We start from the raw sequence: 225,866 nt of genomic DNA, 5'->3' as shown, positions 1-225,866 counted from the left end.
GGTGGTCCAGGTGTGGGCGGACAAGCCGCCCCCTGCTTCCCAGATGACGGTGGGCGCGGTGTGTGTGCCCATGACGGGCGAGGAGGTGTGCGGGGATTCCTGGGCGGTGGACCACAAGGCCGACCGCTGCATCTTCCTCGTCGCGGATGGGCTGGGCCATGGGCCCGAGGCGGCCCGGGCCTCGCGCGCGGCGGTGGTATCCTTCCTGGAGCAGGGCTCCAACGGACTGGTGGAGCTGCTGCGCGGCGCGCACCAGGAGCTGCGCAGCACCCGGGGCGCGGCCGTGTCCTTCGCCTCGGTGGAGGGCGCTCAGCTTCACTACGCGGGGGTGGGCAACATCTCCGGCGCCGTGGTGTCGCCGGCCGGCGCCGTCCAGCGGCTGGTGTCCATGAATGGCACCCTGGGGCACCAGGCGCCCCGCATGCAGCAGTTCAGCTACCCGTGGAGCGCGGGGGACACCCTGGTGATGTGCTCGGACGGACTGGCCACCCAGTGGCGGTTGGACCCCTACCCGGGGCTGCTCGCCCGCCATCCCAGTCTGGTGGCCGGGGTGCTGTACCGGGACTTCGTCCGGGGCCGCGACGACGCGACGGTGCTGGTGGCACGCGAGGTGCCCCGCGGAGAACCACGTTGAGCTCCTCTCTCTTCCAGTCCGAGCTGCGCACCGGACAGGATGTGGTGAACACCCGGCAGCGGGGGCGGCACATCGCCCAGTCCCTGGGCTTCGATGGCCAGGACCAGGTGCGCATCGCCACCGCCATCTCCGAGGTGGCGCGGCTCGCGGCCTCCCACGCCAACGGCCACATCGAGTTCCTGCTGGAGGAGGTGCCCGTGCCCTCCCTGCTGGTGCGCGTGCGGGCCTCGGCGTCCAACGAGGGGCTCGTCGTGGGCAGCACGCCGGAGACGCTCCGGCCGGGGCCCGCGCTCGCTCCGGCGCAGCGGCTGATGGACCGGGTGGCCCTGCGCAAGGACGGGGACGGCTGGCTCCTCCTGGAGCTGGTCCAACGCCTGCCCCAGCTCACCCCCATGCCCCAGGCCCTGGAGTCGCTGAAGGACGAGCTGGAGCGGCAGCGGCGCTCCAGTGCCGCCGACGAGCTGCAGAAGCAGAACGCGGACCTGCTGCGCATCCTCGACGAGCTGCAGGCGCGCAAGGCCGAGGTGGATCGCCTCAACCGCGAGCTGGAGGAGACCAACCGCGGCGTGGTGGCCCTCTACGCCGAGGCTCGAGGAGAAGGCCGAGGCGCTGCGCCGTGCCTCGGACATGAAGACGCGCTTCATCTCCAACGTCAGCCACGAGCTGCGCACGCCCATCAGCTCCGTGCTCAACCTCTCGCGCCTGATGCTGGACCGCATCGACGGGCCGCTCAACGCCGAGCAGGAGAAACAGCTCCTCTTCATCCGCAAGTCCGGCGAGGCCCTCCAGGATCTCATCGACGATCTGCTCGACCTGGCCAAGATTGAATCCGGCCGCTCCGAGGTGCTGTGCACGAACTTCACCGTGGCGGACCTGTTCGGCGCGCTGCGCGGGATGCTCCGGCCGCTGCGCGTGAACGAGGGCGTCTCGCTCGTCTTCGATGAGCCGCAGGGGCTGCCGGAGCTGCACACCGACGAGCGCAAGCTGTCGCAGATTCTTCGCAACCTCGTCTCCAACGCGCTCAAGTTCACCCGCCAGGGCGAGGTGCGGGTGTCGGCGGCGCCGGGCCCCCGGGACACGGTGGTGTTCTCGGTGCGTGACTCCGGCGTGGGCATCGCCCCCGAGGACCAGGAGCGCATCTTCGAGGAATTCGTCCAGGTGGAAGGCCCCCACCAGCAAGGCATCAAGGGCACGGGCCTGGGGCTGCCGCTGTCGCGGCGGCTGGCGGAGCTGCTCGGCGGCTCGCTCACCGTGGACAGCCTGCAGGGCCAGGGCAGTACCTTCCATGCGGCCGTGTCCCGGGACTACACCCAGCGGCCCGGGGCGATGGGGGAACAGGGCGGGGCCTCCCAGTCGTTGGAGCAGGATACGCCTCATGCCCGAACCGTTCTCATCATCGACGACGACGAGGTCGCCCGGTACCTCCTTCAGCGGCTGCTCGCCGACGCCACGCTCCAGTTCCGCGAGGCCGCGACGGGTCCCGAGGGGGTGCGTCTGGCGGCTGAGGTCCGGCCCTCGGCCATCCTCTTGGACCTGTCACTGCCCGGGATGGACGGTTTCGAGGTGCTGGAGGCGCTGAGGCGCGAGTCCGCCACCCGGCACATCCCCGTCATCATCCATACCAGCCGCTCGCTGACCGAGCAGGAGCGCGGGCGCCTCCTCTCGGATGCGGTGGGCATCCTCTCCAAGAGCGGGCTCACCCGGGATATGGCGCTCGAGCTCCTCCAGCGGGCACTCTCCAGCCCCGGCCACGGGTCTGGAGGGGGCTCCGCCCAGCGCTGATCCCAGCCCCCACCCACGAGTCTTTGAGGAGACCGACGTGTCTCATAGGGAAACCATCCTCCTCAACATCAACGATAACGAAGCCAACCGCTATGTCGTCACGCGCATGCTGCGGGCGGCGGGCTTCCAGGTACGCGAGGGGGGCACCGGGGCCGAGGCGCTGCGGCTGGCCGCCGAGGTGCTGCCGGACCTCATCATCCTCGACGTGAAGCTGCCGGACCTCAATGGCATCGAGGTGTGCCGGCGGCTGAAGGCGGAGCCGCGCACGGCGGGCATCGCCGTGCTGCACCTGTCGGCCAACTACATCCGCCCGGAGAACAAGGTGGAGGGGCTGGAGAGCGGCGCGGACGGCTACCTGGCGCAGCCGGTGGACGCCTCGGAGCTGCTGGCCACGGTGCGCTCGCTGCTGCGCATGCGCCAGGCGGAGGAGGAGGCGCGCGCGGCGGCGGTGCAGTGGAAGAGCACCTTCGACGCGCTGGGGGACGGGGTGTGTCTGCTGGATGGGGACGGGCGGGTGATGCGCGCCAACCAGGCCCTGCTGGCGTTGCTCGGGCTCTCCGGGGAGCAGGTGCTGAGGCGGCCCTTCGAGGCGCTGATGCGGGCGGCGGCGGGGACGGAGGCCGAGCTGCCGCCGAGCTGCGGCGCGGTGCTGTCCTGCCGGGAGGAGACCGAGGTGAGCCTGGGAGGCCGCTGGTACCGCGTGGCGGCCAACCCGGTGGAGGGCGCGGCGGGCACGGTGGTGGGGGCGGTGCGCATCCTCACGGACATCACCTCCCGGCGCGAGCTGGAGGACGCGCTGCGGCAGCGGGCGGCGGACCTGGCGGAGGCGGACCGGCGCAAGGACGAGTTCCTGGCCATGCTGGCGCACGAGCTGCGCAACCCCCTGGCCGCCATCGTCAACGCCCTGCACCTGGAGGCGGCCACGCAGCCGGACGGCGCGGAGTCCAAGTCCATGCGGGTGATGATGCGGCAGAGCCAGCACCTGGCGCGCATGGTGGATGACCTGCTGGACGTCTCGCGCTTCAACCGCGGCCACATCGAGCTGCGGCGGGGGCCGGTGGACCTGCGGCAGGTGGTGCAGCACAGCGTGGAGGCGCGCCGGCGGGCCCTCGAGGAGAAGGGGCTGCGCCTGGAGGTGGCGCTGCCCGCCACGGAGAGCCTGTGGCTGGATGGAGACGCCACGCGGCTGGAGCAGGTGGTGTCCAACCTGCTGGACAACGCGCGCAAGTACACCGAGTCCGGAGGCCGCGTCTTCGTCGGGGTGACGGTGGAGGGGCGCGGGCAGGAGCGCCAGGCGGTGCTGCGCGTGCGGGACTCGGGCATTGGCATGAGCCCGGAGCTGCAGGCGCGGGTGTTCGATCTCTTCGTCCAGGCGCAGCAGCAACTGGCGCGCTCCTCGGGCGGACTGGGCATCGGGCTGACGCTGGTGCGGCGCCTGGTGGAGCTGCACGGGGGCGAGGTGAGGGCGCACAGCGAGGGCGAGGGCCAGGGCAGCGAGCTGGTGGTGCGCCTGCCCCTGGACGCCGCGCAGGCCATGCCCGCGCCCGCACCGGAGAAGCGGCTGGTGAGCCACGAGGAGCCCTCGGTGCGCCGGGTGCTGCTGGTGGAGGACAACGAGGACACGCGCGAGGTGCTGCGCGAGCTGCTGGAGATGTGGGGGCACCAGGTGGAGGTGGCGGAGGATGGCTTCAAGGGGGTGCAACTCTTCCCCGTGTTGCGGCCGCACGTGGCCCTGGTGGACCTGGGGCTGCCGGGGATGGATGGCTTCCAGGTGGCGCGCACGATTCGCGAGTCCGAGGGCGGCCGGGACGTCTTCCTGGTGGCGCTGACGGGCTACAGCGGCGAGCACCGGACGCAGGCGGTGGAGGCGGGTTTCAACCTCCATCTGGTGAAGCCGGTCAAGCCGGACGACCTGGAGCGGCTGCTGGAGCAGATCCCGGGAAGTCCGGTGGGGACGCAACTTCCGTGACACTCGTGCGACAATTCCATCGCCGTCACTGATTTTCAGTGGCTCCGCCCCTTGGAGTCGACCGTGAGCACCATCTCCTCGTCCCGCGCCAGCGTCGCCCGTCCGCTCGCCGCTGCCTCGTCCGCCCCGACCCTGCCCACGGGCACCCTCTCCAAGGGCGCCTCGGGACCGGCGGTGAAGCAGCTCCAGTCGGCCCTGGTGAAGCTGGGCCACATGACGCAGGCGCAGATGAACACCGGTCCGGGCATCTTCGGCCCCCAGACGGAGGCCTCGCTCAAGAAGTACCAGGCCGCCAACAAGCTGAAGGCGGACGGCGTGTTCGGCCCGAAGACGCGCGCCGAGATGCTCAAGGATCTCACTCCCGCGAAGCCCGCGCCCGCGCCGGGCAAGCCCTCCGTGACCGCGCCCCCCGCGGGCCTGGAGCGCGGCAGCACCGGCGCCCAGGTGAAGCAGCTCCAGTCGGCCCTGGTGAAGCTGGGCCACATGACGCAGGCCCAGATGAACACCGGCCCCGGCATCTACGGCCCGGCGACCGAGGCGGCGGTGAAGAAGTTCCAGTCCCAGTGGAAGCTGGGCGTGGACGGTGAGTACGGCCCGAAGACGAAGGCCGCCATGGACAAGGCGCTCGCCGGCCAGAAGCCGCCCACGTCCACCCCGACGACTCCGACGAATCCCCCCTCCACGGGCGGTGTGAAGAAGCCGGACATGAAGTGGGTGCCCTCGGCCAACTTCAGCTCGCGTGGCGGGGCGGACATCGACGCCATCGTCCTGCACCACACCGCCTCCAACAACGAGGCGGGAGACCTGGCGACGCTCACGAAGAAGGGCACGGACGTGAGCGCGCACTACCTCATCGGCCAGGACGGCACCATCTACCACCTGGTGGATGACAAGATGGCGGCGTGGCACGCGGGCGTGTCGAAGCTGCACGGGGCCACCAGCCCCAGCGTGAACGCGCGCTCGCTCGGCATCGAGATCACCAACGACGGCAGCGGCAAGACGCCCTTCACCGAGGCCCAGTACAAGGCGCTGGAGAAGCTCGTGCCGTACCTGGCGAAGACGTACGACATCCCGATGAAGAACATCCTGGGCCACAAGGACGTGGCCCCGGGCCGCAAGATTGACCCGGCGAGCAACTTCAACTGGGAGCGCATCCGCCGCGCCACCGACGCCGTCATCTGAGCCTGATATCCCCTCTCCCCCCGGGAGAGGGTCAGGGTGAGGGTGCCCGAACCCGTTCTTCAACCCGTGGCCCGCTCCGTGGGCAAGGGGTTCAACCCGGGTGCACCCGACACCCTCACCCCGTCCCTCTCCCGAAGGGAGAGGGGAAATGGCCGCGTGTCACCGCGTGAACCGGCCCGTGCGAACCCCCTGCACGGTGCCTCGGCGCCGGTTAGGTTGTCCGCCCTGTGCTGTCGGCACGAGGAGAGCGGATGACGACGATCAACGCGGCGGCGAGCGGTACCTTCCGGATTGGCGGCGACCTCGAGGTGAACCGCCTCGGGTTCGGTGCGATGCGCATCACCGGCAACGGCATCTGGGGTGACCCGGAGGACCCGAAGGAGGCGCGCCGGACCGTGGCGCGCGTTCCCGAGGCTCGGCATCAACTTCATCGACACCGCGGACAGCTACGGCCCCTTCGTGAGCGAGGACATCCTCGCGGAGGTGCTCTCCCCGTACAAACGCGGCCTGGTGATCGCCACGAAGGGCGGGCTGACCCGGCACGGGCCGAACATCTGGCCCGCTCTGGGCCGGCCCGAGTACCTCAAGCAGTGCGTGTTGATGAGCCTCCGGCGCCTGAAGCTGGAGCGCATCGACCTCTGGCAGCTTCACCGCATCGACCCGAAGGTGCCGCGGGACGAGCAGTTCGGCGCCATCGCGGAGATGCAGCGCGAGGGACTCATCCGCCACGTCGGGCTGAGCGAGGTCTCGGTCGAGGAGGTCCAGGCCGCGGGCAAGTTCTTCAAGGTCGCCACGGTGCAGAACCTCTACAACCTCGTGAACCGCCAGAGCGAGGCGGTGCTCGACCACTGCGAGAAGAACGGCATCGGCTTCATTCCCTGGTACCCGCTCGCCGGTGGCCCGCTGGCGAAGGAGGGCGGGGCGCTCGACACGCTGGCGAAGAAGCTCGGGGCCACGCCGTCGCAGATCGCGCTCGCGTGGGTGCTCCAGCGCTCGCCCGTGATGCTGCCGATTCCGGGGACCGGCAAGGTGAAGCACCTGGAGGAGAACACCGCGGCCGTCTCCGTGAAGCTCGGGGACGAGGACTTCCGCGCGCTCGACACGCAGGGGCAGGAGGCGTGGCGCGCGCAGCAGGCCTCGCGGCGCTGAGCGCGTCTCGTGCGGCGCGGGTGCCCCCCCACTGCTCCGGGGGCACCCGGTGACGTGCCGCGTGCTTCGGCTCAGCGCGTGTAGCGCTGCGCGGTGGTGACCGCGCCGCCGGAGGTGACGCCGCCCGTCACCAGCACCTGGCCCGAGTGCAGGAACGTGGTGGCATGGCCGTTGAGCGGCGCCGTCAGCGAGCCCGCGGACAGCCACGCGTTCGTCGACGGGTCATACAGCGAGGCCTGCCCGGCGGAGTGCGTGACGAGCACCTCGCCCGAGTAGAGCAGCGTCGCGCTGAGGGCCGAAGCGCCGGAGGGCAGGGAGGGGCCCGCGGTCCACGGGGTGGCGTTGTACGGGTCATAGAAGTCCACCGCGTCGTGGCCGCCGCCGAGCACCATCACCGTGCCCGAGTAGAGCCGGACGGCGACGTGGCCGGAGCGCGCCCGGGGCATGAGGGCCACGGGCGACCAGGTGTTGGTGGCGGGGTCGTACTCCTGCGCGTTGCGGAGCGCGCCGGACGCGTAGGTCTTGCCGCCCGTCACCAGCACCTTGCCCGAGTAGAGCAGGGTGGCGGCGTGGCTGTCGCTGGCCGTGGGGGCGGAGGCCGCCGGGCTCCACGTGTTCGTGTCCGGGTCATACAGCTCCGCGGTGCTCGTCTCCCCCTCGGTGGAGTAGCCACCCACCACCAGCACCTTGCCCGAGCCGAGCAGGGTCGCCGTGTGATTGCCGCGCGGCGTGCTCAGGGTGTTGCTCGTGGCCGTCCACGTGCCGGTGGCCTGGTCATACACCTCGGCGGTGCGGCGCCAGTAGAGCGGCGCCGAGCCGATCCACCCGCCCGCGACCAGCACCTTGCCCGAGGGGAGCGCCGTGGCGGTGTGCTTCGTGCGCTCGTAGATGGGCGCACCGGTGGGCGCGGACACGTTGCTGTAGGGGTTGAACACCTCGGCCGTGGTACTGCTCACCACCAGCACGTCGCCGGTGCCGTTGAGCAGGGTGGCGGTGTGGGCCGAGCGCGCGGTGGCCAGGCCGCCGGTGACGCTCCAGGCGCCCACGCTCGTGCAGCTCGGGGGCCGTCGAGGCCGTGAGGGTGGGGGCCGTGGTGCTGGTGAAGAAGTTCGGGAACGTCGCGACGTAGTAGGAGCCGCTCCCGGTCTCTCCGGGGAGGACGCCGCCCTTCTCGCCCCGCACCTTCAGGGTGGTGCCATCCGTCATGATGGACAGCTCCCCGTTGACGTAGGTGGGGCGGTAGTCGACATGCGCCGCGAGCGTCACCGAGCGCACCACCGACAGGGAGTCCGGCGCCACGTGCCGGAGCCTCCAGCCAGGTGCCGGAAGAGCCGCTCGGCGAGTACTTGTTGGTGTAGCTGACGGCGACTCCGAGCCCATTGGCGGCCAGCGAGAGCTGAGGGGGCGAGTACGAGCCCGGGAGGTCCACACTCGCGGCGCCCCACGGGCACGTGGAGGAGGCCTGCCGGGTGACGACGGGCACGTACACGGGCGGGAACGGAGGCATCACCTCCTTGTACGAGACGGTGAAGGTGCACCCGTGCGAGACCGCGCTGGTCAACGCGGCGGCGCTCGTGACGAGCGGGGACGGCTCCTGGGGAGCAGGCGCTCCACAGGCCTGCATCAAGAGGGCGGCGGTGAGGGAGGCTGCGAGTTTCACGGTGCGCATGTGTCGGGCTCCTTGTGCACCGGCCATATTCCGGATCTCCCCCCGCTCCGTCTATCCGTATTTTCCCTGTATTCCTCTTCTCTCTTTCCAAGACGCCAGAATGGGGAGGCGCGCGCTCACCTGCCCCATGGGCCCTCGTCCTGGGTTATGTGGAGGGCATGGCGATTGAAACAGAGACGGGGGTGACGCTCCCCTTCGACCGCTTCTGGGATTGGATCCTGGATCACACCAACTGCATCCTCAGCGTCGGCACGGAGGAGTCCTGGCTGTACGACGCCGAGGCGCTCCACTGGGTGCTCTTCGCGGAGGAGAACGGCTCGCCGGTGGTGCAGCTCATCCTGGGCAAGCGGCTGGTGGGGGAGATGGTGCTGGACACCACGGACCTGCACCAGGTGCAGGTGGTGGCGGATCCGGACAACGTGGAGCGCGGCTACTTCCTCTTCAAGGTGGTGGGGGGCCTGAAGTCGGCCCCCCGGGTGCGCTACACCTTCCAGCTCGCGCACGGGCTGGAGAACATGCCCACCCCGCACGTGGCGGGGTTGAAGCACTGAGGCGGGCTTACGGCTTCTTCGTGGGCTTGTTGATGTCCGCGAAGAAGTCGTTGCCCTTGTCGTCCACGACGATGAAGGCCGGGAAGTCCACCACGTCGATCTTCCAGACGGCCTCCATGCCCAGCTCGGGGTACTCGAGCACTTCCACCTTCTTGATGCAGTCCTTGGCGAGCCGCGCCGCGGGGCCGCCGATGGAGCCGAGGTAGAAGCCGCCGTGCTTCTTGCAGGCCGCGGTGACGGCCGGCGAGCGGTTGCCCTTGGCCAGCATCACGAAGCTGCCGCCCTGCTCCTGGAACTGATCCACGTAGGCGTCCATGCGGCCGGCCGTCGTCGGACCGAAGGAGCCGGAGGCGTAGCCCTCGGGCGTCTTGGCCGGGCCGGCGTAGTAGACCATGTAGTCCTTGAGGTACTGCGGCATGCCCTCGCCGCGGTCCAGCCGCTCCTTGATGGTCGCGTGGGCGATGTCGCGCGCCACCACCATGGGGCCCGAGAGCGACAGGCGCGTCTTGATGGGGTAGCGCGACAGCTCGGCGCGGATGTCGGCCATGGGGCGGTTCAGGTCGATCTTCACCACCTCGCCCGACAGGTCCGCATCCTTCGTCTCGGGCAGGTACTTCGCCGGGTCGGCCTCGAGCTGCTCCAGGAAGACGCCGTCCTTCGTAATCTTGCCGAGCGCCTGGCGGTCGGCGGAGCAGGAGACGGCGATGGCCACCGGGCAGGAAGCGCCGTGGCGGGGCAGGCGGATGACGCGCACGTCATGGCAGAAGTACTTGCCGCCGAACTGGGCGCCGATGCCGGTGCGCTGGGTGAGCTTGAGGACCTCCTGCTCCAGGGCCACGTCGCGGAAGCCGCGGCCGAGCGCGTTGCCCTCGGTGGGCAGCGAGTCCAGGTAGCGGGCCGAGGCGTACTTGGCCGTCTTGAGCGCGAACTCGGCCGAGGTGCCGCCCACCACGATGGCCAGGTGGTACGGCGGGCAGGCCGCGGTGCCCAGCGAGCGAATCTTGGACTCGATGAACGTCAGGAGGCTCTGCGGATTGAGGACCGCCTTGGTCTCCTGGAAGAGGTAGCTCTTGTTGGCCGAGCCGCCGCCCTTGGCCATGAAGAGGAACTTGTAGGCGTCGCCGTCGGTGGCGTAGAGCTCGATCTGCGCCGGGAGGTTGTTGTGGGTGTTGACCTCCTTGTACATGTCGAGCGGCGCCATCTGCGAGTAGCGCAGGTTGGAGGTGCGGTAGGTGTCGAAGACGCCGCGCGAGATGGCGGCCTCGTCACCGCCGCCGGTGATGACGTACTGGCCCTTCTTGCCCATGACGATGGCGGTGCCGGTGTCCTGGCAGGAGGGGAGCACGCCGCCGGCGGCGATGTTGGCGTTCTTGAGCAGCTCGAGCGCCACGAAGCGGTCGTTGGACGAGGCCTCGGGGTCCTGGAGGATGTTCGCGAGCTGGTGGAGGTGACCGGGCCGCAGGAGGTGGGAGATGTCCCGCATGGCCTCGCGGGTGAGGAGCGTGAGCGCCTCGGGGGCGACCTGGAGGAAGGTCTTCCCACCGGCCTCGAAGGTGGAGACGTAGTCCTTCGTGAGCAGCCGGTAGGGCGTCTCGTCCTTGCCGAGCGGCAGCATGTCCTGGAACTGGAAATCGTTCATCGTGGCCTTCTCCAACGGTGGGCTCTCCCCCGATTGTCGGCGCAGAGGGGCCCGTTCGGGGAGCCTTCCGGGAACACATCGAAAACCTTCCCTCATGCGAGCGACGAGCGATTGTAGGGGAGCCGCCCGGGGACCCGGCGCGGCGAGCGGGCGTCCAGCCGAGCGACGGTGGCTCCCTTGCCTGTTCCAGCGATTCCCTTCACGCTGGTGGGGATGGTGTCCCCGAGCAACATCACCTTCGATGACTCCTTGTGGCCGCTGCTCGTCCTGCGTTTCTCCGGCATACCGACGAATCAGCAGTTCGAGGAGTACATGGCCAGGCGGGGGAGCTATCTGGCGCGCAATCAGAAGCACACGCTCATCTACGACACGACGAGCTTCAACGTGCTCACCGGCGAGCAGCGCCAGCGGCAGATCCACTGGCTCAAGGAGCACAAGGAGGAGCTGCGGACGCTCTCCCTGGGCAGCGCCCTCATCATCACCTCGCCCGTCGTGCGGCTGTTGCTGAGCGGCGTCCTGCACTTCTCCCAGGCGAACGCGCCGTACCATGCCGCCCGCTCGCTGCCCGATGCCGCGGGCTGGTGTGCGGGGCGCCTCGCGGAGGCCGGTCTCGTGGTGGAGGCCCAGCGCGTCCGGACGCACTTCGGATTGGCTCCGCGCCAGGGCACGGGCTGAGCCGGTCCGGACGCGAGCGCGAGCAACTGGTCCGATTGTTGGACCAGTTGGTGCCGCGCAAGTCCGGAAGGTCTCCTCTCCGCTCAATGCAGGGTGCGCGGCCCACCCAGGCGGCGGAGGAACTCCTGCTCGTCCACGGTCTCGATGCCGAGGGCCTGGGCCTTGTCGTACTTGGTCGCGCCCGGATTCGCGCCGACGACCACGAAGGCGGTGCTCTTCGACACACCGGAGGTGACGCGTGCGCCGGCGGCCTCGGCCGCGTGCGTGGCCTCCTCGCGGCTCATCGTCTCCAGCTCGCCGGTGATGACCACGGATTTGCCGGACAGGGGACCCGGACCCGCGCCGGGCCGCTCGGTGGCGGGGGCCTCGTCCTGGAGCTGGACGCCTCCGCGGCGCAGCTTCTCGAGGAGCCGCACGTTCTCCGGTTGCTGGAGCCAGGTGTGGAGACTCTGGGCGATTCTCGGGCCGACGCCCTGCACGGATTGGAGCTCGTCGAGTGAGCGCTGACGCAGCGCGTCCATGGACGGGAAGCGCTGGGTGAGGAGCCGGGCGGCGAACGGGCCCACGTGCCGGATGTTGAGGCCCACGAGCAGCCGCCAGAGGGGCCGGTGCCGTGCGGACTCGATGGCCTCCAGCAGGTTGCGCACGGACTTCTCGCCCGTGTTGGGAAGCTGTCCGAGCTGCTCGGCGGTGAGGAAGAAGATGTCCGCCGGATCCTTCACCAGCCCCAGCTCCAGCAACTGCATGCCGGTGACGTACCCGAGGTGCTCGATGTCCATGGCGCCGCGCGAGGCGAAATGGAAGAGCCACTCGACGGCTTGAGACGGGCAGCCCACGCGGTTGGGACAGCGCCAGTCGGCCTCGCCCTCCTCGCGGACGAGCTTCGTGCCGCAGGCGGGGCACTTCTTCGGGAAGCGCCAGGGACGCGCGTCCGGCGGGCGCTTGGAGAGCACGGGGCCGACGACCTCGGGGATGACCTCGCCCGCGCGCCGGACGATGACGGTGTCTCCCTCGCGCACGTCCCGGCGGCGGACCTCCTCCTCGTTGTGGAGCGTGGCGTACGTCACCGTGGCCCCGCTCACCCGCACCGGCTCCAGCACGGCGAAGGGCGTCACCTTGCCCGTCCGGCCCGTGTTCACCGAGATGCTCTTCACCAGCGTGGTGCGCTCCTCCGGCGGGAACTTGAAGGCGATGGCCCAGCGCGGTGCCCGGCTCGTCTCTCCCAGCTCGCGCTGCTGCTCCAGCGCGTCCACCTTCACCACCGCGCCGTCGATTTCATAGTCCACGTCGTGGCGGTGCTCCTGCCAGTGCTCGCAGAATTCCTGCGCCTCCTTCAACGTGCGCACCCGCTTCAGCTCCGGGTTCACCGGCAGCCCCAGGCGCTTCAGGAAGTCGAGGGACTCGGAGTGCCGGGAGAACGTGACGCCCTCGGCGAAGCCCAGCGCGTAGCACCACAGCCGCAGCGGCCGGGAGGCCGTCACCGCCGGGTCCTTCTGCCGGATGCTTCCCGCGGCGCCGTTGCGCGGGTTGGCGAAGGGCCGCTCGCCCCGGGCGGTCAGCTCCGCGTTGAGCTTCTCGAAGGCCTTCACGGGCAGGTAGATTTCCCCGCGCACCTCCATCACGCGCGGGAGCTTTCCGCCGCGCAGGCGCATGGGCACCGAGCGCATGGTGCGGACGTTGGCGGTGATGTCCTCGCCCACGAGCCCATCGCCCCGGGTCGCCGCCCGCACCAGGGCGCCGTCCTCGTAGGTGAGCGACACGGCCAGCCCGTCGATCTTCAGCTCGCAGACGCAGTCCGTCCGGGCGCCCAGGCGCCGCTCGACGCGCGCGGCCCAGGCGGCGAGCTCCTCGGCGGAGAAGGCGTTGTCGAGCGAGCGCATCGGCACCCGGTGCTGCACCGGGGCGAACAGCTCCGTGGGCCTGCCCCCCACGCGCTGGGTGGGGCTCTCCGGGAGGATGAGCTCGGGAAACTCGGTTTCCCACTGGCGCAGCTCGCGCATCAGGGCGTCGTACTCGGCGTCGGTGACCTCGGGGCTGTCGAGCACGTAGTACCGGTAGTCGTGCGCGTTGATGAGATCGCGCAGCTCCTCGACCCGGCGCTGGGCCACCTCGCGCCGCCGCTCGTCCCCGCGCAGGGGGCGTGTTCCCGTGGGAAGCTCAGGTTGCATGTCCCTACCCGACCTATCCCCAAGCTAGGCCCTGCCCGCTTTCTGGGCACCTGCCGCCCGGCTCCCTGCCTGCTGGGCGGGGGGCGCGGGGCAATCGGAAAGGGGTGCACCCGGGGGAGCCCTGGTAGCATCCGCCGCCATGATCCGACCCCTGACGAAGTTCCTCCCGGCCCTGGCCGTCTCGGCAGGACTGGCCGCGCCCGCCGCGCTCGCCTGCACCAGCATGCTGGTCTCCAAGGGCGCCTCGTCCGATGGCTCCACCCTCATCACCTACGCCGCGGACTCGCACGAGCTGTATGGCGAGCTGTACTACACCCCCGCGCGCCGCAACGGGCCGGGCGCCCAGCGCGACATCATCGAGTGGGACACGGGCAAGTTCCTCGGCCGCATCAAGGAAGCCCCCGTCACCTACACGGTGGTGGGCAACCTGAACGAGCACCAGCTCGCCATCAGTGAGTCCACCTTCACCGGGCGCAAGGAGCTGGAGGGCCCGGCCGGTATCATCGACTACGGCTCGCTCATCTACATCGCCCTGGAGCGTGCGAAGACGGCCCGCGAGGCCATCAAGGTCATGACGGACCTGGTCGCCGAGTATGGCTACGCCTCCACGGGCGAGTCCTTCTCCATCGCGGACCCGAAGGAGGTCTGGTTCCTGGAGATGATCGGCAAGGGCGCGGGCCAGAAGGGCGCGGTGTGGGTGGCCCGCAGGCTGCCCGAGGGCTACCTGTCGGCGCACGCCAACCAGGCCCGCATCCGCCAGTTCCCGCTCAACGACCCGCAGAACGTCCTCTACTCGCCGGACGTCATCTCCTTCGCGCGCGAGAAGGGCTGGTTCACCGGGGCGGACAAGGACTTCAGCTTCGCGGACACGTACCACCCGCTGGACTTCGAGAGCGTGCGCTTCGCCGAGGCGCGCGTGTGGAGCATCTTCCGCCGCGCGGCGCCGTCGGCCGGACTGGGCGCGGACTACGTGGATGGCTCGGCGCCTGGCAAGCGCCTGCCGCTGTGGGTGAAGCCGGACAAGAAGCTGGCGGTGCAGGACGTCATGGGGCTGATGCGTGACCACTTCCAGGGCACGCCGCTGGACATGACGAAGGACGTGGGCGCCGGGCCGTACGCCGCGCCCTACCGCTGGCGCCCGATGACGTGGGAGGTGGACGGCAAGAAGTACCTCCACGAGCGTGCCATCTCCACGCAGCAGACGGGCTTCTCCTTCGTGGCGCAGATGCGCTCGTGGATGCCGGGCCCCATCGGCGGCGTGCTCTGGTTCGGCGTGGATGACACCGCCACCACCGTGTACACGCCCATGTACGCGGGCATCCGCACCACCCCGAAGAGCTTCGCCACGGGCGTGGCCAGCCGCGGCGAGTTCTCCTGGGACTCGTCCTTCTGGGTGTTCAACTGGGTGTCCAACCAGGCCTACGCGCGCTGGAGCGACATGATCGTCGACGTCCAGAAGACGCAGGGAGAGCTGGAGGGCCAGTTCCTCGCCGACCAGGCCGACATCGAGAAGGCCGCGCTGGAGCTGTACAAGAGCTCGCCCGAGCAGGCGCGCACCTACCTCACCGAGTACTCGACGCAGCAGGGCGACAAGGTCCACACCCGCTGGCGCAAGCTGGGCGAGCAGTTGCTGGTGAAGTACATCGACGGCAACGTGCGCGACGAGCAGGGCAAGGTGAACCACCCGAAGTACCCGGAGTCGTGGTACCGGCACATCGTGCGTGACACCGGCTCGCGCCTGGCGATTCCCGCCGAGGCGAAGCCGCAGGCGCAGCCCGAGGTGAAGCCGGGGCAGAAGGCCGAGCCGAAGCCCACGGTCGCTCCGGCGCCGTGACGCGGTGCGGTGCCCGGGCGTGAGGCTCCCGCGCCCGGGGAGCAGGGGGCCAGGGAGGCGTTATCTCCTTGGCCTGGCGCTGGTACCCATCGAGACTGGCCCGGGGGATGCGCATGTTTCTCTCGACACTTCCCGGGCCCGCCATGTCTCGAATCGACAGCGGAGCGGCCACGCACATAGGCCGCCGGCCGAACAACGAGGACTCCTACTGCCAGAAGCCGGAGCTGGGCTTCTTCGCGGTCGCGGATGGCCTGGGCGGTCACGAGGGCGGCGAGGTGGCCAGTCAGCTCGTGCTGAGCACGGTGGCTGACTTCCTGGGCTCCCAGGAGAATCAGCCGCAGCCCACCATGCCTGGCGGCGGGGCCGAGAGCCTCATCGTCCGGGCCGTGCGCCTGGCCCACCACGAGGTGCACGTGCGTCAGAGCGGCCGGTTGTCGATGATGGCCTCGACGATCACCGCGGTGATGCTGAAGGACGGGGAGGCCGTGGTGTGCAACCTCGGGGACAGCCGCACGTTCCTGGTGCGCGGCGGGGAGCTGCGGCGGCTCACGAGGGACCACACCGTGCTCGCGGAGATGGAGGAGGCGGGGCTGGATACGAGCAACCCCTTCGCGATGATGCACCGCAACTCGCTGACAGGGGCCGTGGGGATGGAGGCGAGCGTCGAGCCCGAGTGCTGCCGCGTGGCCGTGCAGCCGGGGGATGTGCTGGTGCTCGCCAGCGATGGCCTGTACGAGCCCGTGCCACCCGCGCTGATGGTCTCCCTGCTGGCGATGGGAGGCTCGGCCCAGGAGATGGCCGAGCGGCTCGTCACCAAGGCCTACGACCGGGGAGGCACCGACAACATCACCGGCGTGGTGGTCCGGGTGCTGGAGAAGGGCTGAGTCCCGGACGAAGCGTCAGGGCGCGGAGGCCGCCAGGGCGGGCAGGTCCACGGAAGGCGAGAGGCTGATGATGACCGACTTGGACGTCGGCGTGCGGCTCTTCTCCGCGAAGCTGTCGAGCGGCACCAGCACGTTGGCCTCGGGGAAGTAGGTGGCCGCGCACCGCCGGGGGATGTCGTACGGCACCACCACGAACTTCCGGGCCACGCGCCGCACGCCCTCGAAGTGGCTGGTGAGGTCCACCACCTGTCCGGCCTCCACGCCGAGCGCCTTCATGTCCTCGGCGTTCAGCATCACCACGCGCCGCCCGTTGAGGATGCCCCGGTAGCGGTCGTCCAGCCCATACACCGTGGTGTTGTACTGGTCGTGCGTGCGGAGGGTCATCATCAGGAGCTGCCCCGGCTCGAGCTTCAGCCGTGACATCTCGTGCACCGTGAAGTGCCCCTTGCCGCTCTGTGTGGTGAAGCGGCCCTCACGCGGGCCGTTGGGCAGGGAGAAGCCGCCCGGCTCACGCACCCGCCGGTTGAAGTCCTCGAACCCCGGAATCACCCGCGAGATGAGGTCGCGGACACGGTCGTAGTCCTCCACCAGCCACTCCCACCGCACCGTGCCGCGCGACCCGAGCACCGCGCGCGCCAGCCTCGCCACGAGCGCGGGCTCGCTGAGCAGGTGCTCCGAGGCCGGTGTCAGCGTCCCTCGCGAGGCGTGCACCACGCCCATCGAGTTCTCCACCGTGACGAACTGCGGCCCGCCCACCTGCACGTCGCTCTCGGTGCGGCCCAGGCACGGCAGGATGAGCGCGCGCTTGCCGGTGACGAGGTGCGCCCGGTTCAGCTTGGTGGACACGTGCACCGTCAGCCGCGTGCGGCGCAGGGCCTCGGCGGTGCGCTCGGTGTCGGGCGTGGCCGACAGGAAATTGCCTCCCAGGGCGAAGAAGACCTTCACCCGGCCCTCGTGCATCGCCTGGATGGTGGCCACCGTGTCGAGCCCGTGGTGGCGCGGCGGTTCGAAGCCGAGGCTCGCGGGACAGCGCGTCCAGGAACGCCGGCCGGGGCCGCTCCCAGATGCCCATGGTCCGGTCGCCCTGCACGTTGCTGTGGCCGCGCACCGGGCACACCCCGGCTCCTGGCTTGCCGATGCTCCCGCGCAACAGCGTCAGGTTGACGATCTCCTGGATGTTGCCCACCGCGTTGCGGTGCTGCGTCAGGCCCATGGCCCAGCACCAGATGATGCGATCGGTGCCCGCCAGCCACTCCGCGGCGGTCTCGAGCTGCTCGCGAGACACGCCGCTCTGCTCCACCACGTCCTCCCAGGACACGGTGCCCAGGTGCGCGGCGTAGGCCTCGTAACCGAGCGTCCTGCCCTCCACGAAGTCCCGTGCCACCACGGTGCCCGGCTGCTTCGCCTCGCGCTCCAGCAGTGCCTTGCCCAGTCCCTGCAGCAGCGCCACGTCGCCGTTGATGCGCACCTGGAGGAACAGCTCCGCCAATGGCGTGCCCGAGCCGAGGATGCCGCGCACGGCCTGCGGGTGCTTGAAGCGTTGCAGGCCCGGCTCCGGCAGGGGATTGATGCTCATGATGCGGCAGCCCTGGCGCCTGGCCGCCTCGAGCGCCGTGAGCATGCGCGGGTGGTTGGTGCCCGGGTTCTGCCCGATGACGACGATGACCTGGGCCTTCTCGAAGTCCTCCAGCGTCACCGTGCCCTTGCCGATGCCGATGGTCTCGAGCAGCGCGGTGCCGCTCGACTCGTGGCACATGTTGGAGCAGTCCGGCAGGTTGTTGGTGCCGAACTGCCGCACGAGGAGCTGGTAGAGGAAGGCGGCCTCGTTGCTCGTGCGCCCCGAGGTGTAGAAGCACGCCTCGTCCGGCGAGCCGAGCGCGTTGAGCTTCCCCGGCGATGAGGGTGAAGGCCTCATCCCAGGAGATGGGCGCGTAGTGCGAGGCCCCCTCGCGCAGCACCATGGGGTGCGTGAGCCGGCCCTGTTTGCCCAGCCAGTGGTCCGTCTGCGCGGCCAGGTCCACCAGGCTCCACTGGCGGAAGAAGTCCGGCGTCACGCGCGCCGTGGTGGCCTCCTCCGCGACGGCTTTCGCGCCGTTCTCGCAGAACTCGAAGGGCGTGCGGTGCTTCGGGTCCGGCCACGCGCAGCCCGGGCAGTCGAAGCCGTGCGTCTGGTTCACCTTCAGCAGCGTCTGGGTGCCACGCACGGGCCCCATCTCGCCAAAGGCGTGCTTCATCGCGGACAGCACCGCTGGGACGCCTCCGGCGGACACCGCGGGGGCGCCGACGCGCAGGGGCTCGGGCGTGGTGGGGGGCTGGGCGCTCGGGAGCGTCTCCGGCCGGGCGGAAGTGTCCGTCTGGGACTCCGCCGCCTGCTCCTGCCGCATCGCTTCCGACATGGTCTCCTCCGGCTGGCCCGGGCGCGCGGGGGGCCGCGGCCGATGGGGCGCTGGAGTCTACCTCTCCCGGCTCCTTGGTGGGGCAACGGGCGCTCATGCATGCTCGCCAGGTGATGAGGAGAGCGCTCTCAATGGGCTATTTCGAGCTATCCAGCAACATGCGCATTCCTGGGCGTTGGGTGCTGAAGAGCCCCATGGACGAGCAGGGTCAGGAGGTGGAGCCCTGGCAGTTCAGCGAGGGTCGTGTCCTCGCGTTTCAGTCGGAGCTTCGACTTCCCGTGTCCTTGCCGGGGCGTGCACTTGACTTCAGCCTGACGGGTCTGGGCGTCGTGGTCGTGCATGGCCGTGTCGTCCAGCTTTTCACGCGCATGGGCATTGAAGGAGTCCTGTTCCTGCCAGCCCGGGTGGAGGGACACAGCGGGCCCTATTTCATCCTCAATGCTTTGCGTGTCATCCGCTGTATCGATGACGTCCGCTGCGAGGAGGTCCGGTATTGGAAGCCCGAAGATGGGCAGCCGGAGAAGGTGGGTGAGTACAGGGTTGTCGCGGGCATGCGCATCGATCCCACCAAGGTGGGAGACGCCCACATCTTCCGCCCATGGGGATGGCGGGTGGCCCTCATCGTCTCCGAGGACCTCAAGCAGGCCCTGGAGGCCGAGGGCATCACCGGCACGCGGTTCGTCGAGGTGTGACGTTCGCGGTGGTGCCGGGGACGCGAGCCGGGTTAATCTCCCAGGTTACATGGCGCGGCCAACTCCAAAAGGAGGTTCGCGTACGGTCTCGGAGGGTGGATGGAGCTCGTGCCCCTGCATGGATGGAACCTCTCACCGAAACAGGCGGTGGCGCTGCAGCGTGAGCTGCGCGAGCGCCTGATTCCGCGTCCGCCTCCGGGCCTGAAGGTGGAGCGGGTGGCGGGCGCGGACATCTCGATGAGCCGCGGCGAGGACACCGCGTACGGCGGCCTCGTGGTGTTGGACGCGGGGACGCTGGAGCCCGTGGCGAAGGTGAGTGCCGCGGTGAAGCTGCTCTTCCCCTATGTCCCCGGGCTGTTGTCCTTCCGGGAGCTGCCGGTGCTCTCGGAGGCGTGGGCCCGGCTGCTCGTGCGGCCGGACGTGCTCATCTTCGACGGGCAGGGGACGGCGCACCCCCGGCGCTTCGGGCTGGCGTGCCATGGCGGGCTGCTCTTCGGCGTGCCCTCCATCGGCTGTGCCAAGTCGCTGCTGGTGGGCGGGCACGGGCCGCTGGGCGCCGAGCGCGGCTCCATGGCGGAAATCACCCACGCGGGTGAAGTGGTGGGCATGGCCGTGCGCACGCGCGACAACGTGTTGCCCGTGTACGTCTCGCCGGGGCACATGATGGACCTGCCCACGGCGGTGGACCTGGTGCTGCGCGTGACGTCCCGCTACCGCGAGCCGGAGACGACGCGGCACGCGCACCGTCTGGTGAACGAGGTGCGCCGCTCGGCCAGGGCGCCGTAGCGGGAGCACGCCTCAGTGCAGCAGGGCCTCGGGCCGCGTTTCGGCCACCATGCGCACCTGCTCGTTGAGGATGGTGTTGAACCTGTCGGGCTCCTCGAACGGCGGAGAGTGGCCCGAGTGCTCGAACCAGAGCAGCGTCTTGCGCGGGGCCTCCAGCGTGGAGAGGTAACGCACGGCGAGCTCCGAGGGCGTCACGAAGTCCTCGCGCCCGAGCAGGAACCAGACGGGCACCTCCAGCCGGGGCACCTGGGTCTCCAGGTCCAACCCGGCGAGCTGCGGGTACACCCGGGGGAACGTCTCCCGCATGCCGGCGATGAAGTGCAGCTTGTCGCGCAGCGAGTACTCGGGGGCCAGGAGCACCGAGGAGATCAGCTCGGGCAGCAGCCCCCTGCGGCCGGCGTGGCGGCTCGCGAGCGAATACAGCGTGAGGTACCGCCGGGTCATGTCCTTGCCGGTGTAGGGCGGAGGGCCGATGCGCGCCAGCCGCGCGAGGGCCTTGTGGTCCCCATACCGCAGCGCCAGCTCGTAGGCGCGCAGGTGGCTGACGGTGTCGTTCTCCAGGAAGTTCACCTGCTGGCCGGTGCCGATATACGCATGGATGCGCTCGGGGCGGCGCTGTGCCAGCAGGATGCCGAGGATGCTGCCCCACGAGTGGCCCACGACGAACACCTTCTGCTGGGAGAAGCGGGTCGTCAGCAACTCGAGCAGCTCGCTGGCGTCGGAGACGAACTGCTCCACGGTGAGGCCGTCCGCGTCCTTCCGGGCGGCGTAGGACTTGGCGGCACCGCGCTGGTCCCACTGCACGACGAGGAACTGCTCCTCCAGGGCGGCGTTGAAGTGGCGCACCCAGGCCATCTCGGAGCCGCCGGGGCCCCCCGACAGGAAGAGCAGCAGCGGGTTGTGGAGGCTCCGCCCACGGATGAGCAGCCACTGGTCCACGCCTCCGAGCCGCACCGGCTCCAGCGAGGCGATTCCTCCGGACACGGGCCGTCCCCGCGCATCCCGGATGCGGGGCGTGGAACCCTGGCTGCTCCACAGCCTGGCACCCAGGGCCACGAGCGGAAGCCCCACTCCCGCTCCAGCGAGGATGCGTCGGGTCGAACGTTCCATGTCACTCCTCCTCGCTTCCAAAGCTAGTCACGGAGCCGCCTGCCCACCTCGCTGGCGGCTTGGACCTGGGGCTGAAGGGGGAGCACCCAGGCGTGGCTTCAGGAGGAGGCGCTGAGGGCGAGCAGGATGGCGAGACTCACCAGGCTCTCTCCGGCGATGAGGCCCGAGGCCAGGGGCACCGTGGCGGCGTCGGCGAGCGCGGGCCTCGCGCGGCCCAGGAGCGCTGCGGCCACCGCGCCCAGGAAGACGGACAGGGAGGTGGAGGCCGGCAGCACGAAGGCGATGCCCAGGGCGATGGGGGAGGGGACGAAGCGCCGGGCGGGCTCGGGGGCGAAGCGCTCCAGGAGGACGAGCGCCACGCCCAGCAGCGCGCCCACGAGGGCCCCCCAGCGCGACGCCTCGGGCAGGCCCGACAGGCCCGAGGAGAGCACGCGGGCCACGCCGGCCACGATGAAGCCGGGGGGCGCGGGGAAGCGCTCCTCGGAGATGGCCGAGACGTCCGGTACCAGCAGGTAGAAGACGGGGACGATGAGGGCCGAGCCGACGACGCAGCCCCAGAGCTGGGCGAGGAAGGTCTGCCGGGGAGCGGCGCCGAGCAGGGTGCCCGCCTTCACATCGGTGAGCAGGTCCGCGCTGGAGGCGGCGATGTTGCCGGAGAGGCTCGCCGCCATGGAGTTGGCCAGCACGTTGCCCGGCATGAGCACGCCGAAGGCGAGCTGCGCGACGTGTCCCAGCGGCCCCGAGGGCGTCATGTCCGTCTCCCCCGTCGCCCGGCACGCCACCGCCGCCAGCGCGAAGGAGAGCAGCACCCCCAGCAGTCCGAGCGGGAAGGGAATGCCGAAGGCCACCGCGCCCACCGTGACGAGCCCCAGGGAGAGCAGCGCCACCCCGGCGAGGAACCACGTGCGGGGGACGTCCGTGGCCTCGGGTGGCTCGCCCGGGGTCCGGCGTGTGTCGAGCAGTGCGCCGAACGTGCGCCGCAGCAGCCCGCGCTGGAGCGCCAGGTGGGTGAAGGAGGCGCTCGTCACCAGCGCGGCGCCCGGCCACATGCTCCACTGGATGATGCCGAAGTAGCCCGTCTCCGCGATGAGCCCGTGCCCGTGCAACCAAGGGGCGAGGACTCCGAAACACACGAGCGCGCCGAGCAGCAGCGAGGCCCCGGTGCGCGGGCCCACGAGGGCGCCGGTGCCCAGCGGCAGGAGCACGAGCTCCACGGAGAAGGTGAGCTCCGTCAGCGGCACGCCGAGCAGGGCGCCCGGCAGGGCGAGGGCGTAGGGGAAGAGCTGGAGCCCATCCCGCGCGAAGGCGAGGAGGCCCGCGCCGAGCGCGCCCACCCCGAGGGCCCGTGCGCCGCTGCGGCCCGCGGAGTCCCCGGCGTGCAGCGAGCGCGCCACGGAGGCGGCGGCCATGCCCGAGGGGAAGGGCAGGGGCTCGTGGCGGATGAAGGCGCGCTGCATGGGCAGGGCGAGGAAGACGCCGAGCGCGGAGCTGAGGAGCGTCCACAGCAGGAGGGCCCAGAGGGGGGGGTGGTGGCCGGCGAGCAGCAGCCAGGCCACGCTGGCGGTGACGAGGGTGCCGCCGGTGGAGTAGCCCGCGGAGGAGGCGGCGGACTGCATGGCGCTCGTCTCCCGGAGGCTGAGGGGAGGGCCGAAGCGCGAGGGGCTCAGCCGCAGGAGGGCCCGTTGCAGGCCGAGCCCGACGACACAGGCGATGAGGGCGGCGGGGAAGGCCAGGCCCGTCTTCAACCCCACGTAGAGGTTGGACAGGCACATGAGCGCGCCGATGAGGCTGCCGAGCGCGAGCGCGCGCGGGGTGAGGGCCGAGGGGGGCTCTCCGGCCCGTGGCGTCTCCGCTTGGATGGAGGCGGGTGCCGCCTCGGCCTTGTCTCTCGCTGCGCCCACCGGCATGTCCCCAGGATACCGCTCGCGTCGGGCGTCCCGAAATCCACTAGGCTGATGGGCCGCTGCCCACCTCCCTATGAATCGCTCCCGCCCCCTCCCGCTGCTCTCGTTGGCGCTCCTGCTGGGCCCGGGGTGCACGACGGTGGTGCCCCTGCAGACGGCCTCCACGGTGCCCCGAGGTACCTGGAGGGTAGGCGGGCAGGCGGCGGTGTCGCCGTGGTGTGGCCTGTCGCGGGACGTGGCCAACCAGTGCGCCTTCCTGCCCGAGGGCACGCCGCTGCCGGAGCTGCGGCTGCAGGGGCGCACGGGGGTGGCGGAGGGGACGGACGTGGGCGTGTCGCTCTTCGCGTCCGCGGAGGTGCCCGCGGGCCTGGGGCCGGTGGTGCGCGGGGGCGTGTACGTGGACGGCAAGCGCGAGCTGCTCTCACGCGAGCTGGGCGGGGAGCGCAGACAGGTGCTGTCGGTGGCGCCGGGCGTGGGCCTGGCGCTCACGCCGGTGGTGCCGAGGGGCGGACCCTCGCCGGACCTGGACGTGGCGCTCCCGGTGCTCTTCGGGCACCAGACGGAGGGCTGGGAGTGGGTGGCGGGAGCGCAGGTCCTCGAGCGCTTCCAGTGGCGGATGGCGGAGGCGGACCCGGAGCAGCGCTGGCGGGCGCGCACGGAGGTGGGGCTCTCGGCGGGCGTCTTCAGCCGCGGCCCGGCGAGGACGGCGTACCAGCTCTCCTATGTGGCGCCGGTGGAGCGGCTGTCGGGCGGACGCCTCACGTTCGGCTTCGGGCTGGTGTTCGACGTGACGCCCTAAACGCCGGGCCGCAGCTTCTCCAACTCGGCGAGCACGGCCTTCAACTCGGGGGTTTCCAGCGCCTTGTGCACCGAGGCGAAGAACTGCGAGAGGTCGCCCGCGCCCTGGTGCTCGTAGATGGTGGCCTGCAGGCCCATCTCCAGCCGGTCCACCTGGCGCACCAGCCGGGCCTCGAAGGAGGTGCCGTGCTCGTACTCCTCCCACAGCGCGAGGTACTCGGCGCCACGCGGCAGCTTGGCGAGGATGCGCTCCACGGCTTGTTGCTCGCGCTGGAGCTTCTCCTCACGGCTCACCTTGTCGTGGGGCGTGATGTCCCCGGCGTAGGCCTCGCCCAGGTCGTGCAGGAGCGCGATGCGCACCACCTTGGAGGCGTCCGCCTCGGGGAAGTAGCTGTCGGCGAGGAACAGGCTCAGCAGCGCCACGCCGAATGAGTGCTCGGCGACACTCTCACAGCGCTCCCGTGCGAGGCCCACGCGCAACCACCCCTGCCGGTAGAGCTGCTTGAGGTGGTTGAGCTCGAAATACGCCTCGATGAGGGCGAGGGTGCTCCGGCCCTGGAGGAAGGCAATGGGGGCGGCGGCCTTGGTCTGCATGGGGCACCATTGTACCGCGTCGACCTTTTGGGGCGGGCCGGGCGTTGATGGGAACATGCCGCCCGCCGACGCTCTCCCCCCGCGGCCCGCGCTGGAGAGTCGCGTGGGGCGGTGCTACGGGATGACGACCGGCACGTGCATGCCCTTGCCGTCGTAGGCCGTGGCACCGCAGCGCGCGCGGGACCAGTCGCCGTTCACCGCCGAGCAGATGCGGAAGGTGCTGATGTTGGAGCTGGCCACGTTGATGCCCGGGGTGTCGCAGCGTCCGCTGTACGTCCACGCGAGGGCGCGGTTGACGGAGGTGACGCCGATGCAGGGCCCGATCCATGCGCCCGTGTCGCGCCGCTGCACGTCGATGGAGTACTGGGCGCCTGTCTCCTCCTCGCTCCAGCTCAGGTCCACGAAGGGCGTGGTGCCGCCGGGAATCTCCAGGAAGACGTCATCCGAGACGCCGTCGTAGGCCTTCTCGACGAAGGGTCCCCAGGTACTGCTGTTCGAATAGAAGATGCGCAAGGCGGCGATGTCGCCCTTGTTCACGAGGCGGTTGCCCGCGCTGGTGCACACCCCGTTGAAGGTGACCTTGTTCGCGGCGCCGATCGTGCCGGCGTTGATGCACGGGCCCACCACCGTCCCATCGCGCAGCACGAGGTCCAGCGAGTAGTTGTACCCGGTCAGCCGCGTCCAGCGGGCCGTCACCTGGTTGAGCGAGTGCAGCGTGCCATCGGGCTTGAAGGCGATGCGCTGCTTGTAGGTGCTGCGCCCGGTGAAGGTGCCCGCGGGCTGGAAGGCGCCCTGGTGGAAGATGTTGAAGAACTCGCCGCGGCGGTCCACCACCACGTTGTGGCCATGCGTCTGGACGAGCGCCCCGGCGGCGTCGCGCATGGGCTGGGAGTGCCGCCACACGTTGCGCGCCCGGGTGAGCGAGTAGAGTGTGGGGCTCATGATGTACTTCGTGGCGTACTGGCTGTTGTACCAACCGGTGCTGAAGAACAGGTAGTAGATGCCGTTGCGCTTGAGGATCTCGGGAGCTTCGTTGATGCCCTCCTCGTCGGCCGGGAGCGTGTGGAGCGCCGGGCCCGCGTGGTTGTAGACGGTGGTGGCGGGGGTCGCGACGTTGAACGAGGAGATGTTGTTGCCCCGGTCGAACCAGACGTAATACAGCCAGTGGCCCGTGGTGTCGGTGAACGTGGCCGAGTCGATGCGGATGTTGCGGTTGCAGCCCTGCGCCGTGCACCCCGAGGTGATGGTGGTGCGCGGGTAGGTGGTGTTCGGGTTGATGGGCCGGGGCGCGCCGAAGGCGAGGTTCAGGTCGGGCGCCGAGGCCACGAAGGTCGTCACGTCCTGGCCGCTCGCCGGGCAGGCCATGCCGTTGGGCACCCGCTGGGCCGAGAAGTACAGGTTGTAGGTGCCGTTGTACTTGCCGAGATCCGGCGCCCAGATCATGCAGTAGTCGTAAGCCGGGTCGGCCACCGAGGGGTCGTAACCGCGCTTGAAGCGGAAGCTCGACAGGTCGTTGCTCTCGTAGATGGGCACGGTGCGCGCGTCGCCGGTGCCCGTGAGGAAGAACAGGTCATCGTGCTCCTTGTAGACGTCGGGATCGGCGAGCCCCGGGACGAGCAGCGAGCGCGCGTAGAAGTTGGAGCCGCGCGTGGCGCACGAGGCGCCGGTGAAGCCCTCGTCGCAGACGCAGAGCGCGCTGCCGGCGTTGTCCTTACAGACGCCGTGCCCGCTGCAGGTGACGCCATCACAGACGCCGAGCGCCTGCGAGACGGCCGATGACTCGCCGCCGGGCCCGGGCTCGAGGCCGGCGTCCTCCGGGCCCGCACATGCGGCGGCCATCGTGAGGGTGATGAGTGAAACGAGTGTCGAGGGGATGCGTGGAAGCATGGTTCTCCTTGGGGGGGGAGTCCAACGGAGGTGGAGGCCGCCTCGTACACCGCCTTCTTCAATTATTTCCAGCTTTTCATGGAAAGCTTGTCTCTTGCTTCCGCGGGCGCTGGGCCTCGACACGGTTGGCGGGCTCCGCGGACTCGAATTCGTCCCGGCGCTCCGCCCATTCGAGGATCGCATCGAGTGCCGGGCAGAGCGCCTGCCCCCAGTCGGTCAGCCGGTAGTCGACCCTCGGTGGTACCTCGTGATGATCGGTCCGCTTCACGATGCCATCCTCTTCCAGCCGGCGAAGTTGCTGCGTGAGCATCTTCTGCGTGATGCCGGGAATCGAGCGCTGGAGGTCTGAGAAGCGCCGCACCTGGCTACCGAAGAGGTGAAACAGAATCAGGAGCTTCCAACGTCCTTCCAGCAGCTTGAACGCGGCCTCCACATCGATGGCGGCGGTGGCGGGTGTGTATTGCTTTCGAGCGGTCATGGGCAGTTACTTTTTGGTGCGTACTTGCGGTCTGGTAACCATATCGACATCGTGGGTTCAGCGCAGGAGCCCGCAAGGAGGGCCGCATGAACCGCGAGCTGACAGACAATCCGATGACTTCCCGGGAAGAGCGACGGATGAGCGTCGCACGTGAGCTGGAGGGGCGCCGCGCCCTCGTCACCGGCGGCACCAAGGGCGTGGGCAAGGCGGTGGTCTCCCTCCTTCTGGAGGCCGGCGCGCGCGTCCTGACCACGGCGCGCGCTCGTCCCGAGCACCACGGGAACGAGGAATTCGTCGAGGCCGACATCACGACGGCCGAGGGGTGCCAGACCCTCGTGGAGGCGGTGCGCACGCGGCTCGGTGGCATCGACTTCATCGTTCATGTCGTGGGAGGGTCGTCCGCGCAGGCGGGTGGCTTCGCCGCGCTGGATGATGAGGAGTGGGCCCGGGAGCTGAACCTGAACCTGTTTCCGGCGGTGCGCATCGATCGCGCGCTGTTGCCCTCGATGATCGCGCAACGCTCGGGGGTGATCGTGCACGTCACGTCCATCCAGAGCCGGCTCCCGCTGCCAGAGGCGACGATGGCCTATGCCGCCGCCAAGGCCGCGCTGTCCAATTACAGCAAGGCGTTGTCGAAGGAAGTCAGCCCGAAGGGCGTGCGCGTCGTCCGCGTGTCGCCCGGGTGGATAGAGACCGAGGCCGCCACCGCCCTGGTCGAGCGGGTCTCCCGCGAGGCGGGCGTGGACCAGGAGGGTGGCCGGAAGCTCATCATGGAATCGCTGGGGGGCATCCCGCTCGGCCGGCCGTGCTCGCCACGAGAGGTCGCGGAGCTGATTGGCTTCCTCGTGTCACCCCGGGCCAGCGCGATCACCGGAACCGAGTACGTCATCGACGGGGGAACGATACCCGTGGCGTGAGGTGGGGACCGGCCGGCCCGCGGTCGATGCCTACGTGGAGCGGCTGCTGGCCCGTCCCCATGTCATGAAGACGGGCGGGTGAGCCGCTCCGTGACGAAGCGCACGGCTTCCACCACGACCTCTGGCTCCGTGAGCTGCGGGAAGTGTCCGCTTCGGCTGGCGATGATCTGCTTTCCCTGGGGCGACAGTGCAGCCAGGCCCCGCTGGTGTTCCGCTCGTGCGGCGAGGGCTTGCGCCGGGGTGGCCCAGGTCATGGCGGGCTTACCGCCCGTGACGACGGCAAGTGGGACGTCTGGGAACGGGCCCGCACGCTGGATGAGACCGACGGTGTGTGAAACGTGTTCCGTCTCTCCGAGCTCATCCTTCCCGAAGAGCGAATCGAGCGTGCGCTGGGCAAAGCGCTGAAAGCCGTTTTGATGCCGGGCCATGACGCTGACGTCTTCGGGCGCGGTGGCATCGAGCAGCACCACGCCTGAAACCTCATCCGGGAAGGTCCGGGCGAAGAGATTGACGGCGAGGCCGCCCAGCGAATGCCCCACCAGGAGGTAGGGCGGAGACAGGTGGGCTCGACGCAGGAGCGCACGGAGCGACTCGACGATGACCTCTCCGGTCTGCGGTACGGCCGGCTTGCCGCTGCCGCCGGTACCTGGGCGGTTGTACGCGAAGACGGTCCCCAGGGCGGACAGCGGCTCCAGCACCCTGAACCATCCCTCGATGGGACCGCCGGCACCATTGATGAGCACGATGAGGGGGGCGCCCTGCCCCGCGATGACGTACTCGAAGGTCTGCCCGTCGATGCGGGCTTGCTGTTTCGGAGCCATGGGTTTCATTGGGTCCTCAGCTTCTCCAGCCCGTCGAGGAGCAGCTCCAGCCCGAACTCGAACTGGTGCACGCCCTGGTGGGCGCCGTCGGCCACCAACTGGGTGAGCCCCGCATGTAGGGATACTGCTCGGCGGGAAGCATGGGGAGGAAGCCCCGCGCCGCACTCGCATAGTCCGAGCGCTCGAGGGGGAAGTTCAGCTCCTGGAGCGTGAAGCCGTAGATGTGGCTGTCGATCGCGTTCCAGGCGCGATCGGCGAGCTGATACGAGAAGCCGGCTTCGCGCAGGCAGCCGAGGGTGGCGTTCACGTAGCGCAACATCGCCGGCCCGATGTTGAGGCGGGAGGCGATCAGCAGCGAAGCCCAGGGATGGCGCAGCAACACCTCGTGGGCGGAGTGGGCGCGCTTGCGGATCGCCTTCTTCCAATCGCCACCGGGCTCCGGCAGCTCGATCTTGGCCACCACCAGGTCGGCCATGCCGTCGAGCACGTCGTCTTTGTTGGCGACGTGGTTGTAGAGCGACATCGCCTCCACCCCGAGCTGCTGAGCGAGCTTGCGCATCGAGACCGACTCGATGCCCTCCTTGTCGGCGAGCTGGATGGCTGCCTGCAGGACCCGCTCACGGGTCAAGGGAGCGCGAGGTTTGGCGGTTCGTCTTGACACACTTACACCGTAAGCTTACCTTTGGATCGAGTCAACTTACAGCGTAAGTCCGGAGAGCCCGATGAAGACCATGAACGCGATCGTCCAACCCGCCTACGGCTCGGCCGAGGTGCTCCGGTTCGAGGAGGTGGAGCGGCCGGCGTTGGGAGACGGCGAGGTGCTGGTCCGGGTGCATGCCGCCTCGGTGTGCAAGGGAGACGTGCACCTGCTCACCGGCACGCCGTACCTGCTTCGCCTGATGTTCGGCCTGCGCCGGCCCAAGCGCCGCATCGCGGGACAGGACGTGGCCGGGACGGTGGAGGCGGTGGGCGCCCACGTCACCGCGCTCAAGCCCGGAGACGAGGTCTACGGCCAGGTACCGGGAGGCGCCTTCGCTGAATACGTGTGCGCGCCCGTGGACCTGTTCGCGCCCAAGCCCGCCAACGTGACGTTCGAGCAGGCGGCGTCGGTGCCCATTTCGGGGCTGACCGCGTTGCAGGGCCTGCGCGACGCCGGGCAGCTCAAGCCGGGGCAGAAGGTGCTGATCAACGGCGCCTCGGGAGGCGTGGGGACCTTCGCGGTGCAGATCGCCAAGGCGTTGGGCGCGGAGGTGACCGCGGTCTGCAGCACGCGCCACGTCGACAAGGTCCGCTCGCTCGGAGCCGACCGGGTAGTCGATTACACCCGCGAGGACTTCGCGCGGGGCTCGGAGCGCTATGACGTGATGCTCGACCTGGTGGGCAACCGCGCCCTCGCCGATTGCCGGGCGGTGCTCGCGCCAAAGGGCGTGTTCGTCTCCTCCGCCGGCTCACCGGGCGGAAACTGGATCGGCCCCATCGTCTGGATGCTCAAGGTGATGGTGGCGGGAATGGCCGGCAGCCAGAAGATGACCTCGTTGATGGCCATGCCGCGGCGGGACGATCTGCTCTTCCTCCGGTCGCTGATCGAAGCCGGAAAGGTGACTCCGGTCATCGAGCACCGGTTCGCGCTGAGCGAGACCGCCGCGGCAATGCGTCACGTGGCCGAGGGGCACGCGCAAGGGAAGACGGTGGTATTCGTCTGAACGCTTACCCTCCGAAGGTCTTCGCGAAGAACTTCTCGACCCGCGACTTCTCGGGCTGCACCACGCCCGCGGACGAGGCCGCGCCGGACGCGCTGGCGAGGCTGGGGCGCAGGCCCGCCGCGATGCCGGGCTTGATGTGGTGGCGCAGATCGAGCGCGGCGTCGGTCTTGATGTGGGTGCCCACGCCCACCGCGGCGTTGACGTCCGCGGAGTGCTTGAGGAAGCCGTTCTCCAGGCCGAGCTTCCCGCCCGCCTGGGCGGCCGCGCCCGCCACCACGCCCGCCGTGGCCGAGCCGTGCAGCCGGCCCACGTGTCCGCCCACCGTGCCATACGCTCCCGCCGTGGCGGCCGCGCCCACCTGGGCCGAGAGCAGCGCCGTGGCGGTCTTCGGATCCACGGAAGCCACGCCCTCGGCGAAGGCGGTGGCCGAGGCCTTGCCCTCACCCTTGAGGTACGCGCCCACGTGCCGGTTGAAGTCGTGGCTCGCGCTCGCCGCGACGCCCACGCCCGTCTCCGCCTTGGCCGTCAGCGCGGCCGTGTACGCGTGGCCCTTCGTATCCGCCGAGATGCCCGCCTGGGCGCTCGCCTTGAGGGCGTTGGCCTCGGCGGTGAGCTGGCCGCTGGTCACGCCCAGCCGGCCCGCGTGAACCTTCTGCAGCTCGTAGGCGGCGTGGGGCCCGTTGAGCTCGGCCTGGGCCGAGTAGTGGTGCACGCCACCACCGCTATGGCTCGTGGTGGAGGCCTGCATCGAGCCCAGGCCGCCGCTCACCTTGCCCCCGAAGACATCCTTCTGGAAGGGGTTGCCCGGCCTGTCGATGAGCATGTTCTGCTTCGCGCCCGGGGGCGGCGTGAGCTTGTTGTCGCCGCCGCTCACCATCAGGTTCGAGGCCTCGCCCGTGCTCTTCTCCCAGGGGCTGTACGTGGGGGCGCCCTCGGGCATGCCCGGGTGCTTCACGGGCTTGGACTCCGTGGTGGCCGGGGCCGGAGACGTGGGCTGGGACACCTTGGCCGTGGGGACGGTAGCGGAGCGGTGGGGCAGGGAGGGGGCGATGCGAGGCATGGGAGGCTCCTCGGGAGGTGCGGTGGGGTGGATTCGGACCAGCGATGTCCTGTCCATTTGCACCCGACATGCCATGCCCATGACGCCCGCCGTGGACAGCGGGCCTGCGTGGTTTCAGGAGGTTACGGAGTGGGGGGAGTGAGGCAGAAGCCAGTGGGGGTGGTGAGTGTTGTCACCAGTCTCGAGACGGCTGTCACCACCCCCATTCGAAGCCCTTGTCATCGTTTCAGTTCGTCACCGGGGGGTTGACCCCCGACACCGCGGCGCCGAAGAAGCCCACGGCGATCTCCTCGTACATCGTCTCCACCGCGCTCTGGAGGGCCAGCGGGATTCCATCCCGGTTCAGCGCCTCCTTGCGGCCGATGGCCGTGCCGGTGAGGCGCTTGACGATGTTGCCCTGCGCATCCAGGAGGCGTGCCTTGTAGCGGATCTGCCCGATGGCCTTGGAGTTCTCGCCACCCGCGCTGCCAAGGAGGAGGTCGGGGCCGGCCTCGAGCAACTGCAGCGTCAGCTCGGTGGTCCCGTTCCCCAGGGCGTAGCTGTTCGTGAAGGCGTTGGTGAAACCCCGCTCGAGACTGTGCCGCCACTCGTTCACCTCCAACCGCCCGGGACCGATGTCCACGGCCAGCGAGTCCCGCACCGAATCCTCCAGCTTGAGCGAGAGGCTCTGGGACGTGGGGGCCATATCCAGGTTGGGAGAGGGATTGAGCTGGGCCACCGTCACCGTACAACCCGTGCACAGCAACACCAGCGGGAGCAGGAGTCTTGCGATCGAGGTCATGCGCGAATGCTTAACATGGTTGTCCACTCGTCTAGGAGGGGTGGGGGCCCTGTTGAGGGGGAGGGGCCTGTGAACTACCGTCGCGGAGATGGAAGCGGACCGCGGGGAAAGCGTGCGTATCTCGAAGCAGGAGCTGCAACGCTGGATGGAGCGGCGCGACGCGCCCGCGTGGGCACGTGTCGCGAGCCTGGTGCCGCTGCTCCTGGGGTCGGCGGTGGCGACCGCCTGGCTGGCGGACAGGGGTCATCCGGGGTGGATGGGCACCGTCCTTCTGTGCGGCGTGGCCCTGGTCACCTTCTTCCCCGCGCTGCACGAGGCGGGGCACCGCACCGCGTTTCGCTCTGGCCCTTTGAACGAGGGGCTCGTGTGGCTGAGCGCGTTCCTGATGCTGCAGGCCCCCAGCTTCTTCCGTGAGTTCCACTGGGAACACCACAGGTCCACGCAGTCGCTGGAACACGACCCGGAGGCTCGCCGCCGCGCCAGGGCTCCTCGAGGGCTGGCCGCGCAACCTCGGATTCTACCTGGCACGTGCGTTGGGGCAGGGGCTGATGGTTGGCAAGGCGCTGTTCACCTTGTCCTCCGCGGTGCTGTTCACGCCGGCTCAGTGGGAGAAGCTGTTTCCGTTCATCCGGGTGAATCAGAGACGGCGCGTCCAGTGGGAGAGCCGGCTGATCGTCGCGCTCTGGGGCGCGCTGCTCCTCGGTGGGATTGGCTTCGTGCCCGGGTTCAGCCAGGTGCTGCTCGCGTGGCCCCTCGCTCATCTGCTGATGGGGTTGTTCGTGCTGCCGGAACACACGGGCCTTCCCCGGGAGGGCGGTCAGCTCCGGCGCACGCGCACCACCCGGTCGAACGCGCTCGTTCACTTCCTGATGTGGAACATGAACCATCACGCCGAGCACCACGCCTATCCCGCGGTGGCGTTCCATGCGCTGCCGGAGCTGCACCGGGCGCTGGGTCCAGAGGTGGAGCACGTCTCGCCGGGGTACCTGTCGTTCCACCTGCTCGCGCTGCGCCACGCGCTGTTCGGGCCGCCCGCCAGTCAAATACCTCGTACGGCGGGGAGCGGCTCCGTGGAGTAGACTGTGCCCATGCGCTTCCAGCCGCCCTGGGGCGGGGCCTTCCGCCTCCACACCTTCCATCACCACACCCCCGAGGCCCTGCCCGAGGGCACCGTCAACGCCATCCGCTCCGCCATCCTGGGCTCGCCCCTGCTCGGTGAGAGCAACCTGACGGATCAATTCTCGGGCACGTATGGCTTCTCCATCACGTTCCGGCGCGAGGGCCTGTCCGAGGTCACGGGGCGCTTTCCCGCCTTCGCGCCCTACCTCGAGAAGGCGCTCCTGCCGGACTGCAACGCCTTCCTGCTCAACCCGCTCCTCGTCCAGAACGGGCGCGGAGTGGAGGCGCACCTCGACCGGAGCATGGAGTACTACGGGGAGGGCATCGGCAGCCCGTTCGCCGTGAGCGTGCTCTACGTCCACGTGCCGGAGCAGCTCGCGGGAGGCGAGTTGCGGCTGTATCACCGCGGCAGGCGGGTGGCGGCGGTGAGGCCCACGTCGCGCTCGCTGGTGATGTTCCGGGGCGATCTCATGCACGAGGTCGTCGCGATTCAAACCGGGGCTCCGGTGCTCACGGAGGCGCGCATCAGCCTGGTGATCGAGCAGTACCGTGTGCCCGAGTCCAAGCTGGCGGGGGTGCCCCATTTCGAGTTGAGGACCCGCGACGGGGTGGTGGGCACATGAGTGAGTTGACGATGGATGTCTGGGTGGCCCGGCCCCCGAGCGCGGTCTTCGAGGCCATCAAGGAGCCCTACCACTTGCGGCGCTGGTACGGAGCCCCCGCGGGCGCCGTGCGTCTCGGGGAGGACGGCGGAGAGCCCGTGGGCGAGCCGTTCCGGGTGAACCTGCTCGACGAGCGCGGCAGGCCCTTCGCCCAGAGGGGCCGCATCCTCGAGGTGCTCGAGAACGAGGGAGTCGTGCTGGAGCTGGCCTGGGAGGGCGGTGGGAACCTCGGTCACGAGACGACGCGCGCCTCGCTCATGCTCCGCGCCCAGGACGCGGGCACGCGCATCGAACTGCGTCAGGGCCCGTTCTCGAGCCCCGAGGCGCGAGAGGCCCACCGGGCGTATTGGGAGACCTGCCTGGGGCGGCTGGTGCGCGTGGCGTCCGGAGAGGCCGTGCCCTGTTTCGAGGAGTGCTGGGAGGAGTCGAGCGGTTTCGTCGAGCCGCTCGGCATGGCGGCGTACACGGTGCTCGCCGGCGTGAGGGAGGCCGGCGCCTCACCGGAGACGCTCGCCCAGCTCGAGGAGACGCTCTACACGCACCTCGCCCGCTTGCCCGAGGAGACCGCGCGGGTGCTCGGGGCCGTGCTGCGCGAGCGGCTGAAAGCCGGACTCCCGCACCGCTAGGAGGTCCAACGCGAGGCGATGAGGCCGTAGCCGAAGGCAACGAATCCGAAGAGCAGCGCGCCGGCGCTGCCTCCCTGACGCGTCCCCTGCAATGCCATCGACAGAACGGCGAGCACCGGTACGAGAGCGCTCGCGGCGAGGAAGCGCCAGACGTGTGGCCTCGCACCGCGATGCGACAGCCGCACGCCGAGATAGGCCCCCACGGCCGCCGCGGTGAGCTTCGCGAGCCACCACTGCTCATTCGAGAGGGAGGGGAACAACGAGTCGTTGCGCCACCACCCGGAGGCGAGCTGTTCGAAGAAGCCGAACAGCAGACCGGCCGTTGCACCGATGAGCGCGGCGAGCAGGCCCCGTCCCTTGGGGCGCGAGGAGGGTGGGTCCGCCGCTGCTCTCCTGCTGGCAAACCGCAGTCCGAGGCCGAAGAGGAGGTGGACGAACACGAGCACCAGAGGTGGGGTGTTGGTCAGCCAGGGCGTGATCGTCCGTGCCAGCCGCTGTGAAGACACCGCCCGCTCCACTCTGGCACGCACCGACTCGCTCTCCGCGGAGCGCAGCTTCCGCCACTGTCCATTGACCAGCACGTCGACGGAGGTCACCCGTCCGTCCCATCCCCGGCAAGGCACGGCAACCCTCCCGTCGGCAAGCTCCTCGGGCGCCGCCGGAACACACGCGAAGGCGTCAGGAAGAACGGGGAAGGTGAGCGTTTGCCCGGTGGCTTCGAGGCGCACGAGCACGTGGGCCGGCTTCGAAGGAGCGCTCCCTTCGTTCTCGCTCTTGAGGATCGCCCAGAGGCCGCCCTCCCGTGCGGGCGAGATGACCAGCGGGCGGAGCCCCGGAAATGGAACGTATGGCCCTGCGTCGGCTGCCGAGAGGCCGAGGCGCACCAGCTCGTCTCTTTCGATCCGATACAGGGCCTCATCGGCTTCGACCCAGCCTTCATAACTCCCCGGCGCCGCGAGCTCGTGGCTCGACCACCCCTCCTCGCCCAGGACGCGAAGCACGGTGCGCTTCTGCTCCGAAACCATGACCGCGGGGGCGCTCAGCGTCCTGACCGGTGCGCCGAAGCCGGGAAAGACGTCCCGTGCCTCCACCCCGGTGGGCGACAGCCGCACGACTTCGCAATACCGGTGCACCCGCGAGCGGTCGGCGAAGTTGCGCACCACGACCGCACCGCCGGAAGGGCCGGGCACGATTCGCCGCTGCCCCACGAGCTTCCAAGCGGCAGCCATCGCATCCCGTCGCCTCGGGAGCGGCGCCCAGCTCGATGCGCGTCGCGGTGCCGCCGTCCCAGTGCACCGCCACCTGGGCATCGTAGGTCAAGAACCAGAGCGCATCCGTCTCCGCGGAGGGCGCATACTCGATACCGCCTTCCGGCCCGCCCAGGTCGACCGTACCGACAGGCACCAGGGCGCCATCGCGTTCGATGCGGTACATCGTCGCGGGCCTCCCATACCCGAGCGCGAGCGCCTCGTCCGCCGCTTTCCTCCCCGCATGGATGTACCGAAGACCTATCGCTTTATCGCGGATCAATGGGGAGGCGCCGTCGTCGTCACGGGCCTGGCATCCGCTCAACGCGGCACAAAGGAGAAGAAGGGCGATTCGCACGGGACGCAGGGTATAGGACGAGGGGGGGGCCTGTTGCACCTGCACAGCCAGTGGTGAAGGCTCTGGACCTCGAGTCGCCCGGAGGCGAGGCGCTCGGCCCGACCCCGGAGACTGAATGCGGAACTGGATTGTGTGGATGTGCGTATCCCTGTGCGTCGCGTGTGGCACGCCGGCGACTCCCACCGGGCCTGATGCGGGGAGCCCGCCCGATGCCGGCACCCAGATGGACGCGGGCATGGACCCCGACGCGGGGGACACCACCGACGGAGGAGACACCACCGATGCCGGCCTTCCCTGCAGCGCTCCGACAGCGCATGGGCCGAGGTATCCGGGGACGGTGAGGAGCGCCGCGGTCGAGGGGCCCTGGGAGGAGGAGACGCGCATCCTCGCTGCGGACGGAAGCCCGGCGCGCGTGGAGCTCAACAGCGACGGAACGAGTGCGCTCCGGCTCAGCGGGTTCGGCTTCGCGATTCCGGCTGGCAGCACCGTCACCAGCGCGACGGTGCGGATCACCGGCCGCACGCCCAACGCCGCCACCAGCCTCCGGGCGATGGTGCGCTTCGGGAGGTCGACGGGCCCGGTGACGAGCTTCATGCCCACCGACGTCGCCTTCACCTCCACCCAGGCGGTGCACGAGCTCTCCGGCCTGGGGCACAGCGGGGCAGGCTCGCTCACGCGCAACCTCGCCATGCTGTCCGACTTCGCGATGGATGTGGGCTTGCAGGGCCCCGTGGCCACGGTGCTCGAGGCCGACCACGTCACGCTGGAGATCTTCTACAAGGAAGGCGCCACGGCGAAGACGACCGGCCCCGTCTCCCCCACGGTGGTCATGCAGGTCGGCCTCGCGCGCGACTGGCGCAACACCGACAGTGCCCTCACGGTGGATGGAGATCCGGCCTACGTCCAGGGGATGTTCGATCACGAGACCACCTCGCGGCTCGAGTCCTCCGGCTACGGCTTCGAGCTCCCCGACGACGCGGTCGTGGCGGGCATCCGCGTCGACGTGACGCGCAGCTCGTACAGCAACGGCGATGTCCGAGATCTCGACCTGCGCCTGCTGAAGGACGGCGCCCCCATCGGGGAGTCGCGGGCCCTGGTCGAGGAAGGGACCAGCTGGGCCGCGGACTACATGACCGTCTCCTACGGTTCGGAGGAAGACCTCTGGGGGCGCGCCTGGACCATCGCGGACCTCGAGGCCCCGGGCTTTGGCACCGGGCTCCGCGCGCAGTACGCCATGAGCGCTGGCAGCGACTGGGCGAGGGTGGACGCGATCGGCATTACCGTCTTCACCTGTCCGTAGGCGGGCGGGCGGACGTCCTGGAGAGGCCGCCGGAGCGAGCCGCGCTCCGGCGCCCTGAGCCGGGCAGGGCCGCACCGAACCCGGAGCTTCAGTTCGCGAGCAGGAACTGGCTGATCCGGTTCGACACCCAGCCGCGGAACTCATCCGTGGTGGGCGGGCAGTGGTTGCAGTCGCGGATGAGCTCCTTGTCGGTGAGTGAACGGAAGAGCTCGGCCGCGGAGGGCTGCCTCCTCCTTGTCGACCGCGCGCCGGTTCGGGCGGTCAGCCCTGATGAGCGCCGCAACCCAGCAGAGCAATGAGCTTCTCTTCCAGGCCAACGTGCCGGAGCAACAGGGGCTGCTTCACCTCACCGGGCCTCTTCGATGGTGGGCTCCATGAGCACCTCGGAGGTGATGCTCATGCCGATGAAGCAGTACTTGTGGGCCTTCTCGAACATCTCGCGCACCTTGGCGGGGTCCGTGCCGGGGGCCACGCGGATGGTCGGCGCCAGGCGCACCCTGGTGATTCGCGACACCTTGTCCACGGTGTCGAGCGTGACGGTGACGTGGTCCTCGTAGCCACGCACGTCCAGGCGCACCTTCTTCGCCAGCGACAGGAAGGTGAGCATGTGGCAGGTGGCCAGCGAAGCGCCGAACAGGTCCTCGGGGTTCCATCGCGAGGCATCCCCTCCATACGAGGGCGCCGAGCTCACCGCGATGTCCTGCTTGCCCGTCGTGCGGGCCACGGCATCACGGGGGTACTCGGCGGCCGTGGAACCTTCCCAATGAAGCGTCAGCGGAAACTCGTGCAAGACCCACCTCCATGACCGAGGTCATTCCCTGGGGGACGCCGCCCGGACTGTGCCCGCACCGGCGCCAGAACACCAGGGCGGGAGCATCGAACAGTGAGCTGCACATCCCCGTGTCCAGAGGACTGTGCTGTCCGTGCATCCGCGGACGAAGAGGCACCTGGCTTCACCCCCGCATGAGTTCGCGCCGCACGACTACAGAGCGCTGGCCCATGAGTCCCGGGCTCCAGGCTGGCCGCGTCGCCATGTTCTTCATGCCCCGGAACAGCCGCTCCAGGCCGGGGGCAATGGCTACAGCGCAGGGGCAAGTGGCTGCACCGGCCCACAGCCCTCAGGTACGCAATGGCAGGCAGACTGCCGAGGCCTCGGATGGCTCCCTTGCAACGAGGGTCGCGCGTTCGGTGTCGGCTTGTCCAACTGCCCATCCGTGAACACTCCTCTACTACCCAGGAGACAGCACCATGCGCGGCCAACTCGTCCTCCCGTGGCACGATCCCCCAGCACCAGAAGAGTCACGAGGTTTCCGCGGCGGGCTTGGAGCCGCCTGACGAGGACTCGCGGAGCGTTGATGCGCGGCCATCTGACGAGGGGACGTCAGCGGCTGGAGCAGTGCCGCACGTGATGGTGGCTGCGGGAGTTGCCGGAGCGAGAGGCCATCTCTCGCTCTCCGTCGAGGCTCACGACAGGAGGTAGGAGCATGAGAAAACGCAATCACTCGGCTGTTTTCATCGGTCTTGTGATGTCTTTCGTCAGCGGATGGGTGGGGCTGTCCGGGTGTACGTCCCAGCAGGATGAGCCGGTGTCCGGCTCCCCGGGAAGTCCGGCGGCTCAGGCCCCCTCCGGCGAGAGTAGTTCGCTGAAGGAGCTGGATGGGGAGCGGATCTACGCAGGACTGTTCCTCGGAATAGGCCCCGCGAGCGGATTGCTGCCGGAGCTCTACGGCCCGGGATCGCCGTATCTCGCGGTGTTCAACAATCCCCGGAAGCTCATTCCCACCCTCACGGATACAGCGAACAGGCTCGAGCAGAGGGGCGATGACGAAGGCGCACGCATCCTCAGGCGGACCATCGCCCAGGTCGAGAAGGGCGAGCGGCAGGAAGGCCAGGAGGTGGGCGTCGATGAGCTCCGAGCACCCCCCGCGGTGGCGGACCTGCTCATTTCCCAGGTCAAGCAGCAGCACCCTGGTTTCTTTGACGAGTTCGAGGAGAGCGTTCGGAGTGGAGAGCCGTCCAGGGTGAGGAGGGCTCTCCAGCGTGCCGCCGAGGTCTCGTACGAGGCGAACAAGACCGTCCTCGCCGGACAGAGCAGTACGTTGAGCGCGGAGCAGGGCCTCGTCGTGGATCTGATCTGGATGCTCGTCCTGCCCTTCCCACCCGTGCTCTGGGTTCAATCCCCGGAGGCTGCCGCCGCGGGTGCGGAGACTTCAGTGAGAGGGCTGATGAAGGAAGACGCCCTGGGCTTCGACGAGCTGGTCGCGAGGGTCACCCAGGCATTCCGGTGAAAGGGGGACGAGGCGCCATGACTCGCCAGAACAGGGGACTCGGGGTGGATGATTCTCGCGGCACTCGGCGGTATGGGCACAGCGCGTTGGGGCTGTCGGTTGTGCTCACGTTCACGGTCACCCTCATCCTCGGCGTTTATACGGTGTACGCGGCGCTCCCCTACAACACCATCCAGCTCCCTCATTCCCAGGGTAGCCCCATCCGGACGGTCCTGCCTCAGGGGTGGAAGTTCTTCACCCGGAATCCGACGGAGCCCCAGCTCGGACTCAGGCTCCAGACATCCTCCGGGAACTGGGTGGACGGAAGCCTGGGGCAGAATGCCTCTCCGCGCCAGTTGTTTGGGATTCGGCGTGACAGCCGTGCGCAACCTTCCGAAGCCGAGGCGTTGCTGCGCGATGTCCCGGCGAGCAGGTGGACGGACTGTGAGGGCCCACCCGAGCGTTGCCTGGAGGCGAGCGCTCCCGTCGCGGCCGTGAGCAACCCGGTGCGCGATGCGACCCTTTGTGGCGAAGTGGGGTTCATCCTGCAGAAGCCGGTTCCATGGGCCTGGGCCAGGATGCTCGGCGATGTGGTGATGCCGTCCAGGGTGGTTCGTCTGGAGGTCCAATGCTCGGCGCACTAGGGAAGGCCATGGGCCAGCGGCTCCCGAGATCGCTCCCGTGGACGAACGTGTACGGGCTTGCCCGCACGCTGCTCGCGCTCGGTTCCGCGCTCACCCTGGCCTTCAATCCGACCATGGATTTGTTCCTCCCGCAGCCCACGCTGGGCGCGCCCGAGGGGGTGCAGTGCACCGTACCCTTCTCGCGGTTCGGTCTGTATTGCCTTGGCGGTACGGGGCTGCTCGAGCTCAAACGCTGCGTTGCCCTGGTCATCCTCCTCATCGCGGCGTCAGGTTACCGGCCTCGCTACCTGGGAATCCTGCACTGGTGGGTGACCTTCAGCTTTCAGGCGAACGCCACGCTCATCGAGGGGGGCGATCAGCTCTCGGCCATTCTCACCTTCCTCCTCATCCCGGTGACGCTGACCGATGGCCGGAAGTGGCATTGGTCCTCTCCTGCCGACGTGAAGGCGCGAGCGGGGGAGCCCGGGCCTTCGCGCCGGTTCATCGCCTGGTGGTGTTTCGCGCTCATCCGTCTCCAGGTGGCGGGCGTCTACTTCCATGCCGCCCTGGGCAAGTGCGAGGTGCCTCAATGGGTGGATGGGACGGCCCTGTATTACTGGCTGCTCCATCCGTTGTTCGGAGCCCCTGAGTGGCTCGTGCCATTCGTCCGGAGCATCGTCCTCAACCGGGTACTCGTGGCGCTATTGGGCTGGGGAGTGATTGCCCTGGAGTTCGCGCTCGCGGCGGGTCTGCTCGCGAAGACGAAGTACCGGAAGCTCCTGCTCGCTGGAGGGGTGCTGTTGCACCTGGGCATCATTCTCGTGCATGGCCTGGTGAGCTTCGGGCTGGTCATGTTCGCCGCGCTGCTGCTCTACCTGTGGCCCGTGAGCGAGCCGCTGCGCATTCCGGGTGTACTGCGCCGCTCGCGGTCACCGCGCACCGCTCCAGGGGTCACGAGCGGGGCCGGAGTGCTCTACACGGCCAAGGAGCGGCCAGGCTGCTAGTGGGCAGACGTGCCTCCCAACCCTGGAGGGCGGCACTTACCCTCGACATGAGACACGGTGTCTCTTCGCCGTTTCACTCAAAAGGGATGCAACATGAATTCCATTCGGCCACGTGGTTTCCTTTCCCGTCTTCTTCCATCCACCTCCATGGGGCTGGCGGCTCTCATGACGTTCGGTGGTTGCGGTTCAGCGCCAGAAGAGATGGAGGGCGGGCAGGACGAGGTCGTCGAAGCAGCGCCTTCGCTCCAATCCCTCCCGGCTGAAGACATCTACGCTGGGATCTTCTTCGGCGTGGGTCCCGCACGCGCCCTGCTGCCAGAGGTCTACGGAGACGAGGCACGCCCTCGCGGACTGCTGGACGACAAGGACGAGATGAGGCGCAAGCTGCGTGATACGGCCAGCAAGCTGGAGGAGCGGGGTGACACCGAAGGGCTGGCACTGGTGAAGCGCGCCATGGCCCAGCTCGAGTCGGCCGACCCGTCGAGCGCGGACCTGACGGTCCCGAAGAATGTCGTCGCGCTCTATGTGCAGCAGATCCGTAAGCAGTCTCCCGATTTCTTCCAGCGCTTCGATGCTCGCATCCGGAGCGGGGATCCCGTCTCCGTCGACGCGGCGCTCCAAGACGCCGCCCAGCAGACGTATGCGGCGAGCAAGGTCCTGGTGCTGGATTCGGGAGGCACATCGGCCCAGGCGGAGCAGGCCATCACGATGGCGGCGGCGGTCGTGGCCGCCGCGGCGGTGGCGCTTGTCGCCGTCATCTGGTCTGGTGTTGTCCTCGTCGAAGGACTGTGGGTCGTGGCCACCCCCGCCAATTTGCAGGCCCAGGGCACGGCGACGCAGGGCTCTCTCCTGCACGACGAGCTCGTGGCCCGAGTGGCGAAGACCTTCTGAGCAGCGTTTCCAGGGGCGGTGGCGATGGCTTGTGCCGCCGTCCCAGGCGCCCGGGTCCGGCTGACGCCCGATGCCAAACCCGGTGCCGCCCTCAGCGGCGCCGCACCGCGGGGGCGAGCGCCGGGTTCTCCGTGTTGGAAAACCCGGTGTGATATGGCCTCGCCATGGCGACTGGCCTTCGAGACACGTGGCTCCTTCTCGCGCCTCTCCCGGCGCTCGCTCTCGGCCTGCTCGTCGCAACAGGTCACGGAGTTCCTTGGGCCGCGTTCCTGCCCAGCTTCCTCGCAGTGGCGCTCGGCGTCCTTTCCGTTGTGCTGTTCGCGCGAGGTGGGCCGGGGATTCGAGAAGGCGCGGCGAGAGCGCTTCCGGTCCTCGTCTTTCTTGGCATTGCCGCGACGCTTCTCTCGCCGGGCGTCGAGGGCGTTCGCCGTTGGCTCGCACTCGGGCCGATACGGCTGAACATGTCCGCGGCTCTCGTGCCATGGCTCGCACTCGGCGTCGCCGCTTCGAATCCGGGTGTGCGTTCGCTCCCCCTCGTCCTCGTGGGCGCCACGCAGCTCGTCCATCTCGCGCAACCGGATGCGGCGCAAGCCACCGCACTGGCCGTTGGCGCACTGCCAGTGCTCACAGGCGGGGCTCTCGTGAACAGGCGCATCGGCGTACCCGTCGCCGCTGTTCTCTTGGCCATGGCCGCGGCCACGTGGTTCAGGCCCGACCCCCTGCAGCCGCTCGATCACGTCGAGCGCATCCTCGTCCTCACGGCGTCGAGAGGTGCACCTTGGCTCCTGGGAGCGGCCCTCGCGGGGGGGGTGCTGCTCGCGCCCTTTGCCCTGGCCATGCGGAGGCGGCACTCCGTTGAGTCGCAGGTGGGGGCAGGCCTTGCCCTCTATCTGTGCACCAGCGTGATGGCGACCTTCTTCGGAAACTTCCCGGTCCCTGTTTTCGGTGCGGGGGCAGGACCGATCCTCGGCTGGTACGCGATGATGAGCGTACTCGCCGCATCCCGAGGCTCGAGGGCGGCAACCCGGTGGCCCTCCGGTCCGCGCCGGCTGACACGTCATTGACGCGTCATTGACGTGTCACCGTGCGTTCCGACACGAGTTCCCACTCCGGTTTCCGGCCCTCTTCCCTCTGATGAGCCGGTGGCATGGGGGTTGCCATGCGTCCCCGGCGAGAGGAACCAAGGTGTCCGAATGGCCGCGACGCGCGGAAAACAACCTTTTCAATTGCCAAACTTCTACGTCCCCTGGCCGGCGCGCCTGAACCCTCATCTCGAAGGGGCCCGGGCGCATACCAAGGCGTGGGCGCGGGAGATGGGAATCCTCCACCCTCCCAAGGAGGACAAGACTCCCGACATCTGGAGCGAGGCGAAACTCGATGCCATGGATTACGCGCTGCTGTGCGCGTACACCCATCCCGAGGCCCCCGGTCCGGAGCTCGACCTCATCACCGATTGGTACGTCTGGGTCTTCTACTTCGACGACCACTTCCTGGAGATCTACAAGCGCTCCAAGGACATCGTGGGCGCGAAGCAGTACCTGGACCGGCTGCCGGCGTTCATGCCGGTCGACCTCTCCCCTCCGCCCAAGCCCACCAATCCGGTGGAGCGGGGCCTGGCGGACCTGTGGGCGCGCACGGTGCCCTCGAAGTCCGTGGACTGGCGGCGCCGGTTCTTCACCAACACCAAGGCCCTGCTCGACGAGTCGATGTGGGAACTGGTCAATATCCGCGAGGCCCGCGTCGCCAACCCCATCGAGTACATCGAGATGCGCCGCAAGGTCGGCGGGGCGCCCTGGTCGGCGGACCTGGTGGAGCACGCCGTCTTCGCCGAGGTCCCCGCCCGCATCGCCCACTCGCGTCCGATGCAGGTCCTCAAGGACACGTTCTCCGATGCCGTACACCTGCGCAACGATCTGTTCTCCTACGAGCGGGAGATCCTCGAGGAGGGCGAGCTTTCCAACTGCGTCCTGGTGCTCGAGCGCTTCCTGAACGTCGAGACGCAGCGCGCCGCCGACCTCACCAATGACGTCCTGACGTCCCGGCTGCACCAGTTCGAGAACACCGTCCTGACCGAGTTGCCCCCGCTCTTCCAGGAGCACGGCCTCACCCCGGCCGAGCAGGCCAATGTCCTCACCTACGTCCGGGGACTCCAGGACTGGCAGTCGGGCGGCCACGAGTGGCACATGCGCTCGAGCCGTTACATGAACAAGGGCGCCGCGGCCTCGGACGGCCTGCCCCTGGGCCCCACGGGTCTGGGCACCTCGGGGTTCCGCCTGTCCCCCGCGGCCCTGGGGCTGGGACGGTTCAAGAGCTACACCCACGCCCCCTACACGCACGTGGGCCCGGTCTCGCTGCCCAAGTTCTACATGCCGTACGCCACACGGCGGAACGCCCACCTGGAGGCCGCGCGGCGCAGCTCCAAGGAGTGGGCGCGCCGGATGGGGATGCTGGACTCCCTGCCGGGCCTTCCGGGCACCTACATCTGGGATGACCACACGTTCGACGTCGCCGACGTGGCCCTGTGCGGCGCGTTGATCCACCCGGCGGCGACCGGTCCCGAGCTCGACGTGACGGCCGGCTGGCTCGTCTGGGGAACCTACGCCGACGATTACTTCCCGGCGCTCTACGGCTACAGCCGCGACATGGCCGGGGCGAAGGTCTTCAACGCCCGGCTGTCGTTGTTCATGCCGGACGACCCCGCCGCCCTCACCACGGTCCCCACCAACCCCGTGGAGCGCGGCCTGGCCGACCTGTGGGCCCGCACGGCCGGTCCCATGGAGCCCGAGCCGCGCAATCACTTCCGCAAGGCCATCCAGGACATGACCGCGAGCTGGTTGTGGGAGCTCGCCAACCAGATGCAGAACCGCGTCCCGGATCCGGTCGACTACGTGGAGATGCGCCGCAAGACGTTCGGCTCGGACCTGACCATGAGCCTGTCCCGGCTGGCCCAGGGCCACGGGCTTCCGGCGGAAATCTTCCGCACCACGCCGATGCGCGCGCTCGAGAACTCGGCCGCGGACTACGCCTGCTTCACCAACGACGTCTTCTCCTACCAGAAGGAGGTCGAGTTCGAGGGCGAGCTCCACAACGCCGTGCTGGTCGTCCAGCGCTTCCTGGACCTCGACAAGCCGGGGGGCGTGGAGGTCGTGAACAACCTGATGACGGCGCGGATGCAGCAGTTCGAGCACATCGTCGCGCACGAGCTGCCGACGCTCTGCGACAGCATGGGCCTGGACGCGAAGGCACGCGAGAAGCTGCGCGGCTACGTGGAGCAGCTCCAGCAGTGGATGGCCGGCGTGCTCATCTGGCACCAGACGGTGGACCGCTACAAGGAAGCCGAGCTGCGCCGGAGCCGGACGCCCGGGCGGTACCTGCAACACCTCCGGGGCCCCACGGGCCGAGGGACTTCGGCGGCGCGCCTCGCGTCGCTCGTGAGTGGAAACCGGCCCGCATCGGCGGGCCGTGCAACGGATTCTGTTTTCGTGAAGGAAGGAAAGAGCTAGGTCATGCCGAGTTTCGAGAAGCTGGTCGAGGAAGCCAACAAGCAGCAGATGAGCCTTGGGACGGCCGCGGCGCGCCAGCTCGCGACGACGACCAAGTCGGCTCCGCAGATGCAGGGCATTTCGTCCCGGTGGCTGCTCAAGCTGCTGCCGTGGGTGCAGGTCAACGGTGGCGTGTTCCGCCTCAACCGGCGCCTGACGTATGCCATCGGCGATGGCCGGGTGACCTTCTACAACACGGGCGCCCGGGTGCAGGTCGTTCCGCAGGAGCTGACCGAGCTGCCGATGCTGCGCGGCTACGACGACGTGGCCGTGCTCACCACCCTGGCCGATCGCTTCGTGCAGAAGGAGTACAAGGCCGGTGAGGTCATCACCCAGGCGGGCCAGGAGGCCGACTCCATCTGGCTCATTGCCCACGGCAAGGTGAACAAGATTGGCAAGGGCAAGTACGGCGATGAGACCGTGCTCGAGGTGCTCGCCGATGGCGACCACTACAGCTACCAGGCGCTGCTGGAGTCGCAGGACTACTGGCAGTTCACGGTCAAGGCCGTCACCCCCGTCACGGCGTTGATGCTCAAGCAGTCGGACTTCGAGACGGTGGTCGAGCAGGCCCCGTCGCTGCGCAAGCACCTCGAGCAATTCAGGTCCCTCTCGAAGAAGAAGCAGGACACGTCGGGTCAGGCCGACATCGAGCTGTCCGCGGGCCACCATGGCGAGCCCGTGCTGCCGGGTACCTACGTGGACTACGAGACCTCGCCGCGCGAGTACGAGCTGAGCGTGGCCCAGACGGTGCTGCAGATTCACACCCGCGTGGCCGACCTCTTCAACGACCCGATGAACCAGACCGAGGAGCAGCTCCGGCTGACCGTCGAGGCGCTCAAGGAGCTCAAGGAGCACGAGCTGGTCAACAACCGCGACTTCGGCCTGCTGCACAACGCCGACCTCAAGCAGCGCATGCACACGCGCAGCGGTCCGCCGACCCCCGATGACATGGACGAGCTGCTGGCCACCGTGTGGAAGGATCCCTCCTTCTTCCTGGCCCACCCGCGCGCCATCGCCGCGTTCGGCCAGGAGTGCAGCCGCCGCGGCGTCTACCCGGGCAGCGTCGACGTGGGCGGCCACCAGGTCACCGCCTGGCGCGGCATCCCCATCTTCCCCTGCAACAAGATTCCCATCAGCGACACCCGCACCAGCTCCATCCTCCTGATGCGCACGGGCGCGGAGAACCAGGGCGTCATCGGCCTGCACCAGGCGGGCATCCCCGACGAGATCGAGCCCAGCCTGAACGTGCGCTACATGGGCATCAACGAGAAGGCCGTCATCTCCTACCTCGTCAGCACCTACTTCTCCACGGCGGTGCTCGTTCCCGACGCACTCGGCATCCTCGAGAGCGTCGAGATCGGCCGCACCTAGTAGCGAGGAGCATCTCCATGGCGAACACGATGAAGACGGGCAGCGGTGGTGAGAGCGAGAAGCAGTTGAGCCTGAGCACGCTCGCTGCCCGTCAGTTGGCGACCACGACGAAGTCGCGGCCGCAGATGCTGGGAATCACCCCGCGGTGGCTGCTGCGCATGCTGCCGTGGGTCGAGGTGCCCGGTGGCACGTTCCGCGTCAACCGCCGCCTCACCTATACCGCCGGTGACGGCCGCCTGAGCTTCAGCAACATCGGGGCCCGGGTGGAGGTCATCCCGGAGGAGCTGACCGAGCTGCCGCTGCTGCGCGGCTTCAACGACCGCGACGTGTTGAGCGTGCTGGCGGGCCGGTTCGTCCAGCGGGAGTTCAAGACGGGCGAGCTCATCGTCGAGGCGGGTCAGCCCGCCGGGCACGTGGTGCTGCTCGCCCACGGCAAGGCCCACAAGCTGGGCAAGGGCCCGTACGGGGATGACGTCATCCTCGAGGTGCTCGCCGACGGGGACCACTTCGGGGACCAGGCGGTGGTGGAGGCCGGCGACACGTGGAAGTTCACGGTCAAGGCCGTCACTCCCTGCACGGTGATGATGATGCCGGAGGAGGTGCTCGAGAACGTCATCCAGCGCAACCCGGTGCTGGCCGCCCACGTCGAGCGCTTCAAGGAGCGCCTGCGCCTGCCCCAGGACAAGGCGGGGCAGGCCGCCATCCAGGTCACCGCCGGCCACCAGGGCGAGCCCGTGCTGCCGGGCACCTTCGTCAACTACGATCTCAAGCCCCGCGAGTACGAGCTGAGCCTGGCCCAGACCCTGCTCCAGGTGCACACCCGCGTGGCCGACGTGTTCAACGGCCCGATGAACCAGGTCGAGGAGCAGCTGCGGTTGACCATCGAGGCCCTGCGCGAGCGGCAGGAGTACGAGATGCTCAACAACCGCGACTTCGGCCTGCTGCACAACGCGGACTTCAAGCAGCGGCTGCACGCCCGCAGCGGGCCGCCCACGCCCGATGACCTGGACGAGCTGCTCTGCCGGCGCAAGAAGTCCCGCTTCTTCCTGGCCCACCCGCGCACCATCGCCGCGTTCAGCCAGGAGTGCACCCGCCGCGGGCTCTACCCGCCCGTCGTCGAGGTGCACGGCCGCAAGGTCCTGAGCTGGCGCAACGTCCCCCTCCTGCCCAGCGACAAGATTCCCATCTCCGCGGACAACACGACGTCCCTCCTCGTGATGCGGACCGGCAAGGACGACCAGGGTGTTGTCGGCCTGCACCAGACCGGCATCCCGGACGAGGTGGAGCCGGGCCTCTCGGTGCGCAAGATGGGCGTGAGCGAGCGCGCCATCGCCTCCCACCTCGTCAGCACCTACTACTCCGCGGCCGTGCTCATTCCCGACGCGCTCGGAGTGCTCGAGAACATCCAGCTCGGGCGCTGACACGGCTCACACCAGGGGGCCCTGCTCGGGCCGGAGGGTCAAACCTCAGGCCTTGTGCCCATGAGCGCAGGCGCACGTCGGCCGGGCATGTCCTGGGTAGTGGGGGAGGGCAGCGGCGGGGGACGTCGCCGCATCCTCGCCCCTTACTGCCCGAGCGACGAGGGCGGTGGCTGGGCTCTGAACGAGGGCAAGTAGCACTTGCCCTGGTGCTCGTGGAGGTCCTCCGGGCACGGGGCCTTGAGTTCGTGAGGCGCCCAGCAGCCTCCGACGAGCTCGACCTCGGTGTAGCGAGTGCAGGGGGGGCGCTTCTGCCCTTTGTAGGGCTCTTTCGGCAGAGGCCGGGCGAGCACGGCTTCCCCTCTGGGTGGTGTGGTGTCCACGAGCCAGGCGCGGAAGTCCGGCGTCTCGACTGCCGTGGGCTCCTCGTGGCTCAGGGGCGCGGGTAGGGCGCTCGGGGGTTGGGACACGGAGGCCAGACGTACCAGCGCGAGGAGCAGGGCGCCTACCGTGACGGCGCTCGCCACGCCCCATCCCAGACGCCACCGGAGGCGGGGCTCGTGGGGGTAGGACACGGCGCGCACCATGCGCCGCACTTCCTCGAGCACACCTTCCAACGTGAGCAGCAACGACTCCGCCGACTGCCTGTCCTGGGCCCTGGCCCAGCCGGTGTGCTCCACTTCCATGGTGGAGTAGCCGCGTGAGGCCCAGGAGCCGAGGAACACCCGCCAATCCTTCCGCGGCGCCGTGCCCTCCTCGGCGGCGTGTTTGCGCACCAGGGCCGTGGCCCCGCTCGTCTCGTTCGTGGCCAGATAGAGTTCCTCCTGGCTGTCGCCGGACTGCTGCACCTGCTCCTGAAGCAGGTACGGCCCCACCCGTTCCGCTCCCTCCTCACTCGCTTCGGACTTCTTCTCCTCGTCCATGCGTGCTCCTCCCGAGCCTCCCCGCATGCGGGTGGCCAGGTGCTCTTGTTGGCATGGACCGACCCCTATTTCCAGGAGGTACCCGGTGAGTCAGGTGGGGGCCTGCTCACGGGTACGCCGGGGAAGATGTCGAAGGACTCATTTCGACCCAGGCAGCGCTGAGCAGCGCCGGGTTGGCAGCGGTCTCGTGCTTCCTCACAACCGGCGCCAGGCGTGGACGAGTTGGGGTAGCACCGACAAGACGAGCACGTTGAGTCCGATGGACCAGGCCACCAGGCCCTTCCACCAACGCGCTTCCACATGCCGGGTGCCCAAGGCCATCAGCACCCACAGCACTGGCAGGAAATCCAGACTGAAGCGCTGCGCGTTCAGCTGCACCCAACCATTGTTGTAGTAGTGCAGCATGTGGATGAGCGAGAGGCTCACCATCCCCCACGCCGCCCACCGCAAGGGACGTGCCGGCCTCGCCATCAGCGCCACCAGGAGGAAGGGACTGGCCAGGGTGAGCGACGTACCCATGCCATCGACTCCCATGGGCGCCAGCTGACGGGGCCCACCGAATTCGAAGTGTGGCCCCTCCAGGAACATGTGGAAGAAATTGAAGGGCACGTACGCGGGGTGGAACAGTCCATAGCGCGCCACGCGCTCGGCCAGGAAATCGCTCAAGGGCATGCCCGCGTAGCCGGTGTCGAGGGGGTCACCGAAGCGCAAGGCATTGAGCAGCAGGTACACCCCGCCACAGACGCCAGCCAATACGAGCACCAGCACGCCCTCTCGCACCTGCCGGCGACGGCCGGCTTCCGCGTGACGCCACCACACCACCAGCGCGATGAAGGGGATGAGGTAGATGCAAAGCTGGCGAGACAGAAAGGCCAGCCCCGCCCATAATCCCGCCCTCGCGCCCCGCGCCGGTCCCAGCGCCTCCTCCAGGGCCAGCAGCGAGCAGGTGACCGACACCACGTGCGCGAGGAACCACACGGCCTCGCTTTGCACCACGCAGTACCAGAACGCCGTCCCCGCCAGCAGCGCCGCCACCAGCCAGGGGCGATCGGCCTCGGCGATGTCCAACCTCCGAAGCACCCGCCAGGCGAGCCATGCCGCCAGTCCGGCCAGGCCCAACGCCACGGCGCGATAGGGCGCGCGCTCGTGCCCGGTGAGCGCCACCACCGGTAACAGCACCAGGGATGGGAACGGGGGAAAGGCGACGTAGTACCGGCCCCCATACAGGCTCAGGTCCTCCGCCGGACCCGGCACATCCAGCCGTCCTTCCAACCAGGATTGTGCCTGCAGGCCGTAGAGGTTGGGCCCGGCGTAGTAGTTCAGACGCAGGCTCAGTCCGAGTGCGAGCAGGGCCAGGAGGATGAGGAGGACTTTGCGCGAGGGATGCGAGAGAACCATGGTCGGGCGACGCGGGTACTTACCACAGCCCCCGCCACCCGACTCTCGTACGTATCAGGCGGGTCCACCGCTCGAAGCAGCACGTCACCAGGGTGCGAGCGCTGATGGGATGGCAACGCTCACAGCGCACCCGCGCGAAGCCGTGCAGCTCCTCCCCAGCCACACCTCGCCAGGGCACACGCTACCGCCAGGCTCCCACGAGACTCCGCCGAGCCCGCTCCGGGAGTGCCAGGCGGCGGGTTCGATTCCCGCCGCCTCCACGCTGCCGCGCCCCTGTCCTACCCGAGCATTTCGTTCAGGAGGCGGGCGACGGCCTTCGGGTCCGCCTGGCCGTTGGTGGCGCGCATGACCTGGCCGGTGAAGAAGCCGGTGAGGCCCTTCTTGCCGCCCCGGTACTCCGCGACCTTCGCGGGGTTGGCGTCCAGGACGCCCTGGATGGCGGTGCGCAACTGCCCCTCGTCGCTGACGACGCGCAGGCCCTTGCGCTCCACGATGCTCGCGGGCGCCTCGCCGGACGTCTGCGCCTCCGCCAGCACGTCCTTGGCGATGCGGGCGCTGATGCTGCCCTCGGCCACCAGCGTGACCAGCGCCGCCAGGGCCTCCACGCCCACGCGGTTGGTGCCCTCGCGGATGGACGTGGCCAGATCGTTCACCACCCAGGGCGCGAGCTCCGCGAGCCGCTTGCCGCCCGCGGCCTCCAGGTACGCGGCGAGCTGCGGCTCCCGGGCGAGCATGGACGCGTCGTTCTCGGTGACGCCCTGCTGGCGCAGGCGCGCGGCCGTGGCCTCCTGCTCGGTGCTGAGCGACGGACGGACGGGGGCCTCCGCGGCGGGGGCCTTCTTCTCGGTCCGCGGCTTGCTCTCCGCCTTCGGCTCCGCGCTCTCCGCCTTCTTCCCCCAGGTGTCCTTGAGGGTGATGATGCGGTTGAACACGAGCGCGTCGTCGCGGCTGTCCACGGGGTCACGCCAGAAGTACCCGGCGCGCTCGAACTGGTAGCGGGCGCCGGCCGGGTCCTTCGCCACGCTCGGCTCCACCACTCCGCGCGTCACCACCAGGCTGTTCGGGTTCACGAAGCTCATGAAGTCCGTGTTGAGCGGCTTCGTGTCGTCCTCGTGGCCGGGCTGCTCCGGGTCGAACTGCTGCGCCTCGCTGTCGGGCTCGGCCACCGTGAAGAGCCGGTCGACCAGGCGGAACTCGGCGCTCACGCCGCGCGTGGCGCTCACCCAGTGGATGACGCCGCCGGCCTTGGCGTCCTCGCCGAGCAGCGTGACGCGCAGCTCCGACGGCCCGCCGTCCGTGCCCATGATGACCTCGTCGCAGCGGATGATGCCCGCGCCACGCAGGCGCACCGTCCCGCCCGGCGTGAGCCGCTTGAAGCCCTTGGGCGGATCCGCGCTGAAGTCCTCGCGCTCGATGACGATCTCCCGCGTGAGCGGCACCTCGCGCACCGCCTTCTCGGAGGCCACGCGCTCGCCGGTGGGCAGCGGCACCTTCCCGTCGGCACTGCTCACCTCCTGCGGCCAGTACGGGAGGCTCAGCATGCGCTCCGCGTCCAGGTTCTGGATGACGGCCTTCAGCGGGCGCGTCACCGCCATCACGCGGGGCGCGCGCAGGTTCAGGTCGTCGCGGACGGCGTTCTCGAAGAGGGCCAGGTCCACGGTGCGGTTGGTGCGGCTCACGCCAATCTGCGAGGCGAAGGCCCGCACGGACTCGGGCGTCACACCGCGCCGGCGCATCGCGCTGATGGTCGGCATGCGCGGGTCGTCCCAGCCCTTCACCACGCCCTCGCGCACGAGCCGGCGCAGCTTGCGCTTGCTGACGACGGTGTACTCCATGCTGCGCCGCCCGAACTCGTACTGGCGCGGCGCCGTCTTGCCCGTCTCCTTGTCGGAGAACAGGTTGTCCATGAGCCAGTCGTAGATGGCCCGGTTGTCGATGAACTCCAGGCTGCACATGCTGTGCGTGATGCCCTCGAGCGCGTCACTGATGGGATGGGCGAAGTCGTACATCGGGTAGATGCACCACTTGTTGCCGGTCCGGTAATGGGGCGCGTGCAGGATGCGGTAGAGCACCGGGTCGCGCAGCTTGAAGTTCGGGTTGGCCAGGTCGATCTTCGCGCGCAGCGCGTGCTCGCCGTTCTTGAACTCTCCGGCGCGCATGCGGCGGAAGAGGTCCAGGTTCTCCTCGACGCCGCGGTTGCGGTACGGGCTGGGCGTGCCCGGCTGTTCCACCGTGCCGCGCAGGCGGGCCATCTCCTCGCCGCTGACGCTCTCCACGTACGCCAGGCCCTTGCGGATGAGCTGCACGGCGAAGTCGTGGAGCTGCTCGTAGTAGTCCGAGGCGTAGAACAGGCGCGAGGTGTCCCAGCCCAGCCACTGCATGTCGCGGATGATGCTGTCCGCGTACTCCTGCGTCTCCCCCTCGGGGTTGGTGTCATCCATGCGCAGGTGGCAGACGCCGCGGTAGTCCTGCGCCGTCATGAAGTCCAGGTAGCTGGCGAACGCGTGCCCGAGGTGCGCGTAACCGTTCGGCTCCGGCGGGAAGCGCGTGACGATGCTCGCGTGCCGCCCGGATTTCAGGTCCGCGTCGATGATCTCCGTGATGAAGTTCGGAGACACACGGCGTGCCTCGGGCGCGGGAATCAGGTCAGCTGGCTGCTTGCTCATAATGGGCTATTACTATCGCCCTTGCGGTCCCCAGCGCGAGAGAGAAGCGGGCCGGGTGTCAGCGGGCGGTTTCCCGGGGGCTCCCCCCGCCCCGGCCGCCCTCCGGGCAGGCGTCCCACCCGGGGCGGACTCAGCGCAGCCCGTTCGCGAGCAGCCGGGCCCGGAAGGCCTCGCCCGCCTCCGAGCCTCTCGGGTGGAACACCGCCGGCCTGCCCGGGGGCGCCGCCACCGTGTGCCACGTCCCCTGGTGCTCGTCGCCGTACTCCTGGCCGCTCCACACGTGCACCCAGCGGCCCGCCGGCAGGTACACGCGCACCTCCTCCACGCCCGCGTCCAGCACCGGCGCCACCAGCAGCTCGCTGCCCACCAGGAACGCCTCGTAGCGCAGCCGCCGCGCCGTCGGGTCCTCCGGGTAGTGCAGGAAGAGGTGCCGCACCACCGGGTAGCCCTTGTCCGCCGCCTCGTCCACGAGCCGCCGTCGATAGGGCTCCCACGCCCGGTACACCTTCGCCATCCGCGCGAAGTGCGTGAGGGACTCGTCATCCGAGTACACCTGGGCGTTGTGGTCCGGAATGTTGCCCTCGTGCGTGCGGAACACCGGGGTGAAGGCCGCCAGCTCCGTCCAGCGCTTCAGCAGCTCCGGGCTCCGGTGGTAGTTCTGCAGCGGGTTGTCGATGGTGGTGTACCCGCCGATGTCGCTGTGGTTCAGGCTGTAGCCGGACAGCCCGCCCGAGAGCAGCCCCGTCACCGCGCTCTTGATGCCGTCCGAGTCATCCCAGCTCACCAGTTGGTCCCCCAACCAGAACAGCGTGGCGTGCCTCGGGCTGCGCGTGAAGCCCGAGCGCATGAAGAACACCACGTCCTCGCCCCGGCCCACTTCCTCGATGAGCTCGCGATTGAGCTTCGCCCACTCCTCCGGGTACGCGTTGTGGAAGGGTTTCGCGTCGCCCTCGGCCAGGCGGGCGTCGTAGGGCAGGGCCTCGCCGAAGTCCGCCATCCACCCCGAGGCCCCCACCGCCAGCACCTCGTCGCGCAGCACGTCCTTCATCCACCGCCGCGCCTCGGGATTCGTCAGGTCCACCAGCCCCGCGGAGAACGAGGTGTTCTGGATGAGGTACGGCGCGTCCCCGGGCGTGCGCACCAGGTAGCCCCGCTCCCTCGCCTCGGCGAAGAGGTTGCGCCGGTACGCGGGCTTCTGCCCCTCCACGTCCGCGAGGAACGGATTCACGTACGTCATCACCCGGATGCCCCGCGACTCCAGCGAGCCCACCAGCTCGGGCCACCCGGGGTAGCGCTCGGGGTCCAGCTCCCAGTTCCACCAGAGCTGCTTGCCGAAGCTGGTGGTGCGCTGGCCCACCCAGTCCTGCAGCCAGAAGGCCGCCACGGGCACGTCCTTCTCCTCCAGCTTCCCGAGCACCTCACGCACCTTCTCCGTGCCGCCCTGCATTCCAATCACCGCGCCGCCGAGAATCCAGTCCGGCAGGCGCCGCATCCGTCCGGCGTAGGCCGTGTATTCCTCGATGAGCTCCAGCGGCGTGGTGCCCGCGAGGATGCGCCCGTGCATGGTGCGGGAGAACAACTCCACGGTGATGCGTCCGTCGTCGCGCAGGTCGAAGAAGGACGGCTCGGTGTCCTCCAGGAAGAGCGAGCGCAGGCGGCTGGTGAGGAAGTGGGGCACGGCCGCGTAGGTGGTGTGCCCGTTGCCTCCGGCGCCCGCCGTCAGGTCCGCCCCGAGCGTGATGGGGAACGCGCCCCGGCCGATGCCCTGCTCGGACACGAGGATGGGGACGCGCAGACCCTTGTGATCGAACCAGGTGAACTGCTCGCCAAAGCCATACACGCCCTCATCCTTCGTGGACGCCTGGGTGAGGGCCACGCGGTTGTAGCGCGGATCCTCCACCTCCACGGTGAAGGCGAGCTGCCGCTCGGACACGGAGGTGAGACGCAGGCCGTAGCCCACTTCGCCATCCCGGCAGGAGAGGGTGCCGCGGACCTCCACCGTCTCCGGGTCCCGGGTGACGATGCCCGTCACGCGCTGGTCCACGCAGCGCTCCTCCAGCGAGTCCTGCACGGAGAACAGGCCACGTGACTCGTGGACCTTCTCCGTGCCGCGTCCGGCGGTCACGAAGGCTCGCCCGGGGAGGCTCTCCCAGACGGTGCGGCCGTGTTGCTGGATGCGCAGGGCCGGTGCCTCGCCGCCCATCCACCGCACCTCGAAGGCGCCTGTCGAGGACGAGACGGGAAGGTCCACGCCCTCCGCGGACAACCTGCCGGGCGCGAGGTCATTCGAGCCACAGGCGGCGCACAGCAGCAGCAGGGAGACGGGGAGGAGGCGGGTAGCAAGGACGAGCACGGGGCCAGCGTAGTCCATGGAGCGCATCCACGGCCCGTCACATCCGGCACACCCGCTATCGCCGACGCGGCCGCCATCCGAAACCCTCTCAGCGCGAGGCTGCCTGGAGATTCCCGACGGGCAGCCCCGCGCTCCTGCCCAGGTCCACGTACGTCCGCATCATCCACCGGGTCTGCTCCTCGACCTTGGTGAAGTGGACCTTCAGGTAGGTCTCCAGGTCGAAGGGCGTGAGCTGGGCCGCCACGGGCAGGAGCACCTTGAAGAGCGCGGGGCGCAGCAGCGGCAGCACGGCGGAGGCGCTCCCCTTCGTGTGCGAGGCCGCGACCTGGACCGCCTCCCGCGCGGCCCGGTGGACGCGCTCCAGCGAGTCGTGCTGGAGGAAGCGCTCGAAGCTCCAGCCCGCCGCTTCCAATCCATTCACGAAGACGGTCAGCACCGCCGAGGGAATCGCCACGTCGCGGGCCACATCCCGGGTGGCACGGGCCGGGTACCCGCCCGCACGCAGCGTGTGGATGACCGGCTGGAGGCGCTCCGGCGGGCCGCTGAACGGGCCCCGGGTCATCGGAGGCAGCCAGAACGCCGTGCCCGGTTTCGCATACCGCTCTCCGGGCTTCAGCGGCGCGTGGAAGCTGATGAAGGGAATCATGCCGGAGACGAGCCGCTCTGGCGGAATCCATTGCAGGAGCCAGTCGCGGTCATCCAGCGACGGCTGGAGCATGACCCACGTGGCCTCTCCCGTGGCGCGGGCCAGCTCGCCCACCCAGTTCCCGGCCCGCAGCGCCGTCGAGGAGACGCACAGCCAGACCTGATCCCATCGCCGCGCGGCGATCTCCTCGTTCGAGACGTGCACGCCGAAGCCGGAGAACGCCACCGGCTCGGGGTCCTTCTCGAGCATGCCGAGCTCGTAGAGGGTGAAGCCCCGCCGCGCCTCGTCCGCGTACTTCTCCTTCACCAGGAAGGAGAAGCTCGCAGCCGGCCGCCTGGAGATACTTCCCGAACACCTGGCCTACGGCTCCCGCACCGACCAGCAGCACCCGAGGGGTCTCGCTCATGGCGTGACTCCTACCATCTCCGCCGGGGCGGCCGCCCCTCCCTCGGAGGCTCCGGGGCTCCCTGCTAGACTCCCCGGGCATGGACCAGGATCCGAAGAACGCGGCGCGGCAGGAGATGATGTCGAAGCTCCTCGAGACCGTGAACGAGCTGGAGCGGCTCCTCCAGGGTCATGAGGGGCCCGGTAGGCCGATGGAGGATCCCCAGGACGAGGCCTTCTGGTCCTCGCTCGAGTCCCTCGAGTCGGTGGTCGAGGCCAAGGCGGCCCTCCTGTCGGAGCTGATCGAGCTCGTCCTTCCCGCGGCGAAGCGGACCGCGAGGCCCATCCGCTCCTTCGACCGGGTCTCGGATCCCGCGCGAGTCCAGGCGCTCGAGGCGCTCTTCGGCAGCCTGCCCGCGCGGCAGCGCATGGCCCCGTGGCTCGATTCGCCGGCGGTGTGCCTGCGCGGCGACAAGATGCCGGTGGATATGGCCGCGGCCCGTGCGGACGACACGGGCATCATCCAGGCCCGCGAGGCTCTTCCTCCTCATGGATGGACGGCTGGCCTCGGTGGAGTCCGTCGGCACCTGGCGCATCGTGGACCAGCGGCTCGTGGCCGATACCACCATCGTCCGTGCGTGCGAGGTGAAGCCGGACGAGGTCATCCGCGAGTCCAACCTCATGTTCCTCCTGGTGTTTCTGCGCGAGCTGCTCCGCGAGAAGAACCCCGCCCTGGAGGGCCAGCATGTCCCGGACCTCGCCGAGCGGCGGGTGCGCTTCGACGCGCTGGTGGCCGGCCTCGGCCAGGCGATGGCGGAGCATGTCGTCCACCTGCGGCGCGTAGGCGACAGTCCCGCCTGACCGTCGCATTCGTGGCGATCAGGACCCCGGGGGCCTGCTCGCATGCGAGGCGTAGCGCTGGCGGACGAGGTTGGCCTGGGCGTGATGACCGGCCTTCTGCAGCCAGTCCGCCGCCCACCGCACGGCCTCGGGCAGGTTGGAGCAGAAGTGGTACGGCGTCTTCGCCGGCCAGAAGTGGAGGATGGCGCTCGCCGTCAGCCGGATGACGGGCGAGGTGATGACGACGACGCTGGCCATCACCGTCTGGCGGCGGAGCGCGTCATGCTCCTTCATCCACGCCACATGCCGTTGGCTCAGCTCGTTGTTCAGCATGCGCGCATTGCGCGTGTCGTAGAGGAGAACATGGGGCTCGTTGCGCTGCATGTACTCGAGCCGCTTCGCCAGGTACGTCTCCAGCTCGGCCCGGGAGGGATTGCCCGAGAAGTGGATGATGAGCAGCGGCCACAGCGAGTCGTCGAAGGTGAAGCCGGAGGCGGGGTGTTTGGCGGACGGGGGTGAAACCATGCACCCATGACAGCAAGCCCGGGGCCAGCACAGCTCCACCCTCGTTCCGAGGGAAGGCCGGCGGCTGTCCCGGGTCATTCGTGAACGGCGGGTACCGTCTTACCCGGGGCGTTGCCGGTCGTATGTCTACCAACGAGGTAGACAGGCATGCCTCCGCTCTCCTGGCTGGTGGGCGCCGTCAGGGCCCCGCGTCCCGCGGTGCGGGCGGGCCCTGCGAGCCCATCACCTCGCGCAGGAGCGAGTCATCCACCATGCCCGAGAGATCGGAGCTGGCGATGAAGCCGAGCTGCCGCGCGTGCTCGGCGGCCTGCTGCAACTGGCCAGGCGTCACCTCCAGCGCGGGCTGCAGCCGGGAGAAGGCGTCCTTCAATATGGGCTCGGAGATGGGGTGCCCGGTCACCTTGCCGAAGGCCTCGTTGACGCGCGAGATGAAGGTGTCGGGCTGCTGCTGCCACTGACGCGTGAGCTCCACGTGGGCGCGCAGCAGTTGTTTGAGCTGCTCGGGCCGCTCCTTCAGCGTCTTCTGGGTGGTGACGAGCACCGTGGTGTGGAAGCGCCGCTCCGGCCACAGGTCGCGCTCGTCCACGAGGATGTGGCCACCGCCTTCGGCCACCATGCGCGCGCCCCACGGCTCGGGCACCCAGGCGCCTTCGATTCTTCCGTTGAGGAAGAGGCCGAGGATGTCCGGGTTGGACAGCGGGGTGACGGTGACGTCCTGCCCCACCTTCAGGCCCTGCTGGCCCAGCCAGTGCCGCAGCGCGATGTCCTGGGTGTTGCCGAGCTGGGGCGTGCCCAGCGTCTTGCCCTTGAGCTCGGCCGGGGTGCGCGCCGTCTTCGTCACCAGCACCGCGCCGCTGTCGGCCGCCGCGGCGATGACGCGCAGCTCCCGCCCGCCCTTGAGGAAGGTGTTGATGGCGGGCCCGGTGCCCACGTACGAGACGTCCAGCGAGCCCGCGCTGAGTGCCTCCATGGCCGCCGGTCCCGCGTTGAACATCTTCATCTCGATGCCGGGGACGGCCTGCTGGAAGGCGCCCGAGGCGTTGCCCACCAGGGCCTGTCCGTGGGTGATGTTGGGGAAGAAGCCCATGCGCAGCGGCCGTTGCTCCTTCACGCCCTGCTTCGCCGTGCCCTCCCCGGACTGCTCCTTCTTGCACCCGCTCGCCGCCAGACACAGGGCGGTGAGCCCCACCACGAGGAACCCGAGACGCATATGGCGGCAAGGGTGGGGCGGGTCGGGGCCCGCCGCACATGACCCGGGGTACGAGGCTTCTGTCAGCCCTGCGCCAATCCCCAGCGGCGGCGCACGCGCAGCTCCACCGTCTGGAAGAGGACGCGGTCGATGAGGGTGCCCACGGCGATGATGCAGACCATCACCGCCATCACCTGGGGAATCTCCATCAGCTCGCGGCCCATGGTGAGCAACTGGCCGAGGCCGCCGGACACGTAGAGCAGCTCGCCGGCCATGAGGGCCCTCCAGGCGAAGCTCCACCCCAGCTTGAGGCCGGTGACGATGCCGGGCAGCGCCGCGGGCAGCAGCACGCCCCCGTAGAAGCGCGCTCCGCGGATGCCGTACGTGGAGGCCACGCGCAACAGCAGGGGGTCCACGCCCATGATGCCGTCCTCCACCGCGATGGCGATGGCCAGCACCGAGCCCATCACCACCACGAAGATGATGGACGTCTCGGTGAGGCCGAACCACAGCAGCGCCAGGGGCAGCCAGCAGATGGAGGGCAGCGCCTGCAGGCCCACCACCAGCGGGCGCAGCAGCCGCCGGATGAACTTCACCCGTCCCAGGAGGACGCCCAGCGGCACGCCGATGAGCACGGAGAGGGCATAGCCCTGCGCGAGCCGTCCCAGCGAGCGCGTGATGCCGTCCCACAGCCGGCCATCGCGCGCCATGGCGACGAGGCTCTCAGTGACCGCCCTCGGGCCCGGGAACAGGTGGTGCGGCCAGGGGCCGAACCGGGCCAGCAGCTCCCACGCCGCGAGCAGTCCCGCGAGGAACAGCAGCTTCTGTCCCAGATGCCACGCCTTCATGGTGTGTCCCTCGTTCTGCCCGGGCGCCCGTGCCGGCCGCGCTCATGGATTCACTCTCGCGGAGCATGGCGCGGATCTGCCGCGCCAGGCCCACCAGCGCCACGTCATCGGGGCCTCGCGGCATGGGCAGCCGCACCTCGAGGTCCCTCAGGATGCGGCCGGGCCGCGGTGCCATCACCACCACCCGGTTGGCCAGCACCAGCGCCTCCGTCACGTCATGGGTGACGAAGACGATCGTCTTGCGCGTCTCCAGCCACACCCGCTGCAGCAACTCGTGCATGTGCAGGCGTGTCTGCGCGTCCAGCGAGCCGAAGGGCTCGTCCATCAGCAGCACCGGCGAGTCCACCGCCAGCGCCCGGGCGAGCGCCGTGCGCATCTTCATTCCGCCCGACAGCTCGTGCGGCATCGCGTCCGCGAAGCCGTCCAGTTGCACGTAGCGGATGAAGCGGCGCGCGCGCTCGGAGCGCTCGGCCCGCGACAGGCCCCGGGCGGCGAGCACGAACTCGATGTTCTGCCGCACCGACAGCCAGGGGAAGAGCGCCGACTCCTGGAACATGAGCAGCCGGTCCGGCCCCGGTCCGGTGATGGGCTTGCCGTCGATGCGCACCTGCCCGCCGGTGGGGGAAATCTGTCCCGCCAGCGCGTACAGCAGGGTGGACTTGCCGCAGCCCGAGGGCCCCAGCAGGCACACGAACTCGCCGGAGCGGATGTTGAGGTTGACGTCCTGGAGCGCCACCACCTTGTTGGCGTAGTGGTGCTCCACCCGTTTGACGGCGATCTTCGCCGACTCCTCACCGACGAGGGCGGGGACGAGCGTCTCCTTCACCGTCTCCTTCACCTCCCGCACGCGCCGGAAGAGCGAGCGCCAGAGGCGGGTGAATCGTCCGGGGCGAGGCCCGGCCTTCTTGGGAGCAGCGGGCTGGGCGGTCGGGTCGGCGAGGCGCATGACACGGTCGTAACGGAGTTGGCGCAGCTCGCAACTGGAGCGGCGCGGGTCGTAGACGAGGCAGTTGTCGATGGGGCGGGAATACACATGCAACGAGATGGCGAAGCCGCTGCGCCCGCCCGTGCGCACCGAGTGCAGCTCCGTCTCGGGGTTGCGGTGGTCCATGGCACCGGGCAGCAGCGTGCGGCGGGGGCCCATGCGCTCGACGAGCGCGTAGCCGGGCTCCTGTCCGCCCGCCACCAGGCGGTAGTCGGCGATCTCGAGCTCGCCCGCGACGGTCATCAGGAAACACTCCTGGCCGTCGTGCCCGTGGATGGGGGCGCGCGCGTTGCGGCCCCAGCCCAGCACGAGCACCTCCAGGTCCTCGTCCCGGTACACCAGCGTGCGGGTGTAGCGCCCCTCTTGCAGCAGGGCGAAGGGTTCCACGGCCCGCCGGTGGAGCTGGCCCTGCCGCAGCACCTCCTCGATGGCCTGGGCCCCGCCGCGGGCATTGGCCTCGCGCAGGCGCAGGATGAATTGCCTCAGGGAGAGGGCACGAGGCGGGACGGAGGCATCGGGCTCGGGTGCGAGAGCAGCGTCCATCGCCTGCCATCCGGTCGGTGGGCTGCGTTCCATTGTTGCTCTCCTTCCGCCCTTCAATCGGACCTCAGGGCGGGTGAGGCCCGATGAAGGTGGGGATGGCACCTCCAACAGCCAAGGTGGGGGGGAGCCGCCGGGGAGGGGCCCGGTTCGTGCCTGGGAGAGAAGGGGCGGTTGCCTGCCCGGCTGTCCTCCCCAGCGCCACCTGCACTCAGAGTGAGGAAGGGGCGTGTGGCCGGGAGGCCCGGTCGAAGCGGCCCTACGCGATTCCCAGGTTCGCTTGTGCCTGGATTCTGTGTCACTTTCGCCCCGCGCGACGGCAGGACGGGAGCACCCTGGCGGGAGTGCCTGGCCCGGCCTGTGGAGGAGACGGTTCGTGACGCAGCAAGTTGGCAAGTACCAGTTGATCCGCAAGCTCGCCACCGGCGGCATGGCCGAGGTGTTTCTCGCCAAGGCCGCGGGCCCCATGGGCTTCGAGAAGACGCTGGTGCTCAAGCGCATCCTGCCGCACCTGGCCGAGGAGACCGCCTTCGTGGAGATGTTCCTCTCCGAGGCGAAGCTGGCCGCTCAGCTCACCCATCCCCACGTCGTGCAGATCTTCGATTTCGGTGAGGCCAACGGCACGTACTTCCTGGCCATGGAGTACATCGACGGGCCCAGCCTGCGCACGCTCATCAAGCGCGCCTCGGCGCAGGGCCTGGAGCTGCCACTGGCGATGTGTGCCCGGCTCGTCTCCCATGCGTGCGAGGGCCTGGCCTTCGCCCATGACTTCACCGAGCCGGAGACCGGAGAGGCGCTGGGACTCATCCACCGCGACATCAGCCCGGACAACATCCTGCTGTCCAAGCAAGGCGCGGTGAAGGTGGTGGACTTCGGCATCGCCAAGGCGGCCGGACAGGCGCACAAGACCGCCAGTGGTGTCATCAAGGGCAAGCTTTCGTACATGCCTCCGGAGCAGGTCCGCGCCGAGTCCCTGGACCGGCGGGTGGACGTGTACGCGCTCGGCGTTGTCCTCTACGAACTGCTCACGGGCCACAAGCCCTTCGAGTCCGAGTCCGACGTCGGCCTGATGCGGGCCATCCTCTTCCAATCCCCCATGCCCGCGGTGCAGTTCCGGCCGGAGCTGCCCGACTCCTTGCGGCGCATCCTGGGCCGGGCGATCGCCAAGGACCGCGAGCAGCGCTACCCGGACTGCCACGCGTTCCAGTCGGACCTGGAGGACTTCATCCTCTCGGCCGGCAAGCCCGTGACGACGCAGCAGATCGCCCAGCTGATCGCCCAGGTTCCCGAACCGGCGTCCCTGCCGGGCTCGCCGCGCAGTGGACCCACGCCCTCGGTCACCCCCGTCCACACGCCTGTTCCCGCCGAGGTGCGGACGGATGTGACGGGCTCCGATGCGCCCCGGACGGTGCCGCTGCGTAAGCCTCAGGCCGAGAAGACGGATGTGACGGCCCCCGATGCGCCCCGGACGGTGGAGCTGCGCAAGCCTCAGGCCGAGAAGACGGATGTGACGGCCCCCGATGCGCCCCAGACGGTGAAGCTGTACCCGCCCCAGGCTGAGACGACGGATGTGGTGGCCTCCGATGCACCGCAGGCGGTGCAGCAGCACCCGCCTCAAGCCGAGACGCAGGATGTGGCGGCCTCCGATGCGCCCCAGACGGTGAAGCTGTACCCGCCTCAGGCTGAGAAGACGGAGGTAGCGGCCTCCGATGCGCTCCAGACGGTGAAGCTGTACCCGCCTCAAGCCGAGAAGACGGATGTGGCGGCCCCCGATGCACCGCAGGCGGTGCAGCAGCACCCGCCTCAGGCTGAGAAGCGGAAAGTGGCGGTCTCCGATGCACCGCAGGCGGTGCAGCTGCGCAAGCCCCAGGCCTTGAAAGAGGTCTCACCCGAGTCCCCCTCCGAACGCCCGGCAGCCCCGGACATCCGTCCGCTGCCACGAGTCCAGCGGCCCTCCATGGAGGTGCTCTCGGCGCAGCGGAAGCCCAAGGAGTCCCGGCGCGGGGGCAAGTGGGCTGTTACCCTTGTTGCGTGCGTGCTCATCGCGGGGGGAGGGGGCGTCGTGCTGTGGCGGAAGGCTTCCTCCACACCACCGCCCCAGAAACCGGCGCCCATGGCCAAGGTGGCGCCATCCCCCGCGACGCCGCCTCAGGACGAGTCTTCTGTCCAGGAGGCTTCTCCGGACGAGCCCCCTGCCTCCGCGACCCCTGCGCCGCCCACGGATGGCGGTTCCGAGGTGCGGCCCCCGGAACCTCTCGAAGGTGCCTCTGCCGCCGCGCCTCAGGACGCAGGAGTCGCTCCGGAGGATGCCCCGCTCCAGGCCGCGGGTCAGGCACCCGAGCCCGACACCTCCAAGAACGAACGCCCTTCGCGCCCGAGCGTTCCCGGGAGGAGCAAGCGTCCATCCAAGGTGTCGTCCTCCATGTCCGTTTCGAAGGGGCTCCTTGAGTTCCGTGTTCGGCCCTACGCCACCGTCTTTTTGAGCGGAAAGCTGTTGGGCGACACGCCCATGGAGCCTGTGGCGTTGCTGGAGGGCCACTACACCGTGAAGTTCGTCAACGAGAGCATTCCGAAGACGGTGATCCAGAGCGTCCGGGTGGTGAGTGGGGAGACCACGATCGTCAGGGTCAACCTCCTTGAGGAGTGAGGCGGACACGGGAAGGCCGCCCTCACCCTGGGACGCGCTGATTCACTAGGGGAAGTGCCGCTGCTCCCAGCTATTGATGGCATGCGCGGCTTCCCCCAGTTGCTCGCTGGTGCGGGCAGCCCGGATCTCATTGCCAATCGCCACGAGTTCCCTGAGCGGAGGAAGTGTGGAGGGCGGATTCGTGCTCAGGAAGACCTTCTGAACGGTGCGGAGCCGCTGCATGAGCAGCTCGCGTTCGCAGTCGACACTGCCAGCAGGCTGGCACTTGGACGTATCCAGATTCGCGGCCTCGCTGAGCTTCTTCTTGATCAGGACGCGCTCCGCTTCCCGCTGCTTCGCCGCCAGCCGCTCCGCTTCCGTCAACTCCACCTCTGCGTTCCGCCGCTCCGCTTCCAGTCGCTTCGCCTCCCGCCGCTCTGCCTCCCAGCGTGGGTCCTCATAAATGAACTCATTGGCGAACTGGTCGATCCCCTGAGTGATGAGCATCCACTCGTGGCTGGTTGTCGCGTCCTCCATCTGGGTCTTCAAATCCATCCATTTTTTGGAGGCGAGACCCTGGAATTTGCCGCTCAGACAGAGCGTGTGCTTCATATGGATGAGCCGCGACAGCTTCCTCTCCTTTGGGTTCTGACCCGATGGAATAGGCTCAGGCTTGCAGTCCGGTGGATTGACAGGTTGTTCGGCAACCAGGGCAGCAGGTTCCTCCTTCGCCTGCACTACCTTCGGAGCACTCGGTGCATGGGTGATGGGTGCAGCCTTGGACTCCACCACGCTCGACGGTGATTCCTTCTTCGGTGGCTGCGCGACCTTCACTTCCTCACGCGTCTCCGGGGCAGGCCCGGTTGCTGGCGGGGCGGGAGGTGTCTTCCGGTTCTGCTCGGTCTGGACTGACAGTTTCTCCGTTCCGCTCGGCGGGCGGAGAGAATCCACCTCCTGCTTCACCTGCTTCCGCACGGACTCGAAGAGGGCCTCGACCTTGGGCGCGACCTGTACGGGCAGTTTCGCATCCGGCCTCAGCAGCAGGGCGGCCCTGAAGCTGGAAGCCCCCGGCTTTTGCTTGCCCATCTCGCACAGGATGATGCCTTCATAGAGGGAGAGGGTGACCTCTTCGTCCGTTCCGCGAGGCAGTTTGCGGGCGAGTTGGAGCTGGTTGAGCGCGAGCTCGTAATCAAGGCTTTCGTACAGGCGGTTGATCGACCTGATGTAGTTGTGGATCTCGCCTTCGTTCGCGGCGCGCGCGGCGAAGGGAAGGACCAGGGCCGCCAGGACAAGGAGCCATGCGCCTTGAACGGCGGACCTTCCGGAATTCTCTCTCACGTAACGATGACTCCCTTTCGTGAGATGTTATCCCGAAGCCCTGGGTGGGCAAAGAGCGCGCTTTGCCTCGAGGTGAGAGGCACTCCGCTGGTGTGGATGCGCCACGGGCTCGCGGGTGAGCAGGCAGGCATCGAGCCCGTGTCCTCACTCCGGGAGTTACGGATTCATTGGTGGAGATGCCGCTGCTGCCAGTCGTCGAGGGCTTGCGCCGCTTCCTGCAGCGACTCGGGTGTTTGTGCCGCCCGGATGTGCTGGGCAAGCTTGTCGAGTTTCTTGAGGGGAACTCGTTTGGAGGGGGCGTCGCTTTGGAGGAACCTCTCCTGGAGGCGGAGGAGCCGTTGCATGAGCCGTTCGCTGCTGAGTTCTTCCTGGCCCACGGACGAAGGCATCAGGTCTTCGTCCGCGTGGCTTTCTTGTTTCAGTTCCGTGGGGCTGGGGCCCGCTTCGACGTCTCGACTGGCGGGCTCTGCGGTCCGCAGCGGGGGGAGGTGCCGCTGCTGCCAGTCGTCGAGGGCCTGCGCTGCTTCCCGCAGTGAGTCGGGTGTGTGAGCCGCCCGGATGTGCTGGGCAATCTTGTCGAGTTCCCGGAGGGGAACCAGTTTGGAGGGGGCGTCACTTTGGAGGAACTTGTCCTGGAGGCGCAGCCGCCGCCGCATGAGCCGTTCGCTGCTGAGTTCCTCCTGGGGCACGGACGGATGTATTGGGTCCTTGTCCGCGTGGCTGTCCTGCTGAGGCCCAGGTGTTGACGTGTCCTTGGCGGGTGTAGGGCTCTCCCTCTCGGCCATAGCAGGCGGTGTGGGTTCTTCCTCCCGTTCCTGCCCGGTCTGGACCGACGGGTTCTCCGTTTCGGGCTGCGGGAGGCGGGAAGCCATCTCCTGTTTCACCTGATTCCGCATGGACTCGAAGAGGGCCTCGACCTTGGGGGCGACCTGCACGGGCAGTTCCGCGTCGGGCCTCAGCAGCAGGGCGACTCTGAAGCTGGAAGCCCCCGGCTTTTGCTTGCCCATCTCGCACAGGATGATGCCTTCATAGAGGGAGAGGGTGACCTCTTCGTCCGTTCCGCGAGGCAGTTTGCGGGCGAGTTGGAGCTGGTCGAGCGCGAACTCGTAATCAAGGCTTTCGTACAGGCGGTTGATCGACCTGATGTAGTTGTGGATCTCGCCTTCGTTCGCGGCGCGCGCGGCGAAGGGAAGGACCAGGGCCGCCAGGACAAGGAGCCATGCGCCTTGAACGGCAGACCTTCCGGATTTCTCTCTCACGTAACGATGGCTCCCTTTCGAGGAACGTTATCCCGAGGCCCCGGACGCTCAAAGATCATGCCGTACCTCGAAATGAGCGGCGCTTCTGGGCGCTCCACCGGCGCGCATACGTGCATCGAGCACGTGGGCGGACACGAGTGCCTTTGCCGCAGCCGGCCGGTGACGGAAGACGCGCCGCTCTCCTGGTTTTCCTGTTCTCAGGAAGTGGAAGGACGTGGATGTCCTGGCCCCCAGCATCCTGATCCGCCGCTCCACCCGGAAAAATGAGGGGGGTACGCAACTTCCACACGGGTCCATGGGAGAATGGATCAACGGATTTCACACGAGACTTCGCAGGAGCCCCATGACCTCCATTGATCGCAACCGCAACCCGCTGGCCCAGCTCGGCCGCCAGACCGTCGAGAAGGCCCAGCCGACCGTGGCCCCGGCGGTGAACACCGTGAAGGCCGACAGCGCCAAGGTCGCGAAGCAGGGTGGGGACACCTTCGAGGCGGGTCCCGCGCGTCAGGTGTCGGCGAGCCTGCTGGGTGGCAGCAAGCCCAAGGACAAGGTGTTCGACGGCCAGTTCGTGGGCGCCGGCGGCCAGACGTTCCCGCCGGGCACGTCGCTGAGCGACATCCCGGGCGTCACCCCGCGCAACAACCCCAACCCGGCCAAGACGGTCATCTACGTCAACGGCATCATGACGGACAAGGCGGGTCAGTCCAGCGACCTCCAGGCCATCGCCGACAGGACGAACGCCAAGGCCATCGGCATCCACAACTCCACCGAGGGCTTCATCTCCGACCTGGCCCAGTGCGTGAAGGACAAGCTGGACAAGGGCACCAACCCGGCCGTGGACACGCTGGCCGACACCGTCTACTCGGAGCTCAAGGCCGGCCGCGACGTGCACCTGATGGGCTACAGCCAGGGCGGTCTCATCACCAGCCGCGCGCTCAAGGATGTCTACAACCGGCTGCGCATCGAAGATGGGTTGTCCAAGGCGGACACCGAGAAGGTGATGAGCAAGCTGAACGTGGAGACCTTCGGGGCGGCCGCGGCCACCTACCCGGACGGCCCCAAGTACGTGCACTACATCAACAACCGCGACATGGTCCCCACGGTCACGGGCCTCGGCGGCAGCGTGGATCCGCTCACCTTCATCAAGAAGGCGGGCAAGGACGCGGTCATCCACCGCTTCGGTGACGGCGGCCTCAACGTCATCGGCAACCACAGCCTCCAGGACATGTACCTGAAGCACCGCGTGCCCTTCGAGCAGGCGCGCGCCAACCAGTTCTAGGCGTGGGCTGTCACTGAGGACGGTTCGTCCGTCCCCCGGGGAGGCGCTGAGAGGCGGCCTCCCCTTTTTCATGGGGCCCGGCCGCGCCTGCTCAGTGCCACTCGACGCGGAAGGTGCACCCACTGCCCTCGGGGCGCACCGGGTGCACATGGGGCTCGCGGGCGCCGGAGGCTCCGAGCGCCGCCTCGATGATGCCCTGGTAGTACGAGGGCACGCCGAGGGTCTCGTTGATGTGGACCTCGTACGCGGTGGGCGCCAGCTCCTTGAGCTGGAGCTGCACGTAGTTGTCGGCGTTGCGGAAGTTGTGGTTCATCCGCATGAGCAGCCGGCGCGGCCCGAGGGCTCGTCCGAGCGCGAGCATGCCGCGGCCGAGCACCGTCTCACTCACCTCGGTCACCATCTTCTGGCCGAGCCGGCGGTAGGCCTCCTCGAGGTGCAGGTCGGGGAAGAGGTCGCGGACGATGATGTCGAGGGAGGGGCGCCAGACGGACGCCGGGTAGAAGGGGAGCGGTTGCCGGTCGACGTGGAGGCCCATGCGCCCGAGAGCACTTCGGGCCGCGGTGGAGAGCCTTCCGTGGAGTGCAATCTGGAAGAGGCCGTGAAAGGTGTTCCCGAACACCACACGCTCATCCATCATCATGCATGACCCCCGGTTGCGAGCGCCCCTACAAGAGGGGCTACGTGGCACCCTGCGACCCACAGGGCCGCACCGAACAACACCGAGGGTGACACGGAATGCCGTGGCCCGCCTGAAACCCACCGGGGGAGATGTTCGGTGTTGGGCGGAAGGGGCGTTGAAAACCAGACACAGGGGCCCGATTTCGGGAAAAACCTGTGGCGGGAGGTTCAGGGCTTCTTGGAGTTCTTCTCCGCGCGGCGCAGGCGCTCGAGGCGTTCGGCGGGGTTGGAGTCGCCGAGCTTGTCGGAGACGTAGGCGCTGGCGGAGGCGAGCTTGCGGCGGAAGTCGTCCGGGGGCTCGGGCTGGGAGCGGGGGAGGTTGAAGAAGTCGGTGCCCACGCGCAGGAGCGTGCGGGCCATGGCCTGGTCGTCCTCGGAGGCGTGGGGGTAGAGGAGGGAGGCGACGCGGCCGTGCTCATGCGCGGCGGCCTTGATGAGGGCGGACTCGCCCATGCGGTCGGTGAGGGAGGGGTCCGCGCCGCCGGCGAGCAGGGTGCGCACGAGCGCCTCGTGACCGTCCTGGGCGGCGAGGATGAGTGGGGTACGGCCTTCGGAGTCGAAGGGGTTGGGGTCGGCGCCACCCGCGAGCAGCGCCTCCACGCGGGCCAGGTCACCGGCCGCCACGGCATCGAAGAGGGACATGGCCAGAGCATGGCGCGTTCGCTCCGCCCACGCCACCGCCCGTGTTACCGCGCGGGATTCCTCGGCCGCCCGTTGAGCGTGCCCGCGGCGGGAGCGACGTTGCCGGAGGGCTTCTCCACCTTCAGATCGGCGAACTTCCCCTCGCGCTCGAGGCGGAAGATGTCCTCGTCGGTGACGTACTCCTGCTGGAGGAGCTCGCGCGCGCGTTTGACCTTGGCGCGCAGGACGGGGTCGGTGATGGGGGTGCTGTTCTCCTTGGTGGGCCGGGGAGGCGGGCGCATGACGGAGAAGGTGCCCCGAGCGGGGTGGCCGTCGGCGCTGACGCCCTCCAGCGCGTAGGTGATGGCGAAGACCTCGGGCTCGGCCTTGGTGTCGAAGGACACCTTCACCTCGGTGCCCTTGCCTTCGGGGACTTCGCTCACGGGGAGCGACACGGCGTCCACCTGCTCGGGAGGAGGAGGGGCCTCGCCGTTGCCGCGGAAGGAGCGGAGGGCCTTGACCTGGGTGATGCGCACGGACCCGCGGAAGCGGTGGTAGAGGCGGAAGGTCTGCCGCACCACGCCGTCGGAGTCGAGCACGGGGAAGCGCGGCGTCCCCGCGGCGAGCAGGGTGACGACGCCCTTCTTGTCGAAGTTCTCGAAGGAGGTGTTGAGCACCTGGAGCGAGGAGCGGCCGGTCTCCTTGCGGCCCTCGGCGTCATAGGCGTCCACGCGGATGAGGTGCTGGGTGTACATGCTGCTGGCGCCGGTGGTGCTCAGCATGGAGTGCGAGACGAGGGGGCCGGTGGTCGTCACGGGCGCCTCGTCGTCGAAGGTCCACACGAAGCGCACGGGGACGAAGGGCCTGGGCGCGGGCTGGCCGGGCCGGACGGGCCGCTCCATCAGCTTCGCGAAGAACTCGAAGTCGTCCTCGGAGTTGGGCTGCCGCCGCGACATCACGTGGATGAGCCGCTCGGGCTCGCAGTCCTTCACCTGGAAGGGCGGCAGGGGCACGGTGACGGAGACGTTGTTCTTGGTGAAGACGGTGACGCGCGGAAGCTCGTACGAGCCGTCCGCGTCGTTGCGCCAGACGCGGATGGGGATGCGCTGGCCGGTGCCGTCGCCCACGGTGTAGTGCAGGTAGGCGTCGTTGCCATCCGGCGTGTGGGCGCGCACGGTGATGAGGTTGTCCTCGCCCGAGCACACCTCCTGCTTCTCCACGAGGATTTCGTCCACGATGGGAGGAGCGGGCTCGGCGGCGGCGGGCGCTTCGGCCTCGGGAGGCGTGGGCGCGGCGGCGAGCGCCGGGGAAGGCGCCTCCTCCTGGGAGGAAGGCGTCCGGGTCCGCGCCTGGGCCACCGGGGCGTCCTGCGCGGGCTGCTCCCGGGAGAGGAGCCACCCCACCAGGCCCCCGAGGGCGAGGAGGGCGAGCAGCAGCACCCATCGCCAGGGCCGCTGGGAACGGTTCTCGGGGGTCGGGCTCATCGGGGTGGGGCTCCTCTGCGGGTGGAAGCGATGCGGAAAGGGTTACTGCCAGCAGCCGTAGACGTTGCCGCCCGAGTTCCACTGGAGCTGGTGCGTGTAGTCCGGGCCCCAGATGGTGTTGTGGATGGGGTGCACGCCCCAGCCGCCGATGCGGTCCGGGCTGATGGAGGTCGCGGTGGCGTTGGGATCATCGCGCACGCTCTTCCAGTAGCGGCCGTCGGAGGTGTCGCACATGTTGGCCGACATGCAGTTGGCCACCTGGTTGCCGGCGTTGCCGCACACGTTGTAGCTGGGGCAGGCGACGGTGAGCGCCGCGTCGACGAACCAGCCGAGCGAGGATTTGCACTCGTTGTAGATGCCCGTGTAGAGCGAGTTGGACGCGTTGGCGATCTGCTCGTGCGAGTACGTGTGGGCCGTCACCACGCCCCGGCCCGCGTAGTTGTGCGCGTAGGCCATGAAGGTGGAGCACACCATCCCGTTGTTCGACGCGTTGCCGGGAATCAGGTGGGCGCTCTCCAGCGTGCGGTACTGGAAGAGCGAGTAGTTGACGCGGGCGCCGTTGCGCACCGGCCGGTCGAGGTACTGGCCGGAGTCGATCCGCGAGACGTCGCTGACGTACGCGTGGTTGTACCAGATGGAGTCACCAATCAGCGCCGCCTGGGTGGGGTCTCCGAGCTGCCAGCCGGTCCACTCGGGGCCGCCCTTGCCGTACAGGGACATGTAGATGCCGCCCTGGTTGATCTGCTCCAGGCCCGGGTAGCCGTAGCGCAAATCGAAGCCGCTCATGGGCTTGGTACACACCCCGGGCCAGGGCGCCTGGGCGGGGTTGGCCATGGTGGCGTGCGAGACGGTGCTTCCAGGGCCATGCGAGAGCATCGAGTGCGTGCGGTACTCGCCGATGGCATCCAGCACGTCGCGGATGGGGCCGAAGCTCCGGTCGAACACCACCGCGCCGTTGGGCGCGTTCCATCCGGCGGACGTCGAGCCACACTCTCCCTCGGCATGAGCGGCTCCCGCCCATGCCAGCGCGGACACTGCGACACTCCCTACGAGCAGACGGCGCATCAAGACACCTCCCGGGATACGGGATGGGGCTCGGTGCGTGGTCCGGCTTCTCGAGGTACTCCACCCAGGCGGCGACAGGGTGCCGGCCACGCCGAGCGACGGAACGGTACCTGGGGATTCGTTCGTTCTACTCTGCCCGGGAAGCGCTGACCAGGGTGCGGCGGAGGAATTCCTTGACAAGCGATTGAAAGTGATTCTGCCCGGGCCCGGGACCGTGCGGAACCCGACACTGGATCCGCGTGCGGAACGCTCGTCTGGGAAGCAGACAGGAGAGCAGGCAGGGGAGCATCCCCGCCATCTCCCTTCGTGTCACCCGGTCTGGGTCTCCACTTCGGGGCCGAGGGGCAGCGTGAGCCGGAAGGTGGTGCCGCCGCCGGGGGGCGAGTCGATGTGGACGTGGCCGCCGTGGGCAGCCAGGGTGCGCTGGACGATGGCGAGCCCCAGGCCGGTGCCGGTGGCCTTGGTGGTGAAGAAGGGGGTGAAGAGGCGCCCGCGCAGCTCGGGGGGGATGCCGGAGCCGGTGTCGGTGACTTCCACCACGGCGCCGGGCTGCTCGGTGCAGCGGTAGGCGGCGACGCGCAGCGTGCCGCCCTGGGGCATGGCCTGCACGGCGTTGAGGGCGAGGTTGAGGAAGGCCTGGCGGATCATCCGCTCGTCCACGGGCACGGGCGGCACGTCCGGCCGCAGGGCCCACTCCACGCGGACGCGGGACTGGCCGCTCGTCGCGGTGCGCACGGCCTCCTCGAGCAGGCGCGCCAGGGGGACGGGGTGGAACTCGGGGGCGGAGGGGCGGGCGAAGTCGAGCAGATCCTCCACCATCCGGTTGAGGCGGTTGGCCTCCTCCTCGACGATGGCGACGAGGCCGGGGGCGGGCCCCTTGGGCTCGACGAAGCGGCGCAGGGTGGCCAGGGCGTTGAAGATGGCGCCCAGGGGGTTGCGCACCTCGTGGGCCACCACGGCGGACAGCTCGCCGAGCGCGGCCAGCCGCTCGTGCTCCACGAGCTGGCGCTGGGTGTGCTTGAGCTCCGCGTGGAGGCGGGCGAGCTCCTCGGCGCGCCCGCGCACCTGCTGGAGGAGCCGGTGGGACTCGATGGCGGCGGCGAAGTGGGAGCCCATGGCCTGGAGCGTCTCCAGCTCCATGGCGGACAGCAGGCGGTGCTCGGCGAAGGTGATGATGAGCGTGCCCACCATGCGCGAGCTGGCCTGCAGGGGCACCATGGCCACGGAGGCGCGGCCATGCTTGCGCAGGTGCTCGCGCACGGCCTCGGGGAAGTCATCGGCCTGCAGCACCATGGGGATGCCCAGCTCGAGGACCTTGCCGGACATGCTGCCGTGGATGGGCAGCCGGCGGAAGGGCCGCACCGCCTCGTCGGTGGTGTTCTGGTGCCAGACGAGCTCCAGCGCATCGCTGCCCTCGGTGCGCAGCAGGATGAGCACCGCGGAGCCGTGTACCAGGCCGATGATCTCCTCGGTGCCGGGCCCGAAGAAGGCGCGCGGCTCGGCGGCGGTGGCGGCCACGGCGGCCAGGCGGCTGAGGGCGGTGAGCGCGGTGTTGTGCGTGGACAGGCGGGAGATGGTGCGCGCGGCCTCCAGGGCGGCGGACACCTGCGCGGCGAAGAGGCGCAACGGTGGCAGCTCCTCCTCGCTCAACCAGTCCGCGGCCACCGCGAGCAGGGCCCGGGGCTTGCCCTCCTGGTCGATGCGGACGCAGACGGAGCGCAGGGGCCCCACGCGCAGCAGGTGGGTGCGCACCGGCTCGGCCCAGTCCGGGCCCACGAACTGGGCCGTCTCCCGGGCGAAGTCCTCCCCGTAGGCAGAACCCTCCGCCCACGCCCGCAGCAGCATGGGGCTCCAGGTGCCCGGCACATCCACCAGGTGCTGGCCGGTGAGGCGCGCCTCGCCCGCGGCGGTACCGGTGGCCACGAAGGCATGGCCCAGCCACACCCGCTCGCCGTCCGGCACGAGGTAGCCGTAGGAGAAGCTCCTGCTCGGCCAGGCCCTCGAAGACGCGGCGGAGCACCTCCTCCTCGTCATGGAGGCCGGGCAGCGAGGCGCCGAGCGTGGCCACGCGCTGGAGGAGCTGGCGGTGCACCACGCGGCCGGAGAGATCCCGGACCAGCATCCACGTGTCCGGCCCGTTCCTCGAGATGGACAGCTCCACGCGCCGCTCCCCGGTGGCGGTGCGCATCACCGTCTCGTACGTGTCCGGGACGGGCTCGCCCCGCTGCCGGAGCGCGTGGCGCTCGGCGAGGAACGTCTGTTGTTGCGCCGAGAAGAGCTCGAAGAGCTTGCCGAGCACCTCCTCGCGGGGCATGCCGAGCAGCTCGAGCAGCGCCGCGTTGACGTGGAGGATGCGGCTGTCCCGGACGACGGCCAGGGCGAATGGCAGCGTATCCAGGTTCTGGTACGGGGCCCCCCCCGCTCCGTCGGGCGTCGTCACGGGGAGTGAGGATGGCACTCCGGGTGGGTGGGGGGGAAGCAGGCCCGGGTGTTTTCCGGGCCTGGCCGGGGGTCAGTGCCGGCGGTGGTGGCGGACCTCCTCCTTCTGGCGATCCTTGAAGCCCTGCACCTTCTCGTAGGTGCCGATGAGCTCCGTCTGGGCGAGGATGTGGCCCTGCATGGCGGCCTCGAGCTGCTTCCAGGTGACGTGCCCCATGTCCGGCAGCACGGTGTCCAGGGCGAACACGCGGTAGAAGTAGCGGTGGCGGCCGATGGGCGGACACGGGCCGCCGTAGCCCATGTGCTTCCAGTCGTTGAGGGCCTCGCGGGCGCCCGCGGGGAGGCTCTCGGGGAGCATGGATTCGGGGATGTCGTGGATGTTGGGCGGCAGGTTGTAGAGCACCCAGTGCGTCCAGGTGGTCTGGGGGTTGCCCGGGTCCGGCGCATCGGGGTCCTGCATCACGAGCGCGAAGCTGCGCGTGCCCGGCGGCTCGCCCTCCCAGTGGAGGGGCGGTGGGAGGTCATCGCCTTCGCAGGTATAGGCGACGGGAATCGTCTCTCCGTCCTTGAAGCGGGGTGAGGTGATTTGGAATGGGATGGGCATGCGTGGGGTCCTCCGGCTCTGGGTGAAGAGGTCCAAGAGCAAGCTGGGAACGGAGGAACCTCGCGGCGAGGAGGGCCCGGCGGGCGGGTGCGATTGCGGTCATCCTCCTGGGCGCTGCGCTGGCTGTTTCCCCTGGAGAACCGCGGGCCCGTCTGTGAGCTTTGCCGCATGAGCCGGAACGAGTCGTTGGAAGAGCAGGTGGCGGAAGCGCTCGAGACCACTCCCGAGCTGTTGTCCTTGCTGCCGGAGCTGCTGGCGGACCTGGACGAGCTGGGGACCGAGGTGCGCGACATCGTCGGGCTGCTGCGTCCACTGGGGCTGCCGGCCGGGGCGCGCGTGCTGGACCTGGGGTGTGGCAAGGGCACGGTGGCGCTGGCGCTCGCCCGGGAGCTCGGTTTCCGGGTGCTGGGGGTGGATGGGTTCGCGCCCTTCGTGGAGGAGGCGAGGCGGCATGCGGCGGAGCGTGGGCTGGCGGGCGCGTGCGAGTTCCGCCAGGGGGACCTGCGCGAGGCGGTGCGCGAGGTGGGCGGGATGGACGTCGTGATGCTGCTCGCGGTGGGGCGCGTGCTGGGGAACGCGGCGGAGACGGTGGAGGCGCTGCGGCGCTGCGTGCGGCCCGGTGGGTACCTCGTCATCAACGACTGCTTCGTGGCCGAGGGCGTGGCGCTGGACGCCTCGGAGGACCTGGAGGGCTATGCGCACCTGGAGGAGACCCGGCGCCTGATGCAGTCGCATGGGGACCGGCTGGTCGGTGAGCGCCTTCCTTCCGCGGAGGAGACGGACGCCTACAACGCGAGCAACACCGAGCTCATCCGCCGCCGGGCCGAGGCGCTCGCCGTGCGCCACCCCGAGGTGGCGGAGCGGGTGCGGGGATTCGTCGCGGAGCAGGAGCGCCAGAGCAGGCTGCTCACGACGGAGCTGCTGGATGCGCTCTGGCTGCTCCAGCGCGGGCCTTGAGCGGCTCAGTGGATGGGCTGGCCGAGGGCGTCGAGGATGGGGCGGCGGGAGGGAAGGGTGTGGTGCTCGTGGTCGTAGAAGCACTCAGGGCCGAGCAGGGAGATGAGCTCGCGTTCGCGGGCAATGCCTGCTTCGGTGCCCGCCTCGGTGGGGAGCTCGTAGGGCTGGACGAGGACGAGGTCCTCCCCTCTCGGCTGGCGGCACCCGGGGGGCAGGGCATCGAGCCGTGGACCGAACATGCGCACGAAGGGGGCACCGTAGAAGTTGCGCCAGACGAGGCCCGCGAGTCCTTCGCTGTAGTCGCGCACGGTGGGGATGCGCTTCAAGCCGATCCCCTCGGGCACCAGCCGTTGGGTCTTCCGCTTGAAGTCTTCTTCCAGTGTGGACAGGGCAAGAGGTGACTGGAGGAGGTGCATCAAATCGAGGATCTGCGCGGCGTGTGCTGCTCGCCAGGAGTCCTTCCTCGTGTGGGTCGCGGAGGTCACCCAGATGATGCTGCCCTGGTAGGGAGTGGGGCTGGATTTACAGGGGAAGAGCCAGACGTAGTCCTGGTCCGTCTTCGCCGCCACGCACAGGTGCCCGTGCTCTTCGTAATAGGCCATGAGCGCATCGAGCATGGGTTTGCCCGAGGGGACGGGCTCGGACAGGTCGGCATCTCCATACCGGGCGGGGACGAACCATTGGAATTCGCCGAAGGCGAGTGACAGGAGTTCCCGTGCCCCGGCGCTCGAGGGGGCTTCCGGCGGCAGATGAATCTGGGTCTCGAGGTTCTGCTTCGGCATGGACGAGCCTAGGGAGGGTAATACAGCAAGCTGGCCTTGCCTTGGTTGATGAGCCGCTGCAGACGTCGGTCGAGCGGCCCGGAGATCCGTGTCGCCCCGTCGAGATGTTTGGCGGAGCGGATCCAGAGCTCGAGCTGCCCGCCATGTTTCTCCACGTACTCGACCATCGCCTTGAGATTCCCGGAGAAGGAGAGCTCTTGTCGTGCCTTGGCCTCGACGAAGGAGTAGGGCTGGCCCCACACCAGCTCCGCCGGATTGCCCTTCACCGAGTCGGGGATGAAGCCCTGCGCACCGCTGCCCGGCGGCGGCATCCTCCGGCAGGCGGCCATGACCAGAAGCAGAACGACGGAGGTGGCGGTCCTCATGGTGGACAGCGTAACCAGGGAAGCCGCAATCGAACCAACCCAGGCGGGCATGGGCCGCGCCCTGCCGGAGGTGGCCTACACCTGGGAGGTGTGCGCGTCCTCGGGGACGTCCCGGGTCCGCTCGAGTCCGCGCACCGGGAGCCGCCGGGTGAGCACCAGCACGCCCACGAGCGCGGCGAGCACCACCCACCCCGGCCAGCCCGTGATGCCCACCAGGGCGGTGTCGGGCGGATTGCTCGCGTGTCCGAGCACGACGACGATGGGACCCAGGGCGTTGAGGGAGCCGTGGGCGATCACGGCGGACCAGATGCTACCGGTGGCCAGCCGCATCCAGCCGAGGAGGATGCCGAGCAGCACGCACACCACGGTGAAGAGGAGGATGCCGAGCACGGGGTGCTGGGGGTAGTTGTGGCCCAGCAGGATGAGGGGGGCGTGCCACAGGCCCCAGATGACGCCGCTCACGATGAGCGCGCGCCACTGGCCGAGCGGCAGCAGCCGGGGGAGCAGGTAGCCGCGCCAGCCCCACTCCTCGCCGAAGATGACGGGGGCGTTGAGCAAGGGGCCCAACAGCATGCCCTGCACCACCTGGAGGGCGAGGAAGACGCGGGGGTCGGCGAGCTTGCCGAGTTTCTCCTCGGACCCGGGCGGTAGCTGCGCGAGCATGGCGCGCACGCCGGAGAGCCCGGTGAGATCCATCATCTGGGGGTAGACGAGGGCGGAGAGGAGCAGGGCCCCGAGCACCACCACGGGAGTGCCCAGCCACGCCAGCAGGAAGAAGCGCAGCCGGTGCTGGCCGAGCCCCAGGCCCGTGTCCCGCTTGAGGGAGGGCAGGGGGGACACCTTCCAGGCGACGAGGAGGGTGGCCACGGTGGGGCCGAGCATGGACAGGGCGGCGAAGGCCTTGAACGCGTTGGGCACCTTCCCCGGCTCGGTGCCGAAGCCCAGCACGAAGCCGAGGACGCACAACCAGGAGAAGCCGTAGGCGATGGCCACGAAGGCGGCGATGCCGCGCGTATCGAGCCGGGACGTGGGGGAGGCGTGCATGGTGGAGGAACTCCGGGCTGTCAGCGCTCGCGCACGGGCGAGGCGGAGAGGAGGAAGGAGTAGAGGGCCGGCGCGAGGCCGGACACGACGAGGGCCGTGAGGGCGGCGGGGGTGGAGAAGGGGGCGAGGCCCAGGGTGGCGAGCCCGCCGAGCGTCAGGCAGTAGCCGCCGAAGCGTTGGGTGCGCTGCCACACCTCGTCCGAGCTCAGGGCCCAGGGGTTGCGGAAACCGGCGAAGGGGTTGCGGCGGAGCCGGGGCATGAGCTGGCCGGAGAGGAGACAGGAGACGCCGCACACGAGCGCGAGCGGCGTGCCGATGGCCTCCGCGCGGCCCAGGGCCACGTAGAGCATGAGGAGATGGAGGGCGGTGAACAGGGCCACGTTGCTCAGGGCCACCACGTCCATGGGCGAGCGGGCGGCCGCGGCGCGGGGGCGGGAGGGGAGCAGGGCGCCGCCATGGCGCACCACCCCCCAGCTCACGAGGGCGAGCACGGGCAGGAGGACGGCGCCCTGGGAGCGGGGGAGGAAGCCATCGGGCACGCCGTGCAGGTCGAAGTGCACGGGGACCTGCTCGGGCAGGCGGGGGTATAGGAGGGCGGAGAGCGCCAGGCCGAGGGTGGCGAGGCCGAGGCTGGCCATGTCCGCGTGGTTGAAGCGGGGTGCTCTCATGCCTTGCCCTTCCGGCGGGTGGCGGCCTTCACCGAGGCGGTCAGCTCCAGCAGCTCCGAGGCCAGGTCCTCGAGCACATTGCTCTGCAGCGTGTAGACGACGTGGGTGCCACGCTTCTCCGAGCGCACCAGGCCCGCGGACTCGAGCACCTTGAAGTGGTGGGAGAGGGTGGGGCGGGTGAGCTCGAAAGCCGCGGCGACTTCACCGGCGGTGAGCGAGCCCTGGCGCAGCAGCCGGAGGATGGCGCGGCGGGTCGGGTCGGCGAGAGCCTCGAAGGGGCTGCGGGAAGAAGGGGCCATATTTCGATATCCATCTATTTAGACGGACATCGAAATTCAAGCCCTTTCGAAAGCCCGTGGCGCCTCCGAGTGGGACCCCCGGGTCACCTGCGCTACAGTGCCTCGCCGTGAAGCGGACCCTGCTCCTGTTCCTCCTCCTCTCCCTGCCCGCGGCCGCGGCGGAGCGGCTCGCCGTGCGCCTGCAGCACGGAGGCTCCCTTGGCGCGGCCGAGTCGCAGCGCCTGCTCGGCCTGACGGAGGACATCGCCCGCGAGCTGACGGGCCTCGAGGTCACCCAGGCCCCGGCGGGGCTGCTGCCGGGCCGGTGCGGTGCGCAGGACGCGTGCCTGCGCGCGGTGGCGGCGGAGGTGAAGACGGAGCACGTGCTGGTGCTGGGGGTGGTACACAGGCCCCGGGGCACCATGGACGTGGACGTGGCCTGGGTGGACACGGTGCGCGGGGCGGTGGAGCGGCGCACGGTGGCGACAGTGGCGCCGGCGGCGCTCGCCCGGGAGTTGCGGCCGGTGGTGGCGGCGCTGGTGCCGGACTTCGCGCGCAAGGGCTGGGGCGGGGTGGTGGCACCGGGGACGGCCCGGCTGCGCGTGGACGGGCGGATGACCGAGCCGGGCGAGGTGGTGGCGCTGACGGCGGGGCCGCACGAGGTGGACCTGCTGTTGCCCTCGGGCGAGGCGTCCCTCACCCGCGAGCGGATTCCCGAGGGCGTGCGCCTGCGTCTGGAAGCTCCGGCCGGACTTCCTGCCCCAGTCGGGGGAGTCCCGGGCCCCGCGGGGCAAGGGGCTGCGCACGGCCTCCTATGTCACCTTCAGCCTGGGCGCGCTCGCGGTGGCGGGCTCGCTGGTGGCGGGCGGGCTGTCCCGGGGGGCGCTGCGGGGGGTGGAGCCCTGCGCGGGGGCCCGGCGCGACTGCACCAGCTTCACGGCGGCGAGCCCCGTCTATGAGCAGGCGGGCCGCTACGCGCGCACGGGCAACGTGCTGCTCGGCGCGGGCGCGGGCCTGACCGCGGTGGGCTCCGGCCTCTTCGTCTTCGACCTCCTCTCCTCCCAGTCCGAGTAGTGCCCATGTCCCCCATCGACCGTCTCGTCCGTTCTGTCCTCGTTGCCCTGGGCGCCTGCGCCGTGCTGGCCCTCGCCTGCTACGAGGTGCCCCAGGTGCGCGACTACTACGCCTGCCAGCAGGACGCGGAGTGCGGGGACGGCGGCTTCGTCTGCGACGATGGCGTGTGCTGCCGCGAGCGGGAGGCGCCCTTCTGCACCGGCCGGGTGCTGGACGGGGGCTCCTGCCTGGATGGCGGCAGTCCGGTGACCTACTACGAGGACCTGGACGAGGACGGCTTCGGCAACCTCGCCCGGCCCCTCTACCGCTGCGCACCGCCCCAGTCGGTGCCGACGGTCACCAACGGAGAGGACTGCAACGACAATCCCACCGCGGGCGGCCGGCTCTTCTTCCCGGGCGCCCCCGAGCAGTGCGACAGCTACGACAACGACTGCGACGGAGTGTCCGACGAGGGGCTCGGCGGCTCGCTCTACTACCTCGACCAGGACAACGATGGCTTCGGAGACCCCGAGCGGACGGGGACGTTCTGCCAGCAGCCGGTCGGCTGGGTGGACAACCCCAATGACTGCGGCCCGGACAGCGGCAACGTCCATCCGGGCGCCTACGAGTTCTGCAACGGGCTGGACGACGACTGCAACGGGGGGACGGACGACACCGCCCAGCTGGGCGAGCCGTGCCTCGTCCCCGGCAAGTCCGGCATCTGCGCCGAGGGCGTCCGGGCCTGCCCCGGCGGCAAGGACGTCTGCCAGCAGGTCAACGCCCCCGCGCCGCTCGACACGTGCAATGGGAAGGATGACGACTGCGACGGTATCGCGGACGAGAAGCCGGACTGTGGCGGGCCCATCCGCTTCAGCGCGGACCCCTCGGTGGTGTTCGGCGCCCGGCACCTGGGCCAGGCCCTCAATGGGTTGACGGGCGAGTGCCTCAAGACCAGCACCATCCCCAATGCCACCCCAGCCGACGTCGTCACGGGGGACGTGTGGACGGGCTCGGGCGCCAACACCCACGTCTTCTGGGCCGAGCGGGATGGCGGGACGTGGGACCTTTCGCGCCCCTTGACTACACTGCGGTTCTCCGCCGACGTCGTCAGTGACGCGGGCACCGTGGCGAATCCGGATGGGGGGGTGAGCAGCTGGTCCCCGCACCGCCAACCCGTGGTGTTGCTGTGCGGGCCGGGCGGCTTCCTGCGGCTGGTGGCCGTCTCGCCGATCCTCGACTCGACCGGGGCGGAGTACATCCGGCACAACATCCCCCTGCCTCCGGACGGGGGCACCTGGATTGTGGGAGCCAACAGCTCCCCGGATGTGCAGGGGGTGTTGCGCCAGGTGAAGCGGGTGGAGGTGTTCATCCAGCCCGCCTCGTCCACCGGCAGCTTCAAGGTGGATTTCCAGTCGGACTTCGGCTTGCCCTAGGCATTCCCCCCCCTTCTAGATCGGACCCCTCCGGCAGCGTGGCGGTTGCGCGCTGCTCGCCTTCAATGTTAAGCGGCGCCCGCGTGTAGGAACGGCGGGGAGGTCGGAAGGCAAACCCGTGGTTTTACCGGGGGTTGTGGCGATGGTGGAGAAGGAGCCCCGGAAGGACTCGGACGGAAGCGAGCTGGGAGAGACGGCCCGGCAGATGCGGGCGGCGCAGCCGTACATCGCCGCGGTGTGGAAGCTGGTGGGCGGGGCGGTGGTGGGAGTGTTGGGTGGGTACTACCTGGACAAGTGGTTGGGGACGGGTCCCTGGCTGCTGCTGGGGCTGAGTCTGGTGGGCATCTCCGTGGGTTTCTACGGATTCCTCCGCGAGATGGCACGGTTGGGGAAGCGCAAGCGGTGAGCGAGCACGACGCGGAGATGGCCTTCCGGAAGCATGCCGGACTGGCGGCGGGAGTGGCGGGGGCGGGGTTGGCGTTGGCGGCCTTCCTTCCGAAGACCTCGGAGGCCCGGCAGTCGGCCTTCATCGGGGTGGTGCTGGCGGCGGCGACGGGGGTGGTGGCACTGGTGCTCAAGCGGCAAGCGGTGCGCAAGGACTTGAAGGCGGCAATGAAGGCGGTAGGGGTGGTATTCGGGCTGAGGGCCGTCGGGGTGGTGGTGGGGCTGTTGTGGGCGGTGCAGACGGGGTTGAGTCCGGTGGCGTTCGTGGCGGGGTTCTTCGGCACCTACTTCGTGCTGCAGTGGATTGAAGTGAGCTACGTGATGGCCGCGTCCCGGGACGCGGCGGGCGGAGACGAGTGATGCGCAAGGCAATGGTTCTCTTCGTGGGGCTGGTCGCCAGCGTGGCCTTTGCCAGCGAGCCGGCGGAGGGCGAGAAGGAAGACGTCGCGGGCTACATCCTCCACCACGTCTCCGACTCGCGGGAGCTGGAGATCGAGGTTCCCCTCTACGATCTCTTCGGCCTGAACCACATCCCCATCCACCTGCCGGAGATCCTCGTCCCCCTGAAGGCGGGGGGGTGCCAGAAGCAGATGACGGACCATGGCGAGGCCATCCCCAGCCTGGGCGCGGGGTGCCTGGACCTCTCCATCACCAAGCACACGGTGATGATGTGGCTGGCGGCGGTGCTGCTCATCGGCTCGCTGCTCATCTGGAGCAACCGCGACAAGGCGAAGCTGGTGCCCCGCGGCACGGCGGCCAACCTCTTCGAGATGCTCGTGCTCTTCGTGCGTGACGAGCTGGCCATCAAGAACATCGGCAAGGAGGAGGGCCCGCGCTACACCTCCTACCTGCTGACGGCCTTCTTCTTCATCCTCTTCATGAACCTGCTGGGCCTGTTCCCCTGGATGGCGAGCGCCACGGGCAACATCGCCGTCACGTGCGGCCTGGCCCTGTGCACCTTCGTCATGACGCAGGTGGCGGGCATCCGCGCCGCGGGCCTGGGCGGCTACCTGGCCCACCTGACGGGCGGCGTTCACTGGTCGCTGTGGGCCATCATGATTCCGGTGGAGCTCCTGGGCCTGTTCACCAAGCCCTTCGCGCTCACCATCCGTCTCTTCGCCAACATGCTGGCGGGCCACATCGTCATCTTCTTCCTGCTGGGCCTCATCTTCATGCTCGGCCACCCGGCGGTCGCCTTCGTGAGCGTGCCGTTCGCCATCGGTATCTACCTGCTGGAGCTCTTCGTGGCCTTCGTGCAGGCCTACGTCTTCACGATGCTCTCGGCGCTCTTCATCGGCATGGGAGTGGCCATGGGCCACCACGCGCACGCCGAGGAGCACGGCCACGGCGAGGCGGGCCACAGCCACGACCACGGCAAGGCCCACATGCTGGGCTCCTGAGTTCCTTCCCAAGTGAGCGGGGCCCTGGAGTCCGGGGCCCCGGTGAGTACCCGGCGATTCGAAAGGTCGCCGGAGGTCGTCCAAAAGGGCAGCAACGACCCCCCCACAAGTGGGTCCCCTCCGAAGAAAGAAGAAGCACTCCCATGACCAACGTCGCTCTCGCCTTCCTCGCCGCCGGCATCGGTGCCGGCCTCTCCATCATCGGCGCCGCCCTGGGCATCGGCCGTCTGGCCGCCGCCGCCATGGACGCCACGGGCCGTCAGCCGGCCGCCGGTGGTGACATCCGCACCACCATGATCATCGCCGCGGCCCTCATCGAAGGCGCCACGCTGTTCGCGCTGGTCGTGTGCATCCTGCTCGCCATCAAGGCCTAGCTTCAGGCTTCGAGCAGGACCCGGGGTCCGGCGCCCGCTCCAGACGGGGGGCGCCGGCCCTTGCATCATTGAAGAGATACCCGCAGTCCCCCTGACGCCGCACCGCCGAAGGCCGCCATGCTCCTGCCCAACGTTCTCGCCGCCAGCAGCTTCGTGGAGGTCCGCCCGGGCCTCATCTTCTGGACCCTCGTCACCTTCATCATCGTCGCCTTCATCCTGCGCGCGAAGGCCTGGGGCCCCATCCTGTCGCTGGTCGAGGAGCGCGAGAAGCAGATCGCCAGCTCCATCGAGGCGGCCAAGCGGGAGCGCGCCGAGGCCGAGAAGCTGCTCACCGAGCAGAAGACGGCCATCGCCGATGCCCGCCGCGACGCGCAGGAGATGCTCCGCCGCAATCAGCAGGAGGTGGAGAAGTTCCGCGAGGAGCTGATGGCCAAGAGCCGCAAGGAGGCCGAGGAGTTCAAGGCCGGCGCGATGCGCGAGATCGAGGAGCAGAAGTCCAAGGCCATCGCCGAGGTGAAGGCCATGGCGGTGGACCTGTCCATGGAAGTGGCCAGCAAGCTGCTCAACGAGCGCCTGGACGACACCAAGCACCGCGCGCTGGCCGAGCAGTTCGTGGCGGGCCTGCCGGTCAAGGGCACGACCCAGGGCCGGGCGTAGCCGTCCGGATTTCCGGGTCCGCGCACCGCTGTTCAGGAATCCAATATGGCGCTTTCCATCGGCATCGTCGGTCTGCCCAACGTGGGCAAGTCCACCCTGTTCAACGCACTCTCGGCGGCGGGGGCCCAGGCGGCCAACTACCCGTTCTGCACCATCGAGCCCAACGTGGGCGTGGTGCCGGTGCCGGATGAGCGGCTGGACAAGCTGTCCGCCCTGGTGAAGCCGCTGAAGAAGATTCCGACCTCGCTCGAGTTCGTGGACATCGCGGGCCTGGTGCGTGGCGCGTCCAAGGGTGAGGGACTGGGCAACCAGTTCCTGGGCAACATCCGGCAGGTGGACGCGGTGCTGCACGTGCTGCGCTGCTTCGTGGACGACAACGTCACCCACGTGGAGGGTGGCGTGGACCCGGTGCGCGACCGGGACGTGGTGGACACCGAGCTGTGTCTGAAGGACATGGAGACGGTGGAGAAGCGCCGCGAGCGCTCGCAGAAGAACACCAAGATGGGTGGCAAGGCGGGCGACGAGGCCAAGGCGGAGCTGGTGGTGCTGGACAAGGTGAAGGCGGCGCTGGACTCGGCCATCACCGTGCGCGCGCAGAAGCTGACGCCCGAGGAGCGGGCGGTGCTGAAGGATCTCTTCCTGCTGACGGACAAGCCGGTGCTGTACGTGGCGAACATCAGCGAGAAGCAGATTGGCAAGGAGGACTCGGACCCGATGGTGCAGCGGGTGCGGGAGATGGCGGCCAAGGAGGGCGCGGGGGTGGTGGTGCTGGCGGCGGCGATGGAGTCGGAAATCCAGCAGCTTCCCGAGGAGGAGCGTCCGGGCTTCCTGGAGAGCGCGGGGCTGACGGAGCCGGGCCTGCACAAGGTGGTGCGCGAGGGCTACAAGCTGCTGGGCCTGCAGACGTACTTCACGGTGGGCGAGCAGGAGTGCCGGGCGTGGACGATCCACAAGGGTGACAAGGCGCCGCAGGCGGCGGGCGTCATCCACTCGGACTTCGAGCGCGGCTTCATCAAGGCCGAGGTGATGAGGTGGGAAGACCTCCTCAAGTACGGCAGTGAGGCGGCGGTGAAGGAGAAGGGCCTGCTGCGCGTGGAAGGCAAGGAGTACGTGGTGCAGGACGGCGACTGCATGCACTTCCGCTTCAACGTGTAACGAGCCCACCCGGTCTGCCCACGAGAGGGTGCCGAGAGGACCGAAGGCGGTCCCGGCACCCTCTGTGCTTTGCGGGGTCCGGGGCGTCTTACGCGGGCCCGCGGAACGCGGTGTAGAGCCACATGGCGACGGCGAGCGCGGCGATGGCGCTGGAGAGGATGGCGGCGCGGCGGGAGCGGCCCTCGTCGGGGAACTTCCGGGCGCGCAGCCACATGCCACCCACGCGGATGGCGACGAAGAAGGCGAGCAGGGTGGCGCCGATCCACTGCCAGCCCGCGGGGCGGGTGAGGGCCACGGCCCAGGCGCCGATGAAGGCGACGTTGCCGAGCAGGAGCATCATCTGGAGGCGGGCGAAGGGGCTCATGGAGTGTCCGGGTAGAGCGGGGCGGGAGCGGAGTCCAGCGCATTGTCATCCGCCGTGCTCCAGGTGACGGACCTCACGGCAGCTCAGGGCACGGAGACGGGGGCCCCCACGTAGCGGGCCCTCGGGCGGAGCACGTGTCCCTGCTCGCGCTGCTCCAGCACGTGCGCCACCCAGCCCGCCGCGCGCCCCACCGCGAACAGCGCCGCCGCCGCTCCCGCGGGCAGCTCCAGCGCCGAGGCCAGCGCCACCAGTCCGAAGTCCACCGTGGGCGCCGGGTGTCCCGCCTCGCGCATCGTCTCCTCCACCGTGCGCAGCACCCGGACACCCACTGTCTCCGGACGGAAGGCATACGCCGCCTCCAGCAGCGGCGGTGTGCGCGGGTCTCCCTCCGGGTACAGCGGGTGCCCGAAGCCCGGTACCGACTCGCCCCGACGCAGCCGCTCGTGCACCACCGTGCGCGCCCGCTCCGGCCTGCCCACCTCCTGCAGCAGGGCCTCGATGCGGTCGCACGCGCCTCCGTGCCTCGGCCCCGAGAGGGCAGCCAGCGCCGCGCTCACGCACGCGTACAGGTCCGCCCCCGAGGAGGCCGTCACCCGCGCCGCGAAGGTGGACACGTTCAGCTCGTGGTCCGCGCACAGCACCAACGCCCGGTCCAGCATCTCCGGCGCCCGCTTCGCCGTGGCTCCCCACGCCACCGCCAGCGAGGCCGCCACCGTCTCCTCCTTCAGCGCCCGGGCCACCCGGGCCGGCGCGTGCGCCGCGCACACCCAGGCTCCCAGGTGCCGCAACAGCCGACGCCCCCGCAGCCGCTCCTGCTCCGCCGGGGCCGCGAAGCGCACGTCATCCCAGGCGCCCAGCAGGGGCACCACCACCAGCAGCACCGCCAGGGGCGGCGAGCGCCTCGGCACCAGCTCCGCCACCGCCGAGGGCGGCACGGGCAGCTCCGGCGAGGGCCAGCGCACCGGCTGCGCTGGCAGCGTGCCCGTCCACAGCAGCTCCGCCACGTCCTCGAGGCTCCGCCCCTCCACCGCGAGCCGCACCGCTGGATGGCCCCGGTACGCCAGCCCCTCCGTCCCCACCCGTGACACCGCCGAGTCGATGACGGGCTCGCCCCAGCGCAGCGCTCCCGCCGCCACCGCCGCGTGCCCCGCCCGCGCGTCGTGCCGCGCCTTCAGCCGCTCGAGGTCCGCCCGCACGTACCGGTTCTCCTTCGTCCCCGGCTCCGGCACGCACCGCACCAGGCCCCGGCTCACGTACGTGTAGAGCGTCGCCCGCTTCACCCCCAACAGCGCCGCCGCTTCGTTCGCGGGCACCAGCTCCTCATGTCGACTGTCGAATCGAGATTGAGCCTTGGGCTCCCGCGCTTTAACCATTCGTCATGTCTCCCGGCGCGCATTATCGACTCGACTCGACGGAGCGTCGAGATGAGACACGAGGAGCGGGCCGTAGACCCTCACCCCAGCCCTCTCCCAGAGGGAGAGGGGGCGCCTTCACGGAGTCCGTCATGGCTCATCCCCACGTCGTCAACGCGCAAGACATCCCCTGGACCGAGACCACCCGCGGCTCCCGCGTCGCCATGCGCCGCAAGCAGCTCGGTGCCGCCGCCCACGGACAGAAGCTCGGGTGCAGCCTCCTCGAGCTCCTCCCCGGCAAGCAGTCCTGGCCCCGCCACTACCACCTCGCCAACGAGGAGGCCCTCTTCATCCTCGAGGGCTCCGGCACGCTGCGGCTCGGCGATGAGACCGTGCCCCTGAAGGCCGGGGATTACGTCGCGCTCCCCTCGGGGCCCTCGTGCGCGCACCAGCTCCTCAACGAGGGCGACGCGCCCCTGCGCTACCTCGCCTTCTCCACCATGCTCGAGCCCGACGTCATCGTGTACCCGGACTCCAACAAGGTGGGCGTGCTCGCCGGGGCCGCTCCCGGGGGCAACAAGGCCGCACGCACCCTGGAGGCCTACCTGCCGCTGGCCGCCCAGGTGGGCTACTGGGACGGCGAGGAAGGTTGAGCCCCGGGGAGACGCCGTGGCACCCTCGCGGTCCCATGGCCTCCCTCCTCGATTCGCTCGAACGCTCGCGCCTCCTCAAGGACCGGGAAGCGGCGCGGGAGGTCATCAACACCGCCGAGCCTCCCCATGTGTCCCTGATGCGCCTGTGCGACGCCGGGCTGCTCGAGGGCGGCCTCACCGTGGCGCTCGGCGTGCGGCCCGATGAACTGGTGGGTCCGCTCACCATGGCCATGGGGGGCGCCGCGAAGCGCTTCAAGGTCGTCGACGTGCGCGAGCGCCCCGTGCTGGAGCTCCATGTCCTCGCTGGAGAGACGTCCGAGCGCTGGGAGGTCGAGGACCTCTGGGCGCTCGTGCACAACCTCAACAGCCTCTACCGCGAGGCTCCCGACGCACGCGCCATCGCCGTGCTCGGCGAGTGGAACGACGCGCTCCAGCTCCTGTGCGTGGACAAGCGCGCGCTCCCGCGGCTCCTGCGCGAGCGCTTCTTCGCGCCCCGCAACCGCGACGCACTGGAGCGCAAGCCGGAGCAACCCTGAGCCCGGTCAGCGTCCCCGCCGCTTGAACTGTGCCAGACTGAGCTGCTGGTTCAGCCGGGCGATCTCCTTCCGCGCGGCCTCGAGCTCCTCCGACGGCTTGCCGCCACCGAAGAGCGCGCGCACCCGTTCCACCAACGAGCGCTTTGGGGTGGGTTTCGAGCTGAGCTGCTGCACCTTGGCCTTGGACTTCGCCAGCGCCTGATTCGTGGCCTCGAGCTGCTTTTTCAGCAGCTTCACCTCGTCGCGCGCCAGGGTGGCTTCCCGCCGGGACTCGCCCAGGCCGGCCGTGAGCGTGGCGAGCTGCTTCTCGACTTCCGCGCGCGCCGATCGGAGAGCCGCATTCTCCTTCTCCAGGGACTGCACCTGCGTCCGCAGGGATTGGAGCTCCGCCGCCTCCTGCTTCTCGTCCCGCGAGGGCGCCGAGGGGGCGGCTTTCTCTCGTGCGGCCAGCTCGGCCTTCAGGCGCTTCACTTCCGACTGCGTCGTCTCGAGCAGGTTCCTCAGCTCGCGCTCTTCCGTCTTCGCCACGGTCGCACCCCTGTGTCCGCGAGCATAACCCCGCGGCCAGCCCGAGAGGGGCGCTCAGCTCGCCAGCGGCGGGGCCTCGGTGAGGGCGGCGGGCTCCTGGCCACCGCCCCGCTTCTTGCGCTCCAGGTACCAGCGGCGGAAGGCCAGCGTGGCCCGGTCCGTCGCCACGCTGCGCTCCTCGGACACCGGCGGGGATTCGACCGGGTAGCTCGACTCCACCACCGCCTGGTCCTCCCGGAGGATGCGCTTGTTGAAGTGGTCGACCAGCGCCGCGAGCGGCTGGAACTTCAGGAAGTCGCGCGTGCTCACCAGCATCATCCGCGTGTGGTTCGCGTCCACCGGCACGCACCACATGAACAGGTTCATGATGCGCCGGGGGATGGGAATGTTCAGCGACATCCCGTTCGGCTTCAGCCAGTCCAGGTAGGCCTCCGCGGACCCTCCATCCAGGTTCCAGGTGGTGCGGAACCCCGTGGGCGTGGGGTGCACCTGCACCTCCATCTTCGAGTCCGGCTTCATCCGCCGCGCCAGTCCTCCACCGATGGTGCGCCGGTGCACGAAGGGCAGGTGCGGGGTGTCCAGCATGTTCTCCATCGCCCGCGTCCAGTGCGCGCTCCACGTCTCGGCGTAGTGCCACACGTGGATGCCGGGCTGCTCCATCACGGCGGGCACGGACGGCTCATCCGGAGCCTCGGCGCCCGGGCGCGTGTAGACCCAGATGAGGCCTCCGCGCTCGCGCACCGGGAAGGCCGTGGCGGCGAAGCGCTGGCGCTTCTCCTCGGACATGGGGTTGAGCGGAATGTGCGTGCACGCCCCGCCCGAGGCGAAGCGCCACCCGTGGAAGGGGCACTCCAGGCACCCGTCCTTGCCCACCTTCCCCAGCGACAGCTTCACGCCCCGGTGCGGACACTGATCATGCAGCGCCGACACCCGGCCCTCGGGGTCGCGGAAGAGCACCAGCCGCTCCCCGGCGAGGGTCAGCGCGTGAGGGGCCGTGCCCACCTCCTTCGACATCGCCACCGGCGTCCACACGTCCGCGAAACCCTCGTCGGCGAAACCGTCCAGCATGGAAGTCCTCTCCTCTGTCCTGCTTTCGGGATAGAATATTCAGGATGGTTTATTTAATTTCAAGTCGAAGTGCGGCAACAGGGGTGGCAAGGCCTGGGGGAAGGTGGATTTCCTACCCCACGCGGGTTATTCAGAGCGTATGGCCCGGGTGAAGGGGAGCCGCAACGCCGACTACGAGAAGGAGCGCGAACGCCTGCTGGAGGCGGTCCGCGTGCGCCTGCTCGCGAAGGACGGGGCGCAGGCGAGCTTCCGCGAGCTCGCCGAGGTGGCCGGGGTGAGCGTGGCCACGCTGCGCCACTACTTCGGCTCGCGCGAGGCGCTGCTGACGGAGGTGATGGCGGACATGCACCGGCGCGGCCTGCCGTACCTGCACGCCACCGCCACGGAGTTTCACGGCCCGGTGCGCGAGTCGCTCGGGTGGTTCCTCCAGCAGTTCCTCATCGGCTGGCGCATGGGGGTGGGGGCGGTGCACGCCTTCGGCCTCACCGCGAGCGTGGGCCACGAGAAGCTGGGCCCCGTGTACGTGCAGGAATTGCTCGAGCCCACGCTGCAGGCGGCCGAGGCCCGGCTGTCACGCCACATCGCCGACGGAGAGCTGCGGCGCTGCGATGTGCGCCACGCCGCGCTGGAGCTGGTGTGCCCGGTGGTTCTCGGCCTGCTGCACCAGGTGCAGCTCTCGGGCGCGCGCTGCCGGCCGCTGGACGTGGAGCGCTTCCTGGAGGACCACCTGGATACGTTCCTCCGGGCCCATGCCGCGGACCCCGAGTCCCCGGCGCGCCCGGCTTAGGGCACGCCGAGCAGGAGCCCGAGCGTGGCCAGCGTCATCGCGGTGCCCTGCTGCGCGAGCGCGGGGGGAATCGAGAGCATCACGGGCCGCTCCGGCGGGCCTCCACAGCTTCGCGAGCCCACGTAGCTCCCGTCCCGGGTGGCTCGCAGCTCGTAGCTGCACGGGCCCACCGTCCCGGTGAGCTCCTCATCGCTGATGTTCAGCTCCGTGAGCCGGCCGTAGAAGGAGCCCCGGGCGTGGGTGACGCCGTCCTTGTCCTCGAAGCTCAACCGGGTCAGCTCCCGGCCCACGGTGCCTCCCAGTTCCTTGCCGTTGAGGCCGAGGAACACCGTCTGGCCAAAGGCCCTCCCGCGCAGCGTCTTCCCGTCACGCGAGAGCTGGAGGTCGGGGCCGCTGACGCTGTCCCCGGTCACGCGCGCCGTGATGGCGGCGTTGGGGGTGCGCAGGAAGAGGTACTGGTCCCCGCTCTGTGCGGCCGCCGTTCCGAAGACGAGCAGGGCGGCCATCCCGAGCGCCCGACCGATTCGCTGGGTGTACGAGGAATTCATGCTGGAAGAATAAGAATGGAGGAGCCCCCGTGTGTCCTGCCCCCGGCCGCCCGCTCGTGGGGAGGCGGGGATGGCGTGCTCCATCAAGACGGCACGGCGGGCGTCCGCCCGGTTGCCGGGCGAGCACGAGCGGTGGCCGTTATCTTCTCCGGCATGTCCATGCAGGCGTCTTCCCCGTCCAGCCGTCCACACGCCGGGCCCCAGCGCGATGGCCCCCAGGGACATGTGCCCGTGGGGCTCATCCTCCGGGGCATCCTGATGTTGACGATGATGGTGGGGCTGGTGGCCGCGCTGCACTACTACCTCGGGGTGCGGCTCGTGTCGGACCCGGGACTGGCGCAGCCGTGGGCGGGGCTCGGCTGGTCGGTGTTGTGGCTCGGCTTCGCGTCCATTCCGGCGGCCATGGCGTCCACGCGGATGAAGCCCTCGTGGAAGGAGCAGGTGCTGCACTGGGGCGGCATGTTGTGGATGGGCGCCTTCGGGCTGCTGCTGACGGCCACGGTGGCGGCGGACGTGGTGGGGTGGGTGTGGCGGCTCGTGGGCCCGGCGCCGCTGCTGGCGCGCGACAAGGCCCTGGCGGTGGTGGGCGTGGTGGTGCCGGCGATGCTGTTCGCCTTCCGCACGGCGCGCGCTCCCGCGCGTGTGGAGCGCGTCACGGTGCCGGTGAAGGGGTTGGGCGCGGGGCTGTCTGGCATGAAGGTGGTGCAGATCTCCGACATCCACATCGGCCCCACGCTGGATCGGCGCTTCATGCAGCGGGTGGTGGAGCAGGTGAACGCGCTCCAGCCCGACGTGGTGGCGGTGACGGGGGACCTGGTGGACGGCAGCGTCACGCGGCTGCGCGACGAGGTGGCTCCGCTCGCCGGCCTGCGCGCGCCGCTGGGCGTCTACTACGTCACCGGCAACCACGAGTACTACCACGGGGGCGCTTCCTGGTCCGCCGAGGTGGCCCGGTTGGGGCTCACCGTGCTGAACAACGCGCACCGGGTGGTGGAGCGCGGGGGCGCGCGCCTGACGGTGGCGGGCGTGACGGACCTCGAGGGCGGGCGGATGGACCCGTCTCACGCGTGCCGGCCGGACGTGGCGCTCGCGGACGCACCGGCGGGCGTGCCCCGGTTGCTGCTCGCGCACCAGCCTCGCGTGGCGGTGCTGGCCCGGGGCCTGGGCGTGGACCTGCAGCTCTCCGGGCACACGCACGGCGGACAGCTCTTCCCCTTCATGGCCTTCGTGAAGCTGCAGCAGCCCGTCATCCAGGGACTGGCCACCATCGCCGGGGTGCGCGTCTACACCCACCGCGGCACCGGCTACTGGGGCCCACCCCTGCGCCTGGGGCCCGCGCCCGAAATCACCGAGCTGACACTCGTGAGCGCGTAGCTCGCAGGTGCGCGCCGGGTTCACTGGCTGTCGTATCGCGGAGGGATGCGTTGCCCCTTCTTCCACTCCGGCGTTAGCCTGCGTCCGTGCCTTCCGCGTCCCAAGGCCGGGCCACCTCCGCGCCCATGCGTGTCCTCTTCGTGGCGGACGATGCCCTGCTGCGCGACACCGCCCGGCGCGAGCTGTCGCCGGGCTTCGAGCTGCTGCCCGTCAACACCTTCGCCCTGGCCCTGCCCCTGCTCGAGCTCGAGCCGGCGCCCACCGCCATCATCATCGACCTGGGGCTGGCGGACGCGAAGGGCGCGGCGGACTTCCTCGCCACCCTGGTGGAGCGCAACTACCCCGGCCCCCGCGTTCTCTTGTCCAGCAAGTTCCGCCCCGAGGAAGCCTCCACCCTCAGCCAGGCCAGCATCATCCACTTCGCGCTCGCCATGCCGTGGGCTCCCGGCGAGCTGCGCGCCTTCGTGGAGGCCGCGCTCGGCTTCCGCCCCTTTCCGAGCGCCCTGCACGCCAGCTGATGGTGGGTGGTACGCGCGTCCGGGCTCCGCATCATCATCGGCCGGCCTCTCGCACCCCGCCTCCTGCCCGGGATGCCATACAATCCCTCTTTTCCCCAGCTCAGCGGGCGTGAATTCCGCCCGGGCTGGAGAAAATGGGTGGAAAGTGCCGGTGTGGCATTTGAACCTACCTGCACGAGGGCACTACGATTTTCACCAGGTGACAGATCAGTCACCTGGGAGCCACCCGCGGTGACCTGGGCGTTCCGGCGATGGTGCCGGGGCACTTCCACGGGTCTCGAGGGAGCTCCCCCGCCGTCGTCCAAAGGGAGCTTCCCCACGTGAGAAGGTTGGTTGCCACGCTGTCAGGGCTGGCGCTGGTGTTGTCTGGTACTGGCGCCGCTGCCCGTTCGTTGCCGAATTACGATGCACTGCAGGACGCGAAGCCCTCGGGCCGAGCCATCGCTGGCTTCAAGCCGGTGAAGGAGTCGAGGGCGCGCATCGCCCATGTGGACGCGCTGACCCAGGCGCCCACGTTCATCTGGGCCAGGAAGGGCGCGGACACGAAGCTGGGCGCGGCGTACGCGCGCATGGCGCCCGAGGACGCCGCGATGGTGCAGGTCGCGGAGCATGCCGCCCTCTATGGACTGAGCTCCTTCGAGTCGGCGGGCGCGCGGGTCGTCTCCGTCAGCCGGAGCGCCCAGGGCGTCAAGGTGGTGACACTCGCCCAGGAGGCCTCGGGCATCGAGGTCTTCCGCCAGAGCCTCAACGTCCTGCTGGACCGCGACAACGAGGTGGTGGCCATCTCCGGCACCCTCTCCAAGCACGTCTCCGCCGACGTGCCCGCCGCGCGCATGCGCTTCACGCTGCCGGCCCATGAGGCCATCTCCCTGGCCTACCGGGACCTGACGGGCTCCGCGCTGGACGCGAGCCTGCTCAAGCGCCTGAGCGAGAAGCAGGTGTCGGACGGCAAGTACTCGCACTACGAGCTGGCCGCCTACGCGCGTCCGCTGGACGAGACGCTGGTCATCCCGGCCCGCGTCAAGCAGGTGCTCTACTCGCTGCCCAACGCGCTGGTGCCCGCCTACTACGTGGAGCTCAACACGGGGCGTCCGGACAGCCAGGAGTCGGACTACTACTCCTACGTCGTGTCCGCGGCCGATGGCCGGCTGCTGATGCGCAACAACCTCACGTCGGACGCGGAGTTCAGCTACCGCACCTTCGCGGACACCACGCCGCCGTACACCCCGCATGACGGCCCCGCGGGCATCAACGCCACCCCGCACCCCACGGGCGCGCCGGGCAGCGGCTTCATCCCGGCGTACGTGGCGCCCTCGCTGGTCACCCTGCAGAACGCGCCCTTCAGCCAGAATGACCCCTGGCTGGCGGACGGTGCCACGGAGACGCGCGGCAACAACGTGGACGCGTACGCGGACCTCGTCGCGCCGGACAACTACAACACGGGCGACCTGCGCCCCACCGTCACCGCGCCGGGCGTGTTCGACCGGACCATGCTGTTCGACCTCCAGCCGAACGCCAACGCGGAGCAGATCGCCGCGGCCACCACGAACCTCTTCTTCGTGAACAACTGGCTGCACGACTGGTACTACGACGCGGGCTTCGACGAGGTCTCCGGCAACGCGCAGACCAACAACTTCGGCCGCGGCGGCCTGGGCAATGACGCCATCCGCGCGCAGGCGCAGGACTACAGCGGTACCAACAACGCCAACATGTCCACGCCGGCGGACGGTGCGTCCCCGCGCATGCAGATGTACCTCTTCACCGGCCCGCGCAACGCGCGCCTGACGGTCAACGCGCCCGCCTCCATCGCGGGCAACTACCCGGTGGGGATCGCCACCGGCTTCGGCCCGCAGATCTTCGATGTGACGGGTGACGTGGTGGCGGCCCTGGACGCGGTGGACCCCACCGTCCCCACCTCCACCAACACCGACGCGTGCACCGAGCTGACGAACGCGGCGGACGTGGCCGGGAAGATCGCCCTGGTGGACCGTGGCTCGTGCGACTTCACGGTCAAGATGGCGAACGCGCAGGCCGCGGGCGCCATCGGCGTCATCGTCGCGGACAACGCGGAAGGCCCGGTCGCCAACATGGGCGGCACCTCCGCCACCATCACCATCCCCGTGCTGCGCCTCACCCAGGCGGACGGCAAGAAGGTGCGCGATGCCTCCGGCGTCAACGTGCGGCTGTTCCGCGCGGCGACCATCGACCTGGACGGCACGGTCGACAACATCATCGTGGCGCACGAGTGGGGCCACTACATCAGCAACCGCCTCGTCGGGAACTCGGCCGGTCTGGTCAACAACCAGGGCCGCGCCATGGGCGAGGGCTGGGGTGACTTCACCGCGCTGCTGATGGTGACGCGCCCGGAGGACATCAACGTCCCCTCCAACGCGAACTGGAACGGCGCCTACGCCGCGGCCGAGTACGCCACGCGTGGCAGCTCCGCGGACTCCACGTTCTTCGGTATCCGCCGCGTGACGTACTCGGCGGACATGGCCAAGAACGCCCTGACGTTCCGCCACATCACCGATGGCGTGGCACTGCCCACCGGCGTGCCCATGTCCCCGGGCGGCGTCAACTCCCAGGTGCACAACTCGGGCGAGGTGTGGGCCACCATGCTGTGGGAGTGCTACGTGGCGCTCCTGCGCGCGCATCCGTTCCAGGAGGCGCAGGACCGGATGAAGAGCTACCTGGTCAACGGGTACAAGATGACGCCCGTGGCGCCGACCTTCCTGGAGGCGCGTGACGCGGTGCTGGCGGCGGCCTACGCCAACGACCCCGCCGACGGTGAGCGCTTGTGGCGGGCCTTCGCCAAGCGCGGCGCCGGTGTGGGCGCGGTGGCTCCGGACCGCTACTCCACCAACCACGTGGGGGCGGTGGAGAGCTTCGCGCTGGGCGCCAGCGTGGATTTCGAGTCCATCTCCTTCGCGGACTCCCTGACGAGCCCCGGCGACGCGGACGGCATCCTCGACAACGGGGAGACGGGCCGCCTGGTCATCGTGGCGAAGAACAGGGGCTCGACGTCGGCCACGAGCACCAGCGTCACCGTCTTCTCGCCCACCCCGGGCGTGACGGTGGGCAATCGTGGCTCGGTCACGTTCCCGGAGATTCCGGTGGGCGGTGAGGCCACGGCGTCCATCCCGGTGACGCTCAACGGCGCGTCGATGGCGCAGCGGGTGGACTTCAGCTTCGCCCTGCGTGACGACGGCCAGGCCGTCCCGGGTGACAAGGCGGTCTCGGTGGCCTTCAAGGTGCACTACAACGAGGTGCCCAACGCGACCCCGACGGAGACCGTGGAGGCCTCGCTCGGCAAGCTGCCCTGGACGCGCGAGGACGTGCCGACGCTGGCCCGTGGCGAGTTCGAGTTGGTGGCGTTCACCGACCTCAACCGGGCCTGGTTCGGCCCGAACCTGGGCGCCGCGAGCGACATCCGCCTCGTCTCCCCGCCGCTCACCGTGAGCAGCACCGAGCCGCTCGTCATCAACTGGCGTCACTCCTACGATCTCGAGGCCGACTACGACGGCGCCATCATCGAGCTTCTCCGAGGACGGCGGCGCGACGTGGGTGGACATCGGCACGCCCCTGTACACCGGCGCGCTCGAGGTCTACGCCGGCAACCTGAACCCGCTGGCGGGCCGTAACACCATCACCGGTACCAGCCCGGGCTTCCCCACGCTCCTCCCCGTCTCGCTGGACCTGGGGACGAGCTACGCGGGCAAGTCGGTGCGGATCCGCTTCCGGATCGGCGCGGACAACGGTGCCGCCGCCACGGGCTGGGTGCTGGATGACCTGTCCTTCTCCGGTATCACGAACACCCCGTTCACGAAGATCTGCTCGAACACGGGCGCCTGCGCGAACAGCCTGCCGGTGGTGTCGGCCGGCCCGGACGTGACGGCCGACGAGCGCACGGTGGTGACCCTCAAGGGCAGCGCGTTGGACTTCGACAACGACGCGCTCACCTATGCGTGGACGCGGGTGTCCGGCCCGGCGGTGACCCTCACCGGCGCCAATACGCCCGGCCCGTCCTTCACCGCCCCCGAGGTGACCACCGACTCCGACGTGGTGCTGCGGCTGACCGTCAGCGACGGCAAGGCCTCGGTCACCGACACCGTGAGCGTGCGGGTGAAGAACGTGAACCGCGCGCCCACCGTGAACGCGGGCCTGGATGGCACCACCGACGAGCGCGGCAGCTACACGCTGTCCGGCTCCGCGAGCGACGCGGATGGTGACACCCTGAGCTACCTGTGGACGCAGGTGTCCGGCACGCCGGTGGCGCTGCGCAACTACGACAAGGCGTCCGCCTCCTTCGCCACGCCGGAGGTCGCGTTCGACGAGACGCTCTCCTTCCAGGTGACGGTGAGCGACGGCAAGGCGACGGCCAGCGACACGGTGGACGTGGTGGTCCGCCACGTGAACCGTGCGCCCATCGTGATGGCGTCGTCCGTGACGGTGGACGAGCGCAGCACCGCTTCCATCGAGGCCACGGCCTCGGACATGGACGGCGATGCGCTGACCTATAGCTGGACGCAGGTGTCCGGCACGCCGGTGGTGCTCTCCGGTGCGGACACCGCGACGGTGTCCTTCCCGACGGGCGAGGTGAACGCCGACAGCGTGCTCACCTTCCAGGTGACGGTGAGCGACGGCACGGCCTCGGCCAGCCGTGACGTGGTGGTGAACGTGCGCCACCTCAACCGCGCGCCGACGGTGAACGCGGGCGTGGACGGCAGCGTGAACGAGCGCGAGTCCGTCACGCTCAGCGGCTCCGCGAGCGACGCGGACGGCGATACCCTCAGCTACTCCTGGGTGCAGGTGTCCGGCACTCCGGTGGCGCTGATCGGTGCCAACATGGCGTCCGCCACCTTCACCGCGCCGGACACGGTCTCCGGTGAGACGCTCTCCTTCCTGCTGACGGTGAGCGACGGCAAGGTGACGGTGAGCGACACGGTGGACGTGATGGTCAACAACCAGAACCGTGCGCCGGTGGTGACGGCGGCCGCGGTGACGGTGGATGAGCGGAGCACCGCCTCCCTCGTGGCCATGGCCTCGGACCCGGACGGCGACGCGCTGACGTATAGCTGGACGCAGGTGTCCGGCGCCCCGTTCACGCTCTCCGGTGAGGACACCGCGACGGTCTCCTTCGCGGCCGGCGAGGTGACCAGCGACCGCTCCTTCACCTTCCGCGTGACGGTGAGCGATGGCGTGGCCTCGGCCAGCCAGAACGTGGTGGTCAACGTGCGCAACGTGAACCGTGCGCCGGTGGCCAACGCGGGTGCCGCGGTCTCCGCGGTGTCCCGTGCCACGGCCAGCCTCGACGGCAGCGCCAGCGCTGACGCCGACGGCGGCGCCCTGTCGTACCAGTGGATCCAGGTGGGTGGCCCGTGGGTGATGCTGGCGGGGGGTGACACCGCCACGCCGTCCTTCACGGCGCCGGACGTCAAGGCGGCCACCGAGCTCGCCTTCCGCCTGGTGGTGCGCGATGGCTCCCTCGACAGCGAGCCCTCGACGGTGACCGTCACCGTCACGCCCGCCGACAACGTGGCCCCGGTGGCCAAGGCCCGCGTCATCGTCTCTGGCAGCCAGGCGTCGATGACGCTCGATGGCTCGGCTTCCAGCGATGCGGATGGCGAAGCGCTCACCTACAAGTGGGAGCAGACGGCCGGCTCGCCCATGCAGCTCGACAACGCCACCCAGGCGGTGCTGAGCGTGGACGTGCCCGCGAGCGGCACCTACGGCTTCCGTCTCACCGTGACGGATGCCCGCGGTATGTCGCACAGCGCCACCGTGGAGGCCTCGGCCACGCTGCCCGTGGAAACGCCTGACGAGGGCGGCTGCTCCTCCACGGGCGCGGGTGCCCCGGCTGGCATGCTCGGCCTGACGCTGCTCGGCCTGCTGCGCCGCCGCCGCTGGCTGAACTGACACCGCCGCCCTCCTCCTCTCGACGAGGGGGAGGGCCGTGGCGTCTGACCTGAAGTGTTCCGGCGGCCGGTTCCCTGTCATCAGGGGGCCGGCCGCTGGTCGTTCATCCCCTCGGTACCCGGAGGAAACGACGGGGGGCTCCTCTCCCGAAGGGAGAGGGATGATTGACTCACTTGTCAAAGTGCTCGTCTCGTCGTCTGCTCCCGCTCCGCAAGGAGACTGAATGGGCAACGAGCTTCGTTTCGACGGGAAGGTCGCCATTGTCACCGGTGCCGGGAATGGCCTGGGCCGCTCACACGCGCTGCTGCTCGCGAGCCGTGGTGCGAAGGTGGTCGTCAATGACCTCGGCGGTTCCAGCACCGGCGGTGGCCGCGGTTCCGAGGCCGCCGACAAGGTGGTCGCTGACATCAAGGCCGCCGGTGGCGAGGCCGTCGCCAACTACGACTCCGTCGAGGACGGCGCGAAGATCGTCCAGTCCGCGCTCGACACCTGGAAGCGCCTGGACATCGTCATCAACAACGCCGGCATCCTCCGCGACACCAGCTTCCAGAAGATGAGCGAGCAGGACTGGGAGCTCGATCTACCGCGTCCACGTGCTCGGCGCCTTCCGCGTCACCCAGGCCGCCTGGCCCCACCTGCGCGACCAGGGTTACGGCCGCATCCTCTTCACGGCCTCCGCCGCTGGCATCTACGGCAACTTCGGGCAGGCCAACTACAGCATGGCCAAGCTCGGCCTCGTGGGCTTCGCCAACACGCTCGCCATCGAGGGCCGCAAGAAGAACATCCTCGTCAACGCCATCGCCCCCATCGCCGGCAGCCGCATGACCGAGACCGTCCTCCCCAAGGAGGTCGTCGATGCGCTCCGCCCCGAGTACGTCAGCCCGCTCGCCGCCTGGCTGTGCCACGAGGACTGCCAGGAGACCGGTGCCCTCTTCGAGGTCGGCGGCGGCTTCATGGCCAAGCTCCGCTGGGAGCGCACCCGCGGCAAGGTGTTCAAGCTCGGCCGCGCCATCACCCCCGAGGCCGTCCAGAAGTCGTGGGAGTCCATCACCGACTTCACCGAGGCCACCCACCCCACCGACGTGGCCGCCGGCATGCAGCCGGTGATGGACAACCTCACCTCCCAGAGCAAGGGTGGCAACGAGTTCATCGACGTCGACGCCGCGCTCGGCTACGAGTTCCCCGAGACCCGTTCCTCCTATGACGAGCGCGACCTCTCGCTCTACGCGCTGGGCGTGGGCGCCGCGCAGGACCCGCTCGACACGAAGGAGCTCCAGTACGTCTACGAGCTGCACGGTGAGGGCTTCCGCCCGCTGCCCACCTACGGCGTCATCCCCGCGCTCAACAGCGTCCTGAAGATGTCCGCCGAGGGCAAGCAGGCCCCGGGTCTCAACTACGGCCTGGACCGCGTCCTCCACGGCGAGCAGTACACGGAGCTGCTCTGCCCGCTGCCCGCCAAGGCCACCCTGCGCCACAAGGGCCGCATCAAGGACATCTTCGACAAGGGCAAGAACGCGCTCGTCGTCACCGAGGTGACCAGCTACGACGCGCAGACGGGCGAGCCGCTCGTGCGCAATGAGATCACCACCTTCGTGCGCGGCGCGGGCGGCTGGGGAGGCGAGCGCGGGCCCGTGACGGATGTTCCCGCTCCGGAGCGCGCGCCCGACGCCGTCATCACCGAGAAGACGCACGAGAACCAGGCGCTCCTCTACCGGCTGTCCGGAGACTGGAACCCGCTGCACGCCGACCCCGAGTTCGCGCGCAACTTCGGCTTCCAGAAGCCCATCCTCCACGGCCTGTGCACCTTCGGCTACGTGGGCCGCCACGTCATCAAGGCCTTCGCCAACGGCGATCCGCGCCTCTTCAAGAGCATCCGCGTGCGCTTCGCCGACACCGTGCTGCCCGGCGAGACGCTCCGCACCGAGATGTGGAAGGACGGCGAGCGCGTCATCATCCGCTGCAAGGCCGTCGAGCGCGACAAGGTCGTCATCAGCAACGCCGCCGTGGAGCTCCACAAGGAGGTGCCCTCGGTCCAGGCGAAGCCCGCCGCCTCCGCGCAGGCGAGCGCTCCCGCCGCGGCCGGTGGTGGCGCCAGCGCCCGTGTCTTCGAGGCCATCCGCGCCTACGTGGCCCAGCACCCCGAGCTCGTGGCCAAGGTGGCCAACGTCTACCTCTTCAAGCTCACCCAGCCGGACAGCACCTGGACGCTGGACCTCAAGAATGGCCCCGGCGCGGTGCAGCAGGGCGCGCAGGGCAAGGCCGACTGCTCGTTGGAGCTCACCGACGCGGACTTCCTCGCCATGACCTCCGGCAAGGCCGATCCGCAGAAGCTCTACTTCGGCGGCAAGCTCAAGATTACCGGCAATGTGATGGCCTCGCAGAAGCTCGGCTTCCTCGCGAAGGTGGGCCCCGCCGGTGAAGGCGCGGCTCCCGCGAAGGCGGCCGCGGCTCCGGCCTCGGGTGGTGAGAAGACCGGCAACGGCCACGCTCCGGCCATCTTCAAGGCGCTCGGCGAGCGGCTGGCGCAGAAGCCCGAGCTGGCCCGCGAGTTGGGCGCCGTCATCCAGTTCCACATCACCGAGCCCAAGGGCTCCTGGGTGGTGGACGGGAAGGGCACTCCCGGGGTGCGCGAGGGAACGGCCGACAAGGCGGACCTGACGCTCCGTCTCCCGGACGAGGAGCTGGCGGCCCTGGTGCAGGACCCGCAGGCCGTGCAGCGGCTCTACCAGCACGGCAAGCTGCGGGTGGACGGGGATGTCCGCGTCGCCTCGCGCCTGGGCTTCCTCAAGCAGCTCATCTGACCCACACGAAAGGAACCACAACCATGGGACGTCGAGTCAATGTCATCGGAGTGGGGATGGTGAAGTTCGCCAAGCCGGGCGCCAGCGAGGAGTACGACGTGATGGCGTCCAAGGCGGCCCAGGCGGCCATCAAGGACGCCGGCATCAGCTATGGCGACATCCAGCAGGCCTATACGGGGTATGTCTTCGGTGACAGCACCTGTGGCCAGCGCGCCGTCTACTCGGTGGGCCTCACCGGTATCCCCGTCATCAACGTGAACAACAACTGCTCCACCGGCTCCACCGCGCTCTACCTCGCGCGCCAGGCCGTCGAGGGCGGCATGGCCGAGTGCGTCCTCGCGCTCGGTTTCGAGAAGATGGAGAAGGGCGCGCTCGCCTCCAAGTTCGACGACCGCGCCAATCCGCTCGAGCGCCACGTGGACACCATGAACCGCGCCCAGGGCATGAACCAGTCGCCCTTCGCCGCGCAGATGTTCGGCGGCGCCGGCCGTGAGTACCGCTGGAAGTACGGCACCAAGCGCGAGACCTTCGCGAAAATCTCGGAGAAGGCCCGCAAGCACGCGAGCAAGAACCCCTTCGCGCTCTTCACCCAGACGCTCTCGGTGGAGGAGATCCTCGCCTCGGACGAGGTCTTCGATCCGCTCACCCGCTTCCAGTGCTGCCCGCCCACGTGCGGCGCCGCCGCGGCCATCGTCTGCTCGGATGAGTTCGCCCGGAAGCTGGGGCACTCCAACCCCGTGTACATCGCCGCCCAGTCGATGACCACGGACCTGCCCTCCAGCTTCGGCGACAGCATGATCAAGATGGTCGGCTTCGACATGGCCGCCCTCGCCGCGAAGCAGGTGTACGAGAAGTCCGGCCTCGGCCCCGAGGACGTGGACGTCGTCGAGCTGCACGACTGCTTCACCGCCAACGAGCTCCTCACCTACGAGGCGCTCGCCCTGTGCAAGGAGGGCGAGGCGGAGAAGTTCATCTGGGACGGCGACAACACCTACGGTGGGAAGTTCGTCACCAACCCCTCGGGCGGACTGCTCTCCAAGGGCCACCCGCTGGGCGCCACGGGCCTCGCGCAGTGCACCGAGCTCGTCTGGCAGCTCCGGGGCCAGGCGGATCAGCGTCAGGTCGAGGGCGCCCGCGTGGCGCTGCAGCACAACCTCGGCCTCGGCGGCGCGTGCGTGGTGACGATGTACCGCCGCGACTAGCCGGCCTGGCGGGCGCCCGGGTTGCTCCCCGCCCCCTGGGAGAGCAGCCGCGGGCGGCTCGCGTCACAACAGGCTCTCTTCCTCTCTAACCGTCCTGGACGACGAGTTTGGAGAGGGAGAGTCACCATGGCGGATACCTTCACCGCTTCGCCGCTGGCTTGCGGCGCCGATTGCAAGGACGCGCACCACCGGCCCCGGAACACGGGCGAGGCGCTGCTCTGCATGAAGAAGGAGCTGAAGCAGCTCTACGACCAGGACGATGGCCGCGCCATCTTCCTGCGCGCCTACTACCTCATGACCGCGCAGGTGAACGCGGCGGTCCATGGGAAGGACGATTTCAAGGAGACCGGCCCCCTCTTCTTCGAGCCCGAGTGCGTCGATCGGCTCGCCGGCCGGTTCTCGGCGCTCTACTTCGAGTCCCTCTCCCGCTCGCGCGCGTGGCCCCCGGAGCCGCCCATCTGCCCGGCCTGGGGGAAGGCCATGGAGCAGGCCATGCAGCCCCGGCCGAGCATCCTCCAGAACCTGCTGCTCGGCATCAACGCGCACATCAACTTCGATCTCGCCCTGGGCATCCATGACGTCATCCGTCAGGACCTCCAGCGCTTGCGGCAGGAGGTAAAGGACCCGGGAGAAGCTCGAGCGCCGGAGCGCGGAGCTGCTGGCCCGGTGGAAGTTCGACCATGACCAGATGAACAACGTCCTCGTGCGCTGCAACCCGAAGATCCAGGAGGTCCTGAGCCGCGAGTTCCGGGGCGCCATGGGCGTCTTGAGCAGGCTGTTCGGCCTGTTCGACGAGCTCATCACCATCACCGGGCTGCGCTACTACCGGGACCGCGTCTGGAACAACGTGCTCGGGTTGCTGGCGGCGAAGCCGGAGGAGCCTCGAGAAGGTGAAGCTGCGGCTGCGCTGGGAATCGCTGCAGGTGGCCGAGTTCATCATCGACGGGGGCTGGCTCAACAGCGCGCTGTACAGCGTGGACCGGGGACTGCGCCGGGGAAGCACCGCGGGCAGGTTCCAGCCCGAGCGGGATGGCATGAAGGTCCACGCGGGGGGAAGCCTGGGCCACCGGCTCCAGCGGCCCTTCTGAGTCCCCGGCCTACAGCGGGTGGTGCTCCGGAGCGAGCGCCCCCAGCGCGTCCTGGGCCCGCTGCTCGAAGGCGCGCGCCCCCTGCTGGCGAGCCACCTGGATGGCGCGCAGGAAGCACCCGCGGGCTTCCTCCTCGTGGCCGAGCCCCCACAGGGCCTCGCCCCGCAGCCGGAGCAGCTCGGCCTCGTAGAAGTGCTGGCCCTCCGTGGGGGCCCGCTCCAGCGCCTCGTTGAGGAGCGCCAGGGCCTCGTGCGGTTGCTCCAGCTTCAGGTGCAGCTCCGCGAGCAGGCCGAGGTCGTGGTGGAACAGGCCGGCGCTGATGCCTGGGCCCCTCCAGGCGGCGATGCCCTCGCGGATGAGCGCCAGCCCCGCGCGCGCCTGCCCCCGCTCGGCCATCGCCCAGCCCTGGATGAGCGTGGCCCAGATTTCCGAGGCCCGGAACCCGTGCTCGTGCGCGAGCGAGATGGCCTGGGCGGACCACTCCAGGGCGCACCGGGCCTCGCGGCGGAGCTGGCACGCCACGCAGATGTAGTTCAGCACCATGGCGGTCGTGTGCGGGTGGCCGATGCGCCGCGCCAGCTCCAGCGCCTCCTGGCTGGAGCGCCACGCCTCGTCCTTCCGGCCGAGCGCCGAGTACACCATGGCCCCGAAGGCCAGCGTCGTGGCGCGCGGGTTGATCCACTGCTTCTCGGCGATGGCCCGGTGCTCCTCGAGCGGCAGGTCCGGACAGGCCAGTCCCCGCTCGACGTGCTCCAGCGCGGCGGCCAGCTCGCCCCAGATATAGAAGGTGGCCGCCATCATCCGGTGCCCCAGGGCGAGCAGCTCCATGTCCTGGTGGCGCTCGCCCTGGGCCACGAGCTGTCTGGCGAGCTCGTGCGCCACGCCGTACTCGGCCCGCGAGAAGGAGTAGACGAAGAGCCCCCAATAGGAGAGCCGCAGCCGGGGGAGTGCCCCGCCCACCTGGAGGATGAGCTCGCGCGCCCGGGTGTACGTGCGCTCCACCTCCGGCGAGCGGTAGCCCTGCACCTGGGCCAGCGGAATGCCCAGGGAGATGAGCAGCCGCAGCTCCTGCTGGAGCCGCTCCGGCGTGTCCGGCTGCAGGCGCAACAGCCGCAGGGCCTGCTGGAAGTGGCTCACCGCCTCCTGGTTGGCCGAGCGCAGGCTGGCGCGCTGCCCGGCCTGGAACCAATAGTGGATGGCGGGCTCGTACTCACCGGCCTCGGTGTAGTGGTGGGCGAGCAGCTCCGGCTGGGTCTGGCGCACCTCGGGAGATTGCTCCAGCAGGGCGTCGGTGATGCGGTGGTGCAGCTTGCGGCGCGCGCTGCGCGGCAGCGACTGCCAGGCCGCGTCCTGGATGAGGGCATGGCGGAAGCGGTAGCCGGGCGCGGCCCGCTCGTGGAGGGGTTGCAGCAGTCCGGTCTCGACCAGTCCTTCCAGGTCCCTCCGGAGCGCCGCGGGGCTCCGCCGTGTCAGCGTGGCCAGCAGCGCGTGCGAGAAGCTGCGCCCGATGGCCGCGCAGCACTGGGCCAGCGACTTCTGCCGGTGCGGGAGCAGATCCAACCGCGCCAGCAGCAGCTCGTGCAGGGTGATGGGGATGGCGTCCGGAGTGCCTCGCTCCAGCACCATGTGCGTCAGCTCCTCCACGAAGAGGGGGACGCCGTCCGTCCTGGCCACCAGTTGCTGGACCACCTCCGGGGGCAGGTTCCGGCCCCCCGCGGCCTCGCGCACCAGCGCCGCGGTGTGCTCCGGAGACAGCCGCTCCAGCGTGAGCCCGTGCAGCCGGGGATGGCCGGGCCAGGGAGGGTGGAAGTCGGGCCGGGCGCTGAGGACGAAGAGGATGCGCTGGGGCTCCACCCGCTCCACGAGGTAGCCGAGCAGCTCCAGGGTGGAAGGATCCGCCCAATGGAGATCCTCCACCACGGCGAGCACCGGGTGCTCCCGGGCCACGTGCGACAGCAGCGCCGCCAGGGCCTCGAGGGTGCGCTCCTTGCGCCGCTCCGGCGAGAGCTGGAGGGGAGGCCGCCCCGCGGGCTCGGGCAGGGAGAGGAGCTGGCTCAACAGCGAGAGGTGCTCCGCGGAGAGCCCCAGCGGCTCCGGCCCCCCCGCGTGCGAGGCGACGAGGCGCCGCAACACCTCGATGACGGGTTGGAAGGCACTGGTGCTGGACTGCGGCCAGCACTGGCATTGGAAGTGGACGCAGGACTCCTGGCAGACCCGCTCGTGCAACTCCTGGATGAGCCGGGACTTGCCGACTCCCGCCTCGCCGGTGACGAGCACGAAGCCGCCCTGGCCCCGCCGGGCCTTGTCCCAGTGCGCGAGGAGCCGCTGCAACTCCTGCTCCCGTCCCACGAGGGGCGTGAGGCCGCCGGTGACCAGGGCCCTCTCGAAACGGTACGACGAGGGCCGCTCGCTCAGCACCCGGTACAGCTCCAGGCGCGACGTCCCCGACAGGCCCTCGTGGACGAAGGCGCCGAGCGGCTCCGCCTCGAACCTCCCGCGCACCAACGTCCACGTGGCCTCGCTGGCCACCACGGTATGGGGCCCGGCCTGTGAGGCCAGCCAGGTGACCACCTTCGGGGCCTCGCCCTGGAGGACGAGCGTCCGGTTGCCGTGCTCCCGCGTGGGCTCGCTCAGCGTCACCTGATCCGTGTGCAGGCCCACCTTCACCGCCAGCATTCCCGAGGCGAGCCGGGGCAGCTTGCGCTGGAGCGCGGCGGGGAGCTCGCGGGCCAGGGCCAGCCCCGCCTGCACCGCGTGCTCCGAGTCGTCCTCGCGCACCGCGGGGTAGCCGAAGCAGGCCAGCACCTCATCCCCCATGGCCAGGACGATGGAGCCTCCCCGCTGTTGGACGAGCTCCGCGCACCGTTGGTGGAAGGCCTCCTCCAGCTCGCCGATGTCCTCGGCGTCCAGCGCCTGCCCGGGCGCGGCCGGCCGCGTCAGCCGGCAGGACACCAGCGTCACCTGCCGCCGCTCGGGCGCCACGCGGCGCGGCGCCTGTCCCCTCAGGCCGAGCGACTCCCTCACCTCGCGCAGCTCCTCGACGAGCTCCTGCGCCGTCTGGTAGCGCCGCTCGGGCGCCTTGGCCAGCATCGTGCGCAGCAGGGGCTCCACCTCCCGGGGCAGCTCCGGGTGGTGCTCGCGCACGGACGGCACGGGCTCGGCGGAGAGCACCCGGGCGCGCAGCTCCGGCAGGCTGGCGGTCGGGTAGGGCGTGGCTCCGGTGAGCATCTCGTACAGCACGATGCCCGTGGACCAGATGTCCGTGCGCTCGTCCTGCCGCTCGCTCCGCCATTGCTCCGGCGCCATGTAGGCCGGCGTGCCGGCGTTGGGCAGATCCTCCAGGCCCGGTGCGCTGCTGCCCTCCAGCAGCCAGGCCAGGCCGAAGTCGAGCAGCTTCACCTCGCCTTCGCGCGTGAGGAAGACGTTGCTGGGCTTGAGGTCCCGGTGGATGACGTGGTGCGCGTGGGCGTGGGCCAGCCCCGCGGCGATACCCGCCAGGAGGGCGAGGGCGCGTCCTGGCTCCAGCCGGTGCTCGCGTTGCAGCAGCGTCAGGAGGGACTCGCCCTCCAGGCATTCCATGATGAGGAAGGGAATGCGCGGCTCCCAGGACGCCCCCACCCATTCGGACGTGTCGAAGAGGCGGACGATGTTGGCGTGGGCGAGCTGCGCGATGGCCAGCGCCTCCTGCCGCAGCAGGGCGAACATCTGCGTCTCGTCCAGGGGGGCGCCCGGGAGCAGGAACTTGAGCGCCACCTCCCGCCGGAGCTGCGCATCCCAGGCGCGGAACACCCGGCCCATGGAGCCGCCGCCGAGCTGCTCGAGGATTTCGAACCGGTGGCCGTCACTGCCTCCGAGCCGCTCGCCGAGCGCGGGGATGCGCAGCAGGGCGGACTCCTGGGAGACGGCCTGGAGCAGATCATCCCCGTAGTCCGAGTCCTCGAACCCGGGCTCCGAGCCGTCTCCGCCGCCAGTCCGACCGGTGTTTCCCGGCATGGTCTTCCCCCAATGTCCCCGCCCGGCATGGCTGGACCCCAAGTTAGGGAGCGTCCAGTGCCCGGGCAATGCAAGCAGCCCGGGAGGGCAGGGGGCCGTTTGCCATCCCCTGGCCGGGTGGGTCCGGCCGGTATGGCGGGCTGGGGATGGAGTGGGCTCTCCAAAGGGTTGTGCACCGAGCATCGGATCCGTCCATCCCCGGCCGGTGCGACAAGCAGGTCCGCACGTGAGGGGGGATGATAACGACCGCTGGTCTACCTGCCCGCCGTGAAGACACTCTTCCGCCGTTCTCCGTTTCACCGCCTCCCCCGGCACCTGATGCCCGTGGGCGTGCTCGCCCTCTGCCTGCTGCTCACCTCCTGCGTGTGCCTGCTGCTGGGGTGGTCCGCGCGTGCGCGGGATGAAGCGCGTTTCGAGAACGTGGTGCAGGCGGCCTCGGACCGCATCCAGCGAAGGTTGGACACGTACATCGCGCTCCTCCAGGGGACCGAGGGCCTGTTCGCCACCCAGCAGGAGGTGACGCCGGAGGAGTTCTCCGCGTACGTCCGGCTCTTCGAGATCCAATCGCAGTACCCGGGCATCCAGGGACTGGGTTTCACCCAGCGCTTCTCGCGCGAGGAGCGCACCCGGCTCGAGCGCCGGACGCGCACCGCCCTGGACCTGCCGGGCTTCCATGCCTGGCCCGAGGTCCCGGGTGACGAGCTCCACTCCGTCGTCATGTTGGAGCCGCGAGATCTGCGCAACCTGGCGGCCATGGGCTACAACATGTACTCCGAGCCCATGCGCGGGGAGGCGATGGCGCGCGCCCGGGATACAGGCTTGCCCGCCCTCACCGGGAAGGTGACGCTCAAGCAGGAGATCCACCAGGACAAGCAGGCGGGTTTCCTCCTGTATCTGCCCGTCTACCGGGGGGGACACGTACCGGCCACGCTGGAGGAGCGGCGCGAGAAGCTCGCGGGCTTCGTCTACAGCCCCTTCCGCGCGGATGATCTGCTCCACGGCATCTTCGGCGCCGAGCGGCAGCCCCGCGTGGCCTTCCAGCTCTACGACGGCCTGGAGGTGGACGAGGAGCGGTTGCTGCACGGCTCGCACGGCCCCGAGGCCTGGGCGCACGAGCCGATGTTCACCACCACCACGACGCTGCTGGTGGCGGGCAGGCCCTGGACGCTCACCTTCTCCTCGCTGCCGGCCTTCGATGCGACGGCCTCGGGCCCCATGGTGCTGCCCGTCTCGGGGCTGGGCGTGCTGGTGAGCCTGGCCTTCTTCTTCATGATGCTCGCCCAGGTGCGGGCGCGCGGGGAGGCGGAGCGGAGCGCGGACGGGCTGCGTGTGGCGCTCGCCGAGCGGGCCCGCGTGGAGGAGCAGCTACGCGAGGCGGACCGGCGCAAGGACGACTTCCTCGCCATGCTGGCGCACGAGCTGCGCAACCCCCTGGCGCCGGTGCTCACCGCCGTGCAGCTCATGGAGCGCAAGCAGCAGGCGGGCCTGGGGACGGAGCGGGAGCGCGAGGTGGTGGAGCGCCAGGTGCACCACATGCGGCGGCTGGTGGATGACCTGCTCGACGTGTCGCGGGTGACGCGGGGCAAGATTCAGCTTCGCAAGCACCCGGTGGACCTGGCGGGCTCGGTGGGACGGGCGGTGGAGGCGGCGCGGCCCTTCGCGGATTCGCGCGAGCACACGCTGCGCGTGGAGCTGCCGGACGGGCCGGTGTGGACGGAGGCGGACCCGGTGCGCCTGGTGCAGGTGCTCACCAACCTGCTGCACAACGCGGCGAAGTACTCGGAGCCCGGCGGCCGCATCACGTTGACGCTGGCGCGCGAGGCGGGCGAGGCGGTGGTGCGGGTGGCGGACACGGGCATGGGCATTCCGGCCGAGGCGCTGCCGCACCTCTTCGAGCCCTTCATGCAGGTGGCGCGCACGCTGGACCGGGCGCAGGGCGGCCTGGGCCTGGGGCTGACGCTGGTGAAGCAGTTGGTGGAGATGCACGGCGGCCGCGTGGAGGCCTTGAGCGAGGGCGTGGGCCGGGGCAGTGTCTTCACGGTGCGCCTGCCGCTGCTGCCCGAGGAGCGCGTGCCGGTGGTGCCGGCGGAGGCTCCGGCGGGACGGCAGACGCCGGGCGAGGGCCGCCGCGTGCTCGTGGTGGACGACAACGTGGATGCCGCGGAGCTGCTGGGCGAGGTGCTGGAGATGGACGGGCACCAGGTGACGGTGGTGCACGACGGCAAGGCGGCACTGGAGCGCATGGGCGCCGAGGACCCCGAGGTGATCTTCCTCGACATCGGCCTGCCGGGGATGGACGGGTACGAGGTGGCGCGCAGGATTCGCGAGCGCCCGGGTGGCACGGGCCCGCGCCTGGTGGCGGTGACGGGCTATGGACAGGCCTCGGACCGGCAGCGCTCGCGCGAGGCGGGCTTCGACGCGCACCTCGTGAAGCCCGTGGAGCTCGAGCGGGTGCGAGAGCTGGTGGAGGACGCGGGCAGCCGCGGGTCCACTGCGTCCGCGTTGAACTGACGGCGCTCAGCGGGATTCCGCCCGTGTCACTGCGCGCCGCGTCGTAGGGCCCGAATGTTGGGAAACAGACCCTTTTTCCAGTCCCTCGGGCTCCCCCCGGATTACCGGGTTTTTCAAACACCTTGTTATGATCACAAGTCACTCACAAGTCACTCAGACGTCACAGTGGGGGAGCGCGAGTGTCCTTTGTCCAGTTGCCCGAGAGTGTCACCACCTGCCGCAACCTCGTTGGAGGCGAGTGGCTCGTGCCGCGAGACGCCTCCCTGCTCGATGTGCACAGTCCCTATACCGGTGGGGTCATCGGCCGCGTGCCGCTGACGCCCGCGGAGGGCGTGGCCCAGGCGGTGGAGGCCGCACGCGCCGCGGCGCCCGGCTGGCGCGCCACGTCCCTGCGCGAGCGCACCACGCTCATGGCCCGCTTCCGCCACCTGCTCGAGTCGAACCTGGAGCGCCTGTCCCATCTGGCCGCCAGCGAGGCAGGCAAGACGGTGGCCGAGGCGCGCGCGGGTCTGCTCAAGGGCATCGAGGTGTGTGACTTCGCGCTCTCCTTGCAGAACCTCGACACCGGCGGCGCGATGGAGGTGAGCCGCGGGGTCTCGTGCGAGTTCCGCCGCGAGCCGCTCGGCGTGGTGGCGGGGATTACGCCCTTCAACTTCCCGGCCATGGTGCCGCTGTGGATGTTCCCCATCGCGGTGACGGTGGGCAACGCCTTCATCCTCAAGCCCTCGGAGAAGGTGCCGCTGACGGCGTGCGCGATGGGCGAGCTGATGGTGGAGGCGGGCATTCCGCGCGGTGTCTTCTCCGTGGTGCACGGTGGCCGTGAGACGGTGGAAGCGCTGGTGGCCCACCCGGACGTGCGGGCGGTGGGCTTCGTCGGCTCGTCCGGCGTGGCGCGGCGCGTGTACGCGGAGGGCAGCGCGCAGGGCAAGCGCGTGCTGGCGCTCGGCGGGGCGAAGAACCACCTCATCGTCGTGCCCGACGCGGACGAGGCCCTCACCGCGCAGTCCGTGGTGGACTCCTTCACCGGGTGCGCCGGCCAGCGCTGCATGGCGGCCAGCGTGCTGCTCGCGGTGGGAGACGTGCAGCGGATTGTCGAGCAGGTGCACGAGCGCGCCTCGCGGATGGAGGTGGGGCCCGGCATGGGCGCCCTCATCGATCGCGCGAGCCTCACCCGGCTGGAGACGGCCATCGCCGCCGCGGAGCGCGCGGGAGCGCGGGTGCTGCTGGACGGGCGCGGGAAGAAGCCGGCGGGAGAGAAGTGGGCGGGCGGCTACTGGCTCGGGCCCACGATTCTGGAGGGCGTGCGTCCGGACATGGAGGCGGCGCAGCGGGAGCTGTTCGGCCCGGTGCTGTCCATCGTCCGCGTGCCCACGCTGTCGGCCGCGCTGGAGGTGGAGAATGCCTCGCCCTATGGCAACGCGGCCTCCATCTTCACCACCAATGGCGCGGTGGCGCAGGCCGTTGTGGATGGCGCGCGCGTGGGCATGGTGGGCGTCAACGTGGGCGTCCCCGTGCCCCGCGAGCCCTTTTCGTTTGGCGGTACCGGCGAGTCCAAGTTCGGCCACGGTGACATCACGGGCCCGTCCAGCCTCGGCTTCTGGACGGACCTGAAGAAGGTCACCCGCAAGTGGACCACGCGCACCGATGGCAGCTGGATGAGCTGAGCTGAGAGGATTCCCATGCCCGACAAGAAAACCGTCAATCACATCCGTCTCACCTCGCATCCGGACAGCGATTCCCAGGTCATCCCCATCCGTTGGGGAGACCCCGAGCCGTTGCGCCGCGGGCCCGTCATCGCCACGCTGACCGAGCCGGCGAACCGCAACGCCATCGGCACGCACTCGGGCTCGTACGCCATCTACCGGGCCGTGGCCGTGGCCGCCGGGCAGCTCACGCAGGACCACCGGGCGGACCTCACCAACACCGCGCCCGCGGTGCAGATCGGCCCCCACAAGGCCTGGGCGAACCCCGAGCGCATCGTGTCGATGGACCCGTGGGGCGCCGTGGCGCCGCAGGCCTTCCGCGCCTACATGGACCAGGGCATTGATATCCGGCCGTCCATCGCCATCACCCGCGCGCACATCAACATGCCCGAGCTGCGCGATGCCATCGTCGCCGGCCGCCTCAAGCCGGATGGCAACATCCTCTGCGCCAACGGCGACGTGAGCGTGGTGAAGGCCGCGGTGGAGCCGGTGTGGTTCCTGCCCGGCATCGCGAAGCGCTTCGGCCTCACCGAGGCGCAGCTCCGCCGTGGCCTCTTCGAGCAGACCGGCGGCATGTTCCCCGAGCTCATCACCCGCTCGGACCTGGAGGTCTTCCTGCCGCCGATTGGCGGGCTGACGCTCTACTTCTTCGGGGACATGGACTCCATCTCCAACCCGGACATCCCGCTGGCGGTGCGCGTGCACGACGAGTGCAACGGCTCGGACGTGTTCGGCAGCGACATCTGCACGTGCCGGCCCTATCTCACGCACGGGATTGAAGTGTGCATCCAGACGGCCCAGCAGGGCGGAGCGGGCGTCATCGTCTACTCGCGCAAGGAGGGCCGCGCGCTGGGCGAGGTGACGAAGTTCCTCGTGTACAACGCGCGCAAGCGCCAGGAGGGCGGGGACTCGGCGGCCACCTACTTCCACCGCACCGAGTGCGTGGCCGGTGTGCAGGACATGCGCTTCCAGGAGCTGATGCCGGACGCGCTGCACTGGCTGGGCATCACCCGCATCCACCGCTTCGTGTCCATGAGTGACATGAAGCACGACGCCATCGTCCGCTCGGGCATCGAGATTCTCGAGCGCGTGCCCATCCCGGACGAGCTCGTCCCCGCGGATGCCAAGGTGGAGATGGAGGCGAAGAAGGCCGCCGGCTACTTCACCACGGGCAAGGTGGCCTCGAAGGAGGAGCTCGTGGAGGTGAAGGGCAGGTCACTCGATGCGTGAGCCATCCTCCGCCGTGGCGTACCTGCGCAGCCCTCGCGCCATCCGCGAGCGCTGCCGGGCCGTGTTGGAGCTGGGCACCGCCGGCCTGTTGAAGCACTTCCGCGTGGACATGGACCGGCTGCCCGCCGTGGCGGACTACGTGCTGGCCGTCACACGCGAGACGTACCCCACGCTGGACATTCCGGTGCACAGCCGGTGGGGGCACTTCGACGTGGGCGGTGTGCGGCGCAACGCCGAGCTGGATGCGCGGCTGGCCTCGCTGCCGCGCGCCGAGCGGGCCCGGGCGAAGCTGGACCTGGTCATCACGAGCGTGCTGCTGGACGCGGGCAGCGGGCCCACGTGGAAGTACGTGGAGCCCGGCGGTGTCACGTATGCGCGCTCCGAGGGTCTGGCCGTGGCCAGCTTCCGCATGTTCCTCGCGGGGGCGTTCTCCTCGGACCCGGGCCAGCCGCTGCGGGCGGACGCCGAGGGGTTGCAGCGGTTGACGCTCGAGTCGCTGGCGCGGGGCTTCCAGGTGACGGAGGCCAACCCGCTGGCGGGGCTGGAGGGACGGCTCGCGCTGCTGCAGGGGCTGGGACGGGCGCTGCCGAGGCCCGGAGCGCTCTATGACATGCTCGCGGCGTGGGGCCCCCGGGTGCCCGCGGCCGAGGTGCTGGGGCGGGTGCTGGAGTCGCTGGGGTCCATCTGGCCGGGGCGCATCACGCTGGACGGGGTGAACCTGGGCGACGTGTGGCACCACCCGGTGATGGGCGCCGAGGGGAGCCCCGAGTCGCTGGTGCCCTTCCACAAGTTGTCCCAGTGGCTGACGTACTCGCTGCTGGAGCCGCTGGAGGAGGGCGGCATCACGGTGACGAACCTGGATGCGCTCACCGGACTGCCCGAGTACCGCAACGGGGGCCTGCTGGTGGACATGGGCGTGCTGGTGCCGAGGGACGGGCGGCTGCTGACGGACGTGTTCGCACCGGGCTCGGAGCCCATCGTGGAGTGGCGGGCGCTGACGGTGGCGCTGCTGGACGAGGTGGCGAAGTTCGTGCGCGAGCGGCTGGGGATGACGGCGGAGCAGCTTCCGCTGGCGAAGGTGCTGCAGGGCGGGACGTGGAGCGCGGGCAGGAAGATCGCCGCGGAGAAGCGCCCCGGAGGCACGCCGCCCATCCGTATCAAGAGCGACGGGACGGTGTTCTGAGAGACGCTCTCCCTCTCCCTCCGGGAGAGGGTGGGGGGGAGGGTCTTCTTTCTTTGACTCGAGCGACGAGGAGGGAACCGTGACGTACCCTGACAACTGCACCGTGGTGGACCACCCGCTGGTGAAGCACAAGCTGACCCTGATGCGGCGCAAGGACACGAGCACGGCCTCGTTCCGCGCGCTGTTGCAGGAGATTTCGCTGTTGCTCGCCTACGAGGCGATGAGGGACCTGAAGGTCCGTGATGAGACCATCGAGACTCCGATGATGGAGACGGTGGCGCCGGTGCTGGATGGAAAGAAGCTGGTGCTGGTGGCGATCCTGCGCGCGGGGCAGGGCATCCTGGACGGGATGCTGCAACTGGTGCCGAGCGCCCGCGTGGGACACATCGGCCTGTACCGGGATCCGAAGACGCTGGCGGCGGTGGAGTACTACTACAAGGTGCCGAACCAGCTCGCGGACCGCGACGTCATCATGTGTGACCCGATGCTGGCGACGGGGAACTCGGCGGTGGCGGCGCTCAACCGGGTGAAGCGCAGCAAGCCCGGCAGCCTGCGTTTCGTGTGTCTGCTGGCGTGCCCCGAGGGCCTGGCCAACCTGCGCGAGCACCACCCGGACGTGCATGTCTACACCGCCGCGGTGGACGAGAAGCTCGACGAGCACGGCTACATCCTCCCGGGCCTGGGAGACGCGGGCGATCGGCTCTTCGGCACGCGGTAGATAGGAGGAACAGCCCACGTCGGCCGTGCCAAACTCCGTATCGAGTTCCTCTCCAGCTGGTAGGATGGGGCTGCGGAAGCCGCTATGTTGGCTACCTTCGGTGGCAATCAGGTGTCGGTCGTCACCAAGAACAGCGATGGCGTCACCATCGCTGTTCCCGGTCGTAAGACGTGCTTCACCTCCCTCATGCCACGGCCCGTGATGGCCATGACCAGGGGGCGGGGCAGATACGATTGCATGGTGTGCGGGGAGGCATCTTGAGCACGCCTGTGATCCAGGCCCTTGGCATGATCAGCCCGCTCGGTGCTCTCATCCAGGGCTGCGCCGCGCTCCGCGCAGGTCTCTCCCGTGCGAGCCCCTCCCCCTACCTGACTTGTGCGACTGAAGGAGAGAGCCTCCCTCAACCTCTCATGACGTGCGAGAGCCCCGTCGTGCCCCTTGGCTTCTCGAACGCCGGGAGGCTGGTAGCGCTCACCACCGAAGCACTCAAGGACCTGGGGACGCGGATGCAGCTTTCTCAGGTTCCCACTGACACCCGGCTCTTCATGGCGCTGCCGGACCCACTGGAGCGCTCCATGCCCGTCAGCCCCGAGCTGGAGGAAGATGAACCCAGAAGGTTTCAGGTTCTCGGACGCCGGGTGCTGGAGCGGGCGCTGACAAGCCTGGACATCCGTTGGACGGCGGGTCCCTGGCATTTTTTTGGCGGCGGGAATGCCGCCTTCGCCCATGCCCTGAGGGCCGGCGTTGACGCTATCTCTCAGCATCGTTGCCGTTCCTGTCTCGTCATCGCGGTCGACAGCCTGGCGGGGCCTGACGTACTGCCGGAGTTACTTGAGGCGCGGAGGGTCAAGAAGGGAGACAATCCAACGGGCTTCACGCCCGGCGAGGGAGCGGTGGCTCTCTGGTTGACCGCCCAGGGTCATGTCGCTCCTCCAACTGGACAGGAGCCGCGCATCGTCATCCGCGCCGTGGAACTTGGGGAAGATCCAAGATTCCGAGGTGCGGATCTGCCGCCGGACGGGCGCGTGCTCGCGGGGTGTGTGGCCTCCGCGCTGCGGACCGCGGGAGAGGGGGGCAGGCGCCTCGTTCTCATTGGTGATCTCAATGGGGAGGAATACCGCTCCAGGGAATGGGGCATGCTGCTCGTGCAGCTGCGAACCCAGGGGCTCGGTAGTGAGGTGAGCTCCTGGTTTCCCGCCGAGGGCTTTGGAGAGACCGGGGCTGCTTCGGGAGCACTCGGGCTGTGTGTCGCTGTGCGCGGCCTACAGCGCCGCTACATCCCCGCCCCGGCCCCCCTCGTTGTCTCGATTTCGGACGCAGGGGAGCGCTCGGCCATTCTCGTCTCGACGGAGACCTGAGCCAGCGGGAAAGGAACTGCTCGTGTCGATCCTCAAGAGCCAGATCAAGCAGGAGCGGAAGAGGAAGTGGAAGAACCCCAAGCCTCCGGACGACAGCAAGTTCCCCGAGCTGAAGGCGGGCTACCCCGACTCCTTCATCCAGGAGCATGCCGACGCCAAGTCCTTTCATATGGATGAAACCCAGCCTGTCACCTCGATGCTAGCCGCTGGGGACTACTACCAGTATCGAGGGCCCAGGTTCGTCTTCCAGACGGACGCGCGGAAGAAGATATACAACGACTACGCTCGCTCGTTGTTCAGCACCGTGGGCGTGTTCTACGGGCAATCCTACAAGGGGCGGAAGCCCCCACTGTATGCCTGGGCCAACAAGGCGCATTGGAAACGGATGGCCATGTTTCCTGAGGCGGGTGGCAAGTTTCCTGGGGAGAATGGAATCTTCTATTTCCTATCCGAGGCCGGGCAGAGACGGCCCTACCCCTGGCAGGCACATCACCTGCTGCCGGAGTCCGTCTTCACCGAGGAGAACACCAAATTCACCGATGAGCAGATGATGGTGCTCGAGCGCTCGTTCTACAACATCAACAACGGGCACAACATCATGATGCTGCCCTCCGATGAGCGGTATGTCCCCGTTCACAAGCTGATCGCGCACTACTCAAGTCATTCCAACTACACGCTGAGGGTCAAGGAGCGTATGGACAAGCTCTCGACAGAACTCGAAGCGGTCTTCAAGAAGGCGAAGAAGGAGAAGGAGCACCTCGCTCCATTCAAGGCCATTCTAAAGAGTCTCCATCAGCTCGAAGACGAGCTCTGGGATTACGTCCTCGCCATCAGCGATGCTTCTGTCGCGGCCGTTCTCGAGGAAATACAGGAGGAGGCCTCCAAGCAGCATGGAGGCACTTTCAGCTACGCAACGACGGACAGACAGGACAATGTGGTCCTGCGGCGTTTCGCAATCCTGAGATGATTGAAGAGGTTCTTGCCATGAGCTATTGGGTCCTGACCACGAGTGTGAATGGAGGCGCGGTGCTCGAGAAGCTGCCCAAGGGCAGCCCGAGCAAGCCCGATTTCTACGAAGCGGTTTCCCTGAAAGACAGCTTCCCGGCCGGCGGGACGATGAGCTTCTCGAAGGATTATCCAGACTTCATCCGGGTTCTCGATTTCATGACCAACACCATGAGCCTTCCTATCGTCTCGGGGAAGGTGAGGCAGGTGTTCACCTCGCTGGGGATGGACCGGTGCGAGTTCCTGCCGGTGACCATTCAGGACCACAAGGGGCAGGTGGCCTCCAAGGACCACTGCATCGTGAACGTCCTGGATGTCCAGGACACCATCGACATGGAGCGGTCCGAGTACGAGCTCAGCCCCTTCGACGAGAGCCAGATCTCCAGGATCAAGCGGTTGGTGGTGAAAAAGGAAGGGATCGATCCGAAGGCCTTGTTCTTCCGGGCCCGGACCAGCATGCGCGAGCTTTTCATGCATGAGTCCCTGCACGAGGCTCTCGTTCAGGCAGGCGTCACCGGCTTCAAGTCCTTCCCCGCGGAAGGGTGGAACGGGTTCGATATATGATGCGGCTCGACCTCGCCAGCCAGGCAGAACGCTCGGCGGAGGTTCTCCCAACCCTGGTTGGCCGCATCGAGCCGGGAAGAGGGCGTGACAGAACCCTGCGGCAGTTCGAGACGCTTTGTCTGCACCTGCACACCCTGGCAGCGGCGTCCCTGCTGGTCGAGGGCGAGCCCCAAGTCTTCCACGAGGAACTCTGCCGTGCGGCCTGGCAGTGGCGCCGGCTGTTGCAGTACCAGCACTCCCACGGGTGGCGTCCCCCGCCGGCCAGCCGGAACATGCCGATGCTGGGGGCCATTCTCGCCGAACACTGGGAACTGGCACGCCAGGTCGCCGCACTGTCGACGACGTCCTGGCAGGAAGGCGAGGAGTACGAGGACGATGCCTGCTGGGCCATCCTCCTCCAGGAACTGGTGCTCGCCCGTGCCGATGGGCGAGCGCGCATGGACGTGTTGCTCGCGAAGTTGGAGCAATTGGGCGGAGAGCGGAATGAGCACCGGTGTGCCTGGAGCCGGAGTCTGCTGGCGCCGGATGCGAGCGCGCGCGCGGATGCATTCGCCGCGTTGCTCGCCCTCCATGGGGAGGAGATCGAGACACGGGCGCGCTCCATGACCGCGTCGGCGGAGAAACTCGCCCCGTACCGGTACCTCTGGTTCGAAGGGCTCGCCCTGCTGCGCCTTTCAGCGCGAGCAGGCCATCCTCTCCCCGAGGGGTACTACAAATACTGTCCTCCACTCGCCCGGGTCCCCATGGGGAGGCCACTCCGGGAAGACGAGCTGCAACTCCGCTAAGCCCCGATGGTTCCACCCGGCCCCGGATTGCTTTTCGTCCGGACCGCGTTTATTTCTATGGAGCGATGATTCTCCTGACGTGCCAGCGTCGATTTAGCCGCCCCCCGAGCCCCACCAGGCGCCGGGAGGCCGTGCTGCGTCGCTAGCCCGTTCTCCCTCTCGCGGATCGCCTCTCGGCGTGACGCTCGCCTGGACCTGGGGTTCGGGGGGTGTCCGAGCGTCCTGGCGCCTTCTGGCGCCTTCTCCGTTCACTCCAGCCCGAGAGCCCTTCCATGTCCGTCTGCATTCTCAGCACCGACGCCGTCCGCCGTGCCCTCTCCATCCGTGACCTGACCGACCCCGCCGCCGGTCCCCATGCCATGCAGCGCCTCGTCGATGACGCACTCGCCGCCCTCCGCGGCGCGTGGCGCTGCGACGTCCTCCTGCACCGGCGGAGCCCCATCGTCTCCGTCTCCGACAACTACGACCGGCTCCGCTACCCGCCCGACGGCGCCGCCCGCGACGCGCGCTACACCCGCTACGTCTGTGACACCGCCCTGCTGCGCACCCAGACCTCGGCGATGATTCCTCCGCTGTTGCGCCAGCTCGCCGCCTCACCCCGCTCTCCCGGCGACGTGCTGCTCGCCTGTCCCGGGCTCGTCTACCGCCGCGACTGCATCGACCGCCTTCACACCGGCGAGCCCCACCAGTTGGATCTCTGGCGCATCCGCCAGGGCGCGCCGCTCGGTGTCCCGGAACTGCTCCTCATGGCGGAAACCGTGGTGCGTGCCCTGCTCCCCGGGCGCGAGCTGCGCACCACGCCCTCCCAACACCCCTACACCACCCACGGGCTCCAACTGGACGTCCGCCACGACGGCGAGTGGGTGGAGATCGGCGAGTGCGGCCTGGCCCACCCCGAGCTGCTCGCCGACAGCGGCCTGGACCCCGCGCGTGTCTCGGGGCTCGCCATGGGGCTCGGGATGGATCGCATCCTCATGTTGCGCAAGGGCCTGGACGACATCCGCCTGCTGCGCGCCGAGGATCCGCGCATCGCCTCGCAGATGCTCGAGCTGGAGCCGTACCGCGAGGTCTCCTCCATGCCCGCCGTCCGCAGGGACCTCTCCCTGGTGCTCGAGGGCGACGCCACCCACGAGGAGCTCGGAGACCGGGCTCGCGCCGCGCTCGGCTCCCGCGCCGACGTGGTGGAATCCGTCGAGGTGCTCTCGGAGACGCCCTACGAGGCCCTGCCGCCCACCGCCATCCGGCGGCTCGGCATCTCACCCGGCCAGAAGAACGTGCTGCTGCGCGTGGTGCTGCGCGCGCTCGACCGCTCGTTGACCCACGCCGAGTGCAACGAGCTGCGCGACTGCCTCTACGCCGCCCTGCACCGGGGCTCCGCCTGGGAGTGGGCGTCCGCCGCCTCGCACCCCTGAGTCCGGCCCCGGCGCGGGGGACTACTCCGCCGCGCCGGTGTCCGGCTTCATCGCGGCCTCGCGCGCCGCCTGCCCGCGCACCTGCATCGAGCCCATCAGCCGATCAATCCACCGGTGGCTGATGCCGAAGTTCTTGTCCGGGCAGGCGAAGTGGTGCGCCATGTGGTGCGCGCGCAGCGCCTTGCCCCAGTTGGTCCACGGCTTCTTGTAGTGCACCGCCCAGTGCAGGTAGTCGTAGGCGAGGTAGCCCACGACGATGCCGGCGAAGTAGGGAAGCGTCGCGTCCGGCCGCCCCACCAGCCACAGCAGCCCGCCGATGATGATGGCCAGCGGGATGCTCGCGCCCAGCGGCATCACCAGCCGCTGCGGATCATCCGGGTACGTGTGGTGGTAGCCGTGGATGATGGCGTGGAAGCGCCGGGTCAGCGGCCCGTTCCCCTCCCAGTGGAAGAGGTTGCGGTGCAGCGTGTACTCCATGAAGCACCACGTGAGGAACCCGAGCGGCGCGTACAGGGCGACCATCCCCATGCGCGTCGTCCCGCTCCACAGCCCCCAGCCCAGCAGGCCCGTGATGATCGGAATGTAGAAGGCGAACGGAGTGACAGGGTGGATCTTCGAGGCGGCTTCGAGGAAGTCGTTCTCGAACATCCGCCCGGCGGAGTGGCGCACGTACTCGGTCTTCATGGCCGTACCAGGGAGGCAAAAGGGGTGTTGCATGGCGGACACCGCCCGCCGCCGTCCTTATATACCCCCCGGGCTTCCGGGGGGCGTCACGAAAATCCCCGGCTCCTCCCCCGGTGTCCTCCAGTCCCTGCTGCCGGGCCCGCTCGGAGAACGGGCGGACAGGCGGGGTGTCTACCCTTGGACAGGCAGTTGGGGCATCCTGGAATTCCGTGGAGGACGTGAGCCCGATGCGCCGACAATTGCTGAGCACCGTGTATGGCACCCTGTTGATGGGCACTGCCCTGCTTTCCGGGTGCGCGAGTGTCTCGAAGACCGCTTATCCCCCCATCCAGGCGGACGCGTCTCCCGAGGCGCTCGCTCGCGGCGAGAGCATCTTCCGCGGGGCCTGCGAGGGCTGCCATCGCGGGCCCGACTCGCAGCGTGTCACCGGGGCACCCATGAAGGACGCGCCGGGCTGGCTCGGCACGCTCTACACCGCCAACCTCACCGCCCACCCCACCGCCGGCATCGGCGCGGCGAAGGACGAGGAGCTGGCCCGCGTCATCCGCTACGGCGTCAGCCGCGACGGGCGCTCCATCCCCATGCCCGGCTCCCCCATGGGCGACAAGGATCTCGCGGCCGTGCTGGGCTTCATGCGCTCCCCGCATCCGCTCTTCGAGGCCGATGCCACCGTGGCGCCCCCCACGCGGTTCTCCTTCCTCGGCGGGCTGGCCTGGGGAATCGTGGGCAAGGTGCCGGATCATCCCGCCTCGGGCATCCCCGTGCCCGCCAAGGGGCCCACCCTCGAGTACGGCCGCTACATGGCCCAGGTGCTCGACTGCGCCGGGTGCCACACCAACAGCTTCGATCCCAAGGACTCCGACGGGCCCAAGGGCTTCTCCGGAGGCCGCGAGTTCCTCGGCGCCGATGGCAAGCCCATCCACTCCGCCAACCTCACCTTCGATGCCACCGGCCTCCAGGGCTGGAGCCTCGAGGACTTCACCCGCGCCGTGCGCGACGGGCTCGCCCCCGGTGCCATCGTCCGCTACCCCATGCCCCGCTACCGCGGCACGGATGACGTGGACATGAAGGCCCTCTACGAGTACCTGCGCTCGCTGCCCCCGCGCCGCAACGAGGTGCCCGGCGCCCGTCCCCGCACCGCTCCCGAGGCCGCCGCGCCCTCCGCCCAGGGGACGCCCGCCTCCGTGTCCACCCAGGCGGTGGAGCCCGGTACCCCCGTGCGCACCTCGGCCACCGCGGAGTCGTCACCCTCGTGCTCGCCCAGGCCGAGCCCAAGAAGGACGTGGACCCCGCCGCCCTCTTCGCCCGGCTGGGCTGCACGCTGTGCCACGCCCCGGGCGCCCGCTACCACGAGCGCATCGTCAACGCCGCCGGCAAGTCCGAGCAGGATCTGGCGAAGTGGATCCGCAACCCCGAGCAGTTCACCCCCGGCACCACCATGCCCACCTACGCCTCGCTCATCGACGAGCCCACGGCGCTCGCGCTGGCGCGGTGGATCAAGTCCGGCGGCCCGGCCGCTCGCAAGTAGGAGGAGCCTCATGCGGAGCCGCCGCGCACTGCTCGTCGTGGACCTCGAGGGCGTGGCCGGCGTGGACTCGCCCGGTGCGCTCATCTCCGGGACTCCGGAGTACGTGCACGCCAGGGCCCTGCTGACGGCCGAGGTGAATGCCGCCGTGGAGGGCCTGCTCGCCGCGGGCTTCCACCGGGTGCGCGTGAGCGACAGCCACCTGTGCGGCTCCGGGGAGTCCAACCTCCTGCCCGAGTCCCTGCACCCCGCGGCCGAGCCGTGCTTCCTCCCGGAGGACGCGTACGCCCCCGCGCTCTTCGAGGAGGTGGACGCGGTGGCCTGCCTGGGCATGCACGCGGCGGCGGGCCCGGTGGGTTTCGCCGCGCACACCGTGGACGTGCTGGGCGCGTGGGCGTGCGCTGGCCGGGAGCTGTCGGAGGCGGACCTCGTGCTGGCCCTGGCCGCGGAGGCCGGGGTGCCCGCGGTGTTCGTCTCCGGCGACGACGTGCTGCAGGCGCAGCTCGGGGGCCGCGTGGGCTACGTGCGCACCAAGGTGGCCCTCTCCGTCACCCGGGCCTACTCGCGCGCGCCCGAGGCCGTGCTCCCGGAGCTCACCCACGCCGCCGCGCTGCCCGCCCGGCCCGTGGAGACGCTCCCCGAGGCGCCCCTCGTCCTCACCTTCAAGAGCGGACACCAGGCGGCGCTCGCCACCCGGGCCGGGGCCCGGCGGTTGGACCGCTACCGCGTGGAGGTGGAGGGGCGCACCTTCCGCGAGCGCTACACGCGGGCCCTTCAGGCCACCTCGGCCGCGAGCGAGGTGCTGGGGCACGCGGTGGCGGACGTGCCCGGCAGTCCCGCCTTCCTCCGGGACGCCACGGCCCTCTTCCGCCTACGGGGGCCTCCCGCGCACCCGCCCTCCCCGAGGACGGAGGCGGTGGACCGTACGCTCGCGGCCTTCCTCTCGCTGACGGAGGGCGGAGACGAGGAGTCGCGGGCCCTGCGCGCGCTGACGCTGCACATGCTGGAGGGCCATGCGCCCGGGGCCTTCGCCCGCCGCGGGCTGGCCCCCACGCTGGAGGCGGCGGTGGCCGCGCTGGCCGAGGTGCCGCTGGCGCTCCCCGACGGGCTGTCCCCGGACGTGGGCATGGCGCGGGTGGATGCCTGGTACGTGCGCCGCGAGCGCGGCCTGCCCCACGCCCGGCTGGAGCCGTACCTCCTCCAGGCCTACCTGGAGCATCTGGATGGTGAGGGCCACGGCCTCCATGCGTGGCTGCTGGGGGAGATGGCCGCCACGTGCGGCCTGGACGCGCGCCTGTCCATCCCCGCCCGGGCCATGCGCGACGTCTCCCGCGTGGCGGACCTCTACTGGCTCACGCACCTGTACCTGCTGGACACCCGCTACCTGCGCGCCGCCCCGCGCCACCCGGACGCCCCGGCGTGGACGGAGGAGTTGCTGGTGGCCACCCCCTGGGTGGTGGAGCAGGGCAACGTGGATCTGGGCGCGGAGCTCGCCTTCTGTCTCCAGTGCGTGGGCGAGGCCGGTGGCGGGGCCCACGAGGCCCTCCTGGTGCTGCTCGAGGAGCACCAGCAGCCCGATGGGTGCATGGAGGATGCCCATGCCACCGCTGGCGCGCTGCTCGCCTTCGCGGGCGCCGAGGAGCGCCGTCCGTAGTTCCCACCCTGGGCAATGGGGGAGAGCCGGGGGGCGCCATCTTTGCCCAGATGGGGAAACGACTTTCCATTCACAGCCTGTAGGCGGATGTGCGCGCCCCCTCGGGGGTGTTGAACGCTCCACGCCCCGCTGAGCCCATCGTCACACGTTGGACGCACAGGTTGTCGACAGGCAGACCTCTACGGCTTTCCCGGAGTTCCGGCCGATGCCGGGAAAAGCCCGCATCTCCACCCTCACTCTTGCCACCTGGTGAGCCCCAGGTGGCCGAGAGCCGGAGGTGTGAGCCATGGGTTTCACGTCTTTCGAAGGTCTGCGGAACGGGATGGCCGGGCGCGTGGCGGGTCGGAGCGTGGTGGCGTGGGTGCTCACGTCGGCGCTCGCCGCGGGCTGCGGAGTGGCGGAGCTGCCCTCCGAGGAGCAGGGCCCGGAGCTGCGGACCCAGGAGCAGGCTCTCATCGATGACAACGGGCTGTCGCTCAACGGGCTGTCGCTCAACGGGCTGTCGCTCAACGGGCTGTCGCTCAACGGGCTGTCGCTCAACGGCCTGTCCACCACGGACTTCTCCACCTGGTTCAACGGCGATCCGGCCAACAACGCCCGGCTGATGCGCTACATGATTCGCTGCGCGGTGCCCGCGGGCGAGACGCGCACCTTCACCAACCCCTCCACGGGCACCGTCTACTCCTGGCCGGGCGTGCTGGGCCTGGCGCCGAACTGGGCGGGCGGGGCTCCGGCCACCGTGGTGGAGCAGCAGGTCATCTCCGCGTGCCTGGGCGCCCACGCCAACAACTACGGGCTCAACGTCTCCATCTCCGTGCTGGGCCGCGACTCGAGCGGGAGCGCCATCCCCTTCTCCGCCGAGGAGCTGTCGATGTTCTCCCGGAAGGAGTCGTGCTTCTTCGGCAACGTCTTCACCAACGAGGGGCTCTTCGCCGGCAATGATCGCAACTCGCTGGCCGCGGACGAGAGCACCCCGCGCCCGTGCGGCCTGAAGGGCTTCGGGGCGCAGTCCAACCCGGCCTGCGAGCAGGTGAAGCGCATCGGCCAGTGCGAGCAGTACTGCACGCTGGACGCCGGCGGCACCTACTACACGCACTGCACCGTCAACGGCGTGCAGTACAAGCCGCTCACCACCCGCCTCCGCCCCCAGGACGTCAACCGCTGCGGCGACGGCGTGTGCCAGCAGGGCGAGAGCTGCGGCTTCGGCATCACCGCCGATAGCTGCCTGCTCGACTGCGGCTCCTGCGTCCTCTGAGGGCTCAGGCCACCCGCACCCGCGGCACCCCCTCGCGGCGCTCCACCCGCATGGGCATGGGACCGCGGGGACGGAGGCTGACGAGGGCCTCGGGCACCACGGGCACCCCGGGCACGCCGCGCAGGCGGAAGCGCTGCGCCACCAGGGTGAGGAGGAGCTGGGCCTCCATCATCGCGAAGTGGTTGCCCATGCACTGCCGCTGCCCACCGCCGAAGGGCAGGTAGGCCCAGCGCGGCCGGTCCTTGCTGTTCTCCGGGAGGAAGCGCGTGGGATCGAAGCGCTCCGGCTCGGGCCAGAAGTCCGGGTGGCGGTGGGTGACGTAGGGGACGAGGATGACGATGTCCCCCTTGGGAATCCGGAAGCCGTCCACCACGTCGTCCTCCACGGGCACGCGGGGAATGGCCCAGATGGGCGGGTAGAGGCGCATGGCCTCCTCGAAGACGCAGCCCACGTAGCGCAGCCTCGGCAGGTCCGCCACCGTGGGCATCCGCCCGCCGAGCGCCGCGTCCACCTCGGCGTGCAGCGTGGCCTCCACCTCCGGGTGCCGCGCCAGCAGGTGGAAGGTCCACGCCAGCGCGGTGGCCGTCGTCTCGTGGCCGGCCAGCAGCAGCGTCATCACCTCGTCGCGCAGCTGCGCGTCATCGAAGGTGTCCCCGGTGTCCGCGTCGCTCGCGGCCATCAGCATGCCGAGCAGATCCTCCGCCTGGCTCCCGGCCGCGCGGCGCCGGGCAATGAGGCCGCGCACGAGCCCATCCAGCGTGTCCACCGCCTGGCGGAAGGCGCGGTTGCTCCGCGTGGGCAGCCGGTAGAGCCAGGGCTGGTAGGGCAGGGGGGAGATGATGCGCTCGTTGGTGACCTCGAGCGCGGTGGTGAAGGCCTCGCCCACCGCGTCCGTGTGCCCGCCCACGTCCACGCCGAAGAGGGCGCGCACCACCACGGTGAGGGTGAGCCGCATCAGCTCCTGGAACACCGGCAGCGGCGTGCCCGTGTCCGCCGCGCGCTCCCAGGCGGGAAGCCGCTCGGAGAGGGTGTCCGTCATCCTCGCGCCGAGCGCCGCCAACCGCTCCTTGTGGAAGGCGGGCTGGGCGAGCCGGCGCTGGCGCTTCCAGAAGTCCCCCTCGGCGGTGAGCAGGCCGTTGCCCACCAGGGGCCGCGTCTTGTCGAAGACGGTGCCCTTCGTGTAGCGGGCGCTCGCGTCGGCGAGCACGTGCTTGACGTGGTCCGGGTGCGTGAGCTGCTCCACGTAGATGTAGCCCATGCGGTAGCGCACCACGTCCCCGAGCCGCTGGCGGCTGTCGAGGTACAGGCCCAGGGGATTGCGCGCGCGCTCGGGCAGGTGGCCCCAGAGCCAGTGGCCCGGGGGCATGGGAGGCAGCGGTGCGGAGGCGGTCATGAGGTCCGGGCCGTTTCGAAAAGGGGCGGGATTGTCCACGCCACGAGGTGTGGGGGCCAGCATCCACGGGGAGACTGACGTGGGGTGACGAGTCCCCTCTCCCTCTGCGAGAGGGCGAGTCCCTCCTCACCAGGAGGCGGGTGATGGACATGGCGCTCCGCCGAGCGCACACGGACGGCGGCGAAGTGACTTCTGAAGTAACCGGGTCGTACCTGGAAAGTCTGGCGGATTTTTCTGGTTTAGTCGATAATCCTGGTGTGTCCAATTTTGCTGATTCCGGCGTGCGGGTATGTGCCGGCGGTGCTCTGGGCCACGAGGACTTGCCGTCTACACGTGAACGATCTCAGGGAGCTGCGACCCATGACACAGGGACTTGGAAGAATCGCGAGGGTGGTTGCCGTGACTTGCGCGCTCAGCGCTTGCGGCCCACAAGAATCGAACGTGCTGGAGGAGCTCGGGACGAACCAGCAGCGGGTGGTTCAGTGTGCGGTCAGCACGACCATCGGAGGGTATCTGCAATACGGGCACTTCACGTACCCACCGAGCCCGTGCAAGCCCGACGCGGCGAACCCGGCCTTGAAGCGCGACTTCAACATCCTCTACGAGTGGAAGCGGCTCGTTGACAGCACCCAGTCCGGCGACGTCATTCGCGGCAACATCTACAACGTGACCGCCGACTTCGTTCCCCAGGCGCTCAGGGCCGCGATGAACCGCGGCGTTCAGGTGTATGTCAGCTTCAACGGTGGCGTCGACCGGGTGAATGAAGGTGCCTTCACCAACACGACCTACGGGTTCAACTACTTCCCCAACAAGAGCTTCTGTCGCTACAACAGCTCGGAGGGCTGCCTGGGAACGGTGGGTACCGGCATCGCCCACACCAAGGCGTGGACCTTCAGCAGCGCGACGGCCCCGAATGGCACGCGCTACTCGAACGTCACCTGGATCTCGTCGGCCAACATGACCTACGGCTCCGGCACCGACATGTCGAACAACTCGATCACCACCTACGGTGACGCGACGCTGTACAGCTTCATGAAGGCCCACCTGACCAACATGTACAACCAGAGTCCGCGCACCTCGGACTACTACGATTCGGCCAGCGGCCGCGGCTATCTGGGGACCGCCTCGCAGAGCATCTACGCGTCGCCCGAAGCAGTGGGGCAGACCGACATCGTCCTCTCACGCATCAACGACCTCACCCCGGACGCGCTCACCATCACCCCGCCGGGCGGCACGGCCCAGAAGCGCTGTCAGGTGCGAGTGCAGATGTTGATGTTCACCGACTCGCGTATCGAGGTCGCCAAGAAGCTGGCCGCGTTCGGCAATGCCGGATGCGAGGTCCGGGTGATGGTCAACCGGGAGCCGGACGGCAGCCACCTCATTGGCCCCAGCGCGCTCGCCACGCTCAAGGCCGCGAAAAACGTGTGGGTCAAGTCCCACCCCGCGCTTCACGACAAGGCGATCATGATTCGCGGCAACTTCGGAGGCGTTCTGCAGAGCCGCACCTTTGGTGGCTCGCACAACCTCACCGGCGCGGCGCTCCATGAGAATGACGAGATCTTCACCAAGCTGACCGAGCCCGCCGGCTGGAATACCGACGGCAGCATGAAGGATCGTTTCTACACCTACTTCGTCTGGCACTTCGGCGACTCGTACTACGACGCGGAAGCCGTCTCGCTCTAAGACGGGCCGCGCGCCGGGCGGTGACTGAAGCGGCATGACGAGTCCCCTCTCCTCAGGGAGAGGGCTCGGGTGCCTGCGAGAGGCCGTGCACGGCCCGTAGAAAGAAAGATGCCCCTGGCACCGGGGGGGGAGAGTCCCGGTGCCAGGGGCGGCGCGCTGGGAGTGGGAGCGCGCGTTACTTCGTCACTGCGTCACGGGGACGAGCGTGTCCACCTGGGCGGTGCCCGTGTAGTTGGTGGGCGTGTTGAGGAAGCCCTTGAGCTGCACGCGCCAGGTGCCCGCGGCGGGGCGGGGCACGGACACCGCCTCACCGGTGGAGGTGCCGTTGGCGCTGGTGGCCACCAGGTTGCCGCTCGGGTCGTAGACGAAGAGGTCCAGGTCCAGCGCCGGGTTGCCCCAGGTGGTGGCGATGCGCAGGGCGTTGGCGCCCGCGGGCACCGCCAGGTGGTGCGTGTGCGAGGCCTCGACGAGGGTGACGTCCAGCACGGGCAGCCTCACCGACAGGCCCACGTTGCCGCTCCAGCCCGGCAGGCTCGTGGTGACGGTGGTGGTGCGGGTGCCGGCCGACTCGGTGGCCTTGCGCACGGCGGCGTAGGCATCCGCGTAGCCCGCGCCCGCCTCCCACACCTGCAACTGCCGCGTGGTGCCGGTGGTGGCGTCCTGCTCGAACATGGGCTTCGCCGTGGAGGTGATGGCCTCCAGCACGCCGTCCATGTTGAGGGCCGGGTTGACCTCCAGCATCAGCGCGACCAGGCCGCTCAGGTGCGGGGTGGCCATGGAGGTGCCATCCAGCGCCGCGTAGAAGGGCTCCGGGTGCAGGCCGTCCAGGCCCAGGTACGGCTGCGCGACGGTGGCCGTGGTGGCGCGCGCCGCGACGATGGCCACGCCCGGCAGGGTGATGTCCGGGTGGTGGAGCGCATCGCCCGGGATGCCGCGGCTGGAGAAGCCCGCGAGCTGGCCCGGCAGGCCCTGGGAGATGAGCGGGTTGGTCGCCGTGCTGGTGTCCTTGGCCGCGCCCGCCGCCACCGAGATGACGCACGGCGAGGCGCTGTACGGGTTGAGCGTGTCCGGCCCGGGGCCGTCGTTGCCCGCCGCGAAGGCGACGATCATGCCCTCGTCATAGGCGCGCTTGGAGGCGATGCTGACGGGGTCGAACGGCGCGAAGTGGCTGCCGCTGGTGCCCCACGAGTTGGAGATGACGCGGACGTTGTAGGTCTCGCGGATGTCCGGATCCATCAGGAAGTCGAAGCCCTGCAGCGAGTAGAGGATGCTGATGGCCTCGCCCGCGCCCACGGCGATGAGCCTGGCGCCCGGGGCCACGCCCTTGTACTTGCCGCCGGACCTCGCGCCGGAGCCGCCGATGGTGCTGGCCACGTGCGTGCCGTGGCCGCTGGTGAGGTCGCTGTTGGGCACGTCGATGAAGAGCGCGCCGGTCACGCCCGTCTCGAGGACGGGGGCCAACACCTTCACGTTCTTCACCAGGTTGGGGAAGTCGCCGTGCGTGCCGTCCACGCCCGAGTCGATGATGCCCACGCCCACGCCCGCGCCCGTGGCGTTGTAGGCCGTGCGCGCGGTGTCCGCGCCGATGTAGGCCACCGTCTGGTCCAGGAAGTAGTGCAGCGGCCGGTCCTGGTAGATGGAGATGAGGCCGAGCGGCTGCAGCACGGTGCGCAGCGTGCCCATGAGCAGAGGGGTGACGGGCACCTTCAGCGCCACCATGGGCAGCGCCTTGAACGCGCCCAGGTTGTCACCCAGCGACAGGCCCAGCGTGCTCTGGAGCAGGTTCACCGCGGGGGCCACCGCCTCCTGCGTATTGAAGGAGAGGATGAGCGTCTTCACCAGCCCGTCCGACGCCAGCGACGGGTCCACCACGGCCTGGGTGAGCGCCGCCTGCGCCTGGGCGCTGGAGTAGAGCGCGGTGCAGGCGCTCGGGGCGGTGGTGGTGGGCGCCACCACGGGCTTCTTGTTGCCGAGCGCGTGGCCCGCCTTCGCGAGGCTCTGCTGCGCGTTCCCGGCCTCCGGCGCGGAGGCGCCGCAACCGGCGAGGAAGGCGGTGGTGGTGAGGGTGAGGCCCAGCGTCTTGAAGGACTTCATGCGTGCTCCCAAGAGAAGACAGGGCACCCGCGGCCAGGGACCCCGGGCGTTCTATTCCGTGTTGCCGCGGGTATTCCGGGTTGGATCCGGAACCGAAAATTATTTTCCGGGTGTTGTCGAGCTGACGGGTGGGAGGTAGCGGGCCGTCCTCGTGCTGCCGCCGAGGTCGAGGGTGATGAACGGCTCGGCGAGGGGGTCCCCCTCGGAGACGGAAGCGGGGAGTCCCGGCTGCGGAAGGACGAGGAGGTTGCCCCCTTCGAGCGTCAGGACGTGGCCCGGCCTGATCACCGGCGTGCTCGACAGATGGAGCGCGATGGACTCCGCCTCCATGAGGGTGTCCGGGTGTTCGAACATCGACGTGGGGACGCGCACCGGGATGGCGGGGGTCCTCACGCCCTCGCTGGAGCACGTCCAGACAGTCCCATCGCCCTCCGGCGGCACCGGCTGCCTCCCGGCCTCCTCCGGTGGAACGAAGATGATGCGGGCGGGCGTGGCCACGGTGCCGGCGCCGGCCTGGCCCAGCACGTAGGCGCAGGGCGGTTCGGCGGGGGTGAGGCTCCAGACCATCAGTCCCGCGAGCGGCACGCCGCAGAGCAGCGGCAGCCACTGGCGGAGGGCTGCTCGTTGCTTCTCACTCGGACCGGGAGGGCGCACCTGTCCAGGTATTGAAACGAGGACGCCCGGTTGGATCTCCCGCGCTCAATACACCGTCAGTTTCAGGCTGAGCGTCGACGCCGCGGGCGGCAACAGGCCTCCCGCCGTGGCGGTGACGTTGAATTCGTACACCCCCGCCTGGGTGGGCGTGCCGGAGAGGACGCCCGTCTCGGCATTCAAGGTGAGGCCCGGCGGCAGGGTGGGGCTGGGGTTCACCTTCTTCCAGGTCCAGGTGACGGAGGAGGGAGTGCTCCGCAGGGCATGGGTGTAGGCCGTGCCCACGCGCGCATCGGGGACGGCGCTGCTCTTGATGCAGACCTCGGAGCCTCGAGCACGTGATGGAGGTGAGCTGGAGGCGGCGCACCCGGGTCTGCGGAGGCTCGTCGGAGTCCGTGACGCGGACCTCGAAGGGAGGCGTGCCACTGCCCGCGTAGGCGGCCCCGTCGAGCCCACCATCGTCGCGCAGGACGATGCCCGAGGGCAGGGCGCCACTGACGAGCTCGAAGGTGTAGGGCGACTTGCCTCCGGTGGCCGAGAGGGTCTCCACGTAGCTCTTTCCGCTCTCGAAGTAGGCGAGCACGTCCGGCCCGGCCAGGTGCAGCACGGGGCGGATGCGCAGGGAGAACACCTGGCTGGAGTGCTGGGGCTCGGGGCTCTGGTCCACCACCTCGACGGTGAAGGTGGACTCCCCGGCGGCGAGCGGCTTGCCGGAGAGCTCCCCGCTGCGTGTCGAAGAGCAGGCCCGGGGGCAGCTCGCCCATGGTGGAGAAGGTGTACGGAGGCGTCCCGCCGGTGACCTGGAAGCGGTGGAAGAAGCTCACCGTCTCCGTGCCGGGCCCGGGGCCGTCCGGTACGAGCACGAGCTGCGCGGGGCTCGTTCCGGCATCACCGCCATCCGCGCCCGTGCCCCCGTCGGTGCCCATCTCCGAGGGCTCCTCACCGGTGCACGGCCCGCGCTCGCCACAGTCCGGGAGGCAGACGCCCGCGGAGGCCAGACACGTCGAGCCCGCGGCACAGGCGCCCAGCGCGTCGCACGCGGGGAAGCGGGAGAGGTCCGGTTGGAAGGTGCAGGCTCCTGCTCCGAGGAGCACGGCCAGTGCCAGCCACGGCAGCCCCTGTCTCATGGCAGCTCCCACACGAAGAAGACGGCTCCGCCGGCGCCCAGCAGCGCGCCAGTCCCCATCAAGACGTTGGCCGTGCGCGCCTGCCGCTGGCCCTCGCGCAGGCGCTGGGTGAAGCAGGCGCGGAAGGCCTCGCCCTCGCCGGTGCAGCCCGCGTTGCCCCGCGAGAGGCCCGTCTCCGCCTGGCGCGCGGCCAGCCCGAAGCCCACGCCCGCCGCGAGCGCCACGCCACCGGCCGCCAGCAGCACCGTGGGCCAGAGCTTCGCCGGGCGCTTCGCCGCGCGCGTGGACAGGCGCGTCTTCCACAGCGCCTGGAAGGCCTCGCGGGCCCGCGCCTCCTCCAGGCCGGGTGCGAGTCCCTCTCCGGAGAAGCTCGATGAGGGCGTGGGACTCCAGGCCCTGGCGGTCCACCAACGCGAGCGCCACGCTGCGCTCTCCGCCCACGCCGAGCGCCACGCCGCGCAGCAGCCGCTCCGCGCCGAGCACCGCCGCCTGGGCGCTCCGGCACGCCGCGTCCACGCAGTCCGGGAGCCGTCCGCCCTGGGCGCGCACCTTCGCCACCGTGTCCGCGCGCGGCTCCAGGCACACGCCGGAGGTGCGCTCCGCCGCCCGGCGCACCGCGTCCTCCAGCCGGCGGGCCTCGGCGGTGGACAGCGCCACCGGTTGGAAGGGCACGAGCACCACCCGCTCACCGCCCCTGCAGGGAGCCGGTGCCGCCTGGGCCAGCGCCAGCGTCAGCGCGAAGGAGAGAAGGCTCATGGAGAGAGGTCGGGCTGTTGCGCGGGGGCGACGGGCGTCTGCCCGAGGCTGGCCATGTACCCGGTGTAGAAGCGCGGGCCGAAGGGCACCGAGAAGAGCTTCTCCCGGAAGGCGTCCTCCACCGCGCCCCGCGAGGCCAGGGCATTGTCCCGCCAGGGCAGGCCCGCCCCATCCACCACCGCGCCCGCGCGGGTGAAGCGGAAGGGAGCCTCGCGCCCCGGGCCCCGCAGGAAGTAGCCGTGCGCCGGAGGCAGTCCCAGCACCACCGAGCGCTCACGCTCCTTGTGGAGCTCGGCCAGCCGCAGGCCGCGCGAGTCCTCCACCCACAACCGGCCCTCCAGGCCCGCGGGCAGCAGGAGGAATCCCAGGCGTGCCTTGTCTCCGAGGTCCACCAGCGGCGCCGCGCGGTCCTGCGCGGGCGGTTGGATGGACACCTCGAGCCGGCCGCGCACGTCCTCCAGGCCCTGGTTGGCGGCGGCGACGAAGGCGCGCAGCTCCGAGTACTCCACCCGCCCGTCCGCGTTGACGTCCGCGGCCCCGGCGAGCGCCGAGAGCACCTGGTGGCTGAAGATGCCCGAGCGGATGGCGCTCCACTCGTGGCTCTCCTGCTCGCGGGTGGTGGAGAGCACGGCGCCCACGTGCGGGTAGCGCGCCAGCTCGCGCGTGGCCAGCAGGCCCTGCACCGCCTGCACCTGGGCGGGGGCCACCGGCAGCGCGCCGCGCGAGTTGACGAAGAAGTACGAGTCACACGCGTCCACGATGAGGTGGACGAAGGCGGCGGTGCTGGGGGCGATGACCTGGGAGTAGAGGTCCGTGCGGGTGAAGGGCCCGTCCAGCAGGCTCACCGTGCCCTCCCCGGCGGCCCCGCGTTTGCCGTGGCCGGTGAAGACGAAATACAGCACCGGCGAGTCCCCGCGGGCCTTGTCCTCGGCCATGCGGGCGTTCAGCCGGCGGAGCGCCTCCTTGAGAGCGGTCCGGGTAGGCGGGCGCGTGCGGGCGGCGAGCCCCGGGTGGAGGGCCTGCGTCTCGGCGTCCAGCACGGACAGGAGCACCGTCTCCTGGGTGCGCGAGGAGAGCAGCTCGTAGTAGCGCGCGCCGTCATCATCGGCGTAGCGCAGGGGAGCCTGCTTCGGTTCCGTGCCCGTGTTGTTGGCGATGATGAGCGCGTAGGCGGCCCGGGTGGGCGCGGCGCTCGCGGCGGAGCCAGCGAGGAGCGCGAGCCAGAGCAGGGCTGCCGGAGCGCATCGGAGCGGTCGCATGCGCGGGGGGTTCTCCGGGGGGGAAACGAGGGTGTTCAAGGTGCCACGGTTGCGTGTGGGGAATCCACCCGCCCCCGGGTGGGGCTGGGACCTCGGAGGGTCTGTGTCACGCAGGCGACCTTGGGCGTTGCCAGTTGGAGTTTTCCAGGCTGTCCGGTTTCGTCGGGAGCCGCCGCTAGAGTGGGAGTCCCCCCTTGGAGGCGCTGATGACGTCCACCCTGCTGGTGCTGCTCTCCCAGCCAGAACGGCCCGACACTCCATCCGCTGGGCCATGGAGCCTCACGTGGCGTGCTACCTGGCTACTCGCCCTGGCCCTCCTGTCCAACGCCTGTGTGCCGCTGACGCCGCAGTCAGTCCGGGGGCCCAGTCTGCGCTACACCCTGCACGGCGCCGCCGGGGCCGGAGGGGCGGGCGAGGAGTCGCCGCTCGTTCTCGCCTCCCATCCATCCTCCTCTCCTGAGCCCGAGACGCCGGAGCGGCTGCACCGCCGCCGTGGCTCCCGGGAGGCCGTGACGGCGGCGGGCCCTGGCAATTCCGACGCGACTGTGTGGCAGAGCGCCCTCGCCACCCACCTGGCCACTCGCGGCGCGCTGCGCGAGGTGTCCGGCTCCACCCTGCGCATCTCCGGCGAGCTTCTCCCGGCTCAAGACCAGCTACCCGGGCATTGCCGGCGCGGGCAATGGCATCTTCATCGACTACGTCGAATATGGGGAACGTCAGCTGCGGTGGATTGAGGCCGAGCTTGCCGCCGCCACGGAGTTGGTCGCCGCCGCCTCGCAGGTGGAGGAGCCGGACATGCAGCTCGCTCTGCTGCGCCTCGCGGGCCCACGGCTGGAGGCCGCCATGATGGGCTCCCTGCTGCTGGCCGTGTGGGTCGACTTCCTCCACCTCACCGACGACACGCTCTCCCGGCGCCGCAACAGCGTGGAGGCGCTCTTCATGAGGCTGGACGGCTGGCAGAAGATGCTCGAGCCCGCCATGACGGCGCTCTCGTCCCTGGAGCCGGAGCAGGTGGAGGCAGCGGCGCAGGACATGCCCGCCCTGGTAGGCCACCTCACGCGCGAGTTCGCCGCACTCCTCGAGGCCATCCACAGGGGGGCGAAAGTCCTCGCGACGGCGCTGGTGTTGAAGGACGCCATGGAGGCGCTCACCACGCTGTCGGTGCTGAAGTTCACGTTGCCCGCGCTGCGCGCGGCGGCTCCCGTCACGCTCGGTGTGGGCCTCATGGTGGGCCCCAACGGCGTGATGATGGGGACGCGGATGGTGGTGTCCGCCGAGTGGGTGGAGATGATGCGCCAGTTGGTGCGCGCGGGCGTCCTCTCCCTGCCCGTTGTCAGCGCCGCGGTGCGGATTCAGGCCGGACAGGTGCTGATGGCGCAGGGGCACGGCGGCCTCCCGCGGGGCGTGCGCGACGCACTGGGCGATTCGCCCGAGGTGCGGGCCATGCGCGTGACGGGCAAAACGGGCGCTGGCATGGCCGAGCCCCCACGGCACCACGTCATGCCGAACGAGTTCCGCGAGTGGTTCGAGAAGCGCGGCTTCACCGGCAAGATGAGCATCGAGTGGTTCTGCATCACGTTGCAGCAGGCCCACCACCAAGCGATTCACGGCGGTGGAAACTGGAAGCTGGGGCGCAAATGGCGCGGTGAATGGAACCAGATGCTCATGAAGGCGCTGCGGGACGCAGAGGCTGATGCTGGCCGGATGTTGACACAGAACGACATCCTGAAGATCGTCGCGGGCTATATGAAGTTGTACGACATCCCGATGAACTTCGTCCGCTGTCGAGGGAAATGAGCGATGACCGACGGACGTTCCTGGGAGGGCAATTGGAAGGTTCGCCTATACGAGCGGGTTCGCGAGCGAGGTTATGACTCGCTCACCGCCTTCGCGGAGGCGCGCCCCATTGCCTCGTTGGTGGAACTAGCCGACGAACTAGGTCCGGACGACCTGGCGGGAGTACAGGTGTTCAGCGGCTTGCTGGCCGAAGCGGAGCGGAAGAATCAGGTCACGCGACTGGTGCGCGGTCAGCTAGTGCGCGAGCTGGCCGAAGCACTCCCCAATGGCTGGCCGACCGTGCTGGACGATGAAAGCCGCTTCAATGTTGCCGTCGCACTCGCTCGCTGGGGGACCTTCACCCCAGAAACTCATGAGCAGCGCGTTGAACGGGCCAAGGCAGCGCTTCGCGCTTCGCCGCCACCAGCCGGCTGGCGGCCTCTCGGGCCCGACGACGAGCTGCTGCGCACGCTCCTGCCCGACGAAGAAGCCTGAGCTTCACTCCTGCGGTGGATGGCTTTGGCAGGGCAGGCAGCCCCTGGGGGTCCACGGCCGTCCCACAGCCGCCCACCTCGCCGGGCCTGCGGGCGGCCGGGCCCCTCCGCGGTGACGATTCTCGAACCCTGGGGATCCAACCGGACGGTCAAATCGCAATGAGAGCATGAGGGATGGGTGACGAGGACGGGCGGGGCACGGTAAGTCGCCGAGGGATGGAGTGGGATGCGCGGACATTGCAACGCTTCCGGGACGGTGAGCCGGAGACCCTGGGACGGGTGTACCGGGCGCACGCGGAGACGTTGGCGCGGATGCTGCGGGCCATGGCGTGGCGGGGGCGGGGGTTCGGGCAGATGAGGGGCGCGCTGGAGCTGGAGAACACGGTGCTGGAGACGTTCGCCCGGGCCTTCGAGCCGCGGACGCGGGCGGCGTACGACGGGGTGCGGCCGTACGGGCATTTCCTGGTGGGCATCGCGCGCAACGTGCTGCTGGAGCAGTCGAGGCAGCGCGAGGTGGCGGTGGGGTTGGAGCCCTTCGAGGAGGCGGGAGCGGTGCCGGAGGAGGGCGAGGGGCTGGCGCAGACGCTGGAGGACCGGGAGGTGGAGGGGTTGCTGGCGGCCTTCAAGGAAGGGCTGACGGCGGAGGAGCGGCGGCTGTTCGAGCTGCGCTTCGGCGAGGAGGAACTGGCGCAGGAGAGCGCGGCGGAGAAGCTGGGGCTGACGCGCATCCAGGTGAGGCGGAGGGAGTTGGGGTTGAAGACGCGGCTGCTCGAGTTCCTGCAGGCGCGGGGCTACCTGGAAGGGATGGAAGTGAAGGGGTGGAGCTTCTTCAAGCGGCGAGGCCAGTCATGACGAGGTGTGGGGACCGGCAGGCGAAGCAGGCGCTGGAGGCACTCTTCCGGGGAGAGCTGGACGGAGAGGGCTTCCAGCGGTTGCGCGCGCACGCGGCGGGGTGTGGCGAGTGCCACGAGGCCTACGACAAGCTGGGCCGGGTGGAGTCGGTGCTGGAGAAGCGCGCGTTGCCGGCGAGCCGGGAGGCGCTGCTGGAGAAGGAGCTGATGGCGCGGCTGGGAGCGGCGGCGAAGCCGGTCCAGGCGCCGGAGCGGCCCGAGCGCGAGCGCTTCTTCCCGAGGTTCCTGGTGCCGGTGATGGCGGGGCTGGCGATGGCGGGGGTGGCGTTGCTGGTGGTGGTGCCGCAACTCGGGGCGCGGGATTCCGAGTGGCAGGCGCGAGGAGGGGAGACGGGGACGGCGGCGTGGGGAATCCGTGTCTTCTGCGTGGGAGCGGACGGACAGGTGACGGGGGAGGCGAGGCCGGGCGGGAGGCTGGTGTGTGGAGAGGGGAGCGCGGTGCAGTTCAGCTACACGGCGCCGCAGGGGGCGAAGCTGAAGGTGGAGGCGACGTCGCCGGAGGGAGAGCCGCTGCGCTTCTTCCCGCCGGAGGGAACGGCGGAAGAGGTGGCGGCGGGAGTGGACGTGCTGTTGCCGTTCAGCACACCGGTGCAGGAGGGCTGGCTCGCCGGGCCGCTGGAGGTGCGGGCGAGCTTCGAGGATGAGCAGGGCCGTCCGCTCTCCGAGACCCAGCTGACCCTGACCCCGCGGTGACAAACCCCCCACCGTGACAATCACCCCTCGCCCCCCGGGAGAGGAGCCCCCCGTCGTTCAAAGGGGGGGCAAGCCCCCCGGGGTGAGGGTATCCGGGTCCCGGGTTGCCCCCTGTGCAAGAGGGCCGACCTGGGAAGCAATCGAATCGAAGGGCCCCCTTGGCGCGCGGGGTCCGCCCCCCCACCGTCAGACGCGCCATGAACCCCCCCGGAGCCGTCCGAGTCCTCTTCCTGAGTATGGGCAATGCGGCCCGGAGCATCATGGCCGAGTACCTGCTGCGCCGGTTGGGGCACGGGCACTTCGAGACCTTCAGTGCGGGCGTGTTGCCGAGGGGCGAAGTGCACCCGCTGGCGCTCAAGGTGCTGCGGGAGCGCTTCCGGCTGGACCCGGAGGGAGCGCGCAGCAAGTCCTGGGAGGAGCTCCGGGGCGAGCGCTTCGACTGGGTCATCACGCTCTGCGACAAGACGCACGAGGCGTGGGCGGTATGGCCGGGGCAGCCGCGCATGGCGCACTGGGACGAGCCGGATCCAGTGGCCTTCGAGGGGAGTGAGGCGGCGCGGGAGCAGCTCTTCATCCAGGTGGGGCGGGAGCTGTCCCAGCGGCTGGATCTGCTGTGCGCGCTGCCGCTGGAGAAGCTGATGCACCCGCCGTACGGAGAGGTGCGGGCCGCGTCACCGATGTAGCGAGTGCATTCCCCGCGCGAACACGCTCCAGGAGCCGGGGCGGGGAATCACGGGACACGTGTGCGCTCGGCTGGGCGCCTGCCCCCGTGAGGGGCGTTTCCCTACCCAGGAACGAACGAGAGGCCTCCTCGGGTTGGGAAAGCGCCAAACCTCAGCACTGGAGCAGGCCTTTGACTCGTCGCACCAGCCATTCCAGCCGTACCCAGACTGGGAAGAAGACCCGCAAGCCCACCACGCTCGCCCGTCATGGGCATGCCCGTCCGAGACGGGTCGCGACGGCCGAGGCGCTCGAGACGCTGCTGGAGTCCTTGCAGGCCGTCACCCACGGAGACTTCTCCGTACGGCTTCCGCCGGAGGCGCAGCCCCAGGCAATGGAGGACATCGCCCACGCCTTCAACGCCCTGGTGGCGATGAACCAGCGGATGCAGGACGAGCTGGTGCGGGTGGAGCGCGTGGTGGGCCGCGAGGGCCAGATGGCGGAGCGCGCGTCGCTCGGCCCGGTGAGCGGCGGATGGGCCTCGAGCATCGGCTCCATCAACTCGCTCATCGCGGACCTGGTGCAGCCCACCACCGAGGTGGCGCGCGTGCTGGGCGCGGTGGCCCGCGGTGACCTGACGCAGAAGATGGCCTTGGACCTGCCGGGGCAGCCGGTGAAGGGCGAGTTCCTTCGCATCGGCACCACGGTGAACGCGATGGTGGATCAGCTCAGCTCGTTCGCCGCCGAAGTGACGCGCGTTGCGCGCGAAGTCGGTACGGAAGGAAAGCTGGGAGGCCAGGCGCGCGTGCCCGGAGTCGCCGGTACGTGGAAGGACCTCACCGACAGCGTGAACCAGCTCGCCAACAACCTGACCGCGCAGGTGCGTAACATCGCCGAGGTGACCACCTCCGTGGCGCGCGGTGACCTGTCGCGGAAGATCACCGTCGATGCGCGCGGCGAGGTGCTCGAGCTGAAGAACACCGTCAATACGATGGTGGATCAGCTCCGGTCGTTCGCGGGCGAAGTGACGCGCGTCGCGAAGGAAGTGGGTACCGAGGGCAAGCTGGGTGGCCAGGCCGACGTGCCCGGCGTCTCCGGCGTGTGGAAGGACCTCACGGACAACGTGAACCTGATGGCCTCCAACCTCACCACCCAGGTGCGAGGCATCGTCAAGGTCGTGACGGCGGTCGCCAACGGTGACCTGTCCCAGCGCCTGGTGGTCGATGCCAAGGGCGAGGTGGCCGCACTGGCCGACACGCTCAACAGCATGACGAAGACGCTCGGCATCTTCGCCGACCAGGTGACCAGCGTCGCCAAGACGGTGGGCGTGGAAGGCAAGCTGGGCGCCCAGGCCGATGTGCCCGGTGTGGCCGGTACGTGGAAGGACCTCACCGACAACGTGAACCTGCTGGCCAACAACCTCACCGCCCAGGTGCGAAACATCGCCGAGGTGAGCACGGCCGTTGCCCGCGGTGACCTGTCCAAGAAGATCACCGTGGATGCCCGGGGCGAGGTGCTCGAGCTGAAGAACACCATCAACACGATGGTGGAGCAGCTCCGCTCGTTCGCCGGTGAAGTGACCCGCGTCGCGAAGGAAGTCGGTACGGAAGGGAAGCTGGGTGGCCAGGCCGACGTGCCGGGCGTCTCCGGTACCTGGAAGGACCTCACCGACAACGTGAACTTCATGGCCTCCAACCTGACCGCCCAGGTGCGCAACATCGCCCTGGTGACCACGGCGGTGGCCAACGGTGACCTGTCCAAGAAGATCACCGTGGACGTGAAGGGTGAGATCCTCGAGCTGAAGAACACCATCAACACGATGGTGGATCAGCTCCGGTCGTTCGCCGCCGAAGTGACCCGCGTCGCGAAGGAAGTGGGTACGGAAGGAAAGCTGGGCGGGCAGGCCGAAGTGCAGGGCGTGTCGGGTGTCTGGAAGGACCTGACCGACAGCGTGAACTCGATGGCCTCCAACCTCACCAACCAGGTGCGCAACATCGCCAAGGTGACGACGGCGGTGGCCAACGGAGACCTGTCCAAGAAGATCACCGTCGACGCCAAGGGCGAGATTCTCGAGCTGAAGGACACCATCAACACGATGGTGGATCAGCTCAACGCGTTCGCCTCGGAAGTGACCCGCGTCGCGCGTGAAGTCGGTACCGAGGGCAAGCTGGGTGGCCAGGCGCGTGTGCCCGGGGTCGCCGGGACGTGGAAGGACCTCACCGACAACGTGAACCTGATGGCCCGCAACCTCACCACGCAGGTGCGAGGCATCGTCAAGGTGGTGACCGCGGTCGCCAATGGTGACCTCACCCAGAAGCTCGTGGTCGACGCGAAGGGCGAGGTGGCCGCGCTGGCCGACACCATCAACAGCATGACGGACACGCTGGGCACCTTCGCGCAGCAGGTGTCCACGGTGGCCCGTGAGGTGGGTATCGAGGGCAAGCTGGGTGGCCAGGCCAAGGTGCCCGGTGCCCGCGGGGCCTGGAGGCAGCTCACGGACAACGTGAATCAGCTCGCCGGCAACCTGACGTCCCAGGTGCGCGCCATCTCCGAGGTGGCCACCGCCGTGACGAAGGGGGACCTGACGCGGTTCATCTCGGTGGATGCGGGCGGCGAGCTGGCCGCCCTGAAGGACAACATCAACCAGATGATCGTCAACCTCAAGGAGACGACCCAGAAGAACACCGAGCAGGACTGGCTCAAGACGAACCTGGCCAAGTTCTCCGGCATGATGCAGGGACAGAAGAACCTGGAGGCCGTCTCCCGGCTCATCATGTCCGAGCTGACGCCCCTGGTGTCCGCGCACCACGGCGCCTTCTTCCTCATGGACTTCGAGGACGGCCAGCCCGTGGCCAAGCTCACCTCCAGCTACGCCTACCGCGAGCGCAAGAACGTGGGCAACCGCTTCCGCCTCGGCGAGGGCGTGGTGGGCCAGTGCGCCCTGGAGAAGAAGACCATCCTCCTCACCCACGTGCCGGCGGACTACATCCGCATCACCTCCGGCCTGGGCGAGGCCAACCCCCTCAACATCATCGTCCTGCCCGTCCTCTTCGAGGGCGAGGTCAAGGCCGTCATCGAGCTGGCCTCCTTCCACCCGTTCAGCGCCATCCACCAGATCTTCCTGGACCAGCTCACGGAGAGCATCGGCGTGGTGCTCAACATGATCATGGCCAACATGCGCACCGAGGAGCTGCTGCGTCAGTCGCAGAGCCTCGCCAACGAGCTGCAGAGCCAGTCGCGCGAGCTCACCCAGCAGCAGGAGGAGCTCAAGCGCTCCAACTCGGCGCTGGAGGCCCAGGCCCTCGAGCTGGAGGAGAAGGCCAAGCTGCTCGAGCAGCAGAACATCAAGGTGGAGGAGAAGAACCGCGAAGTGGAGCAGGCGCGCTCCTCCCTGGAGGAGAAGGCCGAGCAGCTCTCGCTCATCTCCAAGTACAAGAGCGAGTTCCTCGCCAACATGTCCCACGAGCTGCGCACGCCGCTCAACAGCATGCTGGTGCTGGCCAAGCTGCTCGCGGACAACTCCGACGGGAGCCTCGGCCGCAAGCAGGTGGAGTACGCGGAGACCATCTACTCCTCGGGTGGGGACCTGCTGTCCCTCATCAACGAAATCCTCGACCTCTCCAAGGTGGAGGCCGGGAAGATGCAGGTGGAGCCGCGCGACTCCGCCGTGGCGGAACTGGTGGAGTTCGCCCGCCGCACCTTCGGCCCCGTGGCCGAGCAGAAGCACCTGGGCTTCCTCACCGAGGTGGGCGCGGAAGTGCCCGCCACCGTCTTCACGGACCCGAAGCGGCTGCAGCAGATTCTCAAGAACCTGCTCTCCAACGCCTTCAAGTTCACCAGCACGGGCCAGGTCACGCTGCGCATCCGCATGGCGGACACCGAGGAGCGCTTCGCCGCGCCCGAGCTGGTGGAGGCCGACCAGGTGCTCGCCTTCTCCGTCATCGACACGGGCATCGGCATCCCCGAGGACAAGCAGAAGCTCATCTTCGAGGCCTTCCAGCAGGCGGATGGCACCACCAGCCGCAAGTACGGCGGCACCGGCCTGGGCCTCTCCATCAGCCGCGAGCTGGCGCGTCTGCTGGGGGGTGAAATCCGCGTGAGGAGCTCGCGCGGGGCGGGCAGCACCTTCACCCTCTACTTGCCGCGCAGCTACAGCGGCCCGGAGCGGGGCGGCGAGCCGGTGGGCGACACGGACGTGGGCTACGCGCCCATGCTGCGCGAGCTGCTGCCTCGCGACGAGGTGCACGGCACCGCGGCGCCCAACCCGCTGGTGGATGACCGGGACGACCTGGGCACCGAGGACCGGGTGCTGCTCGTCGCGGTGGATGACCTGGAGTTCGCCCGGGGCCTCGTGAACACGGCCCACCAGAATGGCCTCAAGGCCCTGGTGGCCACGCGCGGCGACGTGGCGCTCTCGCTGGCCCAGCGCCTCAAGCCGTACGCCATCGTCCTGCAACTGGGCCTGCCCGTCATCGACGGCTGGAGCGTGTTGGATCAGCTCAAGCGCGACCCGCGCACCCGCCGCATCCCCGTCCAGGTGGTGAGCGTGGACCGGCTGCGCGGCGCCTCGTGCGGCGGTGGCTTCGTCTACCTCGACCGGCCCTTCACGCCCGAGGCCATCCAGGGCGCCTTCAGCCACCTGGAGCTCAAGGCCAACGGCCACCCGCGCAAGCTGCTGCTGGTGGACCCCAAGCCGGAGCTGCGCGACTGCGTGCAGCAGCTCATCGACATGGGCGAGTCCCTGGAGATGCGCCAGCTCGAGTCCCACCGGGCCGCGGAGGCCCTGGACCGGGGCGAGGTGGAAGCGCTCGCCCTGGACCTCGCTTCTCCCGGCGGACGGGGAATGAAGCTGCTGGTGGAGCTGGTGCGCCGGCCCGCCCGCCTGCCCCCCGTGCTCCTCTATAGCGGCTCGCAGCTCCTGCCGGATGACGAGCGGCGGCTGCGGCGCTCGGCCGAGGCCGTGCTGCTCGAGGCGGCTGCCCGCTCGCCCGAGGCGGTGCTCGCCGAGGTGGGCCGCTTCCTGCGCCGGGTGGGGGACCAGTCCCGCGCCTCCGCCGAGGAGCTGAAGGAACTCTCCCGCTCGCTCGCCGGCCGCAAGGTCCTGCTCGTGGACGATGATGCGCGCAACATCTTCGCCCTCACCAGTGTCCTGGAGAACCATGGCATGCAGGTGACATTTGCCCAGGATGGACGGGCGGCCATGGACCTGATGGAGAAGAATCCGGAGCTGGATGTGGTTCTGTTGGACGTGATGATGCCGGAGATGGACGGCTACCAGGCGATGCGCGCCATCCGCGCGGATTCCCGGTGGGCGTCGCTGCCGGTCATCGCCATCACCGCGCGGGCGTTGAAGGACGACCGCGAGAAGTGCCTGGAAGCAGGCGCGTCCGATTACCTGTCCAAGCCGGTCGACACCGAGCGGCTTCTGGAGTTGATTCGCCGTTGGGTGGAGCCTTGCGCGGGAGCGAGATGACAGCGATGACGTGGTCCGAGGGGGGGAACAGCAGCGGCTTGCCGGTTCAGGCGGAGCCGCCGCGGGCACGCATCCTGGTCGTCGATGATCACGCTCCCAACCTCCTCACCCTGGAGGCCACGCTCGGCGACCTGGGTGAGGTGGTGAAGGCGCACTCGGGCGAAGAGGCCCTGCTGCACCTGTTGCGCGAGGACTTCGCCCTCATCCTGCTGGACGTCCAGATGCCCGGGCTGGACGGCTTCGAGACAGCCCGGCTCATCAAGGAGCGCGAGCGCTCGCGCTTCATCCCCATCATCTTCCTCACCGCGCGCAGCCGGGACGCCTCGCACGTGTTCCGCGGCTACGCCCAGGGCGCGGTGGACTACGTGCTCAAGCCCTTCGCGCCGGAAATCCTGCGCTCGAAGGTGTCCGTCTTCGTCGAGCTGTTCCTCAAGGAGGAGCAGCTCAAGCGCCAGGAGGCGCTGCTGCGCCGGCGCGAGCGCGAGGCCCTGGAGCGCGAGAGCGCCTACCGCTACCGTTTATTGGGCGACGCCATGCCCATGTGCGTGTTCGCCGCCACCCCGGATGGGCGGCTGCGTTACGGCAACCGGGCCTGGACGGAGCTGTCGGGCCTGCCGGCCGAGGCGGTGGACGACCTGTGGCGCTCGGCGGTGGTGCACCCGGAGGACCGCGAGGGCGTGCATGCCGCCTGGTGCGAGTCGGTGAGCAGCGGCCAGCCCTTCGAGGTGCAGTTCCGGCTGCGCTGCCATCGCACCCAGCTCTTCCGCTGGCACCTGGGCCGTGCCGTGCCGGAGCGCAACGAGCGTGGCCGCATCACCGGGTGGATCGCCACCGCCACGGACATCCACAACCAGAAGCGGGCCGAGGAGGAGCTGGCCCGGGCCAGCTCGGCCAAGGACGCCTTCCTGGCCGCCGCCTCGCACGAGCTGCGCACGCCGCTGGCCGCGGCGAAGATGCAGGTGCAGCTCGCGCAGCGCAAGTACGGCGCCGAGCTGTCGGACGGGCCGCGCCGGGCGCTCGAGGGGCTGGACCGGCAGGTGGACCGGATGACCAAGCTGGTGTCGGACCTGCTGGACGTGAGCCGGCTGCTCACCGGGCGCCTGTCGCTGGAGGTGGAGGAGTTCGACCTGGTGCCCCTGTTGCGCGCCACCTGCGAGCGGCTGCAGGCGCTCTCCTCCGAGCACCGGCTGCGGCTGGAGACTCCCGGGTCGCTGCCCATGCGGGGAGACCCCGGGCGCATCGAGCAGGTGGTGACCAACCTGGTGGCCAACGCCATCCGCTACTCGCCCCAGGGCGGGACGGTGGAGCTGCGCGCCTGGTCCGAGGAGGGGAACGTCCTGCTCCAGGTGAGGGATCAGGGCATCGGTATTCCGGCTGAAAAATTGCCAGTCATCTTCGAACGCTTCGGTCAGGCTCACGGAGCGCGTTATGGTGGTCTTGGCTTGGGGCTGACCATTTCCCAAGGCATCATCGAGCAGCATGGCGGGCGCATCTGGGCGGAGTCGCGGGGAGTCGAGGGCGAGGGCAGTACCTTCCACGTGTGCATGCCACTTCAGTCCTAGCTTCCAGAGCGGCGCCTTCCGTCGTAGAAGGGGCTGCTTTTCGAGGTACGGAGAAAGGGATGACGTTTGCGCGCGGGCGATCTTCCCGAATCAGTGCGGCGGTTGATCGCCGACCACATTGACTCGGTCGAGCAGCTGGAGATCCTCTTGCTGCTGTACCAGCATCCGGAGCGTTCCTGGTCCGCGGAGTCGGTGGCCCGGGAGCTGCGCATCTCCCCCATGTCCGCCGGAGACCGGCTGAAGGACATGACCCGCTCCTCCATCCTGTCCAAGGTCCCGGGCACGGAGGGGGAGTACCGCTACACGCCGGATCCCCAGATGGGGGAGGCGGTGGCCGGTCTCGCGGCGGCGTACTCGGAGCGCCGGGTGACGGTCATCAACCTCATCTTCTCCAAACCCGTCGATAAGATCCGGACATTCGCCGATGCCTTCCGGCTCCGGAGGGACGATGATGATGACAATGGCTAATGCGGTCTTCCTGCTGTGTGCGGTGACCAGCCTGGCCTGCGCGGTGCTGCTTCTGCGGGGGTATGCGCAGAACCGGGTGCCCCTGCTGCTGTGGAGCAGCCTGTGCTTCGTGGGGCTGGCGGTGAACAACATGCTCCTGGTGGCGGACCTGGTGGTCTTTCCCGGGCGGGACCTGTTGCTGTTCCGCAACCTGTCCGGGTTCCTGTCGCTCGCGCTGCTGGTCTTCGGACTGGTGTGGGATTCGGAATGAACGAGTTCCTCTCGGGCATGGCGGCCGCCCTGTGCCTGGTCGCCGGACTGTTCTTCCTGCGTTTCTGGCGGAAGACGCGCGACCGCTTCTTCGCGTTCTTCGCCGCGTCCTTCTGGCTGATGGCGGTGCACCGCATCGTGAATCTCTACATGCGGGACAACAACGAGAACCTCGTCGGGGTGTACTCCATCCGGCTGATTGCCTTCGTGCTCATCCTGGTGGCCATCATCGACAAGAACCGGGCGGCACCTCGCAAGTAGTCACGGGGCGCGGGCCCCCCGTTTCGCACTCGGAGGGCAGGAGATTGCCCCCGGTGACGACCTGAGTACCCACACGCTGTCCGCCGGCCGTGCTCCGACATGCCCCCGGGGCATGGCACTCCGTTTGCGATGCTTCCGTCTAGCACTGGACGGAGTGTCCGGCGGCGGGCGGTGGAGGCGTACCAGGGTATGAACAGGCGGCGATGGTGGGGATGGGGACTGGCGGGCCTGTTGGCGGCGGCCCTGGCGTGTGGTGGCGGCCAGCCGGGCAGTGGGAATCCACTCGAGCGCGAGCGGGATGACCAGGGGGAGGAGACCCCTGACGCGGGCACGGTCGAGCCGCCGCCGCCACCGCCGCCTCCTCCTCCGCCTGTAGACGCGGGGACTCCCGAGCCCGACGCGGGCACGGTCGAGCCGCCGCCGCCGCCTCCTCCGCCTGTAGACGCGGGGACTCCCGAGCCCGACGCCGGGACGGTGGAGCCCGACGCGGGGACGGTGGAGCCGCCGCCTCCGCCTCCGGTGGACGCGGGGACGCCGGATGCGGGCACGGTCGTCTATCCCGATGCCACGGGGTGGTCGTTCTACGGTCCGGAGCACGGAGCGCCGCACGAGGTGCTCGGCGTCACGGAGGACGAGGGCGGCAACCTCTGGGTGGCCGGTGGCGAGGAGGGACTGTTCCTCCTGCGGCCGGGGGCGAGCACCTTCGAGCGCTTCACGATGGAGGATGGCCTGCGTCCCTACGGCTACCTGAAGGACGGGAGCGCACCGGTGGGGCCGAAGTACCTCAAGGTCCTCTCGGTGGAGGGAGGCCCGGCGGGGACGGTGTTCGTGGGCTACCAGGGAGCGCCGGACTGCGAGAGCAACTACTACACACCGGGGGCGAGGAATCCGAACAGCTACAAGAGCGGTGACGCGGACAAGGTCACGCTGACGGAGACGGGCATCGAGGTCGTCCACTACGACATCTCGTCCGGCCCGGGAGTGATTGGCGAGGAGTCGGGTGGGCGCGAGAAGCTCTGCTCCATCCTGCGCATCGTCTGGGACAAGAAGCACGGCAACCTGTGGTTCGGCGCCAACCACGGCTTCGCCTGGGGCGATCCGGACTACACGGGCAACCCCACGTGCAACGGCCAGCGGGAGTGCTCGGGGGTGAAGGAGCACGCGCATCCGCACATCGATGCGAAGGATGCGAGCGGTCACATCTTCCGGCTCACGGATGCCTATTACGGTGTCGCGGTGCGGCCGGATGGGGACGTGTGGTTCGGCGGGGCCAACCGCTCCACGCGCTTCCGCTACATGTCCATCAAGACGCCGAGGGACTTCGAGACGGCGCGCAAGCAGACGGAGAACGGCTCGGCCATCAAGAACCGCATCGACGTGTGGCCGGACCTGGTGGACGAGGTGGGGATTCCGGGCCCGGCGGACCGGGTGGATGACCTGGTGTCGGGCATGGCGCTGATGCCGGACGGCTCGGTGTGGGTGAGTTCCTTCGCCCGAGGCCTGGCGCGAATGGATGCGATGGGGGTGGTGAACCAGTACGCGCTCGGCACGGGGGCGGACCGCTTCGTCTCCTCGCTGGCGAGGGACCCGGCCGATGACAGCCTCTGGGCGGGCCACCGCTGGGGCGGCGGGCTCACGCGGCTCAAGGGAGACACGGTGATGCGCTACAGCCAGGCGCTCGGGGCGCTCTCGTATCACCCCGTCTGGAACATCCAGTCGGTGGGGAGCGGGCCGGAGCGCCGGTTGCTGGTGGCCTTCGGCAGCGAGAGCGGACGTCCGGGCGCCATCGGCATCTACCGCGGCGAGTAGTGAAGGCTACAGCGGGAGGACGGCCTCCTTGCCCCGGAACGGGGCCGCCACGCCGTCCACGGGCAGCCGCAGCTTGAAGGCGGTGCCCTGGCCCGGCTGGCTGCGCACTTCGATCCGCCCGCCCATCGACTGCACGATGGTGTTGCAGATGGAGAGCCCCAGGCCGGTGCCCACGCCCACCGGCTTGGTGGTGAAGAAGGGCTCGAAGATGCGCCGCTGGACCTCCAGCGGCATGCCCTGCCCGTTGTCCTCCACCTCCAGCACCACGTGGTTCGGCCCCTCGCGCCACGTGGACACCTGGATGCGGTTGTCGTCGGCGGTGCGCGCGGGAAGCGCCTGCAGCGCGTTCACCAGCAGGTTGACGAGCACCTGTCCCAGCCGCGACTCGTTGCCGCGCACGGGCGGTACCTCGCCGAACGCGCGCACCACCTGCGTGCGGTGCCGCATCGCGCTGCGCATCAGCCGCAGCGCACCGTCCACCACGCGGTGCACGTCCACCGGGCCCGTGCGCTCGTCGTCGGCGCGCGCGAAGGACTTCAAATCCTGCACCAGCTCGCGGATGCGCCCCACGCCCTCGCGCGTCTCCGAGAGCACCTCGCGCATCTCGGGCAGCGCCTCGGGCAGCACCATCATCTCGGTGAGCTGCTCCTCCAGCCAGGTGAGGTTGGCGGAGACGAAGGTGAGCGGGTTGTTGATTTCATGCGCCACGCCCGTGGCCAGCGTGCCCGCGGACACCATGCGGTCCGCCATCCGCAGTTGCGACTCCAGCCGCCTGCGCTCGGTGACGTCGCGGGAGAGCACCATGAGCAGGGGGCGGCCCGCTCCCGTGAAGAGCGTCTTCCGGGTGACGAGCACACGCGCCTGGCCGGAGGCGTCGGTGAAGGTGTCCTCCGCCTCGTGGGGCTGGCCGGTGGTGAAGACCTGCTCGTCCTGCCTCCGCGAGGTGTCCGCCTCGGCCCTGGGGAGGAGCTCGCGGTCCGTCCTGCCGAGCAGCTCCTCCAGGGGGCGCCCGATGAGGCGGCAGAAGGCGCTGTTCATGGCGGCCCACCGGTACCCCCGGTCCTTCACCAGCAGCGGCTCCGGCACGCTGTCGAGCGTCTTCTGCAGCAAATCCCTCGAGCGCTCCAGCTCGTCACGCTGGCGCCGGCGCTCCAGCTCGAAGCCCGCGCGCACGGCGAAGGCGTTGATGAGCGCGTAGTCCTGCTGCCGCGCCTCGAGCGGCTTGTCGTTGAGGATGGCCAGCACGCCGATGGGCTGGCCCCGCGAGTCCCGCAGCGCCGCGCCCAGGTAGCTGCGCAGGCCCTGCTCGTGCAGCATCGTGTCCTCGGGGAAGCGCGCCGCCACCCCATCCGGGTAGTGGCAGATGGCCTGGTCCACGGTGATTTCACACGGCGTCCCGGCGAGCGCGTAGGGCGGCAGCTCGCAGAAGTCGCCCAGGTTGAAGCAGGCCAGCTTGCGCACCGAGGAGCCGTCCAGCTCGCCCACCAGCGCGCACGTGATGCCGAGCGCCTGGGCGAGCTGCCGCACCATCACCTGGAAGAAGTCGGGGCCGGGCTCGGCCAGGGTGAACTCGAGCAGGGCCTGGAGCGTGGCCTCCGTCCGCATGCGGTTGGGGCCGCCAGGCGCCACCAGTGCCGAGGGCTCCAGTGAGCGCAGCCGCCGCTCCAGCGCGATCAGCCGCGCGCCCCAGCGTCCTCCCGGAGGCGCCAGGCACTCGTCGGCGCCCGCCTGCTCCAGCGTGTGCAGCTCGTCCGGGCCCCGCGACGTCAGCACCACGAGTTGCGAGCGCGAGGGCTCCCGGCGCGCGTGCAGCCGCTGGCAGAGCGTGAGCGTGTCCTGCACCGGCCCGCCCGCGTCCCAGAGCACCAGCAGCCCGGGGGGGAGGAACTCGGGCAGCTCCTCCTGGCCCCGCGCGTGTTGGACCCGGCACTCCACCGCGTGGCGTGAGCCCTCTTCCTGCAGCCTGCGCTCGAATTCCTCACCGACCCCTCGGGGAACTCCCAGCGTGATGACGTGCATGGCACTCCTCGCCCTCGCCGCTCCGGTGGCTCGTCCCGCGGCGAGGTGGGTTGACTCACCACACCATACCCTGCCTTCGGGCGGCCATCCTGCTCTGCTCCCAATACGGGCTTGGGAGCGAACGGTCGAGAGGTTGGATGCTCGACGTCTTTCCGGGGCTTTCAGGGCTCGACGGAAACGGCGACGTCGCCCAGCCCGTCCACGGTGAGGCGGATGCGATCTCCGGGCCGGAGCATGTGGGCCGCGGTGGCGGCACCGGCGAGCACGATGCTGCCCGCGGGCAGCGACTCCCCGCGCTGCTCCAGCAGCTCGCATAGCTGAACGATGGACAGCACCGGATCTCCGGAGATGGCATCCGAGCGCGCCGCCTGGACGCGCTCGCCATTCACCTCCATCACCATCTGGAGGTGGGGCAGGTCCAGCTCGCGGGGCGGGCGCTCGGTGGTGCCGAGGACGAAGAGCGAGGAGGAGGAGTTGTCCGCCACCACGTCGGGCAGGGAGAAGTATTTGAAGTCGGTGTAGCGCGAGTCGAGGATCTCCATCGCCGCGAAGACGCTGGCGCAGGCCTCGAGGGCCTGCTCGCGGGTGATGCGGCCGCGCAGCTCGCGCGAGGTGCGGAAGGCGATCTCCGGCTCGATTTTCGGGTGGATGGCGCCCTGGAGCCGCAGCGTGCCGCCCGCGGGCACCTCCATCCGGTCGGTGAGGACGCCGTACACGGGCGAGTCCAGGTTCATCTGGCGGCGCTTGGCCTCGGAGGTGAGGCCCATCTTCAGGCCCACCACGCGCTCGCCGCGAGCGGTGCGCAGGCGGATGCCCTCGGCCTGGATGGCATAGGCGTCCGGGAGCGCGAGGGTGGGGTGCGCCCGGGTGAGGGGCGGAATCTCGCGAGCCTCCAGCCGTGCTTGATCCAACAGCCGGGCCAGCTCCTCGTGCATGCGTGCGCTCATGGCCATCTCCGAAGCGGGGGAGGGCGCTTTTTCCGATGCGCGGGCCGGGAGTGCAAGCCGCCTTTCTGGCGCGGTCCGGTGAAAAACGCCAAGGTCGCGCTTCCGAAGGAGGGCGCACACATGGCAGGGCGTACGTTCGAGGAGTCCAGCAAGGAAGGCGGCCTCCACCACCGGTTGGGTCAGCTCGCCGGTGAGTGGGAGGGGATGACGAAGACGTGGTTCGAGCCGGACAAGCTCGCGGACGAGTCCCCCTGGCGCGGCACCATCCGCCTCGTGGCGGGGGGACGGTTCTTGATGCACGAGTATGAGGGCTCGATGCAGGGCAAGCCGCTGTCCGGGGTGGCCCTCTACGGCTACCACCTCGACCCGGACCGCTTCGAGATGGCCTGGGTGGACAGCTTCCACACCGGCACGAGCATCATGTTCTTCAAGGGGAAGAACGAGGGCCGGGGCTACGATGTCCTGGGCAGCTACGAGGCCCCGTCCGGGCCGCCGTGGGGCTGGCGGATGGAGATTCAGCAGCCCGAGGCGGACCGGCTGATCATCACGCACTACAACATCCCCCCCGGCAGCCCGGAGGCCAAGGCGGTGGAGACGGAGTACCGGCGCAAGCGCTGAGCCGCGGCTGTTCTCCCCATAAGGACGGGCTTCACTACTGAACGCTCCGGGCCCTCCACGCAGGTGGCCGGGGTGTGGGGCCCGTGCTATTCCGGGCCCCGGTCTGCCCGAGGAGGATTCGCGCATGGAGAAGGTCCTCAACTACATCGGCGGAGAGCTGGTGTCCCCCAGCTCCCAGGTCTGGTTCGACAAGCCGGACCCCTCCACCGGAGAAGCTCTCCGTGCAGGTGCCGGACTCGGACGAGAAGGACATCCAGCGCGCCGTGGAGGCCGCTCGGAACGCCTTCCCGGCCTGGGCCGCCACCCCGGCCTCCGAGCGGGCTCGATTGCTGCGCCGCGTCGCGGACACGATCCGCACCCGGCTGGACGCCTTCGCCCGCGCCGAGGCCATCGACACCGGCAAGCCGTTGAAGCTGGCCTCCACGGTGGACATCCCCCGGAGCATCCAGAACTTCGAGTTCTTCGCGGACGCGGTGACGCAGTTCTCCACCGAGGCCCACGTCATGGACGGCGGGGCGCTCAACTACACGCTGCGCTCGCCCCTGGGCGTGGTGGGCTGCATCTCGCCCTGGAACCTGCCGCTCTACCTGCTCACCTGGAAGCTCGCGCCCGCGCTCGCCATCGGCAACTGCGTGGTGGCCAAGCCCTCCGAGGTGACGCCCATGACGGCGTACCTGCTCGCCCAGGTGTGCCGCGAGGCCGGCCTGCCTCCGGGCGTGCTCAACATCGTCCACGGCTACGGCGCCAAGGTGGGCTCCGCGATGAGCCGCCACCCGGACATCAGCGCCATCTCCTTCACCGGCAGCACGCGCACGGGCGCAGAAATCGCCCGCACCGCCGCGCCCCTCTTCAAGAAGCTCTCGCTGGAGATGGGCGGCAAGAATCCCAACGTCATCTTCGAGGACTGTGACTTCGACGAGGCGCTGGCCACCACGGTGCGCTCGTCCTTCTCCAACCAGGGGCAAATCTGCCTCTGCGGCTCGCGCATCTTCGTGCAGGCGTCCATCTACGAGCGCTTCAAGGCGGCGCTGGTGGAGCGCACGAAGGCGCTGAAGGTGGGGATCCGCTGGAGCCCTCGACGGACCAGGGCGCGCTGGTGTCTCCGCAGCACTTCGAGAAGGTGATGGGCTGCATCGAGGTGGCGCGCAAGGAGGGAGGCCGCGTCCTCACCGGAGGCAAGCGCGCGGAGGTGCCGGGGCGCTGCCGCAACGGCTGGTTCGTGGAGCCCACGCTCATCGAGGGCCTGGGCCACGCGTGCAGCACCAACCAGGAAGAGATTTTCGGCCCGGTGGCCACGCTCATCCCCTTCGAGAAGGAGGAGGAGGTGCTCGCCTGGGCCAACAGCACCCGCTACGGGCTGGCGGCGAGCGTGTGGACGCGGGACGTGACGCGGGCGCACCGCTTCGCGGCGAAGCTGGAGAGCGGCATCGTCTGGGTGAACTGCTGGATGCTGCGCGACCTGCGCACGCCCTTTGGTGGCGTGAAGGAATCGGGCGTGGGACGCGAGGGCGGCTGGGATGCGCTGCGCTTCTTCACCGAGCCCAAGAACGTGTGCGTGAAGCTATGAGCAACTCCGATCGAGTCGACTCCCAGAAGGCCCCCGAGCCGGTGGGCCTCTATCCCCACGCCCGGCGTGTGGGCAACCTGCTCTTCCTCTCCGGCGTGGGTCCACGCGAGCGCGGGACCAAGAAGATCCCCGGCGTCGAGCTGGATGCCCAGGGCAACATCATCTCCTACGACATCGAGACGCAGACCCACTCGGTGTTCCGCAACGTGCGCTACATCCTGGAGGAGGCGGGCTCCTCGTGGGACCGGCTGGTGGACGTGACGGTGTACCTCACGGACATGAAGAAGGACTTCCCCACGTACAACCGCCTGTGGGCCGAGTACTTCAAGGACGTGCCCACGCCCCCGTGCCGGACGACGCTCGGCATCACCGCGCTGCCCACCCCCATCGCCATCGAGCTGAAGTGCATGGCCACGATTGGAGACTGAGATGAGCCGACTGCAGCCCCTCAACTTCAAGAAGTGGATCGACGAGCACCGCCACCTGCTCAAGCCCCCCGTGGGCAACCAGATGGTGTGGCAGGACCGGGACTTCATCGTGATGGTGGTGGGCGGGCCCAACTCGCGCACCGACTTCCACATCGACGCGAGCGAGGAGTTCTTCTACCAGGTGGAGGGGGACATCACCCTGCGCGTCATGGAGGACGGCAAGCCCCAGGACATCCCCATCCGCGAGGGGGAGATCTTCCTGCTGCCGCCCAACGTGCCGCACTCGCCGCAGCGGCCCGCGGGCACGGTGGGCCTCGTCATCGAGCGCAAGCGGCGCGAGGGCGAGCTGGACGGCTTCGCGTGGTTCTGCCCCCAGTGCAACCACAAGCTGTATGACGAGTACCTCCAGGTCACCAACATCGTCACGCAGCTTCCGCCCATCTTCGAGCGTTTCTACGGCAACCCCGAGCACTGCACCTGCAAGCAGTGCGGCTTCCGGGTGACTCGCGAGCCGCGCAAGCCATGAAGATCGACATCCACACGCACCTGCTGCCGGCCGAGCTGCCGCGCTTCGCCGAGCGCTACGGTTACGGCGGCTTCATGACGCTGGACCACCACGCCCCGTGCCGGGCCCGCATGGTGCGCGATGACGGGAAGTTCTTCCGCGAGGTGGAGAGCAACTGCTGGGACCCGATGAAGCGCATCGAGGAGTGTGATGCCACCGGCGTCAGCGTGCAGGTGCTGTCCACGGTGCCGGTGATGTTCGGCTACTGGACGAAGCCCGAGCACGGGTTGGACCTGTCGCGCTTCCTCAACGACCAGCTCGCCTCGGTGGTGAAGGCGCACCCCAAGCGCTTCGTGGGCCTGGGCACGGTGCCGCTGCAGTCCCCGGAGCTGGCCGTGCGCGAGCTGGAGCGCTGCATGCGCGAGCTGGGGATGGCGGGCGTGCAGGTGGGCTCGCACGTCAACGGCCTCAACCTGGGCGAGCCGGAGCTGTTCCCCTTCTTCGAGGCCGCGGCCGAGCTGGGCGCCGCCATCTTCGTCCACCCCTGGGACATGCTGGGCGAGGCCCGCATGAAGAAGTACTGGATGCCCTGGCTGGTGGGCATGCCCGCCGAGGTGGCGCTGGCCATCTGCTCGCTCCTCTTCGCGGGCACGCTGGAGAAGCTGCCGAAGCTGCGGCTCGCCTTCGCGCACGGCGGCGGCGCCTTCCCGGGCACCTTCGGCCGCATCGAGCACGGCTTCCAGGTGCGGCCGGACCTCGTCGCGGTGGACAACCCCGTGCCGCCCCGCGACTACCTGGGCCGCTTCTGGGTGGACTCGCTGGTGCACGACGCGGACATGCTGCGCTTCATCGTGCGGCTGTTCGGCCCGGACAAGGTGGCCCTGGGCAGCGACTATCCCTTCCCGCTCGGCGAGGACCGGCCGGGCACGCTGGTGGAGTCCCTCACGGACTTCGATGCCGCCACCCGGGAGAAGCTGTTGTGCCGCAACGCGCTCGAGTGGCTCGGGCGCTCGTATGAGGAGTTCAAGTAGATGAGCGGCGAGGCAGTGCGTTACGAGGCCAGTGAGGCGTTCGCCCGGCGGATGGACGCGGAGGATCCGCTCCGTCACTTCCGCGACGAGTTCCTCTTCCCCCGCCACCACGGCGAGCCCGTCATCTACCTCGTGGGCAACTCGCTGGGGCTCCAGCCGCGCAAGACGAAGACGTACGTGCAGGAGGCGCTGGAGGACTGGGAGACGTTCGGCGTGGAGGGCCACTTCCGCGGTGGCCGCCCGTGGCTGCCCTACCACGAGATGCTCACCGAACAGACGGCGCGGCTGGTGGGCGCCCACCCGCTCGAAGTCGTGGTGATGAACACCCTGTCGGTGAACCTGCACCTGATGCTGGTGTCCTTCTACCGGCCCTCGGGCGAGCGCCGGAAGATCCTCATGGAGGCGGGCGCCTTCCCGTCGGACCAGTATGCGGTGGCCTCGCAGGTGCGCTTCCACGGGTACACCCCGGAGGAGGCCGTGCTCCAGCTCACGCCGCGCCCCGGTGAGGAGACGCTGCGCACCGAGGACATCCTCGAGACGATCGAGCGGCACGGGAAGGAGCTCGCCCTGGTGCTGCTGGGCAACGTGAACTACCTCACCGGCCAGGCGTTCGACATGGCCGCCATCACCCGCGCCGCGCACCGGCAGGGCTGCCAGGTGGGCTTCGACCTGGCGCACGCGGCGGGCAACCTCCAGCTCTCGCTGCACGATGACGGGCCGGACTTCGCCGTGTGGTGCTCGTACAAGTACCTCAACGGCGGCCCGGGCACGCTGGGCGGCGTCTTCGTCCACGAGCGCCACGCTCGCAACAAGGAGCTGCCCCGCTTCCAGGGGTGGTGGGGCCACGACAAACAGACGCGCTTCCAGATGGGGCCCGACTTCGAGCCCATTCCGGGCGCCGAGGGCTGGCAGTTGTCCAACCCGCCCATCTTCCAGATGGCGGCGTTGCGCGCGTCCATGGAGCTCTTCGACCGCGCCACCATGCCGGCCCTGCGCCGCAAGAGCGAGCTGCTCACCGGCTACCTGGAGTTCCTCCTGGACCGGCTCCCGCCCGGCTTCGTGCGCAGCATCACCCCGAGGGACCCCCAGCAGCGGGGTGCCCATCTCTCGCTGCGCTTCACCAAGGAGCCCCGGCAATTGCTGGAGAAGCTGACGGAGCAGGGCGTCCTCTGCGACTTCCGGTCACCGGACATCATCCGCGCCGCGCCGGCTCCGCTCTACGTGAGCTTCCATGACGTCTACCGCTTCGCGGGGGTCCTCGAACGCCATGCACGGGATTGACCAGACGCAACGTGTGACGGTGGTGGGAGCGGGGCTGGTGGGCTCGCTCCTCTCGATGTACCTGGCGCGGCGCGGCTTCCAGGTGGACGTGCTGGAGTGGCGCCCGGACATGCGGCGCGAGGAGATTGGCGCGGGGCGCTCCATCAACCTCGCCATCTCCGCCCGCGGGCTGTACGCCCTGCGCCAGGTGGGGCTGGAGGAGGAAGCGCTGCGCCACGCCATCCCCATGCGCGGCCGGATGATCCACTCCGTCTCCGGCGGGCTGGCCTTCCAGGCCTACGGCAAGGACGAGTCCCAGCACATCAACAGCATCTCGCGCGCGTGGTTGAACAAGTTCCTGATGACGCACGCCGAGGCCACGGGCCGGGTGCGCATCCAGTTCGAGCAGCGCGTGCAGCACGTGGACTTCCAGAAGGGCGTGCTCGACATCGTGGACAGGGCGGGCGGCCCCGTGCGCGAGGTGCACACGCCGGTGGTGTTCGGCACGGACGGCTCGGGCTCGGCGGTGCGGCGCGAGATGTCGCTGGCGCCGGGCTACCGCGCGGCGCAGGAGCAGCTCAGCCACGGGTACAAGGAGCTGACGATTCCCGCGGGCCCCGGCGGCACCTTCCAGATGGAGAAGCACGCGCTGCACATCTGGCCGCGCGGCTCGTACATGCTGATTGCGCTGCCGAACCTGGATGGCAGCTTCACCTGCACGCTCTTCCTGCCCTTCCAGGGCCCGGTGAGCTTCGAGTCGCTGGGGACACCGGCGCAGTTGCTGGCCTTCTTCGAGGAGCAGTTCCCGGACGCGCTGGCGCTGATGCCCGGGCTGACGCACGACTTCTTCCACAACCCCACCGGGACGATGGTGACGGTGAAGAGCGAGCCGTGGCACGTGGGAGGCCGGGCGCTGCTGGTGGGGGACGCGGCGCACGCCATCGTGCCCTTCTTCGGGCAGGGGATGAACTGCGGCTTCGAGGACTGCGTGGCGCTGGAGGCGTGCCTCGGACGGCATACGCGGTGGGAGGACGCCTTCGCGGAGTTCTTCCGGTTGCGCAAGCCGAACGCGGACGCCATCGCGGACATGGCGGTGGAGAACTTCGTGGAGATGCGGGACAAGACGGCGGACCCGCGCTTCCTGCTGGAGAAGGCGGTGGAGAAGGAGCTGCTCAAGGCCTTCCCGGGCGAGTTCCTGAGCCGCTACCCGCTGGTGAGCTTCAGCCTGGTGCCGTACCGTCTGGCGTACGAGGTGGGGGCCATCGCGGGCGGCATCGTCGCCGAGCTGAGCGAGGGCCTCACGCGGGCGGAAGACGTGGACCTGGAACGGGCCCGCACGCTCATCCGCGAGCGGCTGGTGCCCTTCGTGAAGGAGCATTCGGATGGATTTGGGACTGCGAGGTAGGAGGGCGCTGGTGCTGGGTGCCTCGGCTGGACTGGGGTACGCCATTGGCGCGCAGATGGTGAAGGAGGGCGCGCGGGTGGCCATCTGCTCGCGTGACGAGGTGCGCATCCGCGATGCCGCCCAGCGCATGGGCGCCGAGCTCGGCGTGACGGCGGACCTGACGAAGCCGGGCGCGACGAAGGCGCTGGTGGAGCAGGTCATCGCGACGATGGGCGGCGTGGACATCCTCGTGGCGAACACGGGCGGGCCGCCCAAGGGGAGCATCGAGAAGCTCACCGCGGAGCAGTGGCAGGACGGCTTCCAGAGCCTGTGGATGAGCGTGGTGGAGGGCCTGCAGGCGGCGCTGCCGGGGATGAAGGAGCAGCGCTGGGGCCGCATCGTCCTGGTGACGTCGGTGGCCGCGCGCGAGGCGATGCCGCTGCTGACCATCTCCAACGGGCTGCGCGCGGGACTGATGGGGCTGGTGAAGACGGTGAGCAACGAGGTGGCCGAGCACGGCATCACCATCAACGGTGTGCAGCCGGGCTACCACGCGACGGAGCGCCTCAAGGAACTGGGCGTGCCCGAGGACAAGATTACCTCGGCGATTCCGGCGCGGCGCCTGGGCAAGCCCGAGGAGCTGGGGGCGCTGGTGACGTTCCTCGCCTCGGAGCAGGCGGGCTACATCACCGGCCAGTCCCTCGTCATCGACGGCGGCTGGATGCGCGGGTTCTGACGTCCCCTCTCCCTCTCCCTCTGGGAGAGGGCCGGGGTGAGGGTCTACACGCGGGGGCTCTGGTGACGTTCCTCGCGCGGCCCCAGCATGGCCGTGCAACCTGATACGTTGAGGTCCTCCGAGGTAGGCCCCGCGTGTCCACACATTCGCCATCCCCCACGCTCGAGCACCCCATCCCCCCTGGTGGCGAGGCCGCCCTGGATCCGCCCGGCACGTCCCCGCTGCCCGTGGGCACCCGCATTGGCGGGGACGTGGTGGAGGCGGTGCTGGGCAGCGGCGGCTTCGCCACGGTGTACCGGGTGCGCGGCCCCGAGGGCCACCTGTCCGCCCTCAAGCTGCTTCCCCTGGACGAGGGCCCCGAGCGGGCCGCGCGCGCCTGGCGGGAGATGTCGCTGGGCACGCGCCTGCGCCACCCCAACCTCGTGCGCCAACTGGGGGCCGGACAGTGGCCCGAGGACTCGCCCCGCTTCCTGTGGGTGAAGCTGGAGCTGATTGAAGGCCCCACGCTGGACGAGTGGGGACTGGCGCCCGGGCGCACCGTGGGCGAGGTGGTGGCGCGGGTGCGGGAGGTGGCGCGCGCCCTGGCGGTGTCGCACGAGGCCGGTGTCCTCCACCGGGACGTGAAGGAAGCCAACATCCTGGTGCGCCAGAGCAACGGGCAGGCGGTGCTGGTGGACTTCGGGGTGGGCTACCACCCGGCCTACCCCACGCTGACCAAGGGGATGTTTCCCCCGGGCACGCTGCCCTACCGCGCCCCCGAGGCGTGGGCCTATGGCCGCGCGCACGCGGGCGTGGCGGGCGCGCACTACCGGGCCGGGCCGGGGGATGACCTGTACGCGCTGGGCGTCGTCTTCTACCGGCTGCTGACGGGCCGCTTCCCCTTCCGGCCCGCCGAGCATGGAGGCGAGGACGTGGAGGCGGTGCTGCACCGCGAGCCGTTGCCACCGCACCTCGTCAACCCGCGCGTGCCCCGGGCGGTGGAGGCGGTGTGCCTGCGGCTGCTGGCCAAGACACCGGAAGAGCGCTACCCGAGCGCCGTGGCGCTGTACGAGGCACTGGAGGAGCTGCGGGCCCGCACGGACGTGGACTGGACGGAGGTGCTGCACCCGGAGCGGCGGCGCCCGGTGAAGCCCAGGGCTCGCTGGAGCCGGGGGCTGGCGGTGGTGGGCGTGGGGTTGGCCGTGGCGCTGGGGGCCTGGTGGCTCGGCTCCGGCCAGGAAGTGGCGCCAGGGGGGCCCGCGCCGGAGCCTGTGCGGGCCGTGGACTCGCCTCCCGCAGAGGCGCTTCGAAAGGACAGTGCCCCCGTGAAGCAGCAACAGCCGTCTGGCCCCCAGCCCGAAGCCACCTCCAAGCGCCGGGGAGCCGCCGTGCGCACCGCGTGCCTGGGCCTCACCGGTGCCGCCCTCCAGGCCTGCCTCGGTACGCCGCAGCAGGTGCCGCCCGAGCGCTCCGCTCCGCCGCCCCAGGCATGCCCCGCCGGGGCCGTGGAGACCATGACGGACATGCTCGGCTTGAGCCTGGGGGAAATGAAGAGCACGGACTGGAGCGACGTGCGGGGCAGGCCCGTACACGTGCAGGAGGACGCGACCCTCCGCGTGGGAGGCGATTGGGAAGCGGGCGCGGACCACACGGGCAAGGGCTGGAAGGTCGCGCTGCCGAACAACACCCGCCTCTTCGGGAAGCTCTACGTCAAGGAGGGGCGGGTGTACGGCCGCTTCACCGAAGCGCGCACGCCCCTCGGGGTGACGTACCCGGTGTGCCTGGAGATGCTGGACACCATGGACAGAGTGGGTGTGGAGCTGGAGCCCGGCAGCGGGCCGGGGAAGATGCTGGTCTCTCCCGTTGTGGTGGTGCGGGTGGTGCACCGATTCAAGTAGGGGCGTCCCGGAGACGGGACGGACACGACCGGGCAGGAGGTGTGGTAGAGCCCCACTTCTCCGGTCCCGTCCACGCCCCTCGGAGGTCTCCGCCCCATGCCCGTGCTGTCCTCCGCGTTGTTGCGACTCGTCTGGCTCGCCGCCCCCCTGGAGGCTTTCGCACCGCCAGCCTGTGAGGCGGGCACGCCCCACCTGGAGCTGGTGGAAGACACACCCGGCGAGGCGCTCGCGGTGTGCATCCACCCGGGGCTCTCCACCAACTTCTTCTTCGACACGAAGCTGACCCACGTGAAGCTGACCGGGCGGGAGCGTTTCCGGGTGATAGCGGATGAAACGGGCCTCACGCTCATGCCCACCCGCGCCCTGGCTGCCGGGGAGCGTGTGCCGCTGACGGTCTCCTTCCAGGAGGGCGCGGCCCCCGCGGGCGTCACCTTCAGCCTGGTGGTGCACCCGTCGGAGGCCGCGCGGCAGGTGGAGGTGACACACCGGCCGCGCACGCTCGCCTCCTACCGGGAAGGTGAGCAACAGGCGAGGGAGGAGGCGCGGCGGTGCCGGGAGGAGAAGGCACGCCTGGAGGAGGAGCGTGGCGGGAAGGGGGGACTGCTGGGCCTCCTCGCCCAGGGGTGGTTGGGAGAGGACGGCATCGCCAGCAGGGACATCACCAAGAGCATCACTTCACGCCCGGGCAACACGCTCACCAGCATGGAGGCTCACAGCTACCGCTCGGACACCACGCGCCTGGAGGACGGGCGCGAGGTGGTGCGGCTGGCCGTGCGGCTGCGGTTGAAGAACCACGGGAGCACACCGTGGACGCCCGGGGGGGCGGTGCTGGTGGGGCCGAAGGGAGAGGAGTGGAAGGCGCTGGGCGTGTGGACGCAGGAGCCGATTGCTCCGGGGAAGGAGCGCGGCGTCGGGGTGGAGGTGGAGGTGCCGGAGGAGGCGGCGCGCGGCACCTTCACCCTGAAGGTGTGGGGCCAGGAGGCCGGCAGCGGGAGCGAGCACTTCGACGGCGTGATCTTCCCGTAGAAGGACGCGGTGGCGAGGGCGGCCCTACTCGGAGCGTGGCGGCCCGAGTTCTTTTGGGCAGGGGCTTCCTCCAGCTCCGGACAGCCCAGGTGGAACCGGGGCCCCGCGCTGAAGTGGAAGCAGGGTGGAACGCCTTCCGGTCCACCTCTCGCCGCTCTCAATCCAGGAATCGCCTCCACCAGCGACGCAGCTCCTCCTCGTCGTTCGTGCGCCCCTCGCGGCGGAGCCAGCTCCACGGAAAGGGCTCCTGCCAGCGCTCCAGGACATGTGCGAGCTCGCGGTATGCCGGGAGGTCCTGGCCCAGGGCCAGATCTCCGGCTTCCGGGCATGCTCCCAGCGTGACGACGGCTCGCTCCCCGTCGAGTTCCCGCACGGTGATGGTGGGGGCGTGGAGCCGGGCCCGCAGGCCCGCGACTCCGCCCAGCTCGCCGAGCACGGGCTGCCCGAGGAAATTCAGCCAGTGGATGCCATCCAGCCTGCTGCCCAGGTTGTCGTGAATGCTGGCATCGCGGATGTCGAAACCGGGGTGGCGGAAGATGACCGGGCGAAGCCGCTCGAGCTGGCCGTCCACCGAGGTCCAGGTGGAGAGCGCCAGGCCCGCATGCCCCGAGGCGAAGGGGAGCTGGGAGGCCATGTCGAGCGCCAGCTCGTGGATGAAGGTGTGCCCGCGCTCCTCCAGGAACTCGGTCGGCAGGGTGACGCGGAGGACACTCACGCTGCCGTGGGGCGGCTGACGGGAAGGGATTCTGGCGTGATAGCCAAAGTAGAAACCACTGTCGCCGCGGCCGGTGATGCTGAAGTAGGGATCCGCCCCCTCCTTTTCCGGATAGAAGGCCTCATCGGGCGTGTAGTCCTCGAAGTACCTGCGCACCTCGGGACGCAGCGCGCGCCGGATGAGCTCCCCATCCTCTGTCATCGAGCCTGCTCGGCTCCCAGTCGCAGCAGGTATAGAGGGCGAGGGCCTCGGGACGGGCCGCGACGGCGCGCAGGTAGCTGTCGAGCGCATGGGACACTCCCGCCGCGATGTCGAAGTTGTCGTGAGGGATGAAGAAGGTGAGGCGAACGAGGTCCCTGACGAGGAGGCGCTCCTCGATGCGCTCGACTCCTCCTGTGTCCGGGTGCCAGGACCTGGATTTGATGGGGCCCGAGGCGCGGACTCGCGGATAGGCAGTAGTCATTGGCTCACCTACTGGCGATCAACGCCAAACTGAGGGGTAACGAGTGCGGGTTGGCATTGTCCGCCGAGTTCTCCGTAGGACCGCATCTGCCTCACGACGTCCACGCTCCAGGGATTACCCACCTCGTAGCCGCAGGGGAACTTGAGGTCGTAGATGCACTGAATCCGGGTCGCATTCCGAGTGAAGTGAACCACGATGTCCGGTCTCAGCGAGCCCGTCCACCTGTCAGTGAGGAGAACATCCTGGGTGAATTCGTCTTTTCGAAGACGTGGCTCGATGGAGAAGTTATCGGGAAACTTCTCGGCGAGCTGGCGTTGAATGCAGTCGAAGGCAGCGGCGTGCTTCAACATCCCCAGGTGCCTGCGCCAGGTAGGGGCGCGCTTGTCGCGGACGGTTGGCTCCTTTCCGCACTCGGAGTCAGGCAGGGAGCGGCCCTTTCCGAAGAGCTCGTCGTCCACCTTCGTGTTGGCCTCTCGTACACAGTCCCGAAGGATGTCCTCGACGGTGCTCTTCTGCGCTTCATCCAGGAACTTCGAGACCGTGATGAGGCCCTGGAGGGCCTCGACGGCCTGGGCAACCCTTCCGAGCACCTGGCCGGTTTGGGCGGCTGCCGGTGCGAGAATCTCTCCGGTGCTCGCGTTGACGGGGGCCGCACAGGCTGCTCCGCAAGATTGATTGAACTGAGAGCGAGAGGGCTGGGGCTGGAAGCCAGCAACACTCACGGGGTACGGGGTGGTGGCGCAAGAGAGGCTGAGGAGCGCGGATGCCGAAAGAGTGAGAAGGAACCGCCCAGAAGGTGTCCGCATCGAGCACAAGCCAGATTGAAGCGAGGGCACCGTTCACTCCCAGGCGGTGTCACGGGTTGAGTGCCCGGAAGTACAAGGAAGGACGGGTACACACGTCAAGCCGTCCAATGCGCTCGGGTGCTAGCTCATCGCCCAGCGCGACAAGAAGAAGCAGATCCCCCGCGTCATCTTCGCGCTACCACCAGAGCGCTTCGGGCTGCTGGTGCTGGTGCGCCCGGACGGCTACCTGGTGACGGCGCTCGACGGGACGCCGCTTCAGCGCCTGGGTCCCCTGGAGCTGATGGAGGGGGAGTGGCGCGTGGGGCGCCTCGTGGTGGGCGGCTTCTACGCGTCGCATGGGGGCGTCTTCTATCCGGTGACCGAGGCGCTGCGGCGCGCGGACGGCCCGCCCCTGGCGGAGCTGGGCCTGGGCAGGGACGCGCTCAACGCCGCGCTCGACGGAGGCCAGCAGGCCCTGGCGGAGATGGCGCTGGCGCTGGCCCACTTCCATCCTCCACCCCATCCGCACGCTGGAGGACCTGGGGCAACTGCCCACCACGGTGGCTCACCTCATTGCCTCCTCGCCCGAATACTTCGCGCGCTACGGGGCCAGGTCCCGGGAGGACCAGATCCGCGAGGCGGCGCGCCTGTCCACGCACGTCCTCATGCTGCTCGGAGGGGCGAGGGCCGCGGTGGGACGCATGGGCGGGCTGGCGGCGGAGCTGCGCTGACGTACCTGTCGCGCCGCCTGGGCTCCCTGCCGCCTCTGCCTGCCCCCGTGCGCATCGAGCCGGTGGGCACGCTGGGCTGGCTCCTCGTGCTCTCCCCAGAGCCCATGACGGCCAGCAACCCCGAGCATGTCGCGTTCACCGCCCGCGTGCGCGAGCTGCTCGACCGGGCGGGACTCATCGAACGGCCGAAACCGGGAGCCGCCAGCCCGTGAGACGCGAGGACGACCCTCACCCCCCGCCCTCTCCCAGAGGGAGAGGGAGCATGCGCGACCCGCTCGCTCCCTCGTGCGAACGCCTGCTCCGGCGGTGCAGGGTGAAGCCGAGCACCGCGAGCATCAGGAACGCTGTCGTGGGCACGCCTCCATCCGGGCCCGCGGCGCAGCCCCCCTCGCCTGGCTGCGGCGTCACATTCCTGTCGATCACCCGCACGGTGACGGTGTCCTCACCGCTCTTTCCGCCGGCTTCCACCCGGAGCCGGAAGGTGAGCACCGTCTCCTCGTCCACCTCGGGCGCGTTGAACATGGCCCTCGGGCCCGAGAGCATGAGGTTCACCGGCGGGCCCTCCTCCTGCGTCCACGTGTAGGTCAGCTCCGCGCCCTCCGCGGCCCTCGATTCCGAGCCGTTGAGCGTCACCCCACTGCCCTCGCGGACCACCTGGTCCTCGCCCGCCCGCGCCTCCAGCGAGAGGTTGCGCACCCTCACGGTCACCACGTCCGGTGCGCTCGTTTTCACTCCATCGCTCACCCGCAGCTCGAACTGGAGGTCCGTGTCCCCCGTCACGTCGGGCGCGAGGAAGGTGGGGCTGGATGCGCTCGGGTCGCTGAACGTCACGGACGGGCCCTTGGACTGCGTCCACGCGTAGGTGAGCGGGGCGCCCTCGGGATCCGTGCCGCTGCCGGAGAGCGTCACGAGGCTTGCCTCGTCAACGGCCTGGTCCGGGCCCGCCTCCGCCACGGGCACCCGGTTGACGCACTCGCCCCGGTGGGCCACCAGCGTGGTGAAGGGCGTGTTCACCACCCCCTCCAACTGGAGGTCATCCAGGTCCCAGCCCGTGGCGCCCGTGCTCGCGTCCGTGCCGATGCGGAAGCGCAAGCGCACCGTCTTCCCCGCGTACGTGGTGCCGAGGCTGAGGGTGGCCTTGGTGAACGCGGGGTACCCGGGACTCTGGCCCCCATATGCCCGCCGGCTCTTGAGTGGGTTGTCCCCTCCCGCATCGATGGTCGCGTTGTAGGTGGGGCTCACGGAGGCGCCGATGTCCGCCCAGGTCGTTCCATCCTGGCTCAGCTCGATGACGGCGCCGTCGTAGTAGAAGCCCGCGGGGCTCGCCTCGAAGGCGTAGCGGTGCTGGAAGATGACGCGGAACGCCTCCGTCGCCGACACCTGGAGGGGCGGCGAGACGAGTGAGAGATCCGTGGTCACCCCGTTGTTCGGTCCCCGGAAGAAGTTGTTGGCTCCCGTCCCCTCGGCCACGCGCGTCCAGGACGTGCTGCCCACCGGGGGGAGGGTGACGGTCCACGGGTGGCGGGCGGACTCCACCGTCTCGAGCGTCCCCTGCAGCTCGTCCGTGTTCACGCGGTACGTCGCCGTGTGGGTCTTGTCTCCGGGCGCCGTCTGCTCGTCGTCCCGGTAGGCGATGGTCAGGGAGATATCGCGCGGGGTGGCGGCGCCCGAGAGCGCCACCGGCAGCTCCGCGCTGACGGACTGGGACGGATCCGCGGGGGGAAAGTACACCTTCGCTCCCTTGGGGAAGGAGACGTCCGGGTCCGTGCTGGAGAGCGTCATGCTCGTCAGCTTGAGCCGCTCGGTGCCGCTGTTGCGCAGGGTGACGCGCACGCGCGCGCTCTCGCCCGTGTCGAGCACCCCGTCATCATCACAGGACGCCGTCACCGGGCCGTCGAGCAGCTCCACGCCGCCGAACGCCACCTCCTTGCCGGCGGCGAAGCTGACGGCCTCCAACGGCGTGAGCAGGAACAGACCCACCAATATGGCGACGCATCGCTTCACAGTGTGACCTCCAGGGTTTCTGGGAACGGACCCCTGGACAGTAGACCCCTGGTCCGGTGGAGGCGATGAGGGGCGGGACCCGGCCCGCCGCCGGGAGCCATTCCAGGCTGGCGGGAAAAGTTCCAGATTGACGCAATGCGGCTTTATCTCAGTTTCCAAGTTTCGTATAAATCTCCTTGGTGTTCCAACCTTTGGTCCACACCGTGCTCACCGGGAGAGGGAAATGCGTCTTCGCAAGGCAGTGATTGGACTCGTGACGTTTTCAAGTGTGGCGAGCGCCGCACCCGCGTCGGGTGACGAGCTCGCGGAGGCGCGTGCGCGGGTGTACCGCTCGGAGCGGGCCCTCACGGCGCCTTCGCGCTCCGGGGCGAGCGCGATCGCCGCCGGCTTCCTGCGCTCGCGCGGTGCGTCCGAGGCGACCGTCGGCGCCCTGCGGGGGACCGAGGCGCGCCAGGGTGACATCACCCACGTGCGCTTCGAGCAGTACGTGGGCGGCCTTCGCGTGCACGGCGCCTACGCCAAGGCGGCGGTGAACGGCCAGGGCGAGCTCATCCACTTCATCGACGCCACGGCGGCCGCGGGCTCGGTGGCCTCGGCGCGCGTGTCCGAGTCCGATGCGCTCGGCACCGCGCTGCGCCACCTCTACCCCGAGCTGCGCAACACGCAGCCCGCGGAGCAGTCGCGCGAGGGCAACACCGTCTCCTTCGCGGGTGACGCCTTCTTCCACCGCAACCCGACGGCCGAGCGCGTCGCCTACACGGCGGCGAACGGGGCGCTGCGGACGGGCTTCCTGGTGGAGACCTGGACCGCGAAGAGCAACCAGCTCACGCACACCCTGGTCAGCGGCGAGGGCCGGGTCCTCTCCACCGAGTCGCGCACCAACCAGGACCGGTACAACGTCTTCACGAACGATCCGATGAAGACCCCGCAGGCCATCGTGACCGGCGCGGGCTCGGGCAACGCGCAGTCGCCGCTCGGGTGGCTCAACACCTCCGGCCTCACCACGCGGCTGATCTCCGGCAACAACGTCCGCGCCTACCTGGATGTGGACGCCAACAACGCCCCGGACTCGGGGGGCACCGCGGTGACGAACGGGGACTTCCTCGCCGTGGCGGACCTGACGCAGGCGCCCACCACCCACGCCAACCGCGACGTGTCCGTGCAGAACCTGTTCTATCTGAACAACGTCATCCACGACACGCTCTACCGCTACGGCTTCAACGAGGCGGCGCTGAACTTCCAGGAGAACAACTTCGGCAAGGGCGGCGCGGGCAGTGACTCCGTGGACGCCGAGGCGCAGGACGGCAGCGGCACCGACAACGCGAACTTCTCCACGCCGGCCGACGGCTCGAACCCGCGCATGCAGATGTACCTGTGGACGGGCGTGGGCACCCACCAGGTCAACGTGCAGCTTCCGACGTCCATCGCCGGCAACTTCGTGGCGCAGGGCGACGGGGAGTTCGGTCCGGCGCTCACCACCACCGGCGTCACCGGTGACATCGTGCTCGTCAACGATGGCGTGGGCACCACCAGCGACGCCTGCGAGGCCCTTCCGGCCGGCTCGCTCACCGGGAAGATCGCGCTGCTCGACCGCGGCGTTTGCGGCTTCTCGGTGAAGGTGAAGAACGCGCAGCTCGCGGGAGCCAAGGGGGCGATCGTCGCCAACAACCAGGGCGATGGCGTGATGACGATGGGCGGCGCGGACACCACCATCACCATCCCGTCCGTCTTCGTCGGCCAGACGACGGGCGCGACGCTGCGCGCGGTCACCGGCGTGTACGGCACCATCCGCAAGTCGCCGTCGGCGCCGCTGCAGCGGGACTCGTCGGTGGACTCCGACGTCGTCTACCACGAGTACGGGCACGGCCTGACCTGGCGCATGATCGGCTCGATGAGCGGCCCCATCTCGGGTGCCATCGGCGAGGGCATGAGCGACGTGCTGGCGGTGATCCTCAACGACAACGACCGCGTCGGTGAGTACTCGGCCTCGAGCGACCTGGGCATCCGCAGCGCGCCGTACACCCACTACCCGCGCACCTACGGCGACGTGGCCGGCACCGGCGTCCACTTCGATGGCGAGGTGTACGGGGCGATTGGCTGGCAGCTCTGGCTCAACTTCCAGGCCGCGGGTGTGTCCAAGGACACGCTGCTGACGTACCTGGTGGACGGCATGAACTACACGCCGGCCGGGCCGTACTACGAGCACATGCGCGATGGCATCCTCCAGTCGGTGGCCAACGCCGGCAATGCGCACCGCTGCCTGGTGTGGGATGCGTTCGCGAAGTACGGCGTCGGCGTCGGCGCGCAGGCGACCCTCAAGCGCGTGAAGGGCGTGACGCAGCCGTCCGTCACCGAGTCCTTCGTCAAGCCGTCGGATTGCCCGTAAGGCCCGGCGTGAGTTGAAGACCCCAGCGGGTGCCCGGAGGACGGGCACCCGCGAGGGGCTTCACAGCAGCGAGGCCACCGCCTCGACGACCTGGGGCCACTCCTTCGCGCGCGGGTCGATGACCTCGAAGTGCTGCGCGCCCGGCAGGCTCACGAGCTTCACGCTGTCCCCGAGCTTCATGGCGCGCGCGTGGTACTCGGTGCTCAGGGTGAGCGGGACGATGGTGTCCTCGGCCCCGTGCACCAGCACCTGCTTCACCCCGAGCGGCAGCCGCGCCGCGGGAGAGGCGAGCTCGTAGCGCTCGGGCACCTGCGCCGGTGTGCCGCCGAGCAGCGACTCGACGATGCCGTCCCCCAGGCGAAGCTGGAAGGCGCGCTCCAGGTCCACCACCCCCGCCAGGGACACCGCGCCCTTCGGGACGAAGGGCTTCTCGGTGTACAGCGGCTGTCCCGGCTTCAGCCGCCCGCGCCCCGCGAGCCACAGCGCCAGGTGTCCTCCGGCCGAGTGCCCCAGGAGGACCACGCGCTCGAGGTTCAACGGGTAGCGCGTCGCCAGCGTGCGCAGGTAGTCCGTGCCGCGAGCCACGTCCTCGAAGGTGCCCGTCCAGCCGCCGTCCGCGTGGCCCACGCGCCGGTACTCGAGGCTCCAGGTGGCATGACCCCGCTTCGTGAGGTCCGCGCACAGGTGGCCCACGTGCTCCAGGTCGTACCTCGCCCGCCAGAAGCCGCCGTGCACCATCACCACCACCGGGTGCGGACCCTCGCCGCGCGGCAGGCGCAGGTCACCGAACTGGTGGGTGAGCTCTCCGTACGGAATCCGCGCGTCGGCGGGCGGAGCGGGCGTCTCGAGCATCCAGGGCTGGCTCATGGGGGCGATGATGGGACGGCCCCGGCACGCGTATCAAGCCAGGGGGCCTCACAGCCCGGATTGTCCGAACTCCAGGAATTTGTTAGAAAGGCTCCGCGTTCACCGGGCTCCCTCCTGGAGGACACGCGGGGTCGAAGGCGACCCCTGCGCCTCCGGAAGTGATTGAAACGAGGACAGGGGACGCCAGCACGGACTCTCCCGTCATTTCGCGCCCTTGGTCCCGGTTGTGTCACGACTCGATACAGAACGCCCCGGGCCCGTGGCAGGTCCATGCTCCACTCCGCGCGCCCGGTCAGCAGGGCCTGGGTGGAGTTACGCGCCTTTGTGGAATGGCACGCTTCGTGGAGCTTTCACGGGGAAATACCCGTGTCGAGGAGAAGTGTATGGGAATGAGGACGTCTGGTTCTGTTGCGGTGTGGCTCGCGTTGGCCACGCCCGCGTTCGCCGAGGCCCCCCCGAAGCAGAAGGAGGTGTGGATCACCATCGGCACGGACGCGCTGGAGCCGGCGCGTGCCTCGTTCAAGGAGAAGGGCCTGGTGCTGCCCGCGCCGGCGCTGGAGAAGGGCGGCGTGGCGGTGCTGCGCGTGCCCGAGTCGCGGCTCGAGACGCTGTCCGAGGCGATGCACGACAAGCTCAACCGGTGCGCGGGCTTCATCGCCCATGACTCCGAGGCGCAGGCGCGCCTGGCCGTGGAGGGCGCCAGCTCCCCGCAGTCCCTGGCGTCGCTGGTGGGCTACTCGCTCAACAACAGCGCCTCCGTGAACGTGATGCTGGGCGGGGTGCAGGAGCTCAACATCCGCAACACCATCAACTCGCTGTCCACCAACTGGACGTCCCGCCGCTACAACGTGCAGTCGGGCACCGACGCGGCCACGTGGTTGAAGAACCAGTGGACCACCATCGCCAACGGGCGCACGGACGTCTCGGTGGCGTTCTTCACGCACTCCAGCACCGTGTCCCCGCAGCCGTCCGTCATCGCCACCATCACCGGCACCACGCACCCCAATGAGGTGGTGGTGATCGGCGGCCACCTGGACTCCATCAACGGCAGCAGCTCCACCGCGGCGGCACCGGGCGCCGATGACGACGCCTCGGGCGTGGCCTCGCTCACCGAGGCCTTCCGGGTGGCCATGGCCCATGGCTACAAGCCGGCGCGCACGGTGAAGTTCATGGCCTATGCCGCCGAGGAGGTGGGCCTGAAGGGCTCGGCCGACATCGCCGCCTGGCACGTGACCAACGGCGTGAACGTGGTGGGCGTGCTGCAGCTCGACATGACGAACTACAAGGGCTCCAGCTACGACTTCGCGATGGTGACGGACAACACCAACGCGGCGCAGAACTCCTTCGTCACCAGCCTCATCTCCACGTACCAGCCGGGGATGACGTTCACCAACATCACGTGCGGCTACGGCTGCTCGGATCACGCCTCGTGGCACGCCCGGGGCTTCCCCGCGTCGATGCCCTTCGAGGCGACGATGAACACGTCCAACCCGCAGATCCACACCACGGGCGACACGTTGACCTTCATGGGCGGCACGGCGAGCAACTCGGTGAAGTTCTCCAAGCTGGCGGTGTCCTTCCTGGGCGAGCTGGCCAAGGGCGCCACCACCGGCAACACCCCGCCGCCGGTGGACGAGGTCACCCCGCCGCCCCCGCCCTGCACGCCGGTGACGCTCTCCAACGGCGTGACGGTGTCCGGCATCTCCGTGGGCGCGGGCCAGTGGAGCTGCTCCTACACCCTGGCGGTGCCCTCGGGCGCCAGCAACCTGACGTTCGACCTGAGCGGCGGCACGGGTGACGCCGACATGTTCGTGAAGTTCGGCGCCGAGCCCACCAGCTCCTCCTATGACTGCCGTCCGTACAAGTCCGGCAACGTGGAGACCTGCACCTTCGCCACCCCGAGCGCCGGCACGTACCACGTGAAGCTCAACGGCTACTCGGCCGCGTCGGGCATGTCGCTCAAGGGCGCGTACAGCACCGGGGGTGGTGGCGGCGGCGGTGGCACGCTGACCAACGGGGTGGAGTCGGCGCAGTACTCGGGCGCCAGGGGCGCGTGGACCTGCAATACGCTCGTGGTTCCGACAGGGAAGACGAGCCTGGTCTTCAACCAGACGGGCAAGACCGGCACCACGGGCGACGCGGACCTGTACGTGAAGCTCGGCTCCGCTCCGACCACCAGCTCCTACAACTGCCGTCCGTACCTCGGCGGCAGCACCGAGAGCTGCACCATCAGCAACCCGGGCGCCGGTACCTGGTATGCCTGCTCGTACGGCTACAGCGCGTTCACCAACGTGACGATGAAGGGCACCTACTAAGCCAGGAGGGGGAGGTTCCGGCCGCGAGGGGGAGCAACTGGTCCGATTGTTGGACCAGTTGGTACGCCGCGCGGCCGGAAGGCGCCCCGTGCGTTCCCGCTGGAGCACCCCTGGCGGCCTCACCGGGGGATGACGATGCGGACCTCGACCCGCGCGGGGTGGGCGGGCGAGGAGCCCTGGACCCGGGCACACAGCGAGCCCAGCAGCTCCACACCCACCTTGTCCCTCAACCGCCACGTGTCCTCACCGGCGCTGAAGCCCTCCCCGTTCACCAGGACCCGGGCCAGCCCCGGCGACGGGGGGAACTGGTCCGGGGCGAGCTCGATGAGGCACGGGTCTCCCTCGAAGCGCGCGCTGATCTGCCGCAGCGCGTGGGCGAACTCGTCCTGGTTGGCCGCCTGGTAGTAGCGGCGCTGGCACAGCCCGGCGCCCATGTCGCAGGCGTCCCCCGTGTCGCAGTCGGCGTTCGTCTGGCACTTGCGCGCGAAGCCGTCGGCCTCGGCCATGGCGTTGAGGACCAGCGGCCCCTGGCCCGAGGCCGTCTCCGCGCCGAAGCCGATGACGATCGTCTGGATGTCCCGGCCCCGCAGGCTCTTCACCGCGCTCACCGAGCCGTCCTGATCCAGGCAGCCCAGCCGCTCGAAGTTGCCGCTGCACTCCGTCAGCGTGCAGCGGCACGCCAGCGAGGAGCCGGACGCGGCATGGTTCTCGTTGCAGTTGGGCAGGCCGTCGGTGAGCAGCAGGACGAAGTCACCGCGCTCCTCCGTCTGGAGCTGCGGCAGGCTGCCCACGTACTGGAGGCTCGAGCCCGTGGGCGTGCCTCCCGTGGGCCCGCCCCGCGTGTGGTTGGGAATCTTGCGCAGCTCCGCGTTGACGGCCGAGGCCTGGGCCCGCAGGGCGCCGGGGTCGTCATCGCCGGGCAGGTCCAGCGTGAGCGACTCCGAGCCGCCGCACTGCTCGCCCAGGACGAGCTGCTTGCCGGGATAGAGGGCGAGGCCCATCCACGCGAAGGCGCCGCTGGTGCTCAGGAATGAGTCCATGGCGCCCTGGAGGGCGCTCCAGCGCGTGGGGCAGCCGGCGGGACACCCCTCGCCGCGGCAGAGCACTCCCGAGGTGGGAGAGCGGCAGAGGGGGTTGGACGGGTTCATCGGCTCGAGCATCGAGCCCGAGGTGTCCACCAGCCTCAACGCTCGGGCGGCCCGGGTGTTCAGTGTCAGGCCCCGGGCGTGGCCTGCATCAAACCCATTCCCCCCTACGGGGGCATGGCGGTAGGAACGGGCGGAACGAAACCAGGGCTTCGACTCCGAGGGGAGCTGTGATGACCGAGCGCCAACTGTGGGAGCGCTACAAGAAGTATCTGTGCGTGGTGGAATCCGTCGGGCTGACGCTCGACGTGTCGCGGATGAACTTCGCCGACGACTTCCTCGAGCGGATGCGCGGCCCCCTGGAGAAGGCCTTCGACGCGATGGCCGCGCTGGAGAAGGGCGCCATCGCCAATCCGGACGAGAAGCGGATGGTGGGCCACTACTGGCTGCGCGCCCCCGAGCTGGCTCCCGAGCCGGGCCTCACGAAGGAGATTCGAGACACGGTGGCCGCCGTGCGCGCCTTCGCGGATGACGTGCACGCCGGCCGGGTGAAGCCTCCGAAGGCGGACCGGTTCACCCGGGTGCTGCTGGTGGGCATCGGCGGCTCGGCGCTGGGGCCGCAGCTCGTGGCGGACGCGCTCGGCAACGCGGCGGACCGGATGCAGGTGTTCTTCTTCGACAACACCGACCCGGATGGGATGGACCGCGTGCTGGCGCAGCTCGGGGACAGGCTCTCCGAGACGCTCACGGTGGTCATCAGCAAGTCGGGCGGTACGAAGGAGACGCGCAACGGCATGGTGGAGGCCGAGCGCGCGTACCAGCAGAAGGGCCTGGACTTCGGCAAGCACGCGGTGGCGGTGACGGGCGAGGGCAGCGAGCTGGACCGCTATGCGAAGAAGGGTACCTGGCTGCGGACCTTCCCCATGTGGGACTGGGTTGGCGGGCGCACCTCGGTGCTGTCGGCGGTAGGCTTGCTGCCGGCGCGGCTGCAGGGGCTGGACATCGACGGGATGCTGGCGGGCGCTCGGGACATGGACGCGGCGACGCGCGAGCGCGACGTGCTGCGCAACCCGGCCGCGCTGATGGCGCTCATGTGGTTCCACGGGAGCAACGGGCGTGGCGAGAAGGACCTGGTCATCCTCCCGTACAAGGACCGGCTGCTGCTGCTCTCCCGCTACCTCCAGCAACTGGTGATGGAGTCGCTGGGCAAGGAGAAGGACCTGGACGGCAAGGTGGTGAACCAGGGCCTCGCCGTCTATGGCAACAAGGGCTCCACGGACCAGCACGCGTACGTGCAGCAGCTCCGCGAGGGCGTGAGCAACTTCTTCGCCACCTTCGTGGAGGTGCTGAAGGACCGCGAGGGGACGTCCATGCGCGTGGAGGAGGACATCACCAGCGGCGACTACCTGCTGGGCTTCTTCCTGGGCACGCGGCGGGCGCTCTTCGAGAAGGGCCGCGAGTCGATGACGCTCACGGTGCCGGACGTGAGCGCGCGGACGCTGGGCTCCCTCATCGCGCTCTACGAGCGGGCGGTGGGCCTGTATGCCTCGTTGGTGAACATCAACGCGTACCACCAGCCGGGCGTGGAGGCGGGGAAGAAGGCGGCGGGCGTGGTGCTGGAGCTGCAGCGCAAGGTGCTGGCGAAGCTGCGCGGGGACAAGGCCAGGGGCCACACCGCGGAGGAGCTGGCCGCGGCGGTGGGCTCGCCGGACGAGGTGGAGACGGTGTTCAAGGTGCTGGAGCACCTGTCCGCCAACGCGGACCAGGGGGTGAAGCGCGAGCCGGGCGCCAACCGTTTCGACACGCGCTTCCGGGCGGGCTGAAAGCGGTAGGCGAAGGGCCCGGGAGCCACGGTGCGTCAGTGCACGTGTCCCGGGTCCGCCTCGCGGACGTGGGCCTCGAGGAAACGCGCGGAGTCCTCGTCCATCTGGTCCGCGTAGCTGACGGCGAAGTCGGCCACGGCCTCGTCGAAGCAGGGGCCGTTGCCGAGGTAGCCGGCGATGGTGGCCGCATCCCCGGTGCGCGCGTGCGCCCGGGCCAGCGTGGCGCCACAGGCGTCCGCGTAGTCCAGGAACGCGCCCGCCGTCATCTTCTCCACGTCCAGCGAGCCCTTCATGTCGCGAAGCTGCCGGACGTAGAAGGCCCCCATCCCCTCCACCTCCGTCCACCCGAGGAACAGGTCCGAGAAGGCCTGCAGCCTCCGCTGGCCCACCACCACGCGCTCCCCCGCGTTCCGCGTGCCGCTCGGCCCCAGGTAGGGCTCGAGCACCGAGGCCTGGGCCTCCTTCACCTGGAGCACCAGCGGATCCTCCGCGCCGTTACCCTGGCACAGCACCACGTAGGCCTGCATCCCCACGCTCCCCACGCCCACCACCTTGAAGCCCCACTCCAGCCGCTTGTAGCGCAGGCATAGGTCGCGCACCGCCCCGTCCAGGGAGGCCAGGTAGCCCGCCGTCAGTTGCTTCATCCGGCGGTGCAGCTCCCCCCGGGAGATGCCCATCTTCACCGCCGACAGCGGGAAGAGCAGGGGCGGTTGGTACGCGAGGTGGCGCCGCCCGCCGTGCTCCTCGGTGAGCTTCTCCATGGCGTGGGCACTGGTGTGGCGGCGGGCCTTCTCCGCGGCCTCGGTGGCCACCGGAGCCGTGCGCCGCGAGGAGTGCACCAGCTCCGTCACGTCCACGCGCAGCGACCACACCTCCAGCAGCCCCGCCGCCGCCAGTTGCCGCATCATCCGCCGGTAGGCCCTCACGGCCCAGCGCGCCGCCTTCCTCGCACAACCCGGGCCGAACCCGTTGCACCTCGCCGCCACCACGCAGCTCGCCGCCAGGCGCTTCACGTCCCATTCGAAGGGCCCGGGCAGCGTCTCGTCGAAGTCGTTCAGGTCGAAGATGAGGTGGCGCTCCGGCGTGGCGAACAGGCCGAAGTTGGCCAGGTGCGCGTCCCCGCTCAACTGACAGCGCAAGCCACTCACCGGCGTGTGGGCCAGGTCTCCCGCCATCACGAAGGGCGTGCCGCGCAGGAAGGCGAAGCTCGACTCGGCCATCCGCCCGTGGCGCACCGGCACCAGCCAGGGCAGCCGCGTGGCGTCCGATTGCCGGAGCTGCGCGAGCGGCTCGCGCCCCCGGTAGGGCCGCCACAAGGCATGGGCACTCCGGGGACAGCGTTTGCGCAGGGCCCGTCCCGCCGCCATGCGCTCGTCGATGCTCCGGGAGTCGGGCTTCGGCAGCCGGGAGGGCGAACGCGTCCGGGGCGTCCGGCGCACCCGCTGCTGGGGCTCGGCCGAGACCAGGGGAACCTTCGCGGCCTCCAGGTCTCCCGCCTCTGTGTCCTCCCGTCCCATGCGCCTCGCGCTCCCTGACAGGCAACGGTGTGGCGGGAGGGGCACACACGGAAGTCCCCTTGTGTGGCGTTGCACGCCTGCCCGCCTGTTCCAGGAGCACTCTTCTGGCGTTGTCCTCCTTCTTCCCTAGAAGATGCAGGCGAACGGCCCAGGAGAGTCACATGGCAACCCTTGGATTCATTGGCGCGGGACACATCGGCAGCACCCTGGCGAAGCTCGCGATCGCCGCCGGGTACGACGTGGTGCTGAGCAACTCACGCGGCCCGGAGTCGCTCGCCAGTCTCATCGCCGAGCTCGGTCCGAAGGCCCGGGCCGCGACGCCCCGCGAGGCCGCCGAGGCGGGGGACCTCGTCGTCGTCACCGTCCCGATGAAGGCCTACAAGTCCGTCCCCGTCGAGCCGCTCGTGGGCAAGCTCGTCATCGACACCAACAACTACTACCCCGGGCGTGACGGCCGGATGGCCGAGCCTCGACGCGGAGACGACCACCAGCAGCGAGTTGCTGCAGGCGCACCTGCCCGGCTCCAAGGTGGTCAAGGCCTTCAACGTCATCTACTTCAAGCACCTCGAGGAGCATGCGCAGCCCGCCGGCTCGAACAACCGCCGTGCGCTGCCCATCGCGGGCAACGACGCCCAGGCCAAGAAGACCGTGGCCGGGTTGATCGACACGTTCGGCTTCGACGTCATCGACACCGGCCCGCTCTCCGAGGGCTGGCGTTTCCAGCCGGATCTCCCGGCCTACTACCATCGCCACAATGCCGAGGAAGCTCAAGGAGGCGCTCGGCAAGGCCCGGCGCTACGCCGAGCTCAAGCAGCGCGACTGAGCCGCCCGTGCGGGAGCGGACTTCCGGGCCTCGGTTGGTGCACAGGCACACTCCCGCACTGTTCAGTCCCCGTCGTCACACGGACTCTTGGAAACCGGGAGTGGCGGCGCGGTGCGAAACACGGAATGGATTGAATCCAGGCAAGTCCAGGGGGTCCTCGTGAAGCACACCGTTCTGCTCGTGGAAGACAGCCACACCATCCGCCACATCCTCAAAATCTACCTGCTCAAGCTCGACCTGGACTTCCTCGACGCGAGCGGGGCCGAGCAGGGATTGCGGTTGCTGGAGACGCACCCCGTGGACCTGGTGATCGCCGACGTGAACATGCCCGGCGGAATGGATGGGCTGGAGTTCGTGCGCCGGGCGCGTGCGAGCGAGCGGGAGCAGGTGCGCCGGGTGCCCATCGTGCTGCTCACCGGCGGCAAGGCGCCGGATCTCGAGGACCGGGGCCTGCTGGCCGGGGCCTCCGAGTTCGTGCGCAAGCCCGTCTCCATCGATGCGCTCGGGGCCGTGGTGCGCCGGCACCTCCCCGGGGCGGAGAGCGTGGAGCACCTCGTCGCCTGAGCGCCCTCTCCCCTTGGGAGAGGGTTGGGGTGAGGGCCTTGCTCAGGGCAGCGCGTAGACGCTGTCCGCGTGGTCCTGGGAGAAGCGGTTGCCCAGCTCATCGGTGATGGGCTGTCCGGCGGCGTCCAGGGCGGTGGTGCACGGGTAGCTGGCCGTCTGCTGGGCGCGAGGCTGGACGAACATGGGCTGCACCAGCCACGTGCCCTGGTGGTTCGCGTAGGCGTTGCACATGAGCTGCACCTTGTTGCGGTTGATGGCCAGCTTGAGGTGTGTCGCGTCCTGCACGAAGGCGAGGTCCGTGTCCGAGTCCCCGGCCGCGAAGACCTGGCGCGCGTGCGCGTCCGTCTGGCGCGTGAGCTGCCGCTCCGCGGGCTGGCGGAAGATGAGCTTGTTGATCCAGCAGCGCTTGCCCTGGTCATAGGTGATGAGCGTGTCCTCGCCATCGGCCACGGTGCCGCAGCCCTGGAAGTGGGCCGTCACGCGGCCCTGGGCGTCCGTCAGGGTCCGGATGCCAATCACCCGGTTGGGTTTGATGCCGGTGAGCTCCTCGGAGACGGCGTCGATGACGAACTGGGGCGAGGCGGTGGCGATCCAGACGTCGAAGCCGTTGTCCTGCAGCGTCTCGATGAGGTCCACCATCTCCTCGTACACCTGGACGTGGTAGGCGAGCCCCGTGGTGGTGCCCACCGTCTGGGTGGAGCCCGGCGGGTTGAAGGCGTTCTCCGCGTAGGCCGAGCGGGCGAAGGCGCGGAGCTCCTCGGGGGTGTAGCCGGCCTGGAGCTGCGCCACCCAGGCATAGGAGGTGTTGAGCGTCAGGGTGACGGGGTTGTTCCAGGCGGCCTGGCCCGCGCGCGTCAGGCCCCGGTTGTAGATGCTGACGAGCTCGTCCGCGCAGCCGGGGGAGTCGAGCGTCTGGAGGGGCTCGCCCGGGGGGGCGGCGGTGTCACACGCGGCGTTGAGGGCCGCGCGGGCCTCCAGGGTGAGGTGGCGGCTGGTGGTGCTCCAGTCCTTGTCCGCGGGCTGGCGCACCTTGTCGTGCTTGAGCATCCAGAAGAAGGTGGCGTCACCCAGGTCGTTCTTCACCACGGTGTTGTCCCAGTCGAACACGGCCACGGGGCGGTTCTTCGGGTCGAACGTGGGGCTGGCGAGGCCCAGCGAGGAGATCATCCCGTTGATGCGGGTGCGGTTCTCCGGGAGCCAGCGGCCGACCTTGTCGTCCAGGAGGCGCACCGGGGTGGGGACGCCGTCCTTGCCCGGGGTGCCCTGGGGACCGGCGGCGCCCTCGGGGCCCTGGGGGCCCGGGCAGGCGAGGACACCACTGGCGAGGCATCCGGCCAGGGCGAGGGTGGAGAGGCGGATACCTGCGCGGCTTCGAAGGGACGACGGCATGGGACGGCTCCTGTTGCTGGCGGGCCGCGGGCGGAGGCATGGCCTCGAGGCCCCCCCGGGCCCTCGGCGAACGGATCATAGAAGAGTCCCCCGGGCTCCGGGAGTACCGGCCGCTGCTGGTGATGGATGTCCCCGGGTGGTAACCCCGTGCTGCCCCGCTGATCGTTTCTTGGAGCCCCCATGAAAGCCCTCTTCCTGGCCGTGGCACTGGCCGCCACTCCGCGGCCCGCCCCGTCCCCGGTTCCGAGCACGCCTCCCACCGAGGCCGCCGCACGGCCCTTCCTCGTGGAGCGGCTCGGCCATGACGCCATCGTCCGCATGTACGCGCCGGGCGTGCCCGCGCTCTCCCGGGAGGAGAAGCGGGTGGCCTGGTACCTCTCGCTCGCGGCGCACGCGGGCGAGGAGATCGCCTATGACCAGCTCGGCTGGGACACGGTGGCCCTCAAGCGGCTGCTGGAGGGCGTGTACCTCTTCGGCCGCGAGGGCCATGCGGAGCCCGGCTCCTTCGACGCGAAGCTCGCGGACTACCTGGCGCGCTTCTACGGCCAGACGGGCAACCATGATCAGACGACGGGCCAGAAGTTCGTCCCCGCCTTCACCCCGGCCGAGCTGGAGGCCGCGGCGGTGCGGGCGCTGAAGGCCGGGGCTCCCCTGGGTGTGAAGGACGAGGCGGCGCTGAAGACGTGGCTGGGAGGGCTGAAGCCCTCGCTCTTCGACGTGGGCTTCGAGCCGCAGCTCACCTCGAAGGCGCCCCCGCCGGGGCAGGACATCCTCACGGCCTCGGCGAACACGGCGTATGGCCGGGGCGTGACGCTGAAGGACCTGGAGGGCTTCCCGGAGAAGAATCCGCTCAACTCGCGCGTGGTGAAGGTGGACGGGAAGCTGGTGGAGCAGGTGTTCCGCGCCGGTACGCCGGATGGGAAGGTGCCGCGCGGGCTGTACGCGGCGGAGCTCTCGCGCGTGAGTGCCCACCTGCGCGAGGCGGCGAAGTCCGCGCCGAAGGACCAGAAGGCCGCGCTCGAGAAGCTGGTGCGCTACTTCGAGACGGGGGACCTGAAGGACTGGGACGCGTACAACATCGCCTGGCTGAAGGCGAACCCCAGGGTGGATGCCAACATCGGCTTCATCGAGACGTACGTGGACGCGCGGGGCCAGAAGGGCCATTGGGAGGCGCTCATCAACTACCGCGACGCGCGGGAGAACCGGGTGATGGAGCTCATCGCTCGCCGGGCGCAGGAGTTCGAGAACCGGATGCCCTGGCCGGACGCCTACAAGCGCAAGAAGGTGGCGCCGCCGGTGGCCAAGGCCATCAACCTGGTGACGAGCCACCCGGGGCCGCCCGCCGGCATCAACCTGCCCAACGAGCAGCACATCCGAGAGAAGTACGGCAGCAAGAGCGTGCTGGTGAGCAACGTGATGGAGGCCGCCGCGGCGATGAAGCGGCTGCCGCTGGCCATCGAGTTCTCCCGCACGCCCGAGGAGGCGGCGAGGGCGCGCCAGTACTCCGTCACCGCGCGCAAGTGGCTGGTGGCGTTCCACGAGGTGCTGGGACACGCCTCGGGGCAGGTGGACCCGAAGCTGGAGGGCGGCCCCTCACGCTACCTGAAGGAGTACGACAACACGCTGGAGGAGGCGCGGGCGGACCTGGTGGCGCTCTGGCACGCGTTCGACCCGTCCCTGGCCAGTCTGTCGCCGGAGCACGGGCGCATCGCCGAGCAGATGTACCGGGACTACCTGGTGGAGGAGCTCACCAACCTCAATCAGGTGCCGGAGGGAGACGCGTTCGAGGAAGACCACCAGCGAGGCCACCACATGACGGTGAACTTCCTGTTGGAGAAGGGCGTGGTGAAGCAGGTGACGGAGGGGGGCCGCACGTCCTGGGTGGTGGAGGACTACGGGAAGATGCGCGCGGCGGTGGGCGAGCTGCTCTCGAAGCTGATGGTCATCAAGGCCACGGGCGACTACGAGGGCATCCGGAAGCTGGTGCGGGAGAAGGGCATCCGTTTCGACCCGAAGCTGCGCGACGAGGTGGTGGCGCGCGTGCGGGCGGTGGAGGTGCCGGCGGACATCCTGCTCATCTCACCGAAGCTGGTGCCCGTGGTGGATGGGAAGGGGCGGGTGGTGGACGTGAAGGTGCGGCATGACCAGGGCTTCATCGAGCAGCACCTGGAGCGCGGCGTGCTGGGCAGGCTCACCCCGGCCGAGGCCACGCGGGTGGCGGTGCGGCTCGCGGCCACCCCGGAGGCGCTCGCGGAGGAGTACCGGAAGCTCCCTCCGCCGGGAATGTGATCCCCGGACGCAACTTCCGGCGGGGGGGACCGATAATCCTCCCCGTCCAGTCCCGCATCCCGAGGTCACGAAGCATGAGCGTCAACGGACTCCCCGAGAGCGTCTCCACCGCGTTGTCCAAGCTGTCCAAGGCGCAGCAGGACGTCCTGGCCTCGGCTCCGGACGAGATGAAGCCCTTCCTCGAGGCGCAGATGAAGATGCAGAAGGAGCAGGAGCTCGGGGAGTGGATCACCAAGATGATGAAGGGGGGCCACGAGAAGGCGATGAGTATCCTGCGCAACATTGGTGGGTGAGCCGGCCTCACCCCCTGGACTCCCACGGGAACGGCGGTAGTTTCCTCCGTCGAGGAAACCGCCCATGCCCTTCTCCGTCTGGTTGACGTCGCACCGCCGCATCGAGGACGTCCGCTCCGGTGCTCCGGACCAGCTCACCCTCGACAACCTGCGTGCCAGCCTGGAGCTGCTCGCGCGCTCGCGCCCCACGCAGGTGGCGCAACGGCCCGATGGCTCCATCTGGGTGTTCCGCGCGGGAGAGGCGCCAGCGCTGGCCCCCCTGTTGTTGGCGGGCGTGCGGCCGAACAACGGCCCCCAGCTGGGCACCATCCAGCTCTCGGTGAGCGTCGCCAGCCCCTTCTTCATGGCCAACCTGTTCGAGCTGCTCTCCTTCGCGGCCCGCGTCAACGCGGAGCTGGGACTGCGTGCTTTCGAGGGGGTGCACGGCCGCGAGGTGACGGCGGAGTCCCTGGGCCCGCTCACCGATTCCCAGGGCGCGTATGCGCGGGAGCTGGCGCTTGCCTGGCGGCAGAACCGCGAGCAGCTCCATCCCAACCTCCGCATGCCCCTCGAGCTTCCCCGCGGGCCAGCAGGACGACGGCCCCCACCTGCTCGCGTTGGTGCTCGAGCACCCGAAGCTGCCACCGCTGGCGCAGGTGCTGGCGGATCCGCCGGAAGGCCAGGGCCTGGAGGTCCGGGGCACGCAAGCCGTCTGGTTCGACAAGGCCACCCAGCAACCGGTGACGTGGTTCTTCGTCAATCCCCAGCAGCAGCTCCTCATCTGGCCCCAGTGGGGAGAGGCCCCCTTCGCGCGGACGGCGCACACCACCTTCGATGCGGCCGTGCGGCTGCGGGCGCGCGCCGGAGGACGGGTCCTCTGGAACGGAGGGCCCGTCACCCCGGAGCGGACCGCCTGGTTGCAGCGCTACCCGGAGCTGCTCGGCGTCGAGCTCCTCCAGCTCGTCACGCACAACTGGGAGCCCGCCACCGTCCGGGTGTAGCGCCGCTCCTCCTCACACGAGATGTCGGCCTGGCGCCCACCCGCGAAAGCGCGGGGGGCAGATCCAACCGGCGGCCCCTCCCTCAAACAGAGGCAGAGCGCCCCTTCCGGAGCCGGGCCGGATGGCCGGAGGTGGCGCCTTGTGCGTGAGGAGACGACCTTGAAGACGACGACGCTTCGCAACCTCTGGGCCGCGGTGGTGGTGCTGGGACTGGGCACGGGGTGCGGCAACACGGTGCAGGTGAAGGGCCGGGTGACGGACGGCGAGGGCACGCAGCCGCAGGCGGTGCTGGCGGGCGCGGCGCCCCTGGGGGGCTCGGGCACGGTGGCGGCGGCGACGCAGGTGCGCGCCAGCACGGTGGGGACGGATGGCAGGCTGACGGTGGTGGCCGAGGGCAAGCTGGAGGCCCAGGGGCGCTACACGCTGGAGGTGCCCGCGGGTGAGGAGCGCCTGGTGCTGGAGGCGGTGGACGCCTCGGGCCAGGTGGTGGCCTCGGCGCTGCTCGAGGCGGCCGCCGAGGGCAAGGCCGCGGTGGCGCCGCCCATGGACTCGGAGACCTCGCTGGAGGCCCAGGTCTTCCTGCGGATGATGGTGGACAAGCCGCAGGCGGAGACGGTGGACATGGTGGACGTGCGCGCCCGCATCAACGCCCACATGGCGGCGGCGGCGCGGCAGGGCGCCTCCACCGAGGAGGCCTTCCGCTCGCGCGTGAAGGCGCTGGCGGACGCGGCGCGCGCGGCGCAGCAGGCGGAGCTGGAGATGTACGCCGAGGCGGGTGTGCAAACGAGCCAGACGGCGCTCTTCGAGCAGGAGCTGGCGGCGGCGGCGGCGTTGAACGTGGCGCTGGAGGCGGGCGGCTCGGTGGAGCAGGCCTACGACACTTTCCACGCGGAGCTGCGCGCGGCGGCCGAGCGGGTGGGCGCGAAGGTGGAGGAGCAGGCGCAGAGCGAGCGCGCGGCGAGCGCTTCCTTCCGGGCCACGGTGAAGGCGCGGCTGTCGGCGGAGGACGCGCAGCCGCTGGTGGACGCGACGCTGCGGGCCTCGGCGGGGATGGAGGCGCGGGCCTCGGGGGCGGCGCTGTCGGCCATCCTCTCGGCGGCCAACGCGGCCGATGACGTGAAGCAGCAGGCGGCCACGGCGAGCACCACGCTGCGCACCCAGGTGCGCGCGTCCACGAGCGCGGCGATGGCGGCCAGTGCCTTCTCCAACTTCGAGGCGGGCGTGGCGGGGAGCACCAACGTGCAGGCCTCGGTGCTGGGCCGCTACCTCGGGGTGAATGCGTCGAACCAGCTCGTGGTGAGCGCGGCGCTGACGGCGACCCTGACGGCGGCGGCGACGCTGAACACCACGCTGGACGCGGCGGTCTCCTCGGCGGTGTCGGCGAACGCGGTGGATGTCTCGATGCTGGCCACGAAGACGGCGGCGGCCTACCAGGCCTACGCGGCGGCGGTGCGGACGCAGGCCAGCGTGCTGGCCGTGTTCGGCACCAAGGCGGCGCCCGCGGCGGAGCTGCTGGTGGTGGCCGAGGGCTCCTTCCAGCTCGGCCAGTAGCCTCGGGCGAAGCAGGCCGGCCCCAGGAGAGCAGGGAGGCAGCCGAGGGGCCGCTGTCCCAGCTCCCGTCCGGGTACACCTCCCGTAACGGAATGATTACTTCTCCCCCCACGGCGGGGAGGGGGACATGGGGGGCAGAGGCTGGTGGGGCCGGTGCGCGCTGGTGCTGGTGGCGTGTCTCGGAGTGGTGGGCTGCGAGTCCTCGCGGGACAAGGACAGCCCGCTCGAAACGGGAGTGGACACGGTCTCTCCCGGGGGGCCGGGCTCACCGGTGCCCTCGGACGGAACACCGCCCGCTCCACCGCCCGCCGACCCGGGACCTCCGGCCTCACCGGACGCGGGTACACCGGGGCCGGATGCGGGCACCCCGCCCCCGAAGCCCACCGTCTGCGCGCCCACGGGAGACGGTCCGCACTGGCTCCAGGAAGGCGAGCCGCTGACGGTGACGTTCCGCTGTGGCACCGGTTACACGGCGACGGGGCTGCGCTTCAGCGTGTCGCCCCTGCCGGCCGGGGCGAGCGTGGACGAGGCGAGCGGCACCTTCCGGTGGACGCCGGGCAAGGCCCAGGCGGACGTGTGGCTGCTCACCGTCACCGAGCACAGCACCGGCGAGACGGGCGTGGTGAAGGTGGGCGTGGCCGACAACTGGCTGGCCCCGGGCAACGTGCGCGAGGTCAACCCCGTCACGTACACCGAGGAGTACGGGCTGCCCGTGCTCCACCTCTCTTTCGAGGGCACGCTCACGGCGGGTGGCTACCGTCCGGTGCAGCTCGTCTACCGCGGGCATCGCTACACCGCCGAGGCCAAGTACCGCGGCGCCACCTCCAGCATCTTCCCCAAGCGCAACTACACCTTCAAATTCGACAAGGAGGATCCGTTCAACGAGCCGGAGGCTCGCGGGAGGCTTCACCGGCCGGCGCAAACTGGTCCTCATCACCAGCTTCAATGACAACTCGTACCTGCGGCCGAGGCTCGCCTTCGAGCTGTGGAACCGGATGTCGCCGGACCACGTGCAGGTGAAGACGTACAGCGCGGTGCTCTACGTGAACGGGCGCTTCTGGGGCCTCTTCACCGTGGCGGACCACGTGGACGAGCACCTGATGGAGCGGCACGGCCTCTCCGACGACGGAGACCTCTTCAAGGCGGTGGAGGCGGACGCGAACTTCTCGCGGCAGACCAAGGATGGCGCGCCCAAGCAGCCCCTGTCGCTGGGTTTCGAGAAGAAGGAAGGCAAGCCCAAGGACGGGTGGGTGGGCGCCTATGACACGCTCGATGCGCTCATCCACTTCATCGCGGACTCGGACCGGGAGACCTTCCGCACGCAGTGGGACTCGCGGCTGAACACGCGGGACTACGAGGACTGGTGGATCTTCAATACGGCCATCCTCGGCACGGACTCGGGCGCGAAGAACGCCTACCACTACTACGATCCCGTGACGCGGGCGCCCTGGCGCTTCATTCCGTGGGACTTGGATGCGAGCTTCGGCCAGAACTGGGACACGCGCCGGAGCGCGTCCACGGCCCTGCTGGACTTCTCCGGGGGCAACCGCCTCTTCGCCCGCATGCTGGAGGAGCCCTCCATCGCCGGGCCCATGCGCGAGCGCTACCGCTCGATGCTGCGCGGCCCGCTGGCGAAGGCGGAGGTGCTGAAGCTCATCGACGGCTACGCCCGGGAAATCCACCCCGTGGCCCTGCGGGACGAGGCGCGCTGGCTCCAGCAGTACCGCACCTTCGAGCGCTGGAGCGACCGCACCGACTTCACCACCCACGAGCAGGAGGTGGAGTACCTCCGGCAGTGGGTGGACGAGCGGTGGAACCTGCTGGAGCGGCGGCTGCCGTAGGGCTCACTGGGTGCCCTGTTGGATGAGCTCCACCCGGTAGCCGTCCGGGTCCTCGACGAAGGCGATGACGGTGGTGCCGTGCTTCATGGGGCCCGGCTCGCGCACCACCTTGCCGCCGGCCTTGCGGATGGCGTCGCAGGTGCCGTGGATGTCCGTCACCCCGAGGGCGATGTGGCCGTAGGCATTGCCCAGCTCGTACTTGGAGGTGTCCCAGTTGTGGGTGAGCTTCCAGGGCCGGGTGGGTGTCCTCGGGGCCATAACCCACGAAGGCCAGGGTGAACTTGCCATCCGGGTAGTCCTTGCGGCGCAGGAGCTGCATGCCGAGGACGCGGGTGTAGAAGTCGAGCGACTTGTCGAGGTCGCCCACGCGCAGCATGGTGTGGAGGATTCGCATGTGCGTTACATACCCTGGAACGTGCGGGCCCAGGCCTGCAACCGCCGCTGCAGCGCGGTGAGTGTCCAGAGGTCGGCGGGATTGTCCGGCGCCACCGCCGCGAGCGCCCGCTCCACGTGGGGCAGGGCACCGGGCTCACCCCACTCGGAGAGCCGGCGCAGGGCGGACAGCGAGGGGCCCACCTCCAGCGCGGCCAGCAATGTCCGCACCACGCGCGGGCTGCGCTCGCGGCACAGCCGGTCCACCGCCTCGTGCCGCTCCTCGAAGGAGGACTCGGGGTGAAGCAGCACCGCGGAGAGTCCCTGGAACGTCTCCTCCGGCAGCAGCGGTTGGGGCGCCGGGGGCGGCCAGTGCTCGAGCGTGATGCCGGTGGGCCCCGCCGCGCTGCACTCGCGCTTCACCCCGTCCTCACCGAGCAGCTCCAGCAGCCGCCCCGGAGAGGGCGTACCCGCCTCCAGCACCCGCCGGGCCCGTGGGGCGAGCGCGGCCGTGTGCCCGAGCAGGTGGATGCGCAGCACGGACACTTCTTCCTGCGCGCAGGCCTCCTTCTCCACCCGCTTCCACTTCACGAAGACCTTGGCGAGCCCCCGCTCGTGCACGTACCAGCGGTACTCCAGCCACACGGCGCTCAGGCGCTCGTCGAAGCGGGAGTCCTCGGGCTCGTACATCCGGGCGGCGCCCTCCTCCACACCCTGGAAGGAGGTGTCCAGCAGCGCCTGCACATGGCTCAGTCGCATGGGGGCAAGGCGCAGTGTGCCATGAAAGGCTTCTCGACGGCGCCGGGCTGGGGGGCTTTACTCCCGGGGAGGTGGCACTCCGGTGCCCCGCATTCCATTGGAGGAACATGATGGCGGATGGCGACACGGTGATTCTGGCGACGCTCGGCGCGGAGGTGGAGTTGGTGCGGCTGGGGACGGCGGTGGCCGACGTGCTGGCGAAGCTCAACGAGGTCTCCGCGCAGCAGCAGCGGACCATCCTGCAGCTCGTCGTGGATGCGCGCGTGGCCTGTGAGTCCGTGCGGGGCCCGGCGCCCGAGTCGAAGTCCGCCTCCCTTCCCCCCATCGAGCCGGCGCAGTCCGTGCCCCCGGCGGAGCGGGCCTCGGAGTCCATCGCGGCCTCCGCCCACCCCGACGAGGCACGGGCGCGGGCCCTGGCCTCCGTCTACGAGGCGGCGGCGCAGGCGCTCGGCGTGGCCTTCCACAACGCCGTGGCCAACCAGCAGCAGCTCAACACCCTGGGGCAGGCGGCGCTGAGCCAGTCGGCCGTCCTCGTGCTCTCGGCCGGCTCCTCCGGCGAGTCCCAGGGCGCGTCCCACCAGGCCAGCGTCCTCAAGGCGGGCTGAGCCGGACAGGAGGACTCGCCCTCAGCGCCGGGTGATGGCGGCCGGTGCGCTCCAATCCAACTGGGAGAGGCCGCCCTCCGTGCCGAAGAGGACCGTGCCCTCTTCCACCAGCAGGGCGTACACGCGCGGATCTGCGAGTTTCGGCAGCGGGCGCACCGTGCCGCTCAGCGCGTCATAGTGCGCCGCGCCCAGCAGCGTGCCCAGCAGCGCTCCGCCCGGCACCAGGGCCGCGGACACCACGTAGCGGCTCGGCAGGCCCTCCGCCTCGCGCACCCGCGTCCAGCGCTCGCCGTCGAAGTAGCTGAAGCCGTCCTGGCACGTGCCCACCACCGCGCGGCCCTCCGCGTCCGCCGAGAGCGCCGTCACCCAGTTGTCCGTGAGGTGCTTGCCGTCGTGGAAGCGCGTCCACTGCGTGCCGTCCCAGCGCAGCAGGCCCCGGTCCTCGCTCGTCACCCAGAGGTAGCGCCCGGCGCCGTGCGCTCCCGAGACATGGGTGCTCCAGCCCTCGGGCAGGGGCAGCCGCTTCGCCAGCTCGAGCGGCTGGCTCGCCCGCTTCACGAAGGAGGTGCCACGCCCATCCACCAGGGCGACGCCGTCCTCGGTGTCCGGCACCGCCGCCAGCACCGACAGCTTGCCGAGCGCCACCGGGTTGCGGCCTCCGTACGCCATCGGCGTCCACGTCTTCCCGTCGTACAGGCCCAGTCCGGACATCGTGGCCGCGTAGAGGTTGCGTCCGTCGCTCGCCAGGCCCAGCACGTGGTTGCTCGGGAGGTGGGGCGCGCGGAACGTCCGCCACTTCCCGTCGGGCTGCTCCCAGCACACGCCCCTGTCGAAGGTGCCCACCACCCGCCTGCCCTGGTGCCGCGTCAGCGCGGTGATGTGGTTGCCGCAGAGCTGGCCCGTGGGCGTCACCCGCTTCCACTCGCCGCCCTGACGCCGGAAGACGCCCTGGCCGCGCGTGCCCGCCCATGCCACGCCATTCAGTTCGAGGGTGCTCGTTGCGCCCATGGGCAGGGCCCGGGCCTCGCCGGAGCGCTCGCCCCACCACCGCGCCTCGCCCTCGGCGCCGAGCACCCGCGTCCCGCCCTTCGGGTCCTTCGCGTACGCAAGCGGTCCCGTGGGCACGGGCAGCGAGACGAGCCCCTCGGGCCCCAGGGTGAAGGCACCCTCGGTGGTGCCCACGCGCAGCACGCCGCCCGTCTCCTCCAGCATCCGCACCGGCCCCGGCACCGTCCACATGCGCCCCGAGTCCGGCGCCAGCACCCGTCCGTCCGCCGTGCCCAGGTAGCCCTCGGTGAAGGCGGTGTACGTGGGGCCCGCGGGCAGCCGCTCCGAGAGCCAGCCGAGCGCCGCGCGGTAGAGCTCCGCGTTCATTCCTCCCTCCGCCGGCAGGGCGTGCCACTTCGCCCCCACCACCGGCTCCACGCGCCAGCCCTTGTCCACCGCCACCACGCCCTCGTCCGTGGCCGCGAAGAGGGTGTCTCCCGCCACCTCCAGCGCGCGGCAGAAGTGGCTCGGCAGGCCGTCGTCCACCGTCAGCGTGCGCACCGCACGGCCCGCACCGGTGAAGAGCTCCAGGCCTCCCTCGGTGCAGGCCACCACGTGGCCGTTGTACGCGGCGAGGTCATGCACCGTCTCGGTGTTGGTGACGGTGGCGGAGAGCAGGGCGGCGGTCAGCGTGGAGATCAGCATGTCCCCATGCATTGCGAAGCCCGGGCCAGCGGCCAACCCCCTGAAACCGCTCGGTGGCGTCTCCCGCCAGCCTCGGGGGTGTGGCCGGGCATCAGCACCCGGCGGAGGCCGCGGGCGGAGCTACTCCGCGACAGAGAGGGCGACGCGGATCTTCTCGCGGCGCTCGAAGCGGTTGCCCGCCGCGTCCCGGGCCACGAACACCAGCTCGTACTCTCCGGGCGCGGTGTCCGCGGGCACCCCCAGCTCGCGGGTGAAGCGCAGGCCGTCGCGCGTCTCCAGGAGGTGCTGCGCGTCACCGAAGAGCTCGCCGTAGACGCTCACCTCCTTGGTGGCCTCCACCGCGTCCACCTCCAGCCGCAGCGACCGGCCGGGTGACAGCAGCCGCGAGGACAACGTCACCTCGATGTCGTTGCCCTTGGAGTCGAGCCGGTAGCGCACCTCGCGGCGGCGCACCGTGCCGTCCTTCATCTCCACGGCCACCAGCACGTCGTAGTACCCGTCCTCCACCCAGAGCGGCACCAGGAAGCGGCCCCGCCAATAACCCGACACCGTGTCGAAGGTGAGCGGCTTCACCAGGCCGAAGGGGAAGTAGGCCGTCACCCGGCGCGCGTCCCTCGGCGCCACCACGGAGATGATGGGGTCCCCCGGCGGAATCTCCTCGCGGCTCAGCTCGCCGGAGACGGCAGCGTACGAGGTGCCCTCCGGCAGCTCCACCGGCACCAGTTCGCGCACCGTGTCACCGCCGGGCTGCGTGCGCGCCACCTCCTCCACCGCGACGAAGGAGGTGTACTTGCTCATCAGCCCGTACTGGAGCGCCGTGGCGGTGATGGCCTGGACGACCTCGGGCTTTTCGCCGCGGTAGTTCTCCACCGTCAGCTCCTCGATCCGCTGGCGTGCCCAGAGGCTGCGCAGGGACGCGTGCTCCGGCGCGGACGCGGGCAAGGTGAGGGGCACCTCGAAGTGGCGCTCCTGCCCACGCACGCGGCCGGTGATGTGCAGCAGGCCCTGGCCCGTGCCGTGGAACTTGCCGATGAGGAACAGCGGCTGGCCGCTGAAGAGGTCCGGCAGCGTGCGCGGGTAGACGTCCGACACCGGCAGCCCGTCCGTGGCCACGTGCACCGACGTCAGCACCGGGCCGCGGATGCGCGACTCGAACTCACGGGCCACCTCGTCCTCGGGACGCTTCAGGTTGACGAAGGTGGAGGCGCCGCGCCCCACCTCGCCCATCTTCGCGACGAGGTAGCGGTTGACGTCATTGCCCACGCCCACGCTGAAGACGCGCGTCTCCTCGCGCAGGTGCCGCTGGAGGGTGCCGAGCACCTGCTCCTCGTTGCCGATGAAGCCGTCCGTCATGAACAGCACCATGCGCAGGCGGGCCGGGTCGTTGGCGGGCACCATGGCCTCCTGGGCCGCCACGCGCACGTCCGTTCCGCCGCCGCCCCAGAAGTTGGCCACGTAGGGCAGGGCGCGCGTCACGTTCTCCGGCGAGGCCGGCACCGCGGCCGGGGCGAACTTCGTCACCTGCGTGTCGAAGTTGAGCACCTGGAAGGTGTCCTCGGGGTGCAGGTGGCGCAGCACCTTGGCGGTGATGGCCTTGGACTTCTCGATGGGCGGGCCGGACTGCGAGCACGAGGTGTCGAGCACCAGGTACAGCTCGCGCGGCACCACCTCCTCCTGCTTCGGCGCGAGCTGCGGGTTGAGCAGCACGAGGAAGTAGCCCTCGTCGGCGCCGGGCTCGCGGTGCACCAGCACGGCCGGGCGGATGAGCGCGTCGGCCACGCGGTACTCCAGGGTGAAGGTCTTGTTGGGGATGCGGTCATCCGCGGCCAGCTCCACGCGGGCGCGGTGGGAGCCCTCTCGTGCCGCCGTCACGCGGTGCGACGTGGAGCGCAGCTCGTGCATGGGCACGCCCGCGTCCAGACGCACGCTGAGGCGGATGTCGCGGCCGCTGCGCAGCTCGGGAGGCAGCACGGGCGGGGAGATGCGGCTCGCGTCGGGGACGGTGGTGGTGTCCGGCGCGGTGCCCTCGCCCTGGCGGAAGGCCAGGGGCTCGCCGCCGATGTAACGCGGGCCCACCGTCATGGGGAAGTTGAAGCTGTACTTGCCGCCCTCGTAGACGAGCCGCTCCACGTAGTGGATGCGCACGCGGATCTCCTCGCCCGGGAGGATGTTGGCCACCGACTGGGTGAAGAGGTTGGGGCGCTCCTGGTCGAGCAGCGCGGCCGTCTTCCCCTCGGCGCGGGCGTGCTCGTAGGTCTCACGCGCCTGCTCGCGCGTCTGGATGACGCCGCGGATGACGCGCTGGCCGATGACCAGCTCCATGGCGTCCACGGCGGCCTTCTCCGGCAGCGGGAAGACGTAGAGGGCCTCGAGCGGCTCGGCGTAGGGATTCTCGAAGACCTGGGTGACGGTGACGCTGGCGAGGAAGCCACTCACCTCGGCGTCCACCTCGGTGTGCTTCAGGCTGAAGTGCTGGGGCCGGGACTCGGGGCAGCCCTGGGCGGAGGTGTGGTGGCAGAGCCTGGCCACCAGTGTGCCCTGGGTGATGGCCCCGGAGCTCAGGGGCGAGGCGGGAGCGGGGCAGGGCGTCTCCTCGGCGTTCCGCTCCTGGGCGGAGGCGGGGACGGACAGAAGACAGACGATGAGCGCGGCGAGTGCGGCTCGCATGGGTTTCCTCGGACTGGATGGGGACGTGCCGAGGTCATGCAGCCAGCGGGCCAGGGACTGGGGTGCGCCAAGTGCGCGGAAGCACTGGGGCGGGGGCTCGGCGGGCTGTGGCTGTCTGGCCACACCCACCTGAGGCCCCGCCCCGTTTCACTCGTCAGCGCTGACGAGTGGAATGGCCCCGCCCCGTTTCACTCGTCAGCGCTGACGAGTGGAATGGTCCTGCGGGCGGGCTACTCGGCCAGGGCCTTGTCGAGGGCGGCCTTGAGCTCGGTGCTCTCCGGCGTCACCGAGCTGGGGAAGGCGGCGCGCACCTGGCCGTCCTTGCCCACCACGTACTTGTGGAAGTTCCACTTGGGCTCGCCGTGCTTGCGCGCGAGGAACTCGTAGATGGGGGACTGGCCCTCGCCCTTGGTCTTCACCTTCTCGAGCATGGGGAAGGAGACCTTGTAGCGAAGCTCGCAGAATTTGGCGATCTGCTCGGAGCTGCCGGGCTCCTGGCCGCCGAAGTCGTTGGAGGGAATGCCGAGCACCACCACGCCCTTGGCCTTGTACTCGCCCCAGAGCTTCTCCAGGCCCGCGTACTGAGGCGTGTAGCCGCACTCGGAGGCGGTGTTCACCACGAGCACCACCTTGCCCTTGTACTCGGAGAGGTTGACGGACTGGCCGTTGAGCCGCTTGGACTGCAAATCATGGAAGGACATCGCACGCTCCGCGGAGATGGCGGCCGTGCCCAGCAGGAGGGCGGCCGCGGTGAGGGAAAGCAGTCGGTTGAACATGCCCCCAGGATGCCCGAAGCGGTGATGCGTTGCGTGGCCCGTTAATCGAGGAAGCGGCGCTCCCAGCGGCGCTTGTCCTCGGGCGGGAAGTCGGGCTCCCAATTGCTCTGCTCATGATAGGGCCAGGGCTCCGGGAACTGCTCATGGTAGAGCCACGGCTCCAGGACGCGCGCCAGCTCCCGGTAGGCGGGGAGCGTGTGGCCCTGCTCGGTGTCTCCCGCTTCCGGCCAGGGGCCGAGGGTGACGACGGCGCGCTCCCCTTCCAGTTCCTGGACGGTGGTGCCCGGTGACGACAGATGCGAGCGCAGGCCCTCCACTCCGCCCAACTCGCCCAGGAAGGGCTGACCCAGGAAGGTGAGCCAGGAGGGGCCACGAACCCGGAAGCCAAGTTTCCACGAATGCCAGCTCGGATCCGGGATGTCCAGGCCCGGGTAGCGGAAGCACCGCGCGTGGATTTCCTCGGGGACGCCGATCAGGTCTAGCTGACCGTTGAAGGCGAGACCCACCTGTCCGAAGTAGAAGGGCAGAGGGGCGGCCAGCTTCAACGCCAGCTCACGCACGTGGCCCGGGCCGTGTTCTTCCAAGTACTCGGTGGGCAGCCAGCAACTCAGCATGCACGCCGCGTCCGGATCGTTCTTCAGGCGTGGATCTCCCAGTGGTTTGCCAGAGTAGTCGAACGCGTAGCGCTGCGGATCGCCGGATGCCTGTACCAGCCGGATTTCCGGCCATGTCTCCTCGAGGAACTCTCGCCGGATGTGCTTCCACCCGGTGTCATCGAGATCTTGCGCCTCTCCGTCGACATCCACATACCAGCCAAGAGTTTCTGGTTCTATTGCGTGCAGATAGGTATCCAAGGAGGCGAGGGCGGCTCGTGCTATCTCCTGATGGGCGCGGCGGATGTAGAAGCAGAGGCTCAAGCCTTCACGGACCAGGAGGTGCCCGTTCGGTGCGCAGATGCGGATGCGTGGGTAATGAGCACTCAAGGTGTGACTCCCAGCCAGGGTTTGATCGCGCGTACGAAAGGGCCCAGGATTTCCTTATACACGTCGTCTTGGAAGCGGCCCTTATAAGGCCCTTGGGAGTACCGGCACCAACCATCGCTTTTGCTGCTCACACTGCTCACGCAGGGAAACTTGAAGTCATAGACGGCCAGGGGCAGGAGCGGATTGCCCGCGTGGATGACGATGTCTGGCTTGATGGTACCGCGTAGCTCGCTGTAGCAGCCCTCCTCCAGCAGCGCCTCCTCCTTCTCCGGGCTGATCAGCTCGCGCTGCCGGGTGTCCGTGTTGTACCGGTAGCGCGGCTCCCGGCTGAAGCCGCCTGGGCGCAGTGCGCTCAATTCCGCCTCGGCACATGCGAGCGCGACCTTGTGCATCTCCTCCCCGAGGAACATGGCCCTTGTCCTCACCTTGCCTCCGAAGTTCTTCGTCTCGCGGCACTCCGCCGGGGTAGGGCTCCTGCCCTGCATGTGCTGACGGAGCACCGTCTCACGGGCCTTGTTGGCGCACTCCGACAACTTCTGCTCGATGGCCTTCTGGTGCGCTTCATTCAACGCCACCGCGACCGCCGTGGTGGCGGCGCCAAACTCGGCCAGCCGCTGTGCCGCCCGCGGTATGACGGTCTCCTCTCCCGCCACGCGGGCGCACAGGGCCGGTTGGGTCCGGCAGGAGCTGGAGGCCGAGTCGAGGGACTGCGCGGAGGCGCTGCGGGCCATGAGCAGCACGCTGGCGAGCAATGCTCCGTACCTTCGCTGGAACGTGCGCCTGTCTCGTGGTGGGGATGACCGGTGATTCATGGGCCTGAGAAGGGAGGACGGAGTGACTGCTGAACCGCTCGCGCGAGTCTGTCGGACGCGCGAGCCGGGTCAAGGGCACCCGGTCCCAGTCCCGCTCAGTGCACGGTCTCACAGGGGAGGGCGCTCGGCTCGCTGGCCTTCTGTCGCAACTGGTTCCAGCGCTCTTCAATGAACCGCACGTCGCGCTCGCGCTGCTCGGCGAGCCGGGCCGCCTCGTACACCGCCCGTCCCGTCTGGACGAGCACTCCCCGCATCGCCATGTCCGTCTCCACGCTGGCGATCTCCGCGAGCACCTCCAGGATGCGGAGGATGACCCGCGGCTGGGTGGTGGCGGCGAGCGGAATCTCCCCGAACGCGTCCCGCAGGTAGGGCTCGAGCCCGAAGGCGGGCCGCAGCAGGGTCACCCTGCCGCGCCGCTGCATCCACCAGCCATGGCCGATTTGCCCCATGCTCGCCACCGCCCGGCCCACCGCGCCCAGCTCGTTGACCACCATCACCGCGGTGGTGACGTCGTTGATGGCCGGCGAGAGCGCCTTGAGCGCCATGTCCACGAGCTGCCGCACGCCGTAGAGCACGTCCTGCTGCGTGGTGCGGGTGTGCCCCACCGCGAACGCGGCGTGGACCCTCCTCTTCTGCCAGGCATTCAGGGAGACCTTGGGCCAGAGCGACAGCAGCGGCAGCCCCGGGATGAGGAAGTCTCCGGTCCGCACGTCCAGCCGCACCGTGTGCACGCGCCGGGGCAGGGCCGCGAGCAGCCGCTCATGGTCCACGAGCTGCACGTAGCCCGTCTCCCGCGCGTGGAGGACGGTCGCGTCCTCCTCGGCGGGGCCCGGGAGCGGGCCACTCAGCTCCCGCACCTCTTTCACGTTCAGGCGCTTCAGCTCCCGGATGACCTCGCGCCCGATGGACGCGATGACGTTGCTCGCCTCGATGGAGCGGGCGGCGTGATGGAGGAAGAAGGGCAGCAGCAGCAGGCAGGACAGGGTCAGGGCCAGCGCCACCCCGAGTGACAGCACCGGCAGTGCAACCAGTTCCTTCTCGTTGGACGGGGTGCCCAACACGCCGAGCAGCAGCAGCAGGTACACCACGGTGAGCAGGTAGGTGCCGAGCACCCGCTGCGTCGTGCGGTCCGCCATGAAGCGGGACAGCAGCCGGGGGGTGTACTGGGTGGAGGCCAACTGGACCGTCACCATCGTCATGGAGGTCGCCACCGTCATGACGGTGACGAGCGCGGCCACCATGCCCAGGAGCACCTCCCGGCTGCTGTCCGGCGTGGTGGGGACATAGACGGCCAACCAGAAGGAGCGCAGCTCCTGGCTCATCCAGGGCAGGCGGCTGTCCAGGGTTGGCAGCACCAGGCCGAGCGCGATTCCCAGCGTCACGAACAGCACCGGCCGGAACCAGAGGCTCACCTGAAGGGCGTTCCACGATTTCATCAGACGCGGCGGCACCCCGTAACGGTGGCGCCGCGCCGTCAAGGCGGGGAGGCGGGGGGGGGCCTGTCCTCCGGGCCAATTGCCTGGGTAGCATGCGAGCGTGCTTCTCCAAGCGCTCCTGCTCGTTCCCCTGCTCCATGCCGCTCCCCCCGAGCGCGTGGAGCTCGTCTTCGGGGGAGATGTCATTCCCCATGGTGAGGTGAAGGAGGCCGCGGCCGACCACGCGCGCGCCGACTCCGGGGATGCCGGCCCCGCCCGCTCGCTCAACCACGAGGGCTGGGACCATGTCTTCGGGCCCATCGCCGACGTGCTGCGCTCGGCCGACCTCGCCATGGTGAACCTGGAGACGCCCATCAGTGGGGAGCCGCTCGCCCGCACCGCGCCCCTGCTCTTCGACGCGCCGCCCGCCATGCTGCACGCGTTGGCCGCCGCCGGGGTGGACATCGTCTCCACCGCCAACAACCACGCCTTCGATCAGCGCCGCGCGGGGGTCCAGGCCACGTGGAAGCACCTGGCCGAGGCCCGGCTCCAGGGCGTGGGTTCGGGTCCCTCGGAGGCCGCCGCGTGGGAGCCCCTCATCCTCGAGAAGCACGGGATGCGGATTGGCTTCCTGTCCTTCACCCGGTGGCTCAACGGCGCCCGCAATCCGGCCGAGCCGGACACCTCGCCCCACGTCGCCTACGTGCCCTACCGGGGGAAGGTGACCGGGAGCTTTCAGTCTCCCGCCTCGGCCGTGGAATTGGTGCGTGCCGCGGCCCGGCGCTGTGACGCGCTCATCGTCGCCATCCACTGGGGCGTCGAGTACTCGCACACGCCCAATCCGGAGGACCGGAAGCTGGCCCGGGACCTGCTGGAGGCCGGCGCGCTCGCCATCATCGGCCACCATCCCCACGTGCTGCAGCCCATCGAGACCTACCGCACCACCTCCGGGCGCGACACGCTCATCGCCTTCTCCCTGGGCAACCTCATCGCCAACCAGGACCGGCACTACATCCACGGCCGGCGCATGGAGGCGGATGGCCGCAAGCGCGACTCCGCGTTGCTCCGCTTCTCGCTCTCCCGTCCCCAGCCGGGAGCGCCCGTGTCGCTGGAGCGCGTGACCGTGTTGCCGGTGTGGATCGAGAACAACCACTATGTCGCGCGCGGCCGCGGCAAGGTGGCGCGCCACATCCAGCCCGTGTTGCTCGATGAGGAGTTGCAGGCCATCCACGAGCGGCTCGTGGCACTCACGGCCCGCGCGCTCTCCCAGCCGCGCGAGGTCCGTCAGGAGCGCACCGCGCTCGAGCGCCGGCTGGACATGGCCCGGCACCGGCGCGAGCTCATCCTGCGCATCACCCGGCCTCCCGGCTCCGATGTGCGTCCGGCGGAGTCCGGGAGGCGTGAGCCCTCTGTTCCCGCTCCCCTCGGGAGAGGGTCAGGGTGAGGGTGCCCGAGCCCGTTCTTCAACCCGTGGCACTCCAGGTGGGCACGGGTTCCACCCGGGTACACCCGACACCCTCACCCCGTCCCTCTCCCGGAGGGAGAGGGGAAATGTCCGGGGGCTACTGCTGGGGCTGCGGGCGCGCGCCCGGCGGAGACACGGTGTCTTCGTCGGCCTGACCCTCGTTGTGGTCCAGGCCCTCGTCGTTGACGCCCGGCTGGAGGACGCCCTCGTCCTCGTCGCGCACGGCGTCCTGCCCGGTGCCGCCCGCGCCACCGGTGCCGGGCTCATCCATGATGTCCTCGTCCGTGCTGCCCGGGCCCACCGAGCCGCCAGTGCCGGGCTCATTCAGGACGCCCTCGTCCGTGGTGCCCTCGTCCTGCTGCCGCGCGTCCGTGTCACCCGCGCCGCCCGTGCCGGACTGGTCGAGCGTGTCCTGCTCCGGTGGGAGTGTCTCGTCGCGCTGGAGGTCGTCATGGGTGGCGCCCTCGTCCTGCTGCTGCTGTTGCAGGATGTCTTGCGGGCGGGGTTCGGCTTCGGCGCGCTTGCACCCGGTGCCCAGCGCGAGGGCGCCGGCGAGCAGTCCCGCCAGCACGAGTCCCGTCTTCGTCTTTCCGGCCATCGTCCATCTCCTTTCAGGAATGTGGGCCCTGCCTGAATCGGGAACGTGGGCATGCGAGCCGCGGCTCCGCAGGAGGCGCCTGCCCTCCTGGGTGCTCCCCGGTCGCGCGTGGGAGAGGGGACGCCCCTGGTTGGGGGGGCTTGCACGACCCATCGAGCAAGTCCCTAGGCTTGGGTTGGCCTCTCGGGTAATGTCCTCCAACGTCTCTTTGGACGTCACGCACCATGGCATCGAAACGCACCCCTCCTCCCCCGTCGCAGCAGCGCATGGATGACAAGCTGGCTCTCGCCCTCGGGGCTGCGGCGCGGGCCGCCCGGCTGCGCGCGGGGCTCACCCAGGCGGAGGCGGCCGAGAAGGTGGGGTTGGCTCCAGGGGTCTACGGCCGCATCGAGCGCGGAGGGATGATGCCCAGTGTCCCCACCCTGCGCCGGCTGAGCATCGTCCTGAAGATTCCCTCCGACACGCTGCTGAGCCTGAGTCACACGGAGGTGACGGCCTGGGTGGACTCGCTGCCGGCCAGGGAGGAGCGCTCCCCGGATCTCCGGCGGCTCTCGCGCTCGTTGCGCAACCTCTCCCCCTCCCAGCTCAAGGTGCTCAACGTCATCGCCACCGCGCTCACGCGCTGAGCTCCAGGTCGGGAGGGCTCAACCGACCTGATTGGGGAGGTTGGCCATGTTAGAGGTACCGGCCGGAGGAGCAGGTGGTGCATGTCGAGTCGATGAGTCCCGCGGCACGGTGGTGGTACGCCCTCAAGCCGGCGAGCTGGCCGAAGGTGCTCGTCCCCGCGTTGTTCGGCCAGGCCGTGGGCGCGGCCACCGCCGGTCACCTGTCGCTGGGAGCGCTCGCGTTCGGCGTGCTGTGGATGGTGGCCGACGTCTCCTTCATCGTGCTGCTCAACGACTGGGGAGACCGGGGCGTGGACACCCTCAAGCGCCGCATGTTCCCCCGGGGCTGCTCGCCGAAGACGATTCCCGACGGCATCCTCCCCGCCGGGGCGGTGCTCGCCGCGGGGCTCGGAGCGGGTGGGGTGGCGCTGCTGCTGGCGTGGGGCTCCGGTGTCGCGTTGGGGCGTCCGTGGCTGCCGCCGCTCGCCGCGTCGGGCCTGCTCATCTTCGCCGCCTATACGCTGCCCCCCCTGCGGCTCAACTACCGGGGCGGTGGCGAGCTGCTGGAGATGGTGGGCGTGGGGGGCGTGCTGCCCACGTTGCATGCCTATGCCCAGTGCGGCCAGTGGGCCCCCGCGTGGTGGGTGTCGCTGGCACCGGGCCTGCTGGCGCTGTCCCTGTCGAGCGCCCTGGCCAGTGGGCTGTCCGACGAGGAGAGTGATCGCGCCGGGGGCAAGCGCACCTTCACCACGCGGTGGGGCAACGCGGTGGTCCGCCGGAGCGCGGAGGTGTCACTGGGAGTGGGCCTGCTCCTCTGGCTCGCGGCGTCCTGTCTGGCCGAGGACGCACCGCCGCTCGTGGCGGTGGTGCCGGCCGTGGGGCTCGCGTTACCTTTCGGCGTGCGTCTGGTGAGGAGAAGCCCGTCCGCGGTGACGAATGCCTTTGGTGCGCAAGCGGCATACAAGGGGAAGCTCCACCGCGCCATCTGGTGGGGAACGTTCGCGCTGTCGGCGGGGGTGCTCGCCGTGGGCCTGGGAGGGTGGAAGTGAGAGGACTTCCGGAAGACATCCTCGCCGGACTGGAGCGGCTCTCCCCGCTGCTGGGGGACGCGGCCTCGCTCGACACCCGCCGGCCGCGAGCGCTGCTGCCCGCGGAGCTGGCGGCGCGGCTCATGGAGGCGCACTCCGGAGAGGACAAGGCACGTGCCTTCGCCCTGGGCCTGGGCGAGGTGGTGCGGGCCCTCGCGGAGGACTTTCCGGAGAACATCTTCTGGGACCTCGACTACCTGGCCTGCCGCATGTGGAACGCCGGAGGGCCCGAGGAGGTGCTCGGCTACGGGCGCCGGGTGGCGGCGCTTTGCCGGGGTTTCGGCAACAAGTCGGAGCTGCGCTTCCGCTACGCGCATGACTTCCTGTACGGCTACGACTGGGCCCGCTGGGTGGTGCGCCAGCCGGAGAAGCGCGCCACCATCGGGCCCTTCGATCTGGCGTTCTTCGACTACCTCGAGGGCCGGCTGCGGACGCTCGTCGAGCTCATCGCCGAGAACGATCCCAAGTACGGGAAGCTCCAGGGCCAGGAGTTCCGCAACCCCTTCGCCTTCTGCCGGGAGCCTCGCGAGGAGGCGCACCTGCACCAGGTGCTGGCCCAGGCGGACTTCATCCCCGTGAAGGCCTGGCGCTTCGATGGGGATTGCCGCTGGGACCTGCCCTTCACCGACCTGCGGACCGAGGCCGCCCGGCGCCTCGGGCTGTCGCGGGAGGCCGCCTCGTGAAGGACGGCGGAGGGACGCTCCGGGCCTGGCTCCAGGCGTCGCGGTTGCCCTCGCAGTCGTACCTCGCGCTCCCCCTGCTGCTCGGACAATGCGTCGCCGTGCACATGCGGGGCGGGGCGCTCGACGTGGGGACGCTGGTGGCCGTGCAGCTCTTCGGGGTGTTGGATCAGCTCTTCATCGTCTACGCCAATGACTGGGCGGACCAGGAGACGGACCGGCGCAACCGGACGGCCACGCTCTTCTCCGGCGGCTCCCGCGTGCTGGTCGAGGGCCGGCTCTCGCCCCGTGCGCTCGGACTCGCCGCCGCCCTGTGCGCGGGCGCGTTGCTGGCCCTGTCCCTGGGGCTGGCTCTGGTCCGGGGCGCGCCGCTGCTCGTGCCGCTGGCGGTGGCGGCGCTGGGGCTGCTGTGGGCCTACAGCTATCCGCCGCTCCGGCTCTCCTACCGGGGCGGTGGGGAGCTGTTGCAGATGGTGGGCGTCGCCGGAGTGCTGCCGCTCTACGGGTACGTGGCGCAGGGCGGGGACCCGGGGCGCTTTCCCTGGGCGCTCGTCGCGCTGCTGCTGCCCACCCACCTCGCCTGTGCCGTCGCCACCGCGCTCCCCGACGAGCCCTCGGACCGGGAGAGCGGCAAGCTCACGTTGCCGGCGCGGGTGGGCGGCGAGCGCGCCGCCTGGGTCATCGTGGCGCTCAACGGCCTCACCCTGGCGCTCGCGCCGTGGGGCCTGGGCGTCCTGGGCCTGAGCGCGGGCCTGGGGCTGCTGGTGCCGGCGGTGGCCACGCTCGCGGTGCCGCTGGTGCGTCCCGCGCCGCCCGGCTCCTGGCGCATCCAACTCCGGGTCGCCGCCGCCATCACCGCCACCCTGGCGATCGTTTCACTCCCCCTCCTCGGCCTCGTGCGGGCCTGAGCACGCCATGACGTATGAGTTCCTGGTGATGGCGCTGCTGTTCCTGGTGCCGGGGGCGCTCATCTGGCTCGTGCGCGAGGATCTGCGCTGGCTGATGCGGAGGGCGGTGCTGGCCGCGCTCCCGTTCGCGGCGACCGAGTGGCTGTTCTACCCGGAGTATTGGACGCCGCGCTTCCTGTTCGGCCTGGCGGATCGGATCGGCTTCGGCCTGGAGGACGTGCTGTTCGTCGCCGGACTCGGCGCCTTCTCCTCCTGTGCCTACGCGGTGGCGTTCCGCCGGACGGTGGTGCCCCGGGGCAGCGGCGCGCGGCCCTGGCGGCGGGCCCTGGGAGGCATTGCCGTCATGCTGGCGCTGACGGGGCTGTTGCTCGGGGTGGGCGTGCCCATCCTCTATGCGGCGGTGGCGGCGATGGTGGTGTGCACCGTGGGCGTGCTGGGCGTCCGCCCGGACCTGGTGCTCCCGAGCCTGCTGGGCGCCGCCGTCTCGTGCGTCATCTACCTGGGGCTGTGCCTGCTCTTCGAGCTGCTGGTGCCCGGCGTCTTCGAGCGCACGTGGCGCCCGAGCCTGCTGCTGCACGGCAGGTTCCTCGGGGTTCCGCTGGATGAGCTGCTGTACGGAGCGGGCGCGGGCTTCGCGGCGACGGCCCTGCCCGCCTGGGCTTTCCGGCTGGGGTTCGCGCCGCTCCCCCGGCGTGAGGCTACGACCAGAAACCCTCGTGCACCGCACGGGCCTCCGGCAGCTCCACCGGGCCCACCACCTCGGTAGGCGCGGAGCCGCGGGCGAAGACCTCGCGGCAGGACAGCCGGAGGGTGGGCTCGGTCGGCCTGTTGAGCTGGCCCAGCTCCTCGGAGGAGAACGCGAAGACGACCCGCCGCACGCCGCCCCAGAAGATGGCGCCCGCGCACATGGCACAGGGCTCGGTGCTGGCGTAGAGGGTGCTGCCGGCGAGCTGCTCGGCGGAGTAGCGCCGGGTGGCCTCGCGCATGAGGTTGGACTCCGCGTGGCCGGTGCAGTCCCGCTCCGTCACCACGGTGTTCTCTCCCTCCAGGAGGACACGCCCGCTCCCGTCCACCAGCACCGCGCCGAAGGGATGGTTCCCCCCGTCACGGGCCTTGCGTGCCAGGTCGATGGACTGCCTCAGGTACCGCAGCTCCTCCGTCCGCATCCGTGTCCTCCGTTGTTGGGAATGGCGCTCAGGGCAGCGAGTCCAGGCCGGCGAGGAGCCGGTCCACCTCGGCGAGCGTGTTGTAGTGCAGCAGCGAGACGCGCACCGCGCCCTCGGGCATGAGGCCCAGCGCCTGCATGGAGAGGGTGGCGTAGTAGTGGCCCGCGGCGACGCCCATGCCCTGCCGGGCGAGGTGCTCGGCCACGGCGCGCGGCGGGACTCCCGGCACGTTGAAGCAGAAGGTGGCCACGCGGCCCTTGGGCTCGGGGATGCCGTACAGGCGCACGCGCTTGTGGGCGCGCAGCCGCTCCAGCGTGGACTCGAGCAGCGGACGCTCCAGGGACTCGATGCGGCGGAAGGCCTGCTCCAGTCCCACGCGCCCGGGCTGCCCGCCGCCGAGCACCTCGCGCACGTAGCGCAACGTCCCCAGCCAGCCCGCGAGGCCCTCGTGGTTGGCGGTACCGGGCTCGAACTTCTGGGGGCTGTCCTCGGGGACGAACCACAGCTTGTCCGCGGGCAGCCGGGGCAGCAGCTCGTGGCGCACGTACAGGCAGCCCATGTGGGGGCCGAAGACCTTGTAGGGCGAGAAGACGGCGAAGTCCGCGCCCCAGCCCCGCACGTCGGGCAACTGGTGCGGGCTGGAGTGCACCGCGTCGACGATGAGCCAGGCGCCCACGGAATGGGCGAGCGTGGCGGCGGCGGTGACGTCCGGCGCGGTGCCCACCGAGTTGGCGGCGGCCGTCACCGCGACGAGCCGGGTGCGCGCGGTGAGCAGCGGGCGGAGATCCGCCGGCTCCAGGCGTCCCTCGGGCCAGCGGGCCTTCCACACCTTCACCACGGCGCCCTGGGCCTCCAGCCAGCGCCAGGGGCTGGCGTTGGACTCGTGCTCGAGGCTCCGAGATGACGATCTCATCACCGGGCTGGAAGAGGCGGGCGAAGGCGCGCGAGAGCTGGAAGGTGAGCGCGGTGGCGCTGGTGCCGAGCATGACCTCCTCGGGGGAGCAGTTGAGGAACTCGGCGGTGGCGGCGCGCGCCTGGGCCTTCACCTCGGTGGCGCGCAGGGAGGCCGGGTAGGGCTGGCCGACGTTGCAACTCCCCTGAGTGAGGAACTGGGAGATGGCGTCGATGGTGTGGGAGGGCACCTGGGCCCCCGCGGCGTTGTCGAGGTAGCTGAAACCCGACCGCAAGGCGGGGAAGTGCTCGGTGAAAGGGGAAGGCATGGGGCGCGGAGCATACCCTCATGCCGGGCCGGGCTGCTCGCCGTGGCACTGGAAGCGGCCATGACGCACCGGTACGTTCCGTCACCTCATGCGTGTCATCACCCAGCGGGCCTTCGGCGGAGTCGAGCAGTTGGTGGAGGAGGACTGGCCCCTGCCGGTGCCGGGCCCGGGCGAGGTCCGGGTGCGCATCCGGGCGGCCTCCTTCAATCCGGTGGACGTCCTCTTCCGGCGGGGAGGCTTCGGAGGCCAGTTGCCGCAGGTGCTGGGGAGGGATCTGTCGGGCGTGGTGGATGCGCTGGGCGAGGGCGTGACGGGGCTGGCGGTGGGGGACGAGGTGCTCTGCTACCGGGGAGGACAGGGCAGCAATGGCTCACACGCGGAGTACACGTGCGTGCCGGCGGTGCTGGTGGTGCCCAAGCCCGGGCGGCTGGGTTTCGCCGAGGCAGCCGCGCTGCCCGTGGTGGCGCTCACCGCCTGGCAGTGCGTCACGCGGGCCCGGGTGCGCAAAGGCGAGGCCGTCTTCGTGGCGGGAGGTGCGGGAGGCGTGGGGTCCATGGCGATCCAACTGCTGCGCCACTTCGGAGCCAGTCCCATTCTCACCACGGCCGGGAGTGATGCGAGCGCCGAGTACCTGGTGAAGCACCTCGGCGTGGAGCCGGGCCGTGTCGTGCGCTATCGCGGGCGGACGCCGGAGCAACTGCTCGCGGACGTGCTGGCGATGAACGGAGGGCGGCTGGTGCCGGTGGCCCTGGACTTCGTCGGGGGCGCCATGAAGGAGCTGTGCTTCGCCGTGGCGGCGGTGGATGGGCGGGTGGTGTCCATCGTCGAGGAGCCGGCGGACTCCTCCTTCAATCTCTGGGACGAGACGCGCAGCCCGCTCATCCTCCGCTCGCTGGAGTTCCACTTCATCCAACTGGGAGCGCGGGCCCGGTACGCGCCGCGCGAGACGTGGAAGGTCTATCGCGAGCAGCTCGAGACGCTTTCCTGGTTCGTCGAGGAGGGCGCGCTGCGGCCACCCGCGGTCAGCACCGTCGGCCCACTCTCCGCGGCCACCGCCCGCGAGGCGCACCGGTTGCTGGAGGAGGGCCGCGTGCAGGGCAAGCTCGTCATGGAGTGCGGCTGACCGGTGCTGATGTCCCCTCGTGGGGTGATGTCCCCTCTCCCCTCGGGAGAGGGTCAGGGTGAGGGTGCCCGGGTCCGTTCTTCAACCCGCGGCCCGAAGTGGGGACAGGGGGTTCAACCCGGGTTCACCCGATACCCTCACCCCGTCCCTCTCCCGGCGGGAGAGGGGAAATTGCGCGTCTTCACGGACCGGCCTGAAGGCGCTCAGTGCATCGCGGCGCCGGACTCGTCGAGATTCACCTTCTCGTTCTCTCCGGGGCGGTACGGCTCGCCGGTGAGCACGCCCTTCACGAAGCCCACGAGCTGCACCATGCGCTTGTTGGAGGAGTCCCAGAACTCGGCCTTGTTCACCGTGACGCACAGGAGCGCGAGCTCGGGGTCATCCACCCCCTGGGGGAACCAGGCCTTCAGCATGGGATTCCACAGCTCGCGCGCCTTCTCCTTGTCGAGCACCAGCCGGGCCACGCCGCTCACCGACACGTAACGGTCCTTGGCCGTGTCCGCGTACGAGAGGCTCACGTGGTTGTCCCGCTCCACCTCGTCCACCTTGGGCGAGTGCTCGCGCGTGAAGAACCACAGCTCCCCGTCGAAGTCCCGGTCATGCGTCCACATGGGGCGGCTGCGCAGCGTTCCGTCCGCCTCCACCGTCGTCATCATCGCGACCTTGATGCCGTGGATGAGCTCGCCCAGGTGAACGACAGGGTCCTTCTTGTCCGTCTTCTTCGTGGCCATTCCTGCCTCCCGAGTGCTCACGGTAAGCAGGGCAGGAGGGCCTGACAGGAACGCGGATGCCGCTCTCCCGGCCTCACGCCAGGGGAGCCCGGCGGACAGGTTGCCTCTGACGCGCACGATGCGTACGTGAATCCCCCCGTTGCTTCCCAGGCAACAGCCGCGAGAAGACAGCCGAAGATTTCAACACCCGTGAATTACCAGACTCCGAGAGTGGCAATCTTCACGCGTGAGAGCGTTCCAGTACTGGAATACGTGGCCTGCCAAATCCCTCTTTCTTCTCGTGTGGTCGCGCTTCTCCCTCTCTCCGCGTCGCTGTGCAGGCGGGCATGCCCCAGGTAGGCTGTCTTTCTGTTCTTCGCGGCATGGCCGCAATTCCGGACAGGGGGGCTGTATGGCTGGCATCCTGGGTATGGAGGGCCTGTCCACAGCGCAAGTGCAGGAAGAGCTGCGACGCGGTGGACGGTTCGTCGTGTTCGAGTACTGCGTCTCCTTCCTCGTCACGACCATGCGGCGCTCGTCGGACGTCTACTTCGTCCGGGCCGGGCAGGGCACGTTCGGCTTGAGTCTCGGCTACACGCTGCTGTCGCTGTGTCTGGGCTGGTGGGGGATTCCCTGGGGCTTCATCTACACGCCCCTGTGCCTCTCCACGAACCTGCATGGCGGCAAGGACGTGACGGAGCTGGTGGTGGCCTCGCTGATGGCGCCCCGGTACGACCCGAGCCTCGGGTACTGAGCGCGGGCGCTCACTGCACCACTTCCCACGAGAAGTGGGACATGAACATGGAGCGCCGGCCGAGGTGGTACGTGAGGGCGAAGTCCGCGTAGTCGTATGCGCCCGCCCTCGGAAGCTGGAAGCTCCGGCCCGCGGAGAGCTGCGCGCACGAGGCCACCAGCGCCATGTGCGTGAAGGCCTGCGGGAAGTTGCCCATCGCCTCGCCCGTGCCCGGCACCGCCTCCTCGGCGTAGAGGCCCACGTCGTTGGACAGGCTCAACAGGTAGCGCAACAGCTCCTCCGCCTCCTCCGTCCGGCCCGAGTGCACCAGCACGTCATGCAGCCAGAAGGAGCACAGCAGGAAGGAGCTCTCGCCGCCGCTCAGTCCGTCCGGCGCGTGGTAGCGGTGGAGGAGCCCGCCGTTCTCCAGCCGCCGGCGCACCGTCTCCACCGTGCGGCTCACCAGCGGGTGGGCCGAGGGGAGGAAGCCCATCGCCGGCAACTGCAGCACCGAGGCATCCGCCAGCTCCGAGCCCACCGACTGGGGGAACCACCCGAGGCGCGTGCCCTCCTTCATCAGGTACTCGCGCACCGCCGCGCGCTCGCGCACCCAGCGCCCCACCGGGGCCGGGAGCCGCCGCGAGCGCGCGATGCGGATGGCCCGGTCCAGCGCCACCCAGCACAGCAGCTTCGAGTGCACGAAGTGCCGGGGCGCGTCGCGCACCTCCCAGAGTCCCTGGTCCGGCTGGCGCCAGCGCTCACAGACGTTGTCCACCAGCCCGCGCAGGAAGTCCCAGTTCCGCTGCGAGACCCGCCGGCCCATCTTCAAGAAGAGCCACGCGCCCTCCAGCACCTCCCCGAAGACGTCGAGCTGGAGCTGCTTCACCGCCCCGTTGCCGGAGCGCACCGGCCGCGAGCCCCGGTGGCCCTCCAGGTGCGCCAGCTCCACCTCCGGCAGCAGCCGGTGGCCGCGGATGCCGTACATGATTTGAACGTCCTCGGCCCGCCCCGCGCTGGTGCGCGCCAGCCAGCGCTCGAAGGCGAGCGTCTCCTCCTGGTAGCCCAGCAGCATCAGCGAGATGAGCGTGAGCGTCGTGTCGCGCAGCCAGGTGTAGCGGTAGTCCCAGTTGCGCACGCCGCCCGGCTCCTCGGGCAGGGACGTGGTGGGGGCCGCCACGATGGCACCCGAGGGCGCGTACGTGAGCGCCTTGAGCACCAGCGCCGAGCGCCGCACCGCGTGGGAGTACTCGCCCTCGTAGGCGCAGTGGGAAATCCACTCGCGCCAGAAGGACACCGTCTGCTCCAGCCGGCGGCGCATCGTCGCCAGGTCCGGCATCTCCGCGGGGCTGCGCTCGACGAGCGAGGGAGTCCAGGCCGCCTCCACCCAGACCTCGTCCCCGGCCCGCATGTGCCAGTGCGAGCGCAGGGCATTCTCGTGCGCCGTCAGCGGGCGCGTGGCCGTCACCCAGAGCGCGTCGGCGCCGCCCACCAGCTCGGCCGTCTGGGGCGAGGTGAGGCGGATGCGCGGCACGAAGGCGCCGTACTCGAAGCGCGGCGACACCACCACGCGCGCCCGCACCTCGCCGCCCACGCAGCGCAGCCGCCGCAGCAGCGCGTGCCGCGCTCCCACCCGGGGGCTGTGGGACAGGCCCGTGCGCACCGGCATGCAGTCCGTCACCTCCAGCACCCCGCCAGGCGTGGTGAAGGTGGTGACGAGCACGTTGGTGTCGTCCAGGTAGCGGCGGGTGGACTGCCACGGGCCCTCGGGGCTCACCCGGAAGGAGCCCCCCTTGCCCAGGTCCAGGATGCGGCAGAACACCGCGGGCGAGTCGAACCGGGGAAAGCAGGCCCAGTCGATGGACCCATTCCGGCCCACCAGGGCGGCGGAGTGGCAGTCACCCAGCAAGGCGTAGTCGTCGATCCGCTGCCGCATCCCGTCTCCTGGGGGCCCCTCCCAGACGTGGGGCCTCCTCCGTCATTGAGTACGAGGGGCAGCCGTTGCAACCGCGACCGGAGGGCCGCCCGCCCGGGAATGCCCCGGCTCCAGGCGGGGAGCCGGGCGCCGGCCGGGCGGCTGATGGGGGAGAGGAAGGACCGGCCTACTGGATGTCGGTGTCGAGCGGCACGCGGAGCACCACGGTGCCGTCGAACACGTCCACGTAGACGAGCTCCCGCACGGGCACTCCGTCGCGGCCGATCGTCGTCACGGGCACCTCGTACACCTCCTGGGCGACGAGCGAGGGGCGGACGCCATGCGGGCGGACGTAGGTGATGCCGAGGACCACGTCCTCATCCGTGACGCCTCCGGAGGCGGTGGCCGCGGCGCGCGCCTCGTCCGGGCTCAGGCGCGTGCCGTCGATGCGTGACGCGACGGAGACGGGATTCAGCTCGGGGGAAGACAGCTCCTCCTGGGGACCGCAGGCGGTAACGGCGAACGACAGGCCAGCCGTGGCCAGGACGCGGAACAGCGAGTGCGAGTTCATGAGGGTTGCTCCCATTCAGGGAAGGGGTGGAACCCTCCAGGCGGGCTCATCGCGCAGGGCCTGGAGGAGGGAGGCCGTGGCGAGCACCTCCGGGAGTACGCGCCTTCTTGAAGGCGGTGGGAGGCTGCCTGGAACTCAAAGATAATTCTAGTTTTTCGAGGAGATAAGTATTGGGGCAATTTTCGACTTAGACGGTGACTGGATTGCCGCGGTCAGTCATGGGCCTGGACGAGCAGGCGGCGGGTGGCCTCGTGCCGCGGCGCGTCCAACACCTGCGTGGGAGGGCCCTGCTCCACGAGGTGGCCGTGGTCCAGCACGAGGACGGTCTCGGCGGCGCGAGCGAGCCGCACATCGTGCGTCACGACGAGCTGTGTCATGCCCAGCGAGCCCACCCGGCGCAGCGTCTCCACCACCTCGCGGCGCAGGGAGGGGTCCAGGGCGCTCGTCGGCTCGTCGTACAGCAGCACGGCCGGGTCCATGGCCAGGGCCCGGGCGATGGCCACGCGCTGCCGCTGCCCTCCGGAGAGCAGCTCCGGCCACGCGTCCAGCCGGTGTCCCAGTCCCAGCTCCTCCAGCAGTCCGCGGGCGCGGGCCTCGGCCTCGGCCCGCGGGCGCCGGGCCACCAGCCGCTGCGCCAGCGTGCAGTTGCCCAGCACCGTCAGGTGGGGGAAGAGCTCGAAAGACTGGAACACCAGCCCCGCCTGTCCTCCCAGGTGGATGGTGCCCGTGTCCGGCCGCTCCAGGCCCACGATGCAGCGCAGCAGCGTGGACTTCCCCGAGCCGCTCGGCCCGAGGATGGCCGCCAGCCGGCCCGTCTCCAGCGTGAAGGACACCCCGTCCAGCGTGGCCGAGGCCGCACCGGGGAAGCGTTTGCGCACGTCCTCGACGCGAATCACCGGGCCACCTCCTTCAGGTGCCGGCCGAGCCGCGCCTCCACCGTGCGCGCCAGGTGCGCGAAGGGCAGGCCGAGCAGCAGGTACATGAGGGCCACCACCAGCCCCAGGCCCAGGTGATCTCTCATGGCGTTGGCCAGGTTGAGATAGGTGCGCGTGCAGCTCGGTGAGCGTCACCAGCGACACCAAGGAGCTGTCCTTGAGCAGCGCGATGAAGTCATTCGTCATCGGCGGCAGGGAGACGCGCACGGCCTGGGGCATCACCACGTGGCGCAGCGTCTGCCAGCGCGACAGGCCGAGCACCTTCGCCGCCTCGTGCTGGCCCGCGGGGACGCTGGAGAGGCCCGCCCGGTAGTTCTCCGCCTCGGCCGCCGCGTAGTTGAGCCCCAGCGTCAGCACGCCCGCGGCGAAGGGATTCAACCGCAGGCCGAGCTGCGGCAGCCCGAAGTACACCAGGGTGAGCTGAACGAGCAGCGGCGTGCCCCGCACCACCTCGATGTAGGCCGTGGCCAGCCAGCGCAGGGGCGCGGGGCCATAGACGCGGGTGAGCGCGAGCACCGCGCCCGCGGCCACCGCCAGCGCCATGGACAGCAGCGACACGCCCAGCGTCATCAGCGCTCCGCGGGCGAACAGCGACAGCGTGGCCGGGTAGCGCTCCGTCACGCGCTCGAGGAAGGGCGGCACCCGGCCCACCGCGGCCCGCCAGGCCTCGTACTGCTCCGGCACGCCCCGGGGGCTCGGGTCCGGGTCTCCCAGCAGCTCCGCCGTCTCGGCGTTCCACAGGCCCCACCGCTCGTAGATGCGCCGCAGCGTGCCGTCGCGCGCCAGCTCCTCCAGCGCCGTGTCCAGGGCCTCGCGCAGCGCGTCCTCGCCCTTGCGCACCGCCACCGCGTAGCGCACCTCGCCGAAGGTGCCCGGCACCACCTCCAGCTCCGGGACGATGGCGCCGTAGTACCGGGTGATGGGCTCGTCCAGCAGCACCGCGTCCGTGCGGCCCAGCTTCAGGTCCGCGTAGATTTCATCCTGGCCGCCCTCGTACGTCTTCACCTGCGCGCCCTCGCGGCGGAGGATGCGCTCGGCGAGCGAGCCGGGCAGCGTCCCCACCGGCCGGTCCTTCACCTGGGCGAGCGAGTGGGGGGCACGGGCGTCTCCCCGGCGCACCGTGAGCCGCTCGGCGGCGGCGTAGTAGGGGCGCGTCAGCTCAGCGACACGCTTCTTCTCCTCGGCCACCTCGATGCCGTTGAGCGCCACGTCGAAGTCGCCGCGCGCCAGCAGCTCCAGCAGCGAGTCCCACGGGCCGAGCACCGGCCGCGCGCGCACGCCCAGCTTCGCGGCGAGCGCATCCGCCAGGTCCACCTCGAAGCCGATGAGGCGGTTGGGATCCATCGGATCCTGGAAGACGTAGGGGGCGCCGCCCTGGGCGTCCGCGCCCCACAGCAGCTCGCCACGGGCCCGCACCGCCGCGAGCCCCTGGGGCTCGGCGGAGGGTGCCTCCTGCGCGAAGGTGGGAAGGCAGACGAGGACGAGGCCGAGGAGCAGGGCTCTGGTCACGAGGCGCCCGAGTCTACCCCCTACCGGGCATGGGGGGCCCATGAAGAAGGGGGATGCACCTTCCACACCAGGGGCGTGAGCGAGCCGAGCAGCACGAAGAGCACCTGCATGCCGTGGGCGAGCAGCGCGATGGACATGGCCTGGGCCGTGGTGGTGCCGAAGGCCTTGGCCGAGAGCGCGAAGGCCCCATCCCTCACGCCGAACTGTCCCGGCACCAGCGCGCCCACCGCCATGGACACCAGGTGGAGCCCCTGGGCGACGAGCGCCTCCGCCGCGCTGGTGTCGATGCCCACCGCCACCGCCAGCAGGCCGTACTGCACCACCTGCAGCGTCCGGCCAAGGAGGGTGGCCACGAGGGGCCGGGCCGGTGGCAGCGCCCCGTCACGCAGGCCCGCGTGCATCCCCAGGCCCATGAGCAGCAGCACCAGCGCGTGCGCGCCGAGTGCCAGCGTCAGCCACGACACCCCCGTCAGCAGGTACGCCGCGAAGGCACAGGGAATGGAGAGGAGGCCGCCGGACACCAGCGAGGCCGCTTGCGACGTGGCCGCCGCCGCGAGGGCCGTGGCACCTCCCGTGTATGGGCTGAGCAGCGCCGCCTTCGCCGCCTCACCCGCGGCCCGTCCCGCGGGCGCCACGCTCGACACCGCCGCGCTGATGAGCTGCGCGCGAAGCATGCAGCGGAAGGGCACCTCCCGCGCCCGGCTGCCGTACGCCACCCACGTGGCCACCGCTTCCAGGGACAGGCGCGCCACCTCGAGCAGCAACACCCACGGCAGCCAGGGGGCCGCGCGCGCCAGCACCCGTCCCAACTCCTCGACGCCCGCGTGCTGCACGAGGATCACGAGCAGGGCCACGCCCACCACCGCGAACGCCGGGCGCAGCACCGCCATCACCCGCGCTTCCACCCGCTTGCGCACCGCCGGGGGAATGCTCACGGACGGCCCGCGGAACAGCGCGCTCCGGGGGGGGCCCCACGTGGGCGCACCCAGGCTCCATTCCTGTCGCTCGCCAGCTTCCATCCCGCCCTCCCCCTCCGCCCCGCGAGCAGCGGATGTCCGTAAAGGTGCGCAGTGCCCGGCTTGTTGGCGAGCGTCTCCGCGGACAGGCTCCGTGGGCCGGTGCTCGCGTTCGCGGGTGGACAGGGCACGGGGACGGAAGTCGGAGGCGGAGGAACGGCCCCACCCGGGGAGGGAACGTGATAGGGGGGCCCGGAATGAATGGGGGGCCGCACCTGGCCCGAGGAGATGGCGATGCTGCAGACGGCGATGAACGAGTGGGCCCTCAAGGCGATTCAGCTCGAGACGGCGATGATGGCGCTGGACGAGGTGGGGCTGCCGGCGAGCATGAAGGGCCTGCAGGAGACGGCCGAGAAGGCCATGCTGGCGCTGGTGCGCGGCTGGCTGGCGCAGAAGCCCAAGGCGGACGAGCGCCAGTGGAAGGTGACGCCGGCGCAGGAGGGCGGCACGCCCAAGGACGAGGAGCTCGCCGACGTGGTGTCCCACCTGAAGGAGGACGGCCTGGAGTGGCGCGTCTACCTGGCCACCAGCGACCAGGGCGAGACGGTGGAGACGCTCGTCGCGGAAGACAGGGCGTGGATGGCGGCCGGCGGTGAGTACTACCCGGGCCAGTGGGACGAGGAGACGCAGCAGTTGGAGGTGGGCCGTGACGACGAGGAGGGCGAGCTGGGCACCGGCCTCGTCTTCACGCTCACGGGCGAGCTCGTCTACGAGCCCCAGTTCGAGACCTGAGCCTCGCTACAGGCCGAGGTACTCCACCATGCGGGCCCGGGTCTTCGCGTCGGGCAGGCGCCCGGAGCCCGCGTGCAGGTTGTCCTCGAGGTGGTTGGGTTTGCTCGTGGCCGGAATGGGGCACGTCACGGCGGGGTGGCCGAGCAGGAACTTGAGGAAGAACGCCGCCCAGCTCTTGCAGTCGAAGTCGGCGGCCCAGGGCGGCAGGGACTTGCCCTTCACCTTGCGGAAGAGCTTCTCCGCTCTCGAAGGGCTGCATCACCAGGACGGCGGTGCCGTGCTCGGCGGCGGCGGGCAGCAGCCGCTCCTCGGCGTCGCGCCGGGCGATGGAGTAGGGGAGCTGCACGAAGTCCAGGGACTCCTCGCGGAGGAGCTTCTCCAGCTCGTCGAAGGCCCCGCGCTGGTAGTGGGTGACGCCGAGGTAGCGGATGCGCCCGGCGGCCTTCCACTCGCGCAGGGTGGGCAGGTGGGTGCGCCAGTCCACGAGGTTGTGCACCTGCATCAAGTCCATCTGTCCGGGCCGCATCTTGCGCAGCGAGTCGCGCATCTGCGCCACGCCGGCCTCCTTGCCCGAGGTCCACACCTTGGTGGCGAGGAAGGGGGTGCGCTCCTGGCCCAGCTCGCGCAACAGGTCTCCCACCACCTGCTCGGCGCGGCCGTACATGGGCGAGGAGTCGATGACGCGGGCGCCGGCCGCGAGGAACCGTTTGAGCACCTCCTTCTGGGCCTTGCGCTCCCCGGGGGAGGGCCCCACGTCGAACGTCTGCCAGGTACCGAGCCCGATGACGGGCAGCTTCTCACCGCTCTTGGGAATGGTGCGCGTCAGCATGGGGGTGAAGGTAGCAGGTGACAGTTGGGCGAGGCCCCGGTGTTTCAGTCGCCAATAGGTCCCCATTTCCAAAAAGGATCAGACGATGAGGCTCCAGGTCTCGGTGTGTGCGGGAGTGATGGCGGCGATGGTGGCGTTTCCGGCGGGCGCGGAGCAGCCGGCTCCCGAGCCGCAGCCGCAGGCCGCGTCCGTCCACGTTCCGTTCAGCCTCTCGCTGCTGCCCGGCATCAGCACCAATGGCTTCCAGAGTGGTCATGTGGTGAACAACATCTCGCTGGGGGTGTTCGCCACGCACGCGGGCCGGGTGGACGGGCTGGCCATGGCGATGGTGGGCAACTGGGTGGACCGGGAGATGCGCGGGGTGGAGTGGGCGATGGGGGCCAACTACGCCGGGCAGGTGCAGGGCACGCAGATGGCGATGGGCCTCAACGTGGCGGGCCACTCGCTGCATGGCTGGCAGACGGCGGCGGGCGTGAACGTGGCGAACGGGGAGATGGTGGGGGCGCAGTTCGCCGTGGGCCTCAACGTGGCGGCGGGGAAGTCCTGGGGCCTGCAGGCGGCGGCGGGGCTCAACATCGCGCAGGAGTTGACGGGCGTGCAGTTCGCCTCGGGCCTCAACATCGCGGGCACGCTGCGCGGCGGCCAGTTCTCCCTGCTCAACGTGGGCGGTGACGTGAGTGGCGCGCAGGTGGGCCTGCTCAACGTGGGCCGGCGGGTGAAGGGCCTGCAGCTCGGCCTCATCAACGTGGCGAGCGAGGCGGACAGCTCCATCGGCCTGCTGAGCTTCGTGGGCAACGGGCAGCAGCACGTGCAGGCGTGGGGCAGCGAGATGACCATGACGCACGTGGCGTTGAAGCTGGGGGGCCGGACCATGCACACGCTCTTCACGGTGGGCCTGCGACCGGGCGGCGATGGCCGGCAGCGCCTCTGGTCGGCGGGCCTGGGCGTGGGCGGCCACATCCCGGCCGGGCCCTTCTTCGTCGACGTGGACGTGCTGGCCCACTCGCTGCACACGGGCGGGTTCATCGAGCCCACCGCGCACCTGCTGGGGCAGTTGCGGGTGGTGGCGGGCTGGCAGCCGGTGAAGCACTTCGCCCTCTTCGGCGGGCTGACGGCCAACACGCTGGTGTCCTTCGAGGACGAGGCGGTGCAGGGCGTGGACCGCTTCAAGCTGGGACATGTCTACGACTCGGGCCGCGTCCTGGTGCGGACGTGGCCGGGCCTCATCGCCGGCATCCAGATTTGAGCCCGTCGCCCCGTCCTCCCCCATTTCCCCCAAGAACCCCTCGCCCCCCGGGAGAGGGACGGGGTGAGGGTGCCTGTCCCCGTCCTCTCCACCGTGAGCAAGGAAGCGAGCCCCGGGTAGCCCATCCGTCACCCGGCCGGGCGCCAGGTTGGGGGGGTGGTCCCCGGGGAGAGTGTACCTAGGTTCCAGATGCGTGCCCGGCACGGGACGATGAGTGGGTGTCCGGTGCGGGACGGGGTGGGTACCGGTTGGTGGGTGTGGGGTAGGCGAACCCGTGCCGGACGCGCTCCTCTTTCAGAACGCGCTGCCGCTCACGCGCAGGCCCGGCGACGCGCTGCGTGACGACAGGCTCGTGTGGAGCACGAAGCCGCCCGTGGCGCTCGCGTCGGGGCTGCGGTTCATCGACACACCGTCCTGGCTGGCCAGGGTGCTCGTGTAGCTGTACGCGTCGATCGTCGCCGCGTTCCTGGCGGAGGAGGTCTTCACCGTCACCGTGTCGCTGCTGTTGTTCAGGCTGAGCGTGCCGCTGGAGGCCACCACCGCGTTGGGCGTGCCCGAGGGAATTCCGCTCGCCCCGCCGAACACCACGATGGCCTTGCCCGCGCCGAGCACCGTCCCCGAGGCGAAGGTGTGCCGCACCGAGGTGGCGTCCGCGATCGTCCATCCACTGATGTCGATGGCCGTGCCGCCCACGTTCACCAGCTCCACGAACTCGCCGTCGGTGCTGCTGCCGGGCTCGTTGGCGAGCATCTCGTTGAGGATGACCCTGGCCGGCGTGGCGGCTGCGGTGAGGGTGAAGGTGCCGTCGCTCATGTCCGAGGCCGGGCCGAAGGCATCCGTCGCGCGCACCCGCGCCGCCGTGCTGGCCGAGTTGGGCACCGTCCAGGTGTAGCTGCCGGTGGACGCGGCCACGCTGCTGGCGATGACCTGCCACGTGCCGCCGTTGTTGAGCGTGTACTCGAGCTTCACGTTGGAGATGTCCTGGGCCGTCCAGGTGATGGCCCTCGCGCTGCCGCCGGCCCAGCTCTCGCCTCCGTTGGGGCTGGTGACGGTGAGGCCCGGCGCGGGCGTGCGCGTGGAGGCGCTGGCCGGCGAGGACTCGTTGCCCGCCGCGTCCACGGCCGCCACCCGGTACCCGTAGGTGACGCCGGCCGTGAGGCCCAGGTCCGCGAAGCCGGTGCTGGTGGACGTCCCCGCCAGCGCGTAGGTGCCACCATTGATGTTGCGGTACACCCGGTAGCCCGTCACCCCCACGTTGTCGGTGGAGGCATTCCACGACAGGTCGATCTCCGTGGAGGAGATGGCGCTGGCCACCAGCGCGCCAGGCACGGAGGGCGGCGTGGTGTCCGGACCCGTCGTGCCGCCCTTCGAGGCGTAGGAGACGCTCCGGGTGCCCTGCGTCACCACGAAGGTGTCACCCGTCGAGGAGCTGAGCTGGATGTGGCCCAGCAGCTTGTTGGCCGCGGGGTCCTCGGTGAGCCAGATGGCCGAGTTGTGCGCCGTCAGCCGGTCCAGGCACTCCTGGGTCGGGTGGCCGTAGGTGTTGTCCTTGCCCACGGAGATGAAGGACACGGTGGGGTTGGCCGCATCCAGGAGCACGTTGCCGGACGAGGTGCGCGAGCCGTGGTGGTGCACCTTGTAGAGCTCGAGCTTCTCCACGTCGTTGATGATGGTGGACTCGATGTCCGGGGTGCTGGTGAGGTCTCCGCCCACCAGCGCGTCGAAGGCGCCGTAGGTGATCTTCACCGTCACCGATTTGGTGTTCTCGTCCGTGCTGGAGATGCCGTTGCCGTTGGCCGCGACGACGGTGAGCGTCACCTGGCCACACAGTGAGAAGCTCTGCCCCCGGCGCACCGTGTTGCGCCGGCCGCTGAAGTGGCTGGCGTAGTCGTCATACGCCGTGGAGTTGTACGTGCCGCCGTGGTCGTACACCGCGTCGATGGAGACGGCGTCCGTGCCCACGTCCACCTCGTCGATGCCGCCCATATGGTCGGCATGCATGTGCGAGACGAAGGCCATGTCGATGTTCGTCACCCCCAGCGACTTCAGGTAGGCCTTGATGGTGGCCCCCGAGCCGGTGGGGCCGCCGTCGAACAGCGCCACGCAGCCTCCCGGTGCGATGAGCACCGCCGCGTCTCCCTGGCCGATGTCCAGCGTGGTGAAGCGCAGGCCCTGCGACCAGGCCAGGGTGGGCAGCAGGATCAGCAGCAGCAGGGGACGGATGAGGGCCAGCGGGCGGGTGAGCATGGGCTCGCCTCCAGTTGCGAAGGGCTTGCCCAGCGGCTATCTCATTTCTTGAGAATTCAGCCAAGACGGCAAGTTTCGATTTCCCCAAAAATTCAGACGGGGCGTTCTTCACCTGCCAGGACGGCGGACCGCTGCCCGCCAGGCCGCCCTTCCGCTTGGGCGGTGGGAGCGGGATGCGCAGCCTTGTTCCCGGGGACAGTGCCTGGCCATGGACCCCCGGGAGACCTTCATGCTCGCGCCCTTGCAGGAGAGACGCTTCTTCGCCGGCTACCGGGACGAGGAGATGCCGCTCGGCTCCTATGGGCTCCTGATGGGGGTGTATGGCACCTCGCTGGCGGGCTTTCTCGGCTGGCGCCATGGGCGGAGGTTGCCGGCCCGGCTGACGCTGCGCGATGCGTTGCTGCTGGGCGTGGCCACCCACAAGATGTCGCGCATCCTGGCCCGGGACTTCGTGACCAGTCCCCTGCGGGCGCCCTTCGTCCGCTACGAGGGAAAGCGTGCCGCCGCCGAGGTGAGTGAGTCCTCCCGGGGCCACGGCCTGCGCCGGGCCATCGGAGACCTGGTGTCGTGCACCTTCTGCCTGGGGCCGTGGGTGGCCGGGGCGCTCGTCTGTGCCCACGCGGTGCGCCCGCGCGAGACGCGGCTGGTGGCGTCCATCTTCGCCCTCACCGCCGTCTCCGACTTCCTCCACCGCGCCTACGAGTGGGTGGGCGAGGGGTTGAAGCACACCCGCAGGCGCGCCCGGGCGGTGGCGGAGTCCGAGGGGCCGACGCACCCCACTCCGCCCCAGCGGCCGCGTGAGTCCTGGGTGACGGTGCCCTGAGCCGGCCCTGGACCCGGGTGGGAACCCGGGGCCTTCGATACCCTCACCCCGGGGGGCTTAGGGGACGATTACTTCGGGGGTTCTTCGTCCTTGCGCGCGGGCTCTCCGTTTCCGGGGGAGAGCCGCGCCACCTGCTCCTGGCTCTCGGCCCAGGAGTCCTCCGCGTCGTGGGCATGCACCTCCGCGGCGGCTTCATCGTCCTGCTTGCTCGCCCATGTGGTGTGGCCTCCGGCGAAACCCTCGAGCGGGCGCGGGCCCCGCTTCGACTCCACCTCGAGATCCTTCGCCTCCAGCGCGCGCAACCGCTCCCGCTCTTGTTCACGCTCGCGCTGGTGCATCTTCTCCACGGGGTCGTCCGCCATCTGGAATCTCCTTTGCCCGAAGGTGCGAACGGTGCTTCCCGGCGTCAGCGGTCCGTAGCGGGAGGAGGGGGGCTCGTGTGTCCGTGCACCGGGCGAGGAGGCGGGAGTCTTGCGAGCGGGGACCTTCCCCCGGAAGCTGCGCGCCATGAAGACACTCCACCGCTCGCTCCTCCTGTTGCTGGGTGTGTTGCTCGCCGGATGTACCGTCGCCCGCGTCACGGTGCCTCCGCCCACCGGGGAGGAAGTCACGATCCTCGTTCCCGGCTACCGGGGCAGCTTCCTCGCCACCGAGGGCCCCGAGTCCGAGCGGGCCTGGCTCACGGTGGGACAGGCGCTCTCGCGGGGAGAGCGCACGCTCGCGTTGCCCTTTCCCGGCCAGCGCCCCGTGCCGGGCTATGGGCCCCTGCGGCCGGACGGTCCGATGACGGAACTCTCGGCGTTCTTCGTGTCGGTGGATGCGTACCGCTCGTTCATGGAGTTCGGCAGGGAGCACCTGCCGGGCTTCGTCCCGTTCTCCTATGACTGGCGGCGGGACATCCGGGAGAGCGCCGGGGCGTTGTGCGCGCGCATCGAGCAGCTCGTGGCGGAAGGAGGAGGGAAGCGGAAGGTGAACATCGTGGCCCACAGCATGGGCGGGCTGGTGACGATGCACTGCCTGCTGCACGGGGGCGCGCGGGCCGGCGAGCGGCCGTGGGCCGGGGCCGGGCACGTGAAGCGCGTGGTCCTCATCGGCACGCCGTTCACCGGTGGCCCGGGCATCTTCGATGACCTGCTGGTGGGCACCGAGACGTTGCGCAACCGGGCCCTGCTCGCGCCCGAGGCCCTGTTCACCTTCGCCTCCGCCTTCCAATTGCTGTCCACGCGCAGCGACTTCTTCGTGGATGCCGAGGGCAGGCCCGTCGAGCTGGATGCCTTTGATCCGGCCGTCTGGTTGAAGCAGGGCTGGGGACCCTTCGCGGACGCCACGCTGCGCGAGGACGAGGCCTACCGGGCGCAGCTCGTGCGCATGCTGGACGCGCACCGGGAGCTGCACGAGGCGCTCGCGCCGAGGCCGGGGCTGGAGGCGGCGCCGTTCGAGACACTGGTGGTGGTGGGCACGGGGCGGCCCACGGTGAGCGGAATGCGGATGGTGGACGGGAAGCTGGACGTGGGGCACCCGGCGCGAGCGGATGGGGATGGCTCGGTGCTGTCGGCGCGCGCGGTGCCGGTGCTGCCTGTTCCCTATCAGCGCGTGGACAGCGCCGCCGAGCACGTGGCGCTCATGTCCGACCGCGGGGTGCTCCATGCCGTGGAGCGCTTCCTGCGGGGCGAGAAGGTGGGGACGGCCCACCAGCCGTGAAGAGACAGTCAGGCGCGGTGGCGCTCGGCGACGCGGTAGAGCTGGGTGAGAGAGGCGTCGAGGAGGGACTGGCGCGAGCGCATGTAGCGCCAGGCCCGGACAAAGGGCAACCAGACGCGGTGGCCCACGAGGACCTGCGTCTCCTCGAGCTTCTGGCGCGGAATCCACTGGCCGCCGAGGTGTCGCACCAGCACCTGGCCCAGGTAGGCGCCGATGGCGGGCACCGCATGTGTGTCGATGTTGTGGCGTTCGAAGACGGTGGGGAAGTCCTCGTGCCAGAACTGGTAGTCCACATCGGTGAGGGACTGGGGCGTCTCGTCGAAGACGGAGGGCACCTTCGAGTGCAGCAGGGCCACGAGGTGCTCGGCGAGGTACGCGTAATATTCGCGAGCCCGCTCCAGGTTTCTCACGTCGGAGGGGAGGGCGGCGCCGAGGGGGAGCCACTCCTCGGGCTCGGGCGGCTGGTACACGTTGAGCTCGGAGATCCGGCGCTGGCGCTCGTGGATGGCGCAGTCGTCCACCACGCGTGAGAGGAGTGGAGCCACGTCCGGGTGGAAACGGGGCTCGACGGGAGCGAGCGTGGCGCTGCGCTCGCGCAGGGTGCGCAGCAGGGTGGAGAAGTCGAGGTCCGGCCGGAGGTGGGCGTGGGCGCGGGCCTGGGCGAGACGGGCCTCGTCACTGGCGAAGTCCGCGGCGGTGGGCGAGAGCACCAGGAGGACGGAGCCGTTGGGCAACGCTTCTACCCGCCAGGCCGGAGTGGACAGCATGCGCTCACGGCCGACGGCTTCCACCAGCTTGGGGCCGAAGACGTTGAGCCAGAAGACCTCGTAGATTTTGTCGAATCCGTCTCGAATGGAGGTCTCCATGTCGCGGCCGAAGAGAGGCGAGTTCGCCAATCCCCGGTCCGCGAGGCTGTGGGCCGAAGCGTGGGAGACCGGGTAGCGAGAGGCCCAGGCGCGCACCATCTCCACGAATTGGCGGCAGCGCTCCACCTCCGCGAACAAGGAGAGGGGTTGCACCTGGAGTGAGAGGCGTAATTCGGGAGGGAGCGGCGGGAAATAGACTCGGAGCCGCATATACATCGCGGGCCACTTCGTGCGCTGGAGCACGATGGAGGTGCTCTTTTCGCTGCGCTTCTCCTCCAAGGACTTCCAGATGGCGGCGCGGGCGTACTTGCGTCGCCGCTTGCCTTCAACGACGTCCGGCATCCACCCGCCCGCGTATTCCTCGAGCGATTGAAGGACGGGCTCCAGCTCGCGTTCAAGTGCCGCCTGCTGGTTGAAGGCACCTTCGAAATCGAGCCGGAGGCTGTCCTCGGGACTCAGCTCGTGAAGCTCCAGCACCTTCATTGGAACAGCACCTCCACTCCCGGAACCTTTTGGCGAACTTCTTCCACGGCTGCCTGCACGTTGGCTAGATCCTTGGGCTTGAGCACGCCGCCCTCGTAGATGAGGCGGACCCTGTGGACTGGCACCTTGCTGCCCTCTCGGAGAAGGGGTTGAAGAGAGGGCCGGCGGATGTCCAGCGTCACGCCGTAATACCCCAGGGCCTCGCTTGCATCCGCCACCATCTGCGCCGTCAAAGCTTCTTCCCCCAACAGCGAGAGGTCGCGGCTCTTGAAGCTGAACGTCTCCACGCGAGGCGGTGTGCCCGCGAGCGCGCCCTTTTCGATGACGAGCACATCGGCGAAGCGCAGGCCGCTCTCCGGTTTCCTCACGCCCACATAGGCTTCGACGAGAGGTTGGTCGAAGTCCCCCAGGAAGCGGCGCTCCGCACGCGGCAGATTCGCGTCGATACGCAGCAACCTTCTCTCACCCCGCGGGGCTGGCGCCGGGCGGCTCGGGGGTCTCCGTCTCCGGGGGCAGCACGTAGGGCCCCAACGTGTCGCGGTACTCGCGCACCAGGGCCTCGGGCGCGTGCACCTTCCGGCCCGTGAGCATCGTCTGCAGCATCATCGCGTTGGCCACGCCCTTGCCCCGCACGTGGTTGTTGGTGACCACGTACACGTCGCTCACCCGCGGGTGCTCCGCGATCTGCTTCGTCCGCTCGGCCCAGGGCTTCAGCTCCCTGGCCGGGTACAGGTAGTCGTAGCGCTCCATCGCGCTCGCCGTCTCGCGGAACCAGTTGCGGTAGTTGCGCCCGTGCACCCGCACGTACCCCACCGACGAGGTCACCCGCGCGCTCGGCCCCATCGAGTTCTGGAAGAGCGGCTGGTCGATGTTCACGAACCCCACCCCACGCTCGGCCAGCTCCGCGAACACGTCCGGCACGTTCCACGACTCGTGCCGCACCTCCAGCACCAGCGGCCAGTCGGAGAACGTGGACACCAGCCCGTCCAGCCAGTCCCGGCTCTCCTCCGTGTTGCGGAACGACCAGGGGAACTGCATCAGCACCGCCCCCAGCTTCCCCGCCTCGTGGAGGGCATCCAGCCCCTCGCGCGTCTGGCGCACGTCGTCCGCCGTCCACACCGCGTCGCGCTCATGGGTGAAGCGCTTCCACAGCTTCGCGGTGAAGCGGAAGTTCCGGTTGAAGTCCGTGCGCTCCACCCACAGCTCCGCGTTGCGGCGGCTGATGGGCCCGTAGAAGCTGGTGTTCAGCTCCAGCGCGTCGAAGCACCCCGCCAGGAACGCCAGCGGATCGAACCCCCTCGGCTTCGGTTTCGGGTACACCACGCCCGCCCAGTCGTCGTAGCTCCATCCCGCGGGGCCGATGCGAATCACGCACACACCTCCAGCCCAGAAGCATGGGGACGCTCCCGCTGCATCGCAGCATGCGCCCGCTCGGCCGCCCTCCCGGGTTGCCCGGGCGTGTAGCGTCTTCGACTCCAGGTATGCGTCCGAGGGCCTTCCGCAAAGGCTGCGCGCCCGCCGAGGGGTCTCCGCAAAGGCTGCATGCCGGGCCCACGCCAACCCCTTGTTTTCCCGTGGGCGGGGCGTTGGCGCTCCGTATGCATTGGAGTGTGGTCGTCACGACGGCTCCAACGGGAGCCACACACGAGGCACGAAGATGAAGCGAAACCTGCAGATCACCTTCCGTGGGATGAACACCAGCGATGCCCTCTCGGAGCACATCCGCGACAGCGCGGACAAGCTCGAGCAGTTCTTCGACGGCATCACTGGCTGCCACGTGGTGGTGGAGGAGCCGCACCGGCATCATCAGCAGGGCAAGCATTTCCACGTCCGCCTGGACCTGCACGTCCCCGGCAAGAACATCGTGGTCGACCGCGACCACGGCGACAGAGCCTCGCACGAGGACCCGTACCAGGCCGTGAACGACGCCTTCGATGCCGCCCGGCGCCAGTTGCAGCACTACGCCGAAGGCCTTCGCGCCCACCGTTGAAGTCCGTCGTGATGCTCAGGGGGGACCGTTGTACGTGGGGTCGTCGCCCGGGACGTAGTTCTGGCCGCGGAGGTCGTAGGTGCACTCCAGCCGCGAGCCGTCCTCGAACCGGGCATCGATCTTCCCCTCGAGGTTGTTGGCGTCCGCGAGCCTGACGCTGAACGTGCCCCCCACCACCTGGGGGGCGTCCGCGGGCGCCTGGATGTGCCAGATGGAGACCGCGCCGTCCCCGGGCGGCCGCTGGCTCCACTCCTCATAGGACAGGCCGAGGGGGATCTCCCGCATGTCCTGCTTCGCGGGAAGCTTCACCTCGGTGATCAGCCGCAGCGCGTTGTCCCCATAGAAGAGCTGGAGGCGCGCCGTCCGGACGTAGGCGCCCTCGTTCTGGGGATCGAAGGTCGTCGAGACGATGACGAGCGAGCTGTCGCCGTCGAGGTCTCCCTGGATGCGGGTGCCGCCCACGGTGCCCTCACACTCTCCTTCGGGGCCGCACCCGGTGAGCAGCGCGGAACCGAGGAGGAGACACGGGATGATGCGAACCATTCGGGCGCTCCAATCGGGAAGGGGTGGTGCGGCCTCGTGCGCAGCAATCCCCACGCCACCCGGGCGCTCGGGTGTGGGGTCCAGAAGACGCGGACTTGCCGTGGCTCCGGGTGAACTCCCTCTCCGTCATTCGTGGGGGCCCTCGGTTTTTCGTCGCGACGCTCACCCCGGGCCAGGGGGCGCCTGGGGCAGCACGCGCTTCACCGCGCCGAGCAGGGCCTCGAGGGAGAAGGGTTTGCGCAGGAAGCCCTGGACGGGGCGGCCCTCGAGCGCCTCGCGGCCGCAGGAAGTCACGACGACCACGGCGGTGGAAGGGGACTCCCGTTGCATCCGCTGGAGGACCGTCAGGCCGTCCACCAGGGGCAGCATCAAGTCGAGCAGCACCAGGTCCAACCGCTCGCGCGCGAGCATGTCGAGGGCATCCATGCCGTTGTGGGCGGTGAGCACCTGGTGGCCCTCGCCCTCGAGGATGTCCCGGATGGAGGCGGTGAGGACCTCTTCGTCCTCGACAATGAGGATGCGGCTCATTTGGAAATCCGGGTGAGGTACACGGCCTTGTACCCAAGGGTGTGCATCTGCCGGAGGAACGCAGGGCGGACCGCTGCCTCGCCGCCTGCCCTGCTCACGGCCGGCCAGGGGGCTCTCCGCAAGGGAGGGCCTCATCAAATCCCTCGCGGGCCCGCGGAGTTTGTGGAGGAGTGGAGACGAGGCAGGCGCATGCATGAGTGAGACGAGCACACAGGAGACGCAGGCCCAGGTGTGTCACCGCTGCCTGATGCGGCTGGAGACGAGTGCCGGAGGAGTGGACCTGCCACGCCGCATCCGCACCACGCTCGCCGCAC

At 69.8% G+C, this 225,866-nt stretch carries 196 protein-coding genes and 10 pseudogenes (2 of these 206 cut by a window edge); 117 read left to right on the top strand and 89 right to left on the bottom strand.

All coding sequences use genetic code 11. The features are described 5' to 3' along the window. The 5 genes from ACN28I_RS26740 to ACN28I_RS26720 form a co-directional block, all read left to right on the top strand. Positions 1-634: the 3' portion of an ATP-binding SpoIIE family protein phosphatase gene (locus ACN28I_RS26740; protein ID WP_420944766.1), read on the top strand. Its footprint begins 380 nt before the window's first position; only the last 634 of its 1,014 coding nucleotides appear in the window; the start codon falls outside the window, past its left edge; it ends in the stop codon at positions 632-634. Positions 635-1,261: 627 nt separating this feature from the next. Then, entirely contained in the window at positions 1,262-2,416 is a 1,155-nt protein-coding gene (locus ACN28I_RS26735) for an ATP-binding protein (RefSeq protein WP_420944765.1), read from the top strand. Between the two features lie 37 nt (positions 2,417-2,453). Then, positions 2,454-4,385 carry a response regulator gene (locus tag ACN28I_RS26730; RefSeq protein WP_420944764.1) on the top strand — a complete coding sequence of 644 codons (1,932 nt, stop codon included), beginning with the start codon at positions 2,454-2,456 and terminating at the stop codon, positions 4,383-4,385. Positions 4,386-4,448: 63 nt separating this feature from the next. After that, entirely contained in the window at positions 4,449-5,567 is a 1,119-nt protein-coding gene (locus tag ACN28I_RS26725) for an N-acetylmuramoyl-L-alanine amidase (protein WP_420944763.1), read from the top strand. A 360-nt stretch (positions 5,568-5,927) separates the two neighbouring features. Further along, on the top strand, positions 5,928-6,716 hold the full coding sequence (locus tag ACN28I_RS26720) for an aldo/keto reductase (RefSeq protein ID WP_420944762.1): 789 nt from the start codon (positions 5,928-5,930) through the stop codon (positions 6,714-6,716). Positions 6,717-6,787: 71 nt separating this feature from the next. Here ACN28I_RS26720 and ACN28I_RS26715 read toward each other — a convergent pair whose 3' ends face one another. Further along, positions 6,788-7,762, bottom strand: coding sequence for a Kelch repeat-containing protein (locus tag ACN28I_RS26715; protein WP_420944761.1), 975 nt, complete (start codon positions 7,760-7,762; stop codon positions 6,788-6,790). Positions 7,763-8,543: 781 nt separating this feature from the next. On the opposite strand from ACN28I_RS26715, the gene ACN28I_RS26710 reads away from it, so the two are divergent. Then, positions 8,544-8,936 (top strand): hypothetical protein, encoded by a 393-nt coding sequence (locus ACN28I_RS26710; RefSeq protein WP_420944760.1) that lies wholly within the window; start codon positions 8,544-8,546, stop codon positions 8,934-8,936. Positions 8,937-8,943: 7 nt separating this feature from the next. Here the strand turns inward: ACN28I_RS26710 and ACN28I_RS26705 are convergent, their stop codons facing one another. After that, positions 8,944-10,575, bottom strand: a complete 1,632-nt coding sequence (locus tag ACN28I_RS26705; RefSeq protein WP_420944759.1) for a fumarate hydratase — start codon at positions 10,573-10,575, stop codon at positions 8,944-8,946. A gap of 177 nt (positions 10,576-10,752) precedes the next feature. On the opposite strand from ACN28I_RS26705, the gene ACN28I_RS26700 reads away from it, so the two are divergent. Then, positions 10,753-11,250 (top strand): hypothetical protein, encoded by a 498-nt coding sequence (locus ACN28I_RS26700; protein WP_420944758.1) that lies wholly within the window; start codon positions 10,753-10,755, stop codon positions 11,248-11,250. An 83-nt stretch (positions 11,251-11,333) separates the two neighbouring features. On the opposite strand, the gene ligA is transcribed toward ACN28I_RS26700, so the two are convergent. Then, a complete protein-coding gene (gene ligA, locus ACN28I_RS26695; protein WP_420944757.1) occupies positions 11,334-13,418 on the bottom strand; it encodes an NAD-dependent DNA ligase LigA in 2,085 nt (694 codons plus the stop codon). 139 nt (positions 13,419-13,557) lie between these two features. Here ligA and ACN28I_RS26690 point away from each other — a divergent pair, with 139 nt between their 5' ends. Together ACN28I_RS26690 and ACN28I_RS26685 are read left to right on the top strand one after the other, a co-directional pair. After that, positions 13,558-15,252 carry a dipeptidase gene (locus ACN28I_RS26690; RefSeq protein ID WP_420944756.1) on the top strand — a complete coding sequence of 565 codons (1,695 nt, stop codon included), beginning with the start codon at positions 13,558-13,560 and terminating at the stop codon, positions 15,250-15,252. A 143-nt stretch (positions 15,253-15,395) separates the two neighbouring features. Continuing rightward, positions 15,396-16,136, top strand: coding sequence for a PP2C family protein-serine/threonine phosphatase (locus tag ACN28I_RS26685; protein ID WP_420944755.1), 741 nt, complete (start codon positions 15,396-15,398; stop codon positions 16,134-16,136). A gap of 15 nt (positions 16,137-16,151) precedes the next feature. Here ACN28I_RS26685 and ACN28I_RS26680 read toward each other — a convergent pair whose 3' ends face one another. Next, the gene (locus tag ACN28I_RS26680; RefSeq protein ID WP_420944754.1) at positions 16,152-16,724 is read right to left on the bottom strand and encodes a molybdopterin dinucleotide binding domain-containing protein; all 573 of its coding nucleotides are present in this window, start codon (positions 16,722-16,724) and stop codon (positions 16,152-16,154) included. Beyond that, complete coding sequence (locus ACN28I_RS26675; protein ID WP_420944753.1) at positions 16,645-18,051, bottom strand: molybdopterin-dependent oxidoreductase; 1,407 nt, start codon at positions 18,049-18,051, stop codon at positions 16,645-16,647. Before ACN28I_RS26675 ends, ACN28I_RS26680 begins: the two co-directional genes overlap by 80 nt. 612 nt (positions 18,052-18,663) lie before the next feature. Here ACN28I_RS26675 and ACN28I_RS26670 point away from each other — a divergent pair. Further along, complete coding sequence (locus ACN28I_RS26670) at positions 18,664-19,224, top strand: imm11 family protein (RefSeq protein WP_420944752.1); 561 nt, start codon at positions 18,664-18,666, stop codon at positions 19,222-19,224. Positions 19,225-19,323: 99 nt separating this feature from the next. Further along, on the top strand, positions 19,324-20,010 hold the full coding sequence (locus ACN28I_RS26665) for an endonuclease V (RefSeq protein WP_420944751.1): 687 nt from the start codon (positions 19,324-19,326) through the stop codon (positions 20,008-20,010). A gap of 12 nt (positions 20,011-20,022) precedes the next feature. Here ACN28I_RS26665 and ACN28I_RS26660 read toward each other — a convergent pair whose 3' ends face one another. Continuing rightward, entirely contained in the window at positions 20,023-21,120 is a 1,098-nt protein-coding gene (locus tag ACN28I_RS26660) for an alpha/beta fold hydrolase (RefSeq protein WP_420944750.1), read from the bottom strand. A gap of 98 nt (positions 21,121-21,218) precedes the next feature. Beyond that, a complete protein-coding gene (locus ACN28I_RS26655; RefSeq protein ID WP_420944749.1) occupies positions 21,219-23,021 on the bottom strand; it encodes an OPT family oligopeptide transporter in 1,803 nt (600 codons plus the stop codon). Between the two features lie 76 nt (positions 23,022-23,097). Between ACN28I_RS26655 and ACN28I_RS26650 the strand changes: the two genes are divergently transcribed. Continuing rightward, the gene (locus tag ACN28I_RS26650) at positions 23,098-23,823 is read left to right on the top strand and encodes a hypothetical protein (protein WP_420944748.1); all 726 of its coding nucleotides are present in this window, start codon (positions 23,098-23,100) and stop codon (positions 23,821-23,823) included. Here ACN28I_RS26650 and ACN28I_RS26645 read toward each other — a convergent pair. The 3 genes from ACN28I_RS26645 to ACN28I_RS26635 form a co-directional block, all read right to left on the bottom strand. Further along, positions 23,820-24,416: an HD domain-containing protein gene (locus tag ACN28I_RS26645; RefSeq protein ID WP_420944747.1), complete on the bottom strand. Its 597-nt coding sequence runs from the start codon at positions 24,414-24,416 to the stop codon at positions 23,820-23,822. The genes ACN28I_RS26650 and ACN28I_RS26645 overlap by 4 nt on opposite strands. A 114-nt stretch (positions 24,417-24,530) precedes the next feature. After that, positions 24,531-26,303, bottom strand: a complete 1,773-nt coding sequence (locus ACN28I_RS26640) for a family 43 glycosylhydrolase (RefSeq protein ID WP_420944746.1) — start codon at positions 26,301-26,303, stop codon at positions 24,531-24,533. A 76-nt stretch (positions 26,304-26,379) separates the two neighbouring features. Next, complete coding sequence (locus ACN28I_RS26635; protein WP_420944745.1) at positions 26,380-26,781, bottom strand: winged helix-turn-helix transcriptional regulator; 402 nt, start codon at positions 26,779-26,781, stop codon at positions 26,380-26,382. Positions 26,782-26,918: 137 nt separating this feature from the next. Here ACN28I_RS26635 and ACN28I_RS26630 point away from each other — a divergent pair, with 137 nt between their 5' ends. After that, on the top strand, positions 26,919-27,698 hold the full coding sequence (locus tag ACN28I_RS26630) for an SDR family oxidoreductase (RefSeq protein WP_420944744.1): 780 nt from the start codon (positions 26,919-26,921) through the stop codon (positions 27,696-27,698). Positions 27,699-27,760: 62 nt separating this feature from the next. On the opposite strand, the gene ACN28I_RS26625 is transcribed toward ACN28I_RS26630, so the two are convergent. Beyond that, a complete protein-coding gene (locus ACN28I_RS26625; RefSeq protein ID WP_420944743.1) occupies positions 27,761-28,519 on the bottom strand; it encodes an alpha/beta fold hydrolase in 759 nt (252 codons plus the stop codon). 16 nt (positions 28,520-28,535) lie between these two features. Further along, positions 28,536-29,147 (bottom strand): TetR/AcrR family transcriptional regulator C-terminal domain-containing protein, encoded by a 612-nt coding sequence (locus ACN28I_RS26620; protein WP_420944742.1) that lies wholly within the window; start codon positions 29,145-29,147, stop codon positions 28,536-28,538. Between the two features lie 94 nt (positions 29,148-29,241). Here ACN28I_RS26620 and ACN28I_RS26615 point away from each other — a divergent pair, with 94 nt between their 5' ends. Further along, positions 29,242-30,222, top strand: coding sequence for an NAD(P)-dependent alcohol dehydrogenase (locus tag ACN28I_RS26615; RefSeq protein ID WP_420944741.1), 981 nt, complete (start codon positions 29,242-29,244; stop codon positions 30,220-30,222). A 4-nt stretch (positions 30,223-30,226) separates the two neighbouring features. Here ACN28I_RS26615 and ACN28I_RS26610 read toward each other — a convergent pair whose 3' ends face one another. Together ACN28I_RS26610 and ACN28I_RS26605 are read right to left on the bottom strand one after the other, a co-directional pair. Continuing rightward, positions 30,227-31,282: a hypothetical protein gene (locus ACN28I_RS26610; protein ID WP_420944740.1), complete on the bottom strand. Its 1,056-nt coding sequence runs from the start codon at positions 31,280-31,282 to the stop codon at positions 30,227-30,229. 226 nt (positions 31,283-31,508) lie between these two features. Continuing rightward, positions 31,509-32,063 (bottom strand): hypothetical protein, encoded by a 555-nt coding sequence (locus tag ACN28I_RS26605; RefSeq protein ID WP_420944739.1) that lies wholly within the window; start codon positions 32,061-32,063, stop codon positions 31,509-31,511. 88 nt (positions 32,064-32,151) lie between these two features. On the opposite strand from ACN28I_RS26605, the pseudogene ACN28I_RS26600 reads away from it, so the two are divergent. The 4 genes and pseudogenes from ACN28I_RS26600 to ACN28I_RS26585 all read left to right on the top strand — a co-directional run. Then, a pseudogene (locus ACN28I_RS26600) lies at positions 32,152-32,556 on the top strand (fatty acid desaturase); the annotation flags it as partial. Beyond that, positions 32,474-33,142 (top strand): fatty acid desaturase, encoded by a 669-nt coding sequence (locus ACN28I_RS26595; protein WP_420944738.1) that lies wholly within the window; start codon positions 32,474-32,476, stop codon positions 33,140-33,142. The pseudogene ACN28I_RS26600 and the gene ACN28I_RS26595, both read left to right, overlap by 83 nt. A 9-nt stretch (positions 33,143-33,151) precedes the next feature. Next, entirely contained in the window at positions 33,152-33,805 is a 654-nt protein-coding gene (locus ACN28I_RS26590) for a 2OG-Fe(II) oxygenase (protein WP_420944737.1), read from the top strand. Further along, positions 33,802-34,470, top strand: coding sequence for an SRPBCC family protein (locus tag ACN28I_RS26585; RefSeq protein ID WP_420944736.1), 669 nt, complete (start codon positions 33,802-33,804; stop codon positions 34,468-34,470). The genes ACN28I_RS26590 and ACN28I_RS26585 overlap by 4 nt, the downstream gene beginning before the upstream one ends. Here ACN28I_RS26585 and ACN28I_RS26580 read toward each other — a convergent pair. After that, positions 34,467-35,633, bottom strand: a complete 1,167-nt coding sequence (locus ACN28I_RS26580; RefSeq protein ID WP_420944735.1) for a hypothetical protein — start codon at positions 35,631-35,633, stop codon at positions 34,467-34,469. The two genes, ACN28I_RS26585 and ACN28I_RS26580, sit on opposite strands and share 4 nt — an antisense overlap. A 557-nt stretch (positions 35,634-36,190) precedes the next feature. Between ACN28I_RS26580 and ACN28I_RS26575 the strand changes: the two genes are divergently transcribed. Then, positions 36,191-37,375, top strand: coding sequence for a hypothetical protein (locus ACN28I_RS26575; protein WP_420944734.1), 1,185 nt, complete (start codon positions 36,191-36,193; stop codon positions 37,373-37,375). A gap of 346 nt (positions 37,376-37,721) precedes the next feature. Here the strand turns inward: ACN28I_RS26575 and ACN28I_RS26570 are convergent, their stop codons facing one another. Beyond that, positions 37,722-38,165 carry an OsmC family protein gene (locus tag ACN28I_RS26570; RefSeq protein WP_420944733.1) on the bottom strand — a complete coding sequence of 148 codons (444 nt, stop codon included), beginning with the start codon at positions 38,163-38,165 and terminating at the stop codon, positions 37,722-37,724. 694 nt (positions 38,166-38,859) lie between these two features. Here ACN28I_RS26570 and ACN28I_RS26565 point away from each other — a divergent pair. The 8 genes from ACN28I_RS26565 to ACN28I_RS26530 all read left to right on the top strand — a co-directional run bounded on the left by ACN28I_RS26565 (position 38,860) and on the right by ACN28I_RS26530 (position 48,494). After that, on the top strand, positions 38,860-39,663 hold the full coding sequence (locus ACN28I_RS26565; protein ID WP_420944732.1) for a hypothetical protein: 804 nt from the start codon (positions 38,860-38,862) through the stop codon (positions 39,661-39,663). Positions 39,664-39,680: 17 nt separating this feature from the next. Then, on the top strand, positions 39,681-40,286 hold the full coding sequence (locus tag ACN28I_RS26560) for an SdpA family antimicrobial peptide system protein (protein WP_420944731.1): 606 nt from the start codon (positions 39,681-39,683) through the stop codon (positions 40,284-40,286). Further along, positions 40,271-41,269 carry a sporulation-delaying protein SdpB family protein gene (locus ACN28I_RS26555; protein ID WP_420944730.1) on the top strand — a complete coding sequence of 333 codons (999 nt, stop codon included), beginning with the start codon at positions 40,271-40,273 and terminating at the stop codon, positions 41,267-41,269. Before ACN28I_RS26560 ends, ACN28I_RS26555 begins: the two co-directional genes overlap by 16 nt. A gap of 165 nt (positions 41,270-41,434) precedes the next feature. Next, entirely contained in the window at positions 41,435-42,160 is a 726-nt protein-coding gene (locus tag ACN28I_RS26550; protein ID WP_420944729.1) for a hypothetical protein, read from the top strand. Between the two features lie 164 nt (positions 42,161-42,324). Beyond that, entirely contained in the window at positions 42,325-43,224 is a 900-nt protein-coding gene (locus tag ACN28I_RS26545; RefSeq protein WP_420944728.1) for a hypothetical protein, read from the top strand. A 129-nt stretch (positions 43,225-43,353) separates the two neighbouring features. Beyond that, positions 43,354-45,663: a family 2 encapsulin nanocompartment cargo protein terpene cyclase gene (locus tag ACN28I_RS26540; protein WP_420944727.1), complete on the top strand. Its 2,310-nt coding sequence runs from the start codon at positions 43,354-43,356 to the stop codon at positions 45,661-45,663. Positions 45,664-45,666: 3 nt separating this feature from the next. After that, entirely contained in the window at positions 45,667-47,073 is a 1,407-nt protein-coding gene (locus ACN28I_RS26535; RefSeq protein ID WP_420944726.1) for a family 2B encapsulin nanocompartment shell protein, read from the top strand. A gap of 17 nt (positions 47,074-47,090) precedes the next feature. Continuing rightward, on the top strand, positions 47,091-48,494 hold the full coding sequence (locus ACN28I_RS26530; RefSeq protein ID WP_420944725.1) for a family 2B encapsulin nanocompartment shell protein: 1,404 nt from the start codon (positions 47,091-47,093) through the stop codon (positions 48,492-48,494). 143 nt (positions 48,495-48,637) lie between these two features. Here the strand turns inward: ACN28I_RS26530 and ACN28I_RS26525 are convergent, their stop codons facing one another. From ACN28I_RS26525 to ACN28I_RS26505, 5 genes are all read right to left on the bottom strand, one after another. Next, positions 48,638-49,414 (bottom strand): hypothetical protein, encoded by a 777-nt coding sequence (locus ACN28I_RS26525; protein WP_420944724.1) that lies wholly within the window; start codon positions 49,412-49,414, stop codon positions 48,638-48,640. A gap of 195 nt (positions 49,415-49,609) precedes the next feature. Further along, positions 49,610-50,812, bottom strand: a complete 1,203-nt coding sequence (locus ACN28I_RS26520; RefSeq protein ID WP_420944723.1) for a glycosyl transferase family 39 — start codon at positions 50,810-50,812, stop codon at positions 49,610-49,612. A gap of 278 nt (positions 50,813-51,090) precedes the next feature. Beyond that, positions 51,091-53,478, bottom strand: a complete 2,388-nt coding sequence (locus ACN28I_RS26515) for a glutamine--tRNA ligase/YqeY domain fusion protein (protein WP_420944722.1) — start codon at positions 53,476-53,478, stop codon at positions 51,091-51,093. A gap of 130 nt (positions 53,479-53,608) precedes the next feature. Next, entirely contained in the window at positions 53,609-55,849 is a 2,241-nt protein-coding gene (locus tag ACN28I_RS26510) for an alpha-glucosidase (protein ID WP_420944721.1), read from the bottom strand. A 70-nt stretch (positions 55,850-55,919) separates the two neighbouring features. Next, positions 55,920-56,783 carry a ketopantoate reductase gene (locus ACN28I_RS26505; protein WP_420944720.1) on the bottom strand — a complete coding sequence of 288 codons (864 nt, stop codon included), beginning with the start codon at positions 56,781-56,783 and terminating at the stop codon, positions 55,920-55,922. 579 nt (positions 56,784-57,362) lie between these two features. On the opposite strand from ACN28I_RS26505, the gene ACN28I_RS26500 reads away from it, so the two are divergent. Then, the gene (locus tag ACN28I_RS26500) at positions 57,363-57,722 is read left to right on the top strand and encodes a hypothetical protein (RefSeq protein WP_420944719.1); all 360 of its coding nucleotides are present in this window, start codon (positions 57,363-57,365) and stop codon (positions 57,720-57,722) included. A gap of 18 nt (positions 57,723-57,740) precedes the next feature. Here ACN28I_RS26500 and ACN28I_RS26495 read toward each other — a convergent pair whose 3' ends face one another. The 4 genes from ACN28I_RS26495 to ACN28I_RS26480 form a co-directional block, all read right to left on the bottom strand. Continuing rightward, positions 57,741-58,226 (bottom strand): hypothetical protein, encoded by a 486-nt coding sequence (locus tag ACN28I_RS26495; protein WP_420944718.1) that lies wholly within the window; start codon positions 58,224-58,226, stop codon positions 57,741-57,743. Positions 58,227-58,404: 178 nt separating this feature from the next. Then, positions 58,405-59,436, bottom strand: coding sequence for an ABC transporter substrate-binding protein (locus tag ACN28I_RS26490; RefSeq protein WP_420944717.1), 1,032 nt, complete (start codon positions 59,434-59,436; stop codon positions 58,405-58,407). A gap of 62 nt (positions 59,437-59,498) precedes the next feature. Continuing rightward, positions 59,499-60,233 carry an ABC transporter permease gene (locus tag ACN28I_RS26485; RefSeq protein WP_420948721.1) on the bottom strand — a complete coding sequence of 245 codons (735 nt, stop codon included), beginning with the start codon at positions 60,231-60,233 and terminating at the stop codon, positions 59,499-59,501. Beyond that, positions 60,139-61,791 (bottom strand): ATP-binding cassette domain-containing protein, encoded by a 1,653-nt coding sequence (locus ACN28I_RS26480; protein WP_420944716.1) that lies wholly within the window; start codon positions 61,789-61,791, stop codon positions 60,139-60,141. The genes ACN28I_RS26485 and ACN28I_RS26480 overlap by 95 nt, the downstream gene beginning before the upstream one ends. A 427-nt stretch (positions 61,792-62,218) precedes the next feature. Here ACN28I_RS26480 and ACN28I_RS26475 point away from each other — a divergent pair, with 427 nt between their 5' ends. Then, positions 62,219-64,435, top strand: coding sequence for a protein kinase domain-containing protein (locus tag ACN28I_RS26475; protein WP_420948720.1), 2,217 nt, complete (start codon positions 62,219-62,221; stop codon positions 64,433-64,435). Positions 64,436-64,480: 45 nt separating this feature from the next. On the opposite strand, the gene ACN28I_RS26470 is transcribed toward ACN28I_RS26475, so the two are convergent. Together ACN28I_RS26470 and ACN28I_RS26465 are read right to left on the bottom strand one after the other, a co-directional pair. Next, complete coding sequence (locus ACN28I_RS26470; RefSeq protein WP_420944715.1) at positions 64,481-65,752, bottom strand: hypothetical protein; 1,272 nt, start codon at positions 65,750-65,752, stop codon at positions 64,481-64,483. 164 nt (positions 65,753-65,916) lie between these two features. Beyond that, a complete protein-coding gene (locus ACN28I_RS26465) occupies positions 65,917-67,011 on the bottom strand; it encodes a hypothetical protein (RefSeq protein ID WP_420944714.1) in 1,095 nt (364 codons plus the stop codon). Between the two features lie 343 nt (positions 67,012-67,354). On the opposite strand from ACN28I_RS26465, the gene ACN28I_RS26460 reads away from it, so the two are divergent. Further along, a complete protein-coding gene (locus ACN28I_RS26460; RefSeq protein ID WP_420944713.1) occupies positions 67,355-68,290 on the top strand; it encodes a hypothetical protein in 936 nt (311 codons plus the stop codon). Positions 68,291-68,381: 91 nt separating this feature from the next. On the opposite strand, the gene ACN28I_RS26455 is transcribed toward ACN28I_RS26460, so the two are convergent. From ACN28I_RS26455 to ACN28I_RS26425, 7 genes and pseudogenes are all read right to left on the bottom strand, one after another. After that, positions 68,382-68,924 (bottom strand): DUF2378 family protein, encoded by a 543-nt coding sequence (locus tag ACN28I_RS26455; RefSeq protein WP_420948719.1) that lies wholly within the window; start codon positions 68,922-68,924, stop codon positions 68,382-68,384. Positions 68,925-69,136: 212 nt separating this feature from the next. After that, the gene (locus ACN28I_RS26450) at positions 69,137-69,610 is read right to left on the bottom strand and encodes an ankyrin repeat domain-containing protein (RefSeq protein ID WP_420944712.1); all 474 of its coding nucleotides are present in this window, start codon (positions 69,608-69,610) and stop codon (positions 69,137-69,139) included. 44 nt (positions 69,611-69,654) lie between these two features. Continuing rightward, the gene (locus ACN28I_RS26445; protein ID WP_420944711.1) at positions 69,655-71,073 is read right to left on the bottom strand and encodes a hypothetical protein; all 1,419 of its coding nucleotides are present in this window, start codon (positions 71,071-71,073) and stop codon (positions 69,655-69,657) included. Positions 71,074-71,115: 42 nt separating this feature from the next. Beyond that, the gene (locus ACN28I_RS26440; protein WP_420944710.1) at positions 71,116-72,108 is read right to left on the bottom strand and encodes a hypothetical protein; all 993 of its coding nucleotides are present in this window, start codon (positions 72,106-72,108) and stop codon (positions 71,116-71,118) included. Between the two features lie 339 nt (positions 72,109-72,447). Then, a complete protein-coding gene (locus ACN28I_RS26435) occupies positions 72,448-74,172 on the bottom strand; it encodes a sensor histidine kinase (protein WP_420944709.1) in 1,725 nt (574 codons plus the stop codon). Positions 74,173-74,326: 154 nt separating this feature from the next. Beyond that, positions 74,327-74,578, bottom strand: a pseudogene (locus tag ACN28I_RS26430) (PAS domain-containing protein); the annotation flags it as partial. A 72-nt stretch (positions 74,579-74,650) separates the two neighbouring features. Next, entirely contained in the window at positions 74,651-75,181 is a 531-nt protein-coding gene (locus tag ACN28I_RS26425; protein ID WP_420944708.1) for a YbhB/YbcL family Raf kinase inhibitor-like protein, read from the bottom strand. A 168-nt stretch (positions 75,182-75,349) separates the two neighbouring features. On the opposite strand from ACN28I_RS26425, the gene ACN28I_RS26420 reads away from it, so the two are divergent. Continuing rightward, the gene (locus ACN28I_RS26420; RefSeq protein ID WP_420944707.1) at positions 75,350-76,138 is read left to right on the top strand and encodes an SAM-dependent methyltransferase; all 789 of its coding nucleotides are present in this window, start codon (positions 75,350-75,352) and stop codon (positions 76,136-76,138) included. A gap of 5 nt (positions 76,139-76,143) precedes the next feature. Here ACN28I_RS26420 and ACN28I_RS26415 read toward each other — a convergent pair whose 3' ends face one another. The 5 genes from ACN28I_RS26415 to ACN28I_RS26395 all read right to left on the bottom strand — a co-directional run bounded on the left by ACN28I_RS26415 (position 76,144) and on the right by ACN28I_RS26395 (position 79,296). Then, positions 76,144-76,920, bottom strand: coding sequence for a hypothetical protein (locus ACN28I_RS26415; protein ID WP_420944706.1), 777 nt, complete (start codon positions 76,918-76,920; stop codon positions 76,144-76,146). An 8-nt stretch (positions 76,921-76,928) separates the two neighbouring features. Then, entirely contained in the window at positions 76,929-77,285 is a 357-nt protein-coding gene (locus ACN28I_RS26410) for a hypothetical protein (protein ID WP_420944705.1), read from the bottom strand. Between the two features lie 75 nt (positions 77,286-77,360). Beyond that, the gene (locus tag ACN28I_RS26405) at positions 77,361-78,329 is read right to left on the bottom strand and encodes a CPBP family intramembrane glutamic endopeptidase (protein ID WP_420944704.1); all 969 of its coding nucleotides are present in this window, start codon (positions 78,327-78,329) and stop codon (positions 77,361-77,363) included. A gap of 20 nt (positions 78,330-78,349) precedes the next feature. Then, entirely contained in the window at positions 78,350-78,997 is a 648-nt protein-coding gene (locus ACN28I_RS26400; protein WP_420944703.1) for an SdpI family protein, read from the bottom strand. After that, positions 78,994-79,296, bottom strand: a complete 303-nt coding sequence (locus ACN28I_RS26395) for an autorepressor SdpR family transcription factor (protein ID WP_420944702.1) — start codon at positions 79,294-79,296, stop codon at positions 78,994-78,996. Before ACN28I_RS26395 ends, ACN28I_RS26400 begins: the two co-directional genes overlap by 4 nt. A 107-nt stretch (positions 79,297-79,403) precedes the next feature. On the opposite strand from ACN28I_RS26395, the gene ACN28I_RS26390 reads away from it, so the two are divergent. The 9 genes from ACN28I_RS26390 (at position 79,404) to ychF (ending at position 85,791) form a co-directional block, all read left to right on the top strand. Then, on the top strand, positions 79,404-80,234 hold the full coding sequence (locus ACN28I_RS26390; protein WP_420944701.1) for a hypothetical protein: 831 nt from the start codon (positions 79,404-79,406) through the stop codon (positions 80,232-80,234). Then, positions 80,170-80,349 carry a hypothetical protein gene (locus ACN28I_RS26385; protein WP_420944700.1) on the top strand — a complete coding sequence of 60 codons (180 nt, stop codon included), beginning with the start codon at positions 80,170-80,172 and terminating at the stop codon, positions 80,347-80,349. Before ACN28I_RS26390 ends, ACN28I_RS26385 begins: the two co-directional genes overlap by 65 nt. Positions 80,350-80,354: 5 nt before the next feature. Then, positions 80,355-81,761 (top strand): putative metal-binding motif-containing protein, encoded by a 1,407-nt coding sequence (locus ACN28I_RS26380; protein WP_420944699.1) that lies wholly within the window; start codon positions 80,355-80,357, stop codon positions 81,759-81,761. A 142-nt stretch (positions 81,762-81,903) separates the two neighbouring features. After that, positions 81,904-82,167 (top strand): AtpZ/AtpI family protein, encoded by a 264-nt coding sequence (locus ACN28I_RS26375; RefSeq protein WP_420944698.1) that lies wholly within the window; start codon positions 81,904-81,906, stop codon positions 82,165-82,167. Continuing rightward, positions 82,164-82,565: a hypothetical protein gene (locus ACN28I_RS26370; RefSeq protein ID WP_420944697.1), complete on the top strand. Its 402-nt coding sequence runs from the start codon at positions 82,164-82,166 to the stop codon at positions 82,563-82,565. Before ACN28I_RS26375 ends, ACN28I_RS26370 begins: the two co-directional genes overlap by 4 nt. Continuing rightward, positions 82,565-83,605 carry a F0F1 ATP synthase subunit A gene (gene atpB, locus ACN28I_RS26365; protein WP_420944696.1) on the top strand — a complete coding sequence of 347 codons (1,041 nt, stop codon included), beginning with the start codon at positions 82,565-82,567 and terminating at the stop codon, positions 83,603-83,605. Before ACN28I_RS26370 ends, atpB begins: the two co-directional genes overlap by 1 nt. Before the next feature lie 143 nt (positions 83,606-83,748). Then, the gene (locus ACN28I_RS26360) at positions 83,749-83,979 is read left to right on the top strand and encodes an ATP synthase F0 subunit C (protein WP_420944695.1); all 231 of its coding nucleotides are present in this window, start codon (positions 83,749-83,751) and stop codon (positions 83,977-83,979) included. A gap of 117 nt (positions 83,980-84,096) precedes the next feature. After that, positions 84,097-84,636, top strand: coding sequence for a F0F1 ATP synthase subunit B (gene atpF, locus ACN28I_RS26355; protein ID WP_420944694.1), 540 nt, complete (start codon positions 84,097-84,099; stop codon positions 84,634-84,636). Between the two features lie 45 nt (positions 84,637-84,681). Beyond that, positions 84,682-85,791, top strand: a complete 1,110-nt coding sequence (gene ychF, locus ACN28I_RS26350) for a redox-regulated ATPase YchF (RefSeq protein ID WP_420944693.1) — start codon at positions 84,682-84,684, stop codon at positions 85,789-85,791. 88 nt (positions 85,792-85,879) lie between these two features. Here the strand turns inward: ychF and ACN28I_RS26345 are convergent, their stop codons facing one another. Next, positions 85,880-86,155 carry a hypothetical protein gene (locus ACN28I_RS26345; RefSeq protein WP_420944692.1) on the bottom strand — a complete coding sequence of 92 codons (276 nt, stop codon included), beginning with the start codon at positions 86,153-86,155 and terminating at the stop codon, positions 85,880-85,882. Between the two features lie 83 nt (positions 86,156-86,238). Next, positions 86,239-87,528, bottom strand: a complete 1,290-nt coding sequence (locus ACN28I_RS26340) for a citrate/2-methylcitrate synthase (RefSeq protein ID WP_420944691.1) — start codon at positions 87,526-87,528, stop codon at positions 86,239-86,241. A gap of 131 nt (positions 87,529-87,659) precedes the next feature. On the opposite strand from ACN28I_RS26340, the gene ACN28I_RS26335 reads away from it, so the two are divergent. After that, positions 87,660-88,160, top strand: coding sequence for a cupin domain-containing protein (locus tag ACN28I_RS26335; RefSeq protein ID WP_420944690.1), 501 nt, complete (start codon positions 87,660-87,662; stop codon positions 88,158-88,160). 35 nt (positions 88,161-88,195) lie between these two features. After that, positions 88,196-88,696, top strand: coding sequence for a hypothetical protein (locus tag ACN28I_RS26330; protein ID WP_420944689.1), 501 nt, complete (start codon positions 88,196-88,198; stop codon positions 88,694-88,696). A gap of 6 nt (positions 88,697-88,702) precedes the next feature. Here the strand turns inward: ACN28I_RS26330 and ACN28I_RS26325 are convergent, their stop codons facing one another. Further along, positions 88,703-89,224, bottom strand: a complete 522-nt coding sequence (locus ACN28I_RS26325; protein ID WP_420944688.1) for a hypothetical protein — start codon at positions 89,222-89,224, stop codon at positions 88,703-88,705. A 54-nt stretch (positions 89,225-89,278) separates the two neighbouring features. After that, positions 89,279-90,292 carry a Rieske 2Fe-2S domain-containing protein gene (locus ACN28I_RS26320; RefSeq protein ID WP_420944687.1) on the bottom strand — a complete coding sequence of 338 codons (1,014 nt, stop codon included), beginning with the start codon at positions 90,290-90,292 and terminating at the stop codon, positions 89,279-89,281. A 139-nt stretch (positions 90,293-90,431) separates the two neighbouring features. On the opposite strand from ACN28I_RS26320, the gene ACN28I_RS26315 reads away from it, so the two are divergent. Continuing rightward, positions 90,432-91,079, top strand: a complete 648-nt coding sequence (locus tag ACN28I_RS26315) for a TetR/AcrR family transcriptional regulator (RefSeq protein WP_420944686.1) — start codon at positions 90,432-90,434, stop codon at positions 91,077-91,079. Here ACN28I_RS26315 and ACN28I_RS26310 read toward each other — a convergent pair. Continuing rightward, the gene (locus ACN28I_RS26310; RefSeq protein WP_420944685.1) at positions 91,076-91,585 is read right to left on the bottom strand and encodes a hypothetical protein; all 510 of its coding nucleotides are present in this window, start codon (positions 91,583-91,585) and stop codon (positions 91,076-91,078) included. The two genes, ACN28I_RS26315 and ACN28I_RS26310, sit on opposite strands and share 4 nt — an antisense overlap. 201 nt (positions 91,586-91,786) lie before the next feature. On the opposite strand from ACN28I_RS26310, the gene ACN28I_RS26305 reads away from it, so the two are divergent. From ACN28I_RS26305 to ACN28I_RS26260, 10 genes and pseudogenes are all read left to right on the top strand, one after another. Continuing rightward, entirely contained in the window at positions 91,787-93,001 is a 1,215-nt protein-coding gene (locus ACN28I_RS26305) for a metallophosphoesterase (protein WP_420948718.1), read from the top strand. A gap of 125 nt (positions 93,002-93,126) precedes the next feature. Beyond that, positions 93,127-93,519 carry a hypothetical protein gene (locus ACN28I_RS26300; protein ID WP_420944684.1) on the top strand — a complete coding sequence of 131 codons (393 nt, stop codon included), beginning with the start codon at positions 93,127-93,129 and terminating at the stop codon, positions 93,517-93,519. Between the two features lie 320 nt (positions 93,520-93,839). Continuing rightward, positions 93,840-97,160: a myxosortase-dependent M36 family metallopeptidase gene (locus ACN28I_RS26295; RefSeq protein ID WP_420944683.1), complete on the top strand. Its 3,321-nt coding sequence runs from the start codon at positions 93,840-93,842 to the stop codon at positions 97,158-97,160. Then, positions 97,084-99,435, top strand: coding sequence for a PKD domain-containing protein (locus ACN28I_RS26290; protein WP_420944682.1), 2,352 nt, complete (start codon positions 97,084-97,086; stop codon positions 99,433-99,435). Before ACN28I_RS26295 ends, ACN28I_RS26290 begins: the two co-directional genes overlap by 77 nt. A 223-nt stretch (positions 99,436-99,658) precedes the next feature. Continuing rightward, positions 99,659-99,949 (top strand): annotated as a pseudogene (locus ACN28I_RS26285) (SDR family NAD(P)-dependent oxidoreductase); the annotation flags it as partial. 79 nt (positions 99,950-100,028) lie between these two features. Then, entirely contained in the window at positions 100,029-102,236 is a 2,208-nt protein-coding gene (locus ACN28I_RS26280) for an SDR family NAD(P)-dependent oxidoreductase (RefSeq protein ID WP_420944681.1), read from the top strand. Between the two features lie 23 nt (positions 102,237-102,259). Continuing rightward, complete coding sequence (locus ACN28I_RS26275) at positions 102,260-103,438, top strand: lipid-transfer protein (protein WP_420944680.1); 1,179 nt, start codon at positions 102,260-102,262, stop codon at positions 103,436-103,438. Between the two features lie 126 nt (positions 103,439-103,564). Further along, positions 103,565-104,122 carry a DUF5995 family protein gene (locus tag ACN28I_RS26270; RefSeq protein ID WP_420944679.1) on the top strand — a complete coding sequence of 186 codons (558 nt, stop codon included), beginning with the start codon at positions 103,565-103,567 and terminating at the stop codon, positions 104,120-104,122. 4 nt (positions 104,123-104,126) lie between these two features. Beyond that, positions 104,127-104,273 (top strand): annotated as a pseudogene (locus ACN28I_RS26265) (hypothetical protein); the annotation flags it as partial. A gap of 55 nt (positions 104,274-104,328) precedes the next feature. After that, positions 104,329-104,526, top strand: a complete 198-nt coding sequence (locus ACN28I_RS26260; RefSeq protein ID WP_420948895.1) for a hypothetical protein — start codon at positions 104,329-104,331, stop codon at positions 104,524-104,526. 9 nt (positions 104,527-104,535) lie between these two features. On the opposite strand, the gene ACN28I_RS26255 is transcribed toward ACN28I_RS26260, so the two are convergent. Then, a complete protein-coding gene (locus tag ACN28I_RS26255; protein ID WP_420944678.1) occupies positions 104,536-108,519 on the bottom strand; it encodes a protein kinase domain-containing protein in 3,984 nt (1,327 codons plus the stop codon). Between the two features lie 267 nt (positions 108,520-108,786). On the opposite strand from ACN28I_RS26255, the gene ACN28I_RS26250 reads away from it, so the two are divergent. The 10 genes from ACN28I_RS26250 to ACN28I_RS26205 all read left to right on the top strand — a co-directional run bounded on the left by ACN28I_RS26250 (position 108,787) and on the right by ACN28I_RS26205 (position 120,988). Next, positions 108,787-111,030, top strand: a complete 2,244-nt coding sequence (locus ACN28I_RS26250) for a CHASE domain-containing protein (protein ID WP_420944677.1) — start codon at positions 108,787-108,789, stop codon at positions 111,028-111,030. A gap of 179 nt (positions 111,031-111,209) precedes the next feature. Further along, positions 111,210-112,694, top strand: a complete 1,485-nt coding sequence (gene mmsA / locus ACN28I_RS26245) for a CoA-acylating methylmalonate-semialdehyde dehydrogenase (RefSeq protein WP_420944676.1) — start codon at positions 111,210-111,212, stop codon at positions 112,692-112,694. Between the two features lie 15 nt (positions 112,695-112,709). Continuing rightward, complete coding sequence (locus ACN28I_RS26240) at positions 112,710-113,963, top strand: GTP cyclohydrolase II (RefSeq protein ID WP_420944675.1); 1,254 nt, start codon at positions 112,710-112,712, stop codon at positions 113,961-113,963. Continuing rightward, positions 113,956-115,146, top strand: coding sequence for a URC4/urg3 family protein (locus tag ACN28I_RS26235; protein WP_420944674.1), 1,191 nt, complete (start codon positions 113,956-113,958; stop codon positions 115,144-115,146). Before ACN28I_RS26240 ends, ACN28I_RS26235 begins: the two co-directional genes overlap by 8 nt. 79 nt (positions 115,147-115,225) lie before the next feature. Next, positions 115,226-115,864, top strand: a complete 639-nt coding sequence (gene upp / locus ACN28I_RS26230; protein WP_375770027.1) for a uracil phosphoribosyltransferase — start codon at positions 115,226-115,228, stop codon at positions 115,862-115,864. 431 nt (positions 115,865-116,295) lie between these two features. Continuing rightward, positions 116,296-117,222 carry a hypothetical protein gene (locus ACN28I_RS26225; RefSeq protein ID WP_420944673.1) on the top strand — a complete coding sequence of 309 codons (927 nt, stop codon included), beginning with the start codon at positions 116,296-116,298 and terminating at the stop codon, positions 117,220-117,222. A gap of 22 nt (positions 117,223-117,244) precedes the next feature. Continuing rightward, complete coding sequence (locus ACN28I_RS26220; RefSeq protein ID WP_420944672.1) at positions 117,245-118,189, top strand: AHH domain-containing protein; 945 nt, start codon at positions 117,245-117,247, stop codon at positions 118,187-118,189. Between the two features lie 59 nt (positions 118,190-118,248). Further along, positions 118,249-118,791: an imm11 family protein gene (locus ACN28I_RS26215; protein WP_420944671.1), complete on the top strand. Its 543-nt coding sequence runs from the start codon at positions 118,249-118,251 to the stop codon at positions 118,789-118,791. Then, positions 118,788-119,576 (top strand): hypothetical protein, encoded by a 789-nt coding sequence (locus ACN28I_RS26210; RefSeq protein ID WP_420944670.1) that lies wholly within the window; start codon positions 118,788-118,790, stop codon positions 119,574-119,576. The genes ACN28I_RS26215 and ACN28I_RS26210 overlap by 4 nt, the downstream gene beginning before the upstream one ends. Before the next feature lie 272 nt (positions 119,577-119,848). Continuing rightward, on the top strand, positions 119,849-120,988 hold the full coding sequence (locus ACN28I_RS26205) for a hypothetical protein (protein WP_420944669.1): 1,140 nt from the start codon (positions 119,849-119,851) through the stop codon (positions 120,986-120,988). A 21-nt stretch (positions 120,989-121,009) separates the two neighbouring features. Here the strand turns inward: ACN28I_RS26205 and ACN28I_RS26200 are convergent, their stop codons facing one another. Beyond that, positions 121,010-121,672, bottom strand: a complete 663-nt coding sequence (locus tag ACN28I_RS26200) for a sterol desaturase family protein (protein WP_420944668.1) — start codon at positions 121,670-121,672, stop codon at positions 121,010-121,012. A 227-nt stretch (positions 121,673-121,899) separates the two neighbouring features. On the opposite strand from ACN28I_RS26200, the gene ACN28I_RS26195 reads away from it, so the two are divergent. Continuing rightward, a complete protein-coding gene (locus ACN28I_RS26195) occupies positions 121,900-124,851 on the top strand; it encodes a M55 family metallopeptidase (protein WP_420944667.1) in 2,952 nt (983 codons plus the stop codon). A gap of 286 nt (positions 124,852-125,137) precedes the next feature. Continuing rightward, positions 125,138-126,106, top strand: a complete 969-nt coding sequence (locus ACN28I_RS26190) for a hypothetical protein (protein ID WP_420944666.1) — start codon at positions 125,138-125,140, stop codon at positions 126,104-126,106. A gap of 4 nt (positions 126,107-126,110) precedes the next feature. On the opposite strand, the gene ACN28I_RS26185 is transcribed toward ACN28I_RS26190, so the two are convergent. Next, positions 126,111-127,499 carry a cytochrome P450 gene (locus tag ACN28I_RS26185; protein WP_420944665.1) on the bottom strand — a complete coding sequence of 463 codons (1,389 nt, stop codon included), beginning with the start codon at positions 127,497-127,499 and terminating at the stop codon, positions 126,111-126,113. Between the two features lie 441 nt (positions 127,500-127,940). On the opposite strand from ACN28I_RS26185, the gene ACN28I_RS26180 reads away from it, so the two are divergent. Then, positions 127,941-129,182 (top strand): phospholipase D-like domain-containing protein, encoded by a 1,242-nt coding sequence (locus ACN28I_RS26180; protein ID WP_420944664.1) that lies wholly within the window; start codon positions 127,941-127,943, stop codon positions 129,180-129,182. 183 nt (positions 129,183-129,365) lie between these two features. On the opposite strand, the gene ACN28I_RS26175 is transcribed toward ACN28I_RS26180, so the two are convergent. The 5 genes and pseudogenes from ACN28I_RS26175 to ACN28I_RS26155 form a co-directional block, all read right to left on the bottom strand. Then, positions 129,366-131,276: a S8 family serine peptidase gene (locus ACN28I_RS26175; protein WP_420944663.1), complete on the bottom strand. Its 1,911-nt coding sequence runs from the start codon at positions 131,274-131,276 to the stop codon at positions 129,366-129,368. Between the two features lie 99 nt (positions 131,277-131,375). Next, entirely contained in the window at positions 131,376-131,930 is a 555-nt protein-coding gene (locus tag ACN28I_RS26170) for a hypothetical protein (protein WP_420944662.1), read from the bottom strand. Positions 131,931-131,975: 45 nt separating this feature from the next. Beyond that, the gene (locus ACN28I_RS26165) at positions 131,976-132,386 is read right to left on the bottom strand and encodes an Ig domain-containing protein (protein ID WP_420948717.1); all 411 of its coding nucleotides are present in this window, start codon (positions 132,384-132,386) and stop codon (positions 131,976-131,978) included. Beyond that, positions 132,322-132,510: pseudogene (locus ACN28I_RS26160) on the bottom strand (hemagglutinin); the annotation flags it as partial. The gene ACN28I_RS26165 and the pseudogene ACN28I_RS26160, both read right to left, overlap by 65 nt. Before the next feature lie 540 nt (positions 132,511-133,050). Next, positions 133,051-133,299 carry a hypothetical protein gene (locus ACN28I_RS26155; protein WP_420944661.1) on the bottom strand — a complete coding sequence of 83 codons (249 nt, stop codon included), beginning with the start codon at positions 133,297-133,299 and terminating at the stop codon, positions 133,051-133,053. A 1-nt stretch (position 133,300) separates the two neighbouring features. On the opposite strand from ACN28I_RS26155, the gene ACN28I_RS26150 reads away from it, so the two are divergent. Further along, positions 133,301-133,879 carry a hypothetical protein gene (locus tag ACN28I_RS26150; protein WP_420944660.1) on the top strand — a complete coding sequence of 193 codons (579 nt, stop codon included), beginning with the start codon at positions 133,301-133,303 and terminating at the stop codon, positions 133,877-133,879. On the opposite strand, the gene ACN28I_RS26145 is transcribed toward ACN28I_RS26150, so the two are convergent. Then, complete coding sequence (locus ACN28I_RS26145) at positions 133,807-135,069, bottom strand: caspase family protein (RefSeq protein WP_420944659.1); 1,263 nt, start codon at positions 135,067-135,069, stop codon at positions 133,807-133,809. The genes ACN28I_RS26150 and ACN28I_RS26145 overlap by 73 nt on opposite strands. 206 nt (positions 135,070-135,275) lie before the next feature. Between ACN28I_RS26145 and ACN28I_RS26140 the strand changes: the two genes are divergently transcribed. The 12 genes from ACN28I_RS26140 to ACN28I_RS26085 all read left to right on the top strand — a co-directional run bounded on the left by ACN28I_RS26140 (position 135,276) and on the right by ACN28I_RS26085 (position 149,425). After that, positions 135,276-135,803 (top strand): hypothetical protein, encoded by a 528-nt coding sequence (locus ACN28I_RS26140; RefSeq protein ID WP_420944658.1) that lies wholly within the window; start codon positions 135,276-135,278, stop codon positions 135,801-135,803. A 61-nt stretch (positions 135,804-135,864) separates the two neighbouring features. Further along, on the top strand, positions 135,865-136,866 hold the full coding sequence (locus ACN28I_RS26135) for a DUF2380 domain-containing protein (protein WP_420944657.1): 1,002 nt from the start codon (positions 135,865-135,867) through the stop codon (positions 136,864-136,866). Between the two features lie 3 nt (positions 136,867-136,869). Then, complete coding sequence (locus ACN28I_RS26130) at positions 136,870-137,340, top strand: NUDIX hydrolase (RefSeq protein WP_420944656.1); 471 nt, start codon at positions 136,870-136,872, stop codon at positions 137,338-137,340. Between the two features lie 236 nt (positions 137,341-137,576). Then, a complete protein-coding gene (locus ACN28I_RS26125) occupies positions 137,577-138,191 on the top strand; it encodes an RNA polymerase sigma factor (protein ID WP_420944655.1) in 615 nt (204 codons plus the stop codon). Further along, complete coding sequence (locus ACN28I_RS26120; RefSeq protein ID WP_420944654.1) at positions 138,188-138,943, top strand: hypothetical protein; 756 nt, start codon at positions 138,188-138,190, stop codon at positions 138,941-138,943. The genes ACN28I_RS26125 and ACN28I_RS26120 overlap by 4 nt, the downstream gene beginning before the upstream one ends. Positions 138,944-139,140: 197 nt before the next feature. Further along, a complete protein-coding gene (locus tag ACN28I_RS26115) occupies positions 139,141-139,626 on the top strand; it encodes an arsenate reductase ArsC (RefSeq protein ID WP_420944653.1) in 486 nt (161 codons plus the stop codon). A gap of 170 nt (positions 139,627-139,796) precedes the next feature. Continuing rightward, positions 139,797-145,076, top strand: coding sequence for a HAMP domain-containing protein (locus ACN28I_RS26110; RefSeq protein ID WP_420944652.1), 5,280 nt, complete (start codon positions 139,797-139,799; stop codon positions 145,074-145,076). A gap of 5 nt (positions 145,077-145,081) precedes the next feature. Then, the gene (locus ACN28I_RS26105; protein WP_420944651.1) at positions 145,082-146,638 is read left to right on the top strand and encodes an ATP-binding protein; all 1,557 of its coding nucleotides are present in this window, start codon (positions 145,082-145,084) and stop codon (positions 146,636-146,638) included. A gap of 147 nt (positions 146,639-146,785) precedes the next feature. After that, entirely contained in the window at positions 146,786-147,106 is a 321-nt protein-coding gene (locus ACN28I_RS26100) for a hypothetical protein (RefSeq protein ID WP_420944650.1), read from the top strand. Next, positions 147,099-147,356 (top strand): DUF5985 family protein, encoded by a 258-nt coding sequence (locus ACN28I_RS26095; RefSeq protein ID WP_420944649.1) that lies wholly within the window; start codon positions 147,099-147,101, stop codon positions 147,354-147,356. Before ACN28I_RS26100 ends, ACN28I_RS26095 begins: the two co-directional genes overlap by 8 nt. After that, on the top strand, positions 147,353-147,616 hold the full coding sequence (locus ACN28I_RS26090) for a DUF5985 family protein (RefSeq protein WP_420944648.1): 264 nt from the start codon (positions 147,353-147,355) through the stop codon (positions 147,614-147,616). The genes ACN28I_RS26095 and ACN28I_RS26090 overlap by 4 nt, the downstream gene beginning before the upstream one ends. A gap of 189 nt (positions 147,617-147,805) precedes the next feature. After that, positions 147,806-149,425 carry a hypothetical protein gene (locus tag ACN28I_RS26085; RefSeq protein WP_420944647.1) on the top strand — a complete coding sequence of 540 codons (1,620 nt, stop codon included), beginning with the start codon at positions 147,806-147,808 and terminating at the stop codon, positions 149,423-149,425. A gap of 6 nt (positions 149,426-149,431) precedes the next feature. Here the strand turns inward: ACN28I_RS26085 and ACN28I_RS26080 are convergent, their stop codons facing one another. Beyond that, positions 149,432-151,444 carry a two-component system sensor histidine kinase NtrB gene (locus ACN28I_RS26080; RefSeq protein ID WP_420944646.1) on the bottom strand — a complete coding sequence of 671 codons (2,013 nt, stop codon included), beginning with the start codon at positions 151,442-151,444 and terminating at the stop codon, positions 149,432-149,434. Positions 151,445-151,605: 161 nt separating this feature from the next. Then, a complete protein-coding gene (locus ACN28I_RS26075) occupies positions 151,606-152,391 on the bottom strand; it encodes a 2-keto-4-pentenoate hydratase (protein WP_420944645.1) in 786 nt (261 codons plus the stop codon). A gap of 120 nt (positions 152,392-152,511) precedes the next feature. Between ACN28I_RS26075 and ACN28I_RS26070 the strand changes: the two genes are divergently transcribed. The 10 genes and pseudogenes from ACN28I_RS26070 to ACN28I_RS26025 all read left to right on the top strand — a co-directional run bounded on the left by ACN28I_RS26070 (position 152,512) and on the right by ACN28I_RS26025 (position 162,823). Further along, entirely contained in the window at positions 152,512-153,009 is a 498-nt protein-coding gene (locus ACN28I_RS26070) for a DUF1579 domain-containing protein (protein WP_420944644.1), read from the top strand. A gap of 74 nt (positions 153,010-153,083) precedes the next feature. After that, positions 153,084-154,576, top strand: a pseudogene (locus ACN28I_RS26065) (aldehyde dehydrogenase). After that, the gene (locus ACN28I_RS26060; protein ID WP_420944643.1) at positions 154,573-155,004 is read left to right on the top strand and encodes a RidA family protein; all 432 of its coding nucleotides are present in this window, start codon (positions 154,573-154,575) and stop codon (positions 155,002-155,004) included. The pseudogene ACN28I_RS26065 and the gene ACN28I_RS26060 overlap by 4 nt, the downstream one beginning before the upstream one ends. A gap of 1 nt (position 155,005) precedes the next feature. Next, positions 155,006-155,530, top strand: a complete 525-nt coding sequence (gene nbaC / locus ACN28I_RS26055) for a 3-hydroxyanthranilate 3,4-dioxygenase (RefSeq protein WP_420944642.1) — start codon at positions 155,006-155,008, stop codon at positions 155,528-155,530. After that, positions 155,527-156,540, top strand: a complete 1,014-nt coding sequence (locus ACN28I_RS26050) for an amidohydrolase family protein (RefSeq protein ID WP_420944641.1) — start codon at positions 155,527-155,529, stop codon at positions 156,538-156,540. The genes nbaC and ACN28I_RS26050 overlap by 4 nt, the downstream gene beginning before the upstream one ends. Next, positions 156,541-157,821 (top strand): kynureninase, encoded by a 1,281-nt coding sequence (gene kynU / locus ACN28I_RS26045; RefSeq protein ID WP_420944640.1) that lies wholly within the window; start codon positions 156,541-156,543, stop codon positions 157,819-157,821. It begins immediately after the preceding gene. After that, the gene (locus ACN28I_RS26040; RefSeq protein WP_420944639.1) at positions 157,808-159,205 is read left to right on the top strand and encodes an FAD-dependent oxidoreductase; all 1,398 of its coding nucleotides are present in this window, start codon (positions 157,808-157,810) and stop codon (positions 159,203-159,205) included. The genes kynU and ACN28I_RS26040 overlap by 14 nt, the downstream gene beginning before the upstream one ends. Further along, positions 159,183-159,920 carry an SDR family oxidoreductase gene (locus ACN28I_RS26035; protein WP_420944638.1) on the top strand — a complete coding sequence of 246 codons (738 nt, stop codon included), beginning with the start codon at positions 159,183-159,185 and terminating at the stop codon, positions 159,918-159,920. Before ACN28I_RS26040 ends, ACN28I_RS26035 begins: the two co-directional genes overlap by 23 nt. Positions 159,921-160,054: 134 nt before the next feature. Next, on the top strand, positions 160,055-161,797 hold the full coding sequence (locus ACN28I_RS26030; RefSeq protein ID WP_420944637.1) for a serine/threonine protein kinase: 1,743 nt from the start codon (positions 160,055-160,057) through the stop codon (positions 161,795-161,797). A gap of 96 nt (positions 161,798-161,893) precedes the next feature. Then, positions 161,894-162,823 carry a DUF2381 family protein gene (locus tag ACN28I_RS26025; RefSeq protein ID WP_420944636.1) on the top strand — a complete coding sequence of 310 codons (930 nt, stop codon included), beginning with the start codon at positions 161,894-161,896 and terminating at the stop codon, positions 162,821-162,823. A gap of 157 nt (positions 162,824-162,980) precedes the next feature. Here the strand turns inward: ACN28I_RS26025 and ACN28I_RS26020 are convergent, their stop codons facing one another. The 3 genes from ACN28I_RS26020 to ACN28I_RS26010 are packed head-to-tail and all read right to left on the bottom strand — an operon-like array spanning position 162,981 to position 164,591. Then, on the bottom strand, positions 162,981-163,739 hold the full coding sequence (locus ACN28I_RS26020) for a type VI immunity family protein (protein WP_420944635.1): 759 nt from the start codon (positions 163,737-163,739) through the stop codon (positions 162,981-162,983). After that, positions 163,660-164,001, bottom strand: coding sequence for a hypothetical protein (locus ACN28I_RS26015; protein WP_420944634.1), 342 nt, complete (start codon positions 163,999-164,001; stop codon positions 163,660-163,662). The genes ACN28I_RS26020 and ACN28I_RS26015 overlap by 80 nt, the downstream gene beginning before the upstream one ends. Before the next feature lie 8 nt (positions 164,002-164,009). Continuing rightward, a complete protein-coding gene (locus ACN28I_RS26010; RefSeq protein WP_420944633.1) occupies positions 164,010-164,591 on the bottom strand; it encodes a hypothetical protein in 582 nt (193 codons plus the stop codon). A 418-nt stretch (positions 164,592-165,009) separates the two neighbouring features. Between ACN28I_RS26010 and ACN28I_RS26005 the strand changes: the two genes are divergently transcribed. Beyond that, positions 165,010-165,729, top strand: coding sequence for an Imm52 family immunity protein (locus ACN28I_RS26005; protein WP_420944632.1), 720 nt, complete (start codon positions 165,010-165,012; stop codon positions 165,727-165,729). Between the two features lie 16 nt (positions 165,730-165,745). Here ACN28I_RS26005 and ACN28I_RS26000 read toward each other — a convergent pair whose 3' ends face one another. Then, positions 165,746-167,521, bottom strand: coding sequence for a PKD domain-containing protein (locus ACN28I_RS26000; protein WP_420944631.1), 1,776 nt, complete (start codon positions 167,519-167,521; stop codon positions 165,746-165,748). Positions 167,522-167,744: 223 nt separating this feature from the next. Here ACN28I_RS26000 and ACN28I_RS25995 point away from each other — a divergent pair, with 223 nt between their 5' ends. After that, the gene (locus ACN28I_RS25995; RefSeq protein ID WP_420944630.1) at positions 167,745-169,907 is read left to right on the top strand and encodes a M36 family metallopeptidase; all 2,163 of its coding nucleotides are present in this window, start codon (positions 167,745-167,747) and stop codon (positions 169,905-169,907) included. Positions 169,908-169,967: 60 nt separating this feature from the next. Here ACN28I_RS25995 and ACN28I_RS25990 read toward each other — a convergent pair whose 3' ends face one another. Continuing rightward, on the bottom strand, positions 169,968-170,774 hold the full coding sequence (locus ACN28I_RS25990) for an alpha/beta hydrolase family protein (protein WP_420944629.1): 807 nt from the start codon (positions 170,772-170,774) through the stop codon (positions 169,968-169,970). A 389-nt stretch (positions 170,775-171,163) separates the two neighbouring features. On the opposite strand from ACN28I_RS25990, the gene ACN28I_RS25985 reads away from it, so the two are divergent. Then, the gene (locus ACN28I_RS25985; RefSeq protein WP_420944628.1) at positions 171,164-173,089 is read left to right on the top strand and encodes a M20/M25/M40 family metallo-hydrolase; all 1,926 of its coding nucleotides are present in this window, start codon (positions 171,164-171,166) and stop codon (positions 173,087-173,089) included. A gap of 119 nt (positions 173,090-173,208) precedes the next feature. Here ACN28I_RS25985 and cglB read toward each other — a convergent pair whose 3' ends face one another. Next, positions 173,209-174,267: an adventurous gliding motility lipoprotein CglB gene (cglB, locus tag ACN28I_RS25980; protein ID WP_420944627.1), complete on the bottom strand. Its 1,059-nt coding sequence runs from the start codon at positions 174,265-174,267 to the stop codon at positions 173,209-173,211. A 140-nt stretch (positions 174,268-174,407) separates the two neighbouring features. Between cglB and ACN28I_RS25975 the strand changes: the two genes are divergently transcribed. Further along, positions 174,408-175,997, top strand: a complete 1,590-nt coding sequence (locus ACN28I_RS25975; protein WP_420944626.1) for a glucose-6-phosphate isomerase — start codon at positions 174,408-174,410, stop codon at positions 175,995-175,997. A gap of 35 nt (positions 175,998-176,032) precedes the next feature. On the opposite strand, the gene ACN28I_RS25970 is transcribed toward ACN28I_RS25975, so the two are convergent. Then, positions 176,033-177,514 (bottom strand): DUF2252 domain-containing protein, encoded by a 1,482-nt coding sequence (locus tag ACN28I_RS25970; protein ID WP_420944625.1) that lies wholly within the window; start codon positions 177,512-177,514, stop codon positions 176,033-176,035. Positions 177,515-177,675: 161 nt separating this feature from the next. On the opposite strand from ACN28I_RS25970, the pseudogene ACN28I_RS25965 reads away from it, so the two are divergent. The 3 genes and pseudogenes from ACN28I_RS25965 to ACN28I_RS25955 all read left to right on the top strand — a co-directional run. Continuing rightward, positions 177,676-177,891: pseudogene (locus ACN28I_RS25965) on the top strand (NAD(P)-binding domain-containing protein); the annotation flags it as partial. A gap of 70 nt (positions 177,892-177,961) precedes the next feature. Further along, positions 177,962-178,471 carry an NADPH-dependent F420 reductase gene (locus tag ACN28I_RS25960; protein ID WP_420948894.1) on the top strand — a complete coding sequence of 170 codons (510 nt, stop codon included), beginning with the start codon at positions 177,962-177,964 and terminating at the stop codon, positions 178,469-178,471. A gap of 25 nt (positions 178,472-178,496) precedes the next feature. Next, positions 178,497-178,901 (top strand): response regulator, encoded by a 405-nt coding sequence (locus ACN28I_RS25955; protein ID WP_420944624.1) that lies wholly within the window; start codon positions 178,497-178,499, stop codon positions 178,899-178,901. A 42-nt stretch (positions 178,902-178,943) separates the two neighbouring features. Here the strand turns inward: ACN28I_RS25955 and ACN28I_RS25950 are convergent, their stop codons facing one another. Continuing rightward, entirely contained in the window at positions 178,944-180,290 is a 1,347-nt protein-coding gene (locus tag ACN28I_RS25950) for a haloacid dehalogenase-like hydrolase (RefSeq protein WP_420944623.1), read from the bottom strand. Between the two features lie 180 nt (positions 180,291-180,470). Between ACN28I_RS25950 and ACN28I_RS25945 the strand changes: the two genes are divergently transcribed. From ACN28I_RS25945 to ACN28I_RS25920, 6 genes are all read left to right on the top strand, one after another. After that, positions 180,471-182,579: a dipeptidyl-peptidase 3 family protein gene (locus ACN28I_RS25945; protein ID WP_420944622.1), complete on the top strand. Its 2,109-nt coding sequence runs from the start codon at positions 180,471-180,473 to the stop codon at positions 182,577-182,579. Between the two features lie 74 nt (positions 182,580-182,653). Beyond that, positions 182,654-182,872 (top strand): hypothetical protein, encoded by a 219-nt coding sequence (locus ACN28I_RS25940; protein WP_420944621.1) that lies wholly within the window; start codon positions 182,654-182,656, stop codon positions 182,870-182,872. A gap of 497 nt (positions 182,873-183,369) precedes the next feature. Continuing rightward, positions 183,370-183,852, top strand: coding sequence for a hypothetical protein (locus tag ACN28I_RS25935; protein ID WP_420944620.1), 483 nt, complete (start codon positions 183,370-183,372; stop codon positions 183,850-183,852). A 159-nt stretch (positions 183,853-184,011) separates the two neighbouring features. Beyond that, positions 184,012-185,403, top strand: coding sequence for a hypothetical protein (locus ACN28I_RS25930; RefSeq protein ID WP_420944619.1), 1,392 nt, complete (start codon positions 184,012-184,014; stop codon positions 185,401-185,403). A 127-nt stretch (positions 185,404-185,530) separates the two neighbouring features. Further along, entirely contained in the window at positions 185,531-186,352 is an 822-nt protein-coding gene (locus tag ACN28I_RS25925; RefSeq protein WP_420944618.1) for a putative Ig domain-containing protein, read from the top strand. Then, positions 186,276-187,244 (top strand): CotH kinase family protein, encoded by a 969-nt coding sequence (locus ACN28I_RS25920; RefSeq protein ID WP_420948716.1) that lies wholly within the window; start codon positions 186,276-186,278, stop codon positions 187,242-187,244. The genes ACN28I_RS25925 and ACN28I_RS25920 overlap by 77 nt, the downstream gene beginning before the upstream one ends. Before the next feature lie 3 nt (positions 187,245-187,247). Here ACN28I_RS25920 and gloA read toward each other — a convergent pair. Together gloA and ACN28I_RS25910 are read right to left on the bottom strand one after the other, a co-directional pair. Next, positions 187,248-187,638 (bottom strand): annotated as a pseudogene (gene gloA / locus ACN28I_RS25915) (lactoylglutathione lyase). Positions 187,639-187,643: 5 nt separating this feature from the next. After that, positions 187,644-188,375 (bottom strand): hypothetical protein, encoded by a 732-nt coding sequence (locus ACN28I_RS25910; protein WP_420944617.1) that lies wholly within the window; start codon positions 188,373-188,375, stop codon positions 187,644-187,646. Between the two features lie 107 nt (positions 188,376-188,482). Between ACN28I_RS25910 and ACN28I_RS25905 the strand changes: the two genes are divergently transcribed. Further along, positions 188,483-188,980: a RebB family R body protein gene (locus ACN28I_RS25905; protein WP_420944616.1), complete on the top strand. Its 498-nt coding sequence runs from the start codon at positions 188,483-188,485 to the stop codon at positions 188,978-188,980. Positions 188,981-189,001: 21 nt separating this feature from the next. Here the strand turns inward: ACN28I_RS25905 and ACN28I_RS25900 are convergent, their stop codons facing one another. The 6 genes from ACN28I_RS25900 to ACN28I_RS25875 all read right to left on the bottom strand — a co-directional run bounded on the left by ACN28I_RS25900 (position 189,002) and on the right by ACN28I_RS25875 (position 197,346). Continuing rightward, a complete protein-coding gene (locus ACN28I_RS25900) occupies positions 189,002-190,672 on the bottom strand; it encodes a hypothetical protein (RefSeq protein ID WP_420944615.1) in 1,671 nt (556 codons plus the stop codon). A 120-nt stretch (positions 190,673-190,792) separates the two neighbouring features. Then, positions 190,793-193,339 carry a VIT domain-containing protein gene (locus ACN28I_RS25895; protein WP_420944614.1) on the bottom strand — a complete coding sequence of 849 codons (2,547 nt, stop codon included), beginning with the start codon at positions 193,337-193,339 and terminating at the stop codon, positions 190,793-190,795. Between the two features lie 230 nt (positions 193,340-193,569). Beyond that, entirely contained in the window at positions 193,570-194,115 is a 546-nt protein-coding gene (locus ACN28I_RS25890; RefSeq protein WP_420944613.1) for a glutathione peroxidase, read from the bottom strand. 41 nt (positions 194,116-194,156) lie between these two features. Beyond that, positions 194,157-195,098, bottom strand: a complete 942-nt coding sequence (locus ACN28I_RS25885) for a DUF3396 domain-containing protein (protein WP_420944612.1) — start codon at positions 195,096-195,098, stop codon at positions 194,157-194,159. After that, positions 195,095-195,850: a hypothetical protein gene (locus tag ACN28I_RS25880; RefSeq protein WP_420944611.1), complete on the bottom strand. Its 756-nt coding sequence runs from the start codon at positions 195,848-195,850 to the stop codon at positions 195,095-195,097. The genes ACN28I_RS25885 and ACN28I_RS25880 overlap by 4 nt, the downstream gene beginning before the upstream one ends. A 155-nt stretch (positions 195,851-196,005) precedes the next feature. Then, the gene (locus tag ACN28I_RS25875) at positions 196,006-197,346 is read right to left on the bottom strand and encodes a DUF2254 domain-containing protein (protein ID WP_420944610.1); all 1,341 of its coding nucleotides are present in this window, start codon (positions 197,344-197,346) and stop codon (positions 196,006-196,008) included. Between the two features lie 100 nt (positions 197,347-197,446). Here ACN28I_RS25875 and ACN28I_RS25870 point away from each other — a divergent pair, with 100 nt between their 5' ends. Then, positions 197,447-198,769 (top strand): CapA family protein, encoded by a 1,323-nt coding sequence (locus tag ACN28I_RS25870; protein WP_420944609.1) that lies wholly within the window; start codon positions 197,447-197,449, stop codon positions 198,767-198,769. 118 nt (positions 198,770-198,887) lie between these two features. Here ACN28I_RS25870 and ACN28I_RS25865 read toward each other — a convergent pair whose 3' ends face one another. Beyond that, entirely contained in the window at positions 198,888-199,388 is a 501-nt protein-coding gene (locus ACN28I_RS25865; RefSeq protein WP_420944608.1) for a hypothetical protein, read from the bottom strand. 224 nt (positions 199,389-199,612) lie between these two features. Here ACN28I_RS25865 and ACN28I_RS25860 point away from each other — a divergent pair, with 224 nt between their 5' ends. The 5 genes from ACN28I_RS25860 (at position 199,613) to ACN28I_RS25840 (ending at position 203,435) form a co-directional block, all read left to right on the top strand. Further along, positions 199,613-200,014 carry a helix-turn-helix transcriptional regulator gene (locus tag ACN28I_RS25860; RefSeq protein WP_420944607.1) on the top strand — a complete coding sequence of 134 codons (402 nt, stop codon included), beginning with the start codon at positions 199,613-199,615 and terminating at the stop codon, positions 200,012-200,014. Between the two features lie 92 nt (positions 200,015-200,106). Further along, positions 200,107-201,042: a prenyltransferase gene (locus ACN28I_RS25855; RefSeq protein ID WP_420944606.1), complete on the top strand. Its 936-nt coding sequence runs from the start codon at positions 200,107-200,109 to the stop codon at positions 201,040-201,042. Then, the gene (locus ACN28I_RS25850; RefSeq protein WP_420944605.1) at positions 201,039-201,764 is read left to right on the top strand and encodes a ferrochelatase; all 726 of its coding nucleotides are present in this window, start codon (positions 201,039-201,041) and stop codon (positions 201,762-201,764) included. The genes ACN28I_RS25855 and ACN28I_RS25850 overlap by 4 nt, the downstream gene beginning before the upstream one ends. Continuing rightward, positions 201,761-202,669 carry a prenyltransferase gene (locus ACN28I_RS25845; protein ID WP_420944604.1) on the top strand — a complete coding sequence of 303 codons (909 nt, stop codon included), beginning with the start codon at positions 201,761-201,763 and terminating at the stop codon, positions 202,667-202,669. Before ACN28I_RS25850 ends, ACN28I_RS25845 begins: the two co-directional genes overlap by 4 nt. A 7-nt stretch (positions 202,670-202,676) precedes the next feature. Continuing rightward, the gene (locus ACN28I_RS25840; protein WP_420944603.1) at positions 202,677-203,435 is read left to right on the top strand and encodes a lycopene cyclase domain-containing protein; all 759 of its coding nucleotides are present in this window, start codon (positions 202,677-202,679) and stop codon (positions 203,433-203,435) included. Here the strand turns inward: ACN28I_RS25840 and ACN28I_RS25835 are convergent. The 3 genes and pseudogenes from ACN28I_RS25835 to ACN28I_RS25825 form a co-directional block, all read right to left on the bottom strand. Beyond that, positions 203,368-203,835 carry a nucleoside deaminase gene (locus ACN28I_RS25835; protein ID WP_420944602.1) on the bottom strand — a complete coding sequence of 156 codons (468 nt, stop codon included), beginning with the start codon at positions 203,833-203,835 and terminating at the stop codon, positions 203,368-203,370. The two genes, ACN28I_RS25840 and ACN28I_RS25835, sit on opposite strands and share 68 nt — an antisense overlap. Before the next feature lie 28 nt (positions 203,836-203,863). After that, a complete protein-coding gene (locus tag ACN28I_RS25830) occupies positions 203,864-204,748 on the bottom strand; it encodes an aminotransferase class V-fold PLP-dependent enzyme (RefSeq protein ID WP_420944601.1) in 885 nt (294 codons plus the stop codon). 40 nt (positions 204,749-204,788) lie between these two features. Further along, positions 204,789-205,055: pseudogene (locus ACN28I_RS25825) on the bottom strand (aminotransferase class V-fold PLP-dependent enzyme); the annotation flags it as partial. An 88-nt stretch (positions 205,056-205,143) separates the two neighbouring features. On the opposite strand from ACN28I_RS25825, the gene ACN28I_RS25820 reads away from it, so the two are divergent. Then, positions 205,144-206,178, top strand: coding sequence for a quinone oxidoreductase family protein (locus tag ACN28I_RS25820; protein ID WP_420944600.1), 1,035 nt, complete (start codon positions 205,144-205,146; stop codon positions 206,176-206,178). A gap of 203 nt (positions 206,179-206,381) precedes the next feature. Here the strand turns inward: ACN28I_RS25820 and ACN28I_RS25815 are convergent, their stop codons facing one another. Beyond that, positions 206,382-206,909 (bottom strand): pyridoxamine 5'-phosphate oxidase family protein, encoded by a 528-nt coding sequence (locus ACN28I_RS25815; protein WP_420944599.1) that lies wholly within the window; start codon positions 206,907-206,909, stop codon positions 206,382-206,384. 391 nt (positions 206,910-207,300) lie between these two features. On the opposite strand from ACN28I_RS25815, the gene ACN28I_RS25810 reads away from it, so the two are divergent. Further along, positions 207,301-207,642 (top strand): hypothetical protein, encoded by a 342-nt coding sequence (locus ACN28I_RS25810; protein ID WP_420944598.1) that lies wholly within the window; start codon positions 207,301-207,303, stop codon positions 207,640-207,642. Positions 207,643-207,652: 10 nt separating this feature from the next. Here ACN28I_RS25810 and ACN28I_RS25805 read toward each other — a convergent pair whose 3' ends face one another. The 4 genes from ACN28I_RS25805 to ACN28I_RS25790 form a co-directional block, all read right to left on the bottom strand. Further along, entirely contained in the window at positions 207,653-209,554 is a 1,902-nt protein-coding gene (locus ACN28I_RS25805; RefSeq protein ID WP_420944597.1) for a glycoside hydrolase family 15 protein, read from the bottom strand. Positions 209,555-209,720: 166 nt separating this feature from the next. Then, complete coding sequence (locus ACN28I_RS25800; protein WP_420944596.1) at positions 209,721-210,104, bottom strand: hypothetical protein; 384 nt, start codon at positions 210,102-210,104, stop codon at positions 209,721-209,723. Between the two features lie 212 nt (positions 210,105-210,316). Further along, positions 210,317-212,548 (bottom strand): ABC transporter permease subunit, encoded by a 2,232-nt coding sequence (locus ACN28I_RS25795; protein WP_420944595.1) that lies wholly within the window; start codon positions 212,546-212,548, stop codon positions 210,317-210,319. Positions 212,549-212,568: 20 nt separating this feature from the next. Further along, on the bottom strand, positions 212,569-213,483 hold the full coding sequence (locus ACN28I_RS25790; protein WP_420944594.1) for a lysylphosphatidylglycerol synthase domain-containing protein: 915 nt from the start codon (positions 213,481-213,483) through the stop codon (positions 212,569-212,571). A 282-nt stretch (positions 213,484-213,765) separates the two neighbouring features. Between ACN28I_RS25790 and ACN28I_RS25785 the strand changes: the two genes are divergently transcribed. Next, positions 213,766-214,296 carry a hypothetical protein gene (locus ACN28I_RS25785; protein WP_420944593.1) on the top strand — a complete coding sequence of 177 codons (531 nt, stop codon included), beginning with the start codon at positions 213,766-213,768 and terminating at the stop codon, positions 214,294-214,296. 6 nt (positions 214,297-214,302) lie between these two features. On the opposite strand, the gene ACN28I_RS25780 is transcribed toward ACN28I_RS25785, so the two are convergent. Then, entirely contained in the window at positions 214,303-214,518 is a 216-nt protein-coding gene (locus ACN28I_RS25780) for an aldo/keto reductase (RefSeq protein WP_420948715.1), read from the bottom strand. Positions 214,519-214,594: 76 nt separating this feature from the next. Next, positions 214,595-215,125, bottom strand: a pseudogene (locus ACN28I_RS25775) (aldo/keto reductase); the annotation flags it as partial. A gap of 85 nt (positions 215,126-215,210) precedes the next feature. Here ACN28I_RS25775 and ACN28I_RS25770 point away from each other — a divergent pair. Then, entirely contained in the window at positions 215,211-216,371 is a 1,161-nt protein-coding gene (locus ACN28I_RS25770; RefSeq protein WP_420944592.1) for a hypothetical protein, read from the top strand. A 294-nt stretch (positions 216,372-216,665) separates the two neighbouring features. Here ACN28I_RS25770 and ACN28I_RS25765 read toward each other — a convergent pair whose 3' ends face one another. Continuing rightward, complete coding sequence (locus tag ACN28I_RS25765; RefSeq protein ID WP_420944591.1) at positions 216,666-218,618, bottom strand: lamin tail domain-containing protein; 1,953 nt, start codon at positions 218,616-218,618, stop codon at positions 216,666-216,668. Positions 218,619-218,847: 229 nt separating this feature from the next. On the opposite strand from ACN28I_RS25765, the gene ACN28I_RS25760 reads away from it, so the two are divergent. Beyond that, positions 218,848-219,441: a DUF1360 domain-containing protein gene (locus ACN28I_RS25760; RefSeq protein WP_420944590.1), complete on the top strand. Its 594-nt coding sequence runs from the start codon at positions 218,848-218,850 to the stop codon at positions 219,439-219,441. A 68-nt stretch (positions 219,442-219,509) separates the two neighbouring features. On the opposite strand, the gene ACN28I_RS25755 is transcribed toward ACN28I_RS25760, so the two are convergent. Continuing rightward, entirely contained in the window at positions 219,510-219,803 is a 294-nt protein-coding gene (locus tag ACN28I_RS25755; RefSeq protein WP_420944589.1) for a hypothetical protein, read from the bottom strand. 145 nt (positions 219,804-219,948) lie between these two features. Here ACN28I_RS25755 and ACN28I_RS25750 point away from each other — a divergent pair, with 145 nt between their 5' ends. Continuing rightward, the gene (locus ACN28I_RS25750; protein ID WP_420944588.1) at positions 219,949-221,142 is read left to right on the top strand and encodes a lipase family alpha/beta hydrolase; all 1,194 of its coding nucleotides are present in this window, start codon (positions 219,949-219,951) and stop codon (positions 221,140-221,142) included. 8 nt (positions 221,143-221,150) lie between these two features. Here ACN28I_RS25750 and ACN28I_RS25745 read toward each other — a convergent pair whose 3' ends face one another. Genes ACN28I_RS25745 through ACN28I_RS25735 form a run of 3 tightly spaced genes read right to left on the bottom strand, consistent with a single transcriptional unit; the run spans position 221,151 to position 223,862 of the window. Further along, complete coding sequence (locus tag ACN28I_RS25745; protein WP_420944587.1) at positions 221,151-222,491, bottom strand: hypothetical protein; 1,341 nt, start codon at positions 222,489-222,491, stop codon at positions 221,151-221,153. Further along, complete coding sequence (locus ACN28I_RS25740; RefSeq protein ID WP_420944586.1) at positions 222,488-222,946, bottom strand: hypothetical protein; 459 nt, start codon at positions 222,944-222,946, stop codon at positions 222,488-222,490. Before ACN28I_RS25740 ends, ACN28I_RS25745 begins: the two co-directional genes overlap by 4 nt. A gap of 7 nt (positions 222,947-222,953) precedes the next feature. Further along, positions 222,954-223,862, bottom strand: a complete 909-nt coding sequence (locus ACN28I_RS25735) for a DUF72 domain-containing protein (RefSeq protein WP_420944585.1) — start codon at positions 223,860-223,862, stop codon at positions 222,954-222,956. A 286-nt stretch (positions 223,863-224,148) separates the two neighbouring features. On the opposite strand from ACN28I_RS25735, the gene ACN28I_RS25730 reads away from it, so the two are divergent. Further along, entirely contained in the window at positions 224,149-224,481 is a 333-nt protein-coding gene (locus ACN28I_RS25730) for an HPF/RaiA family ribosome-associated protein (protein WP_420944584.1), read from the top strand. A gap of 15 nt (positions 224,482-224,496) precedes the next feature. On the opposite strand, the gene ACN28I_RS25725 is transcribed toward ACN28I_RS25730, so the two are convergent. Both ACN28I_RS25725 and ACN28I_RS25720 read right to left on the bottom strand, forming a co-directional pair. Further along, positions 224,497-225,024 carry a hypothetical protein gene (locus ACN28I_RS25725; protein ID WP_420944583.1) on the bottom strand — a complete coding sequence of 176 codons (528 nt, stop codon included), beginning with the start codon at positions 225,022-225,024 and terminating at the stop codon, positions 224,497-224,499. Positions 225,025-225,186: 162 nt separating this feature from the next. Next, positions 225,187-225,552, bottom strand: coding sequence for a response regulator (locus ACN28I_RS25720; protein WP_420944582.1), 366 nt, complete (start codon positions 225,550-225,552; stop codon positions 225,187-225,189). 193 nt (positions 225,553-225,745) lie between these two features. Between ACN28I_RS25720 and ACN28I_RS25715 the strand changes: the two genes are divergently transcribed. Next, a protein-coding gene (locus ACN28I_RS25715) for a hypothetical protein (protein WP_420944581.1) crosses the window boundary here: on the top strand, positions 225,746-225,866 show its 5' portion. It continues 176 nt past the right edge of the window; only the first 121 of its 297 coding nucleotides appear in the window; the start codon lies at positions 225,746-225,748; its stop codon lies beyond the right edge, outside the window.

Origin of the sequence: Archangium gephyra, assembly GCF_049060025.1 — a bacterium.
GTDB lineage: Bacteria > Myxococcota > Myxococcia > Myxococcales > Myxococcaceae > Archangium > Archangium gephyra_A.
Note: the sequence above shows the minus strand (reverse complement) of the source record. Positions and strands in the feature narration are given on the sequence as shown.

Bases quoted from the DNA above. Each gene is read 5' to 3' on its own strand.
- ACN28I_RS26735 (WP_420944765.1), top strand. From the start codon at position 1,262: ATGAAGACGCGCTTCATCTCCAACGTCAGCCACGAGCTGCGCACGCCC.
- ACN28I_RS26710 (WP_420944760.1), top strand. From the start codon at position 8,544: ATGGCGATTGAAACAGAGACGGGGGTGACGCTCCCCTTCGACCGCTTC.
- ACN28I_RS26705 (WP_420944759.1), bottom strand. From the start codon at position 10,575: ATGAACGATTTCCAGTTCCAGGACATGCTGCCGCTCGGCAAGGACGAG.
- ligA (WP_420944757.1), bottom strand. From the start codon at position 13,418: ATGCAACCTGAGCTTCCCACGGGAACACGCCCCCTGCGCGGGGACGAG.
- ACN28I_RS26690 (WP_420944756.1), top strand. From the start codon at position 13,558: ATGATCCGACCCCTGACGAAGTTCCTCCCGGCCCTGGCCGTCTCGGCA.
- ACN28I_RS26685 (WP_420944755.1), top strand. From the start codon at position 15,396: ATGTCTCGAATCGACAGCGGAGCGGCCACGCACATAGGCCGCCGGCCG.
- ACN28I_RS26675 (WP_420944753.1), bottom strand. From the start codon at position 18,051: ATGAGGCCTTCACCCTCATCGCCGGGGAAGCTCAACGCGCTCGGCTCG.
- ACN28I_RS26670 (WP_420944752.1), top strand. From the start codon at position 18,664: ATGGGCTATTTCGAGCTATCCAGCAACATGCGCATTCCTGGGCGTTGG.
- ACN28I_RS26665 (WP_420944751.1), top strand. From the start codon at position 19,324: ATGGAGCTCGTGCCCCTGCATGGATGGAACCTCTCACCGAAACAGGCG.
- ACN28I_RS26660 (WP_420944750.1), bottom strand. From the start codon at position 21,120: ATGGAACGTTCGACCCGACGCATCCTCGCTGGAGCGGGAGTGGGGCTT.
- ACN28I_RS26650 (WP_420944748.1), top strand. From the start codon at position 23,098: ATGAATCGCTCCCGCCCCCTCCCGCTGCTCTCGTTGGCGCTCCTGCTG.
- ACN28I_RS26645 (WP_420944747.1), bottom strand. From the start codon at position 24,416: ATGCAGACCAAGGCCGCCGCCCCCATTGCCTTCCTCCAGGGCCGGAGC.
- ACN28I_RS26640 (WP_420944746.1), bottom strand. From the start codon at position 26,303: ATGCTTCCACGCATCCCCTCGACACTCGTTTCACTCATCACCCTCACG.
- ACN28I_RS26635 (WP_420944745.1), bottom strand. From the start codon at position 26,781: ATGACCGCTCGAAAGCAATACACACCCGCCACCGCCGCCATCGATGTG.
- ACN28I_RS26630 (WP_420944744.1), top strand. From the start codon at position 26,919: ATGAGCGTCGCACGTGAGCTGGAGGGGCGCCGCGCCCTCGTCACCGGC.
- ACN28I_RS26625 (WP_420944743.1), bottom strand. From the start codon at position 28,519: ATGGCTCCGAAACAGCAAGCCCGCATCGACGGGCAGACCTTCGAGTAC.
- ACN28I_RS26615 (WP_420944741.1), top strand. From the start codon at position 29,242: ATGAAGACCATGAACGCGATCGTCCAACCCGCCTACGGCTCGGCCGAG.
- ACN28I_RS26610 (WP_420944740.1), bottom strand. From the start codon at position 31,282: ATGCCTCGCATCGCCCCCTCCCTGCCCCACCGCTCCGCTACCGTCCCC.
- ACN28I_RS26605 (WP_420944739.1), bottom strand. From the start codon at position 32,063: ATGACCTCGATCGCAAGACTCCTGCTCCCGCTGGTGTTGCTGTGCACG.
- ACN28I_RS26590 (WP_420944737.1), top strand. From the start codon at position 33,152: ATGCGCTTCCAGCCGCCCTGGGGCGGGGCCTTCCGCCTCCACACCTTC.
- ACN28I_RS26585 (WP_420944736.1), top strand. From the start codon at position 33,802: ATGAGTGAGTTGACGATGGATGTCTGGGTGGCCCGGCCCCCGAGCGCG.
- ACN28I_RS26575 (WP_420944734.1), top strand. From the start codon at position 36,191: ATGCGGAACTGGATTGTGTGGATGTGCGTATCCCTGTGCGTCGCGTGT.
- ACN28I_RS26565 (WP_420944732.1), top strand. From the start codon at position 38,860: ATGAGAAAACGCAATCACTCGGCTGTTTTCATCGGTCTTGTGATGTCT.
- ACN28I_RS26560 (WP_420944731.1), top strand. From the start codon at position 39,681: ATGACTCGCCAGAACAGGGGACTCGGGGTGGATGATTCTCGCGGCACT.
- ACN28I_RS26555 (WP_420944730.1), top strand. From the start codon at position 40,271: ATGCTCGGCGCACTAGGGAAGGCCATGGGCCAGCGGCTCCCGAGATCG.
- ACN28I_RS26550 (WP_420944729.1), top strand. From the start codon at position 41,435: ATGACGTTCGGTGGTTGCGGTTCAGCGCCAGAAGAGATGGAGGGCGGG.
- ACN28I_RS26545 (WP_420944728.1), top strand. From the start codon at position 42,325: ATGGCGACTGGCCTTCGAGACACGTGGCTCCTTCTCGCGCCTCTCCCG.
- ACN28I_RS26540 (WP_420944727.1), top strand. From the start codon at position 43,354: ATGGCCGCGACGCGCGGAAAACAACCTTTTCAATTGCCAAACTTCTAC.
- ACN28I_RS26535 (WP_420944726.1), top strand. From the start codon at position 45,667: ATGCCGAGTTTCGAGAAGCTGGTCGAGGAAGCCAACAAGCAGCAGATG.
- ACN28I_RS26530 (WP_420944725.1), top strand. From the start codon at position 47,091: ATGGCGAACACGATGAAGACGGGCAGCGGTGGTGAGAGCGAGAAGCAG.
- ACN28I_RS26525 (WP_420944724.1), bottom strand. From the start codon at position 49,414: ATGGACGAGGAGAAGAAGTCCGAAGCGAGTGAGGAGGGAGCGGAACGG.
- ACN28I_RS26520 (WP_420944723.1), bottom strand. From the start codon at position 50,812: ATGGTTCTCTCGCATCCCTCGCGCAAAGTCCTCCTCATCCTCCTGGCC.
- ACN28I_RS26515 (WP_420944722.1), bottom strand. From the start codon at position 53,478: ATGAGCAAGCAGCCAGCTGACCTGATTCCCGCGCCCGAGGCACGCCGT.
- ACN28I_RS26510 (WP_420944721.1), bottom strand. From the start codon at position 55,849: ATGGACTACGCTGGCCCCGTGCTCGTCCTTGCTACCCGCCTCCTCCCC.
- ACN28I_RS26495 (WP_420944718.1), bottom strand. From the start codon at position 58,226: ATGGTTTCACCCCCGTCCGCCAAACACCCCGCCTCCGGCTTCACCTTC.
- ACN28I_RS26490 (WP_420944717.1), bottom strand. From the start codon at position 59,436: ATGCGTCTCGGGTTCCTCGTGGTGGGGCTCACCGCCCTGTGTCTGGCG.
- ACN28I_RS26480 (WP_420944716.1), bottom strand. From the start codon at position 61,791: ATGGACGCTGCTCTCGCACCCGAGCCCGATGCCTCCGTCCCGCCTCGT.
- ACN28I_RS26475 (WP_420948720.1), top strand. From the start codon at position 62,219: ATGGCCGAGGTGTTTCTCGCCAAGGCCGCGGGCCCCATGGGCTTCGAG.
- ACN28I_RS26460 (WP_420944713.1), top strand. From the start codon at position 67,355: ATGACCTCCATTGATCGCAACCGCAACCCGCTGGCCCAGCTCGGCCGC.
- ACN28I_RS26455 (WP_420948719.1), bottom strand. From the start codon at position 68,924: ATGGATGAGCGTGTGGTGTTCGGGAACACCTTTCACGGCCTCTTCCAG.
- ACN28I_RS26450 (WP_420944712.1), bottom strand. From the start codon at position 69,610: ATGTCCCTCTTCGATGCCGTGGCGGCCGGTGACCTGGCCCGCGTGGAG.
- ACN28I_RS26445 (WP_420944711.1), bottom strand. From the start codon at position 71,073: ATGAGCCCGACCCCCGAGAACCGTTCCCAGCGGCCCTGGCGATGGGTG.
- ACN28I_RS26435 (WP_420944709.1), bottom strand. From the start codon at position 74,172: ATGACGAGGAGGAGGTGCTCCGCCGCGTCTTCGAGGGCCTGGCCGAGC.
- ACN28I_RS26425 (WP_420944708.1), bottom strand. From the start codon at position 75,181: ATGCCCATCCCATTCCAAATCACCTCACCCCGCTTCAAGGACGGAGAG.
- ACN28I_RS26420 (WP_420944707.1), top strand. From the start codon at position 75,350: ATGAGCCGGAACGAGTCGTTGGAAGAGCAGGTGGCGGAAGCGCTCGAG.
- ACN28I_RS26415 (WP_420944706.1), bottom strand. From the start codon at position 76,920: ATGCCGAAGCAGAACCTCGAGACCCAGATTCATCTGCCGCCGGAAGCC.
- ACN28I_RS26410 (WP_420944705.1), bottom strand. From the start codon at position 77,285: ATGAGGACCGCCACCTCCGTCGTTCTGCTTCTGGTCATGGCCGCCTGC.
- ACN28I_RS26405 (WP_420944704.1), bottom strand. From the start codon at position 78,329: ATGCACGCCTCCCCCACGTCCCGGCTCGATACGCGCGGCATCGCCGCC.
- ACN28I_RS26400 (WP_420944703.1), bottom strand. From the start codon at position 78,997: ATGAGAGCACCCCGCTTCAACCACGCGGACATGGCCAGCCTCGGCCTC.
- ACN28I_RS26395 (WP_420944702.1), bottom strand. From the start codon at position 79,296: ATGGCCCCTTCTTCCCGCAGCCCCTTCGAGGCTCTCGCCGACCCGACC.
- ACN28I_RS26380 (WP_420944699.1), top strand. From the start codon at position 80,355: ATGTCCCCCATCGACCGTCTCGTCCGTTCTGTCCTCGTTGCCCTGGGC.
- ACN28I_RS26375 (WP_420944698.1), top strand. From the start codon at position 81,904: ATGGTGGAGAAGGAGCCCCGGAAGGACTCGGACGGAAGCGAGCTGGGA.
- atpB (WP_420944696.1), top strand. From the start codon at position 82,565: ATGCGCAAGGCAATGGTTCTCTTCGTGGGGCTGGTCGCCAGCGTGGCC.
- ACN28I_RS26360 (WP_420944695.1), top strand. From the start codon at position 83,749: ATGACCAACGTCGCTCTCGCCTTCCTCGCCGCCGGCATCGGTGCCGGC.
- atpF (WP_420944694.1), top strand. From the start codon at position 84,097: ATGCTCCTGCCCAACGTTCTCGCCGCCAGCAGCTTCGTGGAGGTCCGC.
- ychF (WP_420944693.1), top strand. From the start codon at position 84,682: ATGGCGCTTTCCATCGGCATCGTCGGTCTGCCCAACGTGGGCAAGTCC.
- ACN28I_RS26345 (WP_420944692.1), bottom strand. From the start codon at position 86,155: ATGAGCCCCTTCGCCCGCCTCCAGATGATGCTCCTGCTCGGCAACGTC.
- ACN28I_RS26340 (WP_420944691.1), bottom strand. From the start codon at position 87,528: ATGGTTAAAGCGCGGGAGCCCAAGGCTCAATCTCGATTCGACAGTCGA.
- ACN28I_RS26335 (WP_420944690.1), top strand. From the start codon at position 87,660: ATGGCTCATCCCCACGTCGTCAACGCGCAAGACATCCCCTGGACCGAG.
- ACN28I_RS26330 (WP_420944689.1), top strand. From the start codon at position 88,196: ATGGCCTCCCTCCTCGATTCGCTCGAACGCTCGCGCCTCCTCAAGGAC.
- ACN28I_RS26320 (WP_420944687.1), bottom strand. From the start codon at position 90,292: ATGCTGGACGGTTTCGCCGACGAGGGTTTCGCGGACGTGTGGACGCCG.
- ACN28I_RS26315 (WP_420944686.1), top strand. From the start codon at position 90,432: ATGGCCCGGGTGAAGGGGAGCCGCAACGCCGACTACGAGAAGGAGCGC.
- ACN28I_RS26310 (WP_420944685.1), bottom strand. From the start codon at position 91,585: ATGGCCGCCCTGCTCGTCTTCGGAACGGCGGCCGCACAGAGCGGGGAC.
- ACN28I_RS26305 (WP_420948718.1), top strand. From the start codon at position 91,787: ATGCAGGCGTCTTCCCCGTCCAGCCGTCCACACGCCGGGCCCCAGCGC.
- ACN28I_RS26300 (WP_420944684.1), top strand. From the start codon at position 93,127: ATGCGTGTCCTCTTCGTGGCGGACGATGCCCTGCTGCGCGACACCGCC.
- ACN28I_RS26275 (WP_420944680.1), top strand. From the start codon at position 102,260: ATGGGACGTCGAGTCAATGTCATCGGAGTGGGGATGGTGAAGTTCGCC.
- ACN28I_RS26270 (WP_420944679.1), top strand. From the start codon at position 103,565: ATGGCGGATACCTTCACCGCTTCGCCGCTGGCTTGCGGCGCCGATTGC.
- ACN28I_RS26255 (WP_420944678.1), bottom strand. From the start codon at position 108,519: ATGCCGGGAAACACCGGTCGGACTGGCGGCGGAGACGGCTCGGAGCCC.
- ACN28I_RS26240 (WP_420944675.1), top strand. From the start codon at position 112,710: ATGCCCGACAAGAAAACCGTCAATCACATCCGTCTCACCTCGCATCCG.
- ACN28I_RS26235 (WP_420944674.1), top strand. From the start codon at position 113,956: ATGCGTGAGCCATCCTCCGCCGTGGCGTACCTGCGCAGCCCTCGCGCC.
- ACN28I_RS26210 (WP_420944670.1), top strand. From the start codon at position 118,788: ATGATGCGGCTCGACCTCGCCAGCCAGGCAGAACGCTCGGCGGAGGTT.
- ACN28I_RS26205 (WP_420944669.1), top strand. From the start codon at position 119,849: ATGTCCGTCTGCATTCTCAGCACCGACGCCGTCCGCCGTGCCCTCTCC.
- ACN28I_RS26200 (WP_420944668.1), bottom strand. From the start codon at position 121,672: ATGAAGACCGAGTACGTGCGCCACTCCGCCGGGCGGATGTTCGAGAAC.
- ACN28I_RS26195 (WP_420944667.1), top strand. From the start codon at position 121,900: ATGCGCCGACAATTGCTGAGCACCGTGTATGGCACCCTGTTGATGGGC.
- ACN28I_RS26190 (WP_420944666.1), top strand. From the start codon at position 125,138: ATGGGTTTCACGTCTTTCGAAGGTCTGCGGAACGGGATGGCCGGGCGC.
- ACN28I_RS26185 (WP_420944665.1), bottom strand. From the start codon at position 127,499: ATGACCGCCTCCGCACCGCTGCCTCCCATGCCCCCGGGCCACTGGCTC.
- ACN28I_RS26175 (WP_420944663.1), bottom strand. From the start codon at position 131,276: ATGAAGTCCTTCAAGACGCTGGGCCTCACCCTCACCACCACCGCCTTC.
- ACN28I_RS26165 (WP_420948717.1), bottom strand. From the start codon at position 132,386: ATGGTGGGCTCGACGGGGCCGCCTACGCGGGCAGTGGCACGCCTCCCT.
- ACN28I_RS26145 (WP_420944659.1), bottom strand. From the start codon at position 135,069: ATGCGACCGCTCCGATGCGCTCCGGCAGCCCTGCTCTGGCTCGCGCTC.
- ACN28I_RS26140 (WP_420944658.1), top strand. From the start codon at position 135,276: ATGACGTCCACCCTGCTGGTGCTGCTCTCCCAGCCAGAACGGCCCGAC.
- ACN28I_RS26135 (WP_420944657.1), top strand. From the start codon at position 135,865: ATGCAGCTCGCTCTGCTGCGCCTCGCGGGCCCACGGCTGGAGGCCGCC.
- ACN28I_RS26130 (WP_420944656.1), top strand. From the start codon at position 136,870: ATGACCGACGGACGTTCCTGGGAGGGCAATTGGAAGGTTCGCCTATAC.
- ACN28I_RS26120 (WP_420944654.1), top strand. From the start codon at position 138,188: ATGACGAGGTGTGGGGACCGGCAGGCGAAGCAGGCGCTGGAGGCACTC.
- ACN28I_RS26115 (WP_420944653.1), top strand. From the start codon at position 139,141: ATGAACCCCCCCGGAGCCGTCCGAGTCCTCTTCCTGAGTATGGGCAAT.
- ACN28I_RS26105 (WP_420944651.1), top strand. From the start codon at position 145,082: ATGACGTGGTCCGAGGGGGGGAACAGCAGCGGCTTGCCGGTTCAGGCG.
- ACN28I_RS26095 (WP_420944649.1), top strand. From the start codon at position 147,099: ATGGCTAATGCGGTCTTCCTGCTGTGTGCGGTGACCAGCCTGGCCTGC.
- ACN28I_RS26090 (WP_420944648.1), top strand. From the start codon at position 147,353: ATGAACGAGTTCCTCTCGGGCATGGCGGCCGCCCTGTGCCTGGTCGCC.
- ACN28I_RS26085 (WP_420944647.1), top strand. From the start codon at position 147,806: ATGAACAGGCGGCGATGGTGGGGATGGGGACTGGCGGGCCTGTTGGCG.
- ACN28I_RS26080 (WP_420944646.1), bottom strand. From the start codon at position 151,444: ATGCACGTCATCACGCTGGGAGTTCCCCGAGGGGTCGGTGAGGAATTC.
- ACN28I_RS26075 (WP_420944645.1), bottom strand. From the start codon at position 152,391: ATGAGCGCACGCATGCACGAGGAGCTGGCCCGGCTGTTGGATCAAGCA.
- ACN28I_RS26070 (WP_420944644.1), top strand. From the start codon at position 152,512: ATGGCAGGGCGTACGTTCGAGGAGTCCAGCAAGGAAGGCGGCCTCCAC.
- ACN28I_RS26060 (WP_420944643.1), top strand. From the start codon at position 154,573: ATGAGCAACTCCGATCGAGTCGACTCCCAGAAGGCCCCCGAGCCGGTG.
- nbaC (WP_420944642.1), top strand. From the start codon at position 155,006: ATGAGCCGACTGCAGCCCCTCAACTTCAAGAAGTGGATCGACGAGCAC.
- ACN28I_RS26050 (WP_420944641.1), top strand. From the start codon at position 155,527: ATGAAGATCGACATCCACACGCACCTGCTGCCGGCCGAGCTGCCGCGC.
- kynU (WP_420944640.1), top strand. From the start codon at position 156,541: ATGAGCGGCGAGGCAGTGCGTTACGAGGCCAGTGAGGCGTTCGCCCGG.
- ACN28I_RS26040 (WP_420944639.1), top strand. From the start codon at position 157,808: ATGCACGGGATTGACCAGACGCAACGTGTGACGGTGGTGGGAGCGGGG.
- ACN28I_RS26035 (WP_420944638.1), top strand. From the start codon at position 159,183: ATGGATTTGGGACTGCGAGGTAGGAGGGCGCTGGTGCTGGGTGCCTCG.
- ACN28I_RS26025 (WP_420944636.1), top strand. From the start codon at position 161,894: ATGCCCGTGCTGTCCTCCGCGTTGTTGCGACTCGTCTGGCTCGCCGCC.
- ACN28I_RS26020 (WP_420944635.1), bottom strand. From the start codon at position 163,739: ATGACAGAGGATGGGGAGCTCATCCGGCGCGCGCTGCGTCCCGAGGTG.
- ACN28I_RS26015 (WP_420944634.1), bottom strand. From the start codon at position 164,001: ATGACTACTGCCTATCCGCGAGTCCGCGCCTCGGGCCCCATCAAATCC.
- ACN28I_RS25995 (WP_420944630.1), top strand. From the start codon at position 167,745: ATGCGTCTTCGCAAGGCAGTGATTGGACTCGTGACGTTTTCAAGTGTG.
- ACN28I_RS25990 (WP_420944629.1), bottom strand. From the start codon at position 170,774: ATGAGCCAGCCCTGGATGCTCGAGACGCCCGCTCCGCCCGCCGACGCG.
- ACN28I_RS25985 (WP_420944628.1), top strand. From the start codon at position 171,164: ATGAGGACGTCTGGTTCTGTTGCGGTGTGGCTCGCGTTGGCCACGCCC.
- ACN28I_RS25975 (WP_420944626.1), top strand. From the start codon at position 174,408: ATGACCGAGCGCCAACTGTGGGAGCGCTACAAGAAGTATCTGTGCGTG.
- ACN28I_RS25970 (WP_420944625.1), bottom strand. From the start codon at position 177,514: ATGGGACGGGAGGACACAGAGGCGGGAGACCTGGAGGCCGCGAAGGTT.
- ACN28I_RS25950 (WP_420944623.1), bottom strand. From the start codon at position 180,290: ATGCCGTCGTCCCTTCGAAGCCGCGCAGGTATCCGCCTCTCCACCCTC.
- ACN28I_RS25945 (WP_420944622.1), top strand. From the start codon at position 180,471: ATGAAAGCCCTCTTCCTGGCCGTGGCACTGGCCGCCACTCCGCGGCCC.
- ACN28I_RS25940 (WP_420944621.1), top strand. From the start codon at position 182,654: ATGAGCGTCAACGGACTCCCCGAGAGCGTCTCCACCGCGTTGTCCAAG.
- ACN28I_RS25925 (WP_420944618.1), top strand. From the start codon at position 185,531: ATGGGGGGCAGAGGCTGGTGGGGCCGGTGCGCGCTGGTGCTGGTGGCG.
- ACN28I_RS25910 (WP_420944617.1), bottom strand. From the start codon at position 188,375: ATGCGACTGAGCCATGTGCAGGCGCTGCTGGACACCTCCTTCCAGGGT.
- ACN28I_RS25905 (WP_420944616.1), top strand. From the start codon at position 188,483: ATGATGGCGGATGGCGACACGGTGATTCTGGCGACGCTCGGCGCGGAG.
- ACN28I_RS25900 (WP_420944615.1), bottom strand. From the start codon at position 190,672: ATGCTGATCTCCACGCTGACCGCCGCCCTGCTCTCCGCCACCGTCACC.
- ACN28I_RS25895 (WP_420944614.1), bottom strand. From the start codon at position 193,339: ATGCGAGCCGCACTCGCCGCGCTCATCGTCTGTCTTCTGTCCGTCCCC.
- ACN28I_RS25890 (WP_420944613.1), bottom strand. From the start codon at position 194,115: ATGTTCAACCGACTGCTTTCCCTCACCGCGGCCGCCCTCCTGCTGGGC.
- ACN28I_RS25875 (WP_420944610.1), bottom strand. From the start codon at position 197,346: ATGAAATCGTGGAACGCCCTTCAGGTGAGCCTCTGGTTCCGGCCGGTG.
- ACN28I_RS25865 (WP_420944608.1), bottom strand. From the start codon at position 199,388: ATGGCCGGAAAGACGAAGACGGGACTCGTGCTGGCGGGACTGCTCGCC.
- ACN28I_RS25860 (WP_420944607.1), top strand. From the start codon at position 199,613: ATGGCATCGAAACGCACCCCTCCTCCCCCGTCGCAGCAGCGCATGGAT.
- ACN28I_RS25855 (WP_420944606.1), top strand. From the start codon at position 200,107: ATGAGTCCCGCGGCACGGTGGTGGTACGCCCTCAAGCCGGCGAGCTGG.
- ACN28I_RS25840 (WP_420944603.1), top strand. From the start codon at position 202,677: ATGACGTATGAGTTCCTGGTGATGGCGCTGCTGTTCCTGGTGCCGGGG.
- ACN28I_RS25835 (WP_420944602.1), bottom strand. From the start codon at position 203,835: ATGCGGACGGAGGAGCTGCGGTACCTGAGGCAGTCCATCGACCTGGCA.
- ACN28I_RS25830 (WP_420944601.1), bottom strand. From the start codon at position 204,748: ATGAGATCGTCATCTCGGAGCCTCGAGCACGAGTCCAACGCCAGCCCC.
- ACN28I_RS25820 (WP_420944600.1), top strand. From the start codon at position 205,144: ATGCGTGTCATCACCCAGCGGGCCTTCGGCGGAGTCGAGCAGTTGGTG.
- ACN28I_RS25815 (WP_420944599.1), bottom strand. From the start codon at position 206,909: ATGGCCACGAAGAAGACGGACAAGAAGGACCCTGTCGTTCACCTGGGC.
- ACN28I_RS25810 (WP_420944598.1), top strand. From the start codon at position 207,301: ATGGCTGGCATCCTGGGTATGGAGGGCCTGTCCACAGCGCAAGTGCAG.
- ACN28I_RS25805 (WP_420944597.1), bottom strand. From the start codon at position 209,554: ATGCGGCAGCGGATCGACGACTACGCCTTGCTGGGTGACTGCCACTCC.
- ACN28I_RS25800 (WP_420944596.1), bottom strand. From the start codon at position 210,104: ATGAACTCGCACTCGCTGTTCCGCGTCCTGGCCACGGCTGGCCTGTCG.
- ACN28I_RS25785 (WP_420944593.1), top strand. From the start codon at position 213,766: ATGGGGGGCCGCACCTGGCCCGAGGAGATGGCGATGCTGCAGACGGCG.
- ACN28I_RS25770 (WP_420944592.1), top strand. From the start codon at position 215,211: ATGAGGCTCCAGGTCTCGGTGTGTGCGGGAGTGATGGCGGCGATGGTG.
- ACN28I_RS25765 (WP_420944591.1), bottom strand. From the start codon at position 218,618: ATGCTCACCCGCCCGCTGGCCCTCATCCGTCCCCTGCTGCTGCTGATC.
- ACN28I_RS25760 (WP_420944590.1), top strand. From the start codon at position 218,848: ATGCTCGCGCCCTTGCAGGAGAGACGCTTCTTCGCCGGCTACCGGGAC.
- ACN28I_RS25755 (WP_420944589.1), bottom strand. From the start codon at position 219,803: ATGGCGGACGACCCCGTGGAGAAGATGCACCAGCGCGAGCGTGAACAA.
- ACN28I_RS25750 (WP_420944588.1), top strand. From the start codon at position 219,949: ATGAAGACACTCCACCGCTCGCTCCTCCTGTTGCTGGGTGTGTTGCTC.
- ACN28I_RS25745 (WP_420944587.1), bottom strand. From the start codon at position 222,491: ATGAAGGTGCTGGAGCTTCACGAGCTGAGTCCCGAGGACAGCCTCCGG.
- ACN28I_RS25730 (WP_420944584.1), top strand. From the start codon at position 224,149: ATGAAGCGAAACCTGCAGATCACCTTCCGTGGGATGAACACCAGCGAT.
- ACN28I_RS25725 (WP_420944583.1), bottom strand. From the start codon at position 225,024: ATGGTTCGCATCATCCCGTGTCTCCTCCTCGGTTCCGCGCTGCTCACC.
- ACN28I_RS25720 (WP_420944582.1), bottom strand. From the start codon at position 225,552: ATGAGCCGCATCCTCATTGTCGAGGACGAAGAGGTCCTCACCGCCTCC.